Annotated in this window: 207 protein-coding genes and 14 pseudogenes (1 of these 221 cut by a window edge); 110 read left to right on the forward strand and 111 right to left on the reverse strand. The window is 63.0% G+C overall.

Features of this window, described 5'->3' with window-relative positions; all coding sequences use genetic code 11:
* Positions 1–77: 77 nt before the first annotated feature.
* The 7 genes from ACAD63_RS08355 to catA form a co-directional block, all read right to left on the reverse strand.
* Positions 78–902, reverse strand: a complete 825-nt coding sequence (locus tag ACAD63_RS08355; protein ID WP_133092685.1) for a 3-keto-5-aminohexanoate cleavage protein — start codon at positions 900–902, stop codon at positions 78–80.
* 55 nt (positions 903–957) lie between these two features.
* Positions 958–2358 carry an MFS transporter gene (locus ACAD63_RS08360; RefSeq protein WP_434033761.1) on the reverse strand — a complete coding sequence of 467 codons (1401 nt, stop codon included), beginning with the start codon at positions 2356–2358 and terminating at the stop codon, positions 958–960.
* 219 nt (positions 2359–2577) lie between these two features.
* Positions 2578–3354, reverse strand: coding sequence for a benzoate diol dehydrogenase BenD (benD, locus tag ACAD63_RS08365; RefSeq protein ID WP_135706897.1), 777 nt, complete (start codon positions 3352–3354; stop codon positions 2578–2580).
* Complete coding sequence (gene benC / locus ACAD63_RS08370) at positions 3351–4373, reverse strand: benzoate 1,2-dioxygenase electron transfer component BenC (protein WP_133092688.1); 1023 nt, start codon at positions 4371–4373, stop codon at positions 3351–3353. Before benC ends, benD begins: the two co-directional genes overlap by 4 nt.
* A gap of 39 nt (positions 4374–4412) precedes the next feature.
* A complete protein-coding gene (gene benB / locus ACAD63_RS08375) occupies positions 4413–4901 on the reverse strand; it encodes a benzoate 1,2-dioxygenase small subunit (protein WP_135706899.1) in 489 nt (162 codons plus the stop codon).
* Positions 4898–6256: a Rieske 2Fe-2S domain-containing protein gene (locus ACAD63_RS08380; RefSeq protein WP_133092690.1), complete on the reverse strand. Its 1359-nt coding sequence runs from the start codon at positions 6254–6256 to the stop codon at positions 4898–4900. The genes benB and ACAD63_RS08380 overlap by 4 nt, the downstream gene beginning before the upstream one ends.
* Before the next feature lie 105 nt (positions 6257–6361).
* Positions 6362–7297, reverse strand: coding sequence for a catechol 1,2-dioxygenase (catA, locus tag ACAD63_RS08385; RefSeq protein ID WP_133092691.1), 936 nt, complete (start codon positions 7295–7297; stop codon positions 6362–6364).
* Positions 7298–7469: 172 nt separating this feature from the next.
* On the opposite strand from catA, the gene ACAD63_RS08390 reads away from it, so the two are divergent.
* The gene (locus ACAD63_RS08390) at positions 7470–8393 is read left to right on the forward strand and encodes a LysR family transcriptional regulator (protein ID WP_135706900.1); all 924 of its coding nucleotides are present in this window, start codon (positions 7470–7472) and stop codon (positions 8391–8393) included.
* Between the two features lie 119 nt (positions 8394–8512).
* On the opposite strand, the gene ACAD63_RS08395 is transcribed toward ACAD63_RS08390, so the two are convergent.
* Entirely contained in the window at positions 8513–8716 is a 204-nt protein-coding gene (locus ACAD63_RS08395) for a hypothetical protein (protein WP_434033762.1), read from the reverse strand.
* Positions 8717–9383: 667 nt separating this feature from the next.
* Here ACAD63_RS08395 and ACAD63_RS08400 point away from each other — a divergent pair.
* A pseudogene (locus ACAD63_RS08400) lies at positions 9384–9674 on the forward strand (hypothetical protein); the annotation flags it as partial.
* A 125-nt stretch (positions 9675–9799) separates the two neighbouring features.
* Here the strand turns inward: ACAD63_RS08400 and ACAD63_RS08405 are convergent.
* Positions 9800–10753, reverse strand: a complete 954-nt coding sequence (locus ACAD63_RS08405) for a LysR family transcriptional regulator (RefSeq protein ID WP_135706902.1) — start codon at positions 10751–10753, stop codon at positions 9800–9802.
* 195 nt (positions 10754–10948) lie between these two features.
* Here ACAD63_RS08405 and ACAD63_RS08410 point away from each other — a divergent pair, with 195 nt between their 5' ends.
* Together ACAD63_RS08410 and ACAD63_RS08415 are read left to right on the forward strand one after the other, a co-directional pair.
* Positions 10949–11953, forward strand: a complete 1005-nt coding sequence (locus tag ACAD63_RS08410) for a tripartite tricarboxylate transporter substrate-binding protein (protein ID WP_434033763.1) — start codon at positions 10949–10951, stop codon at positions 11951–11953.
* 54 nt (positions 11954–12007) lie between these two features.
* Complete coding sequence (locus tag ACAD63_RS08415; RefSeq protein WP_434033764.1) at positions 12008–13090, forward strand: maleylacetate reductase; 1083 nt, start codon at positions 12008–12010, stop codon at positions 13088–13090.
* A 142-nt stretch (positions 13091–13232) separates the two neighbouring features.
* Here ACAD63_RS08415 and ACAD63_RS08420 read toward each other — a convergent pair.
* From ACAD63_RS08420 to ACAD63_RS08430, 3 genes and pseudogenes are all read right to left on the reverse strand, one after another.
* Positions 13233–13527, reverse strand: a pseudogene (locus ACAD63_RS08420) (hypothetical protein); the annotation flags it as partial.
* Positions 13528–13952: 425 nt separating this feature from the next.
* Complete coding sequence (locus ACAD63_RS08425; RefSeq protein ID WP_434033765.1) at positions 13953–15284, reverse strand: GAF domain-containing protein; 1332 nt, start codon at positions 15282–15284, stop codon at positions 13953–13955.
* Positions 15281–15718, reverse strand: a complete 438-nt coding sequence (locus ACAD63_RS08430; protein ID WP_434033969.1) for a hypothetical protein — start codon at positions 15716–15718, stop codon at positions 15281–15283. The genes ACAD63_RS08425 and ACAD63_RS08430 overlap by 4 nt, the downstream gene beginning before the upstream one ends.
* A 185-nt stretch (positions 15719–15903) precedes the next feature.
* Here ACAD63_RS08430 and ACAD63_RS08435 point away from each other — a divergent pair, with 185 nt between their 5' ends.
* Positions 15904–17427 carry a flavin-containing monooxygenase gene (locus ACAD63_RS08435; protein WP_135706906.1) on the forward strand — a complete coding sequence of 508 codons (1524 nt, stop codon included), beginning with the start codon at positions 15904–15906 and terminating at the stop codon, positions 17425–17427.
* Between the two features lie 189 nt (positions 17428–17616).
* On the opposite strand, the gene ACAD63_RS08440 is transcribed toward ACAD63_RS08435, so the two are convergent.
* The 4 genes from ACAD63_RS08440 to ACAD63_RS08455 all read right to left on the reverse strand — a co-directional run bounded on the left by ACAD63_RS08440 (position 17617) and on the right by ACAD63_RS08455 (position 20657).
* Positions 17617–18381, reverse strand: a complete 765-nt coding sequence (locus ACAD63_RS08440) for an amino acid ABC transporter ATP-binding protein (RefSeq protein WP_434033766.1) — start codon at positions 18379–18381, stop codon at positions 17617–17619.
* Positions 18382–18470: 89 nt separating this feature from the next.
* Entirely contained in the window at positions 18471–19121 is a 651-nt protein-coding gene (locus ACAD63_RS08445; protein ID WP_434033767.1) for an amino acid ABC transporter permease, read from the reverse strand.
* Between the two features lie 12 nt (positions 19122–19133).
* The gene (locus ACAD63_RS08450; RefSeq protein ID WP_434033768.1) at positions 19134–19793 is read right to left on the reverse strand and encodes an amino acid ABC transporter permease; all 660 of its coding nucleotides are present in this window, start codon (positions 19791–19793) and stop codon (positions 19134–19136) included.
* Positions 19794–19862: 69 nt separating this feature from the next.
* Positions 19863–20657, reverse strand: coding sequence for a transporter substrate-binding domain-containing protein (locus ACAD63_RS08455; protein WP_434033769.1), 795 nt, complete (start codon positions 20655–20657; stop codon positions 19863–19865).
* A 304-nt stretch (positions 20658–20961) separates the two neighbouring features.
* Between ACAD63_RS08455 and ACAD63_RS08460 the strand changes: the two genes are divergently transcribed.
* The 4 genes from ACAD63_RS08460 to ACAD63_RS08475 all read left to right on the forward strand — a co-directional run bounded on the left by ACAD63_RS08460 (position 20962) and on the right by ACAD63_RS08475 (position 25430).
* Positions 20962–21846 (forward strand): MurR/RpiR family transcriptional regulator, encoded by an 885-nt coding sequence (locus ACAD63_RS08460; protein WP_133092724.1) that lies wholly within the window; start codon positions 20962–20964, stop codon positions 21844–21846.
* 70 nt (positions 21847–21916) lie between these two features.
* Positions 21917–23143 (forward strand): diaminopropionate ammonia-lyase, encoded by a 1227-nt coding sequence (locus tag ACAD63_RS08465; RefSeq protein WP_195429270.1) that lies wholly within the window; start codon positions 21917–21919, stop codon positions 23141–23143.
* Complete coding sequence (locus ACAD63_RS08470; protein WP_135706910.1) at positions 23140–24417, forward strand: Zn-dependent hydrolase; 1278 nt, start codon at positions 23140–23142, stop codon at positions 24415–24417. Before ACAD63_RS08465 ends, ACAD63_RS08470 begins: the two co-directional genes overlap by 4 nt.
* 62 nt (positions 24418–24479) lie before the next feature.
* Entirely contained in the window at positions 24480–25430 is a 951-nt protein-coding gene (locus tag ACAD63_RS08475; protein ID WP_133092727.1) for an N-carbamoyl-D-amino-acid hydrolase, read from the forward strand.
* Positions 25431–25664: 234 nt separating this feature from the next.
* Here ACAD63_RS08475 and ACAD63_RS08480 read toward each other — a convergent pair.
* From ACAD63_RS08480 to ACAD63_RS08490, 3 genes and pseudogenes are all read right to left on the reverse strand, one after another.
* Positions 25665–25793, reverse strand: a pseudogene (locus ACAD63_RS08480) (transposase); the annotation flags it as partial.
* Positions 25763–26875 (reverse strand): amidase family protein, encoded by a 1113-nt coding sequence (locus tag ACAD63_RS08485; protein WP_434033770.1) that lies wholly within the window; start codon positions 26873–26875, stop codon positions 25763–25765. The gene ACAD63_RS08485 and the pseudogene ACAD63_RS08480, both read right to left, overlap by 31 nt.
* Positions 26876–26904: 29 nt before the next feature.
* Positions 26905–27009: pseudogene (locus ACAD63_RS08490) on the reverse strand (tripartite tricarboxylate transporter substrate-binding protein); the annotation flags it as partial.
* A 220-nt stretch (positions 27010–27229) separates the two neighbouring features.
* Here ACAD63_RS08490 and ACAD63_RS08495 point away from each other — a divergent pair.
* The gene (locus tag ACAD63_RS08495) at positions 27230–28012 is read left to right on the forward strand and encodes an IclR family transcriptional regulator (RefSeq protein WP_133092744.1); all 783 of its coding nucleotides are present in this window, start codon (positions 27230–27232) and stop codon (positions 28010–28012) included.
* Between the two features lie 65 nt (positions 28013–28077).
* Here the strand turns inward: ACAD63_RS08495 and ACAD63_RS08500 are convergent, their stop codons facing one another.
* Complete coding sequence (locus ACAD63_RS08500; RefSeq protein WP_135706924.1) at positions 28078–29325, reverse strand: Zn-dependent hydrolase; 1248 nt, start codon at positions 29323–29325, stop codon at positions 28078–28080.
* A 232-nt stretch (positions 29326–29557) separates the two neighbouring features.
* On the opposite strand from ACAD63_RS08500, the gene ACAD63_RS08505 reads away from it, so the two are divergent.
* The 7 genes from ACAD63_RS08505 (at position 29558) to ACAD63_RS08535 (ending at position 36903) form a co-directional block, all read left to right on the forward strand.
* Entirely contained in the window at positions 29558–31135 is a 1578-nt protein-coding gene (locus ACAD63_RS08505; protein ID WP_240746119.1) for an ABC transporter substrate-binding protein, read from the forward strand.
* A 138-nt stretch (positions 31136–31273) separates the two neighbouring features.
* The gene (locus ACAD63_RS08510; RefSeq protein WP_135706925.1) at positions 31274–32224 is read left to right on the forward strand and encodes an ABC transporter permease; all 951 of its coding nucleotides are present in this window, start codon (positions 31274–31276) and stop codon (positions 32222–32224) included.
* Between the two features lie 10 nt (positions 32225–32234).
* A complete protein-coding gene (locus tag ACAD63_RS08515; protein ID WP_135706926.1) occupies positions 32235–33122 on the forward strand; it encodes an ABC transporter permease in 888 nt (295 codons plus the stop codon).
* Between the two features lie 2 nt (positions 33123–33124).
* Entirely contained in the window at positions 33125–34195 is a 1071-nt protein-coding gene (locus ACAD63_RS08520; RefSeq protein WP_135706927.1) for an ABC transporter ATP-binding protein, read from the forward strand.
* Positions 34196–34207: 12 nt separating this feature from the next.
* Positions 34208–35209, forward strand: coding sequence for an ABC transporter ATP-binding protein (locus ACAD63_RS08525; RefSeq protein ID WP_133092750.1), 1002 nt, complete (start codon positions 34208–34210; stop codon positions 35207–35209).
* Positions 35210–35254: 45 nt separating this feature from the next.
* Positions 35255–36445 (forward strand): amidase, encoded by a 1191-nt coding sequence (locus tag ACAD63_RS08530; RefSeq protein WP_135706928.1) that lies wholly within the window; start codon positions 35255–35257, stop codon positions 36443–36445.
* A 44-nt stretch (positions 36446–36489) separates the two neighbouring features.
* A complete protein-coding gene (locus ACAD63_RS08535) occupies positions 36490–36903 on the forward strand; it encodes a DUF3830 family protein (protein ID WP_133092752.1) in 414 nt (137 codons plus the stop codon).
* Positions 36904–37042: 139 nt separating this feature from the next.
* Here ACAD63_RS08535 and ACAD63_RS08540 read toward each other — a convergent pair.
* Positions 37043–37243 (reverse strand): annotated as a pseudogene (locus ACAD63_RS08540) (amino acid ABC transporter ATP-binding protein); the annotation flags it as partial.
* Positions 37244–37401: 158 nt separating this feature from the next.
* Between ACAD63_RS08540 and ACAD63_RS08545 the strand changes: the two are divergent.
* The 3 genes from ACAD63_RS08545 to ACAD63_RS08555 all read left to right on the forward strand — a co-directional run bounded on the left by ACAD63_RS08545 (position 37402) and on the right by ACAD63_RS08555 (position 39712).
* Positions 37402–37599 carry a hypothetical protein gene (locus ACAD63_RS08545; RefSeq protein ID WP_205751678.1) on the forward strand — a complete coding sequence of 66 codons (198 nt, stop codon included), beginning with the start codon at positions 37402–37404 and terminating at the stop codon, positions 37597–37599.
* A 170-nt stretch (positions 37600–37769) separates the two neighbouring features.
* Complete coding sequence (locus ACAD63_RS08550; RefSeq protein WP_135706929.1) at positions 37770–38864, forward strand: branched-chain amino acid aminotransferase; 1095 nt, start codon at positions 37770–37772, stop codon at positions 38862–38864.
* 422 nt (positions 38865–39286) lie between these two features.
* Positions 39287–39712, forward strand: a complete 426-nt coding sequence (locus ACAD63_RS08555; RefSeq protein WP_133092754.1) for an amino acid-binding protein — start codon at positions 39287–39289, stop codon at positions 39710–39712.
* A gap of 272 nt (positions 39713–39984) precedes the next feature.
* On the opposite strand, the gene ACAD63_RS08560 is transcribed toward ACAD63_RS08555, so the two are convergent.
* From ACAD63_RS08560 to ACAD63_RS08580, 5 genes are all read right to left on the reverse strand, one after another.
* A complete protein-coding gene (locus ACAD63_RS08560; RefSeq protein ID WP_243736753.1) occupies positions 39985–40248 on the reverse strand; it encodes a YkgJ family cysteine cluster protein in 264 nt (87 codons plus the stop codon).
* Positions 40249–40427: 179 nt separating this feature from the next.
* Positions 40428–40592, reverse strand: coding sequence for a hypothetical protein (locus tag ACAD63_RS08565; RefSeq protein ID WP_165971416.1), 165 nt, complete (start codon positions 40590–40592; stop codon positions 40428–40430).
* A gap of 78 nt (positions 40593–40670) precedes the next feature.
* Positions 40671–41831 carry a DUF1275 domain-containing transporter gene (locus tag ACAD63_RS08570; RefSeq protein ID WP_135706930.1) on the reverse strand — a complete coding sequence of 387 codons (1161 nt, stop codon included), beginning with the start codon at positions 41829–41831 and terminating at the stop codon, positions 40671–40673.
* Positions 41832–41869: 38 nt separating this feature from the next.
* The gene (locus ACAD63_RS08575) at positions 41870–42700 is read right to left on the reverse strand and encodes a fused MFS/spermidine synthase (RefSeq protein ID WP_135706931.1); all 831 of its coding nucleotides are present in this window, start codon (positions 42698–42700) and stop codon (positions 41870–41872) included.
* Positions 42701–42713: 13 nt separating this feature from the next.
* Positions 42714–42986, reverse strand: a complete 273-nt coding sequence (locus ACAD63_RS08580) for an HPr family phosphocarrier protein (RefSeq protein WP_135706932.1) — start codon at positions 42984–42986, stop codon at positions 42714–42716.
* Between the two features lie 150 nt (positions 42987–43136).
* Here ACAD63_RS08580 and ACAD63_RS08585 point away from each other — a divergent pair, with 150 nt between their 5' ends.
* Complete coding sequence (locus ACAD63_RS08585; protein ID WP_133092759.1) at positions 43137–43346, forward strand: ribbon-helix-helix protein, CopG family; 210 nt, start codon at positions 43137–43139, stop codon at positions 43344–43346.
* A gap of 62 nt (positions 43347–43408) precedes the next feature.
* Here ACAD63_RS08585 and ACAD63_RS08590 read toward each other — a convergent pair whose 3' ends face one another.
* From ACAD63_RS08590 to ACAD63_RS08630, 9 genes are all read right to left on the reverse strand, one after another.
* Entirely contained in the window at positions 43409–43930 is a 522-nt protein-coding gene (locus ACAD63_RS08590; RefSeq protein WP_135706933.1) for an NADH-quinone oxidoreductase subunit B family protein, read from the reverse strand.
* Positions 43930–45480, reverse strand: a complete 1551-nt coding sequence (locus ACAD63_RS08595; RefSeq protein WP_135706934.1) for an NADH-quinone oxidoreductase subunit C — start codon at positions 45478–45480, stop codon at positions 43930–43932. Before ACAD63_RS08595 ends, ACAD63_RS08590 begins: the two co-directional genes overlap by 1 nt.
* Before the next feature lie 4 nt (positions 45481–45484).
* Positions 45485–46912: a hydrogenase 4 subunit F gene (locus ACAD63_RS08600; RefSeq protein ID WP_431189933.1), complete on the reverse strand. Its 1428-nt coding sequence runs from the start codon at positions 46910–46912 to the stop codon at positions 45485–45487.
* A gap of 28 nt (positions 46913–46940) precedes the next feature.
* On the reverse strand, positions 46941–47600 hold the full coding sequence (locus ACAD63_RS08605) for a formate hydrogenlyase (protein ID WP_434033771.1): 660 nt from the start codon (positions 47598–47600) through the stop codon (positions 46941–46943).
* Positions 47601–47611: 11 nt separating this feature from the next.
* Complete coding sequence (locus ACAD63_RS08610; RefSeq protein ID WP_133092764.1) at positions 47612–48559, reverse strand: respiratory chain complex I subunit 1 family protein; 948 nt, start codon at positions 48557–48559, stop codon at positions 47612–47614.
* Between the two features lie 7 nt (positions 48560–48566).
* The gene (gene hyfB, locus ACAD63_RS08615; protein ID WP_135706936.1) at positions 48567–50594 is read right to left on the reverse strand and encodes a hydrogenase 4 subunit B; all 2028 of its coding nucleotides are present in this window, start codon (positions 50592–50594) and stop codon (positions 48567–48569) included.
* A 3-nt stretch (positions 50595–50597) separates the two neighbouring features.
* Positions 50598–50873 carry a ribbon-helix-helix protein, CopG family gene (locus ACAD63_RS08620; protein ID WP_133092766.1) on the reverse strand — a complete coding sequence of 92 codons (276 nt, stop codon included), beginning with the start codon at positions 50871–50873 and terminating at the stop codon, positions 50598–50600.
* A gap of 539 nt (positions 50874–51412) precedes the next feature.
* Positions 51413–52021: a response regulator transcription factor gene (locus ACAD63_RS08625; protein WP_133092986.1), complete on the reverse strand. Its 609-nt coding sequence runs from the start codon at positions 52019–52021 to the stop codon at positions 51413–51415.
* A gap of 399 nt (positions 52022–52420) precedes the next feature.
* Positions 52421–53380: a Bug family tripartite tricarboxylate transporter substrate binding protein gene (locus ACAD63_RS08630; protein ID WP_240746037.1), complete on the reverse strand. Its 960-nt coding sequence runs from the start codon at positions 53378–53380 to the stop codon at positions 52421–52423.
* 457 nt (positions 53381–53837) lie between these two features.
* Between ACAD63_RS08630 and ACAD63_RS08635 the strand changes: the two genes are divergently transcribed.
* Positions 53838–59051 carry a trifunctional serine/threonine-protein kinase/ATP-binding protein/sensor histidine kinase gene (locus ACAD63_RS08635; RefSeq protein WP_434033772.1) on the forward strand — a complete coding sequence of 1738 codons (5214 nt, stop codon included), beginning with the start codon at positions 53838–53840 and terminating at the stop codon, positions 59049–59051.
* Between the two features lie 316 nt (positions 59052–59367).
* Here ACAD63_RS08635 and ACAD63_RS08640 read toward each other — a convergent pair whose 3' ends face one another.
* Positions 59368–60636, reverse strand: a complete 1269-nt coding sequence (locus tag ACAD63_RS08640; RefSeq protein WP_133092769.1) for a patatin-like phospholipase family protein — start codon at positions 60634–60636, stop codon at positions 59368–59370.
* 736 nt (positions 60637–61372) lie between these two features.
* Between ACAD63_RS08640 and ACAD63_RS08645 the strand changes: the two genes are divergently transcribed.
* The 7 genes from ACAD63_RS08645 (at position 61373) to ACAD63_RS08675 (ending at position 67781) form a co-directional block, all read left to right on the forward strand.
* Entirely contained in the window at positions 61373–62059 is a 687-nt protein-coding gene (locus ACAD63_RS08645; protein ID WP_135706939.1) for a hydrolase, read from the forward strand.
* A 238-nt stretch (positions 62060–62297) separates the two neighbouring features.
* A complete protein-coding gene (locus ACAD63_RS08650; RefSeq protein WP_133092987.1) occupies positions 62298–63164 on the forward strand; it encodes an alpha/beta fold hydrolase in 867 nt (288 codons plus the stop codon).
* A 6-nt stretch (positions 63165–63170) separates the two neighbouring features.
* Positions 63171–65117: an amidohydrolase gene (locus ACAD63_RS08655; RefSeq protein WP_434033773.1), complete on the forward strand. Its 1947-nt coding sequence runs from the start codon at positions 63171–63173 to the stop codon at positions 65115–65117.
* A gap of 275 nt (positions 65118–65392) precedes the next feature.
* Complete coding sequence (locus ACAD63_RS08660) at positions 65393–65689, forward strand: XapX domain-containing protein (RefSeq protein ID WP_434033970.1); 297 nt, start codon at positions 65393–65395, stop codon at positions 65687–65689.
* A 4-nt stretch (positions 65690–65693) separates the two neighbouring features.
* Positions 65694–66842, forward strand: a complete 1149-nt coding sequence (locus ACAD63_RS08665; RefSeq protein ID WP_434033774.1) for a porin — start codon at positions 65694–65696, stop codon at positions 66840–66842.
* A gap of 31 nt (positions 66843–66873) precedes the next feature.
* Entirely contained in the window at positions 66874–67392 is a 519-nt protein-coding gene (locus ACAD63_RS08670; RefSeq protein WP_434033775.1) for a DUF1275 family protein, read from the forward strand.
* A gap of 53 nt (positions 67393–67445) precedes the next feature.
* On the forward strand, positions 67446–67781 hold the full coding sequence (locus ACAD63_RS08675) for a response regulator (protein WP_240746040.1): 336 nt from the start codon (positions 67446–67448) through the stop codon (positions 67779–67781).
* 63 nt (positions 67782–67844) lie between these two features.
* Here the strand turns inward: ACAD63_RS08675 and ACAD63_RS08680 are convergent, their stop codons facing one another.
* From ACAD63_RS08680 to ACAD63_RS08690, 3 genes are all read right to left on the reverse strand, one after another.
* Complete coding sequence (locus tag ACAD63_RS08680; RefSeq protein WP_434033971.1) at positions 67845–68588, reverse strand: response regulator transcription factor; 744 nt, start codon at positions 68586–68588, stop codon at positions 67845–67847.
* Positions 68589–68759: 171 nt separating this feature from the next.
* The gene (locus ACAD63_RS08685; RefSeq protein ID WP_346769565.1) at positions 68760–69602 is read right to left on the reverse strand and encodes an AraC family transcriptional regulator; all 843 of its coding nucleotides are present in this window, start codon (positions 69600–69602) and stop codon (positions 68760–68762) included.
* Positions 69603–70698: 1096 nt separating this feature from the next.
* Positions 70699–71154 (reverse strand): glycogen/starch synthase, encoded by a 456-nt coding sequence (locus ACAD63_RS08690; protein ID WP_240746042.1) that lies wholly within the window; start codon positions 71152–71154, stop codon positions 70699–70701.
* A 434-nt stretch (positions 71155–71588) separates the two neighbouring features.
* On the opposite strand from ACAD63_RS08690, the gene ACAD63_RS08695 reads away from it, so the two are divergent.
* The 5 genes from ACAD63_RS08695 (at position 71589) to ACAD63_RS08715 (ending at position 77841) form a co-directional block, all read left to right on the forward strand.
* Positions 71589–71999 carry a hypothetical protein gene (locus ACAD63_RS08695; RefSeq protein ID WP_240746120.1) on the forward strand — a complete coding sequence of 137 codons (411 nt, stop codon included), beginning with the start codon at positions 71589–71591 and terminating at the stop codon, positions 71997–71999.
* A 56-nt stretch (positions 72000–72055) separates the two neighbouring features.
* Positions 72056–72853, forward strand: a complete 798-nt coding sequence (locus ACAD63_RS08700) for an SLC13 family permease (protein WP_434033776.1) — start codon at positions 72056–72058, stop codon at positions 72851–72853.
* A 136-nt stretch (positions 72854–72989) separates the two neighbouring features.
* A complete protein-coding gene (locus ACAD63_RS08705; RefSeq protein ID WP_133092774.1) occupies positions 72990–73412 on the forward strand; it encodes a DoxX family protein in 423 nt (140 codons plus the stop codon).
* Positions 73413–73545: 133 nt separating this feature from the next.
* On the forward strand, positions 73546–76347 hold the full coding sequence (locus tag ACAD63_RS08710; protein WP_434033777.1) for an MGH1-like glycoside hydrolase domain-containing protein: 2802 nt from the start codon (positions 73546–73548) through the stop codon (positions 76345–76347).
* 72 nt (positions 76348–76419) lie between these two features.
* A complete protein-coding gene (locus ACAD63_RS08715; protein WP_205751679.1) occupies positions 76420–77841 on the forward strand; it encodes an alpha-amylase family glycosyl hydrolase in 1422 nt (473 codons plus the stop codon).
* A gap of 64 nt (positions 77842–77905) precedes the next feature.
* Here the strand turns inward: ACAD63_RS08715 and ACAD63_RS08720 are convergent, their stop codons facing one another.
* Positions 77906–78118 (reverse strand): DUF2188 domain-containing protein, encoded by a 213-nt coding sequence (locus ACAD63_RS08720; protein ID WP_133092776.1) that lies wholly within the window; start codon positions 78116–78118, stop codon positions 77906–77908.
* Between the two features lie 927 nt (positions 78119–79045).
* Here ACAD63_RS08720 and ACAD63_RS08725 point away from each other — a divergent pair.
* The 4 genes and pseudogenes from ACAD63_RS08725 to ACAD63_RS08740 all read left to right on the forward strand — a co-directional run bounded on the left by ACAD63_RS08725 (position 79046) and on the right by ACAD63_RS08740 (position 81841).
* Positions 79046–80230: a methionine adenosyltransferase gene (locus ACAD63_RS08725; protein ID WP_434033778.1), complete on the forward strand. Its 1185-nt coding sequence runs from the start codon at positions 79046–79048 to the stop codon at positions 80228–80230.
* Positions 80231–80569: 339 nt separating this feature from the next.
* Positions 80570–80623, forward strand: a pseudogene (locus ACAD63_RS08730) (hypothetical protein); the annotation flags it as partial.
* Positions 80624–80869: 246 nt separating this feature from the next.
* Complete coding sequence (locus tag ACAD63_RS08735; RefSeq protein ID WP_133092992.1) at positions 80870–81538, forward strand: methyltransferase family protein; 669 nt, start codon at positions 80870–80872, stop codon at positions 81536–81538.
* Between the two features lie 36 nt (positions 81539–81574).
* Positions 81575–81841, forward strand: coding sequence for a DUF5676 family membrane protein (locus ACAD63_RS08740; RefSeq protein WP_135706946.1), 267 nt, complete (start codon positions 81575–81577; stop codon positions 81839–81841).
* 153 nt (positions 81842–81994) lie between these two features.
* Here the strand turns inward: ACAD63_RS08740 and ACAD63_RS08745 are convergent, their stop codons facing one another.
* The gene (locus tag ACAD63_RS08745; protein ID WP_135706947.1) at positions 81995–82855 is read right to left on the reverse strand and encodes an MBL fold metallo-hydrolase; all 861 of its coding nucleotides are present in this window, start codon (positions 82853–82855) and stop codon (positions 81995–81997) included.
* Between the two features lie 84 nt (positions 82856–82939).
* On the opposite strand from ACAD63_RS08745, the gene ACAD63_RS08750 reads away from it, so the two are divergent.
* The 4 genes from ACAD63_RS08750 to ACAD63_RS08765 all read left to right on the forward strand — a co-directional run bounded on the left by ACAD63_RS08750 (position 82940) and on the right by ACAD63_RS08765 (position 84942).
* Positions 82940–83278 carry an ArsR/SmtB family transcription factor gene (locus ACAD63_RS08750; protein ID WP_135706948.1) on the forward strand — a complete coding sequence of 113 codons (339 nt, stop codon included), beginning with the start codon at positions 82940–82942 and terminating at the stop codon, positions 83276–83278.
* A complete protein-coding gene (locus tag ACAD63_RS08755; RefSeq protein WP_135706949.1) occupies positions 83272–83706 on the forward strand; it encodes a YeeE/YedE family protein in 435 nt (144 codons plus the stop codon). The genes ACAD63_RS08750 and ACAD63_RS08755 overlap by 7 nt, the downstream gene beginning before the upstream one ends.
* Position 83707: 1 nt before the next feature.
* Positions 83708–84139 (forward strand): DUF6691 family protein, encoded by a 432-nt coding sequence (locus ACAD63_RS08760; RefSeq protein ID WP_133092783.1) that lies wholly within the window; start codon positions 83708–83710, stop codon positions 84137–84139.
* A 236-nt stretch (positions 84140–84375) separates the two neighbouring features.
* Complete coding sequence (locus tag ACAD63_RS08765) at positions 84376–84942, forward strand: hypothetical protein (RefSeq protein ID WP_434033779.1); 567 nt, start codon at positions 84376–84378, stop codon at positions 84940–84942.
* Between the two features lie 66 nt (positions 84943–85008).
* Here ACAD63_RS08765 and ACAD63_RS08770 read toward each other — a convergent pair.
* Positions 85009–85215: pseudogene (locus tag ACAD63_RS08770) on the reverse strand (IS4 family transposase); the annotation flags it as partial.
* Between the two features lie 381 nt (positions 85216–85596).
* Here ACAD63_RS08770 and ACAD63_RS08775 point away from each other — a divergent pair.
* On the forward strand, positions 85597–86082 hold the full coding sequence (locus ACAD63_RS08775) for a lecithin retinol acyltransferase family protein (protein WP_434033780.1): 486 nt from the start codon (positions 85597–85599) through the stop codon (positions 86080–86082).
* A gap of 95 nt (positions 86083–86177) precedes the next feature.
* Complete coding sequence (locus ACAD63_RS08780; RefSeq protein WP_135706953.1) at positions 86178–87710, forward strand: bifunctional aminoglycoside phosphotransferase/ATP-binding protein; 1533 nt, start codon at positions 86178–86180, stop codon at positions 87708–87710.
* A 131-nt stretch (positions 87711–87841) separates the two neighbouring features.
* On the opposite strand, the gene ACAD63_RS08785 is transcribed toward ACAD63_RS08780, so the two are convergent.
* The 5 genes from ACAD63_RS08785 to ACAD63_RS08805 all read right to left on the reverse strand — a co-directional run bounded on the left by ACAD63_RS08785 (position 87842) and on the right by ACAD63_RS08805 (position 90407).
* The gene (locus ACAD63_RS08785; RefSeq protein ID WP_133092788.1) at positions 87842–88210 is read right to left on the reverse strand and encodes a TraR/DksA family transcriptional regulator; all 369 of its coding nucleotides are present in this window, start codon (positions 88208–88210) and stop codon (positions 87842–87844) included.
* 242 nt (positions 88211–88452) lie between these two features.
* The gene (locus tag ACAD63_RS08790; protein ID WP_133092789.1) at positions 88453–88785 is read right to left on the reverse strand and encodes a DUF883 family protein; all 333 of its coding nucleotides are present in this window, start codon (positions 88783–88785) and stop codon (positions 88453–88455) included.
* Between the two features lie 50 nt (positions 88786–88835).
* Entirely contained in the window at positions 88836–89522 is a 687-nt protein-coding gene (locus tag ACAD63_RS08795; protein WP_434033781.1) for a dienelactone hydrolase family protein, read from the reverse strand.
* A 46-nt stretch (positions 89523–89568) separates the two neighbouring features.
* Entirely contained in the window at positions 89569–90072 is a 504-nt protein-coding gene (locus tag ACAD63_RS08800; RefSeq protein WP_135706954.1) for a BCAM0308 family protein, read from the reverse strand.
* Positions 90073–90251: 179 nt separating this feature from the next.
* Complete coding sequence (locus ACAD63_RS08805; RefSeq protein ID WP_434033782.1) at positions 90252–90407, reverse strand: hypothetical protein; 156 nt, start codon at positions 90405–90407, stop codon at positions 90252–90254.
* Positions 90408–90827: 420 nt separating this feature from the next.
* Between ACAD63_RS08805 and ftsH (ACAD63_RS08810) the strand changes: the two genes are divergently transcribed.
* The 4 genes from ftsH (ACAD63_RS08810) to ACAD63_RS08825 all read left to right on the forward strand — a co-directional run bounded on the left by ftsH (ACAD63_RS08810) (position 90828) and on the right by ACAD63_RS08825 (position 97201).
* A complete protein-coding gene (gene ftsH / locus ACAD63_RS08810; protein WP_434033783.1) occupies positions 90828–92717 on the forward strand; it encodes an ATP-dependent zinc metalloprotease FtsH in 1890 nt (629 codons plus the stop codon).
* Between the two features lie 17 nt (positions 92718–92734).
* Positions 92735–94048: an erythromycin esterase family protein gene (locus tag ACAD63_RS08815; RefSeq protein ID WP_434033784.1), complete on the forward strand. Its 1314-nt coding sequence runs from the start codon at positions 92735–92737 to the stop codon at positions 94046–94048.
* 120 nt (positions 94049–94168) lie between these two features.
* A complete protein-coding gene (groL, locus tag ACAD63_RS08820) occupies positions 94169–95806 on the forward strand; it encodes a chaperonin GroEL (protein ID WP_434033785.1) in 1638 nt (545 codons plus the stop codon).
* 24 nt (positions 95807–95830) lie between these two features.
* Positions 95831–97201, forward strand: a complete 1371-nt coding sequence (locus tag ACAD63_RS08825) for a nicotinate phosphoribosyltransferase (protein WP_434033786.1) — start codon at positions 95831–95833, stop codon at positions 97199–97201.
* Positions 97202–97224: 23 nt separating this feature from the next.
* Here the strand turns inward: ACAD63_RS08825 and ACAD63_RS08830 are convergent, their stop codons facing one another.
* Genes ACAD63_RS08830 through ACAD63_RS08840 form a run of 3 tightly spaced genes read right to left on the reverse strand, consistent with a single transcriptional unit; the run spans position 97225 to position 99172 of the window.
* Positions 97225–97881 (reverse strand): BON domain-containing protein, encoded by a 657-nt coding sequence (locus ACAD63_RS08830; RefSeq protein ID WP_133092796.1) that lies wholly within the window; start codon positions 97879–97881, stop codon positions 97225–97227.
* Between the two features lie 26 nt (positions 97882–97907).
* Positions 97908–98534, reverse strand: a complete 627-nt coding sequence (locus ACAD63_RS08835; RefSeq protein ID WP_434033787.1) for a phosphoribosyltransferase — start codon at positions 98532–98534, stop codon at positions 97908–97910.
* A gap of 32 nt (positions 98535–98566) precedes the next feature.
* Positions 98567–99172, reverse strand: a complete 606-nt coding sequence (locus ACAD63_RS08840) for a nitroreductase family protein (protein ID WP_133092798.1) — start codon at positions 99170–99172, stop codon at positions 98567–98569.
* 367 nt (positions 99173–99539) lie between these two features.
* On the opposite strand from ACAD63_RS08840, the gene ACAD63_RS08845 reads away from it, so the two are divergent.
* Positions 99540–99680: a hypothetical protein gene (locus tag ACAD63_RS08845; RefSeq protein WP_434033788.1), complete on the forward strand. Its 141-nt coding sequence runs from the start codon at positions 99540–99542 to the stop codon at positions 99678–99680.
* A 14-nt stretch (positions 99681–99694) separates the two neighbouring features.
* On the opposite strand, the gene ACAD63_RS08850 is transcribed toward ACAD63_RS08845, so the two are convergent.
* Positions 99695–99895, reverse strand: coding sequence for a DUF1488 family protein (locus ACAD63_RS08850; RefSeq protein ID WP_434033789.1), 201 nt, complete (start codon positions 99893–99895; stop codon positions 99695–99697).
* Positions 99896–99920: 25 nt separating this feature from the next.
* Here ACAD63_RS08850 and ACAD63_RS08855 point away from each other — a divergent pair.
* The 3 genes and pseudogenes from ACAD63_RS08855 to ACAD63_RS08865 form a co-directional block, all read left to right on the forward strand.
* A pseudogene (locus tag ACAD63_RS08855) lies at positions 99921–100475 on the forward strand (poly-beta-hydroxybutyrate polymerase N-terminal domain-containing protein); the annotation flags it as partial.
* Between the two features lie 60 nt (positions 100476–100535).
* Positions 100536–101021: pseudogene (locus ACAD63_RS08860) on the forward strand (poly-beta-hydroxybutyrate polymerase); the annotation flags it as partial.
* Between the two features lie 91 nt (positions 101022–101112).
* A complete protein-coding gene (locus ACAD63_RS08865; RefSeq protein ID WP_135706963.1) occupies positions 101113–102510 on the forward strand; it encodes an MFS transporter in 1398 nt (465 codons plus the stop codon).
* Positions 102511–102796: 286 nt separating this feature from the next.
* On the opposite strand, the gene ACAD63_RS08870 is transcribed toward ACAD63_RS08865, so the two are convergent.
* Positions 102797–103075 carry a DUF1488 domain-containing protein gene (locus tag ACAD63_RS08870; protein ID WP_133092800.1) on the reverse strand — a complete coding sequence of 93 codons (279 nt, stop codon included), beginning with the start codon at positions 103073–103075 and terminating at the stop codon, positions 102797–102799.
* A 241-nt stretch (positions 103076–103316) separates the two neighbouring features.
* Positions 103317–103781: a universal stress protein gene (locus ACAD63_RS08875; protein ID WP_434033972.1), complete on the reverse strand. Its 465-nt coding sequence runs from the start codon at positions 103779–103781 to the stop codon at positions 103317–103319.
* Positions 103782–104203: 422 nt separating this feature from the next.
* Between ACAD63_RS08875 and ppsA the strand changes: the two genes are divergently transcribed.
* The 10 genes from ppsA to ACAD63_RS08925 all read left to right on the forward strand — a co-directional run bounded on the left by ppsA (position 104204) and on the right by ACAD63_RS08925 (position 116848).
* Positions 104204–106609 (forward strand): phosphoenolpyruvate synthase, encoded by a 2406-nt coding sequence (gene ppsA, locus ACAD63_RS08880; protein ID WP_434033790.1) that lies wholly within the window; start codon positions 104204–104206, stop codon positions 106607–106609.
* A gap of 208 nt (positions 106610–106817) precedes the next feature.
* Positions 106818–108587, forward strand: coding sequence for an acetate--CoA ligase (gene acsA / locus ACAD63_RS08885; protein ID WP_343657331.1), 1770 nt, complete (start codon positions 106818–106820; stop codon positions 108585–108587).
* Positions 108584–109606, forward strand: coding sequence for a pyruvate dehydrogenase (acetyl-transferring) E1 component subunit alpha (gene pdhA / locus ACAD63_RS08890; protein WP_133092804.1), 1023 nt, complete (start codon positions 108584–108586; stop codon positions 109604–109606). Before acsA ends, pdhA begins: the two co-directional genes overlap by 4 nt.
* A complete protein-coding gene (locus ACAD63_RS08895) occupies positions 109603–110577 on the forward strand; it encodes an alpha-ketoacid dehydrogenase subunit beta (RefSeq protein ID WP_133092805.1) in 975 nt (324 codons plus the stop codon). Before pdhA ends, ACAD63_RS08895 begins: the two co-directional genes overlap by 4 nt.
* Positions 110578–110638: 61 nt before the next feature.
* Positions 110639–111754: a dihydrolipoamide acetyltransferase family protein gene (locus tag ACAD63_RS08900; protein WP_434033791.1), complete on the forward strand. Its 1116-nt coding sequence runs from the start codon at positions 110639–110641 to the stop codon at positions 111752–111754.
* Entirely contained in the window at positions 111751–111999 is a 249-nt protein-coding gene (locus ACAD63_RS08905) for an acyl carrier protein (protein WP_133092807.1), read from the forward strand. The genes ACAD63_RS08900 and ACAD63_RS08905 overlap by 4 nt, the downstream gene beginning before the upstream one ends.
* 183 nt (positions 112000–112182) lie before the next feature.
* Positions 112183–112371: a hypothetical protein gene (locus ACAD63_RS08910; RefSeq protein ID WP_133092808.1), complete on the forward strand. Its 189-nt coding sequence runs from the start codon at positions 112183–112185 to the stop codon at positions 112369–112371.
* Positions 112364–115198, forward strand: a complete 2835-nt coding sequence (locus ACAD63_RS08915) for an AMP-binding protein (protein ID WP_434033792.1) — start codon at positions 112364–112366, stop codon at positions 115196–115198. The genes ACAD63_RS08910 and ACAD63_RS08915 overlap by 8 nt, the downstream gene beginning before the upstream one ends.
* Positions 115199–115493: 295 nt before the next feature.
* On the forward strand, positions 115494–115916 hold the full coding sequence (locus tag ACAD63_RS08920; protein WP_133092993.1) for an Hsp20/alpha crystallin family protein: 423 nt from the start codon (positions 115494–115496) through the stop codon (positions 115914–115916).
* A 284-nt stretch (positions 115917–116200) separates the two neighbouring features.
* Positions 116201–116848: a BON domain-containing protein gene (locus ACAD63_RS08925; RefSeq protein ID WP_135706969.1), complete on the forward strand. Its 648-nt coding sequence runs from the start codon at positions 116201–116203 to the stop codon at positions 116846–116848.
* A 418-nt stretch (positions 116849–117266) separates the two neighbouring features.
* Here the strand turns inward: ACAD63_RS08925 and ACAD63_RS08930 are convergent, their stop codons facing one another.
* The 6 genes from ACAD63_RS08930 to ACAD63_RS08955 form a co-directional block, all read right to left on the reverse strand.
* Complete coding sequence (locus tag ACAD63_RS08930) at positions 117267–117494, reverse strand: hypothetical protein (protein WP_240746044.1); 228 nt, start codon at positions 117492–117494, stop codon at positions 117267–117269.
* A gap of 301 nt (positions 117495–117795) precedes the next feature.
* Positions 117796–118911, reverse strand: coding sequence for an alanine dehydrogenase (ald, locus tag ACAD63_RS08935; RefSeq protein WP_135706970.1), 1116 nt, complete (start codon positions 118909–118911; stop codon positions 117796–117798).
* Positions 118912–119105: 194 nt separating this feature from the next.
* A complete protein-coding gene (locus tag ACAD63_RS08940) occupies positions 119106–120845 on the reverse strand; it encodes a PAS domain-containing sensor histidine kinase (RefSeq protein WP_434033793.1) in 1740 nt (579 codons plus the stop codon).
* A gap of 136 nt (positions 120846–120981) precedes the next feature.
* Positions 120982–121914: a 1-phosphofructokinase family hexose kinase gene (locus ACAD63_RS08945; RefSeq protein WP_434033794.1), complete on the reverse strand. Its 933-nt coding sequence runs from the start codon at positions 121912–121914 to the stop codon at positions 120982–120984.
* A 139-nt stretch (positions 121915–122053) separates the two neighbouring features.
* The gene (locus tag ACAD63_RS08950; RefSeq protein WP_434033795.1) at positions 122054–122686 is read right to left on the reverse strand and encodes a hypothetical protein; all 633 of its coding nucleotides are present in this window, start codon (positions 122684–122686) and stop codon (positions 122054–122056) included.
* A gap of 87 nt (positions 122687–122773) precedes the next feature.
* Complete coding sequence (locus ACAD63_RS08955) at positions 122774–123214, reverse strand: universal stress protein (protein ID WP_135706974.1); 441 nt, start codon at positions 123212–123214, stop codon at positions 122774–122776.
* 366 nt (positions 123215–123580) lie between these two features.
* Here ACAD63_RS08955 and ACAD63_RS08960 point away from each other — a divergent pair, with 366 nt between their 5' ends.
* Positions 123581–125878 (forward strand): heavy metal translocating P-type ATPase, encoded by a 2298-nt coding sequence (locus tag ACAD63_RS08960; RefSeq protein WP_434033796.1) that lies wholly within the window; start codon positions 123581–123583, stop codon positions 125876–125878.
* A gap of 51 nt (positions 125879–125929) precedes the next feature.
* Here ACAD63_RS08960 and ACAD63_RS08965 read toward each other — a convergent pair whose 3' ends face one another.
* Positions 125930–126451, reverse strand: coding sequence for a carboxypeptidase-like regulatory domain-containing protein (locus ACAD63_RS08965; protein WP_434033797.1), 522 nt, complete (start codon positions 126449–126451; stop codon positions 125930–125932).
* Positions 126452–127071: 620 nt separating this feature from the next.
* On the opposite strand from ACAD63_RS08965, the gene ACAD63_RS08970 reads away from it, so the two are divergent.
* Both ACAD63_RS08970 and ACAD63_RS08975 read left to right on the forward strand, forming a co-directional pair.
* The gene (locus ACAD63_RS08970) at positions 127072–127314 is read left to right on the forward strand and encodes a hypothetical protein (protein ID WP_133092817.1); all 243 of its coding nucleotides are present in this window, start codon (positions 127072–127074) and stop codon (positions 127312–127314) included.
* A 200-nt stretch (positions 127315–127514) separates the two neighbouring features.
* Entirely contained in the window at positions 127515–127721 is a 207-nt protein-coding gene (locus ACAD63_RS08975; protein ID WP_434033798.1) for a DUF3606 domain-containing protein, read from the forward strand.
* A gap of 123 nt (positions 127722–127844) precedes the next feature.
* Here the strand turns inward: ACAD63_RS08975 and ACAD63_RS08980 are convergent, their stop codons facing one another.
* From ACAD63_RS08980 to ACAD63_RS09000, 5 genes are all read right to left on the reverse strand, one after another.
* On the reverse strand, positions 127845–128132 hold the full coding sequence (locus ACAD63_RS08980; RefSeq protein WP_133092819.1) for a hypothetical protein: 288 nt from the start codon (positions 128130–128132) through the stop codon (positions 127845–127847).
* A 17-nt stretch (positions 128133–128149) separates the two neighbouring features.
* Positions 128150–128989: a universal stress protein gene (locus ACAD63_RS08985; RefSeq protein WP_133092820.1), complete on the reverse strand. Its 840-nt coding sequence runs from the start codon at positions 128987–128989 to the stop codon at positions 128150–128152.
* Positions 128990–129621: 632 nt separating this feature from the next.
* Positions 129622–129900, reverse strand: a complete 279-nt coding sequence (locus ACAD63_RS08990) for a DUF1488 domain-containing protein (protein ID WP_133092822.1) — start codon at positions 129898–129900, stop codon at positions 129622–129624.
* 39 nt (positions 129901–129939) lie between these two features.
* On the reverse strand, positions 129940–130392 hold the full coding sequence (locus ACAD63_RS08995) for a universal stress protein (protein ID WP_133092823.1): 453 nt from the start codon (positions 130390–130392) through the stop codon (positions 129940–129942).
* A 406-nt stretch (positions 130393–130798) separates the two neighbouring features.
* Entirely contained in the window at positions 130799–131284 is a 486-nt protein-coding gene (locus ACAD63_RS09000; protein ID WP_135706979.1) for a carboxypeptidase regulatory-like domain-containing protein, read from the reverse strand.
* A gap of 337 nt (positions 131285–131621) precedes the next feature.
* Here ACAD63_RS09000 and ACAD63_RS09005 point away from each other — a divergent pair, with 337 nt between their 5' ends.
* The gene (locus tag ACAD63_RS09005) at positions 131622–132077 is read left to right on the forward strand and encodes a universal stress protein (RefSeq protein WP_133092825.1); all 456 of its coding nucleotides are present in this window, start codon (positions 131622–131624) and stop codon (positions 132075–132077) included.
* A gap of 29 nt (positions 132078–132106) precedes the next feature.
* Positions 132107–132694, forward strand: coding sequence for a cation-transporting P-type ATPase (locus tag ACAD63_RS09010; RefSeq protein ID WP_135706980.1), 588 nt, complete (start codon positions 132107–132109; stop codon positions 132692–132694).
* 15 nt (positions 132695–132709) lie between these two features.
* On the opposite strand, the gene ACAD63_RS09015 is transcribed toward ACAD63_RS09010, so the two are convergent.
* Entirely contained in the window at positions 132710–134272 is a 1563-nt protein-coding gene (locus tag ACAD63_RS09015) for a thymidine phosphorylase family protein (RefSeq protein ID WP_135706981.1), read from the reverse strand.
* Between the two features lie 24 nt (positions 134273–134296).
* Positions 134297–135088 carry a fumarate/nitrate reduction transcriptional regulator Fnr gene (gene fnr / locus ACAD63_RS09020; RefSeq protein WP_434033799.1) on the reverse strand — a complete coding sequence of 264 codons (792 nt, stop codon included), beginning with the start codon at positions 135086–135088 and terminating at the stop codon, positions 134297–134299.
* Positions 135089–135442: 354 nt separating this feature from the next.
* On the opposite strand from fnr, the gene ACAD63_RS09025 reads away from it, so the two are divergent.
* The 4 genes from ACAD63_RS09025 to ACAD63_RS09040 all read left to right on the forward strand — a co-directional run bounded on the left by ACAD63_RS09025 (position 135443) and on the right by ACAD63_RS09040 (position 140009).
* On the forward strand, positions 135443–135865 hold the full coding sequence (locus tag ACAD63_RS09025; protein WP_133092829.1) for an Hsp20/alpha crystallin family protein: 423 nt from the start codon (positions 135443–135445) through the stop codon (positions 135863–135865).
* Between the two features lie 25 nt (positions 135866–135890).
* A complete protein-coding gene (locus tag ACAD63_RS09030) occupies positions 135891–136355 on the forward strand; it encodes a CBS domain-containing protein (protein ID WP_135706983.1) in 465 nt (154 codons plus the stop codon).
* A 258-nt stretch (positions 136356–136613) separates the two neighbouring features.
* The gene (locus tag ACAD63_RS09035; RefSeq protein WP_434033800.1) at positions 136614–137234 is read left to right on the forward strand and encodes a BON domain-containing protein; all 621 of its coding nucleotides are present in this window, start codon (positions 136614–136616) and stop codon (positions 137232–137234) included.
* 96 nt (positions 137235–137330) lie between these two features.
* Positions 137331–140009: a GNAT family N-acetyltransferase gene (locus ACAD63_RS09040; protein ID WP_434033801.1), complete on the forward strand. Its 2679-nt coding sequence runs from the start codon at positions 137331–137333 to the stop codon at positions 140007–140009.
* Between the two features lie 268 nt (positions 140010–140277).
* Here ACAD63_RS09040 and ACAD63_RS09045 read toward each other — a convergent pair whose 3' ends face one another.
* Complete coding sequence (locus ACAD63_RS09045; protein ID WP_135706985.1) at positions 140278–140499, reverse strand: hypothetical protein; 222 nt, start codon at positions 140497–140499, stop codon at positions 140278–140280.
* A gap of 655 nt (positions 140500–141154) precedes the next feature.
* Here ACAD63_RS09045 and ACAD63_RS09050 point away from each other — a divergent pair.
* Positions 141155–141547, forward strand: coding sequence for a DNA-binding response regulator (locus ACAD63_RS09050; RefSeq protein ID WP_434033802.1), 393 nt, complete (start codon positions 141155–141157; stop codon positions 141545–141547).
* A gap of 26 nt (positions 141548–141573) precedes the next feature.
* Here ACAD63_RS09050 and ACAD63_RS09055 read toward each other — a convergent pair whose 3' ends face one another.
* The 4 genes from ACAD63_RS09055 to ACAD63_RS09070 form a co-directional block, all read right to left on the reverse strand.
* The gene (locus ACAD63_RS09055; protein ID WP_133092835.1) at positions 141574–142221 is read right to left on the reverse strand and encodes a response regulator; all 648 of its coding nucleotides are present in this window, start codon (positions 142219–142221) and stop codon (positions 141574–141576) included.
* A 328-nt stretch (positions 142222–142549) separates the two neighbouring features.
* The gene (locus ACAD63_RS09060; protein WP_133092836.1) at positions 142550–143410 is read right to left on the reverse strand and encodes a universal stress protein; all 861 of its coding nucleotides are present in this window, start codon (positions 143408–143410) and stop codon (positions 142550–142552) included.
* Positions 143411–143450: 40 nt separating this feature from the next.
* Positions 143451–144809: an MBL fold metallo-hydrolase RNA specificity domain-containing protein gene (locus ACAD63_RS09065; RefSeq protein WP_135706987.1), complete on the reverse strand. Its 1359-nt coding sequence runs from the start codon at positions 144807–144809 to the stop codon at positions 143451–143453.
* Between the two features lie 43 nt (positions 144810–144852).
* A complete protein-coding gene (locus ACAD63_RS09070) occupies positions 144853–145689 on the reverse strand; it encodes a universal stress protein (RefSeq protein ID WP_133092838.1) in 837 nt (278 codons plus the stop codon).
* Positions 145690–145944: 255 nt separating this feature from the next.
* On the opposite strand from ACAD63_RS09070, the pseudogene ACAD63_RS09075 reads away from it, so the two are divergent.
* Positions 145945–146073, forward strand: a pseudogene (locus ACAD63_RS09075) (alcohol dehydrogenase); the annotation flags it as partial.
* Here the strand turns inward: ACAD63_RS09075 and ACAD63_RS09080 are convergent.
* On the reverse strand, positions 146071–146508 hold the full coding sequence (locus ACAD63_RS09080) for a universal stress protein (protein WP_434033803.1): 438 nt from the start codon (positions 146506–146508) through the stop codon (positions 146071–146073). The pseudogene ACAD63_RS09075 and the gene ACAD63_RS09080 overlap by 3 nt on opposite strands.
* Positions 146509–147001: 493 nt before the next feature.
* Here ACAD63_RS09080 and ACAD63_RS09085 point away from each other — a divergent pair, with 493 nt between their 5' ends.
* On the forward strand, positions 147002–147439 hold the full coding sequence (locus tag ACAD63_RS09085) for a hypothetical protein (protein ID WP_133092840.1): 438 nt from the start codon (positions 147002–147004) through the stop codon (positions 147437–147439).
* Positions 147440–147837: 398 nt separating this feature from the next.
* Here the strand turns inward: ACAD63_RS09085 and ACAD63_RS09090 are convergent, their stop codons facing one another.
* The 7 genes from ACAD63_RS09090 to ACAD63_RS09120 form a co-directional block, all read right to left on the reverse strand.
* Complete coding sequence (locus tag ACAD63_RS09090; protein ID WP_434033804.1) at positions 147838–149079, reverse strand: hypothetical protein; 1242 nt, start codon at positions 149077–149079, stop codon at positions 147838–147840.
* 186 nt (positions 149080–149265) lie between these two features.
* Entirely contained in the window at positions 149266–149841 is a 576-nt protein-coding gene (locus ACAD63_RS09095) for a hypothetical protein (RefSeq protein WP_133092842.1), read from the reverse strand.
* A gap of 503 nt (positions 149842–150344) precedes the next feature.
* Entirely contained in the window at positions 150345–150677 is a 333-nt protein-coding gene (locus tag ACAD63_RS09100; RefSeq protein ID WP_434033805.1) for a hypothetical protein, read from the reverse strand.
* A 211-nt stretch (positions 150678–150888) separates the two neighbouring features.
* Positions 150889–152181 (reverse strand): MgtC/SapB family protein, encoded by a 1293-nt coding sequence (locus tag ACAD63_RS09105; protein ID WP_135706990.1) that lies wholly within the window; start codon positions 152179–152181, stop codon positions 150889–150891.
* Between the two features lie 40 nt (positions 152182–152221).
* Entirely contained in the window at positions 152222–152722 is a 501-nt protein-coding gene (locus ACAD63_RS09110; protein ID WP_135706991.1) for a TPM domain-containing protein, read from the reverse strand.
* Positions 152722–153573 carry a TPM domain-containing protein gene (locus ACAD63_RS09115; protein ID WP_135706992.1) on the reverse strand — a complete coding sequence of 284 codons (852 nt, stop codon included), beginning with the start codon at positions 153571–153573 and terminating at the stop codon, positions 152722–152724. Before ACAD63_RS09115 ends, ACAD63_RS09110 begins: the two co-directional genes overlap by 1 nt.
* Positions 153570–154160, reverse strand: a complete 591-nt coding sequence (locus ACAD63_RS09120; RefSeq protein ID WP_434033973.1) for a LemA family protein — start codon at positions 154158–154160, stop codon at positions 153570–153572. The genes ACAD63_RS09115 and ACAD63_RS09120 overlap by 4 nt, the downstream gene beginning before the upstream one ends.
* Positions 154161–154424: 264 nt before the next feature.
* Between ACAD63_RS09120 and ACAD63_RS09125 the strand changes: the two are divergent.
* From ACAD63_RS09125 to ACAD63_RS09170, 10 genes and pseudogenes are all read left to right on the forward strand, one after another.
* Positions 154425–154702 (forward strand): annotated as a pseudogene (locus ACAD63_RS09125) (methionine adenosyltransferase); the annotation flags it as partial.
* A gap of 338 nt (positions 154703–155040) precedes the next feature.
* The gene (locus ACAD63_RS09130) at positions 155041–157374 is read left to right on the forward strand and encodes a heavy metal translocating P-type ATPase (protein ID WP_434033806.1); all 2334 of its coding nucleotides are present in this window, start codon (positions 155041–155043) and stop codon (positions 157372–157374) included.
* Positions 157371–157592 carry a hypothetical protein gene (locus tag ACAD63_RS09135; protein WP_135706994.1) on the forward strand — a complete coding sequence of 74 codons (222 nt, stop codon included), beginning with the start codon at positions 157371–157373 and terminating at the stop codon, positions 157590–157592. The genes ACAD63_RS09130 and ACAD63_RS09135 overlap by 4 nt, the downstream gene beginning before the upstream one ends.
* A 55-nt stretch (positions 157593–157647) precedes the next feature.
* Positions 157648–157908 (forward strand): DUF2933 domain-containing protein, encoded by a 261-nt coding sequence (locus tag ACAD63_RS09140; protein ID WP_135706995.1) that lies wholly within the window; start codon positions 157648–157650, stop codon positions 157906–157908.
* A gap of 64 nt (positions 157909–157972) precedes the next feature.
* Positions 157973–158146, forward strand: a pseudogene (locus ACAD63_RS09145) (methyltransferase family protein); the annotation flags it as partial.
* A gap of 36 nt (positions 158147–158182) precedes the next feature.
* Entirely contained in the window at positions 158183–158449 is a 267-nt protein-coding gene (locus ACAD63_RS09150) for a DUF5676 family membrane protein (RefSeq protein WP_133092849.1), read from the forward strand.
* Between the two features lie 119 nt (positions 158450–158568).
* Positions 158569–160506 carry an ATP-dependent zinc metalloprotease FtsH gene (gene ftsH, locus ACAD63_RS09155; protein ID WP_135706996.1) on the forward strand — a complete coding sequence of 646 codons (1938 nt, stop codon included), beginning with the start codon at positions 158569–158571 and terminating at the stop codon, positions 160504–160506.
* Positions 160487–161287: a polyphosphate kinase 2 gene (gene ppk2 / locus ACAD63_RS09160; RefSeq protein WP_434033807.1), complete on the forward strand. Its 801-nt coding sequence runs from the start codon at positions 160487–160489 to the stop codon at positions 161285–161287. Before ftsH (ACAD63_RS09155) ends, ppk2 begins: the two co-directional genes overlap by 20 nt.
* 41 nt (positions 161288–161328) lie before the next feature.
* Positions 161329–163737, forward strand: coding sequence for a heavy metal translocating P-type ATPase (locus tag ACAD63_RS09165; protein WP_434033808.1), 2409 nt, complete (start codon positions 161329–161331; stop codon positions 163735–163737).
* A gap of 7 nt (positions 163738–163744) precedes the next feature.
* A pseudogene (locus ACAD63_RS09170) lies at positions 163745–163831 on the forward strand (DUF3141 domain-containing protein); the annotation flags it as partial.
* A 371-nt stretch (positions 163832–164202) separates the two neighbouring features.
* On the opposite strand, the gene ACAD63_RS09175 reads toward ACAD63_RS09170, so the two are convergent.
* Positions 164203–164733: a hypothetical protein gene (locus tag ACAD63_RS09175; protein WP_434033809.1), complete on the reverse strand. Its 531-nt coding sequence runs from the start codon at positions 164731–164733 to the stop codon at positions 164203–164205.
* A 581-nt stretch (positions 164734–165314) separates the two neighbouring features.
* On the opposite strand from ACAD63_RS09175, the gene ACAD63_RS09180 reads away from it, so the two are divergent.
* From ACAD63_RS09180 to ACAD63_RS09200, 5 genes are read left to right on the forward strand one after another with little or no spacing between them, the layout of a single operon-like run.
* Positions 165315–166079, forward strand: coding sequence for a GntR family transcriptional regulator (locus ACAD63_RS09180; protein ID WP_434033810.1), 765 nt, complete (start codon positions 165315–165317; stop codon positions 166077–166079).
* Between the two features lie 11 nt (positions 166080–166090).
* Positions 166091–166897 carry a transporter substrate-binding domain-containing protein gene (locus ACAD63_RS09185; RefSeq protein ID WP_135707000.1) on the forward strand — a complete coding sequence of 269 codons (807 nt, stop codon included), beginning with the start codon at positions 166091–166093 and terminating at the stop codon, positions 166895–166897.
* Between the two features lie 22 nt (positions 166898–166919).
* Complete coding sequence (locus tag ACAD63_RS09190; RefSeq protein WP_133092855.1) at positions 166920–167588, forward strand: amino acid ABC transporter permease; 669 nt, start codon at positions 166920–166922, stop codon at positions 167586–167588.
* Complete coding sequence (locus ACAD63_RS09195; protein ID WP_434033811.1) at positions 167585–168241, forward strand: amino acid ABC transporter permease; 657 nt, start codon at positions 167585–167587, stop codon at positions 168239–168241. The genes ACAD63_RS09190 and ACAD63_RS09195 overlap by 4 nt, the downstream gene beginning before the upstream one ends.
* The gene (locus ACAD63_RS09200) at positions 168222–168953 is read left to right on the forward strand and encodes an amino acid ABC transporter ATP-binding protein (RefSeq protein ID WP_135707003.1); all 732 of its coding nucleotides are present in this window, start codon (positions 168222–168224) and stop codon (positions 168951–168953) included. The genes ACAD63_RS09195 and ACAD63_RS09200 overlap by 20 nt, the downstream gene beginning before the upstream one ends.
* A gap of 155 nt (positions 168954–169108) precedes the next feature.
* Here ACAD63_RS09200 and scpA read toward each other — a convergent pair whose 3' ends face one another.
* Genes scpA through ACAD63_RS09245 form a run of 9 tightly spaced genes read right to left on the reverse strand, consistent with a single transcriptional unit; the run spans position 169109 to position 177845 of the window.
* On the reverse strand, positions 169109–171208 hold the full coding sequence (gene scpA, locus ACAD63_RS09205) for a methylmalonyl-CoA mutase (RefSeq protein ID WP_434033812.1): 2100 nt from the start codon (positions 171206–171208) through the stop codon (positions 169109–169111).
* Positions 171205–172044 (reverse strand): Pnap_2097 family protein, encoded by an 840-nt coding sequence (locus tag ACAD63_RS09210; RefSeq protein WP_434033813.1) that lies wholly within the window; start codon positions 172042–172044, stop codon positions 171205–171207. The genes scpA and ACAD63_RS09210 overlap by 4 nt, the downstream gene beginning before the upstream one ends.
* A 1-nt stretch (position 172045) precedes the next feature.
* Complete coding sequence (locus ACAD63_RS09215) at positions 172046–173341, reverse strand: MSMEG_0569 family flavin-dependent oxidoreductase (protein ID WP_434033814.1); 1296 nt, start codon at positions 173339–173341, stop codon at positions 172046–172048.
* 57 nt (positions 173342–173398) lie between these two features.
* A complete protein-coding gene (locus tag ACAD63_RS09220; RefSeq protein WP_135707006.1) occupies positions 173399–173686 on the reverse strand; it encodes an MSMEG_0570 family nitrogen starvation response protein in 288 nt (95 codons plus the stop codon).
* Between the two features lie 3 nt (positions 173687–173689).
* Positions 173690–174706, reverse strand: coding sequence for a sll0787 family AIR synthase-like protein (locus ACAD63_RS09225; protein WP_434033815.1), 1017 nt, complete (start codon positions 174704–174706; stop codon positions 173690–173692).
* Positions 174703–175257 (reverse strand): MSMEG_0567/Sll0786 family nitrogen starvation N-acetyltransferase, encoded by a 555-nt coding sequence (locus ACAD63_RS09230; RefSeq protein ID WP_135707008.1) that lies wholly within the window; start codon positions 175255–175257, stop codon positions 174703–174705. The genes ACAD63_RS09225 and ACAD63_RS09230 overlap by 4 nt, the downstream gene beginning before the upstream one ends.
* On the reverse strand, positions 175254–176333 hold the full coding sequence (locus ACAD63_RS09235) for an MSMEG_0568 family radical SAM protein (protein ID WP_133093000.1): 1080 nt from the start codon (positions 176331–176333) through the stop codon (positions 175254–175256). The genes ACAD63_RS09230 and ACAD63_RS09235 overlap by 4 nt, the downstream gene beginning before the upstream one ends.
* Positions 176326–177342 (reverse strand): Nit6803 family nitrilase, encoded by a 1017-nt coding sequence (locus ACAD63_RS09240; RefSeq protein ID WP_133092863.1) that lies wholly within the window; start codon positions 177340–177342, stop codon positions 176326–176328. The genes ACAD63_RS09235 and ACAD63_RS09240 overlap by 8 nt, the downstream gene beginning before the upstream one ends.
* A gap of 20 nt (positions 177343–177362) precedes the next feature.
* The gene (locus ACAD63_RS09245; protein WP_018004190.1) at positions 177363–177845 is read right to left on the reverse strand and encodes an MSMEG_0572/Sll0783 family nitrogen starvation response protein; all 483 of its coding nucleotides are present in this window, start codon (positions 177843–177845) and stop codon (positions 177363–177365) included.
* Between the two features lie 383 nt (positions 177846–178228).
* Between ACAD63_RS09245 and ACAD63_RS09250 the strand changes: the two genes are divergently transcribed.
* A complete protein-coding gene (locus ACAD63_RS09250) occupies positions 178229–179620 on the forward strand; it encodes a PLP-dependent aminotransferase family protein (RefSeq protein ID WP_135707010.1) in 1392 nt (463 codons plus the stop codon).
* 85 nt (positions 179621–179705) lie between these two features.
* Here ACAD63_RS09250 and ACAD63_RS09255 read toward each other — a convergent pair whose 3' ends face one another.
* Positions 179706–180107 (reverse strand): LysR substrate-binding domain-containing protein, encoded by a 402-nt coding sequence (locus ACAD63_RS09255; protein ID WP_434033816.1) that lies wholly within the window; start codon positions 180105–180107, stop codon positions 179706–179708.
* A 173-nt stretch (positions 180108–180280) separates the two neighbouring features.
* Here ACAD63_RS09255 and ACAD63_RS09260 point away from each other — a divergent pair.
* Together ACAD63_RS09260 and ACAD63_RS09265 are read left to right on the forward strand one after the other, a co-directional pair.
* A pseudogene (locus ACAD63_RS09260) lies at positions 180281–180445 on the forward strand (SDR family oxidoreductase); the annotation flags it as partial.
* A 207-nt stretch (positions 180446–180652) separates the two neighbouring features.
* Positions 180653–181087, forward strand: coding sequence for a MarR family winged helix-turn-helix transcriptional regulator (locus tag ACAD63_RS09265; protein WP_133093001.1), 435 nt, complete (start codon positions 180653–180655; stop codon positions 181085–181087).
* A gap of 27 nt (positions 181088–181114) precedes the next feature.
* Here the strand turns inward: ACAD63_RS09265 and ACAD63_RS09270 are convergent, their stop codons facing one another.
* Positions 181115–181891: an enoyl-CoA hydratase gene (locus ACAD63_RS09270; RefSeq protein ID WP_135707011.1), complete on the reverse strand. Its 777-nt coding sequence runs from the start codon at positions 181889–181891 to the stop codon at positions 181115–181117.
* Positions 181892–182338: 447 nt separating this feature from the next.
* On the opposite strand from ACAD63_RS09270, the gene ACAD63_RS09275 reads away from it, so the two are divergent.
* A complete protein-coding gene (locus ACAD63_RS09275) occupies positions 182339–183097 on the forward strand; it encodes a sulfite exporter TauE/SafE family protein (protein WP_135707012.1) in 759 nt (252 codons plus the stop codon).
* 16 nt (positions 183098–183113) lie between these two features.
* Here the strand turns inward: ACAD63_RS09275 and ACAD63_RS09280 are convergent, their stop codons facing one another.
* Positions 183114–184445 (reverse strand): PLP-dependent aminotransferase family protein, encoded by a 1332-nt coding sequence (locus tag ACAD63_RS09280; protein WP_434033817.1) that lies wholly within the window; start codon positions 184443–184445, stop codon positions 183114–183116.
* A gap of 198 nt (positions 184446–184643) precedes the next feature.
* Between ACAD63_RS09280 and ACAD63_RS09285 the strand changes: the two genes are divergently transcribed.
* The 5 genes from ACAD63_RS09285 to ACAD63_RS09305 all read left to right on the forward strand — a co-directional run bounded on the left by ACAD63_RS09285 (position 184644) and on the right by ACAD63_RS09305 (position 190210).
* Positions 184644–185096, forward strand: a complete 453-nt coding sequence (locus ACAD63_RS09285) for a MarR family winged helix-turn-helix transcriptional regulator (RefSeq protein ID WP_165971418.1) — start codon at positions 184644–184646, stop codon at positions 185094–185096.
* A gap of 70 nt (positions 185097–185166) precedes the next feature.
* The gene (locus ACAD63_RS09290) at positions 185167–185493 is read left to right on the forward strand and encodes a YtcA family lipoprotein (RefSeq protein ID WP_167884664.1); all 327 of its coding nucleotides are present in this window, start codon (positions 185167–185169) and stop codon (positions 185491–185493) included.
* Positions 185494–185515: 22 nt separating this feature from the next.
* The gene (gene mdtN / locus ACAD63_RS09295) at positions 185516–186553 is read left to right on the forward strand and encodes a multidrug transporter subunit MdtN (RefSeq protein WP_434033818.1); all 1038 of its coding nucleotides are present in this window, start codon (positions 185516–185518) and stop codon (positions 186551–186553) included.
* 28 nt (positions 186554–186581) lie between these two features.
* Positions 186582–188684: an FUSC family protein gene (locus tag ACAD63_RS09300; RefSeq protein ID WP_434033819.1), complete on the forward strand. Its 2103-nt coding sequence runs from the start codon at positions 186582–186584 to the stop codon at positions 188682–188684.
* Between the two features lie 14 nt (positions 188685–188698).
* On the forward strand, positions 188699–190210 hold the full coding sequence (locus ACAD63_RS09305) for an efflux transporter outer membrane subunit (RefSeq protein ID WP_434033820.1): 1512 nt from the start codon (positions 188699–188701) through the stop codon (positions 190208–190210).
* Positions 190211–190527: 317 nt separating this feature from the next.
* On the opposite strand, the gene ACAD63_RS09310 is transcribed toward ACAD63_RS09305, so the two are convergent.
* Together ACAD63_RS09310 and ACAD63_RS09315 are read right to left on the reverse strand one after the other, a co-directional pair.
* Entirely contained in the window at positions 190528–192567 is a 2040-nt protein-coding gene (locus ACAD63_RS09310; RefSeq protein WP_135707017.1) for a 4-oxalomesaconate tautomerase, read from the reverse strand.
* Position 192568: 1 nt separating this feature from the next.
* Positions 192569–193540 (reverse strand): Bug family tripartite tricarboxylate transporter substrate binding protein, encoded by a 972-nt coding sequence (locus tag ACAD63_RS09315; protein WP_434033821.1) that lies wholly within the window; start codon positions 193538–193540, stop codon positions 192569–192571.
* Positions 193541–193685: 145 nt separating this feature from the next.
* Here ACAD63_RS09315 and ACAD63_RS09320 point away from each other — a divergent pair, with 145 nt between their 5' ends.
* Positions 193686–194615: a LysR family transcriptional regulator gene (locus tag ACAD63_RS09320; protein WP_133092874.1), complete on the forward strand. Its 930-nt coding sequence runs from the start codon at positions 193686–193688 to the stop codon at positions 194613–194615.
* A gap of 54 nt (positions 194616–194669) precedes the next feature.
* Here the strand turns inward: ACAD63_RS09320 and pcaB are convergent, their stop codons facing one another.
* From pcaB to ACAD63_RS09365, 9 genes are all read right to left on the reverse strand, one after another.
* Positions 194670–196016 (reverse strand): 3-carboxy-cis,cis-muconate cycloisomerase, encoded by a 1347-nt coding sequence (pcaB, locus tag ACAD63_RS09325; protein ID WP_135707019.1) that lies wholly within the window; start codon positions 196014–196016, stop codon positions 194670–194672.
* 47 nt (positions 196017–196063) lie between these two features.
* Positions 196064–197254: a CaiB/BaiF CoA transferase family protein gene (locus tag ACAD63_RS09330; RefSeq protein ID WP_135707020.1), complete on the reverse strand. Its 1191-nt coding sequence runs from the start codon at positions 197252–197254 to the stop codon at positions 196064–196066.
* Between the two features lie 22 nt (positions 197255–197276).
* Entirely contained in the window at positions 197277–198137 is an 861-nt protein-coding gene (locus ACAD63_RS09335; RefSeq protein ID WP_431189925.1) for an FAS1-like dehydratase domain-containing protein, read from the reverse strand.
* Between the two features lie 137 nt (positions 198138–198274).
* Positions 198275–199348 (reverse strand): porin, encoded by a 1074-nt coding sequence (locus ACAD63_RS09340; protein WP_135707021.1) that lies wholly within the window; start codon positions 199346–199348, stop codon positions 198275–198277.
* A 691-nt stretch (positions 199349–200039) separates the two neighbouring features.
* Positions 200040–200966, reverse strand: coding sequence for a 2-hydroxyacid dehydrogenase (locus ACAD63_RS09345; protein ID WP_135707022.1), 927 nt, complete (start codon positions 200964–200966; stop codon positions 200040–200042).
* A gap of 9 nt (positions 200967–200975) precedes the next feature.
* On the reverse strand, positions 200976–202733 hold the full coding sequence (locus tag ACAD63_RS09350; RefSeq protein ID WP_434033822.1) for a dihydroxy-acid dehydratase: 1758 nt from the start codon (positions 202731–202733) through the stop codon (positions 200976–200978).
* A 115-nt stretch (positions 202734–202848) separates the two neighbouring features.
* On the reverse strand, positions 202849–203517 hold the full coding sequence (locus ACAD63_RS09355) for a haloacid dehalogenase type II (protein WP_135707024.1): 669 nt from the start codon (positions 203515–203517) through the stop codon (positions 202849–202851).
* A gap of 166 nt (positions 203518–203683) precedes the next feature.
* Positions 203684–203935 (reverse strand): hypothetical protein, encoded by a 252-nt coding sequence (locus ACAD63_RS09360; RefSeq protein WP_135707025.1) that lies wholly within the window; start codon positions 203933–203935, stop codon positions 203684–203686.
* A 125-nt stretch (positions 203936–204060) separates the two neighbouring features.
* Positions 204061–205053 carry a LysR family transcriptional regulator gene (locus tag ACAD63_RS09365; RefSeq protein ID WP_135707026.1) on the reverse strand — a complete coding sequence of 331 codons (993 nt, stop codon included), beginning with the start codon at positions 205051–205053 and terminating at the stop codon, positions 204061–204063.
* A gap of 124 nt (positions 205054–205177) precedes the next feature.
* On the opposite strand from ACAD63_RS09365, the gene ACAD63_RS09370 reads away from it, so the two are divergent.
* Both ACAD63_RS09370 and ACAD63_RS09375 read left to right on the forward strand, forming a co-directional pair.
* The gene (locus tag ACAD63_RS09370) at positions 205178–205843 is read left to right on the forward strand and encodes an HAD family hydrolase (RefSeq protein WP_135707027.1); all 666 of its coding nucleotides are present in this window, start codon (positions 205178–205180) and stop codon (positions 205841–205843) included.
* A gap of 37 nt (positions 205844–205880) precedes the next feature.
* Complete coding sequence (locus ACAD63_RS09375) at positions 205881–207176, forward strand: NAD(P)/FAD-dependent oxidoreductase (RefSeq protein WP_135707028.1); 1296 nt, start codon at positions 205881–205883, stop codon at positions 207174–207176.
* A gap of 115 nt (positions 207177–207291) precedes the next feature.
* Here the strand turns inward: ACAD63_RS09375 and ACAD63_RS09380 are convergent, their stop codons facing one another.
* Positions 207292–208617, reverse strand: a complete 1326-nt coding sequence (locus ACAD63_RS09380; protein ID WP_135707029.1) for an NAD(P)/FAD-dependent oxidoreductase — start codon at positions 208615–208617, stop codon at positions 207292–207294.
* Positions 208618–208725: 108 nt separating this feature from the next.
* A complete protein-coding gene (locus tag ACAD63_RS09385; RefSeq protein WP_135707030.1) occupies positions 208726–210189 on the reverse strand; it encodes an aldehyde dehydrogenase family protein in 1464 nt (487 codons plus the stop codon).
* Positions 210190–210369: 180 nt separating this feature from the next.
* Here ACAD63_RS09385 and ACAD63_RS09390 point away from each other — a divergent pair, with 180 nt between their 5' ends.
* Positions 210370–210579, forward strand: coding sequence for a hypothetical protein (locus ACAD63_RS09390; RefSeq protein ID WP_135707031.1), 210 nt, complete (start codon positions 210370–210372; stop codon positions 210577–210579).
* A gap of 35 nt (positions 210580–210614) precedes the next feature.
* On the opposite strand, the gene ACAD63_RS09395 is transcribed toward ACAD63_RS09390, so the two are convergent.
* On the reverse strand, positions 210615–211508 hold the full coding sequence (locus ACAD63_RS09395) for an HpcH/HpaI aldolase/citrate lyase family protein (RefSeq protein ID WP_434033823.1): 894 nt from the start codon (positions 211506–211508) through the stop codon (positions 210615–210617).
* Positions 211509–211554: 46 nt separating this feature from the next.
* Between ACAD63_RS09395 and ACAD63_RS09400 the strand changes: the two genes are divergently transcribed.
* A complete protein-coding gene (locus ACAD63_RS09400; RefSeq protein ID WP_434033824.1) occupies positions 211555–212139 on the forward strand; it encodes a helix-turn-helix domain-containing protein in 585 nt (194 codons plus the stop codon).
* On the opposite strand, the gene ACAD63_RS09405 is transcribed toward ACAD63_RS09400, so the two are convergent.
* Together ACAD63_RS09405 and ACAD63_RS09410 are read right to left on the reverse strand one after the other, a co-directional pair.
* Positions 212103–212597 (reverse strand): Lrp/AsnC family transcriptional regulator, encoded by a 495-nt coding sequence (locus ACAD63_RS09405; protein WP_116294987.1) that lies wholly within the window; start codon positions 212595–212597, stop codon positions 212103–212105. The genes ACAD63_RS09400 and ACAD63_RS09405 overlap by 37 nt on opposite strands.
* 203 nt (positions 212598–212800) lie before the next feature.
* On the reverse strand, positions 212801–213721 hold the full coding sequence (locus tag ACAD63_RS09410; protein ID WP_240746053.1) for a GNAT family N-acetyltransferase: 921 nt from the start codon (positions 213719–213721) through the stop codon (positions 212801–212803).
* A 497-nt stretch (positions 213722–214218) separates the two neighbouring features.
* On the opposite strand from ACAD63_RS09410, the gene ACAD63_RS09415 reads away from it, so the two are divergent.
* From ACAD63_RS09415 to gabT, 5 genes are all read left to right on the forward strand, one after another.
* Entirely contained in the window at positions 214219–215175 is a 957-nt protein-coding gene (locus tag ACAD63_RS09415) for an ABC transporter permease (RefSeq protein WP_135707032.1), read from the forward strand.
* Positions 215176–215205: 30 nt separating this feature from the next.
* On the forward strand, positions 215206–216090 hold the full coding sequence (locus tag ACAD63_RS09420; protein ID WP_135707033.1) for an ABC transporter permease: 885 nt from the start codon (positions 215206–215208) through the stop codon (positions 216088–216090).
* Positions 216090–217742, forward strand: coding sequence for an ABC transporter ATP-binding protein (locus tag ACAD63_RS09425; protein WP_135707034.1), 1653 nt, complete (start codon positions 216090–216092; stop codon positions 217740–217742). The genes ACAD63_RS09420 and ACAD63_RS09425 overlap by 1 nt, the downstream gene beginning before the upstream one ends.
* Positions 217743–217767: 25 nt before the next feature.
* The gene (locus ACAD63_RS09430; RefSeq protein ID WP_135707035.1) at positions 217768–219246 is read left to right on the forward strand and encodes an NAD-dependent succinate-semialdehyde dehydrogenase; all 1479 of its coding nucleotides are present in this window, start codon (positions 217768–217770) and stop codon (positions 219244–219246) included.
* A 345-nt stretch (positions 219247–219591) separates the two neighbouring features.
* Positions 219592–220884 carry a 4-aminobutyrate--2-oxoglutarate transaminase gene (gene gabT, locus ACAD63_RS09435; protein WP_434033825.1) on the forward strand — a complete coding sequence of 431 codons (1293 nt, stop codon included), beginning with the start codon at positions 219592–219594 and terminating at the stop codon, positions 220882–220884.
* 121 nt (positions 220885–221005) lie between these two features.
* Here gabT and ACAD63_RS09440 read toward each other — a convergent pair whose 3' ends face one another.
* Entirely contained in the window at positions 221006–222625 is a 1620-nt protein-coding gene (locus ACAD63_RS09440) for an ABC transporter substrate-binding protein (RefSeq protein ID WP_135707037.1), read from the reverse strand.
* A gap of 640 nt (positions 222626–223265) precedes the next feature.
* On the opposite strand from ACAD63_RS09440, the gene ACAD63_RS09445 reads away from it, so the two are divergent.
* Positions 223266–224669: an aspartate aminotransferase family protein gene (locus tag ACAD63_RS09445; protein ID WP_434033826.1), complete on the forward strand. Its 1404-nt coding sequence runs from the start codon at positions 223266–223268 to the stop codon at positions 224667–224669.
* 258 nt (positions 224670–224927) lie between these two features.
* On the opposite strand, the gene ACAD63_RS09450 is transcribed toward ACAD63_RS09445, so the two are convergent.
* On the reverse strand, positions 224928–225668 hold the full coding sequence (locus ACAD63_RS09450) for a cupin domain-containing protein (protein ID WP_135707039.1): 741 nt from the start codon (positions 225666–225668) through the stop codon (positions 224928–224930).
* Positions 225669–226216: 548 nt separating this feature from the next.
* Between ACAD63_RS09450 and ACAD63_RS09455 the strand changes: the two genes are divergently transcribed.
* Positions 226217–226235, forward strand: partial view of a GNAT family N-acetyltransferase gene (locus tag ACAD63_RS09455; protein WP_434033827.1) — the beginning only. The gene runs 839 nt beyond the window's last position; only the first 19 of its 858 coding nucleotides appear in the window; it begins with the start codon at positions 226217–226219; the stop codon falls past the right edge of the window.

Here is a 226235-nt window from a genome sequence, read left to right on the forward strand (position 1 = left end):
TCAGAGCCGAGTTTTTCGCCCGCACACGTTCTTATCAGTCTGAACGCACCAATTCACGCGGCTTGTTCAGCATAGCCTTAGCACAAATTCAGGATTTCGCGAGCCTGGGCTGCGGTCGCGACGGGGCGACCATACTCCTCGCAAAGCTCGGCAACCTGGCGCACAAGCGCGGCGTTGGACGGGGCGAGCGTATTCTTGTCCATCCGCACGTTGTCCTCGAGCCCGGTGCGACAGTGCCCCCCTAGTTCGAGAGACCAGCGAGCCATCGTCAGTTGATTTCGCCCGATGCCCGCGCCGGTCCAGGTCGCATCGGGCGATAGGCGATTAAGGGTACGAACGTAGAATTCAAGCACTTCGCGATCGACCGGCATTGCGTTCTTGATGCCCATGACAAATTGGATATGCAGGGGACCGACGATCGCGCCGGCTGCCTGCATAGCAGCGGCCTGGAAGATCATCGACAGGTCAAACGCCTCGACTTCGGGCTTGATGCCGTAGGTTTTCATTTCGGCAGCGAGCCAGTCGACCAGGTCTGGCGAATTGTCATAGACCCGGGTCGGGAAGTTGACGGAGCCGGTTGCCAAGGATGCCATGTCCGGCCGCAGGGATAGCATGGCACCTCTCTCATTGCCGGCCCCAGAGCGGCCGCCGGTGGACACCTGGGTGATCATGCCCGGCGCGTGCTTGCGAATGCCTTCCAGCACCAGGGCGAAACGATCGGGATTTGACGTGGGTGTTTCGTCATCGTTGCGTACGTGAAGATGGACTAGGGTCGCGCCGGCTTCGAATGCCGCATGGGTCGATTCCACCTGCTCGCTGACTGTGATGGGTACAGCCGGATTGTCTTTTTTGCGCGGCAGTGATCCCGTGATGGCAACAGAAATAATGCAAGGCTTGGTCATGCTTGATCTCAGTAGGTTGGGTTGTGCGGACGCGGTATTGCTGGTGCCTCCAGGGTCAGCGAGAGGGCGACCTCTGCACTGGTTTGGCACCGTCCAGAACGATCGTCCGTTCTGAATCCGCTGCGCCCTGGCTCGACCTGCTGTCGATCACCGATGCCGATCGCTTATGGTCGATCAGCAGCACAGCCAGCACTGCGATGACAGCAGGCACTGCCATTGCAGCGAAGTTCTGCTGGAGTGGCAGGGACATGCTTACCAGCACGCCGATGACAATGGGCGCCAGGATCGCGCCGCTTCTGCCGACACCGGATGCCCAGCCAATGCCCGTGCCCCGGACGGTAGCCGGGTAGTACTGCCCTGCATAGGCGTACGTCACAATCTGCGTGCCGATCGTAGACGCTCCGGCGAGCGCAACCACGAAGAACAAGGCCTCGGTCGACATCTTGTAGCCAAGTAGCGTGATAGACACGGCAGCAAGTGCGTACATGCCGACCAGCACGTATTTGATATTGAACTTGTCTGCGAGCCAACCGCCTCCGATTGCGCCGGCCATCGCGCCAAAGTTCAACACCAGGACGAAAGTCAGTGCCGAGCCGAGGCTATAGCCGGCGCCAGCCATGAGTTTCGCGAGCCAGGAGCTCAATGCATAGACCATGAACAGGCACATGAAGAAGGCGACCCACAGCATCGCGGTGCTGAAGCCCCGGCCATCACGGAACAGCATGCTGATGGGAGCGCTGGACCCTTTCTCGGCCTGCGGCAAGTCGAACCGGTCTGTCATCTGGGCGCGGTAGGTGGGGTCCATCTGGACCAGGACCGCTTTGAGCGTGTCCAGACGACTGCGCTGGATCAGGAAGGGCAATGACTCCGGCATCAGCTTCAACACCGCAGGGATGATAAGCACGGGAACGCTCGCAGCCAGGAATACCGATTGCCAACCGTACGTCTCGATCAGCGATTTGCCCATGACTGCCGCGAGCATCCCGCCTACGGAATACCCGCTAAACATCAGCGTAACCATGGTTCCGCGAATTTTGCGCGGCGAGAACTCTGTCATCTGTGCGACGACATTGGGCATCACACCGCCGATGCCAAGTCCGGCAAGGAACCGTGTCATGCTGAACGTGATCGGATCATGCGTCATTCCCGCCGCAGCAGTAAAGATGCTGAAGAGCGCAATACAGACTGCAATGGCTCTGGGCCGGCCAATGCGATCGGCAATAGTACCCATGATGACGGCGCCAAACATCATGCCGAAGAGCGCCGAACTGACCATGAAGCCGGCACGGGTCGCGTCGACGCCCATGTCCTTCATGATGGATGGGAGCGCAATGCCCACGACGGCAAGGTCATAGCCGTCAAAGATGATGATGAGCGCGCACCAGAACAACAGGCCAGCGTGGAATCTGTTGAATCGCGCATCGTCTGCGAGCTTGTGAACGTCAATCTGACGCATGCTTTGTCTCCTCGATTGTTTTTGGAATGGTTGCGACGTTCTCCGCAGCATCTGCGGTGCACGCGCGCGCCTCCAGCGCTCTGAGCCTCAAGCGTTCGAGCTTGTTATTGCCGTCCTGGTCAGCGTGGGCAGGAATGTGGACCGCCGCCATCCCGGCTGGGGCAGTGGCTCTCCGTTAGCTCACTGCCCCATCTCCTGTCGTCGCTTCTTCGATGAGTGCTAGCCGTTGTCGCCGCCCGCAACCGGCAGCACAGCGCCTGTGATGTAGCCGGCTTCGTCAGAGGCAAGGAAAAGAATCGGCGCGATTTGTTCGTCAAGCGTGCCGTAGCGTTTGAAGAAGGTGGATTCAGTCACCTGCATCACCGCCTCGCTCATCCAGGCCTTCTCTTGCTCGCTATCTCCAACCGCGTTGCGAGGCACGCGCCGGGGAGGCGCTTGGGTTCCACCGGGTGCGGCAGCGACCACACGGATGTTGTGCTCGCCATACTCCATCGCAAGCGACTGGGTGAGCGCGTTGACGCCGCCCTTTGCAGCCGAATACGGCACGCGACGGATGCCGCGCGTTGCATTCGAGGAAACGTTCACGATGGACCCGCGTCCTTGAGCAAGCATGTGCGGAAGCACCGCGTGGCAGCCGTACAAGGTCGGCATGAGCGAACGGCGGATCTCCGCATCAATCTGAGCCGGTTCGAACTCGGCATAGGGCCGCATGCGAATGGCCCCGCCAACGCCATTAATCAAAATGTCAATTCGGCCAAACGTCTCCACAGCGAATGCCATCGTGGAGGCTGCGCCTTCATAGGTCTCGAGGTCGGCAATAAAGCCGGCAGTGTCGGCCCCAACTGCTTCCGCTGCGACCTCGGAGACGAAGTCGGCGCGATCTACAAACAGAACCTTCGCACCTTCAGCCGCAGCGCGTAGCGCGACGCCGCGTCCGATACCTTGGGCGGCACCGGTGACCACCATCACCTTGCCTTCGAATCGCTTGCCGCTCATGGGGTCACCGGGGCTGCGTTGGGCGTGAACTTCTCGTAATGGAAGCTGTTGGGCTTCACGCCGTTGTCGTCGAAATACTTGCGGACCGCGTCGACCATCGGCGGCGGTCCGCACAGGTACACGTCGACATCACCATCGTTCAGACATTCCGCCGGCATGTGCTGGGTCACCCAGCCCTTGCGGGGATGGCTCGATTCTGCTTCTGCAACCACGGTACTGAACGTAAAGTTCGGCAACTTCGCGACGTACGCCTCGATAGCCTCAACCTGGACCAGGTCGAGGTCTCGTGTCACGCCGTAGATGAGATGCACCTTCTGCTCCGAGTTCGCGCGAACCAGGACTTCCAGCATCGACAGGAATGGTGCCAGGCCCGTGCCGCCAGCCAGGAACAACAAGGGACGCTCCACTGCCCGGAGGTAGAAGCTGCCCAGGGGCCCCGTCAGTTGCACTTTGTGGCCTGGCTGCGCCGATTCGAGCCAGGTGCTCATCACGCCGCCAGGGATCTTCTTGATCAGGAAGCTGATTTTCGGTGCGCCCGGCGCGGACGAGAAGGAATACGAGCGATGTTTTCCGCTGCCGGGGACATCGATGTTCACATACTGGCCAGCGAGGAAGACCGGAGGGATGCTGTCCACGTCCAACTCTAGGACCACCGCCGCATCATTGTGCTGTTCGACTTTCGTGACCGTCGCAGCGAATTTGCTTTGCTCGGTTTTGCACATCGTCGACGATGCCGGCACTGCGATAACGCAGTCACTTTGCGGCACCATCTGGCACGTGAGCACGAGACCGCCGGCTTTCTCGTCGTCGCTCAACGCCTCCTCAATGAAGTCGTCGCCCAGGTCGTAGCTGCCACTCTCGGCGCGGCACTTGCAGGTGCCACACACGCCGTCGGAGCAATCCATTGGCAGGTTGATCTTGGCGCGAAACGCGGCATCGAGAACCTTTTCGCCAGCCTTGCATTCGACAAAGCGGGTCACGCCGTCTTCAAAGTTCAGTGCGATGTTGTAGCTGGACATGTTAACTCCTGCGTCCTTTCTCATTCCTACCGGTGGCAATCAGACGTGGTAGACGTCCAGCACCTGGCGGATGTAGTCGTTTTTGAGCGCAATCTTCTTGCTCGAAATCAGCAACCGATCGTCAACTTTGCGGAAGGTGACGTAGGCGGTGCCGAAGTACTGGTCCGTGACCTTATAGCGATGGCTCAACGTGTTGAAGTTGTATCGAACGTCGACTTCGTTATCCCGCTCCGCCAGCACTTCGATATTGGTGACGTTGTGGCTGGTGCGCGGCTCCGGCATCGACGCGCTGCTGCGCTCGGTTCTGATACGGAACACCCGGTCTTCCAGGCCGCCGCGGTCCGAGTAGTACATCAGAGAAATTTCGCTTTGCGGGTCTTCGGTAAGCTTGTCATCGTCATCCCAGGCCGGCATCCAGTAGGTGACGTCTGCTGTGTAGCAAGCCAACCACTCGTCCCACTGACGATCATCCAGAAAGCGCGCCTCTTGATAGAGCGCGCTACAGACCTTTTGATAATCGATGCTCATACGGCTGCCTCCGCCTGTTCTTTGCGCAGGGCTTCGCGCATCACCTGCACCCAGTATTCGTGTTGAACCACAAAGAGACCTTCATCTTCGCTGCGCTCGCCAGAGATGAGTGGGTTCAAGCCCATGCCCTTCGCATTCGCGTCAGGTCCATGGACCCACAACGGTGCACCGCGCGACATGTCGTTCCACATCGACGTCGTGCTGGCGTAGCCCGCCTGGCACGCACGGAACTCTTCGAGGTCGTCGCTGGTGCCCATGCCTGAGACGTTGAAGAAGTCTTCGTATTGACGAATGCGGATCGCGCGGCTCTCTGCGCTTTCGCCCTTTGGTGCGAAGCAGAAGATGCTGACTTCTGTCTTGTCGACACTGATCGGACGGACGACGCGAATCTGGGTACTGAACTGATCCATCAGGAACACGTTCGGATACAGACACAGGTTGCGCGTCTGATTCACGATGTACTTCGCCTTGTCTTCGCCAACGCGCGCCGCGATTTCGTCGCGATGTTGATAGACAGGACGCACTTCAGGATTCATCGTGTTGGTCCAAAGCAGGATATGGCCATGCTCGAAGCCATACACCCCCGCAACCGACTTGCTCCAACCATTTGCATCGACGGCCTTGGTGCCTTCGACATGGCGGCGCCCCATCGTTGCGGCATAGTTCCAGTGCACGGTGCTGACGTGATAGCCGTCACAACCGTTTTCCATCTGCATCTTCCAGTTGCCGTCGTAGATGTACGAAGAGTTGCCTCGCAACACTTCGAGACCGTCCGGCGCCTGCGAGACGATTTGGTCAATGATGATCTTCGTCTCGCCGAGATAGTCCTCGAGCGGCATCACGTCTTCGCTCAGGCTACCGAACAGGAAACCGCGATAGTTCTGGAAGCGCGCAACCTTCTTCAGGTCGTGCGATCCCTGTTTGTTGAACTGCACCGGATACTCGGTGGTCTTCTCGTCCTTTACCTTCAGCAGCTTGCCGGCGTTCGAGAAGGTCCAGCCGTGGAACGGGCAGGTGAAGCTGCCTTTGTTGCCGTGCTTGCGGCGGCACAGCATGGCACCCTTGTGGGCACATGCGTTGATGACCGCGTGCAACTCACCGGCCTTGTCACGCGTGATGACAATCGGCTGACGACCAATCCACGTCGTGTAGTAATCGTTGATGTTCGGTACCTGGCTTTCGTGCGCGAGGTAGACCCAGTTGCTCTCGAAGATGTGCTTCATCTCGAGTTCGTACAGATCGGCGTTCGTGAAGATGTCTCGGCGACAACGGAAAACACCATTTTCCTTGTCGTCCTGGACGGCGTTGCTCAGCAAATCGTCCAGTTGCCGTGCTTTATCGATAGTTGCGGACATGAGTCGTCTCCCTATGCGGGCTTCGTGGTCAAGCCCTTGCATCGGTTCAGAGAATTCGTGCGGGGAAGCTGGCGGCCTGGCGAGTGAGGCCGCCGCGTGAGGGGGTTACGCCGTGGCGGAAGCGCGCGGGCGATTCACAAGCTGGTTGTCCTTGCCTTGCACCAGCGGAGTCAACTCGATGTTGAATTCGATTTCCTTGTACGCGTCGCCCTTGAGGCCCAGCGCGGCACCGCCCGTTTTCTCGACAACGTGCGGCACAAGCTCTTCGCGCGTCGCATAAGCGAAGTCGTCCCAGATCAGCGGGTCGCCTTCGATATTGATCTGCGTCGTGAGCTTGCGAGTCTTGTCGCTCGTTACGAAGAAGTGTACGTGCGCCGGGCGGTTGCCGTGGCGGGCAATCACGTCAAGCAACTGTTGCGTCGCGCCTTGCGGCGGACAACCGTAGCCAACGGGCATCAGCGTGCGGAACTCGTACTTGCCGTCAGCCCCCGTCTTCACCGCGCCGCGAAGGTTGAAATCGTCCTGGGCGCCGGTCGGGTCGAAGTGCGAGTAAAAGCCCTTGGAGTTGGCGTGCCAGCATTCGACAACCGCATCGGCCACGGGCTTGCCGTCCGGTCCGGTCACCGTGCCACGGATGATGAGCGGACCCGCGTCTTCGTCGGCATTGAGATCAATCTTAGAGACACCAGCTCGCACCGGGGCGCCCGCAACATACAGCGGGCCTTCAATCGTGCGCGGCGTGCCGCCGTGGATGTCAGCTTCACGGTCCTCTGCATCCATGCGGATGTCGAGATACTTCTCGAGGCCAAGGCCCGCGGCCAAGAGGGCCGCCTCACCATCTTGCCCAAGCTTGTTGAAGTAATTCACGCCGGCCCAAATCTCGTCGGGCGTCATGTCTAAATCGTCGATGGCCTTGAAGAGGTCGCTCAGCAGACGATGAGTAATCTGCTTGGTACGAGCGTTGCCATCGTGGCTTCCCAGATTAGCAGCGGCCTTCAGCAGGTCCTGCACTTCCTTCGAGTCGAACACTTTGACACTCATGTCTGCTCCTAAACTTTCTGTTTTGGTGGGGTAAACCCTTGTTTCAGGTAACTCTAAATTTACTCAGAAGGTATAATGTGACCGTGAAACAGAGCGTGATGGCAGAATAGAGGACGGCAAACCGGTCAGTCCAACACTGTTTTAGTATGGGATCATATCTGGGAGGTATTGTATGGAGCTGCGACATCTTCGCTACTTTGTAGCGGTTGCCGAGGAGCGCAACTTCACGCGCGCAGCAAAGCGGCTTCATATCGCGCAGCCGCCATTAAGCCGCCAGATACAGCAGCTCGAAGAAACGTTGGGGGTCCAGCTATTCGAACGAAGCTCTCGTCCGCTTAAGCTCACCGAGACAGGCAAGTTTTTTTACTCGCACGCAGTACATCTCATTGCGCAAACGAACGAGTTGGAATCCATGACAAGGCGCGTTGGCAGTATCGAGCGCAGTCTGTCCGTCGGCTTTGTGGGGTCCACGCTCTACGGCATGCTTCCAAAGATCATTCGGCGATTCCGGGACGAGAACAAGTCGGTCGAGCTCAGCCTCCACGAGATGTCGACGATGGACCAGATTCGCGCGCTCAAGGACGGACGTATCGATGTAGGGTTCGGTCGGATTCGACACGAGGATGCGAACATCCGCCGGGTGATTCTCCGCGAGGAGAAAATGATCGTTGCACTTCCCGTCGGTCATCCGCTCTCCACGTCGAAGCCGGTGCTCGCGCTTCGAGACCTCATCTACGAAACGCTCATTGTTTTTCCCAAGGCACCGAGGCCAAGCTACGCTGACCAGGTTCTTTCGGCTTTCCAGGAGCGAGCCCTTACGCCTCGGCGCATCTATGACGTGCGCGAGTTGCAGATTGCATTGGGGCTTGTCGCGGCGGGAGAAGGGATTGCAGTCGTCCCGAGCAGCGTCTATGGGCTCAAGCGCGACGACGTGAGCTACATGGAACTGGATGACCCAACCCTCACGTCGCCCATCATCATGAGTATGCGTGCGATGGATGAGTCGCGTGACATCAAGGAGATGCTGGAAATGATCTATCGGCTGTACGAGGAAGAGGGGATTCCCCATGTACCTCGCACGGATAAGGGGGCGTAAGGCATTTCATCATGGGGTTTACGTTGTTGGATCTAGACAGCTGAATATTGCGCGAAGCATTTCCCGCTGACGACGCCATCGTCGATCATGTGTTGCTGGTACCGGTCTGCCGAGTACCGTCATTGGCTGACTCGTAGGTTTGGTTTCTTTGGTAAATGGGCGAATGCAGCAGTATCCATGAGCGGCTGCAGTAGACTGGTAAAGACCCCTGCGCCGGCCAGCGTCGGCAGCATGTACGCCTCGACGCCGTAATGGCGCGCGTTGGCGGCGGCCATGATGATGAAGCTACAGATCGATGCACAGAGTGGCATCGAACGAAGCATGAGTGTCCCCGGTTTTCAGAAAGCATTTGACCTTTGGAGTCTCGAGGGTTGAGGGCAGGGATTCATTTACTGGCGGCCGCATCGGCGTAGCGCATTTGGCACGAAATGAGTGCGGCCGCTCAGTCCCGCCCCGTCATTGCCCTTGCCCGTGGCTCGCCGCGACCTGCGTGAGCTATGGCACACATATTGCGTGAAGGAACACACAGGCCAATGGCGGCCTTTAATCAAACAGGCAAGTCGCGATGATGCGCGCCGAAAGGGGCGGCCGGTGCAATGGCGCCCCGAAGCGGGGTGACAGCGAACCGGGAACGCGATTTTGCGGGGCTCTTGCTTCGGGGCGCTTTTTTTGTCGCCGGTCAACGCGAATGCACGTCCGTTCCGACACCATCTGCGAGGCAAAGCATGAATGCCCCCTCTACTCAGTTACCGCAGGCCGAAGTGTCCGCTGAAACCATTGGCACGTTGATCAACCTGTCTGGAAGCCGAGGTGCTGGCCAGTGCCTCGGCGCACTGGCTGGGTGCGGCCGGAGGCAAAATACGCGGTGACGCGGCCGCCTTCCTGCATGGCGAGCTGCTGGTAGGCGCCGACGGTCCGGTGTCCGCCGTGCGCGGCCGGCTGCTTCCCGGCGACGTGCCCGCCTACGCCGGCTACGCCGCCTGGCGAGGCGTGCTGCCCGAGCGCGTCCTGCTCGCGTCAACCCATCAGCTCCTGCAGGACACCTTCGCGTTCCAGGATGGCGGCGGCCACCAGCTTCTGACCTACCGCATCCCCGGCGAAGACGGCAGCGTTCGCGACGGTGAACGGCGCCAGAACTGGGTCTGGTACCGGAGGCTCGCGCCGGGTCCGGCGCTCGACGCGCTGCTGCGCGACCGCAGCGGCCAGCGGCACAGCTACTCCCTGCCGCCAGGTGCCATGCAGGACATCGAGATCCGCGTACTGAAGGTGGCTGCCCTCAACACCCTGGCACCCGCCCTCGCCAGCCTGGTCACCGCGACGCCGGATCCCTTTCTGCAGCTGAAAAGCCAGGCCTTGCCGGATCCGGCTTTGCTGCTGCCAGCCATGCGGCGCCCGGCAATGACATCTCAGGCGGCATCGCGCCCGGCAGGACCACCGGCGCGCGTCATCGCCACCTGCCAGCGGGGCGGGGAGCCGATGCTCTGGAGCAGGTGCGCGGAAAATGCCTTGAGCTTGGCCGGCGCGCGCGGCGCGGCCCGCACCAGATGGATGCCGCCTTGCGCCTGCGGCAACACGCCCTCCAGCAGTAGTTCCACCAGGCGGCCCGCACCGATATCCTCGCCGACCGACCAGTCCGGCATCAGCGCAATCCCGAGCCCCTGCAACACCGACAGCCGGCGCGCATCGCAATCATCACACTCCATGGCAAACGCGGCACTCGCGGCATGGGCCGGCCTGAGTACTTCTCGCCATCCGCGCATGCTGGTACTGTGGGCGCGGTCGATCAGACGGTGATGCGCGAGCTCTTCGGCATGCAAGGGACGGCCGTGCACCTGGAGATAGGCCGGCGTTGCGCAGACGATATAGCGCTGGCTGGCGATGCGCCGGGCAATCAGGCTGCTGTCGGCCTGCTGTCCGACGCGGATGACCACGTCGAAGCGCTCCAGCACCGGATCCACGACACGGTCGGTCAGCTCCAGCTCCACGGTCAGCCCCGGATACTGCGCATACAGGCTGCCAAGATGCGGCACCACATGGCGTCGCGCGAAGGCCGGCAGGCAGGCAACCCGCAGCCTGCCACTGACGCCTTGTTCCAGCGCCGTCACGGCGTCGCGCGTTTCGTTCAGCTCCTGCAGGATGCGCGTGGCGCGCTCGAACAGCAGGTCCCCGGCCTCGGTGCGCACCAGCGCGCGCGTGGAACGCGTGAACAGCGCCACGCCCATTTCGCGCTCGAGGGCATCGATCTGGCGCGCTACCGACGACGCCACCTGTCCCTTGCGCCTGGCGACCGCCGAAAAGCTGCCGGCGCGCGCCACGTCGACGAAGGTGGCCAGGTTCTCGGCAAAACGGACAAATTCCATTTGTGCATTTCCCGCAAAGGCGTTGCGCGGAAGCAAAGGCTTCCCGTTGCAGCAACCAGCGCATAGTATCGGCACGATGCGCTGCGGTGCAAGCCTTTTTGCAGGAAATGCAAAGCAGAAGCATCATGTCATTTGCTAAACCGACAAGCCGACACGAACGATCGGAAGGTACCGACCATGGAGACAAGTTCCACGATGACTACCGCCCTTGCCCCCCTTTTCCATGCGGCGCGGGCGCGCGCGCAAACATCCGCCGCGCTGTTGCTGACGCTTGCCTGCACGCTGGCGCCGGGCTTCGCGCGGGCGGATGCATGGCCCGCCAAGCCGGTCACGATCGTCGTCCCCTATGCCGCGGGCGGCACCGTCGACAAGGTCGCGCGGCAGGTCCAGGAGGGCCTGCGCAAGCGGCTGGCGCAGACGGTGGTGATCGACAACCGCGCGGGCGCGGGCGGCACCATCGGCACGGGGCAGATTGCGCGCAGCGCGCCGGACGGCTACACCGTCGGCATGGTGTTCGACGGCTTTGCGACCGAGCCGCATTTCTACCCGAAGCTGCCCTATGCCTCGCACCGCGACCTGACAGGCGTTTCCTATATGGTGCGCTCGCCGATGGTGCTGGTCGTACCCGCCGCCTCGCCCTACAAGACCGTGCAGGACTACGTGACGGCGGCACGCGTGCCGAACAAGGTGTCCTACGCATCGGTGGGCAACGGCAGCTCGAACCAGCTCGTGGCCGAAGCCTTCCACGAGGCCGCCGGCACCAGCGGCATCCATACTCCATACAAGGGCGGCGGCCCGGCCATCAACGACCTGCTCGGTGGCCACGTCGACTCGATGATCGCGAGCCTGCCGCTGGTACTGCCCTATGTGCAGTCGGGCAAGCTGCGCGCGCTGGCCGTGACCTCGCGCCAGCGTGACGCGAGGCTGCCGGCTGTGCCGGCGGTAGCCGAGTCCTACAAGGGCTTCGGGGCCTATTCGTGGGTCGCGATGATCGCGCCGGCCAAGACACCGCCGGAAGTGCTGGAGAAGCTGTCCAGCGCCATGACGTCGACGCTGCGCGATCCGGCGATTGCGAAACTGCTGACTGACGGCGGCTTCGACGTGGTGGCCGGCGACGCACAGCAGACCAACAAGCTGATCCAGGATGAATCGGCGCGCTGGGGCCGGCTGATCAAGGCGCGCAACATCGCGGTCGATTGAACGCCCTGCTGCTGGCATCGAGCCTTTACCCACTTCCTGACAGGCATTTTCGCGATGGTTCCTTTCGCCTACCAGACCCGTCCGCAACGCGTCGTCTTCGGCCCCGGCAGCCTGGCGCGGCTGGGCGACGAAGCCGATGCCCTCGGCGTGCGCAGCGCGCTGGTGCTGTGCACGCCCGGCCAGCGCAAGCTTGCCGAACGCGCGGTGGCGGTGCTGGGCGCGCGCAGCGCCGGGATTTTCGACGGCGCCGTGATGCACGTGCCGATCGAGCAAGCGCGCCTGGCGCGCGAGCACGCCGCGCGGCTGGGTGCCGACTGCGCTGTCGCCATTGGCGGCGGCTCGACCATCGGGCTGGCAAAGGCCATCGCACTGGAGTCGGAACTGCCGGTCATCGCTGTGCCGACGACCTACGCCGGGTCGGAAATGACGCCGATCTATGGTCTGACCGATGCCGGCCTGAAGCGCACGGGGCGCGATGCGCGCGTGCTGCCACGAACCATCCTCTACGATCCGGACCTCTCGCTAGGCCTGCCCGTCCCGATCAGCGTGACCAGTGGCATGAATGCCATCGCCCATGCGGCGGAGGGGCTCTATGCCTCCGACCGTAACCCCGTTAGCCAGTGGATGTCACGCGAAGGCATTGCAGCATTCGGCCGGGCCCTGCCGGTCATTGCCGCAGCGGAGCAGCACACAGATGAGGCGTTGCGCGAAGCCCGCAGCGACGCGCTCTACGGCGCATGGCTGTGCGGGGCCGTGCTCGGCAGCGTGACGGCCGGCCTGCATCACAAGCTTTGCCACACATTGGGCGGGACCTTCAACCTGCCGCACGCCGAGGTCCACACGGTGGTGCTCCCCCATGCGCTGGCGTACAACGCGCCTGCCGCGCCGGAGGCAATGGCCGCCATTGCACAGGCACTGGGTGCCGGGCACGGCAGCGGTCCGCTCGCCGTGTTCGAACTGGCGGCGAAGCTCGGTGCGCCGACATCGTTGCGTGAACTGGGACTGTCGTCGGCGGACCTCGATCGCGCCTGCGAGCTGGCGCTGCGCGACCAGTATCCGAATCCGCGTCCGCTCGAACGCGAGGGGATCCGCCAGCTGCTGGAAGACGCATTCGCCGGCACAGCGCCGTCGGCCTGAACGGCAGCGGCCGGGGCTGCCACATCGCACGGACAACACCGCCACGGTCGCCAGCCGTGCTCAGGCGTGCGCGATACCCATGATCCGGTTGCCCATGCCAATGCCCCACGCCGTCATTCTCGCGCCCTCCGCTAGTCGGTCCCAAGTACAGCCGGTCGTGCGAGCGCACGCCAAGCGCGCCGCGGGACGACGCCGACAAAGGCAAAGGCGCCTATCACCTCGGGCTGAAGCACGATCCCGCCACCGCGGCTGCTCTGTGCGGAGGGCGAACGCTCGAACACCTCCACATCCCAGCCGACCGCGCGCAGCGCGGTTGCCGCGAACGAGCCGCCGAGCGAGCCGCCGATGACGAGGGCCCTGGGCGGGCGCGCGAGCGCCGCCGGGTCCGGCGCGACAGATGCCGCTGGTTCTGCATCAAGGGAAAGATTGCCTTCCATGTCTGGCTCCAATATGCGGTCCGATGTGCGATCCGATGCAGCCATGGTAGAGGGCCGTGCGTGATCGCTGAATGGGACGGCAAAGCAAGAGCGCTTTGCGGCAACAGCAACGACCGGCGGCGGCAGGCGGCGGCCCCGACGCTGCAGCCGCCGCCTTGCGCGCGATGCAACGCTGGATTGCACGGATATGCCATTCATGCCGGCGGCGATCGCGCCTAACCTTCCTGCATCCCCGACGCATCGCGTTGAACAAGGGGAAGCGACATGGAAAATAAAGCCACTCTTCACTATGTGAGACAAAGACAGCCAGGTTGCCGAGCGCAAGCGTAGTCGCCGAAGAAGCGCAACTGGCCGGTCTGCGGTCTGTGAGGCGCCGTTGCGCATGCCGGCAGGGTCCGGACATGCCAGCACCAACATTTCGCCGCTCACCCAGCCCTCATAAGCACAGGCACCCCATCCACAACCAGCCGGACCTGCCCCCGCCCCGCATGAATTAACTGCACGGGCAAATTCTTCTCGCCCAACCGCCGCCGGAGCAGCAGCATCCGCGTTTCGAGGTTGTCCTTGATCTCCGGTAGCCGCAGCGCCTCCGCCAGTCGGATCTCGCGGTTGCTGAACGCGTTCCGGCCTTCGTTGATGTAGACGCCGAGCATATAGGCCAGCAGGCGTCCCGCGACGCCCTTTATAACGTAGGCGTTGTCGATGAAGACGCTATCGTCAACAGCGTGGTGCGTCACGTGGATGACGCGATCATCTGGCAGTCCGGGCACCGTGCGGAGCACTGACGGGCGGGCATCCGGGACCAGCGCTTCGCAGAGCGCCAGAGCCAGTGCGCACTGGCTGGCGATCATTTCAAGTGTCGTTTCATGTGCCGTGCGAAAGGCGATCCGCTCCGAGCTTTCCACAAACAACACGCCGCGCAGCGTGTCCTGGGCCAGCATGGGGACGGCCATCTGACTCATGGCGTCGGGCAGGCTGGGCAGCACGATGATGCGGGTGCGGTTCTCGTCGGCGGGGCTGGTGGCTTCGATCGCGTCGCCCAGCCGCCGAATCCGGCTCAGGTCATTGACTTTCACCGGGCGCCGGGTGACGGCGGCGATGCCAATTAGTCCCTCGTCGAATGCCACTTCGGAACCGGCGCCGGAGCGGCCGTAGCCGCGGCTGACCACCGTGGTAAGCAGGCGTCGGATAGGGTCGCTCTGCAGCACGATGGCATGCGGGAATCCCAATTGCGCGCAGCCATCGAGCACGGCACCCATTACGCCTTCCGTATCGCTTTGTGCGCTGATGGTTTTCATCACCTGGCCGAGGACGGCAAGATCGGGCGCCGGCGATGCGTCGCCTGCATGATCCGTCCGCGCGGGAGAAACCACAGGTTCGATGCCATCGACGCGGAACACGTCGATGGCCTTGAGGCGCATGATGCCCGCCATGCCGACTTGGGCGCTGCTGGCCCGCAATTGGTCTGCCACGCGCTTGAACAGCGGCCCTTCGTCGCGGGATGAAACCCAGGTGATATCCAGCTTGTACTGACCGCCGTGGCGGGCGCTGACCAGCAGCAGGCAGGCATGCGGATTGGCGCGGATATTGGCGGCGGTCTTGGCGAAGAACTGGTTGGAGATGGCGATATGCGCGTCGTCCACCATCACCACATGCGACAGGTAGGAGATATTGGGCGTGCCGTCGGCCGCAGTTGTGGCGATGATCGAGGGGATCACGCCCTCGAAGCAGTCGTCGAGGTCGCGCAGTGGCATCATCCCGCACCCGTTTCCGTGGGCAAGTCCGCGGCGGTGCCTGCCTTTGGCCCGGGGGTCTGGATGTAGGCCTCGCGCACATGCAGCCGTGCGACCGTCAGCTCCCGATCCGCGAGCCACGGCGAGACCAGTTCGGGCCGCAGTCCGAGGCCGCCGAACAAAGCATAGATGTCGGCCCGGTAGCGCCGGGAAAGCTCCACGTCTGAGGAATCGACCGCGCGGAGTTGGGCGGAGCCTTTCAATTGATAGGAGACATAGTCCCCGGGGCGAGCAAAGGTGACGGCGGCCTGCCCGTTGGCGGCTAAGTTGTCCATCGCTTCCGGCCATTGCCAGGCGGACACGATGACCTCGACGATTTCCTCGTTGATGGCGCGAGCACCGACCGCGCGAGCGATCGAGGGGCGGTTGGCCTGGTCTCGCGTGCCCACGATGATCATCACGGGGCTCGCGATAAAGTCCAGGATCTCGTCTGATAGCCGCATATGGGCCCGGATTGTCTTCGCTTCGCAAACGGTTAGGAACAACTTAGGAAGTACGGCAAGCCGCTTAGCAACTTTTTAGCGGCGTTATTTTGTGTGGCAGATTATAACGTTGGGACCATCGACAAAAGGGTAGTCCCACCATGCAACATCCGAAAAGCAGGCAGGTTGCCATCATCGGCGCCGGCCCGGGCGGCTTGGTCTCGGCTCGCTGGCTGCTGCAGCACGGCTTCGAGCCGATCCTGTTCGAGGCCGGCGACCGGCTCGGCGGTCAATGGAACTTGTGCAGCGCGGCCAGCGCGACCTGGTCCGGGATGCGCACAAACACCAGCCGAGTCACGTCGGCCTTCTCCGACCTGGACCATGGCACAGATGTCGCGACGTATCCGCGCCAGGATCAAATGCTTGCCTATCTGGAGCGCTATGCAGCCCGCTTCGATTTGCTGCGCTGCATCCGCTTCGGCACGCGTGTCGAGCGCCTCGAGGCCGCGGAGGGCGGCTGCTGGCGGCTACGCTCGCGCAGTGCGAGCAGAATGCACGAAGAGAGCTTCAGCCAGGTAATCGTGGCCACGGGCGCGCAAGCCGTGCCGCTACTGCCCGACATTCCTGGCATGGCGAACTTTACCGGCGCGCTCGGTATCGCACATACCGCGCGTTACAAGGGTGCTGAGCCTTACCGAGGCCGTTCTGTGCTGGTGGCCGGCTGTTCGATCAGCGCCCTGGAAATCGCCTCTGATCTCGCTTTTGGCGGAGCAAACGTCACAGCAGCCTACCGCCGCCAGCGTTACATTGTCCCTAAGCTAATTGCAGGCGTGCCGGCCGAACATATGCTGTTCCACCGCGCGGCAGCGCTGGCGGGCGAGGCGCTTCCGGCCGAGGCGCTAGCGGATAGCCTGAAGGCGGCCGTGCTTCGGGCCGGCGGCGCGCCCGACCAGTTTGGGGCGCCAGTGCCCGATGCCAATGTGTTCGCGGCGGGCATCTCCCAGTCACAGGGATTCCTGCCGGCGGTGGCCGAAGGCCGCGTTACCGTGCGCCCCTGGATCGACCGCATCGACGGGGGCACCGTGCGCTTTACCGACGGCACTGTCGCAACGCCCGATGCGATTCTCTTCGGAACCGGCTATGGCCTGTCGGTGCCGTGGTTGGCGCCAGACATTGCACGCACGCTGAACTACGACGGCAGGGGGCTAGACCTGCACGCTCATACCTTTCACCCGAACCTCCGGGGACTGGCCTTCGTCGGCCTCTACAACCTGGTCGGCCCCTATCTGCCGGTGCTCGAACTGCAGGCCCGTTGGATTGCCTACACGCTGGCCGGCCTGGCACCCATGCCGTCGCCGACACAGATGGCGCAAGGGCTGGCGGCGTGCCGGGCGATGCGGCAGCGCGGGCAGCAGCCAGTGCTACATGATCTTGCGGTTTCGCTGGCGCGCCAGATCGGCGCGGAGCCCGATCTGGCGCGCTGGCCCGAGCTCGAACGCGCGCTGTTGTTCGGCCCCCTGTCGCCGGTCTCGTTCCGCCTGCAAGGCCCAGACCGCCTGAACGACGCGCCGACCCGGACGCTGGCAGCGGCTCAGGCATTCGGAGCAATACGCGGCCCGGAGTTTACGCCCGAGGAGCTGCGGTTGCGCAGCTTGATCGGCAGCCGGGAAGCCGCCGTCGCCTGAACCGCGCCGCGCCTCGCGTCGCCAGCCAGTCCAGTCGCCCACACACGCTGTACGTCCGGGCCGCGAGGGGCCCGACGCGGCGAACGCCACCTGGTTCATCGTGGCGCTCCGGGGAAGGCGGCCTCGACTTCGAGGAAGAAAGCCTTCGATCACACCGGTGTTCAGCAGTTCGGGCAGCTGCGCCGCGGATCAGCCGTGCATGGCCGACAGGAACTGCTGCAATTCCGCCGTCCGTGGGTCGCCGAACAGCTGCTCAGGGGTGCCGGTCTCGTGCACCTTGCCGTGGTGCATGAAGACGATGCGGTCGCTGACCTTGCGCGCAAAGTTCATCTCGTGCGTGACCATGATCAGCGTCATGCCGTCGGCGGCGAGCGACTCGACCACACTCAGCACCTCTCCCACCAGCTCCGGGTCCAGTGCCGAAGTGATTTCGTCGCACAGCAGCACGGCCGGGTCCATCGCCAGCGCGCGGGCGATCGCCACGCGCTGCTGCTGTCCGCCACTGAGCTGGTCGGGGTAGCTGTCGAACTTCTCGCCGAGGCCGACGCGCTGCAGCAGTGCCTGCGCGCGCCGGCGCGCATCCGCCTTCGGCACGTCCTTGACCAGCGTGGGCGCGAGCATCACGTTCTGGCCTGCGGTCAGGTGTGGGAACAGGTTGAAGTTCTGGAAGATCATGCCGACGCTCTGTCGCAATTCGCGCATCGTCTTCGCGTCGCCGTGACGCAGCACCTGGCCGTCGATCGACAGCTTGCCTTGCTGGAAAGTCTCGAGCCCGTTCAGGCAGCGCAGCAGCGTGCTCTTGCCGGAGCCACTGCGGCCGATGATGCAGACGACCTCACGCCGGCCGATCTGCAAGTCGACCCCCTTCAGGACTTCGTTGTCGCCATACTGCTTATGCAGGCCCTCGACATCGACGAGAGCAAATGGCTGGGGGGTGGCGTGTGATGTGGACATGGATATGCAGCTTGGAGAGCCTTGCTAAGGCTTGGTAGGCGTGGGTGGGGGGCTCGGTGCGAGCCCCCGTCGCGGTTCTATCTGCGGATTCAGGCATGCGCCTGCCAGCCGCGTTCGAGCCTGCGGCTCCAGAGCGACAGCGGGAAGCACAGTGCGAAATACAGCAATGCGACGCAGCTATAGACCAAGAAGGGCTGGAAGGTCGCGTTCGAGATCATCTGCCCGGCCTTGGTCACTTCGACGAAGCCGATCACCGAAGCCAGCGCAGTGCCTTTGACGACCTGCACCATAAAGCCCACCGTCGGCGCCACCGCGATGCGGGCCGCCTGCGGCAGGATCACGTAGCGCAATTGCTCGCGCAGGTTCAGCGCAAGGCTGGCCGATGCTTCCCATTGGCCGCGCGGAATCGCATCGACGCAGCCGCGCCAGATCTCGGTCAGGTAGGCGCTGGCATAGAGCGTGAGACACAATGCGGCGGCGAACAGCGCCGAGGTTTCGACGCCGATCAGCGCCAGCCCGAAATAGGCCAGGAAGAGCTGCATCAGCAACGGCGTGCCCTGGAACAGCTGCACGTACAACGCAATGCCGCGCCCCGCCCCCGGCACCCGGGAAATGCGCGCCACCAGCAGCAGCAGGCCGACGACGCCGCCGCCAACGAAAGCAATCAGCGACAGTCCGACGGTCCAGCGCAACGCCAGCAGCAGGTTGCGGAAGATGTCCCACAGTGAAAACTCGATCATGGCCGTCTCCTGTCAGCGTCCGAACAAAAAGCGCGGCCCGATCCAGTTCAGGGCCTGGCGCATCGCAACGGCCAGCGCCAGGTACGCGACGGCAACGGCGATATAAGCTTCAAAGTTCCGGAAGGTACGGCTGGCGATAAGGTTTGCAGCATAGGACATTTCCTCCGCGGAGATCTGGCTGCAGACCGACGAGCCCAGCATCACGATGATGATCTGGCCGACCAGTGCTGGCCAGACACGCTTGAGCGAAGGCGGCAGCACCACGCGCGTGAAGATCTGCCAGCGGTCGAGCGCCAGGCTCTGCGCGGCTTCGATCTGCCCGCGCGGCGTGGATTCGAGGCCGGCGCGGATGATCTCGCAGGCGTAGGCGCCCAGGTTGAGCGTCATCGACAACACGCAGGCCACCTCGGGCGTCAGCCGCACGCCAATCGTCGGCAGGCCGAAGAAGACGAAGAACAGCTGAATGATGTAAGGGGTGTTGCGGATCGCCTCGACATAGCCGCCGACCATGGCGCGCACCCACGCCGGCGCGTGCAGGCGCGACCAGGCGCACCCAATGCCGAGCACGGTGCCGGCGACTGCCGAGAATGCCGTCAGCAGAACGGTCAGGAAGAGGCCCTGCAGCAGCATCGGCCATTGCGAGAGCACTGGCCCGAAATCAAAGGAAATCATACGCAACAGCCACACAGAAGCGAAGGTGGAACCCGCGACGGCGCGCGCCGCCGCGGTCTTGGCAGGGCCTTATTCGGGCAGCTCGCCGGTGCCGCGGCCGAGCCAGCGCTGCGCATAGTTACCCAGCGTGCCGTCGGCCTTGGCTTGGCGCAGGATCTCGTTGACCTTGGCCAGCAGTGCGGTTTCGCCCTTGCGCACGCCGATAAAGTTAGGCGAGTCCTTCAGCAGCAGCTTGTATTCGGCGTCCACCTTCGGATACTTCTGGATCGCCATGGCGGCGACCGCAGCCCCGGTGGCAACCAGCTGGGTCTGCTGCGTCACGAAGGCGGCCACCGTCGAGTTGTCATCCTCGAAGCGCTGGATCTTCAGCGTGGGCGGCGCGACCTGCTGCAGCACGTCGTCCTGAATGGTGCCGCGCGTCACAGCGATGGTCTTGCCCCCAAGGTCGGCAAAACTCTTGATGCTCAGGCTCTTCGGCCCGAACACCGCCTGGTAGAACGGCGCATAGGCGATCGTGAAGTCGATCACCTTGGCACGCTCGGCGTTCTTGCCCAGCGCCGACACGATCAGGTCGATCTTCTTCGTTTGCAGATAGGGAATGCGGTTAGGCGTGCTGACCGGCACAAGGTCGGCCTTGACGCCCATCTTGTCGGCAATCATCTGCGCCACGGCCACATCGAGACCCTGCGGCTTCAGGTCGGGGCCCATGAAGCCATACGGCGCAAAGTCGACCGGGATGCCGATTGCAATCGACTTCTTCGCCATCACCGCGGTCAGGGAATCGTCGGCCTGCGCAGGCGCCATGGCGACCAGGGCGGCAGTGACGAGGACGGTGGTAATGGCGGTGAACTGTCTGCGTTTCATAAAACACCCTTTCTTCAGTCGGTCGAGGAGAACGAAGGGCCAATTCGCAAGATGCATGCCACGACTCCTTGAAGCGTCGCCCGGAACCAGGAAGAGATAACACTCTCTTTAGATTCGACGGATTACGCGAGATCAGGCAAGCCGTGGTGGCAGTTGGCATCGTCTTTGCTGGGGAAAGATCGAAACGTGGAACAGTAGTTTCACATGCTACAAATAGAGAAACTCTGGTTCCATAACTGTGCGAGACGGCGCCAAACCGGTGCAGCCGGAACGAGACCCAGGTATCGCAATCGATCGCTCCGACATGAACACTTACGACGCGCTCGAAGCGCAGATCATCCAGTGCTACGGTGAGTTTTCCGGAACCGACAAGAAGCTCGCCGACGTACTGCTCAGCCGCAAATCCGAGTTGCTCGGATACTCCGCTACCGAGCTCGCCGACCTGGCGAGCGTGTCCAAGGCGAGCGCCGCCCGCTTCTTCCGGCGGCTCGGCTATGCCGACTTCGGCGCGTTCCGGCAGGCGTTGCGCGACCAGCGCGCCAGCCAGTCTCCGCTGGCAAAGATGGGTCGCGCTGCCACCCCGCGTGGCGCTCGCACTGGTGTGGCTTTACCCGCGCTCGCCGGACTGCAGGCACATGTTCAGCTCGACGCGCACCGCCTGGCCGCCCTGCCGGAGCAGCTCAGCGAACGGGTACTCGATACCACCCTGCGCGAACTGGCCGATGCGCGCCGGGTCTGGGTGGTCGGCTATCGCAACAGCTTCATGCTGGCCTTCTATGCCAATGCCTTGCTGTCGCAAGTACGGCCGGAGGTCTACCTGCTCAACGAGCAGGCCGGCAAGGATGCCGAACTGATCGCGGAAATCGACAGCAAGGACGTGCTGCTCGCGGTCGATTTCCGGCGCCGCGCGCGCCGGCTCGCACCGATCGTCACGCTGGCCACCGAGGCGGGGGCGAAGATCATCCTGCTCAGCGATGCCCCGGTCTCCGCGCTGACCACGCACGCCACCGCCGTGCTGCGCTGCTCGCACCATGGCGACCAGGTGTTCGACTCCTATGTAGCCGCGACCAGCCTCGTCAATTACCTCGCCACCGCGATGGCGCGGCGCGCCCGCAAGCGCGCGCGTGCGCGGATGGCGCGGGTCGAACGCGCGCATGACCTGCTCGACGATCTCGACCTGCAGGCGTGAGCGCCCCGCATCCCGAATACAGCGCGAGTCGGCTCGCGCAACCCCCTCTCCTGTCAACACCGGAAGTCCCATGTCCACGTTACCGCAGCTCAAGCTCGATCTTTTCGTCAACCCTGCGCGCACCCGCAGCGAAGACTATGGCAGCACGCGCGAGGCCATTCTCGGTGCGCCGGCGCTGGCCACCGCGCAACGCGCCATCACCGCCTGGGAGGGCTACCGGCCTACGCCACTGCATGCGCTGCCGGCGCTGGCCGCCGCGCTGGGCGTCGGCAAGATCCACTACAAGGACGAAGGCACGCGTTTCGGTCTCGGCAGCTTCAAGGCACTGGGCGGCGCCTATGCGGTGGGCCGCCTGCTGGCGCGCGAGATCGGCAAGCGGATCGGCCGCGCGTTGACCCCTGCCGCCCTCACTTCGCCCGAACTGCGCGCGCTGTGCGCCGATTACACGGTGACCTGCGCCACCGATGGCAACCACGGGCGTTCGGTCGCATGGGGCGCCCGGCGGTTCGGCTGCGCCTGCGTGATCTACATCCACGCCGCCGTCAGCGAAGGACGCAAGGCGGCGATCGAGCAGGTCGGCGCGACCGTGGTACGGACTACGGGCAACTACGACCAGGCGGTCCAGCAGGCCGACCGCGACGCTCGCGAACGCGGCTGGCACGTGATTTCCGACACTTCGTATCCCGGATACATGGACGTCCCGCGAGATGTCATGCAGGGCTACCAGGTCATGGTGGCCGAGGCCGTCGACGCGCTGCCCGAGTGGCCAACGCACGTCTTCATCCAGGCCGGCGTGGGCGGTTTCGCCGCCGCCGTCTGCGCCTACTTCTGGGAACGCAACGCAGCGCAGCGCCCGGTATTCGTGGTGGTCGAGCCGGACGCGGCCAACTGCCTGTACCGCAGCGCGCGCGCCGGCCACGTGACGGCGGTGACCGGCACGCTCAATACGCTGATGGCGGGCCTCGCCTGCGGAGAAGTGTCACTGCTGGCGTGGGAAGTGCTGGCTCACGGCGCGGATGCCTTCTGCACCATCGATGACGGAGCGGCGGTGGCGACGATGCGCTTGCTGGCGAATCCCGCTGATGGCGATCCCGCCATCGTCGCCGGCGAATCCGCGGTAGCGGGCCTGGCAGCCGCCATTGCGGGCATGCAAGATCCGCAAGCGCGTGCAGCGCTGGGCCTCGGCGCGCGCAGCCGCCTGCTGTTCGTTGGCAGCGAGGCCGATACCGATGCCGGGTTGTACGCGCGGCTGGTCGGGCGCAGTGCCGACGCCGTGCGCGCGGGAGCGCAGGCATGACAACGAACCTTAGCGCGGACAGCGGCCGCACGGCGCTCGACACCGAGTTCCCGGGCATCGACGGCGCGCGGTTGCTGCGCCGGCTCGACGAACTGAATACGCATGGCGCCATCAACGGCGGCGGCGTCTGCCGCTTGGCGCTGACTGACGCCGACCGCGCGGGGCGCGACTGGACCGTCGCGCAAATGCGCGCGCTCGGCATGGAGGTTACCATCGATGCCATCGGCAACGGCGTCGCGATTCATGCCGGCCATGAAGACCTGCCGCCGGTGATGGTCGGCTCGCACATCGATACGGTACGCACTGGCGGCAGGTACGACGGCAACTATGGCGTGATGGCCGGACTGGAAGTGGTCGCTGCGCTGCGCGATGCCGGCGTGCGGCTGCGCCGCCCGCTGGCGATCGCCTTCTTTACCAACGAGGAAGGCGCCCGCTTCCAGCCGGACATGATGGGCTCGCTGGTGTTCGTGGGCGGCATGCCGCTCGACGAAGCGCTCGCGGCAGGCGGCATCGACGGCAGCACGGTCGGCGCGGAACTGGAGCGAATCGGCTATCGCGGCGATGCGCCGGTCGGCCGGCCCGAGGTCGACAGCTTTGTCGAGCTGCATATCGAACAGGGCCCGGTGCTGGAGCGCATGGGCGTGCAGATTGGCGTGGTTGAAGGCGTGCAGGGAATCAGCTGGACCGAATTCGTGCTGGAAGGCGTGTCCAACCATGCCGGCACCACGCCGATGGCCCTGCGGCACGACGCTGGCTACTGCGCCGCACGCATCGCCACCTTCGTGCACGATCTGGCGCTGCGCTACGGCGGCCGCCAGATCGGCACGGTCGGCGCGATCCGCTTCGAGCCGAACCTCGTCAACGTGATTCCGAACCGCGCGACCTTTACCGTCGATCTGCGCAACACCGACGTCACGGCGCTCGCGCAGGCGGAAGCCGAGGTGCTCGCCTTCGCGCACCAGACCTGCGCGACGGAAGGTGTCGCGCTGCGCCGGCGTTCGCTGGCGCGCTTCGAGCCGGTGGCGTTCGACCCGCTGGTGACCGACCTGGTGCAGCGGCACAGCGACGCGCTAGGCCTGTCGACCACGCGGATGCCGAGCGGAGCGGGCCACGACGCGCAGATGCTGGCGCGCGTCTGCCCTGCGGGCATGATCTTCGTTCCCAGCGTGGGCGGACTCAGCCACAATGTTCGCGAGTTCACCGAAGCGGCCGACCTGGTGCGGGGCGCGCAGCTGCTGATGCGCGTGGTCGTCAGCCTGGCCAACCGTCCCTGAATGACCCGGGCACGGCCCCCCGATCCAACACCTTCTCTTCCCCCGAATTTCAGGAGTCAATCGTGTCCCGTTTCATCCATGTCGCACTTGGCCAGCTGGGCCCGATCGCACGCGCCGATACGCGCGTGCAGGTGGTCGCGCGGCTGTGCGAAATGATGCGCGAAGCCCATGCCTGCGGCGCGCACCTGATCGTCTACCCTGAACTGGCGCTGACCACGTTCTTCCCGCGCTGGTATATGGACAGCGATGGGGAAATCAACAGCTTCTTTGAACGCGAGATGCCGAGTGCCGACACGCTGCCGCTGTTCGCGCTGTCGCGTGAGCTCGGCGTGGGCTTCTATCTCGGCTATGCGGAACTGGCCAACGAGAACGGGCGCGAGGTTCGCTACAACACCTCGATCCTGGTTGACCGCAGCGGCACCATCGTCGGCAAATACCGCAAGGTGCATCTGCCCGGCCACTGCGAGCACGAACCATGGCGCCGCTTCCAGCATCTGGAGAAGCGTTACTTCACGCCCGGTGACCGCTTTGGCGTCACCGAGGCCTTCGGTGGCAAGATCGGCATGGCCATCTGCAACGACCGGCGCTGGGCCGAGACCTATCGCGTGATGGGCCTGCAAGGGGTGGAGATGGTCCTGATCGGCTACAACACACCGGTGCACAACGCGCCCGCGCCCGCGCACGACGACCTGTCGCTGTTCCACAACCAGCTGTCGATGCAGGCGGGCGCCTACCAGAACGGCACCTGGGTGGTCGGCGTGGCAAAGGCCGGGATCGAGGAAGGCGTCGACAGCATTGGCGGCAGCTGCATCATCGCGCCATCCGGCGAAGTGGTCGCGAGCTGCATCACCAAGGGCGACGAAGTGGCGATCGCACGCTGCGACCTCGACTTCTGCGCGCTATACAAGCGCACCACCTTCAACTTCGACCTGCACCGGCAGCCGCACGCCTACGGCATGATCGTCGAGCGCAGGGGCGAAACGCTGCGCGCCGATGGGTCGCCGCTTGGCTAACGGAGCTGAACAGACCAGGCGATGTTCACCGGGTTGCTGAGGCAGGATGAGGGACGCGACACGCGACGAGCGGGCTCGGGAACCGAAGCCCGGCGTAGCGGTGGCCGGCAGCATGCCAATCAACGTGGCGCCCGCAGGGCGTCATCCAGGCCCTTGCTCCTGTCTTCGCTGTCAGGGACGTCGCCCATTCTGCCGCGAATGTAAGTAAGGATGCGGCGCGTTCAACCGGTCGTCGCTCAGCTTGCCGGCTTCCGCAGCCTTGATCCAGTTGCGCAGCGTCTGCTCCGACATACCCAATTCGCGGGCCACGGCGCTCACCCCCTGTCCGTCCTTCAGAGACAAGGCGGCCTTATATTCCCCCATGGATTCTCCATTTCAAATGCTGATGCCGCTCGGAAAATGTCACTCTCAGCATTGATCCTCGAGACCAATTGAAGTCCCACTGGCAAGCCTGCCGATGTGAATCCTACTGGTAGTGACGCGGCTGGTTGCCCGGTGAGGTTGAACGGGTATGTGTAGTACTGCCAGGTGCAGGGATTTCGTCCCGCAAACTGAGGCGGTACGTCCACGTTCACCGGGAACGCCGGCACGGGCGCTGTAGGTGTGAGCAGCAAATCGAACGACTCGAACATCGCGCGGATCCTTTCGCGAAACTCGTAGCGCGCGAACACTTTCGTGTAGTACTGCAGTAGCGACTGGTCGAGCGCCTTGTCGAGAAGTGATGCCACGGCCGGATCGAGGATCTCCCGCGACTCGCTCAGTGTGCCGTTCAACCGTGTCCCCACTCCCGCATAGAATTCCGCCATCCACAGCTGGTCCGGGTCTGGGCCAATTCCTTCCGGCAGTTCGACAACCTCGCATCCCAACTTCTCAAAAACCCTCACCGCGGATTCGCAGAGACTCAAGACCTCTTGGTCGGGCTTCGCGTAACCGAGCGTGGGGCTCCATGCCAATCGCATGCCTTTGACCGGGAGATCGCAGGCTTGAAGCCACGCCGGCACGGGAGCGGCGACCGAGAACGGATCGCGCCCATCTTGCCCAGCGATTGCCGACAATAGGAGAGCGGCGTCTCTAACGGTACGCGCCAGAGGACCGACATGCGCCAGCGTTGGTGTGGCTGAGGCGGGGAACACCGGCACGCGCCCAAACTGAGCCTTGATGCCAAACAGGCCGGTAAGTGCCGCAGGCTCGCGGATCGATCCACCGCCATCGGTACCCAGTGCGAATGGTGTAACGCCAGCCGCCACGCTGGCAGCCGCACCGCAACTTGATCCGCCCGGCGTACACTCAGTATTCCACGGATTTCGCGTCACGCCCGTGAGCGGAGAATCGCCGACAGCCTTGCACCCGAATTCGCTCGTAGTCGTGGTTCCCACTATGCACGCGCCCGCCTGCTTGATGCGCCCTACGGCCGGCGCATCCGTCTTCGCAATGTTGCTGGCCATCGAGCGCGAGCCGAACGTCTGCCTCACACGGTGATGCTGTCGAACATGTAGTCCACTTGCCCGCCGAGCAGGTCGGTCATGGCCGGGCCACTGCCCTTGTACGGAATATGCAGCATGTCGACGCCCGCCAGGTTCCCATTCATTTTCCGGGCACCTTTGAACGACAAGGGTTCCAGCAGGATACCCGGTGACAGGGGGCCGTTCCCGCCCGGGGTCGGGCAGGCCAAAGCCATCCGGACCATGTATCATTGGTCAGCCGCATCGAATCGATAATCGATTCATCAATATCTTGGTGCAATACTTTGCCATCGTGGTGCAGTGGATCACGCCGATGGTGCTCCTTCAAGCTGACCCATGTCCACGGAATCTCAGCGGCCGGACCCGCTTTTCAACCAGTCGCTCGAGAAAGGCCTGGAAGTCCTGCGCGCATTCAATGGCGTTCACCGCACCCTGACGCTGGCCGAGCTGGCCGATCTGACTGGCATGACCAAGAGCTCGGCGCAACGCACGGTCCATACCCTGGAGCGGCTCGGCTATGTCGACAAGCATCCGCAAACACGCCGCTTCCGTCTGACGCCGAAGGTAATGGAGATCGGCTACAACTACCTGGCGGCGGATGCCCTGATTCCCGTTGCCAGCCCCTATCTGTCGCAACTGGCGAATGCCAGTGGTGAAACGGCAAATCTCACCGAGCCCGTGGGACTCGACATGGTCTATGTGGCGCAGTTGATGACGGCCAAGTATGTGCCCGTGCTGACGCCCGTGGGCATGCGCATTCCGATGTACTGTACGAGTTCCGGCCGCGCCTACCTAAGCACGCTGCCCGATGAACAGGTGCGGGCGATGCTCGGGGCCTCTGCGCGCGTGAGGCGCACGCCGGCCACGCTGACCGATGCCGAAGCGATTTTCGAACGGGTAGTGGCTTGCAGGAGCGTGGGCTACGCCTGCAACGAAGAGGAACTGTTCCTGGGCGACATGGGCGTCGGCGCGCCGATCGTGAACAACCGTGGCGTTGCGGTTGGTGCGGTCCATGTGTCGCCGCCTGCCAGCCGTTGGACCATGGCGGAGGCCCAGAAGAAGCTCGGGCCACTGGTCGTGGAATGCGCGTGGGCCATTTCCAGGTCCATCGGACATTGAAAGCCCCGCGGGCTCGCCCCCTCGTGTGCGAGAAAGCGCGGCGCCCGCGGGCGATGCATCGGCCTTCAGCGTGCGTGCGCCAGCATCGCCTGAAGCAACACGTTGGCGCCGGCTTCGATATGCTCTGGCAGCGCGTCTTCCAGTTCGTTGTGGCTGATGCCGTCCTTGCACGGCACGAAAATCATCCCCGTTGGCGCAAGCTGCGCAAGATAGACGGCGTCATGCCCTGCCCCGCTTACCACGTCCATATGGGGAAGGCCCAGTGATGCCGCAGCCCGTCTGACACTGTCCACGCACGATGCCGCGAACAGGCACGGCTCGAACTTGACGACCTGGCGGATGTCGACCGATACCGCGGCCGCCTCGGCAATTCCCGCGAAGGCCTCGCGCATGGCCGCGTCCATCCGGTCGAGCCCTTCCTGCGACAGGTTGCGGAAGTCCACCGTGAAATCGACCCGCCCCGGGATCACGTTGCGCGAATTGGGCCTGACCTCCACATAGCCTACCGTGCCGCGCCCGTGCGGCGCTTCCTCGCGCGCGATGCGGTTCACCATCTCGATCATGCGCGCGGATGCGAGCAGCGCATCATGGCGCAGGGCAAGCGGTGTCGGACCCGCGTGGGCGTCCTGGCCGGTCACGGTCACGTCGTACCACTGCTGGCCGAGCGCGCCCGAGACCACGCCGATCGGCAGGCCCGCCGCTTCCAGCACCGGCCCTTGCTCGATGTGGGCTTCGAAATAGGCGGCATACATGCCGCCCGGCACCTCGCCCGCGGGATGTTCACCGCGATAGCCGATAGACTCGAGCGCCGCATCGACACGCACGCCGTCGCGGTCCGTCCGGGCGCGGGCATGATCCGCCGCGAACACCCCGGCAAACACACCTGATCCCATCATGACAGGGGTGAAACGCGTGCCTTCCTCATTGGTCCAGAACGCGACTTCGAGCGGCGCGCGCGTGTCGATGCCGAGATCGTTGAGCGTGCGCATTACCTCGAGTCCGGCCAGCACGCCGAAGTTGCCATCGAACTTGCCGCCGGATGGCTGCGTGTCGATATGGCTGCCCGTCGCCACGGCCGGCGCTTCGGGGTCGGTTCCATGGCGGCGTGCGAACACGTTGCCGATCTCGTCGACACGTACATCGAGCCCGGCCTCGCGGAACCACTGCACGACGAGATCGCGGCCCTTGCGGTCCGCGTCGGTCAACGCGATGCGGCATACGCCGCCATTGGCCGTGGCGCCGATCGCGCCGAGATCCATGAGGGACTGCCAGAGGCGGGCGCCATTGATGCGGGGAAGGTGCTGCGAATCCATGTGTGTCATGCCTGCGGTGGTTGAACATCGTGCCCTATGCAGCAAGAAGCAGACCAATGCATGCGCATGTCCTGCTGGCATATCAATTGCTAGATCGTTCGCAGTTATTCCCAACCCAGGAGCATTGCCCGTGAACCACCCTACGTCCATCCAAGCGAAAGGTTTCTCCGCTGCTGTGCGGTCCGTGTCCGCGGCCGTCGCGCTCTCGCTGCTCGCCTTGCCCGGTGCCGCGATGGCCGAGAAGGTGTTGCGCATCGGCATGACCGCCGCCGATATCCCCCGCACGCTGGGCCAGCCCGATCAGGGCTTCGAGGGCAACCGCTTCACCGGCATTCCCATGTATGACGCACTCACGCAATGGGACCTGTCCAAGAGCAACGGGCCCAGCCTGCTGATTCCCGATCTTGCCACCGAGTGGAAGGTCGAGGACAAGGACAAGACCAGGTGGACCTTCAAGCTGCGCCCCGGGGTGAAGTTCCACGATGGCTCTCCGTTCAATGCCGATGCCGTGGTGTGGAACGTCAACAAGGTCCTCGACAAGACGGCGCGACAGTTCGATCCGAGCCAGGTGGGCGTGACGGCTTCGCGCATGCCTACGCTGCGCAGTGCGAAGAAGATCGACGACCTGACCGTTGAACTGGTCACGTCCGAGCCGGACTCCTTCCTGCCGTATAACCTGTCGAACCTGTTCATGGCGTCGCCCGCGCAGTGGGAGAAAAAGTACGCCGCGGTCCCCGCATCGGTAACCGATGCGGGCGAGCGCAGCAAGCAGGCATGGGTCGCGTTCGCCGCCGACGCGTCGGGCACGGGCCCGTTCAAGATGACGCGGTTCGTGCCGCGCGAGCGCCTTGAACTGGCAAAGAATGCAGCTTACTGGGACAGCCGGCGCGTGCCCCGCATCGACAAGGTGGTGATGGTGCCGATGCCCGAAGCCAATGCACGCACCGCGGCACTGCTGTCTGGCCAGGTCGACTGGATCGAGGCACCGGCCCCCGACGCCATCGCCCAGATCAAGAGCCGCGGATTCAACGTCTACGCCAACGCCCAGCCCCATGTGTGGCCGTGGCAGCTGTCGTTCGCACCGAACTCACCCTGGCTCGACAAGCGTGTGCGTGAAGCCGCCAACCTCTGCGTGAACCGCTCTGAGCTCAAGGCGCTCCTTGGCGGCTATATGGCGGAGGCCAAGGGCATTGTAGAGTCCGGCAATCCCTGGTGGGGCAACCCGAAGTTCGACATCCGGTACGACGCCAATGCGGCGCGCAAGCTAATGAGCGAAGCGGGCTACTCCTCGGCCAGGCCGCTCAAGGTCAAGGTACAGGTATCGGCCTCCGGCTCCGGCCAGATGCAGCCGCTGCCAATGAACGAGTATGTCCAGCAGAACCTCAAGGAATGCTTCTTTGATGTCGATTTCGATGTGGTCGAATGGAACGCGCTGTTCACGAACTGGCGCGTCGGCGCCAAGGACGCAAGCGCGCACGGTGCCAATGCCATCAACGTGAGCTTTGCCGCCATGGATCCGTTCTTTGCCATGGTCCGCTTTGTCAGCACAAAGACGCAGCCTCCGGTTTCGAACAACTGGGGCTATTTCGGCAACGCCGAATTCGACAAGCTGATCGAGACGGCACGCACGTCGTTCGACGCCAAGGCACGGGACGCGGCGCTGGCGAAACTGCACGCCCGCATCGTCGAGGAAGCACCGTTCGTGCTGATTGCGCACGACGTCGGTCCCCGTGCTATCTCGAAGAAGGTCAAGGGCGTTGTCCAGCCGCAAAGCTGGTTCATCGATATCGCCACGATGTCGATGGATTGAACCTGTAACCCGGCACCCGCTCTCTTTCGCTCAGCAGGAGAGCGCCCAAGGGGACGGACTCGCCACGTCTCGTCCAGCCCCCGCCTCCCTGCCCGCACGGGCAGGGAGCGCATGACACCCACACGACGGGCACAGACCATGACTTATCTGTTCCACCGCGTTCTCTATGCGTTTCCGATCCTGCTCGGGGTCGCGCTGCTCTGCTTCTCGCTGGTCCACATCGCTCCCGGCGATCCGCTTGTGTCCGTGCTGCCTCCCGACGCCTCCGAAGAACTGCGGCACCAGCTCACCGCGCTATATGGCTTCGACAAGCCGTTCCTCGAGCAATTCGTGCACTGGCTGAGCCGCGCACTGCACGGCGATCTGGGCACTTCCATCGCCACCAGCCGGCCCGTGATGGCTGAAGTGTCGAACGCCGTGGTCAACTCGATCCGGCTCGCGGCAGTGGCCACGCTGATCGGCTTCGCTCTCGGCAGCCTGTTCGGCTTTGTCGCGGGCTACCTGCGCGATTCAGTAGCCGACCGCATTGCCTCGTTCCTGTCGGTGCTCGGCGTCAGCATTCCCCACTACTGGCTCGGCATGGTCCTGGTGATTGCCTTCTCCGTGCTGCTCGGGTGGCTGCCCGCCACCGGCGCGGGGCCGGACGGCTCCGGAGCCTGGACGTGGGACTGGGCGCACGTCCAGTACATGCTTCTGCCTGCCGTGACGATGTCCGTGATCCCGATGGGAATTGTCAGCCGTACGATCCGCGCGCTCGTGGCGGAAATCCTGTCCAACGAATTCATCGTCGGCCTGCGCGCGCGGGGATTGTCGGACTTCGCCGTGTTCCGCCACGTGGTCAAGAACGTCGCGCCCACCGCGTTGTCGGTGATGGGCCTGCAGCTTGGGTATCTGCTCGGCGGCTCGATCCTGATCGAGACCGTGTTCTCTTGGCCGGGCACCGGATTCCTGCTCAACTCGGCCATCTTCCAGCGCGATTTCCCGCTCCTGCAGGGCACGATCCTGGTACTGGCCGTTTTCTTCGTGCTGCTGAACCTGTTCGTCGATGCGCTGCAGACGGTATTCGACCCGCGCATCCAGCGCAACTGAGGAGTCCCGGATGGAAATGACGCTCAACAAATCCGTCGCGCCGCTGGCGATCGAACACTCTCCCGGCTACTGGGCCACGGTCGTACGGCGGCTGCTGCGCAACAAGGTCGCAATGGCAGCGGCTCTGATCCTGATCGCCCTCGTGCTGATGGCGGTATTTGCCCCGGCACTGATGCCGGGCGACCCCTATGCCTCGTCGATCCTGAAACGCCTGAAGCCGGTCGGTACGGAGCACTACCTGCTCGGCACGGACGAGCTCGGCCGCGACATGCTGTCGCGCCTGATGCTCGGCGGCCGGCTCTCGCTGTTCATGGGCATCACGCCGGTGCTGCTGGCATTCGTGATCGGCAGCGCCATCGGCATCGTCGCCGGGTACGCCGGCGGCTGGACCAACACGGTAATCATGCGCGTGACGGATGTGCTGTACGCGTTTCCGTCGGTGCTGCTGGCCATCGCGCTGTCGGGCACGCTCGGCGCCGGCGTGGGCAATGCGCTGCTGTCGCTGACCATCGTGTTCGTGCCGCAGATCGTGCGCGTAGCGGAAAGCGTGACCACGCAGTTACGCAGCCGGGAGTTCGTCGATGCGGCCCGTGCCTCGGGTGCGTCCGCACTGACCATCGTACGGGCCCAGGTGCTCAACAACGTGCTCGGCCCGATCTTCGTCTATGCCACGAGCCTGATTTCCGTATCGATGATCCTGGCCTCCGGCCTGTCCTTCCTCGGCCTCGGCGTCAAGCCGCCGGAACCCGAATGGGGACTGATGCTCAACACGCTACGCACGGCGATCTACACCCAGCCCTGGGTGGCCGCGCTGCCCGGCGCAATGATCTTCCTGACCTCGATCTCCTTCAACCTGCTGGCGGATGGCATCCGTTCGGCCATGGAAATCAAGGACTGAACATGACCGATACGCTCGTCCCCCCCGCCGCCGACATTGGCGGTCCGGCCCAGCCGCTCGTGATCGCGCGCGATCTGGTCAAGCACTTCCCGCTCAAGTCGGCGATCCCGCTGCGCCGGGCGGGCGTGGTGCGCGCCGTCGATGGCATCAGTTTCGACGTGCGCAAGGGCGAAACGCTCGGCGTGGTCGGTGAATCCGGCTGCGGCAAATCCACCACGGCTCGCTTGCTGATGCAACTGACACCCCACGACAGCGGCGAACTGATCTTCGACGCGCAGGGCGTCGGCTCGCCGCAGCTGCCGATGAAAGCCTTCCGCAGCCAGGTGCAGATGGTCTTCCAGGACAGCTACTCGTCGCTGAACCCGCGCCTGACCATCGAGGAATCGGTCGCCTTCACGCCGCGCGTACATGGCGTGCCGGCTCGCGAAGCCACCGAGCGGGCCCGCTACCTGCTGAACCGTGTCGGACTGGAGCCGTCGCGCTTTGCCGGACGCTACCCGCACGAGCTTTCCGGCGGCCAGCGCCAGCGCGTCAATATCGCGCGGGCACTGGCGCTGCGCCCGCGGCTGGTGATCCTGGACGAAGCGGTGTCCGCACTGGACAAGTCCGTCGAGGCCCAGGTGCTCAACCTGCTGCTCGATCTCAAGGCCGAGTTCGACCTGACCTACGTCTTCATCAGCCATGACCTGAACGTGATCCGCTACCTGTGCGACCGGGTCATGGTGATGTACCTGGGCAAGGTCGTGGAAGTCGGCGATACCGAATCCATTTACCGGAACCCCGCCCACCCTTACACGCGCGCGCTGCTGGCCTCGATGCCGTCGATGGACCCCGACCATCGCACCCTGGCCGCGCCGCTGGCCGGCGACCCGCCGAACCCGATCAACCCGCCATCGGGCTGCAGCTTTCATCCTCGCTGCGCCAGCGCGGAGCCCGTCTGCGCCCGCCGCGCACCGGCGTTGTCCCACGCGCTGGCGGAACACCCCGTGTCCTGCCTGATGGCAATGCCCGATGGCGGCCATTCGCAGCCGTTGCGCCGCATGACGCCCGGCCTGCACGCCGCTGCACACTGAACCTGGCCGGAGATGACCATGCCCTCTAATACCCCCGCCATTTCACTCCGGGACCTGCGCGTGACGTTCGCGGGCGGCGGCAAGACCATCCAGGCCGTCAACGGCGTGTCGCTCGATGTTGCCACGGGAGAAGCCGTCGCATTGATCGGCGAGTCCGGTTCCGGCAAGAGCGTCACCCTGCGCGCGCTGATGCGCCTTCACCCGCCGCGTCGCACGAAGATGAGCGGCGATATCCGGGTCGCAGGGCAGGACGTGCTGAACCTGGACAAGCGGGCACTGGCGCGCCTGCGCGGCGGCACCGTGGCGATGGTGTTCCAGGAACCGCTGCTGGCGCTGGATCCCGTCTACACCGTGGGCCAGCAGCTCATCGAGTGCATCCGCACACATCGCAAGGTATCGAGCGCCGAAGCACGGGAACTCGCGCTCAAGGCGCTGGAAGCCGTACGGATCCCGAGCCCGGAGCGCAGACTGGCCGCCTATCCTCATGAAATGTCCGGTGGCATGAGGCAACGTGCGATGATCGCGCTGGCGCTGTCCGCGCAGCCGAAGATCCTGCTGGCCGACGAGCCCACTACGGCGCTCGACGCCACGGTGCAGATCCAGGTACTGATCCTGTTGCGCGAACTGCAGCGCGAACTGGGCCTGTCCATCGTCTTTGTCACGCACGACATAGGCGCCGCGGTGGAAATCGCCGACCGCGTCGCGGTGATGTACGGCGGACGCATCGTCGAGGAAGGTCCGATCCGCACGCTGATGCGCGAAGCGCGCCACCCATACACGATCGCGCTGCTGCAAAGCCGCCAGCACGGCATGCATCGCGGCGAGCGGCTGCCATCCATCGACGGCGCGCCGCCGGATCTCGCGGCATTGCCGCCGGGCTGCGCGTTCGCGCCGCGTTGCCCGCACGCCCGCCCCGAATGCCTGGCCGACGTGCCGCGCGCGGTGTCGCTCGGCAACGGCCATCAAGTAAGTTGTACCCTCGTTTCCGCGCGCGCCGCGGCCGAGGCCGCCTGAGTCCCTCAGGCTTCAGCATTCACCGGTAAAAGGAACCCGACAGCCATGAGCCTGGCCACCCATCCGTCCCGCGCCTTCCTGCCCTACCCCGAGGCGCCTGTTCCCAACGCGGCGCAGGGCCCGCTGAGCGGGCTGACATTCGCGGTCAAGGACCTGTTCGATGTAGCCGGATACCCGACCGGCGGCGGCAACCCGCATGTGCTGGCGCGCTCCGGCATCAAGACGGCCACAGCGCCGGCGGTATGCAGTCTGCTCGAGGCCGGTGCCACGTTCCTGGGCAAGGTCCATACCGATGAACTCGCGTTCTCGATGAATGGCCAGAACTATCACTATGGCGGCCCTTACAACGGCGCCGCGCCAGACCGGATTACAGGCGGCTCCTCGTCGGGATCGGCATCCGCGGTATCGCACGGCCTGTGCGATTTCGCGCTCGGCACCGATACCGGAGGCTCGATCCGGGCGCCGGCCAGCCATTGCGGCCTGTTGGGCATCCGCCCCTCGCACGGCCGTGTCACGCTGGAGCTGTGCATGCCGTTGAGCGAGTCGCTCGATACCTGCGGCTTTTTTGCACGCGACATCGGCACATTCGCACGCGTCGCCGACGTACTGCTCGGCAACGACAGCCAGCCGCTGGCCGTGCCCCCGAAACTGCTGCTTGCCGCGGATCTCTTCGAACTGCCAACGCCCGAGGCACGCGCGGCGCTCGCGCCAGCCGTTGCCCGCATCGAATCCCTGCTTGGCACGGCCATGCCTGTCAACGTGGCCGACCGCCCGCTGTCCGAGCTGTACTGGGCCTTCCGGTACGTGCAGGGGTGGGAAGCCTGGCAAGCCGACGGCACCCTGATCGAGGACTTTGCACTGCAGCTCGGCCCCGACGTGGCCGGCCGATTCCAGTTCAGCAAGGGCGTCACGCGCGACCAGTTCGAACACGCCAGTACGATACGCCACGCCTTCACCGCACACCTGGGCCGCATGCTCGGGCAGGACAGCATCCTGGTGCTGCCGACCATGCCGGACATTGCCCCGCTGCGGACCGCGCCGGCGGAGGCCCTGGAAGACTATCGCACGGCCGCTGCGCAATCGCTGTGCCTGACGCCGCTGACCGGGTTCCCGCAATTGACTCTGCCTCTGTCTGGCCGCCAGGGTGCGCCGCTCGGCATTTCCCTGCTTGGACCGAAGGGAAGCGACCGCAGACTGATCGCCGTGGCCGAAATGCTGATGGCCGCGCTCGCCTGAGATACGCTCTTCGGTACGCCTTCCCACTCGCCTACAGGACCGACATGACCCGACTTTGCATCACCGCCGCCGGCTACACGTTCATCGCCGAGACCAATCCGGACGCGCCGCAAACCGTGGCCGCGTTCCTGAAGCTGCTGCCCTATCGGCAAAAACTGATCCATGTGCGCTGGAGCGGAGAAGGCTGCTGGATTCCGCTCGGCGAATTCAGGCTCGGCGTCAGCTTCGAGAACCACACGAGCCATCCGTCTTCGGGCGACATACTGTTCTATCCTGGCGGCTACAGCGAGACCGAGATCATCCTGGCCTATGGCAGTTGCTGCTTCGCGAGCAAAATGGGGCAACTCGCGGGGAACCATTTCCTGACCATCGTCGGAGGCAACGAGAACCTCCGCGCCCTGGGCACCAAGGTACTTTGGGAAGGAGCGCAGGAGGTGGTGTTCGAGCTCGCCGAATAGGGTGCCTGCCGACTGCCCGGCCAGCCGCCTCTCACAGTCGTGCAGACCACGGCAGGCATCGCTCAACTGCGCCATGCCAGGGCATTGACGGATGCCCGGCCACCCACCGTCGACAGCCGCGAGCGCGCCACTGCTCCGGTCAACCGTGTACGGCTGACAAGAACTGCCGCAACGCGGGGGTCCGCAGCTGGCCGAATACCTGGTCGGGCGTGCCCGCCTCGTGCACCTTGCCCGGGTGCATGAACACGATGTGGTCATTGACCTTGCGCGCAAAGTTCATTTCGTGCGTCACCATCATCAGCGTCACGCCGTCGGCGGCAAGCGACTCGACCACACTCAGGCAGTGAAGATGGCAGTCCAGGACACGGTTGTCAGCGCGTCCATCCCTCCGCTATGCGTTTTGAAGATACCAGATGTTGGAATTCTTGAATTTACGATGGCGCGAGCGCTTCCTAGACTCCTCCGGACAAAAGAAGCATCCGGAGACAGACATGGTGAATGCCAAACTACCCGCGCAACCGGCCCGAGGCCCTGGCGAACGCCAGCCTGGGCGACAAGTATCCCCTCGAGAAAGGCTGTGTCTACCTGAGCGGCGCCCAAACGCTGGTTCGCCTGCCCGTGCTGCGTAGGACGCGGCAGCGGCGGATGGCGTTGCTGGCCCAATATCGCAGTAACGCGCAGAGGGCTGCGGCCTGACCCGGCCCGCAGCAGATTAGAATCGGGCGCGTCCGGCCTGCCCGTGATGGGGCGCGCGACGGCGCACCGCGTTTTGGCGAGTAGCTCTCCACCCTTGTAAGACACCCGCCCCGGTGACAATACCGCGTCGGCCAGGGCCATATGGCCCAACATCCTTGGAACACTGAAAAATGAGCACGGAAAATCAATTGCAATTCGTTGTAGAGCCTCACCCCCAACCCACCCCCGCCGATGAGATCGCAGCCAGGTTGGAAAACCCGACCTTCGGACGCGTTTTCACAGATCACATGGTCACGATCCGTTGGACCGACGGTCGCGGCTGGCATGACGCCAAGGTCGAAGCACGCCGTCCTTTCCAAATCGATCCCGCCTGCGCAGTACTGCACTACGCGCAGGAAATCTTCGAGGGCATGAAGGCATACCGTGGCGAGGACGGCAAGATCTCCCTGTTCCGACCGGAGGAGAACGCAAGGCGTTTTCGCGCCTCCGCTGCCCGCATGTCGATGGCCGACCTGCCCGAGGCCACATTCCTGCAAGCCGTGGAAGCGCTCGTCGATATTGACCGCGCCTGGATTCCGGGAAGCGAGGGGAGCCTCTACCTGCGCCCGTTCATGTTCGCCTCGGAGAGTTTTCTCGGTGTGCGCGCGGCGGCCGAGTATATATTCTGCGTGATCGCGTGCCCGGTCGGCCCGTATTTCAAGGCCGGCAAGTCGGCGGTGACCGTATGGGTTTCGGATCAATACACCCGCGCGGCCCCTGGCGGCACCGGCGCGGCCAAGTGCGGCGGCAATTACGCGGCCAGCCTGATCGCGCAGACCGATGCCTCGGCCAAAGGCTGCGACCAGGTGGTGTTCCTTGATGCTGCGGAGCACCGCTGGATCGAGGAGCTCGGGGGCATGAATGTGTTTTTCGTGATGGATGACGGCTCCCTGCGCACGCCCCCGTTGACAGGGACAATCCTGCCGGGCGTTACCCGCGCTTCGATCATCGAACTGGCCGGGCACGAGGGTATTCCGGTCAACGAAGCACCATATGACTTCGAGTCGTGGCGCACGGATGCAGCCAGTGGCCGGGTTAAGGAAACCTTCGCCTGCGGCACGGCCGCGGTCGTCACCGCCATCGGGCAGGTGCGCCACGCTGGTGGAGAATTCACGATCGGCAATGGTGGGGAAGGCGAAGTCACGCAACGCCTCCGTTCGTTGCTGACCGGCATCCAGCGCGGCAGGATCGCCGACCCGTTCGGATGGGTCCATCACGTCGATTGAGACCGGCGTGTCTGACATCAGCGGCACGCACGGAATCGGAAGCCAGTCCGCGCCGCGTTGATTCGGTTTGACGTCTATCCCCGCCCGCCTTGGCGGTCCGGTCAATTCCAACAAATACCGGGGCCGGTGCGCGACCTGCGTGCCGGCAAGCCCACCGCGAAGGGTGTTGTTGGTACGCCTGCCCACCAAGGAAACGCTCTAACTTATTGATTTATCGAACCTTCTGCTCAGGCGCTTCGACGGAGCATCTTTATCTTTACTACACTTCACGTTTACCGCTAACGCCAGGCACGTTCGCCGTTCGCCCGCAAGACGACGGCTTCTCGCTGAGCACCCATCCAATGGACGGTGCGCCACGGCTGGATGAGCCGATACGGGGAGCGGCCTCTCGCGCCGAACGGGTGGAGCAAGGAGAAACGACGATGGAACTGCTCGTGGAACAAGTGGAAGTTTGGGCGGCGAGCATACCGGACAAGCCGGGTGGCCTAGCCGGGGTCCTGACGACCTTGCGCGATGTGGGGGCCGATCTGCAATTCATCATTGCCCGGCGCAGTCCGGACAGGCCTGGCGAAAGCGTCGTGTTTGTCACACCGTTGCAGGGAGAGCGCGAAATGGTGGCGGCGGCCATCGCCGGATTCAATCTCACGCAAAAGCAGCATTGCGTGCGTGTCATGGGCCAGAATATACCGGGCCTTGCCGCTGCCTTGACCGAGGACCTTGCCGAAGCGAGGATCAACCTCCGTGGTTTTTCAGCGGCGGTAATCGGTACGCAATTTGTCGCCTACGTGGCGGTCGACTCGCTGGCGGAGGCGGACCTGGCAGCGGACGTCCTCAAAGCCGTTGTCTGAAGGAGCTCGCATGACGCGCTCGCGATAGGTATCGAGCCGCGTCGCGTGCTCCGGTTTGCTTGATGTGCGCAATGCCACGGGGTCAATCGGCGAATGCACTCCACGCGACGGACCAGACTCCCGCCCGATCTCGTCCAGCGCCTGATTGGTCTCGAGCCTTTAGGCGCAGATACCGCCGGCATTGCTGGCCGCCAGGGTTGGCTCTGCTGCGCAAGGCGGCCTTACGATAGAGAATTGCCTGCGTCCTGTTGTTACCGCCGGTGCCTCTTGCCTCATACCAGCACGTGGCGTGTCTCTACAAAGAAGCGCTGAATTTCTTCTTCAATATCCGGATCGATCATTCTTTCCGGCCGATTTCCGTTCGGGCAGGCAAGCCTTGGGGTCGTGCCAAACAAGCGGCAAATCAACGGGCGCTCCGAATACACGCTACACCCCTTGGTATCCAGATGGGGGCAATTTAGGTTTGCCAGCGCAGTTTCGTGCTCGGCATCGCTCTTAACGGGAAGCCTCGACATCTCTTCGGTTGAGGTGGTCACCGGCCCACAACAGTCATGACATCCAGGGGTGCACTCGAAGGTGGGAATTCGCGAGCGAAGAAATCTGATCTTTTGACTATTCATTGGTGCAGGTATCAGACAGTCGGTCGGGAGCGAGCCGAGGTAGCGGAAGGCTGCGCGCTACGTGCGACCCAACTGTGCGCCGCAATCGAGTTCAACTACCGTTCCCCCGGCTGTAATCCGAGGAATTCCGACGCCTCTTGCATAGCGCTCTCGGCCAGCTCACGAGCTTCCTCGCCTCCGCCGGGGGACATCAGGCCGACCAGCGCTGCGTAGAGCAAGTGGATCAGATCCACGGCACGGTGATACTGTTCGTCGCTCATGTCTTACTCTCTACGAAGCCATTGAGCCGTGTCATCAGCTCAGGTTTGCGCAACTTTGCGCCTGATCGGGCCGTCGTTTCAGGTGCTTCCCCGCCCGGGCAGATGTTGCACGAGCCAGATCATTGCCGACACCGCGGCAATGGCCCAGAGGATCACGATCACCAGCGCAGCAACGTGGCTGACGGGGCGATTTGCGGCCTCTGCGGCGGCTACGCGATGCTGGCGCATTACTTCCGCAGGAATCCATCGTATTGCCAGCAACAAGCCGAGCGGTACCAGCACCACGTCGTCCAGATAGCCGAGCACTGGAATGAAATCCGGAATCAGGTCAATGGGCGACAAGGCATAGGCTGCGACCAGCAAGGCTAGCGCTTTCGCATACCACGGCGTGCGGGGATCGTGCGCGGCCAGCCACACCGCGTGCACATCTTCCTTGACTGCCCGAGCCCAACGCCGGGAACGTGCGGCCAAATGAGGCAGAAGGTCCCGGCGCCACAAGTGCAGGCGCACATCGTCGAGCACCGGAACCGCCGCGAGGGCGAGCAGCAAGGTTGCCAGGACAAGCGTGGCGCTGAACCCGACGTGCTTGAACCCCAAGGCGCCAATGACGCCGCCGGCAAAGAATAAGGCGACCAGGGTGATAAGTACCTGTAGCTTGTGCCGATTGGCGAGCACCAGTGGCTTGCTCGAATCGGCTCTGGACAGGTTGCAATAGAACAGCTTGCCCAGTTCGATACCGATGTCGGTGACCATGCCGGTCACGTGCGTGGTGCGGATCTCGGCGTTCGACAGCTTGGTGATCATGGCATTTTGCAAGCCCATGATGAAACAGAGCACCATGACCGTTGCTGGTACAAACAACCATTCGTGGTGCTCGAGATTGCTGCCAAGCAGGCCAAAACACACCAACAGCGCAGCTTCCAACATGAGCGGCAATGCGTATTCGCTATGCAGCCGCTCGCGCCGAGCCCAGTTTATCAGCACCGCCGAGCAGGCGGCACCCGCCAAAAACGACAGCATGGCCCCCAGGCCGTCCAGCATCAGCCAGAAACTGCCAAGCGCCAGGTTGTCGGCCATGGCGGACACGATCCCCGACATGTGAGAGGTGTACTGCTGCACGGCCAGGAAGCCTCCCGCGTTGGTCGCTCCGGCAACGAAGGCCAGGTAGCAGGCGAGTTGCCGATTGATCCCGGGATTGCGCTCCTTCCCGGTGAGCTTACGCAGGTACAGGATTGGCATGGTCGCGTCGGTAAGGTGGTGTGCGCGGGGGGGCGGTGTCAATACCGAGTCTGCGACCTTCCGAGCTTAGGCCAGAAGGCGCGATCCGACGCAAGCCGCTCGCCGTGCTTCAGGCGGCGAGCGGCCGCGGTCAGGTTCAGCGAATGCGCCGTTTCCAGGATGCGCGCACGCGCCGTCAGCGCGTTCAGGGAGGGCAGCTTGTGCGCACCTTTCCAGGCAAACAGCGTGTAGTTACAACTGTCTTCGGAAAGGGAAAGCGATATCGACTGACCAAACGAGGCGCTGACTTCCTCCAGGTAGAGCGGAATATCGGGATCGCTTTCGAGAAAATTCGCAACCAGCACCCCGGTATCGGTCAAGCGTGCATGACAGTCGGCATAGAAGTCCGCGGTGCCAAGCTGCACCGGCATGCCGTCGGCCAGGAAGCCATCCACCAGGATGACGTCCGGTCGCGCATTCCGGTTCGAGACATATTCGGCGCCATCCGCGCAAACTACCTCGAGTCGCTCGTCATCCGGCGGGATGTGGAACTGGTCGCGCAGGGCAATGACCGCCGGATTGATCTCAATGGCCACAATCCTGGTATTGGGTAGGTGCCGGTAGCAATATTTGGCCAGTGAACCGCCCCCCAGGCCGATCATCGAGATTCTGGCGGGCGTTGGGTGCAACAGCAGGAATCCCATCATGGTCCGGGTATAACCCAGCACGAGCCTGTCGGGATCCTTGCGCGACATGAAGCTTTGGGTGGCCAGCGCGTCGAAATGCAGCGACAGGGCGTGCTGGGTTTCCAACACCTGGGGCGTACCGTCGTTGGCCGCCTCGGCCAGGAATTTCAGATAAGCCTCGAACGAGGAGCGGTCGGCGTGCATCTGTCGGTTTCCATTAGCGAGACTTGGGGAGCGCCTCGCCCCTCAACAATGCCGCGATAGTGACGACAGCGGCGGCCTCGTCCACGCCGTCCGCCTGGATGCCCAGGTGTGTCCCCACTTGAGCGGACAGGCGCATGACCTCCATAACGTTCTTGGCGTTTGCGATCCAGGGGCCGCTGGTGAGCAGGATCTTGCACTCAAACTGATTGGCCGTGAAAGCCAACCGTGCAGAATTCCGGCCTTGAAATCCGTTGCCGGCAGTTACTTCTATCGTCACTTCTACCACTGCGCCCTCATCAGAAAAAGGTGCCCTCAAGACTCGTTTGCGCGGGACCGCGCCCCTGCCAGCCTGCACACCGGGCCGATGGCATGCCGGCGCATCCTGGAGATGTATATAATGATAATGCCATTATAATATGATGACATTGTTAGACGCATGGAATCCAAGACCGCCCGCCTGACCGTATTGATCGATCCGGAGAAAAAAAAGGCCTTTGAGGCACTCTGCGCCGCCCAGGACCAGACGCCATCCCAAGTCGTTCGCCAGATGATTCGCGACTATTTGCAGCGGTACGAGGTGGACTACGCCACCCGGCCGACGCTCGGCGCGCCGAGGTCAGTGGCGAAGGAAGTGGGTGATGCGTAGCAGGACGGGAGCCGGCCGGTGCCCACGCTCAAGTGCGCACCGCTGATGCCAGGGCCGGATCGCTAGCGCCGTGTGGCACCGGCCTGCCGAACGGCGCTTAGTATTCCGCGCAGGATCTCTATTGGCGGCGGCGGACAGCCCGGCACGGCTACGTCGACCGGGATCACGTTGGCGACACGGCCGCAGCTCGCATAGCTCTCGCCGAAGATCCCGCCGGTACAACCGCAGTCGCCTACCGCCACCACCAGTTTCGGCTCCGGGGTTGCCGCGTAGGTGCGCAGCAGCGCCTCCTCCATATGACGCGAGACGGGCCCGGTCACCAGCAGCATGTCGGCGTGGCGCGGGCTGGCGACGAATTTGATGCCCAGGCCTTCGATGTTGTAGTAAGGATTACCGAGCGCGTGGATCTCCAGCTCGCAGCCATTGCACGAGCCTGCGTCGACCTGCCGGATCGTCAGCGCCTGGCCGAGAATGTCGAGCAGTTCCCGGTGGATGCGCTGGATAGAGGCAGTCTCCCCCGCGCCGGGCGGCGCAGGCTCAGTGACGATGCCGGTGTGGGCGATTTGCTTGAGGATTTGCCACATCAGAGGTCGTGCCCCGCATAGCTGAGGTTGAAGGATTTGTTGATCAGCGGAAAGTCCGGCACGATGTTGCCGATGATGGCGTGCTCAAGCACCGGCCAGTTCTGCCACGACGGGTCGTGGCAATGACAGCGGAGGATGCGGCCGTCATCGGCAAGTTCGAGCGCGACGAGGACTTCGCCGCGCCAGCCCTCCACCCATCCCGCCCCAATGGCGGCGCCGGCGGGCGCTTGTAGCGCAAGTCGCGTGGCCCCATCCGGCAAGCCTGCACAGATGGCACGGATCAGTCGCAGCGACTCCAGCACCTCATCGAATCGCACCGCGACACGGGCGGCGACATCGCCGCCGCGGTGTCCGGCCATTTTTACGGCAAGGCTATCGTAGGGCGGCCAGGCATGGTCGCAGCGCAGGTCTGCCGCTCGGCCGCTGGCACGTCCGGCCAGCCCCGTCAGCCCAAGCTGGGCGGCAAGCTGTGGCGTGACGCGGCCCGCCCCAAGAAAGCGGTCCTGCAGGCCCGCATGTTCGTCGTACACTGCGCGCAGCACGCGCACTTCCCGCTCAATGCGGTTGCACTGCTGCCGCAAGCGCTCAAGCATGGCTGTCGTCAAGTCCTGCGCTACGCCGCCCGGTACCACGGCGTCCATCATCAGCCGGTGGCCGAAAGCCTCTCCGGACAGCCGCTGCCAGTCTTCGCGCAAGCGCGAGAATTGCGCCAATCCGAAGGCCAGCCCCGCGTCGTTGCCCAGCGCCCCCAGGTCACCCAGGTGATTGGCCACGCGCTCACGCTCGAGCATCAGGGCACGCAGCCAGTTTGCGCGCGGCGGGGGCGCACAGTCCCAGGCAGACTCGAGCGCCATGCAATAGCCCCAGGCGTAGGCCACGGTGGAGTCGCCCGAGACCCGGCCGGCCAGACGGTAGCCCTCCAGCGGCGGCAGTTCGGTGAACCGCCGCTCGATGCCCTTGTGCGTGTAGCCCAGGTGTTCTTCCAGCCGCAGGACCTTTTCTCCGACCACGGAAAAGCGGAAGTGGCCGGGTTCGATGATGCCGGCATGCACCGGGCCGACCGCGATCTCGTGCACCCCGTCTCCCTCTACACGCACGAAAGGATAGTCGGCCGGCAGTTTGCCGGCCGTGGCCGCACTCAGCTGCGCGCCGTTTTGCAGCGGTCGCGGCCCTGGCGACCACAGGCCGTGGTCCAGCCAGGGCCGGGCGTCGTGGCTGCCGTGCACGGCGATACCCGCCAGGTCGGTCATGGCACGCTGCATTCGGCCTGCGCACGGGAATGCACTGCTCAGATCCGGCACGGTGGGCGCGACACCATCAAGCCGCAATTCGAGCCATATCAGTCCTCGCGGCATGGCATACGCCACGCATGCGGCCAACGTACCGCCGATGGCGCTGCGGTCGGCGCCCCACAGTCCAACAAGGCGCCCACCCGCATCCGCCACCGCGCGGGCCGTGGCAGACCAGTCGTCTTGCCCGACCTGGCCGTGCCAGACCGGCAGCGGCGCAGGCAGCCGCGCCAGCTCAAGGCTGAGATCTGACAGTGTCATCGGTCTAGCTCCCCAGCATTGCGGCTGCCTGCCGGTACCAGGTGTCGAGATAGGGCGGAATATAGAGGCCCAGCATCAGCCCCAAGGCGAGGTGCACGAACACTGGGATCAGCGCTGGCGGATGCGCCAGCGGCTTGAGCGTGGTGTCACCGAACACCATCGGTTGTACCCGGCTGAACACCGCGGCGAATGCCAATCCGAGCGCAATCAGCAGGAAGGGCGTGGCCCACGGCTGCTCGCGCATGGCGGTCGTGACGATCAGGAACTCGCTGGCGAAGACCCCAAACGGCGGCATGCCCAGGATGGCGAGTGCGCCTACCATCAGGCCCCAGCCGACGGTGGGGCTGACACGGATCAGCCCGCGGATGTCGTCCATGATTTGCGTGCCCGCTTTCTGCGCGGCGTGGCCCACAGCGAAGAAGATTGCGGACTTGACCAGCGAATGCACCGTCATGTGCAGCAGGCCGGCGTAGCTGGCGATCGGCCCGCCCATGCCGAAGGCGAAGGTCATCATGCCCATGTGCTCGATGGACGAATATGCAAACATGCGTTTGATGTCGCGCTGCCGGATCAGGAAGAAGACCGCCGCGACCACCGATACCAGGCCGAACCCCATCATCAGGCGGCCGGTGAGATGGTTGCCCAGTGCCGCATCGGTCAGCACCTTGCAGCGCAGCACGGCATAGAGCGCCACATTGAGCAGCAGGCCGGAGAGCACGGCGGACACCGGGGTCGGGCCCTCGGCGTGGGCATCGGGCAGCCAGTTATGCAGCGGGACCAGGCCGACCTTGGTGCCATAGCCGATAAACAGGAAGGCGAATGCCAGCGTGATGATGTTGGGATCGAGCTGGCGCTTGACCGCGTCCAGATTGGTCCACAGCAACGCGCCCCCCTCCGCGCCGATGACTTTCTCGGCGGCCATGTAGAGCAGCACCGTGCCAAACAGCGCCTGGGCAATCCCCACCCCGCACAGGATGAAGTACTTCCATGCCGCTTCGAGGCTGGCGGCGGTGCGGTAGACGCTGACCAGCAGCACCGTGGTCAGCGTGGCGGCCTCCATCGCAACCCATACGATGCCCATATTGTTGGTCGTCAGCGCCAGCAGCATGGTAAAGGTGAAGAGCTGGTACATGCTGTGGTACAGGCGCAACCGCGGCGGCGTCATCTTGCCGTGGTCGTGCTCCACCCGCATGTACGGCCGCGAGAAGATCGAGGTCGTCAGGCCCACGAACGCAGTCAGCGCAACGAGAAAGACGTTCAGGGGATCGATGTAGAACTCCCGGCCCCATGCCAGCATGGGGCCATCGGCGACGATCCGCACTGTAAGCATGCAGGCGGCGAGGAATGTGCCCAGGCTGAAGGCGACATTGATGTCGCGTGCGCGTTCGCGATGTCCCGTCAGCGCGAGCACCAGCCCGCCGGCGAGCGGCATTGCAAGCAACAGGGCCAGCGCAATCAACTCAATCCTCCTTCAGCTTTTCAAGGTGACGGATGTCCAGGCTGTCGAACTGCTCGCGGATCTGGAACATGAACACGCCCAGGATCAGAACGCCGATCAGTACATCCAGCGCGATGCCCAGCTCGACCACCATCGGCATGCCGTATGTCGCGGCGGTGGCTGCAAAGAAGAGGCCGTTCTCCATCGCCAGGAAGCCAATGACCTGCGGCACCGCCTTGGAGCGCGTGATCATCATCAGGAAGGACAACAGCACGCATGCCAGCGCAATGCCCAGCGTGCCGCTGGCTAGCTTCAGCGACAGCCGCGCGATTGGCATGGTGAGATTGAAGGCGAAGATCACCACCAGGATGCCGATCAGCATGGTGGTGGGAATGTTGATCAGCGTCTCGACGTCCCAGCGGATCTGGAGACGATCGATAACGCGGTGCAGCAGATAGGGGATGAGCAACACCTTGAGTACCAGGGTCAGGCCGGCCGACAGGTAAAGGTGCGGCTGGCCCGTCACGTAGCCAACGACGGCGGTGGCTAATGCCAGGGTCGCACCCTGCAGCGTAAACAAGTGGATCAGCGACAGGACCCGTCGCTGCGAGATCATGGCGAAGGCGAGGATCAGCAGCACCGCGCCGAGCAGGTTGACGAACTGGGTGAGGAGCGCAGTCATTAGCTTGTTTGTCAGTGAGCCAACAGCAAGTGGACCAGCATGCCGATCACCGCCAGCAGAAAGGCAGTGGCCAGGAACTCCGGCACGCGGAAGATGCGCATCTTGGCGCTCACCGTCTCCAGCGCCGCGAGCAGGATTCCACCCACGATGAGCTTGAACAGCAGCACGGGCAGCGCCAGCAGCATGGCCAAGGGGGCTTGCGCTTCAGCGATTCCCCACGGAAAGAACAGCGCCAGGCCGATGCAGGAATAGGCAAACAGCTTCAGGCTTGCCGCCCACTCGAGGAGCGCCAGATGCCGGCCCGAGTATTCCAGGATCAGCGCCTCGTGGATCATTGTCAGCTCGAGGTGGGTGGCAGGGTTGTCGACCGGTACACGGGCGTTCTCCGCCAGCGATACCATGGTGAACGCAACGCCGGCAAACGCCAGTCCGGGGTAGATGGCCAGGTCGCGGTGAGCAATCGTCTCGACAATGGTGGTGAGCGAGGTCGACTTGGAGACCAGCGAGGCGGAGAACAGCACCATCAGCAGCGCCGGTTCCGCCAGGAAGCCGATCAGCATCTCTCGCCGCGCACCCAAGGTTCCGAAGGCAGTGCCGACGTCCATCGCCGCCAGCGAGATGAAGACCCGCGCCAGCGCGAACAGCCCGACCAGGGCGATCGCGTCGGCGGCCGGCGCGAGTGGCAAGTCGGTGGACACGGTCGGGACGATCGAGCAGGCCAGCGCCATGCATCCGAACACCACATAAGGCGTGGCGCGAAACAGAGGCGACGCATTGTCCGCGACCACCGATTCCTTGTTGAACAGCTTGTGCAGCATTCGATATGGCTGCCAGACGCTGGGCGCCGATTTGTTCTGCAGCCAGGCCCGCCACTGATTGACCCAGCCGGTCAGCAAGGGCGCCAGCGTGATCGAGATCACGATCTCGAGTAGCTGTGACAGGGTCCCGGTCAGGTTCATGCAACCCTCATCGCATCACGGCCAGCAGCGTGGCCGCCAGGGTCAGGAAGCTGTACAGCAGGTAAGCGGAAATCCGTCCCTGCTGCATCCGGCCGATCAGGCGGGCCAGATACGATGCCAGATCGATCACGGGGACATACAGCCAGCGCCAGAAATGGTCCGCAACCGTGACCCGGTAGCGCGGCTGTTCGTCGAATGGCGTCGGCAGGTCACGACGCATCAGGAAAAACGGCTCGAAGATCTGGCGGATCGGCTGACCAAACCCCTCGGCAGTGTCCTGCATGCGCGCGGTGCTCCATGGGAAGCCGCAGGCCCAGGGCGGACTGCGGCGAAGCCGACCGTGGTAGAAGCGGCGCACCAGCAGATAGGCAAGCGCAAAACTGGCCAGAATACCTAACAGGAAAATGACCGGCCCATAGCTGGCCTGAGCCAGGCCGTTAGGCGCCAGCAGCCAGCCGCCGCCGGCCGCGGCCCGGGCGCCGAGTCCGCTCGCCACTAACTGCTGCGTCACCGGATCGATCAGCTGGACGAATTGGGTCGGGAGCAGGCCCAGCGCTATGCAACCCAGCGCCAGCCACAGCATGCCCGCGCGCTCCCCGCGCCCGGCGTCGTGCGCGTGGGCCAACTTGGGCTCACGCGGCTGACCGAGGAAGATCACGCCGAAGAACTTGACCATGGTGTAGCCGGCAAGGGCCGCCACCAGCGCGATCAGCGCGGCGACCACTGGGATCAGCATGGTCAGTATCGGCTCTGGGAGGCCAGGCGTGAACAGGAAGCTTTGCAGCAGCAGCCACTCCGAGACGAAGCCACCGAGCGGGGGCAGCCCCGCGCTGGCCAGCACGCCCAGCAGCGTCAGCCAGCCCACCCATGGCATATAGCGAATCAATCCGCCCAGCTTGCCAAGGCTTCTCTCGGCGGTAGCATGCAGCACGCTCCCGGTTCCCAAAAAGAGCAGGCTTTTGAAGAAGGCATGGCTGGCGACATGGTAGAGCGCGGCAGTCAGGGCCAGCGCGGCCATTGGCTTCATGCCGTAGGCCGAAAACAGCAGTGTCAGGCCCATGGCAACAAAGAGCAGGCCCATGTTCTCGATCGACGAATAGGCCAGCAGCCGCTTCATGTCGGTCTGTACCGCGGCGAAAACCACGCCGAACAGCGCGGTGGCCAATCCAACGGCCAGCAGCACTACGCCCCACCACCATAGACGCATCTGCAACAAGTCGAAGGACACCCGCAACAGGCCGTAGATCGCAGTGTTGAGCATGACACCGCTCATCATTGCCGACACCGGCGACGGCGCTGCCGGATGCGCCTCCGGCAGCCAGACGTGCAGCGGCAGGATGCCCGCCTTGGCGCCGAATCCAAACAGGGCGAGCAGGAAACCGACGGAGGCCCAGAACGGCGTCAGCGCCTGGGCGCGCATGTTGGCAAACGTATAGTCGCCGGTGTTGGCCTGTAGCACGCCAAAGCACAGCAGGATAGCGATCGCTCCGATGCGCGCCATCGTGATGTAGAGATGGCCGGCGGCGCGCACTTCGGCGATCCGGTGGTTGGCCGTCACCAGGAAGAACGATGACAGCGCCATGGTTTCCCACATCACCATGAATGAGTAGGCGTCGTCTGCCAGGATCACCACGGCCATGCTGGCGAGGAACAGGTGGTACTCAAGGCAGAGCAGGCCCGGCGGCGTGCCTTCCCCCTTGCGGAAGTAGCCAGCCGCAAACGTCGAGATGCCGGCCGCCGCTCCCCCCATGACCATCAGGAAGTAGGCGGACAGGCTGTCGAGCCGGACGTGGAACGGCAGTGCGGGCAGGCCAATGGGCAGCACGGCGACCTCGGGCGTGCCGAACACAGCGTGGAGCGCCAAGCCGAACAGCGCCAACCCTAGCAGCCCCCCGATGGGGAATAGCAGGTGGGATACCAGGTCAAACCGATGCAGCGCCAGGACCCCTGCCACAGCGACAAGCAGCCAGGCCCCAACCACAACAAGCATCCAGTCGAGATGGAGCCATTGCGTGAGTGGGGGCACGCTGCTCATGGATCAGGCTCCGCGGCGGGCCGCACGGCGCTTGGCAGGAGGTTTCGCAACGCGCCGCGACGGCGCGCCAACCGGTGACTTCTCTTTGCCCATGGCTTCCGCTTTATCCGTGTCCACGCCGCTGAGGACGTAATCGACGCCATGCTGGGCGAGGTAGTCGCGGATAAAACGCCGTATCACCTGCGAGGCGGTCAGATCCTGCTGTGCGCAAAGGCGCTCGAAGGCAGCCTTCTTGTTGGGATCGATGAGCAGCGTAAGCCGAGCGGTCTTTTGCTCCATGGGAGCCTCAAGATGGCAATACGATGATTACATGATTCACATCATAGATGATGGCCATGCGAATCCAAAGGACTTCGCAGTCGAGCCGCGCTCTCCCGCGTGGCGCCGGCGTCAGCAGAATGCGCACAGGCTTGCCGACCGCAGCATGCGACAAGTTGTAAACATTTCGTAGACCCAACCGATTGGGGTCTGCACCGAGCTTCGGATAGCGGTCGAGCAGTTGGGAGAAAGCGCCTGCGGTACCTCGACTGCTCAGCTCGGTCCACGCGACGGCAGGCCATACTGCGAGATCGCGTGTCTGTAGTTCGGACTAATGCGAATTGACTGATTAATTATTTTTAGAGTGTCGATAAAAATGTCAATTCATTTTCCGCCACCTTTATTCGACATGAGTTCCAGCCGGATACCTCGGTGACAAGTTTATTTTCTGCCACGGTTGTGGTCCAGTCCCAATCAGCCTTGCGGGGCCGTGTTTCAGTTCACCCTGCCGCCTCAGGACTGAATGCCTCTCCCCGACACCGGGGAAAGGCAGCAGGAACTTAAAGCGGCGGCTCGCATATTCCCAGTCGCTGCGCCATCAACACAAGCTCGGCAAACGTGTGCGCCTTCATCTTGCGCATGGCCTGGCCGCGATGAATCTTCACGGTGATCTCGCTGATACCAAGCTCGCCAGCGATTTGCTTGTTCAGCCGACCGGCAACAACCAGACACATGACCTCGGCCTCACGTGGTGTGAGGCCCTGATAGTTGGCTCGCAATTCATCAAGCTTGCGCATGCCACGGCGGCGCTGTTCATCCTTTTCCAAGGCTGCCGTCACGGCATCGAGCAGGTCCTGTTCGCGGAATGGCTTCGCCAGGAAATCCTCCGCGCCAGCCTTCATGGCAGCCACGGTCATGGGGATGTCGCCGTATCCGGTCATAAAAATGATCGGGACCGGGATGCCTATTTGCGACAACCGGGTCTGCAGGTCCAGGCCGCTCTGCCCGCGCAGCCTGACATCAAGCAACAGGCAGGTAGGCGCATCCGGAAACGCAAACGCGAGAAGTTCGGCAGCGGATGCGAACAGTGCGACACGCATGCCGACGGATCGGAAGAGATTCTCCAACGCGCCGCGAAGCGCTGCGTCGTCATCAACGATTAACACCATCGCTTCATCACTCGCGCTGTCCGCTGCTATGAAGCTGTTGATTGTCACGGTCTATCTCCAGTGCACCCATCGGTGCGGGTGCGCGAGCCTTCAGCCTGAGCCATGGGCTTCGCAAAACATTTTGTTACATCACGCTATGGGGTCGTCGGCTACTTATACCATGGGGTTAGTTCGAATCCGCAACCCACTGCCGTCATTCGGGTCGCGGCGATGGCAACGGCCGCACTCAAAACTTCAGCGGTCACTCATGCTGGTCATCGAACGGTGATCGGCCGATAGGCGCATCCCGTCCAGAACAACGGGCTTTGTCATAGTCGACAGGGCCGCGCGGCTAGGTGTCGGTTCAGCGTGAACCGAAGGAAACGGTATTCCTTGGTCCGCCGTTGGCGGGAACTTCTTTTACCGTCGAACATTGCCCGCGACGCCGGCATTTCCACCCTCTACCTCGTCCGCAACGAGATTGCGGTCAGCGACCAGCCTGCTCCAACGCGCAAGCTCCTGTTGAATAAACACCTGGAAATCTGAGGGGCCCGCGTGCACGACTTTGAAACCGTAACCCGAGAGTACCTCGCTCTTCGACAACTCGGAAAGGACCTGCTTCACCGCTAGATCAAGTTTCTCGATTCTCTCCTTCGCGGTCCCCTTGGGGGCCAGAACGCCATACCAGCCGGTGACCAACATGTTTGGCAAGCCGGCCTCGGCAAAGGTGGGTGTCTCGGGCGCTATCGATAGACGCGCGTCGTTCGCAACCGCCAGTGCCCGTAACTTCCCGGACTTGATGTGTCTGAGGCTATCGGCGCCAGCGAAGACTGCGTCCACATCACCGCTGATCGCTGCCATGACCGCCTGGACGCCGCCGTGGTACGGAACATGTGTCACGCGAATCGAGGCAGATTGCGAGAGCAACTCTATGGCGAGATGGCTCGTATTTCCGTATCCAGACGATGCCACGGTAACCGGATGGGACCTCGCCCGGACGACAAGGTCGGATACAGACGTGATTCTGGAAGTGGCTCCCACATAGAGAACCAACGGTTGCTTTGCTATGAGAGAGACTGGTTGGAAGTCGCTGACGGGATCATAGCCCGCCGACTTACTCACGAGTGGCCCGATCGCGTAGGCAGCGAGGGCGAGCACCAGCGTATAGCCATCGTTCTTAGCGCGCTGTATGTGCCGCAAGGCGATCTGTCCGCCTGCACCGGGCTTGTATTGAAGCACCACAGGCGCTCCCAGGGCCTTTTGCAGGCCGTCGCTGAGTGGGCGCGCCAAAAGATCCGCCGGCCCCCCCGGAGGATAAGGTACGACGATGGTGACTGGTTGATCCGGGTAAGCTGCCCACGCTGGCTGAACGGAAGTCATCGTTCCTCCCAGCAACAGCCATGCGCCAAGCACAGTCGCGCTTCGCACAATGGGCGCACGCTTCGTCCTGGCTCGCTCCATCGTCCATGTGGAGGTGCGTTCTACGATCGCGAGGGCTTCGAGTCGCATAATTTCCGCGAGTGTTTGCACAATCAAAAGAGCTAAGCAATTTTGCGAGATGATTCTAGCGGTCGGATCATACGCGGAGAAGTCGACTTGCTACACCCTGCCTTTGCCAGTCGGCTTCGTGACAGCAAAAGCCTGCCAGGTTTTCAGGGCGTTGGACCAGTAGACGTATTTAAGTACTTACCGCACGGCCCGCCGAAGGCTGCCCAATCAGTCATCAACAACCATCGACTATGTGTTGACGGGGGCGATTTGATAAGATGTAGCCTCCCGGCTGCGCCTGCAAGCAAGCCGTTTTTTTGCACATTTGTTCCCGATAACGGTGCTTTCCATGTTTTTCCCGCAGGCGGGCGTACGCTCAGGCTTTGATTCCACATGGGAGGCAGGCGACCGGCTGTTTGGCCGCGGCTGGCTGATGCAGGACGATGGTCGCAAGGTGCCCGTGCTCGGTGTCTGGCCTGCCGACAAGCATTGCACGCCGGCCGCGCTTGACCGGCTTGCTCACGAATATGCGCTTCGTGACGACCTCGATGCAACTTGGGCCGCCCGCCCGTCAAGTCTGTTGTGCGAGCGCGATGCGGCAGTGCTTCTGCTGGACGATCCGGGAGGCGAGCCACTCGCCCACCTGGTGGGTGGGCCGATTGACCCGGCGACGTTTCTCGACATTGCCGTGGCCGTGACCAAGGCGGTCAGTCATCTCCATCAGCGCGGCCTGGTCCACAAGGATTTGAAGCCTGCCCATGTCCTTGTGGCTCCGGACCGGCGCCAGGTGTGGTTGCTGGGCTTCGGCATCGCGTCGCGAGTGCAGCGTAGCGCCCAACCGCGTGCGGAAATTAGTGAGATCTCCGGCACGCTGGCCTATATGTCGCCAGAACAGACAGGCCGGATGAATCGCGCCATCGACGCGCGAAGCGACCTGTACGCACTAGGCGTGATCTTCTACCAGCTGCTTACTGGTGTGCTGCCCTTCGTCGCCAGCGACCCGCTGGACTGGGTCCATGCACACCTGGCGCGCAAGCCGTGCCCGCCGGCAGAGCGCAACCCGGCCGTGCCTGCGATGCTGTCGGCGCTTGTCATGAAGCTCCTGTCGAAAGCTCCAGAGGAGCGTTATCAGACAGCCGCAGGGCTGGTGCGGGACCTGCAGCACTGCCGCCGGGCATTGTTGGCGCATGGGCAGATTGCAGCGTTCGCGCTGGGGCAACGCGACCTCTCGGGCGCCTGGGAAATACCCGACCGCCTCTATGGCCGCGAGCAAGCCATGGCGACGCTGCTGGCAGCTTACGAGCGCGTGGCATGCACGGGACGCAGCGAGATGGTGACGGTCTCCGGCCATTCTGGCGTAGGCAAGACGTCGCTGATGCGGATGTTTGGTCGCGCGGTTGCCGGGCGCGGCGGGATCCATGCCGCCGGCAATTCCGATGCGCCGGGTGACGTAGCGATCGACGCGCCTGTCGATGCGGGCATACGGCTGCCCTATGCAGCGCTCGCCCGAGCAGTCAGCGGCCTGTTGCGGATCGGACTGGCAGATCACGCGGCCGACATGGCACCCTGGCGCACTGTCATCGCGGAGGCGCTGGGGCCGAACGCCGGTGCGCTTGCGCCATTGCTGCCAGAACTGCAGACGCTGCTTGGTCCGGTACCGTGGATGCGCGACACGCCCTCGCGCGAAACGGGGCCCCAAGTGCAGCTCGCGCTGCGCAACCTCGTGGCCGCCCTTGCGAGCACCGCGCGACCGCTGACGCTGTGCCTCGACGACATCCAGTGGCTCGACGACGAAAGCGTCACGCTGCTGCACCAGATGCTCACTGAGCCGGGCACAGCAGACCTGCTAGTGGTCTGCGCCTATCGCAGTCACGAGGTCGGGGACGGCCAGGGCGTGATGCAATGCGTCGATGCGCTACGCGCGGATGGTGCCGCAGTGACCCAGATCGAGCTGGGCTGCCTCGACGAATCTAACCTGCGGCAGCTCGTCGCCGACGCGCTCCATTGCGATACCGAAACGGCTGCCGCGCTCGCGCGACTGGTGATGGAGAAGACGGCCGGCAACGCGTTTTTCGCCACGCAGTTCATCAGTGAACTATCCGACGAGGGGCTGCTGCACTTCGACCACGGCTCGGCACGCTGGACCTGGGATCTCGGCCAGATCGCAGCCAAGGCGCTGACCGACAACGTGGTATCGCTGATGGTTGGACGGATCGACCGGCTGGCGGCCAGCACCCAATCCGCACTGGCCCTGCTCGCCTGCCTTGGCAACGACACCACAGTCGACACCTTGGCGCGCGGTTGGACCGGCGACACCGATGAACTAGAGCCCGCGGTCCGGGAGGCCGTGCGGGCGGGGCTGGTTTCGTGCAGGGAGAACGTGCTGCGCTTCTCCCACGATCGCATCCTCGAAGCGGCCTATTCGCGCATCGCCGAGCCGACGCGGCAGGCGTTCCATTTACGTGTTGGCCGACTGCTGCTGGAGCGCACGCCATCCGACGAGGTTGACGCGAGCATCTTTACCATCGTCGGACAGTTGAACCGCGCGACCGGCAACATCGAGGCACAGGGAGAGCGCGACAGGCTCGCGGAACTAAACCTGGCCGCTGCCCTGCGTGCCAAGTCCGCATGCGCCAACACCGCGGCGCTGCGCTATCTGTCGATCGGGCTTGCACTGCTGGGCGATCACGGCTTTTCCCGGCAAGAGCCCCTTGCCTTCGCATTGACACTGCACATGGCCGAATGCGAGTTTCTCACCGGGGACTCGGCACGCGCCGAGCATCGATTGGAGGCACTGGCCGCGCGCACCTCGTCGATCACCGCGCTGGCAGTGCTGACGCAGCTCCAGCTTGGCTTGCTGATGACCGGCGGGCGCCGTGCTGAAGCGGTCACGGTAGGCCTTGCTTACCTGCAGCGTGCAGGGGTCGAATGGGCATCGCATCCCAATGCAACGGCGTTGGCGCACGAGGAGGCGCTGTTTGCCCGTCAACTCGGCGGCCGCGAGATCGCCGAACTGGCCTCGCTGCCCCCGATGACGGATGCTGGCGCGCTCGCCACGATGCGCGTGCTGATTGCCCTCGTGCAGCCGGCCTGGTACACCGACGAGCATTTGCGCAGGCTTGTGCTGCTGCGCATGGTCAACCTGAGCGTGTCGCATGGCAACAGCGACGAATCTGCTCTGGCCTATGCATGGGTGGCAATGCTGCGTATGGCCGCGTCAACCGATGAGCCGGCCGGCGGCGCATTCGAGCGTCTGTCGATAGACGTTGCGGAACGGCGGGGCATTGATCGGATACGTGCACGCGTTTATCAAGTCGTCGGTGGGAATCTTCTGCATTGGTCCAAGCCGCTGCGGGTCGCGCGCGGCCTGCTACATCAGGCATTGGAGTTGACACAGCAAATCGGCGACCTCACCTATGCCGCGTACATCCGTAGCAACCTGATGACGCATGCGCTGGCAATCGGCGATCCGCTCGGCAGTGTTCAGCGCGAGGCCGACTCGGGCAGCGTGTTCGCATGGGGGCCGCGATTCACGCTGGTAGCAGACCGCCTTGCGCCCCAGCGCCAGCTCGTACGTACGCTGCGCGGATTGACGCCGGTCTTCGGCCGCTTCGACGCCAAGGATTTCAGCGAAACCTCGTTCGAAGCCCGGTTGCGCGGCGACGTGGGCCTGCTTCTGGTGTCATGCTGGTACTGGATACGCAAGCTTCAGGCACGCTACCTGGCTGGTGCCGCCGCAGAGGCGTTGGATGCGGCAGCTCAGGCGCATCCGCTTCTGTGGACCTCGCCAGCCTATTTCGAGCAGGCCGAATACCATTTTTACGCCGCGCTGGCACGCGCGGCGTGCTGCAATCCGGCCGTCGAAGGCGAACTGGCAGCGCACCTTCCCGCCCTGGCCGGGCACCATTGGCAGTTGGCACAATGGGCACGACGCTGTCCGGCGACGTTTGCGCACCGGGCCACGCTGGTCCAGGCGGAGATCGCGCGGCTCGAACGACGCGACATCGACGCGATGCGCGGGTACGAGTCGGCTATCGCCCTGGCACGCGAGAGCGACCTCATCCACATGCAGGCCCTGGCAAACGAGCTGGCGGCGCGCTTTTATCTGGATCGTCAACTTGATAACGTGGCGATGGTGTACTTGCGTCAGGCGCGTCACGGCTACATGCGTTGGGGTGCAGACGCCAAGGTCTGGCAGCTCGACATGCAGTATCCCGCTCTGGCAGCCGAAGCGGGAGCCGCCCTTGCCTCAACGTCGTCGATGGGCACGATTGGCGCGCCGCTCCAGCATCTGGACCTGGCCACGGTCATCGCGATCTCGGAGGCGATTTCAGGCGAGACCGGGTTGGAGCGGCTGCTGGCGACGCTGATCCGGACAGCGATCGAGCAGGCCGGCGCGACGCGCGGGCTGCTCATCTTGCCCGAAGGCGCTGAACATCGCGTGCAAGCCGAGGCTGCCGTTCGTGATGAAACGGTCATGGTGACATTGTCGGTGCGCCCGCTCGACGCGGCCGATATGCCGATGGCGATGATCGAGCACGTGCTGGATTCCCGCGAACACGTCGTCATAAACGATGGCTGCGCCAACGGAGCCTTTTCCGCTGACCCTTTTGTTAGCCAACGCCGGGCACGTTCTATGCTGTGCCTGCCGCTGCTAAATCAAGGCCGGCTGGCCGGAGTGCTTTATCTTGAAAACGCACTTGCGCCAGGCGTGTTCGTTCCGGCACGGATCGAAGTGATCAAGCTGCTGGCGTTCCAGGCGGCCAGTGCCATTGAGAACAGCCGGCTTTCCGAGCATCGCCGACGCGCAGATGAATCCCTGCGCCAGGCGCAGGCGGAGTTGGCTCACGCAAGCCGTGTCATGACACTTAATGCGTTGACAGCGTCAATCGCCCATGAGGTGAGCCAGCCCATTGCGGCATTGACCATCGAGGCGCGCGCCGCGCTACGGTGGCTCGATCGCAAGCAACCGGACGTCGGGCAGGCGGTCGCAGCGTTGGGTGCCATTGTCGAACAAGGGGAACGTGCTGGCAGCGTTATTGCGGGCATGCGTTCGATGCTGCGCAAGACCGGGCCTCAAGCGCAGCGGATCAATCTCAACGAGATGATCGCCGAGACGCTGCCGCTCTTTGCCGGCGAACTGGAGCGCACCCAAGTCATCCTGAAAACCGAACTCCTGCCTTCGCTGCCGCTGGTGTATGCCGATAAGATCCAGCTCCAGCAAGTGTTGCTGAACCTCGTGATCAATGCCGTTGAGGCAATGTGCGAGATCCTCGAGCATTCACGCGAGCTCATTGTACGCACCGCGGTCAGTCCGGCGCGTGAGGTAGTGGTCACGGTCCACGACGTCGGTGTCGGCCTGCCTGGCGATACGGAGCAGGTTTTCCAGCCCTTCTACACGACCAAAGCCGAAGGTTTGGGCATGGGCCTGTCGATCTGTCGCTCGATCCTCGAGGCGCATGGCGGGCGCCTGCACGCCTGGCCGAACCGGCCGAGGGGCGCGGTATTCGGGTTCGTTTTAAAGGCCGCCAAAACTGCGCCCGAAGAGAGTTGCGGAGTTTAGTCTTCCTAAAGAAATGCCAATCCGGCCACTCGCTTTGAACCTTTCAGACTTCGCCTCTTGCATCAAGGCGTGTGAGGCGGCCTTGACGCGCAGAAGGGCTTCATCAAGCCCTCACTGCAGCGGGCTACCACGCTAGCGGGGTTTCGTCCCCTGGCCATCCGGTGCCATCGGGCCGGCACGCAAGCCAAGTTCGCCGGGACCCTGATGACTCAATTCGCTAGGCCCGCTCAACCCCAGGCGCCTTGGAGTCGAGATCGGCCGTGCGGATCGTGCCTCCGCTAGAGCGCCGCGGGCCGCGGGCCGCGGGACTGCGTGACTATCGCACCGCAGTGGATTCGCGCTCGAACTCGCGGATCACCGGGTTGCCAAGAATGGCATCCCTCCCCGCCTCGATCAGGCGATCGACGTCCACCTCGGGCAGACGAAGTCTGGTCGGTATATCGTTCAGACTTGTGGCACGCTCCTTGTCAAGGGCTTCAAACGAGATCCGCGTGACGAAGAATTCGACTTCGTTGCACCGCCACCCTGGGCGGTATGCAGCGATCTCCTGCTGCCGAGAATGTGGCATGCCACACCGATACGCCACGAGGTCGTCGCGCCACTGCTGCATCATGGGAACGAAGGCGTCATAGCTCATTCGGACGTTGGTCGCCATCGCCGCGTCGATGGCCGCGCTTGCGACTTCGATTCCGGATGGGCCACCCTGGCTTCGGTTCCAATCGCCGCGCGGGCCCTGGCCGGCGTCAACAACGATGAAAAGCAGCCGCCGCACATTGACCGCGTCGTTCTCGCTCATGGGACCGTAAGCCGTGCCCAGCAGCAGGCGCGTTTGCAAAATGGTGGCCAAGCCGTAGTTGTCGGTCACCCCGCCGTCGACCAGCTTGATGTACTTTCCCTTCGACGTGTCCCGGTGACCGCGAACGGCGGTTGCCAACGCGCCCAGCAGCAGCGATTGCCCAGGCCTCTGGGCGTGGTCAAGGTTCGGCAGCGGTGCACTACAAGCCTCGGGATATTTATGAAGGACGATCGGTGCGAAGAAGAGCGGGACCGCCATGGACGCGGCGACGGCCTCGGAAACGGGAAAGCTCGCGAGATCACTGCATAGCGCATCGAATGCCAACTGGCTGAACGGGAACGCGACCCGGTAGTAGACATTGGTGGCGTTGATCCAGACGATTGGCTTGCCGCGGCGGAACATGTCTGCGTACGTCGCGCCCTTGAACACGTCTTCGTCGAGCCATGTCCGGAGATCTTCCCGATCGTTGAGGCCCCCCGCGAAGAGGCGCGCAAGGTTGACCGGATTCAGGAGACTGAAGCGAAGTCCCGCCTCTCCGTCCTTCAAGAGCACTGATCGAAAGGTCGCCAGGCTGGCCTTGCCGTGCAGGCCGTAGTACGCAGCGGTGATGGAGCCTCCGGACACGCTGCTAATGAATGCGACATTGTCGAGCAAGGACGCGCCCCCAGGACCTCTCATGGCGTCGAGCCCCTGCAGCGCGCCGAAGGCGAAGGCTGCGGCTCGCGTGCCACCGCCGGAGAACGACATGGCGACGGTTGTCTGGCCGGCGACGTCGGTGGGTTCGCGCATGGCCGCGGTTGCGCTGCCAGCCGCGGCCTGAGGCAGATTGCGCGGAGCATTGTGAGGAAGCGACCCGCAGGCACTGAGTCCCACCAGTAGAAGCAGCATCAGAGTGCGGTAGGCCGTGCCGCAGGCGTGTCGCTCTCTTCCCGCCCCACCCATTCGCCAAGGCAGGCTGCTCTTGCGGCCAAGAGGGTGGTCATGTCGAAACTTCCACATTGGACTAGCTCAGGTACGTGCTCGGCGTGGTGGCGGCCCGCAGGTCCAGTCCACTCTGCCCGCGGCAGCCGGACATCGAGCAGAAGGCAAGTGGCCGCGTAGGTCCCCACTCACGCCAAACTGGCATGATCCCGCAAAACATTTCATCACATTGCCGGGATCCTGAACACTTATACCATGGTGTTAGTTCGGCGTGGCTCTCGGAGCCAGCTCCAGTCGGTCAGTTTGCAGGCGACCGCAGATCAGAAGTCGCACGCAGCCCCTGTCTCCCCACGCCGCAAGGGCCGGTGAAGCCAGCCCTGCTTGCAATAGCACGGCGTGGCAGCGCCGCGATGAAACCTAGGCAGCGGACGACTAATACGATCTGCCAATGGCCACGGCCGACAGCGCCGACTATTCTTGCCTCGGGTTGCGATCCGGATACAAACGCCAGTCGCGGCCCTTATGCCTGGCCGCCCCGACGCGGCTCTGTCGCGGCGGCTGGTGCCGTGGCAGCCCTACTCTCGCCCCCAACAGGAGCAACACAATGTCCAATCCCAAGCTTGAAGTCCTCACCCCGCAGAACAGCCAGCTGATCATCATCGACCACCAACCGCAAATGGCGTTCGGCGTCCAGTCGATGGACCGCCAGGCGATGAAGAACAATGTCGTCGGCCTGGCCAAGGCGGCCAAGATCTTCAGTATCCCGACGACGATCACCACCGTCGAGAGCGAGTCGTTCTCCGGTTTCACCTATCCGGAACTGCTCGACGTGTTCCCGGACCAGAAGACGCTGGAGCGTACCTCGATGAACTCGTGGGACGACCAGAAGGTGCGCGACGCGCTCAAGGCCAACGGCCGCAACAAGGTGATCGTGGCCGGCCTGTGGACCGAGGTCTGCAACACCACCTTCGCGCTGTGCGCCATGCTGGAAGGCAACTATGAGATCTACATGGTGGCTGATGCTTCGGGCGGCACCAGCAAGGATGCGCACGACTACGCGATGCAGCGTATGGTGCAGGCCGGCGCTGTGCCGGTGACCTGGCAGCAAGTGCTGCTGGAATGGCAGCGTGACTGGGCCCACCGTGATACTTATGACGCCGTGATGAAGCTGGTCAAGGAGCATTCCGGTGCCTACGGCATGGGCGTCGACTACGCCTACACGATGGTCCATAAGGCCGCCCAGCGCACGGCCACGGGACACGAATCCATCGCCCCGGTGCCCGCACGCTAACCAGCCGGTCAAGAACACGATAGTCATCGGCCTACACACGTTTGCGTGCATTGGCCGATGCAACCAGCGATCTCATTCATCCAGGATTCCAGCCAACTTTGGGCTAACCCTAATCATGCAAATAGAACACTCCGAGGAACGAAGCCACAACATCGATGCATCGCGGCGGCAACTGCTGGTAGGCAGCACTGTTGGCGCCGCGGCCGCATCGGTAGCGTCGCTTGCCGCACTGACGCCAATGGCCGCGGAAGCCGCGCCGGCCAGCGGCAGCGCCACGAAGCAGGGCCACTACGTCACGACCAAAGACGGCACCCGCATCTTCTACAAGGACTGGGGCACGGGCAGCCCGGTGGTGTTCTCGCACGGCTGGCCGCTCAATGCCGACGCCTGGGACGCCCAGATGCTCTTTCTGGTCCAGAAGGGATTCCGGGTGATCGCCCATGACCGGCGCGGCCATGGCCGTTCGGACCAGCCCGCGCAGGGCAACAACATGGACACCTACGCCGACGACCTGGCCGCGCTGCTGGACGCCCTCGACATCAAGGGCGCAACGCTGGTCGGCCACTCCACCGGCGGCGGTGAAGTGGCGCACTACATCGGCCGTCATGGGACGAAGCGCGTCGCCAAGGCGGTGCTGATTGGCGCGGTGCCGCCTATCATGCTCAAGACCGCGGCCAATCCGAACGGCCTGCCGATGGAAGTGTTCGACGGCATCCGCAAGGGCGTGGCGGAAAACCGCTCGCAGTTCTACAGGGACCTGACCACGCCGTTCTTCGGCTTCAACCGGCCCGGCGCCAAGGTTTCGCAAGGCACCATCGATGCGTTCTGGGCACAAGGCATGACCGGCGGCCTCCTGGGCCAGTACGCCTGCATCAAGGAATTCTCGGAAGTGGATTACACCGGAGACCTGAAGAAGATCACCGTGCCGACGCTGATCCTGCATGGTGACGACGACCAGATCGTGCCCATCGACAATTCGGCCCGACTGTCGGCCAAGATCGTCAAGAACGCCACGCTCAAGGTATATCCGGGTGCATCGCACGGCATGTGCGTGACCAACGCCGACCAGGTCAATGCCGACCTGCTGGCCTTCCTGAACGCATAAGCCGAGATGTCCATTACCCGTCGGCACTTCATCGCCTCGGCTGCCGCCCTCGGTGCGGCAGCCTCGTCGGAACTATTCGCCATGTCACCGAACCCGACTCCCGACCTCATTCTCGTCAACGGCAAGTTCGCCACGCTCGACCGTGCCAATCCGCAGGCCGACGCCGTGGCCATCCAGGACGGCCGCTTCGTCGGGGTGGGTACGCGCCAGGACATCATGAAGCTGGCGGGAACGCAAACCAGGGTGATCGACCTGAACGGCCGGCGGGCCATTCCCGGGCTGATTGACAGCCACATGCACATTATCCGCGGCGGCCTGAACTACAACATGGAGCTGCGCTGGGACGGCGTGCGTTCGCTGGCCGATGCGATGCGCATGCTGAAGGAGCAGGTGGCGCGCACGCCCGCGCCGCAATGGGTGCGCGTGGTGGGCGGTTTCACAGAACACCAGTTCGTGGAAAAACGCTTGCCCACCATCGAGGAACTGAATGCCGTGGCGCCCGATACCCCGGTGTTCATCCTGCACCTCTATGACCGCGCCATCCTGAACGGCGCCGCACTGCGCGCGGTCGGGTACACCAAGGACACGCCGAATCCGCCGGGTGGCGAGATCGTGCGCGACGCCCGCGGCAATCCCACCGGGCTGCTGCTGGCCAAGCCCAATGCGACCATTCTCTACGCCACGCTGGCCAAGGGCCCGAAGCTGCCGCCTGAGTACCAGAAGAACTCGACGCGCCACTTCATGCGCGAGGTGAACCGCCTGGGCGTGACCGGCGTGATCGACGCCGGCGGCGGCTACCAGAACTACCCCGAGGACTACAACGTCATTGAGGAACTGCACAAGGAAGGCCACCTGACCGTGCGCCTCGCCTACAACCTGTTCACGCAGAGGCCCAAGGAAGAGCTTAGCGACTTCAAGACCTGGACATCGACCGTCAAGCCCGGCCAGGGCGACGACCTCTACCGCCACAATGGCGCCGGCGAAATGCTGGTCTACACGGCAGCCGACTTCGAGGACTTCCGTGTCGAGCGCCCCGACATGGCGCCGTCGATGGAAGCCGATCTGGAGCCGGTTATCCGACTGCTGGCAGAGAAGCGCTGGCCGTGGCGGCTGCATGCCACCTATGACCAAACCATCTCGCGCGCGCTGGATGTCTATGAGAAGGTAGCCAAAGACATCCCGTTCAACGGCCTGAACTGGTTCTTCGACCACGCCGAGACGATTTCCGACCGCAATATCGACCGCATCGCCGCGCTCGGTGGCGGCATCGCGGTGCAGCACCGCATGGCCTATCAGGGCGAGTACTTTGTCGAGCGCTACGGCGCTCGCGCTGCCGAAGCCACGCCGCCGGTCAAGAAGATGCTGGAAAAAGGCGTGAAGGTCGGCGCCGGTGCCGACGCCACCCGCGTGGCCTCGTACAACCCGTGGGTCTCGCTGTACTGGCTGACCACGGGCAAGACCGTCGGCGGCATGTCGATGTATCCACAGGCCAACCTGCTCGACCGCGAGACCGCGCTGCGCCTGTGGACCGAGGCCAACACGTGGTTCTCATCCGAAGTGGGCAAGAAGGGCCAGATCAAGGTGGGCCAGCTGGCTGACCTGGCCGTGTTGTCGGCCGACTACTTCGCCGTGCCAGGCGACGACATCCAGGACATCACGTCCGTGATGACGGTGCTGGGCGGCAAGGTGGTCTATGGCGACAACGAATTCGGCAAGCACTCGCCGGAGATTCCGCCGGCGATGCCGGACTGGTCTCCGGCCCGTCATGGCAGCCAGTACCAGCCCCGCCCGACGGCCAAGGCAAAGCAGCTCGCGATGAACACCGCCTGCGGCTGCGCCAGCTCGTGCGGCGTGCATGGTCATGCTCACGCCAAGGCCTGGACATCGAGCGTGCCGACGTCGGACGAAAGCAGCTTCTGGGGGGCGCTGGGCTGCTCGTGCTGGGCGTTCTGACGTTCCCGGCCGCAATCGCATCTTGCCACCCCGCACCGTATTGAAACCGGGGACCCGCCATGCATCCCTCGTCTTCTCCGCTGGCGCCCTCCGACATCCTCGACCGGCGCCGCTTCCTGATCGTGATCCAGATTGGCCTGGCCATGGTCAGCGGCACGCTGATGCTGCTGGCGTGGCGCCAGGCGCTGAGCCGCCCCACGTGCGACACCTGCTCGGCCTGGGCTTGCCGCCGGCGTAACGTCGCAACGATTTTCTCCTCTCCAACCTTGTCTCATATGAAACTCTATCTCATCTCCCTTGGCGCCGGCATCCTGGTCGGCACCATCTATGCATTGATGCAGGTCCGCTCACCTGCGCCGCCCGCGATTGCTTTGATCGGGCTGCTGGGCATGCTGATTGGCGAGCAGGTGGTGCCGCCGTTCAAGCGCATGCTGGCGGGCGAGCCAGTCACCATTGCATGGTTCCGCGGCGAATGCGTCCCGAAGATTACGGGTACACCGCCGCCCAATGCGGACACGAACGTTGAAACGTCGGCATCCCTCCCCGCGCGTAGCAAGGAAGGGAACCAGTAACGGCATGAGTAGTTTCCGAAACCAACCCGATGCACTTACTGGCCGTACTAACGCAATCTCGCCCCGGCGCATTCACTTCGCCCTGGCTGCGTCTTTGTCCGCGGCCGCGGCACCTGCCGTGGCGGACAACAACGTCGCGATCTATGGCCGCCTGAACACGGCAATCGAGTATGCGACCGTGACCACCGCAACCGACGGCACCATGTTGGGCAATACGGCGCGCCTCACGAATAACCGCTCCGTGTTCGGCATGCGGGGCGAGGAACAGTTGGCGAATGGCATCAAGGCGATCTGGCAAATCGAAAGCGCCCTGGCGATTGATAACGGCACGGGGCAAATCGCCGCGCGAGATACCCGGCTCGGCCTTCAGAGCCCGTATGGCACCCTCTTCGTGGGCAACTGGGACACACCATACACAAGTGCAACCAAGAGCTACGACCCGTATTACCCCACCACTGCAGGTTACATGGCGCTGATAGGCAATGGCGCTGCGTCTACCAGCAACAATGTCCAGAACACCAGTTCGTTTGATCGGCGGCAGAAAAACTCGTTGCACTACCAGTCGCCGTCGTGGCACGGCTTGCGCGGCGCCATCGCCTGGGGACTGCCGGAAGAAAAGACAACGGTGCCGCGCAATCCCGCGCTGTATTCCTTTGCCACCGCCTATGACCGGGGCAACCTGAACCTGACGCTTGCCTATGAAATCCACCAGCACTATCAGACCAGCGGACGCGACGACGACGCAATGAAAGCTGGAATTTCCTACCAGTTCCCGTCGACGCGCATCAGTGCCCTGTATGAACGCCTGCACTATCGTACCGCCACGGGAGACCTTACGCGCAATGGCTACTATGTCTCGCTGATACAGCAGCTTGGCACCGGTAGCATACGCGCCGGCTTCGCCTTTGTCGGCAATGGCACCGGCACGGCTACGGAAACGATTGGATCCGTCCGCAGTGGTTCGGAGACCGGCGCATTTCAGGTAACCGTCGGCTATGACTATCCCCTTTCCAAACGAACCGCGCTATACGCTTACTACAGCCGCATCAACAACCGCAGTAACGCGAGCTATGACTTCGCCATCAACAACATCGGCATCAAGGCTGGCGCCGACCCGCAGACGTTCGCCATTGCGATGCGGCACAGCTTCTGACCGTCAGCGACCAATCTTCGTGGAGACCGCATTGACACCCGCACAGCTTCCCGACACGGGCCGCCGCGCTGATCTTTCGGGACCGCCGTTCGGCTGCATCCTGGCCTTCGTCACAGGCTATGTAGACGTGGTCGGGTTCATTTCGCTATTCGGCCTGTTTACGGCACACGTGACAGGAAACTTCGTGCTGATCGGCGTCGACATCGCCGGTAATTCGACGGGCCTGCTCGCCAAACTGCTTGCGCTGCCGACCTTTGCCCCTGGCGGTAGCGGCCGCCAGACTGACCGAATCGCGCATCGTGCGGGACAAACAATCGGCACCCTCGCTGTTGCTATTCGCCGAAGCCGCAGCGCTGGTTCTTTTCATCATTGCCGGACTCCACGCCTCTCCCATATCCGATCCGGGTACGCCGGCGGCGGTCGGCGCCGGCATGCTCGCCGTAGTGGCCATGGGTATTCAGAACTCACGGTCCAGGACGTCTTTGTCAGACCTTGGCTCCTTCAGCAGAGCATTGCCGGCGCTCAACGCCTATACGAGGAAGCGGTGTGATAGCTCGCCCCACGATTGCAATAGTTGACGACGATGTCGCCGTCCGAAATGCCATGGGGCGGCTGCTGCGTTCCCTAGATTTTGGCGTGCAATTGTTCGGTGGCGGCCAAGAGCTACTGCGGTGCGCTTCGCTGCGTTGCCTGTCCTGCGTGATCACCGACGCGAAAATGCCCGGCATGGACGGCTTCGCTCTGATAGAGGAACTGCGGGCACGCAATCTCGATATGCCCGTCATCTTCATGACTGCGTTTGCGCATGAGGGATTCGCTCAGCGTGCCACCGCAATGGGTGCGACGTGTGTTCTTTACAAGCCATTTCAAGACACGGACATGATCCAATGCCTTGAAAAGGCATTACGTCCCCGCAAAACGGGTTCTCCTTCTCCATGAGTATGTCGTGGGGGGTCGATGAGACCGCCTTACATCACCTTCGCCCTCTGCATAAGGTCTCCCCTACGCCATGGTCGCGCTTCTAAGGTCTTGAGACCGCAGCCGGACGGCGGGCTGCCCGTCAGTCTCAGAGGGAAGGAACACGAGCCCGAGAGTTTGCGCAAGTAGCACCAGATCGGCGAAACTCCGAGCCCTCATCTTTCGCATTGCCTGGCATCGATGAACTTTGACCGTCACCACGCTGATGCACATGGCGACGGCAATTTCCTTGTTTGTCAAGCCTGATGCGGCATGCGCCATCACCTCACACTCACGTGGCGTCAGGGAACAGTAGCGGTCGCGCACTGCAGCCAATCGACGCACGCGCTCGAGTCGCAAGCTTTCCTTTTGAATTGCCGTCGTGACGGCATCGAGGAGTTCCTGTTCACGGAGCGGCTTGGAAAGAAAGTGCTCTGCTCCCGCCTTCATCGCGGCAACCGTCATCGGAATGTCCCCGTGGCCGGTCATGAAGATGATAGGAACATGAATACCAAGCTCTGCCATCCGGGCTTGCACATCCAAGCCACTTTGCCCCTTCAGCCGCACATCGAGAACCAGGCAGCAAGGAGCATCCGGGAATCCGAATGCAAAGAGCTCGGCGGCGGAGCCGAGCAGCACGACTTCAATCCCGACTGAACGGAATAGACTACCGAGCGCGTTCCGCACCTGCGAGTCATCATCAACAACAAGGACCACCGCCTCGTCCTGCGGCGCTGATTCAGCGCGCGTCGGTTGTACAGCAATCACGGTAGGGCCTCCACTTGGCATCAACATCAGAAGCGCGAATCGCCCGCAGGCTCCATGCGGGGAGATACGACGCAGCCGACAGCAATGTAGTGCTACACCAGCCCTTTGGCTTGAACGCGTGTGCTCTCTATTGTCTTATTGTGCTCAGCCCAGGCGAGATAGCGGCTGGCAAGCGCTGGCAACTGGACGGACCTAGTCCTGCCGACCACTCCGCCAGTCACCCGGCGACAGACCAAGTTTCCTGGAGAAGCTACGTGTTAGATGGCTCTGGTCCGCAAATCCGCACGATGCAGCAATCCCGGCTATCGACAGGTCCGTGGCGCGCAGCAGTGCCGCAGCCCGCTCGAGGCGACGCTCCAGCAACCATTCGTGTGGTGTTTTTCCAGTACTTTGCCGAAATGCCCGGGAAAAATGACTTCGGGACAATTGACACGCATCAGCGACCTCCGCAATGGACACATTTCCGTCGTCCAGTCGCGCTGCGAGGAACTCTTGCGCCCGCGCGAGTATGCGCGGCGAAAGTCGACCAGTGGAGCGAAGGCGGCCAGGGTTGACACCTCCATAGTGCTCGACCAGATAGGTGCCAATCGCGTGCCCGAGTTGATCGATAAACAACCTGCTGGCACCGTGCGGCCGCGCGAGCGCAGGTAAGAGCGCCTGGGCGAGATGGGCCAGCACGTCGTCCTCCCGCGCCGCGGCATGTCGAAGTTCAATGCCTGCAGGACAGCCGAGTTCAAGCGCCGTACGCTCCATGAAGGGGCGCGGCAGTTCGATGAGAATGAAATCGAACGTCCCGTACATATCCGCCTTGTAGTCATCCTGGAAGTTCCGCAGATAGATGGAACCTGCCTCGAATGCATGCATGTTCGCCTGATTCGGATGAAAAATGCGTCGACGATGGCCTTCCATCAGTGAGACACCAACCAGGAACCCTCGTGCTGACGCTGGGGTCACTACCTGACTCACCCGTTCAATCACGGAACTTTTGCGGTAGAAATGAAGATCGCCGGCGGCAAGCGCTTGATCGTATCGCAATGCCTCCGACAAGCACCCCAATGAGTCGCGCTGAATGGCCGGCCCGGAAGATTCGTGAGTAGATGTGGAGAGTCGCATGGCCTGGTAGTTATGATCGTCGCGCCAAGCCAAACACGACTGGGCGACCTTGAATTACTAAAAATACCATTGACGCTGGCAGCTCGAAAAGCGCCCGCCTTCGTGCAATCAAACGACTGCTTAGTGAACATCCTATCACCGCCAAACCATATAGCAGGACGCTGCTGCTTCAATGGCTCTCGACGTAGCGCACCGCCCCATGGCCAGTTTCAATTCCTTGGCGAATACGCTGGCCTTCCCGCCGCCTTCGCGGAGCACCCTGCATACGCGTCTACGTCGGGCTTCCCCTATTTGTCGCGCTATACCGGTCGCTCGGTCATCTTCAACCAAGATCTGGAACACGCCCTGGGTGAAGCGAAGCGAAAGTGTCACAGGGCCTCGGGACTGCCAGTGCGCCGAGGCGCTGGAGTAGTCATGCAAGCAGCAGTCACCGGCGAATACTGAAGGACGTCAATCCGCCTGGTGGCGAGGTGATCCGCGGGGCTTCGGCCGCGCGGTTAGATCATCTTGCAGCAGCGCGTTAGCTTGCCGAGGCTCGCTACTGCAGGCTGGTCTGACGAACATTGAGAGATTCTTGCAGGATTGGATGTACGAACCCCATGGGCAGCCCGCCGCAGCATGCCCGAGGCGCCCGCATAACGTGCAATAGTGGTCCATGGCAAATACCTATCCTTGATAGCTGGATGTTGGTACGTCCAGTATCGAAGGAGCACCCGACTGCCGCCTATCAGAAGGCGCTGATTGTAGTGTCAGCGCGGTGGCGCGCCATTTGTCCGGCGCACCCTTGCTCGCGTAGGTACACAACGACAGGCAATGTCAGGGCTGGCTGACGGTACTCGGCATGTCGGTGTCGCGAACAGCGCGCCGTTGTGCCGTCGCAACCGTCGCAGGCGAACCATTGTTGCGCAATGGCAAGGCCTTGGAGTGACGTTCGCAACAGAAACTGACTGCGGGTGCGACAGCCTTCGCCCACCAGCGCCGATACCCAAAAAGCGGAGCCAGCAAGGTGCCGGCGTGATTAGCTTCCGTGTACGGCCTGTCCCAGTGCCGCCCGCGCGGCTGCGTGACAGAGCACGCCAAAGCGCTGCGCGTTGTCGCCCCACTCGCAGCCGCTCGAGTCCTGATAAGGCGTCCCCGTCCGGTCATAGAGCGCCGGGCAGTCGATCAGCCATACCGGCAAGCCGGAATCCGGCATCGAACCTGCGATCAGGCGGACTGTGGCCCCAGGCAGCAGTTCCCCAAGATCGGCTGCCTGCCGCGGTGCGTCGAGACAAGCCAAGGCTTCAGGATAAGCGGGCATTATCAGGCGCACGTCGATCCCAAGCCGGGCTACTGCCGCCGGGAGCGCGCCGCAGACGTCTGCCAGGCCGCCTGTCTTGGCGAGAGGAACAATCTCCGACGCCACCAGTAACAAGTGCAGGGTGCTTTCGCCGCCGCCGCATGGCGCGGGCACAGCATCGACCATTTCGTCCATACCGGCTCCCCCCTACTTTGCTTGTTCTCTATTCTTTGCGCCGTGACTGCCGAGGAATTGATCGGCGTCAAACCGGAAGGTATTGTTTCCGGTCCGCAGGATGCGCGACTGGTCGAGCGTTCGACGTATGCGCTGCCCTCCTCCTCGACCGGGCAGCGCCGGCCCCTAACCATAAATATAGTTAGCCCTGATCGGCGCATACCTGATTGGCCTGCGCCATCCATGCGGCAAAGCGAGTCTGGCATATCGTCAGGCAGGCACTCCGCACCGTTTCGAGTCGCCTTGTCGACGCCGCCAACCGACCGGAAGTTCAATTGAGCGACATTGTGCGGTGCACATGGGCCGTGCGACGTTGGCATCGGCACGCACCTCGCGCCACGAGCGCGAAAAGAGGCCCTTGCGATTCGTCACGGAATAGCTCGGAATATTGTTTGATGTGGAACAAGAGGGCAGGGTCCATGCGGGCTTCAATAGATTCAAGCTCGCTCGGAGAGAGGCTCGAAGAGCTGGGGCCCGCGAGCCGTGACCTGATCCAGCGCTCCGTGCACGAGGCCGCCAAGCTCATCAAGGAAGGCAAGGGTGCTACCCACTATGGGATCGCCAGCGCGATCGGGCGAATTTGCCAGGCTGTTGTGCATGACACCTGTCTCATCCTCACGGTCGGTGTCGTGCACGCAGAAGTTGAAGGCGTGCCAGAGGTATGTCTGTCGCTGCCGATGGTGGTCAATGGCAGCGGCGCGCGGTTACTGGCCTATCCGGAACTCAACCCCACCGAGCGCGAGGGCCTGCGGCGGAGCGCGCGCATTGTCAAGGAAGCAACGGACAGCGTACTCCTCGACCAGTAGGGACATGGCGCACGCTCCGGACAACCAGTACAACGCCGCGGCACAGGAGGCTCATCATGGCTATCTCACGCCCAAAGGGTTCGCCGCAAGCAAGCTCACCTGCGGCGAATCCGGCTACACCGACAGGGCATCTCAGACATCTCTGGAAATTTCGCGTTCCGGTGGCCATCGGCATCGTCCTCTGGTTCTTGCCGGCGCCGGCAGGCCTCGAGACCAAGGCATGGCACATGTTCGCGGTGTTTGTCGCCACCATCGCCGGCATCATGACTGCACCTCTACCGATGTCGGCGGTAGCCATTATCGGCGCCACGGCGGGAGTGCTGGTTGGCGTCGTGTCCTTCGCCGACGTCACCAAATCCACGGGCACGGACCTCGTCTGGCTGGTGATGCTCGCCTTCTTCATCTCCCGAGGCGTGATCAAGACCGGCCTGGGGCGCCGCATCGCACTCCTGTTCATGCGGCTGTTGGGTAAGCGAACGATCGGACTGGGATATGGACTGGCTCTGACCGAACTCCTTATCTCGCCCGCTATGCCGAGCATCACTGCCCGCGCCGGCGGAGTAATGCTGCCGATTACCCGAGCGATGGCGGAAGTCCTCGGCAGCCATGCCGATGACCCCCAATCGCAAGGCAAGGTGGGAAGTTCCTTCCACGCAGCCGTCTCCCTCGGTGTCCTGAGCAACGTCAATGGTTGCCTGACCCAATACGGCATCGGCTCCGGTCCGGTCATGTTCGGCGCTGGCTACGTCACCCAGGGGCAATGGTGGAGGGCTGGCTTCCTGATGAGCCTGATCTATATGGTTGTATGGCTGGTCGTCGGCCCGCTTTGGTGGAAGTTGCTTGGCCAGGTTTAAGAAGTGCAAGAAGTGCTCCGGCAAGGGAAAGCACGCCGGGGCTCATGATGGTCCAGCTCATTGCTGGCAGCAGCATTGCGGACGCCCGGCTGATATGCAACCCCTGTTGCGTGCTGATTTATTTTGGAGAAATGTCATGGCCATGACCACGATGTCGATTGCGTCCACGATCGTTTCAAGAACGTACTCTGTCGGTCGCGCCCTTCTTGGCTCTCTCTTCCTGTTTTCCGGACTCCTCAAGATCGACAGCTTTGCGGCCTATTCTGCGTGGATTGCCAGTGCCGCACTACCGAACCCCGATTTGCTGCTCGTGCTAACCATCGTGATTGAAATTGGTGGTGGACTGACCTTGATTTCAGGCTGGAACGCTCGGTGGGGAGCGCTTCTTCTTGCACTCTTCCTGATACCCACCACGATCATCTTCCACGGCTTCTGGCGCGCCGACCCCGCAGACTTCCTGAATCAGCTTAATCATATCCTGAAGAATGTCTCAATCCTGGGCGGGATGCTGGTGGTATTCGCCATTGAATCATCACGTAGCCAGGCAAGAGTCCCGTAGCAGATGCATGGCGATAGAAGCTTGCGACGGTCCGGACACAGCAGGACGAACGGCGGCAGGCAATGAAACCCGGGGTACGAGGGCTGGGGGGCAGAGCCTCGTGCCTGGCTTCGCCGGCTGGAAGGAGAGCGCCATGAGCAACGATGCAGAGCAGGGCCGGCTTGACGCTGCGCAGGCGGGCCGCGCGGCGTGGAAAAAATGGGGGCCCTACCTTAGCGAGCGGCAATGGGGAACGGTGCGCGAGGACTACAGCGAGAACGGCGACGCCTGGAACTACTTTACCCATGACCAGGCCCGATCGCGCGCGTACCGGTGGGGCGAGGACGGCCTCGGTGGCATCAGCGACGACCACCAGGTGTTGTGCTTCGCGCTAGCCCTGTGGAATGGGCGCGATCCAATCCTGAAGGAGCGCGCCTTCGGCTTGGCCAACAGCGAGGGCAATCATGGCGAGGATGTGAAAGAAGCCTATTTCTATCTCGATTCCACGCCGACGCACTCGTACATGAAGTATCTGTACAAGTATCCGCAGAACGCCTATCCATATACCGATCTCGTCGAGACCAACCGCCGCCGCGGCAAGCAAGACGCCGAGTACGAGTTGCTGGACACCGGCGTGTTCGACGAAAACCGGTACTTTGACGTCTTTGTCGAATACGCGAAGGCGGCGCCCGAGGACGTGCTGGTGCGAATCAGCGTTTTCAACCGCGGTCCGGACGCGGCGCCGCTGCACGTGTTGCCGACACTGTGGTTCCGCAACACATGGTCACACCCCGGGGGCGGATCGAAGCCGATCATCGAGCGCGTCAGTTCCTCTGGGCCAGCGGCGGTCCGCGCCCGTCACAGCGATACGTTGTTTCAGGAATCGCTGGGCGAGTATTACCTCTACTGCGACGCTGACGTGCCGCTGCTCTTCACCGAGAATGAGAGCAACAACACCCGGCTGTTCGGCACGGCCAACACGTCGCCCTACGTGAAGGACGGTATCCATAACTTCATCGTGCACGGCGATGCCGCGGCGGTGAATCCCGCGCAGCAGGGAACCAAGGCAACCCCTCACTATCAGCTGAACATTAGCGGTGGTGCTTCGCATATCGTGCGCTTGCGGCTGACGACCCGGGCGCCAGGCGCGGCATCCGCGCCCTTCAGCGATTTCGACACGGTGTTCGCCGCCCGGCTGGAGGAAGCCGATGCCTTCTACGCGTCGATCACGCCGCCCACCATTCACGGCGACACGGACCGGGTAAGCGTCATGCGCCAGGCGCTCGCCGGCATGCTCTGGACCAAGCAGTACTTCTACTATGACGTTGGCGCCTGGCTCGACGAGCACGGCGCCGGTTCACGGTTGCCAAGAGTGGAGCGCAGACAGGTACGAAATAGCGAGTGGGCACATATGTTCAACGACGACATCATCTCAATGCCGGACAAATGGGAGTATCCCTGGTACGCCGCGTGGGACCTGGCATTCCACATAGTTCCGCTGAGCATGGTCGATCCCGACTTCGCCAAGCAACAGCTCGACCTGATGCTCCGAAACGACTATCTGCATCCGAATGGCCAGCTTCCCGCTTACGAATGGAACTTCGGCGATGTCAATCCGCCCGTGCATGCCTGGGCGACGATGCAGCTCTATACCCTCGACAAGGAGCGACGCGGTGGCCGGGGCGACGTCAACTTCCTCAAGTACGCCTTTGCCAAACTGCTGGTCAACTTCACCTGGTGGGTCAACCGCAAGGACCGCACGGGGGCCAATGTCTTCGAGGGCGGCTTTCTTGGGCTCGACAATATCGGCGTGTTTGACCGCTCGTCGCCACTGCCCACAGGCGGGTACCTGGATCAGGCGGACGGTACGGCGTGGATGGTGTTTTTTAGCCAGCAGATGCTGAGCATTGCGGTCGAGCTTGCGTTGCATGAACCGCTCTACGAGGAGTATGTTGAGAAGTTCTTCCAGCACACGGTATTCATTGCCGGCGCGCTGGATAGCGTTGGCGAGCAGAAGGACGAAATGTGGGACGAAGAGGATGGCTACTTCTACGACGTGCTGCGTTTCCCCGACGGCAGCGCAACGCGCCTTAAGGTGCGCTCTATCGTCGGGCTGCTGCCGCTGGCCGCGGTGGCCGTGTTCGAAGAAGACATTCTCGCCAGGCTTCCGAAATTCCGAGAGCGTGCCAGGCTGTTCCTGGGGCGTCACCCCGAGCTAGTCGCCAACATGCACCTGCCCCAACGGCCCGGCGTCGCCAACCGTCGCATGCTGGCAATCGTCGGCGAGCAGAAGCTGCGCCGGATTCTGGCGCGCATGCTGGACGAAAATGAATTCTTCAGCCCCCATGGCATTCGCGCGCTGTCACGTTTCCATTTCGAGCATCCTTATGTCTTCCGCCATGCAGGCCAGGAGTATCGCGTGGCCTATGTGCCCGGCGATTCGAACACCGGCATGTTCGGAGGCAACTCCAACTGGCGCGGGCCGGTGTGGATGCCGATCAACTACCTGCTCTACACGTCGCTGATACGCCTGTATGCCTACTTCGGCGAGGACTTCAAGATTGAGTGCCCGACCGGGTCTGGCCGGATGATGACGCTGCTCGACGTGGCGAAGGAACTGGGCGAACGCCTGAGCCGGCTCTTCCTGCGCGATGGCGACCAAGGCAGGCCCATCTATGGCGCAGCGCGCAAGTTCCGCGACGACCCGCACTGGCGCGACCTGGTGCTGTTCTATGAATATTTCCACGGCGACACCGGCGCCGGGATCGGCGCCAGCCACCAGACCGGCTGGACCGGCTGCGTCGCGCGCATCATCCAGGCAAATTGCGTATTGTCGAAAGGCATGCTGCTCACGCCGGGCGCGCAGGTAGCGCTCTTGCGAGCGCTGGGGGCCGCCCACAAGGAATCGGAGCCCCCAACGCCCGGTAGCACTATCGATCCCCAGATGGGAACCTAAGGGAGGACTGCTGTGCTGACGCCTCGCTATCCAGCGCTTTACCAACTCAACACTCGGGTTCGGCTTACCGAAATGTCGCAGTCGCTTGGCCGTGCCGCCACGCTGGACGACATCACCGACACCGAACTGGACCGCCTGGCGGACATGGGCTGCGACTGGCTCTGGTTGCTGAGTGTTTGGCAGACCGGGCTTGCCGCGCAGCGCGTCTCGCGCGGCAACGTGGCGTGGCGGCACGAGTTCGAGCAAACGCTGCCCGACCTGTGCGAGGAGGATATCGCCGGTTCCGGCTTTGCGATCAAGAGCTACACCGTGCACCACGGTCTCGGCGGTGACGAAGCGCTGGCCCGCCTGCGCGTGCGCGCGCGACAGCGCGGGCTGCGCCTGATGCTCGATTTCGTGCCGAACCACATGGCCCCCGATCACGCGTGGATCGACGAGCAGCCGGACTATTTCGTCCATGGCAGCGAAGAGGACCTGGCGCGTTCACCCCGCAACTATTGCCGCATGAACACGAAGAACGGACCGCTGCTCCTCGCCTACGGCAGAGACCCCTACTTCGATGGCTGGCCCGACACGCTGCAGCTTGACTACGGCAACCCGCAACTGCAGCAAGCGATGATCGCCGAACTGACACGCATCGCCGGCCAGTGCGACGGCGTGCGCTGCGACATGGCCATGCTCGTCTTGCCCGAGGTGTTCGAGCGCACCTGGGGCATCCGAGCCGACTTGTTCTGGCCGAAGGCGATTGGGGCGGTGCGGCGCCAGCATCCCGGCTTCCTGTTCATGGCCGAGGTGTACTGGGATATGGAATGGACGCTTCAGCAGCAGGGCTTCGACTATACCTATGACAAGCGCTTGTACGACCGCCTGCGCGAACAGCGTGCCCGCCCGGTGCGCGAGCACTTCGGTGCGGACATGGCCTACCAGGACAAGCTGGCGCGCTTTCTGGAGAATCACGACGAGCCGCGCGCCGCATCAATCTTTGCACCCGAAGTCTATCCGGCGGCCGCCGTGCTGACATTCCTCTCGCCGGGCCTGCGCTTTTTCCATCAAGGACAGTTCGCGGGCCGGCGCACACGCATTTCGCCGCATCTGGTCCGCGCCCCGGAGGAGCCGGTCGACGGAGCGCTCGCGCAGTTCTATGCCCGCCTTCTTGCCGTGCTGCGCCAACCGGTGCTTCGGGAGGGCAATTGGTCCTTACTGGAATGCATTCCCACCTGGGCCGAAAACAAGTCCGCCGACAATTTCATTGCATTCCGCTGGGTCGGGACTTCTCACGAGTGGATGTTCGTCGTCGTAAACTACTCGCCGCAGCAAAGCCAGTGCTTCATGCAAACGCCCTTCCCGGAACTGGGGGACCGGACCATACGACTTGAGGACCGGCTCAGCTCGGCTGTCTATGACCGACAGGGCGCTGACCTGCGCGCCCGTGGTCTCTTTCTGGACCTGCCTCCCTGGGGCTATCATGTTTTTGCTATAAAAGGAATTGATTAACAGGTTCAGGTTCACCAGGCGCTCCGAGAAGGCTAAGCCGGGTAGGCAGCGGCTAGTTCAGCACCTAGCTGGCGCGTTCATTGAAGGAACGCCTCAGCCGCAGTCTGCCGTCAAGTCCATAGACAACCAGTTCGGCTCGCTCGAGCTCAGCGATACCTATCCCCGCTTCTATAGCTTCATTCAGCGAAACGCAGAACTCGTACACGTCGGGCCTATCCTCAGCGCGGACGCACCAGCCAAGATGGGCTGGCATCACACAAATATTCATCGATGACATAGTTACCCCCTCAAAGACCGCTTATCGCGCGAGAAGGGAAGACTTCATGGCGATCGCGGCTTTTGGTCCAATTCATCGTTGGTGAACCGAAACCGTTTCACACTCGGAAGCGCAACGGGTCCAGAAGGCAAGCTAATTTTCCATGCACGAAGTAAATTCTCAAAATTTATCTGAGCACGCGCTTGATGTAATGGAAGCGGCAACTTCACGGATAATTCGAGCGCTTTCTCTGTCAACTTGTAGCGAGTATGATTCCGGCGAACGATTTTCATGGTGGAGCTGCGGCAAATCAGGCCCTCCTTAAGCAGATGATTCTTGGCCCTGGTGAACTCATCACCCGTCAACGCATTCATGGCTACTACCTGCGATCGGCTCAGTGCTTCTTCACCCCGCAAGGTAGCGAGCAGGATATTGCAGCATTCAATTGTCGCTCGCTTCGGTTTCATAGGTCTGAGAAGTTCAATCTGCGTCCTACACTTCCATAGCGTAGTCATCGGACATGAAGTCGATTTGCTGTAGGTCAAAGAACGCCGTACTGGCCGTGCTGTATCCGCGCCCGCGCGGCGGCGATGTCGGCCATTTACCCGTGGCAGGTTGCGGCGGACCATAACGCTGTGCCTTCGCGAAATCGGCAAGGAAAGGGAGCCAAACCCCGATTGAGAAACTAGCTAGCCGGGGGCAAGGCGTGAAGAAAGCCGCATCTCTGCGCCGCTAGCGGAATCGGTGATGAAACACCTCATCAGCCGCTTGCCCAGAGGGCAACAGATGCGATGGTCGATTCAGCGGTGCGCACTCCCTGCTGCAAACACGAATGGATCTGCTTGGCGGTTAGGCTCGACCCCAACTTTACCTGCAATCCAATTCGCACCCACCTTTACCTGGCGCCACTACATAGAATGGTTGCAGGGTGACTGAAAGGGGTTCGAGATGCCTACTATGGAGAACATTTCGATTTCCATCTCGAGTCGGCCGTCGTGGCGAAGCGAGCCGACGGAAATGTGCGAGCACAAGGGCATCGGCCATCCCGATAGCCTATGCGATGGGGCTGTCGAAGCTGCGGCCCGCGCCTTGTGCCGCGCCTACCTCGAAGCCTATGGAGCAGTCCAGCACTTCAATCTGGACAAGGCCCTACTCATTGGTGGCATAAGCGCGCCAAAGTTCGGCGGTGGCAAAGTGCTGCGCCTAACGCGGTTGATAGTTTCCGGCCCTGTTACCGAACTCCCGTCGGCCAAGGCCGAGCTAATTGTCGAGCAGGCCATTCGCGAGTACCTGGCAATGTCCTTGGGCGGTATTGGCAATGACATCGGCATCGAGCCCATCCTCCGCCCCTCAGCCCCGAACCTTCGGCGTGTGGCCAATGCAGCGTCTCTTCCGCTGTCCAATGACACATCCTTTGGCGTCGGCTATGCGCCACACTCATCACTTGAGAGAGCGGTGCTCCTGGTTGCCGACCTTCTGCGCTCACGTTCCGACAGGGGAATGTTTGAGGCGGCTGGCCTCGATTACAAGGTGATGGGGAGTCGGCTGGGTGAGCATCACCGTCTCACGCTTGCCCTGGCGTTTGTCGACCGATACGTCCAGGGCGTCGACGACTACTTCATCCTCAAGGGGCGAATTGGGTCGTATCTGGCCGAGCACATCGGCGCTGAATGTGAGATTGCAATCAATACCCTCGATCGCAGGGATGCCTGCGACGAAAGCGGGATTTACCTGACGGTCACTGGCTTAAGCGCTGAGCATGGTGATGACGGCCAGGTTGGCCGCGGTAACCGGGTCAATGGCCTGATTACTCCCTATCGGCCAATGTCGCTGGAGGCCGCAGCTGGCAAGAACCCGGCGTCACATGTCGGCAAACTATACAACGTGCTCGCCCATCAACTAGCCACTCGTATTCAGACAAGCGTGGATGGCGCGGATGAAGTCACCGTCCGGCTCCTCTCCGGTATTGGACGCCCCATCAACCAGCCACAACTGGTTGCCATTGATATCGTGGCCGAGCGCGGCCTGTCGAGCGCTCAGGCGCAACAAGTTCGTGAACTGGTGTCGCAACAGCTGGCGGAGCTTCCTGCCTTGGTCAATGAGCTGGTCAATGGCTCGGTAGCGGTTTTCTAGGCCCGGAATATTGGGAAGCCGAGCAACCTCGGCGCCGGCATCAGCGGGCCGAGCGGCTTCCGCAGCCTTCAGTGCCTGCATATGTGGCGTTCGACATCCATTAGCAGAACTGCTACCCCCGCTCGCCCCACCACCCATGAATGCTTGATCCAAATCAAGAAGCAAGTCGACTGGTCGCCCAGAATGAAAATGTAATTTATGCGCGTTAGGTTCTCCTAGTCGCCCCGAGGAGAGGATGGAATGCTGGGGCATTACGGCGTCACCGGCGCCGAGGCAGCTCCAACTGCCACCGCGGGTCCAGCCGCCCGCCAGCAGATCGTGCGCGAACCAGTCTGTGGCATGGAGATTTCGCCTCACAAGGCCGCTGCCAGCACGGAAGTCGACCAGAAGCGATATTGGTTCTGCTCCCCACGCTGTGGGCAGGCTTTCCTTGCCAACCCGGCGAAATATATTCTTCACGCCGTTGATAGGCCTAGCTCGGCTGATCCCTCTAGCAGTCCTGGCCGCCCACCGGGCGTCGCTCCTATCCCCGCGGCGACGCCTCTTCATGCACGGTGGTCATGGACACGGACACGGACACGGACACGGACACGGACCGGATGGCTCCACAAAGGACACGAAACCCGAAGGAGAGCAATGATGCAACCCGAAACACAATCCAGCTACGGCCTCTGGTCTCTGGTCATTATCAACTCCGCTGTCTTCATCATCTTCGCCTTCAGTTTTACCAGGCCGAAGACCCAGCGCGACTGGCGCTCGTTTGGCGCGTTCTCAGCATTCGTTGTGGCGCTCTTTACGGAGATGTATGGAATTCCGCTGACCATCTATCTCCTGCTGCCGTGGCTTGCGGCGAGGTTCCCGGGAATCGACTTTCTCTCTCATGATGCCGGTCATCTTCCCGAGATGATTTTCGGCTGGAGCGGCAACCCGCACCTGGGGCCATTTCACATCGCTAGCGACATCTTGATTTTTGGCGGATTCATCATGCTGTCTTCCGCTTGGCGCATTTTGTACCTGGCCCAGCAGCAGCACCGCCTGGCGACCACAGGCCTCTATGCGCGCATGAGGCATCCCCAGTATGTCGCTTTCGTCCTGATTATGTTCGGCTTTCTCCTGCAATGGCCGACGATAGTCACCCTGGTGATGTTCCCCATCCTGGTCTGGATGTATGTTCGACTGGCTAAGTCGGAGGAGCAGGACGCATTGGCCGAGTTCGGGCAGGCTTATGAGGAATATCGTCAAAAAACACCAGCGTTCATTCCACACATGTCAGGCCGAGATGTTCCTCAGGCGCGTCGTCCTCATTGAATTCAACCGTAATTTTCCTTGCACCCGGAGGCTGTCATGAAGCCCTTCACGACTGGTGTGACGCTATCCGCCACGGTCGTGCTGTTCTACGTTCTATGCACGCTCGTTTGGATGGTTCTTCCTGAGCCCTTCATGAATTTCATGAATGCGCTCTTTCACGGCCTCGATTTCCGGCGCCTTCGGACCGGCGAACCGGTTTCCTGGTGGTCCATCATCTATCCAGCCTTTGTGTTTGCAGTGTGGTTCTTTGCTGCCGGCGCTTTCTTTGCATGGTTACACAACAGCCTTCGAGGAGAGACCTGACAGCTCTTTCCGAGCTCGTTTCACGTCCGGGCCGGCGGCCAGCTGCGAAGTAGGGGGTGCCGTCGAGTTTTCTTGGTCCGGAAAATTCAAAGCACCATTGGAGGGCGCAACTCTCATCCGCCACGAATCGGTCAGGTCGGTCACTAAGCTGGCTCAGAGGACGTTAAGCGGGATTTTCAGATAGCGAACGCCATTGGCATCGGGCGGCGGCAACTTCCCGGCTCGGATATTGACTTGCACCGACGGCAGAAGCAGCGTAGGCATCGCCAGCGTCGCGTCGCGCGCCTGGCGCATGGCCACGAACTGCTCCTCGTTCACGCCGTCATGCACCTGGATGTTGCCTTCACGCTGAGCGCGCACCGTCGTCTCCCATGCGGGCCCCCGCCCCTCGGGCGGATAGTCGTGGCACATGAACAGCCGTGTGTTGCCCGGCAGGTCCAGCAGCTTGCGGATGGAGCGATACAAGTCGTGCGCGTCGCCGCCCGGGAAATCGCAGCGAGCCGTGCCGACGTCCGGCATGAACAGCGTATCGCCGACAAAGACCGCGTCCCCAATCTGGTAAGCCATGTCGGCGGGTGTATGCCCTGGCACGTGAATCGCCCTGCCGGTGAGGCCGCCGATGGCAAACGTCGCACCGTCGTGAAACAGGTGGTCGAACTGCGATCCGTCGAGCTGGAACTCAGGCTCCAGGTTGAAGAGCTTCTTGAAGACCCCCTGTACGTTGCGGATGTTTTGGCCTATTGCTATCTGGCCACCTAGGTGTTTCTTCAAATATGGCGCGGCAGACAAATGGTCGGCATGCGCGTGCGTCTCGAGAATCCACTCGACTCGCAGCTCATTCGCGCGCACAAACGCAACGACCTTATCGGCACTTGCCGTCGACGTCCGCCCCGCCTTCGGGTCGTAGTCCAGCACCGAGTCGATGATGGCGCACTCGGGGTGCCCCTCCTGAAAGACCACGTACGTCACAGTCCAGGTCGCCGGGTCGAAGAACGGCTGGATAGTCGGGTGCATGCTCGCCTCCTTAAATGCAGTACACTCTATTCACATACATTATATTCTTCAATATACTATACATAGGCAAAGTGTGGACAACCTATGGATCAGCTTCACCCCGTCATCGACCTCGCCACCATGCAAGCTGCTGCGGCGAACGCCTGTTCCCTGCTCAAGGTACTAGCCAATCCAGACCGCCTGATGCTGATGTGCCGCCTGTCCCAAGGCGAGCTATCTGTCGGTGAACTGGAGGAGCAGCTCGGCATCAGGCAGCCGACGCTGTCTCAACAGCTCGGCGTGTTGCGCGAGAACAACCTGGTGGCGACGCGCCGTGACGGCAAGAACATCTTCTATTCGGTGGCGAGCACCCAGGCGCTTGCCGTCATGGCGGTCCTTTATGAACAGTTCTGTGCCAACCCCAATCAGGAGGCGACATGCTGATTGACCTCGCTAATTTCACGCCCGGCCCGTCACTGGTCGGCGGGCTCATCATCGGTGTGGCAGCCGCCGTGCTGCTGCTGTTCAACGGTCGCATTGCCGGCATCAGCGGCATCTTTGGCGGCCTGCTCAGCCTGCCTCGAAAGGACATGGCCTGGCGCCTGGCCTTCCTTGCCGGCCTGGCTGGAGCTCCTGTCATTGCGAGCCTGCTCGGCAAGCCGGCCGTTGCGGATATCCAGGCAAGCTGGGGCGAAATCCTGGTCGCCGGCTTCATGGTAGGCCTTGGCACTCGCTACGCCAGCGGCTGCACCAGCGGTCATGGCGTGTGCGGCATCTCGCGCGGTTCCATCCGCTCGCTGGTCGCCACCCTGACCTTCATGATTGCGGGATTTCTGACCGTCTTCGTGCAACGGCACTTGATTGGAGGCTGATATGACCGCCATTACTGCACTCCTGGCAGGCCTGCTATTCGGCATTGGCCTGATGATCTCCGGCATGGCCAACCCGGCCAAGGTGCTGGATTTTCTTGACCTTGCAGGAACGTGGGACCCCTCCCTCGCTTTTGTGATGATCGGTGCCATCGCCATTGGCTCGCTCGCCGTCCTCATCGCCAAGCACCGCAATCGCTCCTTCCTTGGGCTGCCTGTGCAACTGCCGGCCAGCACGACCCTGACGCTTCGGCTGGTACTGGGAAGCGCCGCCTTCGGTGTCGGCTGGGGTCTGGCCGGCTTCTGTCCTGGCCCCGCGCTAGTGGCCCTAGGCGCGGGCTATCCGAAGGCCGTCGGCTTTGTGGCGGCCATGGCGGCTGGCATGGCCGTCTTCGAACTCGTCGAGCGGACGAAATCGAGCATGCAGCGCGTCTAAGCACAGCACGCGTGGTGAATTCATTGGCAGCAGCATGGCTGCTGGCACATCCGAGCACCGCTGCAGATGGCATCAGAAATAGGTCTGCGCCGATTGCTCCGGCGCGCAGACCGGCACATCGAAGGGACTGAACATCCCGTGCACCAAACGCTTCGTTGATCCCAATCAAATCAAATCCATGACTGCCGCATAGCTTAGAGAAGGAATTGTCATGTTTTCATAGGAGGATTTTCATCATGTCCAATATTCATCGCCTCTCTACCCTGATCACTGCGGCCATTGCGCTCGCTTGGGCGACAACAGCTTTCCCGGCGTCGCCGGCTACCGGCACGGAGCATGAGCATCCCGAAAATCGGCAAGATAAGCCTCCGGTCGTAGCCCCAGGAGTGTCCAGTGACGCAAGGCTGGATGCCCAGGTTGCCCACCTGCGTGCCATCAGGGAGCGGCTTTCGCGGGCCAAAACGCCCGAAGAGCGCCAGGCCCTCTTGGTTGAACGCCATCAGGTCATGCAGGATGCAATGGCCATCATGCAACAGGACATGATGAAAATGGGCGGCCCTGGTCGTATGGCTGCCGGCAAAGGAGTCGCCAAGGGAAACGCCCCATCAAATCAAATGCAGATGTGCCGGGATATGGCAGGTAGTCACATGGCGCTCATGCAGGAAATGATGCAGACGATGGCCAACGACCAGGGCATGGGTCCGGGCATGGGTCCGGGCATGGGTCCGGGCATGGGTCCGGGCATGGGTCCGGGCATGGGTCCGGGGAGGGGAATGGGTGGAATGATGTCGCCAGGCGGCTAATGGGTCTAGCCGTAAGGGGGGGCTACCTGGCCGCCGTCACTGACTTGTTCAGCCGCCAGGTTGCAGGCTTGCCTTGGGCTCGCCGCGCTTGCCGAATTTGTCCCACTTCTCGCGGGTCCACATTACATGCGCCCAGCACGCAAAGCGGCTCGCGCTGCGGCGTGACGCGTAGGTCGGGTGCAAGTACATGCCACGCTGAGCTTCATAGCTCAGTGGTCCTGAACCGATAGCGGCTTGCCCGTTGAAATCGAGCTCCATCGTGTCCTGAAGGCAAAATCACCGCCGAAGTCAGCACCGGTCGGCAAAAGCCCAGCGCAGGGTGGCTGCTCCTCCTCTGCACAACGGCTGGGGATCTTGGGCTATTCCGCCGCGCGCATGTCAGATTCCGCTGACAGCGCGGTGCGCACGACGTACAAGCGCCCTCCTGATACACGCACAAGGCGCATGGCACCAAGCCGACACGTTTTTCGGATCCGGCTGATTTCGGCATCGCCGGGCGGCAACGATACTGCAGGCATACACGAAGGCAGACGGTTGCCGGAAATCGGCAGCAAGACAGGTCAGCGCGTCAGTGTTGCTTGCCGGCAGGAGCGAGAATCCGGGCCCAACGCGGCAGGAGCGACCAGCGCAACAAGGGCGACAAGGAGAAAGGCGATGAGCGACGATCTCCCCATCGGACATGCACCGCGCATTACGGCAATCGCGGCGGACATCCCACTTGGCGCACATCTGAAGACGGACCGCCGTGGCTATGTCCATCACGGCATCTATGTCGGCAACGGCGAGGTGGTGCACTATGTCGGATTCAAAAGCTTCCTGCGTTGCGGCCCGGTGGAAAAGACGTCCCTCGCCGGCTTTGCCGACGGCCACGGCTTTCGCGTCGAGCCGGCCACGCAAGCCAGGTACATCGAGGCGGAGATCGTACGGCGCGCGACTGCGCGGCTCGGGGAGGACGATTACCGCATTCTCACCAACAACTGCGAGCACTTCTGCAGGTGGTGCCTGTCTGGCGAGAGCCGCAGCGAGCAGGTGGAGGCGCTGCTGAGTCACCCGTGGCGCGCGCTGCAGGCTATCGTGGGCGTACTTTGTAGCGCGGCAGGTATCCTGGGTCAGGATCTGGCCGCACGCGTGACAGCCTAGGGCGCAGCGGGGCGAACGGGTAGTCACAGTTTGCATTGCCGCGGCTGCAATGAGAAGCAAGGCACAACAGCGCAAGGGAGCAGGCGGCAAGGGACATGGAGAGTCAATGGGACGACGCGGCATTGACGGCCGCCTTGCAGAAGCCGGACGCCTATCCCCATCTGGCGCCGGCAGTGCAGGTCATCGAGACGCATATCTCGCGTGTCTTTCTGGCCGGGGACTTTGCCTACAAGATACGCAAGCCGGTGCGGTTCGACTTTGTCGACTTCTCCACCGCGCAGGCACGCCGCGACGACTGTGAAACCGAGTTGCGCCTGAATCGCCGGTTCGCACCCGACCTGTACCTGGATGTGGTGCCAATCGTGCCGGCCCCCGCGCCCGGCTCGGTGCGCATCGGCGGCAGCGGCATTCCGATCGAGCATGCGCTCCGGATGCGGCGCTTCGACCAACAGGAGCTGCTGAGCGCAAGAATCGCTGCAAACCGGCTGGAGCCGACCCATATCGATGCGCTGGCGCGCAGCATTGCTGCCTTTCACCGGGCGCAGCCCCCGGCAGCCTATTCCGATGGCTTTGGCACGCCGGCCCGCATCGACGCGACACTCGCGGAGTGCCTGCGCGGCATCGGACGAATCGTGCAGGCTACGCACCTGGCCAGCCGCGTGGCCCAGCGGGCGCGCAGCGAGGCCATCCGGCTAGCCGGCGCGTTCCGGGCACGCCTGTGCCACGGCCATGTGCGCGAGTGCCATGGCGACCTGCATCTGGGCAACATCGTCCTGATGAACGGCGTGCCGACGCCATTCGACTGCCTGGAGTTCGACGCCGCGCTGCGCTGGACCGACACCATCAGCGATCTGGCCTTCCCTGTCATGGACCTGCTGCACCACGGCCGACCGGCGCTGGCTTACCGGCTGCTCAACGGCTACCTGGAACAATCGGAAGACTACGGTGCGCTGGCCGTGTTGCCCTTCTATCTCGCCATGCGGGCCCTGGTGCGTGCGCGCGTGCTGCTGGAGCACGCCAGCCAGCAGCACGCGGCAGGCGCGTCCATGGCACCGGCTCAGTCCGAGGCAGGCAGGCTGCTGGCGCTGGCATGGCAGTGCCTCAACCGCCGTCGCGGGTCGATGGTGCTGATGCATGGCCTGTCCGGCAGCGGCAAGTCCACGGTGGCAGGGCAGATGAGCGAGGCCGCAGCGATGGTACGCGTGCGCTCCGACGCCATACGCAAGGGCTTGCACCGCGGCGTTGCGCCGGCGAGTGGTTGGTATGCCTCCAGCGAAACGGCGCGGACCTACCGACGCCTGCTCGCCGTCTGCCGGCTCGGCTGCCGTGCCGGTTTCCCGATGATTGCCGACGCCACCTTTCTGGTCCGCGCCGAGCGCGAGCGCTTTGCGGCCCAGGCCCTCCGCCTTGGTGTCCCCTTCGCCATCGTCACCTGCGAAGCCACCCCTGAGACGCTGCGCGCCCGCATCGCCGCCCGTGCCCGGGCAGGCGGGGACCCGTCGGATGCCGACGACCGCGTGCTGGCGTGGCAGATGCGTGTCCAGGAGCCGTTGACCGAAGGCGAGCTTGCCTGCGTCGCCTCGCCGGGCAGCCTTGTAAGCCTCGCCGCAACCGGGCTGAGGCGGTGATCGACGCCAACGTCGCGTTGTGCGCCGGCCTCGCCCCTTTACCGCCGCGACTCAATCCGCTATGGCCTGGCGCTGAAACGCGCGGGCCGCGGGGCGCTCAGTTGCACCCGGCGGCCTGCCGCCGGCATCTGTCAACGGTCTGCATAAAGCTGCTCGTGCCGGCGCTGACATGCCGTACAGCGCTTCGCGGTCGGATATGCTTGCAGGCGCGAGAACGGGATCGGCTGCTGGCAATCGATGCAGGTGCCATATTGGCCGTGCTGCATCCGCGTCCGCGCGGCGGAGATGTCGGCCAACTGCATGCGGTAATGGTCCAGCATCGCATCGTCCTGCCGCTGGTTGATTTCGTCGTCGGCAAGGTCCCCCTCGTCCCGCGCCTCTCGCTGTGCCATTGGCGTCATCGGCGTGTCGGCGGAGCCGACAGCCGCTCGGATGCTCGCTTCTTCCGCATCAAGCTGCGCCACCAGTGAAGCGGATTGCTGTGCTGTAAGATTGGTCATGAGGGACTTCCTTCCCCCGCTGGCGCTTGGAGTACTTCCGGATGCCGGCTGCCAGGCATTCTGCAGCGGGAATGCGATTGGATGGGGTGTAACGGTGTCGCACGTTAGGACTCGCCTTCACGAAGATGCCGGATCTCGGCCTCGCCCCGCTGGCCGGGCAGGCAGGCTGCGATCGCCGCAGCCTGTTTGCCCGGCATGGCGAATACGATGGTGCCCATGCAGGCATCCTTGCGCGCCCGCCGCTATTGGCGCGTGACGGCCAGCGCGACCAGTGCACCGGCCACGGCTGCGACCGCGGCGACGGAGCCGATGCTCTCCCAAGGATGCGCGTGAACATAGCGATCCGTGGTGTCGGCCCATCGCGAGACACGCGTCCGTGCCGCCTCGCGTTGCTCGGCCAGACGCCCCTGGAGCGCGTGCAGGCGTGCGCCCAGCTGCGCGCGTGCCGCGGCGGTCTCCTCGCTGGCTTCGTCGGCAACATCCCTCAACAATGCCTGTACATCGGCCAGCAGCGTATTGGCATCACGGGCCAGTACCTCCTTGTGCAGCAAGAGCGCGGCGCGAGTATCGTTCATGTCATTCTCCTTTTCTCTGAGTCATCGCCGTGCATCACACGGCACCATGCTTAGCCGGCGTGGCCGTGCGGCGCGGGCTGCGTTGCCGCTGCAAAATGCTGGCAGAACCATTTGCCCGCTAGCTTGCCGACCTGTTCCAGCGCGCCTGGCCCCTCGAACAGATGAGTGGCGCCGGGAATCACCTCCAGCCGCTTCTCGCAGGGCATCCAGGCGGTGGCGCGCGCGTTGAGTTTGAGTACCTCAGGATCCGCTTCCCCCACGATCATCAGCGTCGGCGCACGCAACTGGCATAGTGCCTCATGGCCGGCCAGGTCGACGCGGCCGCCGCGCGATACCACCGCGTCGATCCGCATATGCGGCGGCGAGTCCACGGCGGCACGGATGGCCGCGGCAGCTCCCGTGCTGGCGCCGAAATACCCGAGGCGCAGGTGGCGCTCGCGCGTCAGGTGCGCCACGGACACCGTGGCAGCCTTGAGCCGCTCGCCAAGCAGGGCGATGTCGAACCGCTTCGACATCCCGACGTCCTCGTCGGCCGTCAGCAGGTCAAACAGTAGCGTGCCCAGGCCCATCCCGTTCAGCATCGATGCGACTTCGCGATTGCGCGCACTGTGGCGCGAATTGCCGCTTCCATGTGCAAACAGGACCAGACCGGATGCAACTTCGGGCACGGCAAGGTCGCCCGCCAACGCGATATCGCCGATATGGATCCGCACCTGTTCGTTGGTAATGTGCCCCATGAACCCCCCTTCCCGCTTCCCGATCTTGCCTGTGGCCTCGCCGCCGTCACGCCCTGTGCCAGTGCACGTTCAGCTCGGTCTCGGCGTTGCCGTAATCGATCGTGAGTGTTCCGCGGTAGGCATGGTGGATGGCGTTGCCGATGTCCCGCGCCAGGTGCAGCCCGGTCGTGGTAACCACCGTGCCCTGTTCTCCCGAATCGATTGCCATCACGCGCTCCATCGGATGCTCTGCGCGCAGTTGGGCTTCGCGGTGTCGTATCAGCGCCAGAATCTCGGCCCGATGCGCAGCCTCGAAGGTGCCGCCCAGCGTCACTCTCCCCGCGGGGGTCTTATCGGCGACGCGCTGGCATGCAGAGCAAACCAAGGTTGCGGCGCCCGGTGGTACGGCGCGCCATTGCCAGTGCCCGCGCATGAATACGGCATGGCAGACCGGGCAGCTCGCCAGCGTCGGGGCCGCCGTCGGCTGCTTGTAGCGGTCGGGGACGTGCTCGACGGGCAACGGATGCCAGCGGACCGGCCTGACCTTGATTGACTGCGCTCGGACTTTCATCTTGATGCCTCGCTGGTTATGGACAACGCACGCCGGTCGCCGGCGCGCTGCGGCGCGTCTGCCGTGTCCCTCACCACTCCGGTAAAGCCCGACGCGCCCCCACTGTTAAAGCTATTCGCCTGTGCGGCTATCAACTTGGGCTGGATCAAACAATGGTCAGACATCTGCGAGATTGCTGGCTACATGGTGGTCCGCCGCAGCAAGCTGCATAGTTCCGGCAGCGGACGGGCATTGAGCACGTCGTCGGCCTGCAGCCAGCCCCGCCGCGCTTGGGCCAGCCCTAGGGACAAATTCTGGAAGTCGCGCACGCGATGCGCATCCGAGTTGATGCTCACCAGCACTCCGCTAGCCTTTGCCATCCGACAGCCGCTGTTCCTCCTGCACGGGCTGCTTTCCTCCGGAGTCTGGACGACCGTGCGACCAGTGGGTTGCGGCACATCAAGGATGCCGCCCGCCGCCTGCAGCGAGCTTCCGAAAGACCGCCATCGTTGGTGACGGTGGCCGTTGATACGGATCAAAGGCCAACCCCGACCCGCCGCTATCTTGGAATGACGCACAACCCTCACAACTGGTATCCAGGAAGCTGATGTGAAGCATTACTTGCGCAAGTCGGCCGCGTATCTTTTCCACTCGCGACGCATCGCCGCCGTCGCACACCGCAGTATTCGCCGGCCGGCCAGCCAATCCGCCACCTGCGCCACCTCGGCGCAGCGAATCCCCGGCCGCCGACAGCCCACCGCCACCTGACTTCGGCCATGGAACGCAGCAAACGGAATTTCTCGCTCTGGTACCTGCTCGCGGCTGTCCTGACGACGCTGGCGCTCCAGTTCTACGTCGCCACGGAAACCGTCACCTCCCTGGCCTATAGTGACTTTAAGGCCTTGCTCAAGGCCGGCAAGGTGCGCAGCGCTACTGTTGGCGAGACGGCGATCAGCGGCACGCTGGCGACAGCCGGGGTCGAGACCATCCTGCCAGCCGACCAGGCGGCCGCGGTACAGCGCGGCGGCAGCCCCGACCGGACCTTCACCACGGCCCGCATCAGCGATCCCGGGCTGCTGGCCGACCTGGACGCGGCCCATGTGCGCTATGCCGGGCAGCCCGATGCTCGATGGTTGGGCACGCTGCTGTCCTGGATCGTGCCTGCCCTTGCCTTCTTCGCGATCTGGAGCCTGCTGTTCCGGCGCATCGGGAATGCCGCTGGGGGGCTGATGGGGATCGGCAAGAGCAAGGCCCGGGTCTATCTTCAGCAGGAGACCGGAGTGAGCTTCGCCGACGTGGCCGGCATCGACGAAGCCAAGGTCGAGTTGATGGAAGTGGTGGACTTTCTCAAGAACCCCGGGCGGTACCGGCGCCTGGGCGGCAAGATTCCCAAGGGGGTACTGCTGCTGGGCGCCCCGGGCACCGGCAAGACCCTGCTGGCACGGGCGGTTGCCGGCGAGGCCGGGGTGTCGTTCTTCAGCATGAGCGGCGCCGAGTTCGTGGAAATGTTCGTCGGCGTCGGCGCGGCACGCGTGCGCGACCTGTTCGCGCAGGCCGAGCAGAAGGCGCCGTGCATCATCTTCATCGACGAGCTGGACGCGTTGGGCAAGACCCGCACCCTCAATGTGGCCGGCGGCCAGGATGAGCGCGAACAGACGCTCAACCAGTTGCTGGTGCAGATGGACGGCTTCGACACCAACAAGGGCGTGATCATCATGGCCGCCACCAACCGGCCGGAAATCCTCGACGCCGCGCTGCTGCGGCCCGGGCGCTTTGATCGCCATATCGTGCTGGACCGCCCTGACCTGAAAGGGCGCGAGCAGATCCTTGGTGTGCATGTGCGTCATGTCAAGCTGGCTCCGGAAATCAATCTCCGGGAACTGGCCGCGCGCACGCCTGGCTTTGCCGGCGCCGACCTCGCCAACCTGGTCAACGAGGCGGCACTGCTGGCCGCCCGCAACGACAAGCCGGCGGTCGACAACGCAGACTTCAACCTGGCGCTCGACCGCATTGTCGGCGGGCTGGAAAAACGCAACCGGGTCATGATCCCGCTGGAAAAACAGACCATTGCCTACCACGAGGCCGGGCATGCACTGGTGGCCGAATGCCGCCGGCATGCGGACCGGGTCTCGCGCATTTCCATCATTCCGCGCGGCGTTGCGGCGCTCGGCTACACGCAGCAGACCCCGACCGAAGACCGCTACCTGCTACGCCGCAGCGAATTGCTGGACCGGCTGGATGTGCTGCTTGGCGGGCGCGCGGCGGAACAGATGGTCTTCGACGACGTTTCCACCGGCGCGCAGAACGACCTGGAACGGGCCACCGACATGGCGCGGCAGATGATCACGCAGTTCGGCATGAGCGAATCGCTCGGCCTGCCGTGTTACGAGCGCGCCGGCAGCCCCTTGCTGCCCTCCGCGGCCGCGCTGTCGCGGCCGGAACGCGAGTACAGCGAGCGCACCGCGCAGGCCATCGACGAAGAGATCCGGCTCACGCTGGACCAGTCCGCCGAGCGGGCACGCCAGACATTGCTCGGGCAGCGTGCGCGCCTCGACCGGCTGGCGCAGCTGCTGCTTGAAAATGAAGTGGTCGAGCGGCATGCGCTCGATGCCCTGATGCGGGCTGAAGGTGCGACGGCGCCACACGATGAACCCGTCATGCAGTAGCCACCCGAGGAGTCCCCATGGCATCTCCGCTTACCCCGTTCCTTGCTGTCCGGGAGGCCGCACGACGCCTGCAGGGCAATGCCTCCGACTACGATCCGCTGCTTGACATGGCCCGCGGGAAGGATTTCGTATTGCTTGGCGAAGCCACGCACGGCACGGCCGAGTTCTACCGGATGCGGGCGCAGATCACGCAGGCGCTGGTCCGTGGCCAGGGCTTCGATGCCGTCGCCATCGAAGGCGACTGGCCAGACGCCTGGCGTGTCAACCGCTACGTGCAGGGCGAGGGCGATGACAGCGCGGGGGAGGCCCTAAGCGATTTCGAGCGTTTCCCGTCCTGGATGTGGCGCAACCGGGAGTTCCTGGCGTTCATCGAATGGCTGCGCGGCCACAATGCCAGCCTGCCGCCGGAGCGGCGGGTCGGCGTCTATGGGCTCGACCTCTACAGCCTATATCGCTCAGCCGAGGCCGTGATCCGCTATCTGGAGCGCGCCGACCCGCTGCAGGCCGAGGCTGCCCGGCAGCACTATGCCGCGCTCGACCATGTGCGTGATCCAGCTGCCTACGGCTACCAGGCCGCCGCCGGGCTGCGTGAGCCCGCGCGCGACGGCGCCATCCGCCAGCTGCTGCAGTTGCGCACCGACGAGGCCGCCTATATCTCCCGCAATGGCCTGGCGGCCATGGATTCGCACTACTTCGCGGAGCGCAACGCGACGGTGGTGGTGAATGCGGAAGCCTACTACCGCGAGATGTTCGGCCGCCGTGTCAGCACCTGGAACCTGCGCGACGCGCACATGGCGCAAACGCTGTTTTCGCTGGCCGCCTACCGGCTGCGCCGCGGCGGCAACGGGCGTATTGTGGTCTGGGCCCACAACTCCCACCTCGGCGATGCGCGGGCCACGGAATCGCAGCTGCGCGGCGAGTGGAACCTCGGCCAACTGGTACGCCAGCAGGCCGGCACGCAGGCGCTGCTGGTCGGCTTTACCACCTACGCCGGCCACGTCTGCGCCGCCTCTCGATGGGACGGCGACCCCGAACACAAAACCGTCGTGCCGGCACTGCACGACAGCTGGGAAGCACTTTTCCACAGCACCGGCTTGGATCGCTTCTTCCTCCCGCTTGGGCCACAGGCCAGCCACGCGCTCTTCGAGGTCATGCTGGAACGCGCCATCGGCGTGCTCTATCTGCCGCGCACGGAGCGTGCCAGCCACTACTTCGACGCTTCAATCGCCGGCCAGTTTGACGCCCTCTTCCACCTGGATGAGACCACCGCGCTGGAACCGTTGCAGCCAGGGCATCCCGTGCCCGTGCTGGACAGCGACCAGCCAGACTGAAGCACGCGCCTATTTCAGGCAGCGGCCGCGAGCCTGGCGCTTGCGTTGCATCAACGTCCGGACTGGCACGCCAACTACCGTAAAGCGAGCCAGACCACTCATGTCAATGCGGAGATCGTCATGTCTGCCAGAACACTCATCTTCCACCAGGACGCGCGCCGCATGATGCTGAACGGCGTGGAACAACTGGCCCACGCTGTGAAGGTGACGCTGGGTCCAGGTGGCCGCAACGTGATCGTGGAGCGGCCCGACATGGTGCCGCTGGTCGCCAATTCCGGCGTGGTCGTGGCGAAGTCGGTGACGCTGGCCAATCCTTTCGCCGACATGGGCGCCCGCCTGCTCTGCGAGGCCGCAGTGCGCACCAGCGAGATCGCTGGCGACGGCACCACGACCGCCACCACGCTGGCCCACGCGATCGTGGCCGAAGGCGTGAAATACGTCGAAGCCGGTCACGATCCCATGCAGCTCAAGCGCGGCATCGAGGCCGCCGGCAAGCTGGTCGCCAGCGCCTTGCTGGAGAGTGCCCGACCGTGTGGCAGTACCGACGAGATGCGCCAGATCGCCACGATCTCGGCCAGCGGCGACCAGACTGTCGGCACGCTGGTGGCCCAGGCTGTCGAGCGGGTCGGCAAGGACGGTGCGATCAGCGTTGAGGATGGCTCGAAGCTGGACGACGCGCTCGACATCGCCGACGGCGCGCTGATCGATCGTGGCTACCTCTCGCCCTTGTTCGCGACCAACGAGAGCCGTGCCGTCGTGCTGGAGTCACCATTGGTGCTGCTGTGTGACGCGAACATTGCCGCGATTGCGCAACTGCTGCCGGTCCTGGAAGCCGTGAGCCGCGCCGGCCGGCCCTTGCTGCTCATCGCCAACGACGTGGAGGGTGAGGCGCTGGCCACGCTCGTGGTCAACAACCTGCGCGGCGCGCTGAAGAGTTGCGCGGTCAAGTCTCCGGGTTTCGGCGACTCGCGTACCGAGCAGCTGGGCGACCTGGCCGCGCTGACCGGCGCTACCGTGGTCTCGCCGCAGGCCGGCATCTCGCTCGAGCACGTCACCCTGGAACAGCTTGGCGAGGCCCGCCGCGTGGAGGTCAACAAGGACACCACCATCCTGATCGCCTCCGGTGACGAACGGCCGCGCGTGGCCGAGCGCGTTGCCGCCCTGCGCCTGCGCCTGGACGAGGTGCGCTCGGACTATGAGCGCGAGGCCCTGCAGCGGCGCCTGGCCCGGCTTGCCGGCGGCGTAGCCGTGATCAAGGTGGGCGCGGCGACGGAGAGCGCGCTGCACGAGCGCAAGAACCGCTTCCAGGATGCGTTGCACGCCACCAGAGCCGCGGTGGACGAGGGCATCGTCGCAGGCGGTGGCGTGGCGCTACTGCGCGCCCGCGCCGCCCTTGAAGCCTGGCAGGCGCCGAATCCCGAGCAGGCCGCCGGCGGCCACATCGTCCACGCGGCACTGGCCGCGCCGATGCGGCAGATCGCCGCCAACGCCGGTGCGGATGCCGACGCCGTGGTGCACCAGGTGTGCGCCGGCTCGGGAACGCTCGGCTACGACGCCGGCACCGAGCGCTATGGCGACATGCTCGAACTGGGCGTGATCGACCCCGTCAAGGTGGTGCGCACGGCCCTGCAGAATGCCGTCTCGATCGCCTCCCTGCTGCTGACGACGGACTGCATGATCGCGATCCAGCGCAGCCCTGCCGGCCAGGGCGATGCCGGCACGCGCCCGGGGTCATCCATGTTCGGCGAAGATTATTGAGCAATGCCGCCTGCGCGAGCCGCCATGACTACCCCCGATTGCGAAAGCCCGCTGCTGACCGACCTGTACGAGTTCACCATGATGCAGGCGTATTTCGACAGCGGCATGCACGATATCGCCAGCTTCGAGTTCTTCGTCCGCAAGCTGCCGCCGGGCAGGAACTTCCTTCTGGCCGCGGGACTGGAACAGGTGGTCGCCTACCTGGAACGGCTGCGCTTCAGCGCGGACGATCTCGACCAGCTCGCGTCGACCGGGCATTTCAGCCCGGCGTTCCTGCAATCGCTCGCACACTTCCGCTTCAGCGGAGATGTCCAGGCCATGCCGGAGGGCACGGTGTTCTTCCCGGACGAGCCCATCCTGCGCATTACCGCGCCGATCCAGCAGGCCCAGCTGGTCGAAAGCCGGGTCATGAACCTGCTGCACTACGAGACCATCGTGGCCAGCAAGGCGGCGCGCGTGGTGCTGGCGGGATCGGGGCGCATGCTGGTGGATTTCGGCCTGCGCCGCGCGCATGGTGCCGAAGCCGGCCTGCTGTCGGCCCGGGCCAGCTATCTGGCGGGGTTCACCGGCACCGCGACGCTGCTGGCCGGTGTGCACTTCGCCATCCCGTCGTACGGCACCATGGCGCATTCCTATGTGCAAGCGCACCTGGACGAGGGCGAGGCCTTCGCGTCGTTCGCGCGCTCGCAGCCCGACAACGCCACGCTGCTGATCGACACCTACGACACCGAGGCCGCCGCGCACAAGGTGGCGGCACTGGCCGCGACGCTGCGCGCCAGCGGGATCTCCGTCAAGGCGGTACGCATCGACAGCGGCGACCTCGGCGAGCATGCGCGCCGGGTGCGCGCCATCCTCGACGGCGCGGGGCTTCAGTCGATCAGCATCTTTGCCAGCGGCAACCTGGACGAGTATCGCATTCGCGATCTGGTGGCAGCGGGCGCTCCCATCGACGGTTTCGGGGTCGGCACGCGCATGAACACCTCGGCCGACGCCCCGTATCTGGATTGCGCGTACAAGCTGACCGAGTACGCGGGCCTGCCGCGCCGCAAGCGCTCGGAAGGCAAGGCAACCTGGCCTGGCCGTAAGCAGTCCTACCGTCGTTACGGCGCCGACGGCACCATGCTTGGCGATACGCTGACGATCGAGGGGGATGCCTGTGACGGTCTGCCGCTGATGCAGTCGTCCATGACGGGTGGCCGGCGTGTGGCGCCAGAGGTGCCGCTGCTCACCAGCCGGGCCTATGCCGCACAGCAACTGGCCGCGCTGCCTGTCGCCCTGCGCGCGCTGGAGCAGTCGGCGCCCTATCCTGTCACCGTCAGCAATGCCCTGCAAGACCTGGCGCGCGCTGCCGATGCGCTGACCGCGCAGGCCAGTCCGGCAGCGACGCCCCGGTAGTGCGGCAAGGACGAATGCCTGAGCTAGCCGGGCCTGACTTCGATCTGGTTGACGACCGCGCTGACGCCCGGTGCAGACCAGGCCGCTTCGAATGCCGCGTCGCGCTCGGCCAGCGTAGGCAGAGTGCCGGTCAGCGTCACCGCGCCATCCCTCACCGCCACGGTCACCTGGTCGACGTCGCCGACGGCCTGGCGTGCGATGGCCGCCTGGATCCGTGCCGCCACGTCCTGCGCGTCGGCACGAGGCCGGAGGGCAAGCGCATTGGTGACCCCGACCACGCCGAACAGTCCGGCCACGGCGTGCTCGGCGGCGGTGCGCTGGTAGTACCAGTCGACATCGCCGCTCAGGGTCACGACGCCGTGTTCGACCAGGATCCGGATACGGTCGGCCGGCACCATCGCGTCCCAGGACAGCACGTTGGCCGCGGCGCGAGCAATGTCGGCATCGGTGCGGCGCGCATCGTCGGGCAGGTGAACGTCCAGTTCCACGGCCAGCGCCCGCACGCCGGCGATGCGCCTGACGGCTGCTTCCGCCGAGTACTTCTCGGCAAAGGTCCCAAGGTGCCCCGTCAGCGTGACGACGCCGTCCTGGACCTGGACCCCGATCTCGTTGCCATGGACCGCCGGATCCCAGATCAGCGCCTCGGTCACGTCTTGCTGCAGCTGCCTGTCGCCCTTCATGGATGCCTCCTCGCGTATACGCGTCTTTACCGCCCTTTCAGACATGCCACTACCTCCGCGTCCTCGACCTGCGAGAAGTCGCGGTAGAACTGGCCCACTGCCCGAAAGCCGGCTGGCGTCTCCAGGCACACCACCTCGTCTGCATAGGGCCGCAACAGCTCCAGCGTCCGCGGTGGCGCCACCGGCACTGCGCAAATGAGCCGCGCAGGCTTCTCCTCGCGGATGGCATGCAGCGCGGCGATCATCGAGGCACCGGTGGCCAAGCCGTCGTCCACGACGATAACCTGGCGTCCGGTGGCGCGGATCGGCTCCCGCCCCGGTGTGTAGGCGGCACGGCGCTGCCGCAGCACTTCAAGCTGGGCTGCGCGCTCGCGGTCGATGTATTCGCTGTCGGCGCCGACCGCGGCGGCATAGGGTGTAAGATAAGTCCAGCCACTCTCGCCCACGGCGCCGATGGCGTACTCGGGGTTGCCTGGCGCGCCAAGCTTGCGCACCAGCACGACGTCAAAGTCTCCACCTAGCGTATCGGCAATGATGGCGCCCATCGGCACCGCGCCCCGGGGTACGGCCAGCACCAGTGGCCGTTCTCCAACGTGGCCAGCGAGCGCACGGGCCAGCTGTTTGGCGGCATCGGCCCTGTCAATGAATGGCATGGTCCTCCTCCTGTGCCTGCCTGGACGGCCGCTTACGCCGGATAGCCCACGCTCTGGGCCAGGATCACGCGCTGGTCGGGCTCCAGCCGCATGGCGGTGGCCAGCGCGCGGCGGTCCAGCAAGCCACGCGCCACCGTGGCCAGGCCCGACGCAGCGCAGAAGAGATAGACGTTCTGGCTGATATACCCCGTATCCAGCGCAGTATAGAACTGGCGCAGAGGCTTGTCGGTCTCGTCGAGCCTGGAGAGCCGGCTGACGTAGACGAGGTTCAATGGTGCCTCGGCAACATAGTCCTGCAGGCCGGTAGCCGCGCGCAGGTCTTCGCCGATGACCAGCCGAAGGCGCCAGTCCGGCGGTTCGAGCACGTACAGGCCGTCGCGCAGCGCCACGTACAAGTCGATTTCCTGCCAGTTGCGGGTCGAAGGTGCGGTGCGCAGGCCGGTGCCCGGGCGGTTGACGCCGAAAGCGGCCCACAGCAGGGACGACAGCAGCGCGTCATCCAGGCGCCGCGAGGCGAAGTGCCGGGTCGAGCGGCGCTGCTGCAGCGCGGTCAGCAGCGGCATGCCGCCTTCGGTCTGCGGGGCCGGCAGCTTCAGGTATTCCACGCCGGCTTCGGATAAAACGATGGGATGTGTCACGTCGTGCTCCAGAAGGACGGGGGTCGGCACGGCCCCTCTGGGATTACCGTAGGCGGCGAGCGGGCGCTGCCATTTGGGATGGATCAAAGGAACGCCTGTTTGCGCGTGGGAGGTAGCAGGACATCTTCAGTTTCGGGTTCCCTGATCGGCTTTGTCGCGCTGGTGGTCCGGCCACAATGTGCAGGCCACCGGCCACGCGCCCCCCTGTGCTCTGCCAAACGCACGCCACGGCATGGCGATCCCCACGCCGTCCCACGCACTGTGCGCTCCTTGCGATACGTCAATTCCCGCCAGGACCACCTCCTAGACTTAACCAGACCTGCGCGCCCCTGGGGCAGCCCAGCCGCTTGACTATAGGAGTCGTACCATGCCAGACCAGACCGATCCAGCCTTCGAACTCGCGCGCTGCGCCGAGCAGTCCGCCCTGCGCGTATGGCTGCATTGGGATGAATCGCGCCAGATGCTGCACGCGCGGAAAAGTTACCTGGTAGAAAGGCCGGCCATTTAGCGCCCGAGCTCGCCTCACACGGCAAAGCGAAAATGGCCGCTGTGCAACACGATGTGCCGCGCACCTGTCATCTCGAACAGCGCTCCCGCGACGCGTTCAATGTCCTGGCGGTTGCTCATGAATGCCGGTAGCAAATCTTCACTGCGGTACGAACGGCGGGCAGCACCTGCAATGAGAATCGATGACCGGACGCAGCCGCCCAGCCTGGCGGCCATGCCGGAATGCGCGCCGCAGCCCGCCATGCCGGCGCAAGTCTGGCTGGACAAGCAGATCCGCGCCAGCCTGGCCCGCGCCACCGGCGGCCTATCGGTGATCTCGGCGAGCCTGGCCGGGCTCGACTGGGCACTGCAGCTCGGCATCGCCCCCGCAAAGGTGGTGCAGGCCTGGCAGGTGTGGCTGCAACACAGTATCGAGGATTCACCACGGCTGTTGCCGACCACGGCCGAGCCCCCATCCGTCGATGTCAGCGATCAACGCTTTGCCGATGCTGGCTGGCAGGACGGGCCTTATCGTTGCTGGCGCGATGCGTTCATGCGCAACGAGGCCTTCTGGGAGTCGCTGACGCAGGATATCGACGGCCTGTCGCGCCATCACCAGCACATCGTCGCCTTCTGTGCCCGGCAATGGCTTGACCTGTTCGCACCGGGCAATGTCTGGTGGATGAACCCCACTGTCGCCAGCGCCGCCTCGAGCACTTTCGGCGCCAACTTCCTGCAAGGGGCCCATCACTGGCTGCAGGACGCCAGTGAGTTGCTGTCGGAGTTGCCCGGCCTGCCCGCCGGGCGGCCCGCGCTGGAGTATTTGCCCGGGCGCGACGTGGCGCTGACACCCGGCAAGGTGGTGTTCCGCAACGCGAACCGCGACACCACACGCCTGCCTTATCGGCTGCATTCCGAATGCTTGCACAAGCTGTTCCTGGGCAACGAACTGGCCACTGGCAAGCTGTGCGTCGGCGGGCGGCCGATCGCCCTATCTGACCTCGACCTGCCGCTCTTCGTGGCCGGCACCGAGCACGACCACGGCTCGCCCTGGCGCTCCGTCTACAAGCTGCACTTGCTGACCCAGGCCGAACTGACCTTCTTGCTGACTTCGGGCGGCCACAACGCGGGCATCGTGTCGGAACCAGGCCACCCGCGCCGGCGCTACCATGTGTACACGAGATTGGCAGCCGCGCCTTACCTGAGCCCGGAGCAATTCCTCGACATGGCTGAGTACCGCGAGGGTTCCTGGTGGCCGGCGTGGCATGACTGGCTAGTGGCCCACTCGACAGAGCGCTGCACGCGACAAGCGCCGGCCCGGGATTTAGCGGACGCCCCTGGTGCCTACGTACTGGAACCCTAGATGCTCGAAGGACTGGAACAGATAAGCCCTCTGAAGTAAAGGCTTCGCGAACCCCTTACGAGAGGAGCATGCAAGAGAAGAAGGATGGAACATGACCGTGCCCCAATCGCATGGCCGGGCTCGCGCGCTTCATGCGCCCTCTGCCCTGGGCCCCGACGTACGACCGCGCGAAGTATGGGCATGGGCCATGTATGACTTTGCCAATTCCGGCTACACCACGGTGGTCATCACCGCGCTGTTCAATGCCTACTTCGTCGCCGTGGTGGCCGGCAATGCCCCCTGGGCCACGCTGGCCTGGACCGCGGCACTTTCTCTTTCCTATGCACTAGTGGTGCTCAGCGCGCCGCTAGTCGGCGCCTATGCCGACCTGCGCGCAGCCAAGAAGACACTGCTTGCCGTGACGACGGCGGGTTGCGTGGTGTTCACCGCCCTGCTCTATTTTGCACAGCCCGGCACCCTTGGTCTGGCCATCCTGTGCGTAGTGCTGTCCAACTTCTTCTTCAGCAGCGGCGAAAACCTGATCGCCGCTTTCCTACCGTCGCTTTCTACTCCGCGCGCCTTGGGTCGGGTATCGGGCTGGGGGTGGAGTCTTGGCTATATCGGTGGCCTGGTCACGTTGGGCCTATGTCTGCTCTATGTCAACTGGGCGACCGCCCGGGGCCACGTCGCCAGCCAGTTCGTGCCCGTCACCATGCTGATCACGGCGGCCATCTTTGCCCTGGCGAGCCTGCCGACCTTCCTGCTGCTGGGCGACCGCGGCGCGCCGCAGATCGCTGTGGCCGCACCGGCTGGCGAGCAGGCCATCGGCGTAGCCTGGGCCCGAGTATGGCAACGCCTGAGCCAGCTGCGGCAGTTCCGGGACCTGCGCCGCTTCCTGCTGTGCACCCTGTTCTACCAGGCCGGTATCCAGGCGGTGATCACGCTGACCGCCATCTACGCCAACCAGGCCATGGGTTTCAGCACGCAGCAGACGCTGACCCTGGTGCTGGTGGTCAACCTGACGGCAGCGGCTGGCTCCTTGCTGTTCGGCCATGTGCAGGACCGGATCGGGCACGTGCGCGCCATTGCCCTGACGCTGCTGGGCTGGATCCTGACCATCCTGCTGGCGCGCGCCGCGCGCGACGCGCCGCTGTTCTGGCTTGCCGCCAATGTGGCCGGCCTGTGCCTGGGCGCCGCCCAGTCCGCCGGACGGGCCATGGTGGGGCTGCTGGCCCCGCCCTCGCGCGCGGCCGAGTTCTTCGGGCTGTGGGGCCTGGCGGTCAAGCTGGCCTCGATCGCCGGGCCGCTGACCTATGGCATGGCAACCTGGCTGACGGGCGGCGATCACCGACAGGCGCTGCTGGTCACCGGCAGCTACTTCGTCGTCGGGCTGGGCCTGCTGTGCAGGGTCAACACCGGGCGAGGGCGGCAGGCTGCCCTGCGCGCTGAGCGCAAGGTGGGAATGGAGACCGGCAACGGCGTTGCTACTGCCATTCCCCCTTGCCAGTAATGCCATTCACCAGGCCCTCTACTCGAATTCACGCATGTGAACAAACGCCGTCGCCGAGCGAGAGCTTCCATCTTCTCGCCCATTTGAGGGCCATATACCGTTGGCCAGCAACCTGCCGTACCTGTCTTTGACGGGCTGTATCTGACGCGTCGGGGAGGTGTCAACGCCCTCCAAGCGGACACGGTCATCAAGGGCTGTACGGCGGATACATCGCCGCACTTACGCGAATGCACGCGCGGAAAAGTTACCTGGTAGAAAGGCCGGCCATTTAGCGCCCGAGCTCGCCTCACACGGCAAAGCGAAAATGGCCGCTGTGCAACACGATGTGCCGCGCACCTGTCATCTCGAACAGCGCTCCCGCGACGCGTTCAATGTCCTGGCGGTTGCTCATGAATGCCGGTAGCAAATCTTCACTGCGGTACGACCGCGCGCCGAAATGATCTTCAAGCGCCTCGGCTGTGATCTCATAGGTTGCCGGCGAGCCGTCTACTTTCGCGGCGCACTGCAGGCTTGGGCCGGTCGGACAATAATCCGGCATCTCGCCGGCAAAGTCGATCTTATGCATAGCTCTCTGGCGTACTGCCCTCCAAAGTCTGTGCCTGCCTACGCCTCCTCGGCGCGGACTAGCAGGACGGGCGCGACGGCTACTAGGGTGATCAACTGCGCGACGCTGCCCATGGCGACAACGATGCGCTGGTACATAGCGGTTTCCCACGATGCGACCCTGTGGTGATTCATGTCTGGACTGGTTTGATTCAGCGTAGGGCGGCTCAGCATTTCCCGGTTGGTGCGCATCAACCGAACGGTCAGGACATATCGCCGACTGGCCGCTGGCGGACAAGCAATATGGGGCGAACCGACTTGCTGACGACGTGCTCCGAGACCGAGCCCAGCACCATGCGCCGCACGCCACGATGGCCGTGAGTGCCCATTACGATCAGGTCCGCGCTCCAGTGATCCGCTTCCTTGACGATCGCCTCGGCAATCTTCGCAGGGGTGCCTGGCGTCTCGGCCAACCTGCTGCTCCAGCGCACGCCGGCGGCACTCAGCCGCTCGCCGGCGCGAGCCAACACCTGCTTGCCGTAGGCAATAATGTCGGCCATCAGCCACGGCCGGTCGCCCGAACTGACCTCGAGAAGCAGGTCGCTGTCGTCAACGACAAACATGGCGCTGACTTCGGCATGAGTGACCAGCGCCATGGACACTGCCTGCTCCAGGGCGTTTAAGGATGAGCGGCTACCATCGATGGCTAGAAGAATGCGGCGGTACACGGCGACCTCGGCTGCGGCTATGGTTCTTTCCAAAGTAGCGGTCGCAACGATATGAAGCTTGATGCCAGTCAACAAATCCCTAAAGTCCCTCCCGCCGGTGGGCTGGGAATTCGGACCGGGGCATCGATGCGCAGGCCCACCCGTCTTCATGCGGCCAGTCGCGGTGGGCAAGTGGTAGACGGCGCTTCGCCGCGATTCAATGCGACAGCAGCAGCGGCATCGCGTCCGCCTGCCGTTAAGCTGCCTTGTGGGGGCTTGCGTTGGATCAACTCACGGCGCCGTTTGACCACTAGTGTGAATGCGTCAGTCGCTCGCGAGCGCTGTTCAGCACCCCCTTGGAAGCTTCCCGGACGTTATCCGTTCCAAGCGGAACCTTGGCCTTGCTTAGGCGTCGGCATAAATCCGCCGAGAAGGAGTAGCACATGTCCAACGAACATGCGCAGGTTGTCTGGTTCGAAGAACTAAGGCGGGCCGATGTTCCTCGCGTCGGTGGCAAGAACGCGTCGCTGGGCGAGATGGTGGCGAACCTCGCGCCCGGAGGGGTCAAGGTTCCACCCGGGTTCGCAGTCACGGCGGATGCATACTGGCGCTTTATCCATGCGAATAGCCTGCGCGAGCCGGTGTCCAGGACGCTCGGCGAACTTGCTGAAGGCAAGGTTTCCCTCGCCGAGGCCGGGGCCGCCATTCGTCAGCTCATTCTCCGAGGCGAATGGCCCAGAGAGACGGCAGAGGCGATCCGTGTGGCTTATGAAGAGCTGAACCAAAGGACCGGACGGGTCAACATGGACGTCGCAGTCCGCTCGAGTGCGACCGCCGAGGACTTGCCGGATGCGAGTTTCGCCGGACAACAGGAAACCTTCCTCAATATCCGGGGTGATCGCGCGCTCCTTGACGCTTGCCGGCGCTGCTACGCCTCACTTTTCACCGACCGCGCGATCAGCTACAGGCAGGCGAAGGGCTTCGACCATCTGAAGGTTGCTTTATCGGTCGGCGTCCAACGCATGGTGCGATCCGACCTGAGCGGCGCCGGAGTGATGTTTTCGATAGACACCGAAACCGGCTTCGACAAGGTCGTCCTGATCAACGCCGCCTGGGGTCTGGGCGAGAGTGTCGTGCAGGGCACCGTCGAACCAGACGAATACGAGGTGTTCAAGCCACTTCTGTCCGACCCGTCGCTCACGCCGATCATCGGGAAGAAGCTCGGCGACAAGAGCCGCAAGATGGTCTACACGAGCGATAGCCGCGCTCCGACCAAATGTGTCCCGACCTCGAAGGCAGAGCGCACGTCGTTCGTGTTGGAAGACGAGGAGATTCTCACCTTGTCGCGCTGGGCTCGCGCAATCGAAGACCACTATGGCCAACCCATGGACATCGAATGGGCGAAGGACGGCGAGACCGGAGAGTTGTTCATCGTCCAGGCCAGGCCGGAAACCGTCCAGTCGCGACGCGAGGCTAGCGCTGTGAAGCGCTATCGCATCAAGAAGGCCGGCCGCAAGCTGGCATCGGGCGTGAGCATCGGGGAAGCCGTCGCGGCAGGCGCGGTCTGCGTCATCGATAGCCCAAGGGAAATGGGACGCTTCGTCGACGGCGCCATCCTCGTGACCCAATCTACGGACCCCGACTGGGTGCCCGTCATGCGGCGTGCGGCTGCCATCGTCACCGACCTTGGCGGGCGGACCTCGCACGCGGCCATCGTCAGCCGCGAACTGGGGCTTCCGGCAATCGTCGGTACGGGCAATGCGACCCATCTGCTACACGACGAGCAAGAGGTCACCGTCTCCTGCGCGGAAGGCCGCGAGGGTTTCGTCTACGAAGGCACTGCCGACTATGAAGTCGACGAAATCGACTTTGGCAGTATCCCGGCAACGCATACCAGGGTCATGCTGAACCTGGCCAACCCCGCAGCAGCGCTCCGCTGGTGGCGGATCCCGGCCGATGGCGTCGGGCTGGCGCGAATGGAGTTCGTGATCGGTAATCACATCAAGATCCATCCAATGGCGCTGGTCCGCTACGACACGCTAAAGGACGATGCCGCCAGGCAGACGATTGCCGGCTTGACAGCCGGATACGAAAGCAAGACGGAGTACTTCGTGGACCGGCTCGCGCGCGGACTGGGGCGAATTGCCGCTCTGCAGTATCCCCGTCCTGTAGTGGTTCGCATGAGCGACTTCAAGACAAACGAGTACGCGCATCTGATCGGCGGCGCGGAATTCGAGCCGCGGGAGGAGAACCCGATGCTTGGATTCCGTGGCGCGTCACGATACTACTCGCCTCGCTATCGAGAGGGCTTCGCGCTGGAATGCCAGGCGATTTGCCGCCTGCGCAGGGAGATGGGGTTCACTAATGTGATCGTCATGATTCCGTTCTGCCGCTCGGCGAAAGAGGCGGACCGCGTACTGGAGGTCATGGCGGAGAACGGCCTCGTGCGCGGCGAAGCCGGCCTGAACGTATATGTCATGTGCGAGATCCCGTCGAACGTGATCCTGGCGGGCGAGTTCGCCAAGCGCTTCGATGGCTTTTCGATCGGCAGCAACGACCTGACTCAGCTCACGCTCGGCGTGGATCGCGACTCATCAGAACTCGCGGCGTTGTTCGACGAGCAGGACGACGCCGTCAAATGGATGATCCGCAGCGTCATCGCCGAGGCGCACAAGGCCGGGGCCGAAGTCGGCTTGTGCGGCCAGGCGCCTAGCGACCACCCGGAGTTCGCTGGATTCCTTGTCGAAAGCGGCATCGATTCGATGTCGGTGAGTCCCGATAGCTTTATCGCGGTCAAGCGTCACGTTGCTGCCGCCGAGCATGCGAGGACAAGGATCTCGTATGTATGAGCGTCAGAAAGGTGAAGGATGGAAGTGATATGGCGGGAGAACCGAAGAACATTCCCTGCTGCCAGGCCATGAGTCCGATGTCCTCGCTAAAGCGGGCAGGACTTGCCCTTGCCCGCTCAGGTAACGGACGGCCGGGCAACGCTGGCCGCCCCGCTTCTCGTTGCCTGCCCCCGCCCCTATAGTGGTCCCAAGGAGACCAAGCGCCAGAATGGATCTATCCACAATCATCCACAAGACCGCAGCGGATCTGCGTGTTGCGCCAAATTTTGCCGACTATGAGGCGGAGCGTCATGGATTTTCCTGGGACGCCATCCGCAGGACCCTCGGCGCCCAACCCGATGGCGGGTTGAATATCGCGTGGCAGGCGGTGGATCGCCATGTGGAAAGTGGTGCGGGTGACAAGGTCGCATTCCGCTTTCTTTCACGGGGCGGACCGGCAGCGCGCGCCGTCACCTACGCACAGCTGGCCAGTCTCACCAATCGCTTCTGCAACGTACTGCGCGAACTCGGCGTGGGCAAGGGAGACCGGATCTTCATTCTCGCTGGACGCATTCCGGAGCTTTATACGGCCCTGCTCGGCGGTCTGAAGAACGGCTGCGTGGTGTCGCCGCTGTTCTCGGCATTCGGGCCCGAGCCGATCGCCACGCGACTGAACCTCGGCAAGGGCTCGGTGCTGGTCACCACCGACCAACTCTTCATGCGCAAGGTCGCCGCATGGCGCGACCGCATGCCGAGCCTCAAACACATCCTGCTGGTCGCGGAAGACGGCGGCTCCACCGCGATACCGGGGACGCTTGACCTGGCTGCAATGATGCGCAGCGCGACCGACGCGTGCCAGATCACGCCTACCACGTCCGAAGACATGGCGCTGTTGCATTTCACCAGCGGCACGACCGGCACGCCAAAGGGGGCCGTGCACGTCCATGGCGCCGCGCTCACCCACTGGGCAACCGGCAGGTATGCGCTCGATCTTCATGCGGACGACATCTATTGGTGCACCGCCGATCCGGGTTGGGTGACCGGCACATCCTACGGTGCCATCGCGCCATTGCTGCATGGCATAACGTCTATTGTGGACCTCGAAGAATTCGACGCGCAGCGCTGGTACGGAATCCTTCACGACGAAGGCGTCACGGTCTGGTATACGGCGCCGACCGCGATCCGCATGCTGATGAAGGCGGGAACCGAAGCAGCCAGAGTGCGTGCTTTCCCGCGACTGCGGTTTATCGCCAGTGTCGGCGAGCCCCTGAACCCAGAGGCCGTCTGGTGGGGCAAGAACGTGCTGGGCCTGCCGATTCACGACAACTGGTGGCAAACGGAAACGGGGGGCATCATGATCGCCAATACGCCAGCCTTTGATATCAAGCCTGGCTCGATGGGCCGGCCGCTTCCCGGCGTGGATGCTGCCATCGTGCGGCGTAACGAAGACGGGCGCGCCGAACTGATCGATAGCCCCGGAACCGAGGGCGAGCTTGCACTCAGAAGCGGTTGGCCGTCAATGTTCCGGGCTTATCTCAACGAGGAAGCGCGCTACCGCAAGTGCTTCGCACACGAATGGTACCTGACCGGCGACCTGGCTCGCCGCGATACCGACGGCTACTACTGGTTCGTCGGCCGCACTGACGACGTCATCAAGTCGTCCGGACACCTGATCGGCCCCTTCGAGGTCGAAAGTGCGCTGATGGAGCATCCGGCCGTCGCCGAAGCCGGCGTCATCGGCAAGCCGGATCCGGTTGCGGGAGAAGTGGTGAAGGCATTCGTATCGCTCAACAAAGGCTTTGAACCTTCTGAAGCGCTGCGCCTGGAGCTTCTTGGTCATGGCAGGAGCCGCCTCGGCGCGTCGGTGGCCCCCAAGGACATCGCCTTCCTTGCGGAATTGCCACGAACACGCAGTGGCAAGATCATGCGCCGATTGCTGAAGGCACGGGAACTTGGCCTGCCGGAGGGGGACACCTCCACGCTTGAGACCGGATCATGATGGACATCGAGCATCCCGCCCCGCCGCCACCTTCCGGACCGGTGCCCTATGACAAGGCCTTCGCGCTTACGCTGCTGCGCGACATGGTACGTATTCGCCGTCTTGAGGAGACATGCGCGCAGCGCTACGGCGAGGGCAAGATACGCGGCTTCCTGCATCTGTACATTGGCGAGGAAGCCGTATGCGTTGGTGTTCTCCATGCGCTCGCCCCCGACGACAATGTGGTCGCCACCTATCGGGAGCACGGGCATGCGCTGGTTCGCGGCATGGACATGCGCGTGCTGATGGCCGAAATGTACGGCAAGCAGGAGGGCTGTGCGCGAGGCCGCGGCGGCTCGATGCACCTGTTTAGCCGCGCTGCCCGGCTCTTCGGGGGCAATGCCATCGTGGGCGCAGGTCTCCCGCTGGCGGTCGGCCTTGCGCTCGCCGGACAAATGCAGGGCAGCCAGCGTGTCACCGCCTGCTTCTTCGGCGACGGAGCGGTCGCCGAAGGCGCGTTCCATGAATCGATGAACCTGGCCGCATTGTGGAAGCTCCCGCTTTTGTTCTGCTGCGAAAACAATCTCTATGCGATGGGGACGGCTCTTGAGCGTCATGAGTCCCAGACAGACCTCTGCGCCAAGGCAGCGTCCTACAACATGCGGGCTTTCGCGGCCGACGGAATGGACGTGGTCGCCGTCTGCGAAGCTGCCCGGAATGCCGTGGCCAGCGTCCGGGGCGGCACGGGGCCGGTGTTCCTTGAACTGCGCACCTATCGCTTCCGCGCTCACTCCATGTACGACCCGGATCTGTACCGCCAGGCGGCCGAGGTCGAGGCGTGGAAGACACGCGGTCCCATTCATACGTTCACCGCGCGGCTGAAGGCGGAAGGCAAGCTGACGGAAGACGAGTTTCTCTTGCTGGACACCGACGCTGGTGCGGAGGTTGCGAGGGCCGAGGCCTTTGCCGAGGCGGGCACCCTGGAGCCTGTCGAGGATCTGCTGAAGGATGTTTACTCACCGGCAGGCGGTACCCCATGAGCTTGCGCCTCAGCTACCGGGAGGCCGTGCGCGAAGCCCTGCGCGAGGCGCTTGCCAAGGACCCCCGCGTCTTCCTGATGGGCGAGGACGTCGGCCGCTACGGCGGCAGTTATGCGGTCTCCAAGGGGCTGCTGGCCGAGTTCGGCCCGGAACGCATCCGCGATACACCTCTTTCGGAACTCGGCTTCACCGGCGCCGGCATCGGCGCGGCCCTGGGCGACATGCGCCCCATCGTCGAGGTGATGACCGTCAATTTCAGCCTGCTCGCACTCGACCAGATCGTTAATACCGCAGCCTTGTACCGCCATATGTCTGGTGGGCAGTTCTCCGTACCGCTGGTGATCCGGATGGCCACCGGGGCTGGCCGCCAGGTCGCGGCCCAGCACTCTCACAGCTTCGAGGGCTGGTATGCCAGCATACCCGGCCTCAGGATCCTGGCGCCCGCCACTGTGGAGGACGCACGCCGCATGCTGGCGCCGGCATTGGCCGATCCCGACCCGGTGCTGATCTTCGAGCATGCAGGCCTGTACAACGTGGAAAGCGAGATTCCGGAAGCGTCCGTAGTAGATATCCACTCGGCACGGGTCAGGCGGCCCGGCAAGGACGTGACCCTGATCGCGTATGGTGGTGGCCTGCCCAAGGCGATGCAAGCCGCCGATTCGCTTTCGGCCCAGGGAATCGATGCCGAGGTGGTCGATTTGCGCGTCCTGCGTCCGCTGGACGATGCGACCATCATGGCCTCCGTCGCAAAATGCCGTCGTGCGGTGATCGTCGACGAGGGCTGGCGCAGCGTCAGCCTCGCCGCGGAGCTGATGGCGCGCATCGTCGAGCAGGTTTTCTATGAACTCGACGCACCTGTCGCGCGGGTCTGTTCTGCGGAGGTACCGATTCCTTATGCCAGGCATATGGAAGAGGCCGCCCTGCCCCAGGCGGACAAGATTGCAACCGCCGCCAGCCAGCTGATCGCATGAGCAAGCCGGCAGCCCTCACTTCCAGCGCCCGCAACCGGCGCATCGCTCCGGCGAGGACAACATGATCGAATTCCGCCTCCCCTCGCTGGGCGCAGACATGGACGAGGGTACGCTGCTCGAATGGGCCGTGCAGCCCGGCGACACCGTGAAGAAGGGGCAGATCATCGCCGTGGTCGACACCAGCAAGGCTGCGATCGAGGTGGAGACGTGGCACGACGGTGTCGTCGCCGAGCTTCTGGTTTCGCGGGGAGACAAGATTCCCGTCGGCACGTTGATGGCGACCTTCCTTGAACCTGGCGAAACACCAGGCGCCCTGCAGCGCGCGTCTGGGCCAGAGCAGGCGAGCGGCACTCCGGGTCGACGCATGGTGTCCCCGGCAGCGCGCAAGCTCGCACTGGAACAGGGGATCGACGTCGCAGCCCTCACCGGCACCGGGCCGGGAGGCGCGGTAACGCTGGCCGATGTCGAGCAAGCGGCGCACAAGCCCTCCGCCACGCCAGGCGACCGATCGGCCGAGATCCGCAAGACAATTGGCGCCGCGATGGCGCGAGCCAAGCGCGAGATTCCTCATTACTACGTCGCAGAGACGATTCCGTTGCGGACTGCGCTCGCCTGGCTCACCCGGGAAAATGCTGGCCGATCCATGAGCGAGCGCGTCCTCCCAGCGGTCTTGCTGATCAAAGCCGTCGCAGTTGCGCTCAAGCGCTTCCCCGAGTTGAATGGATTCTTCCGCAACGGTGCCTTCAGCGCCGCAACGGCGGTGCACGTCGGGATCGCGATATCCCTCCGCCAGGGCGGCCTGGTGGCGCCGGCGCTGCTGCATGCCGACAGCAAGCCAGTTGCACAACTGATGCAGGAACTGGCCGACCTGGTCAGGCGCTGTCGCGCTGGTTCCCTCAGGCGTGCCGAATTGTCCGAGCCTACCATTACCGTTACCAATCTCGGGGATCAGGGCGCGGAACAGGTGTTCGGGGTCATCTATCCTCCACAGGTGGCGCTGGTGGGTTTTGGTCGCATCATTGAGCAGCCATGGGTGGAAGACGGTGCGGTGACAGTGATGCCAGCCCTGACAGCCACCCTCTCGGCCGACCATCGTGTCTCGGACGGTCATCGCGGCGCACTCTTTCTCACCGAACTACGAGAACTGCTACGACATCCTGAGGAGTTTGACCGATGAACAACGCCAGTATCCGCGCCATCGTCGTATCCACGTTGCGCGAGATCGCCCCTGAAATCGAGCCGCAGGCCCTGCGCCCGGATCGTCCGCTGCGCAGGGAGGTCGATCTTGATTCCATGGACTGGCTCCGCTTCCTGCTCGCCCTGCACGAGACATTGAAAGTGGAAATCCCGGAGTCCGACTACAGCCGGCTCGTCACGCTTGACGATGTCGTTTCCTACCTGGAAGCCGCAGCAGCACGTTGAGCCTGCTTCGGGCCGAAGCCGAGAGAACGCCGTGTCCTGCACGCCCGGCACACATGGCACGGGAGGGAAGCCCTTCGCGGAACAGTGGTGGTACGTGTGCCGGCAGGCAAGCCAAAAGCATCGGGGGCAATCATGCCAGACTACTATGTGAACAGGCCGTCTCCCGGACCGAGACCCATCTGGGTGGAACGTTATCCCCCAGGCGCGCCTGCGGAGGTCGACGTCCATCGCTCTGCTTCGCTTGCCGACATGCTCGTGGGGATGAATACCCTGTTCAGGCTATTGCTCGACGCACCGGGTTTTGCGGAAGCCTGCCGGGCAAACGCCCGCAACCTCAAGGTGGCAGTTGCCGGCGGAAGACGCAATGAATGACAGGCGCGATCCTACTATCCCTTGTGCCCCCCAACCGGGGCTTGCCGATGCGCAACGCCTGCTTGGCATCGTACGCGCGCTGGCGGCTGAGCTGCGGCCCGGTGCGCAGGACGTCAGCACGTTGGGGATAGATCATTCGCTCGAGCGCGATTTCGGCCTGGACAGCTTGGCGCGGGCGGAGCTGCTGACACGTATCGAGCACGAATATGGCAGCAGGATCAATGAAGAAGCACTCATGGCCGCCGATACACCTCGTGACCTGCTCAGTCTGGCAGCGCATGGGGCAGCAGCGGCCATTCCCGCCACGATGCCCGCGGTTCCCGTGGTGCAAGGTGCGGCCAGGACGGCAGCAGCCAACCGGCCGCCAGACAGTGCCGCCACGCTAATGGATCTGATTGACTGGCATGCGGCGTCGCATGGCGATGAGCTATACGCCACCCTCCAGGGGAGCGGCGACCTTAGCTACGGGTCAATGCGGGCGGGCGCGCTTGCCGTAGCCACTGGCCTGGCGCGGCAGGGCCTGGCTGCAGGTGACCGGGTGGCCCTTATGCTGCCGACCGGACGCGACTTCTTCGACGTATTCTTCGGCGCGCTTTATGCGGGTTGCATCCCCGTCCCGCTTTATCCGCCCGCGCGCCTTTCCCAGATCGAGGACCACATGCGGCGCAGCGCCGGGATCCTTGCCAATGCCGAGGCTGCCATCCTCGTGACTGCGCCACCGGCCAAGCCCCTGCTACGCCTGCTGCGCCCACAGTGCGCGGCGCTGCGCCAGATCCTGGCGCCTGCCGATCTCAGCGCCGCTGGTGACGCACCGAGCGACGCATGGCGCCGGCGAGCGGATGACATTGCCTTTCTGCAATACACTTCCGGCAGCACGGGCAACCCAAAAGGGGTCGTGCTGACGCATGCCAGTCTACTGGCCAACTTGCGGGCGATGGAGCGTGCCGCGCATGTTACTGCGGCCGATGTCTTTGTGTCGTGGCTGCCGCTGTACCACGACATGGGCCTGATCGGCGCCTGCATGGGGAGCCTGCAGGTCGGATTCCGCCTGGTGCTGCTGTCGCCCACTGATTTCCTGACGCGCCCTGCCTCTTGGCTGTGGGCCATTCACCAGCATCGCGGCACGTTGTCCGCGGCGCCGAACTTCGCCTACGAGCTCTGCGCGAGCAAGATTGATGAAAAGGATCTTGCCGGCCTGGACCTAAGTTCGTGGCGCCTGGCATACAACGGTGCTGAGCCGGTCAGCTCCGAAACCATTGACAGCTTTACCGCACGCTTTGCCAGGTATGGCTTCGATCGCGCCGCCATGACCCCTGTATACGGCCTCGCCGAGTGCTCGGTCGGACTCGCGTTCCCGCCGGCAGGACGTGGGCCGTGCGTCGACCAGGTCGATCGGGAGACGCTCGCGCGCCAGGGTATCGCCCGTGCGCCGGACCGGTCGGAGCGCAAGGCGCTCAAGCTGGTCTCCAGCGGCCTGCCGTTGCCGGGACATCAGATCCGCATCGCCGATCTAGCCGGCCACGAGTTGCCCGAACGCTCCCTGGGGCATGTCCAGTTCCAGGGCCCGTCCGCGACCACGGGCTACTTCCGCAACCCCGACGCCACGGCGGGCCTGTTCGATGGCCCATGGCTGAAGACCGGCGACATGGGCTATATCGCAGCCGGCGAGCTTTATCTGGCAGGGCGCCTCAAGGACATCATCATTCGCGCCGGCCAGCACCTGTTTCCGCAGGAACTCGAGGAGGCGATCAGCCGGGTAAGCGGTGTGCGCAAGGGCGGTGTCGCGGTCTTCCCCGCCACCGATGCGCGCTCCGGTACCGAGCGCCTGGTCGTTCTGGCCGAGACCCTTGAAGAGAACGACGATGCCCGCAGCCAGATACGCACGGAAATCAGCCATCTGGCGGTCGATTTGATGGGCATGCCTGTCGACGAAGTGCTGCTGGCGCCGCCGCGCACGGTACTGAAGACGTCCAGCGGAAAGCTGCGCCGTGCCGCCTGCCGGGAGTTGTATGAACGGGGCGAGATCCATGGCACGCCGCGCGCGCCCTGGCGTCAATTGCTACGAATTGCCATCTCTGGCGCAAGCATCCAGTTCGCGCGCTTCCTGCATCAAGCTTCAGCGTGGCTCTGGGCTGCCTGGGTATGGACGGTTTGCGTTGTGTTTGCCCTGCCGGCTTGTCTGATGGTGGTGCTTTTGCCGGGGCGCCCACTGCGCCGGCGGAGCGCGCGAGCCAGCGCCCGGCTCGGTCTCGCGCTGACGGGGTTGTCTCCGAAGATCGAAGGCCTGCCCGAGCTCGGCCGGTCGGCACCGGTCGTCATCGTGGCCAACCACGCCAGCTACACCGATGTGATTTTGCTCACGGCAGTGCTGCCTCCCCACTTCACCTTTGTGGCGAAGCAGGAGCTGCAGCGGAGCCAGCCGCTGGCGCTGCTGCTGGGCAGGCTTGGCTGCGCCTTCGTTGAGCGCTTCGACCCCGCACGTGGGGTCGAAGATACCAGTGCGCTGGAGAAGCGAATCATCGGGGGCGAATCCCTCGTCTTCTTTCCGGAGGGCACGTTCCGGCGAGAGCCCGGACTGATGCCTTTTAGACTGGGGGCGTTCCGGTGCGCCGCCCGCGCGCGGGCACCGGTTATTCCCATCGCCCTGCTCGGCACTCGCTCATTGCTGCGGGACGGGCGCTGGTGGCCGAGTCATGCATCGTTGGCGTTCATTGCGAGCGAAGCGGTCTTCGCATCAGGCGATGACTGGCAAGCAGTATTGCGGCTGCGCGACGCGGCTCGCGACAAGATCCGCGCGAGGCTTCAGGAGCCAGACGCGGCAGCTTGATCCGCCATCTTGGGCGACTACCGCGCCCGCTTGAGTTGCTGGCCATCTTCGTGGCGGGCGTCGTGTAAGCAGATGACCATCGGCCCCCGGTACGGCGGAATCCTTGGGCGCTGAGTACCGGGAAGCGTTGCCTGCCCGTCCCGCGACACAAGTGACGCGCTCGGCTTTCCGGATCGCGCGGTCGGGTTGGGGAGGCAATGCATGGCTCTTTGATGCAGAGCAAATCGAAACCGCCATCGCTTGCCAAAGTAGAAAGCACCCGGCGTGCACCGCGCCGTCATTCCAGGAGATCATGATGAGCAACCTAAGACGCTATGACCCCTTCTCGATCGAACCGCTTGGCGATGTGCTGCAGAGCATGTTGCGCAACTGGCGAATTGCGCCGGACACATCCTTGCCCTTCAAGGTCGACGTCGCCGAGTCCGACGCCAGCTACACCATCGCCGCTGATCTGCCGGGGGTGAAGAAGGAAGACATCAACGTCACCGTAGACCGCGGCACTGTGATGATCTCGGCCAAGCTCGAGAGGGCGTCTGAAGAACGGGAAGGTGATCGCGTGATCCGGCAGGAGCGCTACAGCGGATCCATGCAACGCGCCTTCACGCTGGGCGGCAACATCGATTCGGACAAGATCGACGCCAGCTTCCAGAACGGTGTGCTTCGGCTCGTACTTCCAAAGAAGGACGCTTCACCGCAACAGCGCGTCACCATCCGCTGAAGCCGGCGTGGCAACGAGATTGTGATGCGAGTTCAGGATATCTGTCCGACGAAGGCCGTGCGCATTACCATGTCCAACGCAGCGCTGCTACCGGTACGGGTGCGGACCGGTGCCGCACCGACGTCGCCGAAGGGATGACGGGTGGGCTCGTGGCGATCTGCCATTGCCGACGGGATCCAGCGCCCCGGCGTGCCGACTCCGTTCCACGCACACTTCGATGGCCGCCCCAATCAATCTGTGGCAGTACTATTGTAACGGCGCCATATCTCATCAAGGTGCAAGAAATGAAATCGGATTACCAGGTTCAGAAGGACGTCGAGGAGGAACTCGACTGGGATCCCGCAATTGACGCGGCGTCCATCGGCGTTGAGGTCCATGATGGGATCGTCACGCTAAATGGACACCTGTCCAGTTTCGCTGAGAAGCTTGCAGCCGAGCGGGCTACGGAACGCGTCTCGGGCGTGCGCGGCGTCGTCGTCAAGCTTGACGTGAGTCCGCCCAGCGCTTTCCCCGACGAAGCCATTGCCCACGCGGCACGCGACGCATTGGAGTGGCACGTCCACGTGCCGTCGGACGCTATCAAGGTGCGCGTGGAGCGCGGCTGGGTCACGCTGTCCGGAAACGTCAACTGGGGCTACCAGAAGAATTTGGCTGAACGCACAGTGGGCCAGCTCCGTGGGGTGGTCGGGATCATCAACAACATCCGGATGAACGAAAGGACTGCGCCGCCAGATGTCGAGAATCGCATCGAGGAGGCACTACGCCGCCATGCCCTTCGCGAGGCACACCATATCAGCGTCAAGGTCAAAGACGGCACTGCCACGTTGACCGGCCGCGTGGATTCGCTGGCGGAGCGTCGCGCTGCCGTCGGAGCCGCGTGGTCTGCGCCGGGCATCTCGGCGGTGATCGATCAGCTGGAAGCCAGGCCGTGACGCCTGAATGGCGATCAAGTACGGAGGGCAATCACCGGGCACCCGGATAGCCACACGGCCTAGTATGCAGCTGAAGCGGCAGTTAGACGTGTGGCCGGGCTGAGTTCGGCATCACCGTTCATTAGAACGGCAAGGGACACGGACTGGGAAGACGACTGGTCGAGAAGATGAGGGCGCGCCCGCGTTCTTGCTTAGGGTTGCGTCATCGCAATCGGCGCGCACGGCCGTCAGCGTACGCTGGTAGCAGGCAAGCTGCTCGCCCCGTGCAAGCGACAGACGGCGGCGGCGTGGCGGCGTCCCATACCGACGTGCTGAGCGCGAGATATAGCCGGGCTCAAGCTAACGTCCGACCATCGAAGTTGCTGCGGGCGCGGCGCAAGCCGATCGAATAGGGCTTCGGGGTCAAGAATCCGGTCCGTCAACGGCCTCTGCTGATCGCATCGAGGAGTTGGCGGCCTTTCCCAGTCACGCGGATCTGCCTGCGCTCCGGTGTCGCAGCTTCGAGACGAACCAGCTGGCGCTCGACAAGGGTACCAATGTCGGCGGGGTCCAGCTCACGGTTTCCTTCCGCGTCACCGAGAACAATCAGGGCTGCTATCTCGTGCGGGCTCAGCATCTCTGTCTCCGGCAGTGTTTGATCGGTCATGCCTGGTACGCCGCAGCAGCCTCGCCTAGCCGCCGGGCCGGTCGCCGGCACGTGTCTGACACTATAGAAGTCGAGGTCCCATGGGAGTCACCAGATTCCGGTGTGTTTGCGCTCGATCAAATTGAATTGCCGCATTGAGCAGCACCTGCCTGGCTCGAATCACAGTCGCTTAAGCGGCCTAACTGTGAAGGCAAAATGGGTCCAGCTCATGGCAGGGTTGTTGCGGCGCCAGGTAAGCGCGAGACGGTAGCCGATTCTCGCGGGTCCTGGCGCCGGCCTGAGAACTCGGTCTAACCGTGCCTTACACCAGCACCTCTTCCGCAGGCACAAACGCACAGCCGTGCGCACGCGCGACTGCCGCATAGGTGACGTTGCCGCGACAGACATTCAAGCCGGCGCGCAGGCAAGGATCTTCTCCGAGCGCGCGCGACCAGCCCTTGTCGGCAATCGACATTGCATAGCCGATGGTGGCATTGTTCAAGGCAAAGGTGGACGTCCTGGCAACGGCCGCCGGCATGTTGGTCACGCAATAGTGCAGCACATCATCGACGACATAGATTGGTGCCGTATGGCTGGTGGGTCGGGATGTCTCAAAGCAACCCCCTTGATCGATCGCCACGTCCACCACCACCGAATTGCCCTTCATGCGGGCAACCATAGCGCGCGTCACTAGCTTGGGTGCTTCGGAGCCGGGCACCAAGACCGCACCAATGACCGCATCAGCCGTGAGGAGCGCGCGCTCGATGGAGTCCGCGCTGGAAAAGAGCGTGACTAGTCGATTGCCGTAGACAAGCCCCAGATGCCGCAGGCGATCGATGTTCCGGTCCAGTACTGTGACACGCGCGCCCATGCCCACGGCAATATGAATCGCATTGGTGCCCACCACGCCAGCGCCAATCACCACCACATGGGCCGGCGCAACCCCCGGCACGCCGCCTAGTAGCAGGCCCATGCCACCCTGCGGCTTCTCGAGATAGGCGGCAGCCACCTGCACGGACATGCGGCCGGCCACCTCGCTCATGGGCGCCAGCAAGGGAAGGCTGCCGTCCGGCGCCGCCACGGTCTCGTACGCAATGCAGATGGCGCCGGAGTTCAGCAAGTCCATGGTCTGCTCGCGATCCGCCGCCAGATGCAAGTACGCATACAGGATCTGCCCGGGCCTAAGCAGCGCCCGCTCGCCCGGTTGCGGCTCCTTCACTTTCACGATCATCTCCGCCGAGCCGTATACCTCCGCTGCATCTCCGGCCAGCTTGGCACCGGCCAGCACGTAGGAATGATCGGTAAGGCCGATTGCGGTGCCGGCGCCGGCCTGCACTACCACCTTGTGACCGCGGCTGACCAGTTCGCGTACGCTGGCCGGGGTGAGACCAACCCGGTACTCCTGATCCTTGATTTCCTTTGGTACGCCGATTCGCATAGCACTGGCTCACACTGGTGGCAATTACGGTTCCGCATAAGGTGCTTGAACCCGTCCACGGCGACCGTGGTTCTCGCCATTTCAAAAACACGCACGAGCACCTACATGCGCATGGCCGATGTGGTTCCCTTCGCGTTCAATAGCGCAAAATGCTTGCTGATATGTGAACGGCCGTTTCTCTACAAGGAGCAGGCTCATTCAAATGCCTTCCTTTCATAGGGAATCTTCACTTCCAGACAAAAGCCCTCTCCGGGCGCACTATCGACGGAGACTGTGCCGCCGAGTAAGCGTGCACGCTCCCGGATACCGAGCAGTCCGAGAGATTTCCGGGGCTCATCGTTGGCCGGCTTTTTGTCCCAACCAATACCATTGTCTTGCACCTGCAACTCCAATTGCCCTTGAGCACGCGTAACGTGAATATGCACGGCCGTCGCGTTGGCATGCCGGACGACATTGCTCAACGCCTCCTGGGCGATACGGAACATTGCAATTGCCACTTGCTCGGACACGTCGGCATCCGCGCCGTCGACAGTCACGGATAGCCCATAGCGTTTGGCGCAGTCATTGGCAAGCCACTCAATAGCCGGCAGCATCCCCAGCTCATCAAGCAAAGCGGGCCGCAGGTCGCTTGCTATTCGCCGCACCGAGGCCACGGTTTCGTCGATGACGACGTTCATGGCCGCAACCTCCTCCAGCAGGCATTCAATACTCCTTCCCTCTTTCAGGTCGGCGCCAAGCATGGCGAGATCCATTTTCATGGCACTCAGGCGCTGACCAAGATCGTCGTGTAATTCGCGTGCGATCCGACGCTTTTCCTCCTCGCGAGTGACGAGGATACTATCCGACAGGTGTTGCAATTCCTCGCGCGAATGCCGCATTGCCTCCTCGGCTCGTACGCGTTCGGTGATATCGCGCAGCATCACTGTGTACAGCTTGGTACCTCGATCGGCAACCTGTGAGATTGATGCTTCTATGGGAAACTCGCTGCCGTCACGCCGTAAGGCGTATAGCGCACGCTGGCGTCCCATTTCGCGGTCCGAAACACCGGTAACACCGAAGCGGCGAACATGCTCTTCGTGAGCGGGCCTGAAGCGTTCTGGAATAAAGTCGGCCAACGAACGACCGATCGCCTGGCCGGCAGGCCATGCAAACAGTTTCTCTGCCATGGGATTGAACTGGATGACCCTCTGGTCGCTATCGACGCTAATGATCGCTTCCATGGACGACCGAATGATGCCCGCCAAGCGCGCTTCGCTTTCCTTCACGCGTTGCAAATTCGTGCGAAGCGCCTCGTCGGCACGCGCACGTTCGGTAATGTCTCGCAGCATGACGGTGAACAGCCTGGTCCCGCCCTCAACCGTCTGCGAAATGGACGCCTCGATCGGGAACTCGCTGCCATCCCGGCGCAAAGCAAAGAGCGCGCGTTGACGCCCCATTTGCCGCTCCGACACTCCCGTGATACCAAATCGGCGCACATGCCCTTCATGAGCAGCCCGAAAGCGCTCGGGGATGAAGTCCCCAAGCGGCCGGCCGATAGCCAGTTCGGCTGGCCACGCGAACAGGGTTTCCGCCATGGGGTTGAAGAGCACCACGCGCTGTTCGCTGTCCACGGTGATAATCGCCTCCACGGATGAACGGATGATCGCCGACAAGCGTGCTTCATTTTCCACCACGTTGCGGCTTTCCCCACCCGACAGATAGCGGGATCGCCGCCGGTGAATCAGGAACAGGCCAACGGCAAATCCGATTCCGGCGCCCAGCGATGCGAACAGCGCAGACGAGACCTCCCAATACTGCTGGACTCTGGCTTGTAGCAGATACGACAGCGCCGCAAATAGCACGACTGTGCCACTGCCGATCGCGATGTCGATAGCATTAGGAGGCAATCCTTTTAGCGACAGAGGCTTGCCCTCGGGGGCGAAAGGGCTAGTCATGCGGGGCAGAATCCGATCGATACGGTGCCTTTTAGGGCTATTCTGCACACCAATATAGCTTGCCTATTACCAATCGCAACCACAGAATGTGTCCTGCGCGACATATTTCTTGGCGGCGGTTGTTAGCAAGGAACGTCTAAGCCTGGAAATGTTGTTGGTATAGGCGATGAACATCTGGCTGCCGGCAAAGCCCGGTTCCTGTGCTGACCAACGTTGCTGAAGCCGCCGCCAATCCATAATGGAAAGCCTCGGAGACTGAAGTGTTACGGTTGAGGGCCCAAACCATTGCCCCGACGAAACTGTCCCCTGCCCCGATCGCGCTGCTTACAAGCGCAGGAAGCGCTTGTGCACGTAACGTAACATCCCGAGTGACCAACAGCGCGCCGAGCGGGCCGAGAGTGAGAACAACCATTTCGGCCTGGCCGCGCTCGACAATCCCGCAGGCGGCATCGCGCCATTCGCACTCGTGCAGCAACGGCAAGCCGGTCAATTCCCTGAGTTCCGCCAGGCTCGGTTTCACGAGAGTGACGCCCTCCTCCAGTACGGAAACGAGTGCGGGCCCAGAGGTATCGACGATGATCCGAATGCCGCGCGCGCGAGCTTCGCGTGCGAGTATCGCGTAGAAGTCCGCAGGAACGCCGGAGGGCAGGCTGCCGCTCATGACGAGGTAACGCGGCGGCGTCGGGAGGGCCTGGATGTACGCGATGCACCTCTCCCATTCGTTCTTTGCAACAAATGGTCCTGGCAAAATGAAGCGGAACTGGCGACCGGTCGAGGACTCGCTGACGGAGAAGTTTTCGCGAGTATCACCGGCAATCCCGAGGCAGACCGCTGGCACGTGCTCAGCCTCCAGCAACTGCTGCAACAACTGGCCGGTAGCTCCCCCGGCAAGAAACACCGCAAGGCAGTCGCCGCCGAGACGGTGAATTACCCGGGCAACATTGATGCCTCCGCCACCAGGATCTCTTCTCGCATCACTACACCTTAGCTTGCAGGTGTCGTTCATGCGGTCGACAGCAGTCGCGACATCCACCGCCGGATTTGGTGAAATCGTCAAGATGTCAGTCATTGGCTATAGCAAGCTGGTTCATGGTGCCCCCGCGCAACGTCGTAAAGCGTTTTGCAAGCGCCGTTTCTAACGAGCGTCCCGAGCGACCACACGCTGCCCTTCCGCTAGGTCGTTGGACGGATACCGAATCAGTGGAAGCTCATTGGGAAGCACGGCGTCCTTCCAGAAATGCCACTTCAACGTGGTCACCAACCTGCAGCTGCAGCAACGATGCCAGTCTCGCGGAAATGACCACGCCGTCGGTACGGATCTCCCGGCGTCCCGATGTATAGCCCACCACCTCACGCAGTTCTGACCCGGCGTCGAGGCCGGTGACTTCCGCGCGCTTGGTCCTGTGGCCATGACGTAGCCAGACCGGCGCCACCCGGAAGCCCTCGGCGCGCAGGACGCCGGGAAACGCCGCCATATCGAAGACTGCGCTGTCCGGCTGCGTGTCGGCAAAGACGAGCGCCACGTCGTCGTGCTGGACTCTCCCGAACTGCAATGCGAGTATCTCGCCCACCCCGTCCAAACCGAACCTGCCAACGATCATGAGGCCCACGGCCAGAGCAATCCCAGTCATGGAGAGCAGGGCACGTCTCGACGCCTCACCTGGTAGCGCCCGGATCTGGTCGGCGACCAGCAGTGGCGCCCGCTTGACGCTCGCGAACACATCGGCAAACCGGTGTGCGGTGTAGTAGCGTTCCTGCGCCCGCATCAGCGAATGCCAGGCGCCCTGCATGCCAATCAATACAGCAACGCCGCAGCTCACCACCAGCGCGGTGGCAGCCATGAGTTGCGCTCTTTAAGCGAAACAGCAGTCTGCGACCTTTCGTGCCAGATCGGTCAGCAGCCGCGCGCATGCCGGCGTCCATGTTGCCTATGCTGGGCGGGCTTCAGGCTTGACCAGTACCACAGGGCATGGCGTGTGTGCGATGACGCGGCTCGCAACCGAGCCCACGATCGCATCAAGGAATGCGCCGCGCCCGTGCGTCCCCATGACGATGGCCAAGGCATTGATAGACCTCGCGTACGCGACAATACGCTCGGGAGCAAAGCCAACCAGGCCCTGCCATACCGTCGGCACGCCCGCATTTTGCAGGATGTCGATCACGGATTTCATAACGCGCGCGCTTTCCTCGGTATGCCAGGCCTCAAGGTCGCCCTTGCCGATGTAGGACTTTACCTCACCGGAAACGTCTGGCATACAGTGCACCACGTGCACGTGGAGGTCTTCCCTGAATAGTCTCCCCTTCGCGAGCCATTCCGCAGCGGCATCACTGTAGACTGAGCCGTCTGTTGCAAGGACAACATTTGCCATTTCACCCTCCGCTTCAGCATGGGCATGTCGAGCTTTGTCCAGCTCCGGTTGCCCTGAGTCGATTTCGATAACCGCCGCCTATGCATTGCCGACTGCACTCCTTCTTAACGTATACCCGCAGGAGGACTGGTACTTGACATACATCAACAGCGGCGCACCAACCGGACTGCACCAATCCCCACACTAGATTCCGCGTCGGTTGGCACTTCCCAGGAGATGACCGACCGGGCGCATAATGATCACTCTCCGCCGCTCGCCATTGCTGCGCCATGATTGGCGACCCAGAGTGATGGGTCATCAGGCGAATGGCAACGCCACAAGCCCGCAGCAGGCGCTCGGGCGCTCCACCAGGGCCCTCAATGCCGTATGCGTACTGGATATCGCGACATTGACCTCGGTCTGCTGCCAGTCGCAGTTGGCACACTGAGTGGCGGCATGCTGCTGCTCGCCTTCGGCCATGATGGCGCCGCGGGCATGTCCTGGGCAGTGGGCGCATTGGCCACCACGGCAGCCTTGCTGGTTGCCATGGTGCGATCACTGCGGCGCAAGCAAGCTGGTGTCGATATCCTCGCGCTCCTGGCGATCGGGCTGGCGCTTATGCTTGGCGAGTTTCTCGCCGCCGCCGTGCTCGCCTTGATGATTGAAAGCGGCAAGGCACTGGAGGCTTATGCGCAGGCGCGTTCCCAGCGTGAGATGAGCGCTCTGCTCAGTCGTGCCCCGCAGTTTGCCAACCGGTTCGAGGATGGTGAATGGCGTACCGTCTCGCTGGAGGCCGTCCGACCGGGCGATCGCCTCCTGGTCCGACAGGGAGAATTGGTGCCGGTCGATGGCGCGCTGGTGGGACAGGCGCTGCTGGACGAATCTGCACTGACCGGAGAATCGCTGCCGGTAAGACGTGAACCTGGTGAGACCGCGCGCAGCAGTGTGCTGAATGCCGGCGCTCCATTTGAGATGGTGGCGGCCACGACCGCATCGGACAGCACCTTCGCCGGGATTGCCAGGCTGGTGCAAACCGCCCGCGCTGAACGCCCGCCCGCGGCTCGGCTGGCTGACCGTTACGCTCTGTGGTTCGTGCCAGTCACCCTGCTGGTTTCCGGGATCGCCTGGTACGCCAGCGGAGATCTCCGCCGGGCGCTGGCAGTGCTGGTGGTCGCTACACCGTGTCCGCTGATATTGGCGGTGCCAGTGGCAATTGTTGCCGGCATGTCGCGTTGTGCCCGGCACGGCGTGCTGGTAAAGGGTGGTGGTGCGCTGGAGCGACTGGCACAGGCCAGCATGCTGTTCTTCGACAAGACCGGGACGCTTACGCGGGGCAAGACGCGGCTGGCTGGCGTCGATTGCGCACCCGGCTGGGTGGCAGCGGACTTGCTGCGCCTTGCCGGCTCGCTGGCGCAGGCTTCTGGCCATGCCGCCGCGGAAGCGATTGCGACTGCGGCACGCGATCGGGGACTGCCTCTGGATCTGCCGTCGGAGGTGGCTGAGACCGCCGGTGCTGGCGTTTCGGGGCGCGTCGGCCGGCATGCCGTTGCAGTAGGCGTGCCTGCATTCGCCGGCGGATCAGAAAGCTGGCCGCCTTGGTGCAAGGCCGCGCTGCAGCGCGCGGCCTATGAAGGCGCATCAGTCTCGCTCGCGACGGTCGACGGCGTACTGGTCGGAGCACTGCAGTTCGAAGACCAGATACGGATGGAGACACCCCGCGCGCTGCGCTTGCTGCGCAAGGCCGGCATTCGCCGCCTGGCCATGCTGACGGGAGACAGGCGCGACGTCGCGGAGACGGTTGGCGCGATTCTCGGTGTCACGGAAGTCCATGCAGGCGTCAGCCCCGCCGAGAAACTGGCGAAGATCGAAGCGGCGCGCCATGATGGCATCGTCGTGATGGTGGGAGACGGCGTCAATGATGCGCCGGCGCTGGCGGCAGCGGATGTCGGCGTCGCCATGGGGGCGCGGGGCACTGCGGCGTCTTCGGAAGCCGCGGACGTCGTACTGCTCGTCGACCGCCTGGACCGGCTGGCAGATGCGATACGCATTGCCCGGCACTCGCGCACACTTGCCGCTCAAAGCGCCTTGGCCGGCATGGCCCTGTCTTTTGTCGCGATGGCGGCGGCGGCGCTCGGCTATCTTCCGCCGCTGGCGGGCGCAGTGTTGCAGGAGATCATCGATGTGTTGGTCATCGCCAACGCGCTGCGAGCGCTCCGCGCCGGCGAGCCGGTAGAGCAACAAGGGTTGCCCGCTGCCAAGGCCGCAAGCCTGGACCGAGAGCATATGGCGCTCGGTCCTCTGATGGAGGATATTCGCGGACTTGCGGACAGGTTGCCCGATCTGCCCGGACCGTCGGCCGCCACCGAATTGCGCCGTCTGTGCACTGCCCTCTGCACGACGCTCCTGCCCCACGAACAGCGCGATGACGCCGAACTTTACCCGCAACTGGCGAGACTCATAGGAGGGGATGACCCTCTGGCAGCGATGAGCGGCATGCATCGCGAACTCTTCCGACTGATTCATGTCCTCCAACGGATGGCGGACGATCTGCCGCCGGAGGGACCTGACGACAGCCGGACCAGGGAGTGCCAGCGGTTGCTCTACGGGCTCGAGGCGGTATTGCGTCTGCACTGCGCGCAGGAAGACGAGCTGTTCCACACACTACGCGAAGATGCGCGCGGATGACGTGGGTGTGTTCCCCGGGGGCGACTGGCCATCGTTGCGCCGTGCACAAGCTCAAAGGACCGCCGCAGCTGCGTGGTTTCCGTTTGCCAAGCGGCAGAACAGCCAGTTTTCTGCCGGCGTGTCTGCTGGCAAGCGAAACGTTAGATCGAGCGGCTGTCCGTCCACCACGATATCCGTCAGCTGAAGCCAATCTTGATAGCCGATGGCAAGCCGATAATCTCCCGCTGGAAGCTGCAGATAGAACATCGGTCCCGCTTCCGTAACATGCAATGCCGAACCTCCGCCCCTGCCCACCAGAAAGACGGCAGTACCGTGTAGCGGCTCGCCGCGCGCGGCGTCCACAATGGTCAGCCGTACATTGAACCGGTCGGCAATGGCCAGCATGGCCTTCACATCGGCCTCGTCGTTCCCCCCGGACGCGTATACGACCTCGTGCCGCGCCATCGTGGGCATGCCGGCGTCCCATCGATTATCATAGAAGGCACACCCCGTGAGCGCTGCGGCCAACAGAGAAATTGTCACGACGCGCAGCTTGCCAGCGCCATTTATCATTACCGCCACCCATTCAGCCATCGCACCATTGCGTAGATTGCCGCCTTGTGGGAGCAAGCTACCGCAAGTCAAGCCCCTCTGCCTCTGGCACCAGTAGCACCGGACGAAGTGTAGTATGCGGCGGTACATTGGCTACTCGAGTTCTGTTCTGTCATACAGATCAAGGTAGTGCCCAGACTGGTAATGGCGTTGATCCGCATCAACCTGCCAGAGGGATTCAAAAGTCGTCTCAGCAGTACGAGGCCCAGCAACTGCGACACTGTGCCCGAATTGATGTAGCGCAACCCCGGCCCGGCCGCAACATCTAGATTGATCCATAGAGGCGTCGGGCACTGCCCCCTACATCGGAATGAATGTGAGCCATCCATGGAAGAACTGAAACCCTATGCGAGTCTTTCGCTGCTGCCACGGCGGGCGGCATGGCGCAAATATTTACCTCTATTGTCCTTCAGCGGCGCTAGCCGCCGTATTGCGTGGCTGGCTTAACCGGCGCCAATTGGCAGAGCATATGTCGCGAACGAAGACGAGGAACCGATTCTGTCCCAGACGATCGGCCGTCCGGCCTCCCATGCCAGTGCAGTCGCGTGAGCACGGCGTTCCCACATCAAATCAAGGGCATCCGAAATCAAGGAGACTCTGCCATGATCAAACACCTCGGCAGCGCGGAGCAGATCCGCGATGAAATTTCACGACGCGTGCAGGAAAACACTGACCTTGGTGAGGCTTTCCGCGATTGCAGCATCCCGTTGCCACGGCATGTCGACGCGGCGACCAATGGCGGCTGTAACTGGATCATCGATGCCTTTCCCGCAGTGCCGGCGAGTTGCCTTACGACTGTGAAAGCGGTGACAGCTGAAATGATGCGCGAGTACGACTTACGTTAGAAGCCCTTGCCCGCTTAACCGAACGACGTCGGCAAAGACAGGCCTGTTCATGGCACTTTGGCTTCCGGTTCTCCTGCCTCTTCGCGTTGCCGCTCATGGTGGCGCGGGAGGCTTTGCTTCGCTTTGCGAACGGATATGCCTGATGCACTTTGCCGCCCTGACATCCTCGTCCGCCGAAAAAAGAAGCATAGGAGCTAAGTATGATCGATGAAACGAGCGAACTCGGACCTCTGGATCCCGGGCGCGTCAACATGATGGATCCGCTTGAAGTGCAATACTGGTGCCGCGAACTGCGTTGCGGTGAGCGGCAGTTGGAGGAAGCCGTTAGGGCCGCGGGAGACCATATCGCAGCGGTGAGGGAAACACTGGAGGCCGGTCGCGGAAGAATCCAAGGCGGGCGCGCCTGATCTTGATAGCGCATTCAGGAACCGCGACGCCGCTCGCGGCACGCTCGGACGCTCGTTGCGTGCGTGAAGCTGGGACCATCCAGGATTGGCGAAGCGTAGCCCATCGCGGCAAGACGATCCAGATTAATACATCGCCGCTCGCACACGAATGCAGGCATCGAAGAAGTCCGAGGCACTGAAGCCGGCCGCTACGGCACGTGCTCGCCAGGCAGTGTACGTACGGCCTTGCACTTCGATATACCGCGAGCGAAGAAGCGGGTCGAAAGGAAACATGCCGTCGGCCGCCGGAAATAGCGGACGGCGGCACAGGAAATCACTCCAGAACGCTTGAGACATCGTGCGTAACGAGACTGCCGCTTTCGCCGTCGATTGCGACAGGCTTTCCGTAGCGTTCGCTTCTTCTATAGGCATGTTCTATAGGCATGTTGTCAATGCGACATTAGAACCGGCACTGTCATCGACTGAAGCAGCGTTCTGGTGACGCCGCCCAGCGCCAGTTCACGGACCCGGCTATGGCCGTACGCGCCCATGACAATTAGGTCGGCATTCCGGTCGGCGGCGTGCGAAAGCAGTCGTTGCCCGATGTCATTCCCATCCTCGTCCGGATAGCTGCGCAGTTGCGCGTTCACGCCATGACGGGCCAGCCACTCCACCGCATACTGCGGCGGTGACAGCCACGGTCCCTTTAGCGCGCTCGACGGCGTCCATGACACCACGTCGACGGTTTCGGCACGCTTGAGAAGTGGCAACGCGTCGTGGAGAGCGCGGGCGGCCTCTCGGCTGCCGTTCCACGCCACCAGGATAGTCTTGCCGGTGCTGGAGAACCACCCCGCGTAAGGTACGACCAGAACCGGGCGCCCGCATTCCAGGACGATGGATTCGACAAAGGCTGGTTCGGCGTACGCTTCTTCGTCGCTCGGGTCATGCTGTCCGAGGATAACGAGGTCGGCCAGATGCGCCTCTGCCTGGACGGTCGCCGCCGTGGCCCAGTCGGGTGCGAGCCATTGCGTTGTGATGACCGCCTCGTCGGTGGCATCCATTAGAGCATGACGTGCCCTTTCGCCTACCTGGTGCTGCCATTCATTGTACGAAGCGAGATAGCGGTCGCCATCGACGAGATAGCGAACGGAGGTGGGATCAGGCTTGCCAACCGCGAGCAAGCCCACCAGCCTCGACTGGAACTGCACTGCCAGTTGCGTAGCAAGGTGCAGACGCTGATACACGCGTTGGCTGGCGTCCAGGTGAACCAGGATCGTAGCGTAGTCCATAATTGTCTCCATCTGACAAGGCCGTGACAGAAGGCGCCAGACGCCGCTCGCAATCAGCGGAGGGCAACCAGCACGCTGGCGTCTTGCTCCGATCCCACGATTATGATTGTCTCCTAAGGGTCTACAGGACCCAGCCCCTGCTGGCGTCCGCTTCTCCTGGAGGATCCATGTGACTGAAACAAGGCGATCGTACAAAGGATTTCACATTGTTCTATGCGTGCCAGACCGCATCGAACCTGGCAAGCCTTGCGGTCGCGTGGATCTCACTGCGCCCGACGGTGGTCTCGGCATTCGTTTCACGCCAGACTGGCCCAGCCCACCCGCCAGCCCGCAACAGGCCCGGGAATGGCTCTTTGCCTATGCGGCCGGCATCGTAGACTGCGAGCTCGCCGGCGGCTTTGGCATCGACCTGCACCATGACTAGGGTGGTGCCGTGGCAGAAAAGCTCGCGTGCCGGTGCGGGACGGCTTGGCGCAGGCGCCGCTGCGCGCGGTTTCGGTGGCCGCCAAAGATCCGGTATCGACGTACAGGCCGCGCAAAACGCAACCAGCACGGTGGCTGCAAGGATGCACCGTCCAAGGCGGAAGGCCGTACAAGGGCTTGAAATGCGAAATGTCATGGCAACGCCTTGATCAGACCGCAAAGCGGAAATGACCGCTGTGCAGCACGATATGCTTTGCCCCAGTCATCTCGAACAGAGCCCCAGCCACCCGTTCTATGTCTTGGCGGTTGCGGAGGAATGCTGGTACCAGGTCTTCGCTGCGGTACGACCGCGCGCCAAAATGGTCTTCAAGCGCCTCGGCGGTAATCTCATAGGTTGCCGGTACTCCGTCTACCTTCACGGGACACTGCAAGCTGGGCCCGCTCGGGCAATATTCCGGCACATCGCCGGTGAAGTCGATCGTATGCATGGCTGAGTCGGGTAAATCCCCTCCGAGATTGCAGTCAGGCTAGGCGTCTTGGGCACGGATAAGCAGGACAGGCGCGAGTGCCTCGGCGACGACCCCGCGCGCAACGCTGCCCATGACCAGGCGGCGCACGCCCCGGCGACCATGTGTGCCCATGACGATCAGGTCGGCGCCCCAGCTGTTGGCTTCGGTGGCGATTGTGACGGCAATGTCGCCTTGAAGCATCGGCTTGCCGAGCAGCCGGGTGGCATGGCGGATGTGGCCCGCCGCCAGCCGGCTGCGCGCAGCGGCAAGTACGCTTTCGCCCGCGGTCGTGAGATCCTCCACCAGTCTCACCGGATCCAGGCCCGTCACATCCATGAACGGACTGCGGTCGTCGACGACGTAGACGACTTCTACTTCGGCGTCGGCGGCGCGGGCAATGACCATGGCCTGCTCCAGCGCCAGCTCCGACGCTGGGCCTCCATCCATGGCGACAAGGATGCGGTGATACATGGCGGCGACTCCGGGAGTTTCAGGCATTGGCCCTCGTGTCCAGCCGGGGGTTGACTTCAGCGTAGGACAGCCCACACTCTCGCAATTGATGCACATCAAGGCCCCTGCTGCGTGTTCTCTGCCAATGAGCACGTCCTTTCGGTTGACCGCGCCAGGGCTGGTGCTGCTTGAGCGCGACGTGCTCAGTGGCGCGGCTGCGGCCGAGATCGATGCCTTCGCGCAGGCATTGGCCACAGCCGACGCCGTGCCTCCCCACGCTTTGGAACGTCCCATTTGGCTGTCTCCGAACCAGGCTTGACGCCGCAGCTACTTGGCAGCGCTGATTGCACGGGACGGTCTGCGTCAGGCGCGTGACGGCGGGCCTGCGCTGTGAGTGCGACGGTTATCTGCGCAGGGATAATTCTCTTCAACGACACAGACAAACCTGGCTGGAGCAGAGTAGCCAGTCCTCTTCCAGCGTATTCACCTGGAAACGGAACGTTATGTCCTGCGATTGGTCCGCCACGACGATGTCGCGCACCTGGTCGCGGCCTTGGTACCCCACCGTGAGCCGGTACGCGCCTTGTTTGAGGCGCATGTATAACAGCGGACCACCGGCGACAACGCGCAGCACCGGCTTGCCCTCGGCGCTGGCCACGACCACGGTAGCCCCGCTTAGCGGCTTGGCGCTCGCCGCATCGATCATGCTAAGGCGGACATTGAAGCGGGCGGCAACATCCCTCATGGCCTGCCTGCCGGCTTCGTCGTCCCTGGCGCAAGCGTAGGGGATACCCCGCTGCTCCATGATCTGCACGCGGTCTTCCGCTAGTTCCGTCGGCATCGCGCAACCCGCTGCTATCAACGCAACCAACAGTGATGAAATCGCGATGCCCACACCTTTTGAAGTCTGCATTTGCCTGCCTCCCATTGGATTTCGATCGTCGCATGCCGGTCAGGACGGGTTCCGACGGTCGGGGTGCATCACTATTGGGCCGATCGCGCACCAGCAGCATCGGCCGAACCGTTCCCGCAATGACATGCTCTGATACGAACCCGAGCATGGCACCCAAGTTAGCGCTCGGCGGGCGAACCGAGTTGATGCCTGTCAACGAAGCCACGCGTCGGCGTCTAATCCGGCTCAGCAATAGTCTGATGCACATCAACTTCCTGTGGTCAGGCGTACCTAAGCTGACACCATCCGCGGAACCTATCTCTGAAGCCGCCGGATAACTCTGCCAGGAGAGATTCCCATGTACCAGACCATCCTCGTTGCGATTGATGGTAGCAACTGTGGCAACCGGGCCCTTGAAGAGGCGATCCGTCTCGCGTCGCTGTGCAAGGCCAGACTTGAGATCGTCCACGTCGTCGACAACGGCTATCTGATGTACGACGTTGGCTTCTCCACGATGGCCGATCTCCGCCCTGCCCTGGTCAATGCTGGAACTGCATTGCTCTCCGAGGCCGAGGCACGAGCCCGCGGCAACGGCCTCGTGTGCAGCACACACTTAGTCAACGACATCCTTGTTGCCGGCGACATCGCCTCTGCCATCCACGCCGAAGCGCAGCGCACCCATGCGGAATTAGTGGTGGTCGGCACCCATGGCCGGCGCGGTGTGCGCCGCCTTGTCATGGGCAGCGTAGCGGAGGGCCTGGTACGCGACGCAAAGGTGCCTGTGCTGCTGGTGCGGGCGCCTCAGGCGGATTAGCCTGCAGCGCGGTCGGGCGCAATATTGAGATGAAAGTGAACCGGCACGGCTGCAGCGAGGCCTCCGGCCCCGACCACGCCATCCCCCGACCAGATAGTCAAGGTGTCCCACCGAAGTCCGACGCCGCGTCCGCCGCGATTGCCCGGGCCGCGACGCACCAGGTCATCGATGTCCTCGAGTCCCTCGGGTCGGACCTCGCCGGGCTTACCGAGCCCGACGCCACTGCGCGGCTGGCCGAATGCGGCCCCAATCGTATTGCCGCTCCCACCGCTCCGCACTGGCTCGTCAGCCTGGTACGCCGGCTGCTGAGCCCAGTCAATGTCATGTTGATCCTGCTCGCTTTCCTGTCCTTGCTCTCGCAAACGCTGATTGTCCACATCATCCGTACGCGCCAGCTGCCTTTCATCAAGAGCCTCCCGAGCCAGACACTGCTGGTCACCACGATCGCCGTCTGCATTGTCGGCGCCTGGCTACCCTACTCGCCGTTGGCAACCGCCCTTGGCATGCAGCCACTTCCCTGGGCCTACTGGCCGCTGCTTGGCGTGATCCTGCTCGGTTATGCCGCCGCAGCGTTCGCCGCGCGGCATCTGCTGGCAAGATGGATCCCTGTTGACTAAGCGTTGGCGGCGAAGCTACTCGATGAGAAACGGCACGTGCGCCAGCGCATAGCTGAAAGCGTAGTCTAGTTCTCCCAACGCCTGAGCATGCAGCGTGCAGAGCGGCGCGCCGGCGTCTACTGCTTCGCCGACCCGGACATGCAGTTCCAGGCCGGCTACCTGACGACGTGGTGCGCCAGCAAGCTTGGCCACGCGTGATACATGCCGGTTGTCGATCGCCGTCACCACGCCACTACGGCTCGCGACCAGGTCGCGGCGGAATACTGCTTGCCCTGGCCGTCGAAGTCCGCCTTGCGCTTCACAAATTGCCTGGAAACGCCCCCACGCACTACCGTTCTCCAGCAAATGGCCTGCCCGTAGCAGGCCCTGCCCGGCCGGCACCCCACCACAAAACTCAAGGAGTTCGCCTGCCAGCAACAATGAGCGCTCGCGCAGCGCGGCGGGGGCCTCGGGCTGGCACTGCAGGACCGCCAGCACGTCGAGCGCCTCCAGGGCGGGCCCCACGCCGCGTCCAACGGGCTGCGACCCGTCGGTTGGCACGATCCTGAGGTTCAGTCCAAACGCCTCGGCGACCTTCGTCATGGCGGTGTGCAGGCGCGCTAGCTTGCCGTCCTCGCGGATCTTCGCGGTCTTTCCGACCGGCACATCGATCAGCACATGAGTCGACCCCGCTGCAACCTTCTTTGACAGGATCGAGGCGACCAGCTGCGCGTCGCTGTCGATGTCGAGCGCTCGCTCGACGCGAATCAACACGTCGTCTGCAGGACTGAGGCTGAGCGCCCCGCCCCAGACTATCGCCGCCCCGACCTGCTCGACCACGCGCCGCATTTCCGTCGCATCGAGGGTCACGCATGTGAGTGCCTCCATGACATCGGCAGTGCCAGCTGGCGAGGTGATCGCTCGCGAAGACGTCTTCGGCATCAGCAAGCCCGCCGCCGCCGCGATGGCGACGACAATGGGCGTGGTGCGGTTTCCGGGCAGTCCGCCGACACAGTGCTTGTCCGCAACCACATCGCGGTCCCAGTGCAGCCGCTGTCCGAATTTCACCATGGCGCGCGTCAGGTCGACGGTCTCGCGCAAGGTCATCCGCTCGTTGGCGCATGCGGCGAGGAAAGCCGCGATATGCACATCGGCATACCTGCCGGCACTGATATCGTCGATGATGCCGTCAAGCTGCGCGCCATCCAGGTGCGAACCATAGATCTTCGCGCGCAGTGATCGCACTGACTCCAGAGCCGGCGCATGGGTGACACGGACGACATCGCCGGCGCGGGCCTTCAGTATCCGTGACGCGCTGAGCGACAGGCTTGCCTCGCCCGCGGCGAGCAATGGCGCACCCAACAGCGTCAGAGTAGCGATCAGCGCATTATCGCCGATCTGTACATGCACACGCGTGTGGGCAGAGAATCCCTCCGCCCTGCAGACCGCGCAATCCGGATGCATGTAGATGACATGTTCCTGCCAGGTATCGATGTCGAGGGGCCTGAACAGCAGTGTCCCGACCTCGCGCTGCGGGTCACCGCCCGCTGCATTAGCTTGCGGGACCGGCACAGCGGAGCGCGCAGCAGGCGCATTCATCTCACAGCTGGCTCGATGCTGAGGCTAGCGCGCGTCCAGCGCATCGAGGTTCAGCAGCTCGACGGACTTGCCGCGCACGGCTAAAAGGCCTTCCTGCTGGAACTTGGAAAGCGTCCGGCTGACCGTTTCAAGCGTAACCCCGAGGTAGCTGCCAATGTCCTCGCGGGTCATGCGCAGGACAAACGACGTCGCCGAATAGCCGCGCTCACGATGCCGGGCAGAAATGCTCAGCAAGAAGTTAGCAACGCGCTGCTCGGCGGACATGTTGCCCAACAGCATCATCTGGCTCGCTTCCCTGACAATTTCGGCACTAAGCATTCTGTGCAGCTGCCGCTGCAAAGGCTTGATCTCCCGGCAAAGGGCTTCAAGCAGGTGATAGGGGATTACACAGACCACGCTGTCCTCCAGGGCAATGGCATCGGAAGTGTGAGTCTCCTCGCAAATGCCATCCATGCCGATAGCGTCGCCGGCCATGTAAAAGCCTGAGATTTGTTCCTTGCCACGCTCCGGCGTCACCACGGTCTTGAAGGAGCCGGCCCGCACTGCGTACAGGCTGCGGAACGGATCGCCGGCGCGGAACAGCCTTTCGCCCTGCCGGATCGTACGCCAACCCTGCATCACACGGTCAAGCCGCTCTACGTCATCCGCTTCTAGGCTTGCGGCCATGCAGATATGCCGCATCATGCAGTTGGCGCAGCGCGCCCCGGCGTTTGTTGCGGCAGGCCGGGACGCCGCCACGGGCCGCGCCGGCTCGAACGAGGCAAACGTTTCGGCCGCATCGCTAGCCGGATCGGCCTTGCCAAGCATTTCATACATAGTTGTCTCCAGCCCGATGACCACCTTCGTCCCGACCCCTGCTCCCATATGGCGATGGCTGCGTCTGCGTGCGCTCCCCTCTTCTGACAGGAAGTATGGGCGGCCACCGTTTCCCCTCCTAGAAGGCTTCCCTGAGTTGCTTGTCAGAATTGGGGGCCATGCTGTCAGGCTTCCCTGACAGGGGCCTGACCGCATTTCCGGAGCTTTACAGGGCGAAGGCAATCGCGTTGGCATTTGCGCACGAGTACGGCGGCAAACCGGGTCCGACTTGATGCAAAACAAATCGAAGCGCCCCCCGCTTGCCAAAGTGAAAGCACCCGGCCCGCACCGCGGCCGCTTCTTCAGGAGACTACGATGAGCAACATCCGGCGCTATGACCCGTTCTCGATCGAACCGCTTGGCGACATGCTGCAAGGCGTGTTTCGCAACCTTCGGCTTGGCCCCGACTCGGAACTGCCCTTCAAGGTCGACGTAACTGAATCTGATGTGAGCTATGCCATCACCGCCGACTTGCCGGGGGTGAAGAAGGAAGATATCAGCGTCAGTGTGGATCGCGGCACGGTCATGATCACCGCCAAGCTGGAGAAGGCCTCCGAGGTCAAGGAAGGAGATCGGGTGATCCGGCAGGAGCGCTACAGCGGTTCCATGCAGCGAGCCTTCACACTGGACGGCAACATCGATACAGATAAGATCGATGCCAGCTTCCAGGACGGCGTGCTGCGTGTCGTGCTGCCCAAGAAGGACGCGTCGCCGCAGCAGCGCGTGACGATCCGCTGAACCGACGCGAAATCAGGAGAGAGCCATGCGGGTTCAGGATATTTGCTCGGCCAAGGCCGTTCACGTGCCACTGTCTTGCACGCTGCAGGAAGCTGCGGTGCAGATGCGGGACCGGCATGTGGGTGCGCTGATCGTCACGGAGAACTCCCCGTCCGGTACGCGAGCGATTGGCATGGTCACCGACCGGGACATGGTCATCGATGCAACGGCCAGTGGTGCGGATCCGTGCCGCACCGAGGTGATTGACGTGATGACACGCGGCCTGGTCGCCATCTCCCGGGACGCCGCCGTTGCAGAGGCAATCGAGCTGATGCTGTCGCACGGCGTCAGGCGCCTGGCCGTGCTCGACGGCGAAGCAGTGAGCGGCGTGATCTCGCTCGATGATCTGCTCGGCGCGTTGGCCGCCGACTGGGGCATGATCGCTTCGCTCATTCGCAACGAGCAACAACGGGAATGTTCAGACAGCATCCAATCAGCGTTGCACGCCTAGTGCGGCATACGCCATGACTTGACCAAAAGGCGCCGCTTGCGGCGCCCGTGTCTTGCGGACCATGATGAAAACGGACCATCAGATTCAGTCGCCAGCGGAGCGCCGCGCGGCTGACGGGGCGGTGTGGTCCGCCCCGGCATCTCGGCAGTGATTGACCACGTCGAAACCAGGCCCTGACCGACCTCCAGGCGGCAGGCGCACGGCGAAAAACAAGGATGAAGCAATATGAAAGGCGATATCCAGCTCAAGGAGCAAGTCATGGAAGAGCTGTCCTGGGATCCGGCCGTAGAGGCCGCCGAGGTCGGCGTTCAGGTCAGCGACGGCGTGGTCACGCTGACCGGGCATCTCGGCAGCCATGCCGCCAAGTATGCCGCCGAGGAAGCCGTCAGGCGCGTCCGGGGCGTCAAGGGGATTGCCGTCGAGATCGATGTGCGCTTGCCCAACGAAGTCCGGCGCACCGACGCTGACATTGCCAGAGCCGCCAGCAACATCCTGGCCTGGACCTCGGTGCTGCCGGCGGATCGCATCAACGTGATGGTCGAGGACGGCTCTGTCATCTTGACCGGCACGGTTGACTGGCACTACCAGCGCCTGGCGGCAGAACGCGTGGTGGCCGGCCTCTATGGCGTGGTGGGTGTGACGAACGCTATCGTGGTCCAGCCGTCGATCTTGCCTCAGGACGTGAAGGACAGGATCGCGAGAGCCATTGAGCGCCAGGCGACGGATGACGCAACCCATGTCGCGGTCAGTGTCAAGGATGGCGTGGTGACGCTTAGCGGCAGCCTGCGAACCTGGGCGGAACGCGAGGCCGCGCTGGAGGCAGCGTGGGCCGCGCCAGGGGTCAGTGCAGTGCAGAACAACATCCGGGTCAATTTGTAAACGGCAAGGCGGCGATATGGAGACGGAAGCCGCCACTTCAGCGCCAGCACCGGGCTAAAACCAAGTTCGACATGCGCCCCTGGATGATCACCCGCCATGACAATCCGTAACCTCGATGCGCTGTTTCGTCCCCGCTCGGTGGCTTTGATCGGCGCGACAATGCGGCCACTCAGCGTTGGAGCCACTGTACTGGCCAACCTGACCGCCGGCAGCTTTGCCGGCCCTGTGTACCTGGTCAATCCCAAGTACACCACGCTTGCCGGCAGGCACTGCTACGCGTCTGTCGAGGCCCTGCCCGCGCCGCCCGACCTTGCGGTGCTCTGTACGCCCGCTGCCACGATACCCAGGCTCATCGCCGAACTTGGTATCGCGGGCACGCGCGCGGCCATCGTGCTGAGTGCCGGCTTCGAGGGCGCCTCGGACAGCGCCGCCGGCACCATGCGTCAGGCCGTTCTAGAAGCGGCGCGGCCCCATCTGCTTAGGATCCTGGGACCAAACTGCGTAGGATTGATTGCTTCGGGCATCGGCCTCAATGCGAACTTCGCCCCCGGCACTGCCATCCCTGGCAACCTGGCATTCGCTACGCAGTCCGGCGCACTGGCGACGGCGGTACTGGACTGGGCACGATCGCGCCAGATCGGCTTTTCTCACTTCATCTCTCTCGGTGACAGTGCTGATGTGGACGTGGCCGATGTGCTCGACTACCTGGCCAGCGACGGTGCGACGCGCGCCATCCTGCTCTATGTCGAGGCGATCCGGCATGGCGCGAAGTTCATGTCGGCGGCGCGCGCTGCGGCGCGCAGCAAGCCGGTACTGATTATCAAGGGCGGGCGCTCGGCGCAGTCAGCACGCGCTGCCGCTTCTCATACCGGCGCGCTGGCCGGCGCCGACGGGGTCTATGATGCCGCCATCCGGCGAGCCGGCATGTTGCGGATCGATAATACCGAGTCGCTGTTCGACGCGGTCGAGATGCTGGCCCGGCTGCACGGCCTGCGTGGCCCGCGGCTGGCCATCCTGACCAACGGTGGCGGCGCCGGTGTGATGGCGACTGACGCCATCGCGGACGGAGGAGGAACCCTTGCCAGCCTGTCGGACCGGACCTTGGCCAGGCTGGACGACGTGCTTCCGGTCACATGGCCGCGCGCCAATCCGGTCGACATCATCGGCGACGCACCCGTCGATCGTTACGAGAAAGCGTACGCCATCCTGTGCGACGCCCCGGAGGTCGATGCCGTGCTGATGATCCACGCCCCAACGGCCATCGTTCCCGCCACGAAGATTGCCGCCGCGCTTGTCAGTGCGCCGCCTGGCGGCAAGCCCCTCCTGACCGCGTGGCTCGGCGGGGAGTCGGTACGACACGCGCGCCACTTGTGCCAGCATGTCGGCCTGCCGACCTTCGAGACGCCGGAACAAGCGGTACGCGCATTCCTGCAGGCCTGCCAGTACCGCGACAATCAGCAACTGTTGATGCGCACGCCGCCGGCCGAGGACACATCGACCCCAATCGACAAGGCAGCGGCGCAGGCGATTGTCGCGGACGCGCTGCGCAGCGGCAGACAGATGTTGACAGAACCCGAAGCAAAGGATGCGTTGGCGGCCTACGGCATCCCCGTTGTCCCGACCTGCACGGCACAGAACGTCGACGACGCGGTGCGGCAGGCTGCACGGATGGGCTATCCCGTTGCGCTGAAGATCCTTTCCGGCGACATCACACACAAGTCCTCCGCCGGTGGCGTGGCGCTGGGGCTGGCTGACGCTGCCGCCGTGCGAAGCGCCGGCAACGCCATGCTCGCGCGCATCCGGCAGGATTCCCCGGATGCGCGGCTGGATGGATTCGCCGTCCAGCCTATGGTCAGCTTCAGTGACAGCTTCGAACTGATCGCCGGTGCTACGACGGATGCCGTGTTCGGACCGGTCCTGCTGTTTGGCCACGGCGGCGTCAACACCGAGCATATCGGGGACACCGCCATCGCGCTGCCGCCGCTCGATGCATTGCTCGCGCAGGACCTGGTATCGCGTACCCGCGTCGGCCGCCTGCTGCACGGCTGGCGGGGACATCCGGGCATCGACCAGGAGCGCCTCCTCCATGTACTGGTGCAAATGTCCCGCATGGTGTGCGACATCCCCGAGATTACTGAACTCGACGTCAATCCCCTGCTGGCAAGCCCCCATGGCGTGATCGCGCTTGACGCACGCATCGCCGTGGCCGTGCCGTCCCGAGGAGGACCGCGGCTGTCCATCCAGCCCTATCCGGAGGCGCTGGAGGAGCGCATTATGTGTAATGGACACAATTACCTGATACGGCCTGTGCGGCCGGCAGACGAGGCAGCTTACCAGGCCTATTTCCGTCAGCTCACGCCGGAGGATATCCACGCACGTTACTTCTGTGCGTTCCGCGAGCCCGACCACGATCGACTCGCTCGGCTCACGCAGATCGACTACGCGCGCGAAATGGTCTTTATCGCGACGATCACCGATGCTTCGGGTCGGTGCGAGATGCTCGGGGAGGTGCGCGCGGTTGCGGACCCAGACAATGTCCAGGCGGAATTCGGCATCGCCGTGCGCTCGGATTGCCACGGACAAGGGCTGGGAAAACTGTTGCTTGAAAAGATGGTGCGCTATGCGCGTGCAAGAGGCATCGGCGCGCTGGTGGGCACTACGTTGCCCCACAACGCTGCCATGCTTGGGCTGGCGCGCACCTGCGGTTTCACCGTCAAAGCTGCGCCAGGCCTCGAAGGCATCAGCCTGTATCTTCCCCTGACGGAGGGTGGCTGAGTGGCAAAGCATTGAGGCATCGCAACTGCCTCACGGCCGGTTCGCCTACGCTGGTAGCCATGGAGCCAGCGCGATCTGCTTACCGGTGCCGAGCGTGCCGACATCTGCGCAAGGCTGCGCAGCGCCACGTCTGCGCAGGAGCCACCAAGAGCAATCATGCGGCGTGCCCAGGACCAGGTCCTGACGCGTGCCGGCGAGCGCGGCGTCATGCTACGACCGGGCCAGCATGGGTATCCGCATGGGCACGCGCGGCGCCTTCGGCAGTCCCTCATAGGCGGCTACCATGCTTGGGCACCGAGGGATACATGTCCCCGGAGCAATCCGGGTGTCGGCGAGCCCATCGCCGTGCCGCGGAAATCGCGACGCGGATGGCCATACCCTCGTCATGGCCACTTGCCAGCAGGGCATTGGCAATCTCGACCGCCTTGCCGCGCACTGGCGGGGCTAAGCGCTTCATCGCAGCCGGAAAGCGATCATAGGTCCACGGCATCTCAGTTTCCGGTTCAAATGTTCTGGCGTCCAGGAAGCGCTGTTCGCTCTACGGTTCCCACCCGCTCCATAGCGCCTGCCCCGAGGGTTTCGTGTGCGCATGGCTGAGGCGGCAACGATTCCGTGGCGGCTGGCACTCGTATGGGCGTCCGACGCTTCCGGGCCCGCCATTTGTCCAACTCCATCACCACCAGCAGCGTCGAAGCAAGTCCCAGTAGTCCAAGCCAGGCCGCGCCAGATACCGGCGCAATGCGTAGGGTGTTGCTCAGTCCGGGGAGAACAGCTCACGCCACCCCATGTCGCGCAGCAGTCCAACGAGCATCAACAATGCGACAGCGCCACCGACTGCCAGGCCGATCATCCGCGAGAAGTGCTCCAGCCGGACGCTTGCCAGCGATCTGGCGCGAAAGGCCGACCTTAAGCCACCCCTCATGGTCGTTCCCTCCAGCGTAGGGAGTTTCACCTTGATACGGTTGATGTGTATCAATCAGCAAGGCACGAAGCCTGCTTCTTGCATGACTTTCCTCTCTGCTGCGGTTCCACGCTAGTGTGCCGCGGTCCTTGTCGGGAAACGCTGACACGACCTTCCCCGGCCCTGACTCCATCTTCAGCCGTTACCTATTTGCCGCGGCCGGGATAGGGCGGACACTGGCCTCATGCCAAATTCCAGTCAAACCCACATCCCGACGCTGTATCTCGTCGAGCCGTCGAATTCGCTCCGCTGTCGGCAGTTGAGCATGTTCGCGCGCATTGCAGGTATCCGCGTGATTGCGGCGGGCGCGAATGCCAGCAGCGAGCTGGCTTGCCTCTCGCACTACCAGCCCGACATCGTGGTCATCGGCTTGCGTACCGCCAGCACACGCTCGCTGCACGACGTCAGGGCGATCCGCTCTGCATTGCCTGACTGCATTCTCCTGGTGCTGGTCGACGCCCTGGCGCAACCGCTTCGGCGTGCTTGCCTGGAGGCAGGTGGCGACTATTGCTTCGACCGAACCTTGGAACTGGATGCGATAGGTTCAACGCTGGGCCGCCTGGCGGTCGGTGCCTGATCGCGATGCCCTTGGCCGGCATCCTGCTACAGATCCGCGTCTTCATCGAACAAATGGTTCCGCATCGCGTAGCGCAGCAGCATGGCCTCGTTGGGCATCTGCATTTTCTCCATCAGGCGCATCTTGTATGTGCTGACCGTCTTCGCGCTGACGCACAGCGCCGAGGCAATGGCCGTGATGGGCTCGCCCATCACGAGCCGCCGATACACTTCCAGTTCGCGGTCCGATAGCCGAAGATGAGGCAGGTCGTCGGTCTGGTCCTTGATGCCACTCGCCAGCTTGGCTGCCATGCCCTGGCTGACGTAAGTGCCGCCGCGGGCGACCTGCTCGATGGCCACGACCAATTCGGTCGCGGCGCTCTCCTTGGTCAGGTAGCCTGCCGCGCCTGCCTGGAAGGCACGCACGATGTATTGCTCCTCGGCGTGCATGGTCAAGACCAGGATACGCAGCGCCGGCTCTTCAGCGCGCAACAGCCTGATGAGCTCAAGACCGCTGCGTCCCGGCATCGACAGGTCCAGCAACAGCACCTGCGGCCTACAGTCCCTTACCATTTTCGGCACCTGGGAGCCGTCGGCGGCCTCGCCCACAACCTCGAACGCGCCGGCACGTTCCAGAATATGCCGCAATCCGTCGCGGACCACCGCGTGGTCGTCCGCAATCATCACGCGTGTCATACGTCGTCTCCCGCCTGCAATGCCAGCGCAAACGCGGCCGCGCCAGACGCGGCAGCGATGTATCGACGCACCGTCGCGGCATTGCCGGCTGTTAATGTGTGTGCCAAATCGACTATAGATTTTGCGTCGGCAAGGCAAAAGCCATCGTGACACACATGCAGTCAACGCCACATAGCAAGATGCAAAGTGGATGTCCCTCGCATGCTGTCGGAGCGAATCACAGCATCATGGACAGAGGGTAGCGGCCGGTACATCACGACGCTGTGGGCTGGACCACATTTGGCAGTTCGTGCGACATGCGAATGCCCGCCGGATTCGAGTTTCGGCTTCAGTGCGACATGAAGACCGGGAAGGCAGTCTGGCGCAGGAGGCTGCGGGTCGATCCTCCAAGTACGAGCTCGCGCAGCCGCGAGTGGCCATAGCCGCCTGCAACGAGCAGGCCGGCCTGCACGTCGCCGACAAGTCGCGGCAGTAGCTCATCCGGCTCACCATGCGCTACGTGCAGGTCGGCCTCGACGCCGTGGCTTGCCAGCCACGCCACGAGGCGCTGGCCGCTCTCGTGGCTCGCGTCGCTCTCATGGGATTCCTGATCCTGCGGCTCGGGACTTTCGCTCGCCGACGCAACTACAAGGACAGACACCGCGCCGGCACGGGTGAGCCACGGCATTGCATCCGCGACCACCCGGGCCGCCGCCCGAGACCCATTCCACGCTATCGCAACATGACCTTCCAGGGTAGGGCCGGCAAGACCCGGCAGTAGCAGGATGGGCCGCCCGGATTCGAGCATCACATACTCGGCAACGCCTGGCATTCCAGCGGGAACGTCGGTATGTACCGAAGGCGGACCAGGCAAGATAAGATCGGCGAAGCGGCCATGCGTAGCCAGCGCCCAGCCGGCTTCAGCCTCGACGACAACATGCCGCGTTGGAATCGTCGGCGAGACGCGCCCGACCCACTCCCGCAACGCTTCATGGTGCCTCGCAGCCAGGTGCTGGAGCTTGCCCCGCGCAAGGGCGTCATATCGTCCAGCCTCTTCCCCCGCACCGCGAAACGGCTCCAGGTGCGTGCCGGTTGCCGTAAGGCCCACCACGCTGCCGGCGAATGCCGCGGCAACCTGCGCCGCGCACTCGACGCGCGCCGCACACGCCGGGCCATCGGTCAGGTCGACAAGGATCGTTCTGAAATTCATGGTGTAGCCTCAGGTAGTGAAGGCACCGCGTCTGTTGAGGTCACTTGAGTTGATACGCCTGACGGTACTCGGGCATAGTGACTTCCCAGTGCAACTCTCGCTCAATTCGCTGCCGCAGCGCATCGCTGGCCTGTGGCTCGCCATGCACGACGAACGTCTGTCTGGGCGCTTGTCCAAAACCGCGGAGCCAGGTCATCAGCTCCGCTGCGTCGGCGTGTGCCGACAGGTTTTCCACCTGCTCCACTGCCGCCCGCACGACGACATCCTTGCCGTGTACGCGGATATCACGCCGACCTGCCGCCAGCGCCGCGCCGCGAGTGCCGGTGGCCTGGAAGCCAGACAAGAGGATAGTGTTGCGCGCATCCGGTCCGTAGGTCGCAAGGTGGTGGACCACGCGCCCGCCCGTGGCCATGCCGCTGCCGGCAAGGATGATCTTGGGACTGCGGTCCTGGTTCAGCCAGATCGATTGCTCCATGCTCTGCACTGGCGTCGCCAGACTGCAGGCTGCGGCACATTCGGCACGATCGATGTGAAGCTCTTCCGGATGCAGAGCAAAGATGCTGGTCGCATCAATCGCCATGGGGCTGTTGAGGTACACCGGCACATCCGGAATTCTCTTCTGCTCCTGCAAGCGGTGCAGGCAATAGAGCAGACTCTGGGTGCGCCCAACGGCGAAGGCGGGAATGATCAGGCTGCCACCCCGCCCGATGGTCCTGCTCACGATCTCGCCCAGCACATCGATCGGATCGGCAGTCGGGTGAATCCGATCGCCGTAGGTAGATTCCACCAGGAGGATATCCGCCTGCCGGATGACATCCGGTGGGCGCATAACAATATCGTGCTGCCGCCCGAGGTCGCCGGAAAAGACGATGCGCTTGCCCTGCGCGTGCAGCGTGACGATGGCCGAGCCGATGATATGTCCCGCCCGGCTGAATTCTGCCTCTACGCCGGGCACCACCGGAAATCGCTTGCCGTAAGGAATTGGCTGTAGCCGCCGCAAGGCGCGCGCGGCGTCTGCGCCTGTGTATAGCGGCATTGCAGGGTGGTGGCGCGAATAGCCTTTGCGATTGGCGTAGCCGGCATCCTCTTCTGCCAGATGCGCACTGTCTGGCAGCAGGATGCAGCACAATTGCGCCGTGCCCATGGTGCAGTAGACCTTACCCTGGAAGCCGTTGCGAACAAGCAGCGGCAGGTAGCCACTGTGGTCAATGTGGGCGTGTGTGAGTACGACGGCATCAAGCGTAGCAGGATCGACGGGAAGCGGATCCCAGTTACGCAACCGTAGCGTCTTGTACCCCTGGAACAGGCCACAATCAACCATGACGCGATGATGACCGGTGTCGAGGACATACTTGGACCCGGTGACGGTGTCGGTCGCGCCGAGAAACTGGAGGTGCATAAGTCACGTCCTTTGCAAGCTGCGGGGATGGCGCTACGCTCGCTCAGTGCGAGAACAGGACCGGCACCGTCATGGATTCGAGCAGCGTCCGGGTAACGCCGCCGAGGACCAGTTCCCGCATCCGGCCATGCCCATAGGCGCCCATCACGATCAGGTCAGCACCAAAGTCGGAAGCACGAGTCAGGAGCAGTTCGCCAATCGTCATGTCCGCGCCGCCGGGCCCATGTTCAATCTCGACAGCCACGCCGTGGCGCTCCAGGACGCGGGCCGCATGTGCGACCGGCGTCGCGTCGAGCCTGGTCTCCTTGGCTGCTGTATGCGCGCAGACGATACGCGCCTGCGCGCCGGCGATCAACGGTACCGCATCGTGTAGCGCGCGAGTCGCTTCCCGGCTGCCGTTCCAGGCGACTACCACGCGGGTGCCCAGCGTGTGGAATGTGCCGGCTGACGGCACCACGAGTGTAGGTCGCCCGCTCTCCAGCAGCAGCGCCTCCAACAACTGCCTGCCGACTACGCCGTCGGCGTTATCGATGTCATACTGCCCGGCAACGACTAGCCCCGCCTCGCGCGCCTCGCGTAACGCCGACGCCACAGAATCGCGCTCCGTCAAGCGCCATTCGGCCTGCACGGGAAATCCCTGCGTCCTGGCCAGGAAATGGCCTCGCACCTCCTCGCGGATCTTCGCGCGCCTGGCCATCTCCTCTTCGAAATAACGCTGCGCGTTCTCCATCCGGTAGAACCACGCCGGTTCGGGGACAAAGCCCACGTACAGGCCGATCAACGGACACGCATTGATCGCGGCGAGGCGCACGGCCAGTTCCAGCCGCTGCGTTGCTTGCCGGCTATTGTCCACGTGTACCACGATGCTATCGCAGGCCATGATCGGTTCCTTCTGAACAGCGATTCAAGGGCAGTTTAGGCAGGCCCACGGGCATCGACTTGACTCAAATCAATGATGCCGAAAGCGCTCTCGTGGCTTCAATTGGAAAACGGACCGCTGAACCTTGCGCATTGCCCTTGTGGTAGCGCAATCTGGTGCGACTGTCTGCGTCTACGCTTAGTGCAAGGCGTTGTACCGGAATCTATCGGAACCCTTCCCCCAAGGAGACAGCCATGTATCGCTGCCTTCTGCTTGCCGGGGACCGCGCTGGTGCCGCGAGCGCGGCGCAGCCTCGATAAGGGCGGAACTGTGGTTTGCGGCGGCATTCATATGAGTGATATCCCGGCCATGCCATACGCGCTTCTCTGGGAGGGTCCGCGCTTAAAGGCTTGAACGGCGAGGGACGAGCACGACGGGTACGTGTGACGCAGCCACCACTCTTACTGCGATGGATCCCATAACGGCCGACAAGAAGGCGCCATGTCCGTGCGTCCCCATCACGATCACATCGGCACGGCAGTTCCGAGCCACGGCAACAATCTCGTTCGCCGGCTCGCCAATGCAATGGTGTTCGGTCACTGCGCAGTGATCTGCCTGAAGCAACGGCAAGATCGAGGTAAAGGCATCCTGAGCTGCTGCGCTTGCCCATTGTTCCATTTGTTCCCTTGTAAGGTAGGCCCTTGGTCGCCCTGTGATCTCAGGAAGCACGTGCACCAAGTGCACATTCAGCGGCCGCTGGAAAAGTCCTGAGGCCAAGAGCGCTCTCGCTGCCGCGACGCTGTAATCAGATCCATCGCAGGGAAGTACGACATTAGTCATGGCATGCGTCGTTAGCAGTGGGTTCTTGTCAGAGGCCGGATAATTGCAAGACTATGTATGACGAGTTCTTTCGGATTGATTTGCATCAATGATGCGAAGAGTTTAAAGATTCGAATATGACCTGGACCAGTGCGCGTGTCGAAGTCGCTTCCGGTGAAGTGTCAGCTTTCTGTAGACGGGCAACCTCGATAGAACGCATTTCCTGGCGCACAATTGCTGGACTAGGCTACCGCCGCTCGAACCCATCGTCCTATTCTTGTGACCGCGTTCTGCGATGAACAGTTGCGCTTGAGGTGTGTCAACCCGTCATCGCACATGTCGTCTATCGTTCAATGGACGCGAGTCAACGGCAAGGCTCTTTCCGCCTTCCAGGTCCTTCTTGCCAAGAACGCGCTGCCATAATGGCTATCCCTCGGCATTTGCTTCATAAGGTTGGACTCGCAACGACCAAGGTTGGAGGATGGACAGCAAAAGGACTTATCGGAGGAAGAACATGCCGGCGAGCTGGATTCGAAGGGTGATGCTACTGGCGTTGCCTGTAACCGTTCTGAACTTGGCCAGTGCGGACAACCTGACTCTTCCGGAACTTCCCGACATGCGAGAGTCAACCGGAATTGTCTATATTTCGGGGGGAATCGGGACGGAAGAAGTCGACCGCATGCGGGAACTGGCGCCAATCTTTAACGTGAGAATCCGCTTTCAACAGGAGTCGACTGGCGCCTCGCTTTCAGACGTTAAGGTCGTGGTCCTAAACGAGAGAAACGAGCGGCTTTTGCGACTTGAAACGGAAGGTCCACTTCTCTACATGAAGATGCCACCAGGCAAATATCTTCTTGCCATGGCCTACCAAGACACCGTTAAGAAGCAATTCATCACCGTCCGGCGTGCGGCTCGCAGCATGACATTCACCTTCCCAGAGCACGGAATTTGAATGACGATAGCTCTCAAGATAACTCGGCTCGTGAGTTGATAGCGCACTTTTCCGGTGCTCCAGTGGCTCAACCGTTCCGGCGTCAGATATTCGACCCGCTTATTACTCAGGACGAAATTCAGGAAGACTTCGCGGATGAAATTGCCTCCGAGGCAAACGGGTGGCCTGCAGATCTGATTGTTTTATGTCACCACGTAATATTGCTCTGCCCGAGGCCTTCGATCGTTCGAATCTTCTTTCCCTCGACTTCCGAGATGGAAGTGATGCACGAACGCACGGGCTTCCCATTAACCGTGATGAAGTCTCCCGGACAAAAATCGTCATTCACGTAGAGGCCCATCCCCCACTCGAGTGAAGGCTGAAGACGATCATCGAATCCTCTAAGCGAGGCCGGAGCTCTAGAACAGGAGTCCGAATAAGTGCTTCAGCAAATCCTCAAGGGGCATGATGGTTAATGCCAACGGCGCAACCGGAACCAGTACAGCCGCCGCAAGTTGCACGATGGCATCTCTCGTGATGGGCGCAAGGCGCATGCCGCGCACCACTTCGAAACTATTGCCGAGATCAGCAAGCGACTGAATGTCGCCGCTCCCAACCAGGGGCTCGTCGGCCGATACGCCACCGCGCAACCATTTTGCATCGAACTCGCGCACATATCGTTCCGCCAGCGTTCCATATTCGTTCAGGCCTCTCCGCTTGGCCTGGGCGAGTTGAGGAGAAAATACCAGCAGCGGTCCGAAAACGACAGCCAGCAGAAACATTACCATCACGCCAATTTCCATCTTGAAATCCGGCAAGGCGGCGTCGAGAAAGAGAATGCGATTAGCGAGATTTGCGGCCAGCATTACGCCGTGCGCAGCCAAAAGAAGGGAGAAGGCATGAGCTGTATTGGCAAGAAAACCCAAGCCACCAACGCAATCCGGGTGTGTCGGAATGAGACTCAGCTTGATTCTCGATGTCTGCCACAGAAACCGCATCCAGATGAACAGGCGAAAATACCAGCGAATTAGCAGGAACTGGAAAATCGGCAAGCTTACGTATCCGTACCAGATGCCAGCCAGTGAGAGTTTGGAGTGGCCGTCGGCATCGGTCGCATACCATGTTGTCGCCTGGAGAGCAGTGTAGTGACGCCAGATGACGAGGACGCCGACGCCATATACGATCGCTACCAACAGCGCCTCGCCAACCACCGAATTGCGCAGCCGGAGTGCCGCGTTAATAGCGGCATTAAACTGATCCATCGCGGCCTCGGGAACCAGATTCCGATCCAGGTACGCCTGGGCGATACCACGGAGGCGTTGATGCACTACGAGTTCTGCGGCAATCAGCAAAGGCACAGCCACAAGAAAGCGGAGGTGAACCTCTATATCCGTCAGGAACGGAACCGTCAGGTCCTTGCTCAACAAGCTGCCTTCCAAGGCGGAAAGCAAAAGGAGCGGAAGCCAAGCAAAAAGTGAAATGGTCACAATGCGTTGACGCACGAGGAGCAACGCATCGTCGGACAAATGGGCTCGCAGCAAAAGCTGATAAAGAGGGCCGCCCAGAACCAGCGAAAAATTCCGCCGATTTTGCGAATCATCGTCGCTGGATTCGGGGGCGAGATGCGCTCGTTTGGGTCCCAAGTTCCAGATGATCCTCATATCAGTTCACCATAAATTTCGACCCAGCACACTGCTTAGTTGCGCCTTCCCCGCCGTGGGAGTGTGCCGAGTCATGGGTACGTAGCTGTAGCCCGCCCGCCCTCAGCATCGAAGACAACAGTGGGCTTTGAGGTTGTCTCACAACCAGTGGTCACGCTGGGACTCCGCGCGCAGGCGTGGCAGTGCTTACGATGGCCAGTTGAACGAACGGGTAACCCCACCACGCTTGGGAACCGTCACCGAAGCCTTCCTTTCGACGCCGTTGGCGGTCACAACAACCCGGTATGTGCCGGGGGGCATCTTCACATACAGAAGAGGCCCGTCCGATACGGCGGCGAAAACTTCCTGCCCCTTAGCGCTGAGTATGCTCGTGTTCACGCCGGCCAAAGCCTCGCCCGCATGTCCAGTAAAGGTCAGCCTCAGATTGAATTCCGAGGCGGTGCGCCTCATCGCCGCCACCTCGTCCACGCCGACGCCGCCGGTCTGGTAGTCGATATCGCCCGCACGGCGGACCGGTGGTACGCCGTCCGTGCTCGCCGCAGTGCCACTGGCCGTGGGGGCGGCCCGGACCGGTGCCGTTGCGTGTGGCTGGCAATCCATGACCGCGCTGTGGTGGCCGGACAGCGACACACCGCGTTCTTGCGCGCGGGCGTGCATCAGCTCACGCATCTGAGTGCCGATCTGTTGGCGTTCCGCAGGCGTCTGGCTGGCGTGCATCCGCCTGCAAAAGTCGGCGCGTTCGTCCGGAGTCAGCATGTCCATGCCAGCATAGTGCCCATGCTGCCGCCCCCCCGGTCCCATGTGCATGACAGAAGGCCCGCTCGCACCCGCAGCGGGACCCATACCCGTACCCGGGCCTGGGCCCATACCGGGCGCCGTGCCGCCTGCCGGACCGGGGCCCTGTGCCAGGGCGACAGGTAGGGCAGCACAGAACGCTAGAGCGACCACGGTCAATCTGAAAGCGGGAGCCATTGATCACCTCCTTGATGATCTCTTGTCTTATGGAAAGGATCTCCACAGCGACGATGCCTGCTTGTATTCAAGGGCAGCACCAAATTGAACACTTGATTCATATCAACCCAAGCGCGTGTGCCGCCGGCGGCACCGCTTACCGCTGCGTGCTTCCGTCGCGTGGTTTCGGTGCAAAAAAAGCTGAGCGCGGGCCATGAGAAAGTCAGCATCCCGACGTCCCGGCGAAGTCGCCGAGTCGATGCGCGCCCTGTGGCAGGCTGCGGTCGCGGTGCAACTCGACGTGGTGGCGCGCCTCAAGCGGGAGGCGCATGCCCCCCGCCGACACAGACAAGGCCGTCGGCCCCGGCGCCGCTGCTGCGCGCCGAACTGACCGAGGTGTACGGCTCGCTGCCCGCGATGCCACGCTGGCCGAAGCGCGCGTCGCGCTTGCTTAAGGCGACGGCCAGGGCGGAACAGGTGGCCAGCCAGGTGGGCCAGCTTGAAGCGGGGCGCAGGCGGCAGCGCTGGAACCTACCGCGACGGGTGAGCGCGCCCGACTGGCCTATGAGCTCGAGTTCACCGAGCGGCGTATCGCCGCGCTGGAGCAGGCAGTGTTCAGCATGAATAAACAGCTTGTTCGCGTGCAAAGCGGTGTTCTCGGCCTGGACACGAACCTTTGTGGCGGTCTGGTGTAAGGAGCCGCCTACATTGTCCAGGGAAGCCTTAAACTCTAGCTAGGTTACTCGGGGAAGCTTAGCAGCCGCCAGCCGAAGCAACCCTGTGCGCTAGCGACACGTCTGCGTGTGAGCCACAGTTCGTACCTTCCCGAGATGGTTTGCGGATTTCTTGGGGGACGGCTCAGATTTCTCCGATTTGAGGCAGCATAGTCAGTGCCAGTGTCGCGGCGCCAACTGCCATGGCTACCGCGTATGCTTTACCCACTGTTTTGCCTACGATGGTGCCGCCTGTAACCCAGGCAATCAACGCCTTGGTGACCAAGTTCGCCAAGACGGCCGCGCTCATGGCAACAACAACCGTACCGGTTCCCAGTCCGCCAGCGACGTGGATTCTCGCCAGAGAAATCACGATGGCATCAACGTCTGCCAGGCCTGACACCACCGAGACGGCATAGATGCCAGCTGCGCCCCACCAATCCTTGGCAGCAGGAACCAGGATTGCCATGACCGCTAGGAAGACCCCGAATCCGAGCGCTGAACCCAGGTCGAATGGCGCCATGGGAGCAATTTCGACGTCGTCCGAGGTGGTTCCAGGTAGGCGCCGCCAGAGCAACAAGCTAATCCCGAGCAGGACGATGCCTGTTACAACAAGGGCGGCGCCAAACGTGACGAGAAGCGTGGGCTGGATAACGCCGAGCAGGACAACCATCCGAAAGAACATCACACCGCATGCCCCGACGGCCCCGGCCGCGCATGCACGCTCCAGTGAAGGTTGCTGTCTCGCAAAGCGTGCCAGCGTTAATGTTGCCGCTGTCGAAGACGCAAGGCCGCCCAGCAAGCCGGTCAATAGAATGCCCCGCTGTGAGCCAGTGAGGCGCATCGCCACATGTCCGACCATGGACAGGCTGGCAATCAGTATCACCGCCCACCATAGTTGGAACGGGTTCAATGCCTTGTAGGGCCCCAGCCCGATGCTCGGGAGATTAGGCAGAATGACGACGGAGAGCACCAGAAGTTGCAGCGCCGCCGTTAATTCGCGATGCTCAATCAAACGAAGCCAGCCATGCAATGTCGGCTTCATATCCAAGAGCACCGCCGCAATCACGGCTGCCCCAAGAGACAGAGCGATGGAACCGCGTGCTGCGTAGGCGCCTAGCACTAACGTCAACAACATCGCCACAGCACTCGTTGCGCTAAGGTTGCCGGACGATTTGGCGATATGTGTATACGACACCGCGAGCAGCATCGAAATGCCCAATAGTCCCCCGAGCAACGGCCACGCGCCAAATTCCGGAAACAGGTTGCCAAGGACTCCGCCCAAGAGCCCCGTCAAGGCAAATGTGCGCAGGCCCGCGACACGCCCTCCTTCTGGCAGGTCGCGCTCATGCCATCCACGCTCCAAGCCAATCAGAAGACCGACCGTCAGTGCTGCCGCCAAGCCCTTGGCCTCGTGGGGTATTCCGAGTGGCGTCAAGTCTGTTCTCCTCTGAGAACTTCGAGCGGACTATCGCGACCTACAGAATTACTGGCGTATTGAGTAATTCGTCCGTGCCGCCAACACCAGCAGGAAAGTGTGTTGCCAGAAGGGTTCCAACGGCCGTTATGCCTCGAAGCACTCCCAGCCGGAATTCATTCCGGCGAAAGGCGTCCTCCATCTCTCGGCAAATGGTGTCCCACTCTCCTTGCCGCACCCGCCCATGGATTCCACGGTCAGCAACAATCTCAACGCTGCGGTCTGCCAGCAACAGGTAAATCAAGACGCCATTGTTGTGTTCCGTATCCCAAACATGCAGTTGCGAAAAGACCTCGATGGCACGCTCACGTGCCGTGAGACCCTTGCTTAGCGCTGCAAGGCTCAGCGCTCCCTCTACAGCGAATCGAAGCTGACCAATATGCGTAGACTCACCGGTCGCAATGGCCTGCTCGATTGCGAGTAGGGTTTCGCGCGGGAAGGTTCGCCTGACTCGCCAGTGCGTCATCAGCAGATGTCGCGCCATGGGCTGGAGATTCGCCATTACCATTTCCCCGAGGCGCCGCCGCCGCCAAAGCCACCACCGCCGCCACCAAATCCACCTCGTCCAGAGCCGCCTCCAAAGCCGCCACGACCGCCGATACCCCGCAAGCCCATGTGGGAGCCACCAAACATCGTAAAGAAGAGCGCGATTGCGCCAGCAAGTACGCCGACAGCGATTGCTCCGGACAGTACCCATCCGATAATGCCGACCACGCCTCCGGTGGCAACGGCGCCTGGACCTCGGCCCAGGAGGGAGCGCAGCACTCCGCCCACCACGAGCGTCAGCACCAGGATGACTGGCAGAAACTGCCGCACCGAGCCATCGCCGCGCTCGCCTCTTGTTCGCCTCGGTGGTGGCAACGGCTCGCCGTTGATAACACTAATGATGCGCTCGACGCCAGCCGTGACGCCGCCATAGAAGTCCCCCTGCTTGAAGCGGGGAACGATGTCATCGCTGATGATGCGCTTGCTCATGGCGTCGGTGAGTACGCCTTCCAGGCCATAGCCAACCTCGATGCGGACTGTCCGGTCATCCTTGGCGATGATGAGCAGTGCTCCGTCATCCGTTCCCTTCCGCCCGAGCTTCCATTGCTCGACCACGCGAATGGAGTATTGTGCAATGTCCTCGGGTTGCGTGGTGGGGACCATCAGCACCCCTATCTGACTTCCCGTCTCGCTCTCGAAGGCTTGCAGCCTTTGTTCGAGGGCCGCCCGTTGTTCGCTTGTCAGCGCGCCGGTCAGGTCGGTCACCCGCGCCGTCAGGCCGGGAATGGCAACTTCCGCCGCCGCGCCCAGAGACACACAAGCCAGAAAGACCAGGAACAGGCCTTTGGCAGCCAAAAGCCATTTCACTTGACACCTCCAGGGGCACTGGCAGGACCCGCACCAAAGCCAACTTGTGGTGGCTTGGCTATCGCCGTTTCGTTTGCCACCGTGAAGTTGGGCTTCTCCTTGTAGCCCAAAACCATTGCCGTCAGATTTGAAGGCAACGAACGCACGGTCACGTTGTACGCTTGAACGGACTGGATATACCGGTTTCGCGCGACGGCAATCCGATTCTCGGTACCCTCGAGTTGGGACTGCAAATCCCTGAAGCCAGCGTCGGCCTTCAATTGCGGATAGTTCTCGGAAACTGCCAAAAGCCTGGACAAGGTCCCCGACAACTGCCGCTGCGCGGCCTGGAATTGGGCGAATGCCTTCGAGTCGTTCAGGGTCTCGGGCGTGACCTGGATGGTGCCAACGCGTGCTCGGGCCTCTGTCACCGCTGTCAGGACCTCGCGCTCATGGCTGGCGTAGCCTTTCACGGTGTTCACCAGATTCGGCACTAAGTCGGCCCGGCGTTGGTACTGGTTCACAACCTCCGACCAGCTTGCCTTGACCTGTTCATCCTGCGACTGAATTGTGTTGTAGCCGCAGCCTGCCAGACCAATCAGGAGCATTGCCGCCAGTACCAACCCTATCTTGCGCACGAGACACCTCCGTTCTTTCGCTGCCGTCGCCTGCCGAGCCAACAATTCGAACCGTGAGCGTGCAGGATACAGCCTGCCCTATCGAAAATGGGGTTTTCATCACTCATCCTAGGTTGTGCGGCAGACCGATTGCTTGATTTGCCTCAACAGCGACTAGCAGTGGGCCGACCGCGCGTCCGCGCACTTGGTCCGGCTACATAAAATGACTCTATCTGGTGCCTATTGGGGTAGGTTATGCCGGCGGCCGAGAACATTGCGATTTCCGTCTCAACTACACCTTCGTGGTGGATTGAACAGACCGAGATGTGCGAGCACAAAGGCATCGGACACCCAGACAGCCTTTGCGACGGCGCCGTCGAGGCTGCGGCCCAGGCCCTGTGCCGCGCGTACCTTGAGGCGTACGGCGCTATCCAACACTTCAACTCGACAAGGCACTCCTCGTTGGCGGCATGAGTGCGCCGAAATTCGGTGGCGGACAGCTACTGCGACCGATTCGATTGCTAGGAGTTGGCGACAGGGACGATTCCTGTGATCTAAGGCCTTCTCGCCTGCCGGTATCCATACACTAAGGCACCATTTTCGAGCATCGCCATCGTTCGCGAAGGCGCGGGCAATTCGCATTCCTTGATTGACATCAATAAGCAAGTTCCCCGAAGGACGAGACTATTAAGGCAAATCCTGCCTTGCAGCCGCCAATCGCCCCCAGGAGGATGGCATGTCGACCAGGTCCGCTACCCCTACAACCCCTACAGTTGGAGAAGAATCCACCGTTACGGGTGGGCGCGCGCCCCAACCGACAAGTCGCCTGGAAGCTGCTCGCCAGCAATACGTGCGCGACCCTGTTTGTGGCATGGAAGTTTCTCCCGGGGAAGCGGCCGCTAGTGTGGAGGCCGACCACAAGCGCTATTGGTTCTGCTCCCGCCGCTGCCACCAGGCGTTCCTCGCCAACCCGGCCCAATACATTCCTCCGCCGTCAGCCGAGGATACCCCGGCGGGCGCTAGCATTTCGCCGCCCGCCACGGCCACCATCCCACCCGGCACCGGCGGTGCCAAGCAACTCGCAAAGGACCCCATCTGCGGGATGATGGTCGACAAGGCCACAGCCCTGTCCACCGAACGCGGCAATCGCAAGTACTATTTCTGCAGCGAAAGCTGTCTGCGGACTTTCGAGTCGCCAGAGAGCGAACTGAAAGCCATGAAGACGCGCGTGACGATTGCCCTTACGGGTGTCCTCGCGCTGGCGGTGCTGCGGGCAGGTGCCTTCCTGGCGTTGGCGGCAGGCGCGACCTTGCTCACCTGGGCGCCCATTCCGGGCTTGCCCTGGCTCACATGGGGGATGTGGCTGTTCCTGCTCGTCACGCCCGTGCAGTTCATTGGCGGCTGGAGCTTCTACAAGGGTGCGTGGAACGCCATCAGAACACGCAATATCAACATGGACTTCCTCATTGCCCTAGGGACGTCCGTGGCGTATTTCTATAGCGTAGTGGTGCTGTTCTTCCCCTCCTGGCTGCCGGTGAAGGTCGCAGAGCGGGATGTCTATTTTGAAGTCTCGGCGGTGATTATCGCCTTCGTGCTGCTGGGCAAGTACATGGAGGAAATCATCAAGAAGAAGTCCTCCGCCGCCGTTCGACGCCTGCTCGACTTACGTCCCGCCGTCGCGCATGTACTGCGTGATGGGAAAGAAGTGGAAATTCCGGCGGAGAGCATCATGGTGGGCGAAGCGGTCATCGTACGCCCGGGTGAAAAGATTCCGACGGACGGCAAGGTCGTTGAGGGCGAGTCCAGCGTCGATGAGTCCATGCTGACCGGCGAGTCGATGCCTGTGGAGAAAAAGCCTGGCGCCGCAGTCATTGGCGGCACGCTCAACCGCAGCGGCGCCTTCACTCTCCAAGCCACGAAAATCGGAGCCGATACCGCGCTCGCACAGATTATCAAGATGGTCGAGGACGCCCAGGCCAGCACCGCGCAGATTCAACGGCTGACCGACCAGGTCACCGGCTACTTCGTGCCGGCGGTTGTGTCCATTGCCCTGCTGGCCCTGGTGGGGTGGACCGTGGCGGGCCATTTCCCGCACGGGCTGCTTGCGTTTGTGGCCGTCCTGATTATCTCTTGCCCATGCGCACTCGGTGTGGCGACGCCTGCCGCACTGATGGTTGGCGTGGGCAAGGGGGCCGACAACGGCATCCTGATACGCGGTGGTGAAGTGCTGGAGCGCGCCGAGAAGCTGACGGCGGTGGTCTTTGACAAGACCGGTACGATTACGCGCGGAGAGCCGACCGTCACCGATGTCATCTCGTTCTCGAATCACGAGGAATCAACCCTGTTGACCCTTGCGGCAGCCGTCGAAAGTGGGTCTGAGCATCCTCTGGGCGAAGCCATCGTGCGTGCGGCAGAACATCGCGGCCTTGCCATTCCCAAGGCCACCGCCATTACTGCCCTGTCTGGCATGGGCATTCGGGGACAAGTCGAAGGCCAACAGGCCTGGCTCGGGAATCGGCGTCTGTTTGGGAGCCAGGGAATTCCAACTGGTAACGCTGAGTCGGTGCTTCAAAGGCTCGAGGCAGACGGGAAGACCGCCATGCTGGTCGGTGCCGGTAATACGCTGCTTGGTGTAGTCGCAGTGGCCGACACGGTGAAGCCTGAGGCAGCCGAGGCTGTCGCAGCCCTGAAGGCTCGCAACACCAAGGTCGTGCTGCTAAGTGGAGACAACCGTCGGACGGCGGAGGCCATTGGCCGGCAGGTTGGCATCGACCACGTGATTGCCGAAGTCATGCCGGAAGACAAGGTCGAGACCATTCAGACACTGCAGAAACAGGGCGAAGTCGTGGCGATGGTAGGTGACGGTGTGAACGACGCCCCCGCCCTTGCGGCAGCCGACATCGGCATTGCAATCGGCTCTGGCTCGGACGTCGCCAAGGAGACGGGAAGCATCATCCTCATTCGCGACGACGTTCGTGACGTCGTGGCGTCCATCCAACTGTCGCGCGCCACGATGCGCAAAATTAAGCAGAACCTCTTCTGGGCGTTCATCTACAACACTATTGGCATCCCGGTCGCAGCCTTCGGACTGTTGAACCCCATTATTGCGGCGGCAGCCATGGCGCTGTCCTCATTGAGCGTCGTGGCCAACTCCGCGCTGCTTAAGCGTGTGAGGCTCGGCCAGGCCAGTACGGAGGCAGCATGAAGCACGCCGTCGCATGGGTATGCGCCGTCATTGCGACGCTGCTAGCCTTTGCTGTTTTGTATCGGTTTGGCATTTCAATACTCACCGTTCTGCTCGCAATCCTTTTGCTTTCCTGCCCAATCGTCGTGGTGTGGGTTAGCTGGCGGCTTTCCCGTCAGTGCGAGCGCGATATTCAGCAGGCCGTGGAGCGTGAGCGTAAGGCCCGAGGCAGTCATTGATGTCCACGGCTACTGCTAAGAGACAATCCGGGGCTTTTCTTCGTTGGAGGACGGTATGAATCACGACCACAGGAGTCACGAGCACCCGGAGGATCCAGAGCGAAAGATTTCCCGCTCCAAGCTTGTCACGATTGGCTTTCTGTTGGTGATTGGCTACTTCCTCTGGACGGAGCACCGGGCCCACGTCATTCAGTTCCTGCCGTTCCTGCTCCTGGCGGCATGTCCGTTGATGCATCTCTTCATGCATCACGGCCATGGCCACGGTCACGGAGGGCACGAGGACTCCAGTGACACAGGCAAAAAGGGAGAGCGATGATGGAGCACAACGCGCAAAGCGGCTACGGCCTTTGGTCGCTGGTGTTATTGACTCGGCGGTCTTTCTCACGTTGGTGATGTTCCCCATCCTGGCCTGGATGTACGTTCGCCTTGCTAAGGCAGAGGAGCAGGACGCACTGGCGGAATTCGGGCAGGAATATGAGGAATACCGCCGAAAAACGCCAGCGTTCATCCCGCATATCCCGGGAGGCGATGCCCCCCGGACTCGCCCTCGTTGAATGCAGTCGTTTTCTTCCCCACACGTGGAGGCTGCCATGAAACCCTTCAAAACTGGTGTGACGCTATCTGCGACAGTCGTGCTGTTCTATGCCTTATGCACGTTGGTCTGGCTGGCACTCCCTGAGTCTTTCATGAACTTCATGAACGTGCTCTTTCACGGACTCGATTTCCGACGCCTGCAGACTGGCGAACAGTTGTCCTGGTGGTCCGTCATCTACCCGGCCTTTGTGTTTGCAGTGTGGTTCTTTGCTGCCGGTGCATTCTTTGCATGGTTGCACAACAGCCTACGCGGAGAGAAATGACCCTGGGACGCAGGCTCTATGACTGCAAGGTCTAGCACCACGTCCCAACCGGCGGCCGGCTGCAAACAGAAGCGACCGCCGATTCTTCTTGCTCTTACCCGACATGTTGAAAGGCCCTCATGGAACCGCGTCAACAATTTTCCCTTTGGTACATACTCGCGGCGGTCACGGCGATACTCGTCCTTCAGAGCTTCTTCACTCCTTCTCACGTCCAAACGCTGCCGTACAGTGACTTCAAGGTCCTATTGAAGGCCGGCAAGCTCAAGAACGTCACCCTCGGGGAAGGCATCATCACGGGAACGCTTAACACCGATGGCGTTGAGAGTCTGCTTCCCAAGCAACAGGTCGACGAGATGCTGCAGCAGGGGAAAGGAGACCACGCCTTCTCGACAGTCCGCGTCAACGACCCCGTTCTGGTGCAAGAGCTCGAAACTGCAAAAGTTCGCTTTGTCGGGCAGGCCGATAACAAATGGATTGGGATGCTGCTGTCCTGGGTGGTCCCTGCATTGCTCTTCTTTGCCGTCTGGAGCTTCCTCATCAAGCGGGTAGGCGGAGCCGCCAGCGGCATGATGGAGATTGGCAAGAGCAAGGCCAAGGTCTACATGCAAAAAGAAACCGGCGTGACGTTTGCTGACGTCGCCGGCATCGACGAGGCTAAGGAAGAGCTCGCCGAAATCGTCAACTTCCTGAAGGACCCGCAGCGCTACCGGCGCCTGGGCGGCAAGATTCCCAAAGGCGTGTTGCTACTCGGTGCGCCGGGAACTGGCAAGACGCTGCTGGCGAAGGCTGTCGCTGGCGAGGCTGGCGTTCCATTCTTCAGCATGAGTGGCTCGGAGTTCGTTGAGATGTTTGTAGGTGTTGGGGCTGCGCGCGTTCGCGACCTCTTCAACCAGGCCGAGACTAAGGCGCCTTGCATCATCTTTATTGACGAACTCGATGCGCTCGGCAAGACCCGTGCGCTCAACGCGATGTCCGGAAACGACGAACGCGAACAGACACTGAATCAGTTGCTGGTCCAGATGGACGGCTTTGATACCAACAAAGGCGTCATCATCATGGCTGCGACCAATCGCCCGGAGATTCTCGACCCGGCGCTCCTTCGCCCGGGCCGATTTGACCGTCACATCGCTCTGGACCGCCCGGACCTGAAGGGCCGGGAGCAAATCCTGAAGGTGCATAGCAAAAATGTCACGCTGGCACCGGGGGTGGAGCTGACCAAGCTAGCTGCCAGAACCCCGGGATTCGCGGGAGCTGACCTTGCCAATCTCGTCAATGAGGCCGCCCTGCTGGCGGCACGCAAGGGCAAGGACGCGGTCGACATGGCCGACTTCGACGAGGCGTTAGACCGCATCATTGGCGGCCTGGAAAAAAAGAATCGCGTGATGAATGCGCAGGAAAAGGAAACCATCGCCTACCACGAGGCAGGTCACGCCATCGTGGCGGAGTTGCGGCCCCGTGCCGACCGGGTATCGAAGGTTTCCATCATTCCACGTGGCGTGGCCGCGCTCGGCTATACCCAGCAGACACCCACAGAGGACCGCTATCTGCTAAAGCAGAGTGAACTGCTTGAGCGGCTCGATGTGCTGCTCGGCGGGCGCATGGCCGAGCAACTTGTCTTCGGCGACGTTTCGACAGGCGCACAGAATGACCTGCAACGCGCAACAGACATGGCTCGCCGGATGATTACGCAGTTCGGCATGAGCGAGCAGCTCGGTCTTGCCACGTACGAGGACTTGCCGAACCCACTCCTTAATGGGGCAGGACTGATGCCTCGGGAACGCAAGGAATACAGCGAGAATACCGCGCAAATCATTGACGCGGAAGTCCGGAAGATTCTGGGTGACGCAAGCCAGCGGGTGAAGCAGACACTGCTGGCACACCGGCACAAGCTGGACGCGCTGGCAAAGCTGCTGCTCGAACAGGAGGTTGTCGACCGACCTGCCCTGGAGCTGCTCCTCTCCGAGAAAGTTACCCCGCTCACGCCTGGGAAGCCCCACCCAGCCAAGCCCGATGGGCACGATTCGCGGAAGGTGAACCATGAAAATGAAGGCAAGTAGGAGCGTTACGTCCGAGGTAAGCGCCATCTCCCATGAGGACTATGAGGAGAATCTCCACCTGCTTCAAATCGAACTGGTCAAGCTACAGAAGCACTTCATTTCCTGCAGCGACCGGATTCTGGTGATATTTGAAGGCAGGGACGCCGCTGGGAAGGACGGCACCATCAAGCGCATTGTCGAACATCTCAGCCCGCGTGAAACCCGCGTCGTCGCGCTTGGAAAGCCTTCTGACCGTGACCGAGGCTCATGGTACTTCCGGCGCTATACGGCCGAACTCCCGGCCGCCGGCGAGTTCACGCTTTTCAATCGGAGTTGGTACAACCGAGCGGGCGTGGAACGCGTGATGGGCTTCTGCACCGACGCCGAGGTTGAGGAGTTCATGGCAAGCGTCCCAGAGTTCGAAGGGATGCTTGTGCGCTCAGGGATTCGTCTTATCAAGTACTACCTGGACATCAGCAAGGGCGAACAGAAAAAGCGCATCGAAGAGCGCCGCCGAGACCCGCTAAAGCAGTGGAAAGTCAGCCCCATTGACGAGCAGGCGGTGTCACTTTGGAAGAAGTACAGCAAGGCTCGCAACGAGATTTTTGCTCGGACCAGCGACATCGTGCCATGGAATGTGGTACGCGCCGACGACAAGCGGGTCGCGCGCCTCAGCGTCATCAAGGATTTGCTGACGCGCCTGCACTATGCGGACAAGGACGATGAGCTGATTCGCCCCAATCCGGAAGTTGTGTTTCCTTATGCTGAGGAACATCTGCTGAGCGGGGCGATTGCGAAGTAAAGGTAGCTCGGCAAGACCTGCGAACTGCGAGGATGGGTGAGATGAAGACCAGCATCATTGAAGTTGGAGGCCTGCTTTCCGTTCTTAGCGCTCACGGGGTGGAGAAGCGCCTCACCAGATTGCCCGGTGTCGTCAAGGCAGCGGTCAACTGTGTCTCGGGCAGCACGACTGTCGAGTACGACGACGCTGTAACTAGCCTGAGTGAAATCAAGGCAAGGCTGGATGAGTGCGGCCATCATTGCCATGGCGAACTGGTGCCACGGCACATTTGCATCCCGGAAGACCCACCAGCAGTTTCGACCGGAGTTGATAGCGGGCAAGCGAGTACAGCAGCCCGGCTGGCAGCGCTCGGCAGACACGAGGACCATTCCCACGCAGCGAAAGCGCAGGCCCACGCGACACATGGCCAGATGGCCCATGACATGGGACACGGCGCCGGCATGGACATGGCGGCGATGGTTCGCGACATGCGAAACCGCTTCTGGATTTGCCTGGTGTTCACGATTCCCATCTTTCTCTACGCGCCGATGGGAATGCAAATTCCCATGCCGGCTCCGCCGTTCGGTCTGGGCATGAACCAGTGGCTGTTCTTGTTAGCGAGCGCGGCCATCCTATATCCCAGTTGGCCCTTCTTCGTATCCGCGTGGCGCGCCCTCCAGGACGGCACGCTCAACATGGCCACGCTGGTTGTCCTCTCTGTCGGTACGGGCTATCTGTTCAGCGTCGGAGCAACCTTCTTCTTTCCTGGAGAGCAGTTTTACGAGGCGTCGGCCGTGTTGCTGGTATTCATCCTGCTGGGACACTGGCTGGAGATGCGCGCTCGCGCTGGCGCGTCAGACGCGATTCGCTCGCTGATGAACCTGGCTCCGCCCAAGGCGATGGTACTGCGTGATGGCCGCGAGGTGGAAATACCAACTGCCGACGTCAAGCTGGGTGACATCGTCATCATCCGTCCCGGCAACAAGATTCCCGCTGATGGCGAGGTCACCGATGGTAGTTCCCAAGTAGACGAATCGATGCTGACTGGCGAGTCGCTTCCCGTGAGGAAGGGGCCGGGAGACAGTATCATCGGCGCGACAATCAACAAGAGTGGCAGCTTTCACTATCGGGCGACCAAGGTTGGAAGTGACAGCGCACTGGCGCAGATCGTCAAGCTGGTGCAAGAGGCTCAGAACTCGAAAGCGCCAGCGCAATTGCTGGCGGACCGCGCATCCCAGTGGTTGGTGCTTGCCGCCCTGGGGATTGGCATCCTCACATTCGTCAGTTGGTATTGGTGGTTGGGCCAGCCCCTGCTGTTCGCCTTGACGCTCACCATTACCGTCTTCGTGATTGCCTGTCCCGATGCGCTTGGACTCGCGACTCCGATGGCGGTGATGGTTGGTACAGGCCTCGGCGCGATGAACGGGATTTTGTTCAAGAACGCTTCGGCTTTGGAGGAAGCCACCAAGTTGAATGTCGTCGTGTTCGACAAGACGGGCACCCTGACCATGGGGGAACCTGAAGTCGTGGAGATTTTCGCTCCGCAGGGCGTGAGCGAAGACGCGATGCTTGGTCTTGCCGCCGCCGTCGAGCAGGCTTCAGAACACCCACTGGCCCAAGCCATCCTCAAACGCGCTGGGGCATTGACGAGGCCAAGCGCCACCGGCTTTACAAATATCGACGGTATGGGAGCCCAAGCGGATGTCGACGGGAGGCCGGCGCTGCTTGGTAATCGCAAGCTGATGGCATCACAACGCGTGGATATGACCGGCCTGACGGAGAAGGCCGACATGATGCAAGGCGCGGGGCGAACGGTCATTCATGTTGCACACGGTGGCAAACTGATTGGCCTGATTGCCATCGCCGACGCCCCCCGACCGACTTCGGCAGCGGCAGTCAAGAAGCTGCGAGAGCGAGGCGTGCAGGTGGCGATGCTGACCGGGGACAACAAGGCCACGGCGGAACGTATCGCTGTAGGCCTGGGAATCGAGCTGGTCCTCGCAGACGTGTTGCCTGGGCAAAAAGCCGAAAAGGTCAAAGAACTGCAGGCACAAGGCAATAAGGTTGGCATGGTAGGCGACGGCATCAACGACGCGCCTGCGCTGACGCAGGCGGACGTAGGCTTTGCCATTGGCGCCGGCACGGATGTGGCGATGGAAAGCGCTGACATTGTGCTGATGAAGAGTGACCCGTTTGACGTGGTGGGGGCAATTGAGTTGTCGCGTGCCACCCTGCGAAAGATGCACCAGAATCTCTGGTGGGCGGTAGCCTACAACCTGGTGGCGTTCCCCTTGGCAGCCGGTCTGCTCTACCCCTTCACCTTAAGTCCTGAGATTGCAGCGCTATCCATGTCGGGTAGCTCCGCCTTGGTGGCAATTAACGCTCTGTTACTCAAGCGCACGAAGCTACCCGGCATACGCGCCCCATCGCCGCCCGTATCGGACAGCGTGGCCGCGCCCATTGCCGGCTGACTTTCTGCCATGGGTTATTGTCATTGACCCGCGAGCTGATCACGGACCTGGCATCGGAGGCTTCAAGCGTGATTCCGAAGTCGGCATGGCGCTCTGTATCCGCGAGCGTGGCGCGCCACGAACATCGTGCCATCTTGCAAAGCCTAGAGGCGATAGAGGCATTGCGACGTTTACGCCTGGTCCGAGCGATTCCAGCCATGGCTATCACTCGTAGCAGGCATTGCCAACGACGTCAGGACCGCTCGGGAAGAAGGCACAGCAGACAACATGTGGCGTTCTTTCGAACAGGCCGTAAGCATCGCCATGGCGGCTACAAAGCAAGCCAATCCGCGCATCTCAACGAGCTTCAGCGAGCTACTGGCGCCAGCCATCAGAGGGGAATGTACACCGAATGTCGCGCGCAGCTTCGGGTGGAGCATGAGGCCCACTGCAAGTTGATTGGCAAGGCGGTGGAGTGGCAGCAAGTTACTTGCTCATCATGCCAGGGCCCATCCCAGACCCCATGCCGCCGCCCATCATGCCTTTGTTGTCCATCATCATCTGCATCATTTCCTGCAAGAAGGCCATGTGCTGGCCCATCATGTCCTGACACATCTGCATTTGGGCAGGCGCTGCGCTGCCCTTACCCTTGGGCGCAGGCATCCCGCCTGCGCCGGCCATTCCCATTCCCATCATGTCCTTGTGCATAATGGCCGCGGCGTCTTGCATAACCTTGTTGCGTTCGGCCATCAGTGCCTGGACCTCTTCTGGTGATTTGGCCCGCGACAGCCGCTCACGGATTGCGCGCAAATGTGCAATCTGAGCGTCGAGGTCAGTATTTCCCTTGGCTTGGGGCGCTACAGGCGGTGCAACTGCTGGTGCCGCTTTCTTAGGCGGGTCCGCAGGGTGGTGCTGCTCATGCTGAGCCTCCGTCGACGGTGAAGCCGAGAAGGCGACAGGCGCCCACACGAGGGTGGCGGATGCCAAGAGTATGGGAACGTGGCGAAGGTGGACCATGGGAAGGCTCCTCATATCTAAGGAAGGCAATCTAATATGGACCATATGCCGCGTGTATGCCACCAAGTTGATAAGAATCAACAGAACTCCCGAATTTCGACCTCCGGGTGCGGGCTTTCTCTCCAGTAACCAGCGAGCCCGGGAGTCATAAAGGGTCATCCAAATGGCCAACGCCGGCTTAAAAGTGACCCACTTTCCCAAGAATCGCCAAAGTAAAATTGCCCCCCGGCCTACAGCAGTTCGGCTGCTAGTTCTCGCCTGCAAATTTGCACGGCGTGGGCATGATGCAGCAATCAGTCGGGCATCGCTGTCATCAGCGTCTTGTCATCGTCGAGAAATCAAAGCCTTTGGGCAATGTGATCGGTCTTACACAGCTGTGCATGGCTCGCACGAACCATGTACCTCAACAATCAAGACGCGAGCAGCCTCATTAAGCCCCGCATCGCGCACCATCGCAGCGCGACATGCCCCGTTTCGGGGAGTCGCTCAGCGCAGTTGCCACTTTCGACTAGCGTTCCCGCCCATTTTTGGCGACAAATCTTGCATACAAGTATGGCATACCACTTGCTCATGTGGTTGCCGTGAACGCAACGACCGAAAACTCCCCTGCTGACATCGCCAATCGCATCACCGAGGCAATGCTTGGCCAGAAGCTGCTCCCCGGCTCCCGCCTGGGCGAGCAGGAACTTGCCACATTGTTCGGCGTGAGCCGCACGCTGGTGCGTGAAGCATTGTCGCGGCTGGCGGCGCGGGGCATGGTAACCGTCAGCGCGCGACGCGGCTGGTTTCTGGTGGAACCCGGCACTGACGACATCCGCTCAGCGTTCGACGCCCGCCGCATTATCGAAACCGGGTTGCTACGTGAAGTCAGCCCGGATCGGCCGGCGCATGCGCAGGCCATTCATTCGCTCAAAGTTCATATCGCACGCGAAAAGGCCGCGCTCCAAGGCGACGACGCCAGCATGCGCAGTTTCCTGCTGGGCGATTTTCACGTTTGCCTGTGCGCATCATTGGGGTATGGCCTGTTAGTGGATACGCTGCGCGACCTGACCGCGCGCACGACACTGGTCGCTAGTCGAAATCAGTCCGCAGCCGATGCTGGTCGCTCGTGCGGCCAGCACGAAGGTATCGTCAACGCGCTTGCGGAAGGCGATGGCGTGTTAGCCGCGCGCCTGATGGCCGAACACCTTAGCGCGGTGCATACGAGTCTTGATGCCGTTGGCCCCGCCGACCCGCTCTCACACCTTCGCCAGGCGCTGGCACCGGTAAGTCCGGCACGCGTTCCGCATTCCGCATCACCCGCCGCGGAGATTTTCGCGGATCAACCATTCCCATCCCGAACCTGAGGAAACACGCGATGTTCCATGCCCTGTCCAAATCCAAGTTGTCCCGCCGCGGCCTGATGTGTGCACTGCTGGCCGGCTTATATGCGGCCGTGCTGCCGGCGCAGGCCGACACACTCGCCGATGTCACCAAGGCCGGCGTACTGCGCGTGGCCGTGCCACAGGATTTCCCGCCGTTTGGCTCGGTAGGGGCCGATATGGCTCCTCAGGGCCTCGATATCGACGTGGCAGCGCTGATGGCCAAAAAGATGGGTGTAAAGCTGCAGTTGGTACCAGTGACCAGCACCAACCGAGTGCCGTATCTGCAGACGCGCAAGGTAGACCTGGTGATCTCGAGCATGGGCAAGAATCCCGAGCGCGAAAAGGTGCTCGACTTCTCCGATGCCTATGCGCCGTTCTTCAATGGCGTGTTCGGGCCGGCGGATCTTGCCGTAAAAAGCGCGGCCGATCTGGCGGGCAAGACTGTTGGCGTCACGCGCGGTGCCGTGGAAGACCTGGAACTGAGCAAGATCGCTCCGGCCAGCGCGAACATCAAGCGCTATGAAGACAACAACGCCACGATCTCGGCCTTTCTGTCGGGGCAGGTGCAACTGATTGCCACCGGCAACGTGGTGGCCTCGACGCTGATCGCCAAGCATCCGCCCAAGGCGCCCGAAACCAAGTTCCTGATCAAGAATTCGCCGTGCTTCATCGGAATGAACAAGGGTGAGAAGGCGCTGCAGGACAAGGTCAACGCCATCCTGGCCGAAGCCAAGAAGGACGGCTCACTGAACACGCTGTCGATCAAGTGGCTGCTGCGTCCGCTGCCGGCGCAGCTCTGATACGCACCGCCGAGGTAGAAGCATGGCTTACGCGTTCGATTTCGTGTCGGTGCTGGATTACACCGACGTGCTGCTCAAGGGCATCGCGGTCACGGCGCAGCTCACGCTGACGGGCGGTGTGCTTGGCGTGGCCGTGGCGTTGGCGGGTGCCTGGGCCAAGACCCAGGGACCCGCCTGGCTTCGCCCCGTGGTCAGCACCTATGTGGAGCTGATCCGGAACACGCCGTTCCTGATCCAGCTGTTCTTCATCTTCTTCGGGCTGCCCAGCCTTGGCGTGCATCTGCCCGAAATGGTGGCGGCATCGCTGGCCATGGTTATCAACTTGGGCGCCTACGGTACCGAGATCGTGCGCGCCGGCCTGGCTGCCACCCCGCGCGGGCAGTTCGAAGCCGGCGCGAGCCTGGCCATGTCACCATTCCAGGTGTTCCGGCACGTCGTGCTGCGCCCGGCATTGCAGAAGATCTGGCCAGCGCTGTCGAGCCAGATTGTGATCGTGATGCTCGGATCGGCTGTCTGTTCGCAGATCGCAGCGCAAGACCTGACGTATGCGGCCAATTTCATCCAAGGGCGAAACTTCCGCGCTTTTGAGGTCTATCTCGTGAGCACAGCGATCTATCTTCTTCTTGCCCTCGTGCTGCGGCAATTGCTGCGCGGCGTTGGCCGGCAGCTTTTTGCGCGGAGGGCGGGATGATCGAGTTCACGTTGTGGGATATCGTCCGCAACCTGCTGTTGGCAGCACGCTGGACGGTGCTGCTGTCATTGGTTGCGTTCGTGGGCGGTGGCCTCGTTGGCCTCCTCGTGCTGTTGATGCGTACCGGCAAGCGCCCGGTAGCAAGACGCCTGGCGCAGGCGTATATCGAGCTTTTCCAGGGTACGCCGCTCCTGATGCAGCTATTCCTCGCTTTCTTCGGACTTGCACTGTTTGGCATCGAGGTGCCAGCGTGGCTGGCCGCCGGGCTTGCGTTAACGCTGTGGACGTCGGCCTTCCTGGCCGAAATCTGGCGCGGCTGCGTGGAAGCCATACCGCGCGGCCAGTGGGAAGCCTCAGGCAGCCTGGCCATGGACTACGTGCAGCAGATGCGTTACGTGATCCTGCCACAGGCCTTGCGGATTGCCGTGGCACCGACCGTTGGCTTTGGTGTCCAGGTCATCAAGGGCACGGCGCTAGCGTCGATCATCGGCTTCACCGAGCTGTCCAAGGCGGGCACGATGATTGTGAACGCCACATTCCAACCCTTTACCGTATATGCCGCCGTGGCGCTGATGTACTTCGCGCTGTGCTGGCCGCTTTCGCAATACAGCAAGATGCTGGAGAGGAAATTCCATGCCGCTTATCGCCATTGATCAGGTTCGCAAGTCGTTTGGCAGCAACGAGGTGCTGAAGGGCGTTTCGCTCTCCGTCGAACCTGGCGAAGTCATCGCCATTATCGGCAGGAGTGGCTCGGGCAAGAGCACGCTGCTACGTTGCATCAACGGGTTGGAAAGCATCGATTCGGGCGCCATCACGGTGGCCGGTGCTCACCTGGCCGACAGCGAACTGCAATTACGCGCGCTGCGGCTGAAGGTAGGCATGATTTTCCAGCAGTTCAATCTGTTTCCGCACCTCAGCGCCGGGCGCAACGTGATGCTGTCGCCCATGATCGTCAAGGGCGCGTCGCAGGCCGAGGCCCGTGAACTGGCCGAACTGAACCTGGCACGGGTCGGGCTTTCTGCCAAGTTCGATGCGTATCCGGACCAACTGTCTGGCGGTCAGCAGCAACGTGTCGCCATCGCTCGCGCGCTTGCCATGCAGCCAACCGCGCTGCTATGCGACGAAATCACCTCCGCGCTGGATCCAGAGCTTGTTAACGAGGTACTGCAGGTTGTGCGCAGTCTCGCGGCCGATGGCATGACCCTGCTGATGGTGACGCACGAAATGCGCTTCGCGCGCGAGGTGTGCGACCGCGTAGTCTTCATGCATCAGGGCAAGGTCCACGAAACCGGCGCGCCCAATGAAGTGTTCGGCCGGCCACAGACGCACGAACTGCAGCAGTTCTTGGGAATGGTTGAGGCTTGACCTGCCACCTGCCGCGCAAACTGCATCATGCATCGTGGGGATTGCTGACCGGGCGACCCTCGACTTCAGCAGCCAGCTAGCTCCTCGAGAACGGGCGAGTTCACCGCTCGTTGCCTACCGGCACAGCTTCCGGCCTGCTCAGTAAGCCGCTGTGGTCACCGGTGCTCCGCTGCGACCGCACGCTGTCTATCGTGTTGCGCGGTCAGCACCATCACGATCTCTGTGACGATTCGCTCCAGTGGCGTCCCTGGACCATAGATGCCACGGACGCCTGCCAGCTGCAAGGTGTGCCTGTGCGGCGCCGGAATAATCCCGCCAACAAACACCGGCACAGTATCCCCGCGCTGGCGAAGGGCCTTGAACAACATGGAAACCTGGGCAAGATGTGCACCGCCGAGCGTCGAGATGCCGATGGCATCGAAGTCGCCATCGCACGCTTGCGCCGCAATGGCCTCGGCCGACTGGAACAATGGCGTAAGCCGGACCAGGAACCCGGCATCGCTCAGGGCGGCGGCGACAGCCTTCGCGCCGCGATCGTGCCCATCCTGCCCGAGCTTTGCCACCAGGATTCGCGGCGCGCGTCCAAGTATCGCGCTCAGCTGCCTGACCCGGTCGCAAGCCGCCGCCCAGTTCGGACTCCCTTCACGGGTAGCGCCGTAGTGCGCCTTGTCGTAGCCCGGTTGCGCTGCGTAGCGCGGCCAGACATCAAGCAAGGCGCGCGTGCATTCGCCGACCGTCGCCCGGCAGCGCATGGCGTCAATGGCGCAGTCCAGCAAGTTCCTGCCGCCCCGTCGCGCAGCTTCCGCCAGTGCGCCCAGCGCCTGTTTGACTGTGTGCTCGTCCCGCCTTGCCCGCAATGCCGCCAGTCGAGTTGCCTGCTCGGCGCGAACGCGGCCTCCGTCGATCTCCAGGCACGCTGGTAGTGCTTCTTCGTCGGCCTGGAAACGATTGACCCCCACCACGACCTCCTCTCCCGCATCGATCCGCGCCTGTGTCCGTAGGGCATTGCGGTGAATGCGGTGCTGCACCCAGCCTGATTCCAGCGCCTTGAGCACGCCCCCATGCGCATCGATCTCTGCGAGGATCGAGCGGACGGTATCGGCCATGCGCCCCGTCAATGACTCGATCAGGTAGGACCCGGCCCACGGATCCGCCACGTCGCAAAGACTGAATTCGTGCTGCAGGATCAACTGCGTGTCACGCGCGATACGCGAGGCTTCGACGCTGGGCAGCGCCAGAGCCTCGTCAAAGCCGTTTGTGTGCAGCGACTGCGTGCCGCCAAAGATTGCGGCCATGCCCTCGATCGTGGTGCGGGCAATATTGTTGTGCGGTGCCTGCGCCGCCAACGTCCAGCCCGATGTCTGGCAGTGCATGCGCATCGCCGCGGCCTGGGCAGTGGTGCCGCCTCGTGCACGGACGATGTCGTGCCACAAGAGCCGGGCGGCGCGCAGCTTGGCAATCTCCTTGTAGAACTGCTTGCCGACGCCGAAGAAGAAGCTCAGCCCACCGCAGAAGGCATCGACATCGAGACCCCGGGCGCGCAGCGCATCGACATAGGTCCGCGCGTTGGCCAAGGTCAGGGCAAGTTCCAGCGCCGGATCCGCCCCGGCTTCCTGGAAGTGGTAGCCGGAAATCGACATGCCGTGGAATTTCGGCGCGTGCCTGGCGAGCCATTCGACCACATCCGCCGCAATGCGCAGCGACGGCTCCGGGGCATGGATCCAGGTATTGCGGACCATGAACTCCTTCAGGATGTCGTTCTGGATGGTGCCACGCAGCCGTTCGAAGGGAATTCCCGCTTCCTCGGCCACGACCAGGAATGCCGCCAGAACGGGCAGTATCGCACCGCTCATGGTCATCGACACGGAAACCCGATCCAGCGGTATGCCGTCAAACAGGCGCCGCATGTCGTCGACCGAGTCGATCGCCACCCCAGCCATGCCGACGTCGGCCGCCACCTCCGGATCGTCCGAATCGTAGCCGCGATGGGTTGGCAGGTCGAACGCAACCGACAGGCCCTGCGCCCCTTGCCTCAGGGCCTCGCGATACGCCAGGTTCGACGTCGCGGCGTCACCATACCCGGCGTACTGCCGGATGGTCCACGGGCGTTGCCGGTACATGGTCGGGTAAGGCCCGCGCACGAATGGCGCCTCGCCAGGCATGCCGCCGAGGTGGCTCAGGCCGACAACGTCCTCCTGGCCGTAGACGGGTTTCAGGTCCACGCCGAAGCGCGGCTCATTCCACTCCTGGCTCATCGCTGCCTCCAGCGCTTGCGGGTCACGATATCCGCGATCTTCTCGCCATCCGCAGCGCGCCGGACCTCGCACCAGTGCGCCAGTCCCGACTCGTCTTCGCGCAGGGCCGCGAAGGTCAGCTCCAGTGCCTCGCCGACATTGACGTTGCCATGGAAGAACAGGTCCCGCGCGGCCAAGGTTGGCGGTTCCGCATGGCTGCGCCATTGCCACTCCGCGCGGTCCACCATCGCCTGGAAGCTGGCGAAGTACATCAGGTCGGCGCCGTTGAAGTCGTTGTAGGGACATGGCAGGAAGTCGACGACATGGTTGACGCCATCCTGCTGCTGGCGCAACCCGAGATGCGTACCCCAATCCCCACTGCGAAAGCGCCGTGCGAGCTGTGATAGCGCCGCCGCCTCGCTCGTGGTTGCCGCGTTGTTCCAGCCAGTTGCCACGGACGGCATCGCGCGTACGACCGAGCGATTGTCCCGCTCGCGCGTGCGCCGGATAAAGGTCGACAGCATGGTGACGGTCGCGCAGCGCGTGCCGTCCAGCGACGCCACGGCATGCTGGCTGAGGCGCTTCGCGCCGCCTGCCGGCAACCCGGCCGAGTCCAGTGTGAAGGTGCCGTGCTCGCCGATCCTCTCCAGCGCTGCATCGCGTACGCGTACGGCGGTGAAGGCCGCATAGACAGGATTGCCCTCGCCGTCACGAAAGTCCGGTACTGCCAGGCCGCAGCCCGCGGCCAACTGGCGCCAGTGCAGGTCGCCGCAGGTCTTCAGCAACCAGTTTTCCGACAGGCCGGTGTAGGCCAGTTGCGGCATACCGGCGATATGATGCGAGCGGACGGTCTCCATTTCACGCTGCCAGTGCGGCGCCGGGCCCGTATGCGGCGATCAGGCCGGCCAGGTACTCTGCATCGCGCGCGATGCCCGAGAAGCGCCCCGACCCCCACGTGTGCAGCCACGGCAGGCCAAGGAAATACAGGCCGGCATGCGCAGTCACGCCACGCTCGTGGCCCGGATAGCCGCGGCCGTTGAAGACCGGGACCTCCAGCCAGCTGAAGTCGGGTCGGAACCCGATGCTCCAGATAATGGTGCTGATCCCCGCCGCACGGGGATCGAGTGTGGTGCGTTCCGCCTCTGGCGTCCATACCGGCGCATAGATACTGGCCGGCGGCGCATCGATGCCGCGCTCGGCAATAAACTTGTCGATGCTTGCGTTGATGCGGTTGTAGGTCGCATCGGCATCGTCAAGGCTCTGGCGCAGGTCCGGCGCAAAATGCAGCTGCCCGTCGCAGTAGTCCTCCAGCACCCCGTACAACTGCATGCCCTCGGTGGCAAACTTGCGCAGGTCTATGTCGCGGCCGCCGTCGCGGCCGGTCACATAGTGATTGGTGTTGTCGCGCACGCCTTCGCGCAGCGGATGCTCGGTGACGGGCAGGTCGTAGTACTTCATGTCGGCGAGCCAGTCGACCACATCGCGGCCGCGATAGAAGCGCGCGCAGCGGGGCGCTTCCCCGACCGCCAGAACGACGTCGCGGCCGGCCAGATGCAGGTCTTCGGCAATCTGGGCGCCCGACTGCCCGGACCCCACTACCAGCACAGCGCCTTCCGGCAGGTCTTGCGGGTTCCGGTAGTCGGCCGACTGGATCTGGCGGATCGAAGCGGGCAGGCGCTCGGCCATGCGCGGCACGATCGGCGTGTGGTAGCCGCCGGAAGCGACGACCACCTGGTCGGCGCTGAAGACGCCGCGGCTGGTCGTGACGATGTACCCGCCCTGCGGCCTCGGCTTGACGCTCAGCACCGCGGTATGTTCGAGCACCGGTGCCGCGACGGACTGGATGAACCCGTCCAGGTACGCGATGATCTCATCCTTCCTCATGAAGCCGTGCGGATCGTCCCCGCGGTACGGATGCCCCGGCAGCGCGCATTGCCAGTTCGGCGTGACCAGGCAGAAGGCGTCCCACCGCTGTGTGCGCCAGGTATGGGTGAGCGTGTGCTTTTCCAGCACCAGGTGTTCGATCCCGGCCTGCTTCAGGTAGTAGCTGACGGACAGGCCGGCCTGGCCGCCGCCTACCACGATCACCGGAAGATGACGGGGTTCCGCGTTAATGGGGGTTTTAATGGGGGTATCGATGCTGTTGCGTGTCATGGCGTGGTTTCCTTGATGCGATTAGGGTCCGGCCGCGGTGGCAGCCGTCAATGCTGGCTAATGACCGAAGCCGATCACCTGCACGGTGGCATCCGGCTGGTCGTGGAATCTTGCGGCGACCGCTTCAATGGCCTGCAACTGGTCCATGGCGGATGAGCACGCGTAGCCATACTTCGTGCGCACGCGCTCGGACGCCTCGACCAGGGCCGCGCGGGTCAGGTGGACAAACTCCGCGAGCGGATAGGTGCGGCCCGCGTCGAGATGCGCCATCACCACCGATGACGGCGAATAGCAAACCGCTTCGCTCTGGTCCGGCCAGCGGATCCGGAAATGGGTAACAGGCATGGCTTACGCTCCCGGCGTGACGGGTTCCGGCTCTTCGAAACCCGCTGTCTGTTCAGGCAGGATGAAGGCGGCCCTGGCAAAGTCCCACAGCAAGGCCGACTCGCCCCCGTGGGCGATCGACACGCGCGTGGTGCCGTCGAATTGGCCGATGGACGCGCACGCGATGCCGCGCGACTGGAAACGTGCCGTGACTTCCGCGAGATGGCCTTCGTCCACGGCGAGCAGGAACCCATAGCTTGGGAAAGCGCTCAGCCAACGGAGCAACGGCACATCCGGTGGCATTGGCACGGCGTCGAGGTCGATCCGTCCGCCGACGCGCGAGCACTCCATCAACATCAATGCCGTGCCCGCGATGCCCGCCATGCTGATGTCCTTGGCGGCCGCGCACAATCCGGCCTCGGCCAGCGCGGGAAGGATCTCCAGATCGGCGCGTAGCCGTTCGGCCGGCGCGCTGGTGGACGCGTTCCAGTAGGGATAAGGTTCCTCGAAGGCACCTCGCAGGTCCACGGCCATCAGCAGGTGCTGGCCGGGACGCGCCGCGAAGCTCGACAGCAGCCGGCGCACCCGGCCCAGAATGGCCACGGCCAGTTGCGCGCCATCACTCCTGGCATTGCTATGCCCGCCGACGACCGGCACGCCATAGGCGGCCGATGCGGCAGCCATGCCCCGGATGACTTCGGCCGCGCCGTCGATGCCATCGCTCCAGATCGCATCGACCACCGCCAGCGGCCGGCCGCCCATTGCATAGACATCGCTGACGTTCACCATCACTGCGCTATAGCCAGCGAACCAGGGCATGGTGCGCAGGAACTCGCCGACCATGCCCTCGACCGCGAACAGCAGGTGTCCGTCACCGTCCGGAATCGCGGCACAGTCATCCCCCAGTGCGATGCCTCGGTCGTCCGCGCCCTGCCCGGCCGGCAGCGCATGCCTGAACACCGACAGCATCCCCGCGATATCGGTCTTGTGGCCGAAGCCGCGACCAGCCCGCAAGACCTTCGCCAGTTCCGCCGCGTTCATGGTGCCCTCCTCTCCTCGATGACCAGTCCGGACAGAGGCGTGTGGCAAGGCGGGTAGTAATTCAGGTCTGCCTCCATCAGGTGATGGCACCGGCCCAACAGCACTTCCTCCTGCAGCGTGGTCCAGTGCAGGCGGCGAAACAGCGGCACATTCTGGCTCTGTACATGGGCCAGGAAGCGCCGGCAGCCTAGCGCATGGGCGCTGCTCACGGCCAGGCGGATCAGGGTCGCGCCGATGCGCCCTTGGCGACGATACGGTGCCGCCACCGCCAGGCGCGAGCCATACCAGGCGCCAGGCTCGCTTTCGTGGATACGCACGGTGCCGACAACCTCGCCTGGCTCGCCCGGCAGGTCCGGATCGGCCCTGAGCGCCACCAGCAACTGCGCCACGTCGTCGATGGCATCACGGTCGTCACCGGCAAAGAGCTGCTGCTCTTCACAGAACACGGCGCGGCGCAATGCATAGGCCGCATCCTTTTCGCGGCGCGTATCCGCCCAGCGGATCCGGTACACCGGGATCGCCGGGACCTCGACGCAAAGATCGCGGCTCATGACGGCACCCCTTCGTACGCGGACAGCGACGAGCACGCCCCGCACTTGCCGCAGCCGGCCTTGATGTCGGCCGAGCGCATGCCGGCCGCCGCTACCATTGCGCCCAGCGGCGCCAGGATTTCGCGCATGAACGCCGGCGTCGGTGCGGGGTGGTCTTCCAGCGGGGTTCCGGAGATCGGCACGAACGGCACCACGAAGGGATACACGCCCATGTCCACCAGCCGGCGCGAGATGGCGAGAATGGACTCGGCCGTGTCACCAAGTCCGGCGAGGATATAGGTACTCACCTGTCCGCGCCCGAACACGCCTACGGCCGCCGCGAACGCGTCCATATAGCGCGATAGCGGCACGGATGCCTTGCCGGGCATGATCCGTTCGCGCACGGCAGGCGTGACCACCTCGAGGTGCATGCCGAGGCTGTCGATCCCCGCGGCGCGCATGCGCGCAAACCAGCGGTCGTCATCCGGCGGTTCGCACTGCCCCTGGATCGGCAGGTCGACCGCCGCCCGGATCGCAAACGCACTGTCGCAGAGGATGCCGGCGCCGCGATCGGGTGTCGGCGGCGTGCCGGTCGTGAGCACCATGTGCTTGACATGATCGAGCAGCACCGCGGCGCGGGCGACCTCGGCAAGCTGCTCCGGGGTCTTCCTGGCGATGGTGCGGCCGGCTGCCAGCGACTGCCCGATCGCGCAGAACTTGCAGGTCTTACGCCGGCTCTCGTAGCGGATGCAGGTCTGCAGCACGGTCGTGGCCAGCACATCGGCGCCATGCAGCGTCGCGATCTGCGCGTACGGAATGCCGTCCAGCGTCTGAAGGCCGTAGAAGCGGGGCGCTTTCGGGAAGCTGATGTCGGCGATCGGAATGGCGCCCCGCTTCAGTGCGCTTCGCCCGCTGCCATCCGGCGCCGAGGCGACGAAGGGCGAGTTCCACGCGGTGCTGGTATGCACGGGCACCATGATGGTCACGCCATCGATGGTCACCGCCTTGTGGTCGGATGGCCCCGCGCCGCCGCGTCGGCTGGCGGCGCCCGCGCTCGGATCTTCCAGCCGCAGTCCTACGGACTGCAGCTCAGTCATCAACTGCCGGCTCGAGGCCGACATCGTCTCGCTGGCTTGCATGATCGGGGCTCCGATAAGTGGGAAGAGGAAATTCGCCCATGGCCGACACCGTGGCCGCCGGCCGGTCGTTGATGGCGAGGCTGAGCAGTTCGGGGCGCGCATAGTGGCCCACCGAGTCCATCATGCGCTTGCGCTTGGTGATGAGGCCCATGTCGAGGTCAGCGATCACCATCCCTTCGCCTTCGCGCAGCGGCGGCGCGAGGTGCTGCCCCTCCGGCGAGATGATCGCCGTGTTGCAGCCACCGCGCAGCGCCTTCTGCAGCGCGGGATCGGTCGTCACGGAGGCGACTTGCTCGTCTGTCAGCCACCCTGTCGCATTGACCACGAAGCAGCCGGCTTCCAGCGCGTGATGGCGGATCGTTGCCTCGATCTGGTCGGCAAAGATGGGTCCGACCAGCGAGCCGGGAAACTGGCTGCAATGGATCTCTTCATGCTGGGTCATCAGCGCGTAGCGCGCGAGCGGGTTGTAGTGCTCCCAGCACGCAAGCGCGCCGACCCGGCCGATGGCGGTCTGCGCCACCTTGAGGCCTGCCGCATCGCCCTGCCCCCAGATCATGCGTTCATGGAAGGTCGGCGTCAGCTTGCGCCGCTTGACGGCAAGCCGCCCCTCCGTGTCGAAGATCAGCTGCGTGTTGTACAGGCTGCCGTGGTCGCGCTCGTTGACGCCGAGCACGACCACCATGCCATGCTGCCGCGCCTGTTCGGCGACGGCCAGCGTCACGGGGCCGGGTATCGTCACGGCCTGCTCGTACAGGCGCAGATGATCGCTTCCGGATTGCACCGGCGGGCGCACGAACGAGAAGTACGGGTAGTACGGCACGAACGTCTCCGGGAAGACGATCAGCTGCACGCCCTCGCGCGCGGCCTTGTCGATGGCTTCGAGCACCTTGGCCAGGGTTCCCTCCCCGCTTTCCAGGTCCGGCGAGATCTGGACCGCCGCGGCGCGGACAATGCGTTTCTGTGACATGGCGATACCCCTGCGCTGGATCAGACGGTCCAGGTGTCGATGATCAGTGCGTTCTCCTTGCGGTGGAGCAACTTCAGGTCCAGCACGTCAAGCGGATTGATCGGGCGGATGCCCTCGATGAGCGACGCTTCGCCATGGCCATAGAGGGCCTGCAGCGCGAAACGGCAGGCATAGACCTTGCCGCCCTCGTCCATGAACTTGCGCAGTTGCTTGTTGAAATTCAGGTGGCCGGCAAAGGCTTCATCGCCCAGGCGCGGAAAGCCGCGCTGCAGGCCAAGGGTCACGCCCGGGCCGTACAGCAGGATGCTGGTGTCAAACCCCTTGCGCTGCAGCCGCGTGGCCTGCAGCAAGTTGACGAAACCGATCGATCCCTCGAAGGCCACGGTATGGAAGGTCACCAGCGCCTTCTCTCCGGGTTCTGCCTTGACGTCCTCGAATACCTTCTCTTCGAAATCGACCAGGAAATCGCCATCCTGATGGGCAGGTTTGTTGACTGCGGGCATGCTGTGCTCCAGTGGTGGTTTGCGGTTCGGATAAGCCGGTGCGGCGCCATTTGCCACACCGGGCCGGCGCTGCCGCCGACGTCCGGGTTTTGCAACCGATATGCCATCAAGCGGATTCACCCCTCCGATCAATGGCCGATCATCCAGCCGCCACGCGATCGATCGCATCATTGATCGCATGACCCACATGCCTTTATCGCAACGCGAAGAGCGCCTGACAGTTGCACCAGAATCGCGTCGCGCGCCGCTGCACAGCGCATTCAGATGGTGCGGCCAGCTGGCCTGTGCACCATCATGCAGCCATTCAGATGCAATCAAACTGGCACGCACCATGCATTCATTTGCGCGGCGCCGCGATGGCGCAGCCCCGTTTGGAGAGAATCTTGTCCGGCCTGACCAGTCATTGGGCAAAGCGCATTGCAGACAGCCCCAAGCCCGCCTACCTGACCATTCCCGACCTGATCGAGGAGGCGCTTGCCGACGGGCGCCTGCAGGCTCGCGACCGGCTACCCGGCTTGCGCGACCTGGCCGAGGCGCTGGACCTGAACTACACCACCGTCGCGCGTGCCTATGGCGAGGCGCGCAAGCGCGGGCTGATCGATGCCAAGGCCGGCAGCGGCACCTATGTGCGCGGCCGTGCGCCGGCTGTGCCGCTGCGCGCCGGCACCAGCGCCGAAATGACGATGAACATGCCGCCGGAGCCACCCACGCTGGCAACGCGGCTGCGTGAATCGTCGGCGGCACTGCTCGCCGGGACGGATCCGTACACGCTGCTGCGCTACCAGGATTTCGGCGGCACGCCGGCCGACCGTGCGGCCGTGACGGGCTGGCTGCGGCGGCTCGTACCGACGGCAGCCAGTGAAACGCTGCTCATCTGCCCGGGCATCCACAGCGCGCTGGTTGCCCTGCTGTCACAACTGGCGCGCGGCGGACAGACGCTATGCGTTGAGGCACTGGCCTATCCTGGGATCAAGGCCATTGCTGCGCAACTCGGGGTCCAGCTGCAGGCACTGCCAGGCGACGAGGATGGAATGATCGGCAGCGCCTTCGAGAACTTCTGCAAGGCGCACAAGCCCGCAGCGCTCTATTGCAACCCCACCATCCAGAACCCGAGCACGCGCACGATGCCCCAGGGACGCCGCGAGATCCTCGCCGATATCGCGCTACGCTATAACGTGCCGATCATCGAGGACGATGCCTATGGCATGCTGCCCCGGCGCACCCCGGACACCTTTGCAGCGCTTGCCCCGGAACTGACCTACTACATGACCGGCCTGTCGAAATGCTTCGGCGCCGGCTTGCGCACAGCGTTCGTCCATGCGCCCTCAGCCAGGCAAAGCCAGCGCCTGGCAGGCACGTTGCGCGCCACCACCGTGATGGCCAGCCCGTTTACCAATTTGCTGGCCACGACCTGGATCAAGGACGGCACAGCCGATGAGATGCTTGCCGCAGTCCGGCAGGAAAATGCCGCACGCCAGGCCATTGCCACGCGCGTGCTGGCCGGCCGCACGTACGCCGCCGATCCGGACGGTTTCCACTTCTGGCTGCATCTGGGCGCCGGCAATGCCTGGCGCCCGTCTGAACTGGCTTTGCACCTGCGTTCACGCGGTATTGGCGCCGTGTCGAGCGCGGCCTTCTCTACGGATGGCAACCCGCCCGATGCGATCCGGCTTTGCCTTGGCGGACCCGGCGACCGGGACGAAATCGAGGAGTCGCTGCAGATCGTCGCGGATACGCTTGATGATCCGCACCATCTGCATTCGGCCATGCTGTAGTCCAGGCTATGCCTGGCGCATACTCACGCAGTCGTGCCAGCGCCGACCGCGAAGTGCAGTAATGGGGGTATGCAGTCGCTCGACCTTAGCCTTGCTCCGAGCTGGCTGCCCACTCGTCCCAATACGGCGGACTCCCGATCGCCGCCCGCACGCATTCCGCAAACGCGCGCAACCGCGCCGACACGCGCCGCCCTTCAGGATGGGCAATGTAGATGGCTTCCTGCTCCGCCTGCAAGCCGATCTCGATCACTGCCAGCGCGCCGCGCCGGATGGCCTCGCCAACGATAAAGGTAGGCAGCAGCGCGATACCTACGCCGGCTTCGGCGGCGTCACGCATCATGTCGCCGTTGTTGACGCGCAGCGCGATGTGGGCACGGACGATCTCGATGCCGCTGGAGCCTTGCAGGCGCCAGTCGGCGGCGCCGCGATTGGCATAGTAGATGCCGCGGTGCTGCTTCAGCTCTTCCAGGGTGGCCGGGATGCCCATTTTCCAATTCCGGGTGCTGAGCCACGAAGGGATAGAGTGCCGGCCCCAGGTGCATACGGCCGAATGTGACTGGCGCGGAAATGCGCAGCGTCCCGGCCAGGCTGCCGCGCCGCTCTGCCACGTCGGTGACTGCTGCCTCAACCTCGTTCAGGATGCGCGTGGCGCGCTCCGCGAAGATCTCGCAGATGCTCAAACATGGCGGCGGCTCGGTGATCTTTACGTCGACGTTCGCCGGCTATACCGTTGCCTTCCCCGGGGTGGCGGCTTATGCGGCGCTGAAATCCGGCACGCTCGTGAGGCTGCTTGAGGCCTTCGAACCGCAACCCGTGCCGGTCCACCTGATGTACGCGGACCAGGGCCAGATTCCGCTCAAGCTCCGGGCCTTCATCGATTTTGCAGTCCCGAGGTTGCGGGAGAGGCTCGGCCTTGCGAGTGCTGCTTCCCAGATGAGCGCGCGGAGCACAGTGAGCAAGACAGTCAGTTGGCTTGCGAGAGCGTGGTATATTCGCGTACGAACTAATCTCGAAGTCCTAGTGGATCACGGTATGGAACATCGCCTTGTCTATCTGTTGAATGTTGGCCAGCGGCGCCTGCAGCGATGGTCGCAAGCGCGCGTGGCCGGCGGCGGCGTGACCGCAGCCCAGTCAGGGCTACTGTTCTTCCTGGGAGGCAACGACGGCGCGCTGATGAGCGAGGCCGCTGCGGCCCTGGATCTTGGGGCACCGGGAATGAGTGGTCTTGCCGACCGGACCGAAAGGGCAGGGCTGATCGAGCGCCGGCCGGATGAGTCTGATCGCCGCGTGTCGCGGCTTTGGTTGACCGAAGCCGGACGCGCCGCGCGCCAGCATTCGAAAGTCAGCATGAAGGCATTGAACGCCAAACTGACCAAAGGCTTCACCGAGGCCGAGATAGACATCGTCGCACGGTGGCTGACGAGCCTGCAGACAAAGTTCCCGGCCACTGACAACGGCGAAGCATAGCCCTGGACCGCAGGGCCGTTCTCCCGCTTACTTCCGGTCGAGTCGGGTGAAGTCCGGCTTGCGCTTCTCGGCAAAGGCCGAGAAGGCTTCCCTTGCTTCAGCGCTGCCGAGCCGCTCCTCGAACTGAGCGCTTTCGCTCGCCATCTGCGCGACCAGCCTTTGCGCGTCGCGCATCAGCTTCTTCATTGCGTTCAGCGAGCCAGCCGGCTTTTCGGCAATCCGGCTGGCCATCCGCTGCGCTTCTGCCCGCAGCTGATCATTGGCGCACACTTTGTTGGCAATGCCCCATGCAACGGCGTTCTTCGCATCGAGCGGCTCGCCCAGCGCGAACATCTCGAAGGCCCGGGCATGTCCGATGCGCAAGGGCAGCAGATAACTCGACGCCGCCTCGGGAACGAGGGCGAGGTTGACGAAAGGCGTGATGAGTTGCGCATCCTCCGCGAGCACGATGTAGTCACAATGGAGCAACATGGTGGTGCCGACGCCGACCGCCTTGCCGTTGACCGCGGCAACTACGGGTTTCGTCGCATTCGCCAGCGCGTGCAGAAAGCGATGCACGTGTCGTTTCGCTGGCCCCTTCCCGGCCGCGATTGCAGCAAATTCCCCAACATCATTGCCGGCCGTGAAACTGTCTCCATCGCCCTGCAACAGCACAACGCGGATGCTGGGGTCCAGTTGCGCCGCCTCGATCGTGTCGGCCAGCACGCCGTACATCTCGTTGGTCAGGGCATTCTTCTTGTCAGGCCGGGCAAGCGTAATGGTCAGAATGCCGTCGCTCAGGTCGGTATGAATTTCCGCGGTCATGGTCGATTTCCAGGTGGAATGAGGATGGACGCCGCAGGCATCCGTGTGCTTCGCATGCGAAGTATATATTTATTTCGCGTGCGAAGCAATCAACCAAGAATGTGCTGCGCTGGACGACCATCAAGATCTCATCGTCCCCGGCAAAGTCTTGAGCCAGCCCGCCCTGGAAAGCACCGCTCGCCTTGATGACTAGCGTGTCGCAGGCAGCTTCCGGGGAAGCTGTATGCATGACAATATTCATATTGTATTGATCCGGTGGACTACGATAGCCCTGTCTCTCCACCGATGCACTCAAGCGCAGCAGGTCGCTGCCCGAGGGCAGCCGAGAGCGTTCGGAAACATGACTGGGTCTGCAATGCATACATATTTCACACAAGCCGCAGGAATCACGGGCGATACGCCCCGGCACGGCCACTCTGCCCGCCGCTCGACCGAAGGGGTGGCCAAATGGAACTGAACACCACTACCATCCTCGTCACTTTTGCCGGCGTCTTCCTGATCTGCTTCATGAAAGGGGCCTTCGGGGGCGGCTTTGCCATCGTTGGCATTCCCCTGCTGTCACTCGTAATGGATCCCGTGACTGCCGGCGGCCTGCTCGCGCCACTGTTCGTCGCGATGGATCTGTTCAGCCTGCGCTACTGGAAGCCGTCCACATGGTCCAGGCCCGACCTGCTCTTGCTGGTGCCCGGCCTGGTGGTCGGCATCGGGGTCGGGTACATGCTGTTCAGGGTGCTGGACCACCGGGCTATCGCCATCATGATGGCGGCAGTCACGTTGCTGTTCGTGGGCCTGTGGTTCTTGCGCGGCGGAGAAGTCGTGGTGCGGCCGCGCTCATCGCCCAAGGCCGTGGCCGCCGGCGTGACATCGGGCATCACCACCATGGTCGCGCACTCGGGCGGGCCACCGCTGGCGATATACCTGCTGCCGCTTGGCCTGAGCAAGCAGGTCTATGCCGGGACCACCAGCATGTTCTTCACGGTCGGCAACATCATGAAGGCGGCACCATGGCTGATGCTCGCCAGTCCAGCCGGCGCGGTATGGACGTTGATGGCGATCTCCCTTCTCGCCATTCCTTCAGGCGTCTGGCTGGGGTGGCGCCTGCACGACAAGCTGGACCAGCGGCAGATGTACCGTGCCTGCTATGGCTTGCTCGTGCTGACGGCGCTGAAGCTGCTGTGGGACGGTGCGTCGGGTTACCTTCATTGACAATGCGTAACTGTGTTCAGTCTCCCTGGTCCGCCACGACCTTGTCGACGATCTCCAGAGATTGCCTCAGCGCTTCGAGCGGCACCGAGGCAAGTGCCAGGCGGATGGCATGAGGCACAGGGTTCGATGCCGCGAAAGGATGCGCGGTCGACACGGAGATGCGCTCCTGCAGCAATGCCTTGGCGACGGCATCCGCGCGAACGTTTTTGGGCATTGGCAGCCAGACGAAGTAAGAGTTGGCGTGACGAACGGGCTTCAGATGTCCGAGCACATCGCCAACTACGCGCTGTCGCAGATTGGCGTCCCTCCGTTTCTCGGCCTCAAGTCTTGCCACGGTGCCATCCTCGAGCCAGCCGCAGGCAATCCCTGTCATGACAGCGGGCGTTGTCCACGTCGTGGCCCGGATGGTGCGTTCCAGCTTCGGAATCCATTCTCGCGGCGCGCATACCATTCCGACGCGAAGTCCGGTAGCAACACTTTTTGACAGGCCAGACACATAAACCGTCGCTTCCGGCGCCAATGCAGCCAGAGGCGGCGGAGCGCCCTCTGCCAGAAATGCATAGGCGCCGTCTTCGATCAGGGTCAGCCCGTGCTGGCGTGCGATCGCGACCAGTTCAGCGCGGCGTCGCATACTCATCACCCATCCGAGCGGGTTATGAAGCGTCGGCATCGTATAAATGGCCCGTACCCGCCGGCGGCGGCATATGCCTGCGAGCGCATCGAGGTCCGGCCCGCGTGCCGTGGCGGGAATCGGCACGAGTTCGAGCCGGCATGCGTCAGCCGCGAGCTTGAATCCCGGATAAGTCAGTGCATCGACGGCTACCACGTCGCCGGGATCCAGCAGCGCCATGGCCGCGGCGGTCAGCCCGTGCTGCGCGCCGCTCACCAATACCGTGGTCGCTGCTGTCGCTGGCACGCCCCGGCTGCCAAGGTGGCGGGCCATGATCGCCCGTTCGTGTTCCCGTCCGCCATGAGGATGGTATCGAAGCAGCGCCTCCAGATCGCCTGCCCCGGCCAGCCTGCGCAAGGCGGCGCGCAGCAGATCGGTCTGGCCGGGCATCGACGGATTGTTGAAGCTGAGATCCACCGTGTCTGCGCTCCAGGCAGGCAGGTCGACGCCTTGTCCGGCGGGAAGCACCTCCTTGACGAAGGTGCCGCGGCCCGCTTCCCCGCTCACCAGTCCCATCGCGTGAAGCTCCGCGTAGACCCGCGTGGCCGTCACCAGAGCCAGACCCTCTCCAGCCGCCAGGTCGCGATGCGTCGGCAGCCTGGTCCCGGGACTTAGCCTGCCTTCGCGTATATCGTCGGCGAACCGGTCCACTACTTCCTTGTAACGGAGTCGGGGCATTGTTCTTCATCACCATTGTTGCGGCCCCAATTATCGGCACTACGCCGATGCGGCGCAACGCAACGGGTCAGGCAACCCTGGGGGACACGCCGGACAGAGTGACGGCGCGCAACCATGACGGATATCGAAATGCACCATTGCCAGAACTGCACGCTCACATATTGCCTAGGCAATGTACTATCCAGACCAATGCCAATCATGACCGCCCCCACCATGAAGAAGGACATCACCTCCTACGAGCAGCGCGCGCACGTCGGACGCTTGCTCCACCGAAGCGAGAGCCGGCTCGTAGTGGCATTGGACAAGGAACTGGAGCCGTTCGGGGTCACCGCCGCCCAATATGTGATTCTGGCCGCGCTGTGGTACGACCGCGCGGATACCGCGGCGCAGCTCTGCAAGGAATTGTCCTATACGCCGGGAGCCATGACCCGCATGATCGACCGGCTCGAGCAAAAGCGACTGGTGTGCCGCGTGCCGCACCCAGACAGCCGCCGAGCCAACAAGCTGGAGCTGACCGAGCCAGGAAGAGCGACATTTCCCGAGCTGCTGGCGGCGTCGACGACCGTCATCGACCGCTATTTCGGCGGCTACAGCGCAAGCGAGCTGGCCCTGCTCGAGTCGATGCTCGAACGCATGCTGGCCCAGGAATAATTTTTTTGATCAATATATTGCCTAGGCAATAGTCAGCCATCGCACATGGCATCCAACGATGTGAACGCCGATGAAAACCCACCTGATCCCCAAGGATTCACGCAACGCTCCACACGCCCGGCAATGCAGCGCGACGCTCGCCCTCGTCGGGGTGTCTTTGGTATGCGCGATGCTGGGCGGTTGCGCCACCGCGCCGTCGATCGGCGTGCTGGGCGCGTACTTCCCTGACTGGCTGTTCTGCATCGTGGGCGCTATCGCCGGCACGGCAGTGCTCCACGCGATCTTGCGTGCGACGGGGCGCGTGCTGCCTTCCGGCACCCCCTTCCTGCCCCTGGCCTACGGCGCGCTGACGGTGGTCCTTGCGCTGACCGGGTGGCTGATTTTCTTCCAGAACTGATTCAAGCGTACGGAGCAAGGCCATGCCTGAAGACACTTCAAACCGAGTCCGCCATGGCCGTGCCCTGGCGATATTGCTGACCCTGGCGGCTATCGCGCTGACGATCGTGGTCGTCTGGCGGCTTGATACCGCGCCACGCACCGACGATGCCTACGCCTATGCGGACACCATCAACGTGGCGCCGGAGGTCAGCGGCCGTATCGTCGAACTGGCCGTCAAGGACAACCAGGCCGTGAAACGCGGCGACGTGCTGTTCCGGCTCGACCCGCGCCCGTTCGAGGCGCAACTGGAGAAGGCGCGGGCCACGCTGACCGCGCTCGACCGCGAGATCGAGCTGACCCAGCGCTCCGTCAACGCGCAGAAGCTCGGTGCGGCCTCGGCCAGCGCCAGCGTCGAGCGCGCACGTGCGGCCGCCGAGCAGGCCAAAGACACGCTGGCACGCATGGAGCCGCTGCTGGGCAGCGAGTACGTGGCCGCTGAACAGGTCGACCAGGCACGCACTGCCCGCCGCTCCGCGCAGGCGCAATTGAATGCCGCCGTGCTGGATGCGCAGCGCGCCACCGCCGGCATCAGCGGTGTCGACGCGCTGGTCGCCAAGCGCGACGTGGTGCGGGCGGAAATCGCGCTGGCCGAACTCAATCTGGAATACGCGACCGTGCGCGCACCGTTCGACGGCATTGTGGTCAACCTCAAGACCTCGGCCGGTCAATTCGCCGGTGCGGGCCATCCCGTATTCACGCTGGCCAACACCACGCGCTGGTATGTGGTGGCGAATTTCCGCGAATCCGACCTGGCAAATATCAGGCCCGGCGAGAAGACGCAGGTCTACGTCCTGGGCCAGGCGGACAAGCGCTTTCGCGGCGTGGTGGAATCGGTTGGCTACGGAGTGTTCCCCGACGATGGTGGCGCCGACGCCGGCGGCCTGCCGCACGTGCCCCGATCGATCAACTGGGTGCGCGTGGCCCAGCGCTTCCCGGTCCGCATCCTGGTTGAAAAGCCCGACCCGGTCGTCTTTCGTATCGGCGCCTCGGCCGTGGCGATCCTGACGCCGGACGCTTGATCTCTGCTATCCCATCACGAGCAATGCCATGAACATACAAGCAGCCGATCACCAGCGCGAGGTCCTTGCCTCCGTACTGGCAGTAGTGCCCGCATGGCTTCGCGCCGAGTTGGCGCCGTTTCCCGGGCGCGTGGAGGCGTTATGGCGCTTCCTGCTGAGCACCACGCTCGTCGTCGTGATATCGATGGCCTTGCAGGTGCCTTTCCTGCCGCTCTCGCTGGTCATGGTGTTCTTCACCGCGCAGGAAAATACCGTGCTGACCCGGCTGTCCGGCATCGTCATGCTGATCGGCACGACCATCGCGGTGGTCGCCGGCCTGCTGCTGTTGAAGTTCACCATCAACTATCCGCTGCTGCGAATTCTCGCCGCCTGCGCGCTCGCGTTCTGCGGCATGTATTTCATGCGCATCAGCAAGCTGGGCGCAATGGGTTACCTGCTCGCGCTCTTCGTCTTTTATTTCCAGAGCTTCGTCGACCAGTCCATGAGTCCCGAGGCGCTGGTCCGCGCGCTGCTGTGGGTATGGATCGCGATCACGTATCCGATCCTGCTGACAATCACGGTCAACTTCCTGTTCCTGCCGAGCCGCCCTGCCCGCCTGCTGACCGAGGAGATGCGCCGCCAGATCGATCACGTACTCGCGCAACTCGAGGCCCACCGCACCCATACGGCCGCTCGGCCGCTCGGCACGGAATCCGTTGCGCGAGCCGTGCTGCTGCTGCATCGTCACCTGGCCTTTGCGGTCCAGGGCGACCAGGCATGGCAGCGCGACCGTGCGTATCACCTTGCGCGCGTCGCGGCCATCGACCGCCTGCATACCGCAGCCTCGCACCTGTCGAGGCTGCCGTTGACCGCACTCTCGCCGGAGCAGGACGAACAGATCGTCGCGTTGCAGTCGCACTGCCGGGCGTTGCGCACGTCGCTTGCCGATGACACGCCATTCACTTGCGACCCGGACCTTGCCGGCACCCGGCCGGTTGCTGGCCCGCTCGACACCGTGCTGCGCGAAATGGGACATGCACTGCAGGCAATCGGCGAAGCCGAATTGCCGCCGGCGGCCGCGCCACAGAGCAAAGAGGGATGGATTGCCCGCGATGCCTTCACCAACGGGGCATATGGCCGCTTCGCGCTGAAGACCGTGCTGGGGGCCGTGCTTTGCTATGTGTTCTATACCGCGGTCCAATGGCCCGGCATCCATACCTCGATGCTGACCTGCTTCATCCTTGCGCTGCCAAGCCTCGGCGCGACCTCGCACAAAGGACTGACGCGCGTCGTTGGCTGCGCGCTGGGCAGCGTCGTGGCCCTGGCGACGGCCGTCTTCATCATGCCGCACCTCGATACCATCACGGGGCTGCTGGCAGTGACGCTGCCGGTGATCGCCATTGGCGCCTGGATCGCCGCCGGCTCGCCGCGCACCAACTACATCGGTGTCCAGTTCGTCTTTGCCTTTGCACTGTCGCAGCTTGGCCGTTTCGGGCCGACCACGGACCTGACCGAGATCCGCGACCGCATGATCGGCATCCTGATCGGTGTCGGGGTGTCGATCGCCATCTCGACCGTGCTCTGGCCTGAGCGCGAAGGCGATGCGCTCATGCGCCTGCTGGCGCGGCTGCTGCGCAGCGTCGCCGACGTGGCACGCGCCGGGCAAGCCGCAGACCGCCGGACCCGGCGCGATGCCATCGACAAGGCCCGCCTGCGCGGCTGGTCGCTGCTGACGCAGAACAAGGAAATGCAGGCACGCGTGGCGCTGGAACCGGGCTGGCAGTACGCGCACGACGCTGTTACGCCCGAAGTCACTACGGCCTTGGCGCAAACGCAGGAGATCCTTTTCTCGGTCAACTGGCTCTATGCCCAGGTGGAAAGCGCGGGGCCGGTCCTGCCGCATGCGACTGCCGATGCGTTCCGGGCCTGGCTCGAGCACGTTGCAGTGCGGCTGGAACGTATCGCTGGCCAATTCGAACATCCCGACGAACCGGCGTGGCATGCAGCCGACGTAATCCCTGCCCTGCCTGCCGACATCATCGGCGCCGGTGCGGCATCGACTGGATCACTGGGTGAAATCCTGCAGGCCGCGCGCGTGCTCGACGAGCGCATCGCACAACTCGACCGCTGCCCGCCGGCGCCGGTCCATTGACTGACGAGGGGACCATGAACACCCGCACAACGCATCGCTCAAGGCAACATCATTTCGCCACACGGCTTGCCGCGACCGCGGCAGCCATCTCGCTGCTACTGGCCACCGCCGGCTGCGCGCTGATTCGCGAGGACACGGCCCCGGCGGCACAGATTGCCCCCGAACAGATCCGCATGGCGCAGGACGCCGAGCTCCCGCAGGCCGACTGGCCGTCCGCGCAATGGTGGAAGGCCTGCAACGACGACCAGCTCGATGCGCTGGTGGATCGCGCATTGCGGGATTCGCCCACGATGGCAGTGGCCACGGCGCGTGTCGACGCCAGCCGCGCGCAGGCGAAACTGGTCGATGCATCGACCGGGCTGCTGGTCGGACTGTCCGCATCGGTCAACCGCCAGAGCGTGTCGGAGAACGGCTTCCTCGGGCCTTTCGCCCACACCAACCCTGCGCTGGGCACCACGGGTCCGTGGTACACCGAAGGCACCATCGGCCTGGGTGCCACATACTCGGTCGACCTCTGGGGCAAAGACCGGTCTCGCGTCAATGCCGCGATGGGCGTCGCGCGGGCCCGCCAGGCCGAGGCTGCGCAGGCGGCTCTGGTGCTGTCGTCGCAGGTGGTTCACGTCTACTACGAGATCCAGACCACCTATGCCCTGCACGACCTGCTGGTGAAGGCACGGGGCATCCGGCAGGAACAGCTGGAGGCCAGCCAGGCCCGCACCACGCGCGGCCTGGTGGCTCGCACACAGGTGGCAGGCGCCGAGGCCCAGCGTCTCCAACTCGACCAGCAGATCGACTCCGCGCAGACGCGCATTCGCACGCTGCATGAAATACTGCGACAGTTGACGGGCGCCGGGCCGGACGGCTTGCCCGCGATCACGCAACGGCCGCTGCCGGACGGCGCCGCTGGCGTGCCGGCCTCGCTTGGCTATGAACTGCTCGCCCGCCGGCCGGACCTGCAGGCGATGCGCTGGTACGTGCAGTCGTCGATGGATCAGATCGACGCGGCGAGGGCAGCGTTCTATCCGAGCTTCGATATTCGCGCGTTCATCGGGCTGGACTCGCTGCACATGTCCGATCTGCTGCGCAAAGCGAGCCGCCAGGTCAACCTGATCCCAGGACTGAGTCTGCCGATCTTCGACAGCGGACGGCTAAATGCCAACCTCGCTGCGACGCGCTCCCAGAGCAATCTGCTGATCGCCCAGTACAACGAGTCGGTATTGAATGCCGTGCGTGAAGTCGCACAGGCCGGCCTTGAACTGGACAGCCTGGACCACCAGCAGACATTGCAGGCAGGCAAGCTGAAGGCAGCGGTCTTTGCCTCCGACAGCGCCGCCGCCCAATATCGGCAGGGCCTGCTCGACAAGGCCACCGCGCGAGAGGCCATGCTGCCAGTACTGATGGAGCAAAGCCAGGCCGTCGAGATCCGCAACCGGCATCTCCAGGCGGCAGTCACGCTGTCGACGGTGCTGGGAGGCGGCTACATTGCGCAGGGTGAGGGCAAAGATCGCGAGGCGAAGCCTGACTGACAACCGGCACGACCGCTTCCTTGTGCAGTGCGATCACGCGGAACGGCCGAAAGCCCTCCCACGGCCTGCGCTGGATATCGAAGGCAGCCTCGCGCTCCACGCGGCAGCGGTAGGACCGCAGCGGCGACGAGCCACTGACCGGGTCCTGGCGGCGGGCATCGATCAGCCCGTTGAAGGAACCGCTGTCGCACGGTGCGCTGCACTTGATGCTGAAATGAGTGTCCGGTATGGCCGCAGTTGGCAAGCAATTTACGAGCGTGCCCGGTTTCAAGCACCACATCGGCTGCCAACCACCACCCTTGCGCGGCAGTTTGGTTTTAGCAAGGCTCCAGAAACTGTTGCACTGGGTCACCGTCGATCGACGACGGCGCAAGACCTGACACCTTAACAATGCGCTGCCAGCGCTCTAGTTCAGTCTCCACCCGTCTTGCGAGCAGTTCAGGACCGCCCGGCTCGGGGGCTGCGCCGTAACTCTCGAAGCCCGCTTTGACCTCTGGATCCCGTAGGACTTCGGCCAAGGCGCCATTGAGCTGTTCCACCATCGCGGCAGCGGTTCCCGCGGGGGCAAACAGACCATACCACTGAGTCAATTCCATGCCCCTAACGCCCAACTCCGCAAGCGTCGGTACTTCTGGCAGCACTGGCAGGCGTTTTGGTCCGGCGACTGCCAGGGCTCGCAACTGACCGGCACCCACTGGCCGATATGCTGTCAGCAGGCTGGCGAACATAACCTGTGTCCGTCCGTCAATGGTCGACGCGATGGCTGGCGCAGCGCCTTCGAAGGTAGTACTGCGCATCGAAGTACCAGTGGCCAGTTGGAAAAGCTCTGCGGCAAAGTGTGGCGGTGTACCGTCCCCTGCGGACGCGTAGCGAAACCTTCCAGGCTCGCGCTTCATGTGGGCGACCAGCGTACCCAGATCAAGCGGCGTTTGCATTGGATTCGCCACCAACAATATTGGGGACGATCCTATAAGCCCGACCGGAGAAAAAGAGGAAACCGGATCGTACCCGACGGGTTGCAGGGCCGGATTCATCGAATGAGTTCCAATATAGCCGAGCAAGAGCGTCTGACCATCGGGTTCTGCCCGCGCCACGAACTCGCAGGCAATGCCGCCGTTGGCACCGGGACGGTTATCGATGATGACATCATGTCCCAGCAGTCGTCCAAGCCTGGGGCCAATAAGGTGCGCCACAAGATCGTTGCCACCCCCGGCACGGGTAGGTACGATGATCCGCAGTGAATGCCGAGACGATGCCTGCTTTACTCGGCTGCCTTCCGGCCGCGAGAAGACATAATCGGGCAGATGGAGCTGGCCTTCTATGATCTTGCGTGCCGTTCGAACGAGGGCCGCTCTTGTTACAGTAGCCGCAGCGCCCTCCCCCTCCAATTCCACCTCCACTTCGATCCGTCCCGCTGGGTGCAAGACGACAAGTGCGTGGCGGCCGGGCAATCGGGTCAATTGGCTAGCAACCGTTCCAGGTAACGCAAATGCGCTGGCAACGCCGATGGCGCCGGTGACGGCATGCGACGCATGACATTTGCGAGGCGTAAAGTAGCGCGACGTAATACTGTCCGGTGAATCGCCAGGGCTGACCAGGACTGGCTTTGGAATAACGCTGTCCGAGACATCGCCCAGGCCCATCAATTCCCCAGCCTGCAAGCGCAGCGCTTCCAGACGCGCAAGCAGTGTCGGGTCATTGTCGAGCGTGGCCGGCGCCTCGCGTCCACTGACACCGAGGTCGCGTGCCCGGACGAGCATCAATGGCATCGCCGCATCGATACAAGTCACTTCGACGCCGTCAATCAGATCAACGCGGTTGCCCGTCGGAAAGACCTTTCCGGTCACTGCGCCCCACGCATCGACGAAATCGAGCAGGATGGGTGAACCCGTCCCCGCAACGCCATCGATTCGAGTGTCGCCGTCATAGGTGACCCGACCGTCAGGCGTGCGGACCGTCACATCGATTCGTGACCCCGTATTGACGTTGTGAACGCGTACGCGGGTTGAGCCGAGTTGGGCGGCAACCAGTCCTTGCTCGATCGCAAAGGGGGCGACTCCGGAAAGCATATTGCCGCAGTTCGGCCGGGTGTCCACCGAGGAGTTGCCCACTCCTACCTGTACGAACAGGTAGTCAAGGTCACAGCCGGGTTGCGTGGATCGCGAAACAATCGCCACCTTGCTGTTCAGCGTGCTACCGCCGCCCACCCCGTCCAGTTGAAGCGGGTCGGAGGCACCGATGGCACCGATCAACGCCTGGTCACGAGCCTCTACGCTTTCCGGCAGCCACTCTCGCAGAAAGAACGGTCCACGCGAGGTGCCGGCTCGCATCAGCACGCAAGGAATCGTCTTGCTCATCTCAGTCCGCCTTCAGTTTTGCCGCCTGCACTACTTTCTTCCACTTGACCTGTTCCTCCTGAATAAATGTTCGCATCTGGGCCGTGGACATGGCCGTAACCTCTGCGCCTTGTCCCTCCAAACGCTGGACAACAGTCTTGTCCTTTAACGCCTGGTTTAATGCCTTGTTCAGTGCCTCTACGACGGGTGCTGGCGTGTTCGCGGGTGCGAAGATGGCGTACCACTGGGAGACATCGACGTCATTGATCCCTTGCTCCTTCAGCGTGGGCAAGTCTGGCATCAGCGAAGAGCGCTTGCTGCCTGCAATCCCGACCGCCTTCAGCTTGCCGTTCTTCAACTGGGGCAATGCGGTGAAAAGACTCGGAAACATCACTTGTGTCTGCCCGGCAACTGTGTCATTAATCGCCGGAGCTGATCCCTTATACGGCACATGAAGCATCTCGGTGCCGGTCGAGAGTTTGAACATTTCCGCGGCAAAATGCGGAGCGGTTCCATTGCCCGCCGAGGCGTAACTGATCTTTCCTGGCGTTGCTTTGAGTAGCGTCACGACTCCCTTGGCATCGTTGGCCTTCAGGTTCGGATTGACGACCATCACTATTGCCGAAGAACCAACCATGCCGACCGGTACAAAATCCTTAACGGGATCGTACCGAAGCTTCTGCAAAGCAGGATTCATGGCATGTGTCGCCACGTAGCCGAGTAGCAAGGTGTACCCGTCCGGTGGGGCACGCATGACAAACTCACTGGCAATCGCCCCGTTCGCCCCCGCTTTGTTGTCGACCACGATTGTCTGCTTGAGGATCGTCGACATTGCTTGGCCAACTACCCGCGCCATGGCGTCATTAGCGCCTCCCGCTGCGGTGGGCACTACCAGCGAAATTCTCTTTTCAGGGAACGCCCCGAAGGAGCTGGCGCTCCCAAGTGCTGCCGCGATCGCAATGCTGCACAGCAAAAGTCGCTTGGATGATTGCATCTGTCTGCTCCATATGATGTGGTTTTAATGGTCGGCCTAGTGGAGCCGCCTCGGTATGTTCGTAGTTCCCCGTCATTTAGAGAATTGAATTTTTAGGATCAATTGATGCACAATAGGTATCAGTGATGAAGCTCGGGAAAGTGCAATGACCATCAACTTCAACCTCAATGATTTGCAGGCATTTCGTGCCGTTGCCGAGCTGAATAGCTTCCGCAAGGCGGCTAACTCCCTGAACGTCTCGCAGCCGGCCTTTAGCCGCCGCATAGACAAGCTTGAAGAGGCATTGGGGGTGCGCTTGCTCGACCGCACCACCCGCCGGGTGAGCCTGACGACCGTCGGCCGGGATTTCGACCGTAAGGTAAAGGAGATACTTGACGAACTGGATCAGGCACTGCTCGGCATACGCGGAGTGACGACGACGCGGATGGGGGAAGTGACTATTGCTTGCGTACCGTCGACGGTCTATTACTTCTTGCCGCAAGTCATCTCGCGCTACCATGCGCAGTATCCGAAGATTCGGGTAAAGATTCTGGATGCCAGCGCGAACGAGGTGCTGTCAGCGGTGTCGCGCAGTGAAGCAGATTTCGGCATCGATTTCGTGGGAGGCCAAGAGCCGGACATTGAATTCAGGCCCTTGCTGGAAGAACGCTTCGTTGCGGCCTGTCGTCGCGATCATCCACTGGCGCAGCGACGGCAAGTGACCTGGGCAGACCTCGCCGGCTACGACTACATTTCGGTCAGCAAAGCTTCCGGCAACCGGCTGCTCCTCGATCAGGCGCTATCCAACGTGTCAGGATTGCCGCAGAGTATCTATGAGACACAGCACGTCACCACGACCTTGGGCCTGGTCGAAGCCGGCCTTGGCATCGCAGCGGTGCCATCGATCGCCATGCCAGGTCCAGACCATCCGCTTCTAGTTAGTGTTCCACTAACCGACCCGGTCGTGACGCGCAAAATTGGGTTAATACGCCGCAAGAGCCGATCCTTAACACCTGCCGCGCAGCAGCTCTACGACTTCCTTTGCGAAACACGACCAAGACGTGGCGCGCCCGCCGGCAAACGGCGTGGCAAATAGTATTTTGGCCCGCGGCATGCCGGCAGGCCGGCATGCTCGTCTTGGCAGTGCGTCTTAGCGCCGGCTAGCCAGTACCCTGTCGACCATTACGCCGGCTTGGCCAACATTGTTGCGTGGATCGCACATGGCCTCGAGTTGTGCGCGTGACACGTGGCTGCTTACTTCCGGATGTGCCGCGAGGATGTCGATCAACGGTCGGTTGTTGGCAATGGCCTCGCGGCAAAGGTCATAGACCAGATCGTGCGCGTATTCGCGCCCAATATATGGTCCCAGGCCCATCATCACCGCCTCAGACATAACCAGCCCGTTTGTCATGTCGATATTCGCGCGCATGCGAGCCGCGTCCACCTCCAAGCCCTGCAACACGAACTTCGCCTGCTTCAGGGCACCGGAAATCAGGCAAAAGATCTCCGGTAGGGATACCCATTCGATCTCCCACGGGCCTGTTGAACGCTCGTGGTCAGCCACCATCGCATCCATCAGGGCCGCCGCGTGCTGCCGTGCAACCGAGATGTTGGCGTGGATGTACAGGCACGAAATCGGGTTGCGCTTCTGCGGCATGGTTGATGAAGAGCCGCGCCCCGGCGCAAAGGGTTCGAACACCTCGGCAACTTCAGTCTGCATCATGAGCTTCACGTCCATGGCGATCTTGCCGAGCGAGCCGCCGACGAGTCCGAGAAACGCGCCCACTTCGGCAATCGTATCGCGCACCGTGTGCCAGGAGATCAGTGGCTGCGCCAGCCCAAGTTCCTTCATCAACGCAGCCTGGGTTTCCATGGCTCCCGTCTGCAACGAGGAAAGCGTACCGGATGCGCCGCCGAACTCACCCATCAGCACTCGCGGCTTCAACTGCTGCAGCCGCTCGCGGTGGCGCTCGATGCCGGCAAGGATGCTGGCCATCTTGTAGCCGAACGTAATAGGGGTGGCTTGTTGCAGGTTGGACCGACCGATCACCGGCGTGTCGCGGTACTGCTTCGCCAGCGTTGCAAGCGCGTCAGCGATGTCCTCGAGGTCCGACTCGATCAGTGCCAGGCCCTCGCGCATCTGCAACACCGCCGCTGTGTCGGTAATGTCCTGGGTGGTGGCGCCCCAATGGCAGAATTCGCCAAGCCCATCTCGGCAGTTCGCGTTGATCTGGTTGACCACCGCGATAATCGGATATCCGATCTGTTCGGTCTTTGCCTTGAGCTTAACCCAGTCAATTTGGGAAAGTTCGCAATTCTTGACGATCTCGTCGGCCGCTTCCTGCGGGATGATGCCAAGCTCACCTTGCACTTTTGCCAACGCGCGCTCGATGTCCAGGTATTTAGCCGTGCGGTTTTCATCGGACCACACTTCGCGCATGCGCGCGTCGCTAAACATGTCGCCAAAAATGCGGGAATCAATGATGGTGGAAGCCATAGGTTACGTCTCCGTTGGTCACATGTATGGTGCGCTAGGCCAGCGCGTTACACAACGCTATCAGCGCGCATCATGGCGATTTCGTCGGAGGCATATCCAAGCTCCGCGAGAATTGTGTCGGTGTGCTGACCAAGTGCCGGTATCGGATCCATACGCGGCCCTTCGTTCCAGGTCCCCGGGGGCAAGAGAGCGGGCAGCATGCCCTTGGGCGAGTCGACTTCAGTCCAGCGGCCGCGCGCCTTGAGTTGAGCATGCTCCCACACCCCCTGCATGTCATTGACGCTGGCATTAGCGATCTGGGCTAACTCCAGTCGCTGCACCACTTGAGCACCGCTTAGAGGCAAAAAGGCATCTACGATGATCTGCCTCAGTGCAGTGCGCTCGGCCACGCGTCTGGAGTTTGAGCTAAAGCGGGGATCTTCGATCAGTTCGGGCCGCTGGAGCACCGTGTTGCAGAAGCTTGCCCATTCCCGCTCGTTCTGCAACCCCAACATTACTGTCGCCCCATCGCCAGCCGGAAACGGTCCATAGGGGTAGATTGTGGCGTGGCTTGCGCCCGTGCGCTGCGGCGGCTGTGCCCCGTCAAACGCGTAGTAGAGAGGGTAACTATTCCATTCCGCCAGCGCCTCTAGCATGGAGATGTCAATACGTTGCCCTCGGCCCGTCTGATTGCGTTGTAACAGAGCGGCCAGAATGTTTGTGTAGGCATACATGCCGGCGGCAATATCGGCAATGGAAGGCCCAGCCTTGCAAGGCACCTCAGGCGTCCCCGTCACGGACAGAAATCCGGCTTCGCTCTGAACGAGAAGGTCATAGGCCTTCTTGTCGCGGTATGGTCCGGGATTCTCCGGGTTGTCGCCATAGCCCGAAATATCACACACAATGATTTGGGGCTTGACGGCGGAAAGCGTTTCGTAGCCGAGACCAAGCCGTGCTGCGGCGCCTGGTGCGAGGTTCTGAACCACCACGTCCGCCTTTTCCTCAATCAAACGCTGTAATACGCCAGCCGCGGCCGGGTGCTTGACATCGAGCGTCAGGCTTTCCTTCGAGCGGTTTGTCCAGACGAAATGCGAGGCCAGGCCACGGACCCGCTCATCATAACCACGGGCGAAATCGCCGACCCCAGGCCGCTCGATCTTAATAACTCGTGCACCCAGATCGGCAAGCTGGCGCGTGGCAAAAGGCGCCGCAATCGCGTGTTCAAATGTGACAACCGTGATGTCTTTGAGGGGTTGCATCAGGATCTTCCGTAAAGCGAAATCAGCGAAGGACTGCCGTGGCGTCCATGGTCAGCCAGCCCTCGTGGTCCGATGCCCACAAGCGAACTGTTTTGCCGTCAGACTGCGGTTGACCGCTGACCCGGAAGGGATGCAGGTCGAAGGTCGGGCGCACCGCACGGAATCGAAAGCTGGCGACCTCGGCCTGGGGCAATTCACGCTGCAGCAGATCCAGTAGCAACGTAGCGATCAGCGGGCCGTGGACAATCAAGCCGGGGTAGCCTTCGACCTCTGTCACGTAGCGGCGGTCATAGTGGATGCGATGCCCATTGAAAGTCAGGGCCGAATAGCGGAACAGCAACACGTCGTCCGGAACAATTTGGCGCTGCCAAGCCGCTTCCGCGGGCGCCGCCTGGGGCATGACAGGCGCCTCGCCAGACTGCTGTGCCTCTCGGTAAACGATGTCGTGAAACTCCACTAACGCCGGTTCCGCAGTACCGATCACGCGGATCTCGTGACGCACTTTTACAAATACTAACTTCCCGGTCCGCCCCTCCTTGCTTGTAACATCGTCGATGATGGAGGTGCGCTGGATCTTGTCGCCCACCCGAAGTGGATGGCGAAACTCGAATTGGCCGCCTGCCCACATGCGGCGGGGCAATGGCACAGGGGGTAGAAATCCGCCGCGCTTGGCATGGCCATCGTGCCCAATTTCGCTTTGACGATGCATGGGTAGGAAATACAGCCAATGCCACAGTGGCGGCAATGGAGTGCCTGCTGTCTGCGCTGCTGCGGGGTAATCCAGCGTCGCACGCAGCGCTGCGATCGGCGCGGCAGTGACTGTGTCCTCCCACTGCTCGCTGCGTCCGATCCACGTCCTGGGGTCAATTGCCTGTTCGTCCACTGCTGGCTCCTTGCATTTGTGCTAGCCCGAATGCCCGTTCACGCGCGGGACCAGCGGAGTTAGATCAATCGAAGAATAGTTGGGCACATTGAATCGCCGGCGCACCAGTTAGCCGCCTGGCAGAACAATGGAGCGCTCTAGAAGCGATGTCGCAAGCCGATGCCACCGCCGACTTTGCTGCCTTTCACTCCCATGAAGGTGGGCAGCGCATAGGCACCGTTGATGCGATTGAAATCAATTTCGGCGTAAATGTCGGTCCGCTTTGAAAGGTTGTAGTCCGCGACGCCGGTCACCATGATGCGGCTGCCGGAGGCATTGCGCTGGCGGTCGTAGTGCGACGCAACGGATAGCGTGAGAGCAGAGGTAGCCGCCACAGCGAAGCCGCCACTGAATACATCGTTTCGCGTCGGGCTCACATCGAATCGATTGTTGAGATAGCCGAAAGTTAGCTTGACTATCCCCCATTGATAGTTGCCACCCACGCCCCAGACTTTTCTCGACTCAGGCGTGGTTAGGGCATTGGCCTGCTGCCAGAAACCACCGACGTCCACCGGTCCCTGCTTATAGCCAAGAGTTGCGCCGTAACTAGAGCTCGGCTTCATATGACCCGACACCTCGCCAAAGGTGTAATACGCTCCCGCAGATAGCGCTCCCCATTGTCCGAAGTATTTCGCCATATTGTCTTGGCGCGGTCCCGTATAGCCGTTAAAGATGGTGACTGCGTCCAGATTGGGGTGACCGTTAGGCTGAAAGCGGGAGGTCGCATCGTAGCCCGTGGTGAATTGCCGGCCGAACGTCAGCCTACCGAAGCGCTCGTGGTTCAATCCGACCCATGCCTGCCTTCCAAACAAACGCCCCTGACCGCCGGTGCTCTGCTGTCCATAGTTTGCCGTTGCGGTGCCTTGCTGCGATACGCCAGTCGAGGGATCAAAGCCACTCTCCAAATTGAAGATGGCGGACAATCCGCCTCCGAGCGCCTCGTTGCCCCGCATGCCCCAACGCGAACCGTTGAAATAGCCGTCGGTTAATGCAGCCAACTTATTGTCGCCCGCGTTATTGCTTGAGTAGCGAAGAGTGGTATCGATGATGCCGTACAGGCTTACTCCGGACGAAGTCTGTGCTTGCACAGTAGTGGTGATTGCAATCCCAAGGACCGCCCCGGCCGCCAACTTCCCGTTTGACCGACTTTTCCGTTCTTGCTCGATGCCCATCCTATCTCCCCATTTCGGTCTATTTGTCGTCACCTTCCCCTGCCCCCGCGAACGGGAAAGGCGAATTGACGCCAGTTTGCAGAGACAACTCGCAGAGGGGAATTGCAATGTTTCGATGAATTGATGCATTGCTCGCATCAAAACAGGAGGGATTGTTGCCACGTAGGGCTGAGGCTGGCCGGGATCGTGCCGGCCTATTGCTGAGCGCTCCTCCTAAGCTTCGCACGCCGACGTTCGGACTGGTGCTGTCACCGGCGTCACCGTATCGCCTGTGCTATCGAACATAGGCCTGCAGGTCACGCGCAACGGGCGCGTTCGGATGGGAGATACGCTCCAGACCCTGGAGGACGAACCTATCTCTTCTTCCAGCCTTTGAGGGGCGAACCTTTTCCAGTTTGGGAAAGGCTCATCAATCCTGGCACAGCTGCAGCCTAGGCGCCACCAAGTCACTGATACGGGAGTTGCCGAGCCCACCGACAGAAGCAGAAGCCTCCTCGCCCGGGTGCATTGCGCCAGCACTGACCGAGCGCCCTCTCGCACCAGCCCAGTCCAGCAGACATAGCCGGTGCCGACATTCGTCACGTCGCCCCTGCTCGCCAACGGCTATCGCCGCAGCGGCTGCAATGGGGGCTTTCCCACCACCAGGGGCAGCCTTGTCCGCTATGTTGGACCCATGCAAGGGCCGCTAACCTCAATAGCCGCGACAGCGGTCGATAACGTCCGCGAGCGGCTCACCCCGCTGATGTCGACGAACGTTCTCCAGCAGGATTGGCGCAGCCGATTCGGGCTGGGTCATGCTCGCCACATGGGGCGTCAGAAATACCCGCGGATGGGCCCAGAATGGATGCTCCGCAGGCAGAGGCTCAGGCTCGGTCACGTCGAGAATCGCGCGCGATAGCCGTCCCGAATCCAACGCCTCGAGCAGATCCGTATCGACCAGATGCGGACCGCGCCCGACATTGATCAGCGCCGCACCGGCAGGCAGCAGCGAAAACAGTTCGCGGTTCAGGATGCCCCTGGTGGCCGGGGTGAGCGGCAACAGGCAGATCAGCACGTCGCACCCTGCGAGAAAGGGTTGCAACTGATCCGGGCCGGCGAAACTCTCCACGCACTCGATCTCACGCAGGGAGCGGTTCCATCCGCGCAGGTTGAAGCCGTAGCTCGCCAGCCGCTCCAGCACGGCACACCCCAACGCGCCCATGCCCATCACGCCGATCGTGAGGGCCGAGGCAGGCGGTACCTCCAACGGATCCCAGACGCGCGCCGCCTTCGCCGCCACGTAGTCGAAGAAGTCGCGATGCAGCGCCAGAACGGCCAGGCTGACATATTCCACCATGCCGTTGATGATCCCTGGCTCGACCATCCTGACAATGGGAACGTGCTCGGACAGCGCGGAAAAATCGACATGATCGACACCGGCTCCGGAGGAGAAGAACACCTTCAGCCGAGGCAGCTTGGCGATGAACTCCGCCGGTGCCTGCCAGGCGATCAGGTATTCGACCTCGGCGAGGTCGCCGGCATCGGGCCAGACACGAAAGTCGAGGTCGGGTGCGTACTCGGCGAAGTAGCGCGCCCAAGCTGCAGCGCGAGGGGCATCTGATCGATAAAGAATACTCATGCCAAGGTCCTACCAGCCTCCTACCCAGCCATCGAACAGCCCCTCGGGAAGGGTGTCCTTGTTGGCGCCACGGAGAAAATCGAAGTCGCAGCCCAGATGAGCCTGCTCGATGTGTTGGCTATATAGATTGCGGTAGCCACGCACGTGCTGGGACGGCGGCGCCTGCCATGCTTGGCGCCGACGTTCGAGTTCATCCGGTTCGACGCAGAGTTGCAGTCGCCGCGCGGCGACGTCGAGCTCGATGATGTCGCCGTCACGCACTAGAGCCAGCGGACCACCGATCGCAGCCTCGGGAGAAACATGCAGCACAGCGGCACCATAGGCGGTACCGCTCATTCGTGCATCCGAGATCCGGAGCATGTCGCGCACGCCGCGCTCCATCAGATGGCGCGGCAGGGGCAGCATGCCCCACTCCGGCATCGCCGCGCCCACGGGCCCGGCATTGCGCAGAATGAGCACGCTGTTCTCGTCGATGCCGAGTTCAGGGTTATCGATCTGGTCGGCGATCGTCTGTACGTCTTCGAACACCACCGCCGGGCCGCGATGGCGGAACAGCTTGGGATTCGCCGCACAGGTCTTCATCACCGCACCGTCCGGCGCCAGGTTGCCTTTGACCACGACCATCGTCTCGCCAGGCTTGACCGGTTTGTCCAGCGGGCGGATCACATCGCTATCGAAGACTTCCGCCGTCTCGAGAATCTCGCCGACCGTGCGGCCGTCGACGGTGCGCGCATCGAGATGCAGCAAGGGCCCAAGGGTCTTGAGCAGGGCCGGTACGCCGCCCGCGGCCATCAGTCGCTCAGTCAGGTGTTCACCGGCGGGCTGGACGTTGGCGATCAGAGGCACGCGCCTGACGATCTCGTCGAAGCGCTCCAGAGTCAGCGGTACGCCGACGCGGCCGGCCAGCGCTAGCAGGTGGATGATGACGTTGGTCGACCCACCTACCGCGCACAGCAGGGTAATGGCATTGGCAAAGGCTCTCGCATCGAGAACCTCGCTCGGGCGGGGGCTGCCATCGGCGGCCATGCGCACGCTACGACGCCCCACCTCGCGGGCGAGCTGATGACGACGCCGGTCGACCGCCGGCACCAGGCTGCTACCGGGCAGCGACACACCCAGGGCCTCGCAGATGACCGCCATCGAAGAAGCGGTACCCATTTCTGCACAGTGGCCGGCCGTCCCCATCACACTTCGCTCGAACGCGGCAAAATCGCCTTCCGAGAGTTCTCCTGCACGCAGTTGGTCGACCAGACGCCAGACACCGGTAGCGTTCGCCAGATTTCCGCCAGTCGCCGAGCGGGGCGTGGCCGGCCCGCTGGCAAGGAATATGAACGGAACGCCAGCGCTGGCAGCCCCCATCAGGAGTGCCGGCTGCGTCTTGTCACATCCGCCGAGCAGCACCACCGCATCGAAGGGATAGCCGCGAATGGTCTCCTCGGCTTCCATCGCCAGGAGGTTGCGAAACGGGAAGGAGGTCGGCTTGATGATGTTCTCGCTGATCGACATCAACGGCACCTCGAACGGGATACCACCTGCCTCGAGAATCCCGACTCTTACCTCTTCGGCAAGCGTGCGTAGATTGAGATTGCACGGGTTGATATCGGACCAGGTGTTGAGAATGCCCACGACGGGGCGCTCCATCAGGTCTTCGCGGCTCCAGCCGGCGGTCGACAAAGTCGAACGATGCACGAAGCCAGGCAGATCATCCTTGCGAAACCAGCGCGCGCTGCGCAGCGGCCGACCATTCTTTGTTTCGTTCTCGCTCATGCGATCACCTTGTGGCCCTATGTTCGGGAAAATTCGATAAGGCAGAGTTGCCGCATGCCGGGGATACGGCACAACGGCGCACCGCCCCTTGCCGAGGCGGTGCGACGATTGCTGGTCAGAGGCCGACCAGACCGGCCAGCCCGCCGATATCGGCGATCTGGCGGTAGTTGTAGCAAGCGTTACCCGGCTGTTCATGACCACGGGCGACGAAGGCCTTGTTCTTGATCTTCATGTCTTCAGCCGGCATCAGGTCATAGCGGAAGCTCGAAGAAACGTGGAGCACGTCTTCCGGACCGCAACCGAGGTTGTCGAGCATGTATTCGAAGGCCTGCAGGCGCGGCTTGTAGGCCTGGGCCTGTTGGGCAGTGAATACCTTGTGGAAAGGCACGCCCAGCTTGTCGACGTTGGACATGATCTGTGCGTCCATCGCGTTAGAGAAGATCACCAGCGGGATCTTGTCGGCGATCTTCGCCAGGCCGGCCGTCACGTCGGGATGCGGGCCCCAGGTCGGCACGGCGTTGTAGTAAAGCTGTCCTTCGCCGCGGTATTCCACGCCCCAGCGCTTGCACACGCGGGAGATGGCGGTATTGAGGATCTCGTCATAAGGACGCCAGTCACCCGTCACCTGATCCAGGCGATAAGCAGTGAAATCCTTGACGAACTGGTCCATCTGCTCAGGGGCAACGCGATCGGCGAACAGCTCGCGGGTCAGCGGACCCATCTGGAAGTTGGTCAGCGTGCCGTAGCAGTCGAAGGTGAGGTATTTAGGGCGCATGAAGCTCATCTTGGCAGTCCTGAAAGTTCGTTGATAAGAGCGGTGATCCGTCGCAGCACCACGACTTCATTACAGCACGGTGAAACCACCATATGACGTTGAAAGTTCGAGCCACTCAATACAAAAACACAATTATTCGAGCCCCCTCAGCAGACTCTGCGGAACGCCGTCTAGCTCATGCGGCTATACGCAATTGTCCCCATCGTCGACGGCTCGTGCGGCACCAGTCAATAAGCTCAATCGCATCATCGAGGCTGGCTTCGCTGCGACTTGTCAGGCCGCGCCACTCGATTGGCTTGACGCCGGCAGGTGCATCAAATTCACGGGCGATGACGCTCGTCGCCGCGACCGTCTTGCCCTTACCTGCTGGCAGATCAACCCGTTGCACCCAGAGTTTCTGACGGCACGGTGCGGGTTTTGATGCCATGGCGCGATCCGATCGTGAAAGCGATCTCGCAAATTGACTCGCTGATGGTGCGTTGCCACAGCTTCTCGCCCTTCATCTGAGCGGATTGGTGCCCGGTGGCTGAGGCGGGCCGGGATCGTGCCGGCCTATTTCTGAGCGCTCCCCCTAAGCTTCGCACGCCGACGTTCGGACTGGTGCAGCCGCTTGAGAATGCCATCGAACGATTCGAGTTGCCGATGGATCTCCTCAGGCCCGTTCTCAACCAGAAACGCGCGGAATGCGGACGCGACCGGAGGCAATCGGACAGCCGGCAGGTGCGCCACATACCAGTCGCGCTCCAGCGGATTGCCTGCCAGCGGCAGCACATCGATCAAGCCCGCTTCAAACTCCAGCGTGCAGGCATGCAACGACAGAAACGCGATGCCGAGTCCCGCCGAGACCATGCGCTTGATTGCCGCATTACTGGACAGCTCGGATCCATGCGGCAAGCGCAGCCCCGCCTCGCGGAACAGTCGCTCGACGGTATCGCGCGTGCCTGAGCCGCGCTCGCGGACCAGCAGGTTTTCCGTCAGCAGATCCCGCAGCGTGTTGTGCCGCCGTGACATCAATGGGTGGTCGGGTGCGGCAATGAAGGCCATCGGATGCTTGGCAAAGGCGACCGCATTCGTCCTGAGCTCGGAAGGCGGGCGGCCGATGATTGCAAGATCAATCTCGTGCATTCCCAGCATGCGGACGATCTCTTCCCGGTTGCCGACCCGTAGCACGATCTTCACATCCGGATTGCATTGGGTGAACGCCACCAGCATCTGGGGAAGCAAATACTCAGCGGTGGTGATCGCGCCGACGCGAAGGGTCCCCGCGATGCCGCCGCGCAAGGCAGCCACTTCCTCCACCGCGTCGCGCCATAGCTTGAGTATCTGGCTGGCGTAGCCTGCCATCACCTCTCCGGCGGGCGTCATCAGCAAGCCGCGGCCCGAGCGCTGTACCAGCGGCGTGCCCGTGGCTTCTTCGAGCAGCCGCAATTGCAGCGAAACCGTGGGCTGGGTCAGGTGCAATTCTTCGGCTGCCCGGGATACGCCGCCGAGGCGCGCGACCGCGTCGATCGCATTGAGCTGCCGGAAGGTGGTGGTCTTATTCATAGAAGAAAACCTATCGGTCGGATATGTTTCTTAATTATTCAATATGATTTTTCCCGCGTACAGTGCAAACGACAGCCCTTATCGAGCCAGCCCTTCGCCTTCTGCGAAACCAACGGAGTTCACCATGTCGATCGAATTGCTGATTGTTTCCGCCGACCATGTACTGTTCCAGACTAAGGCGCAACATGCGGCCGGCTTGGCAGCGGCCACCCAGGCCCGGTCGGAAGCGGCGCCTGCCGGCGAAACCAGCGAAGACTTCTGCGCGGCGTATCAGGAGGCGTTCGTTCAGGCAAGCACGGGAGCAAAACTATCCGTGCGCCGGCAAACCGAACAGCTGATGCGCGAAGCCGAGCAAGCCGGGGCCAGGCTTGCCATCGTAACCATGATGTCGTCACGCATGCTGAGCGCCCTGCTTGACCGTTATGACCAGCCCGCCTGTACCGATCGCTTTACCGTGACTGCCACGGCGGATTTGCTTGGCCACGGCCGCGGCCATGCAGACCTGCTGCGGCTCGTGCTCCATGCCGTTGACGTTCCTCCCGATCGCGCGCTGTTCATCGGTGCGAATGCCGGTGAAGCCCGTGCTACCGCCGCGCTTGGCATGCCATCGATGTGGCTGCACGACGACATGGCGCAGGTATGGCGCCAGGACGATGGCGCAACCATCCTTTCCGACGGGCCCACCGCGTCGTGGCCATCTTTCGACGACATCGAGATGCGATTCACGCAAGGCGCACTGGCCCAGACGTCGCGCTACACGCGCCTAAGGACATTGGCCGCCCCGGCATGAGCCGGCGTGGCACCACCAACGCACAGAGAGGGATGGAATGAAGACGATCGTCATTGCCGGCGGCGGAACCGCCGGCCTTCAACTGGCGGCCCGGCTGGGAAAGCAATTGGGCAATCGCGGGCTGGCGAACATTGTCCTGGTGGACCGCTACCGGACACACCTGTGGAAGCCCCTGCTGCACGAAGTCGCCGCGGGAAAGCTTGAGCCGTACATCCACCACACATCCTTCGCGCTCCAGGCGCGCCGCTACGGTTTCCGCTTCGTACAAGGCGAGTTCACCTCGCTGGATCGCGACAACCGCACGCTAGCGATCACAACGTCCGGAAGCGATGGTGTCACGCACACGACGACGCTGGCCTATGACACATTGGTGCTGGCCATCGGCGGTACCACGCAGTACTTTGGTGTCCCGGGGGCGAGTGAGCACGCCCTGGCATTGGACAGCGTACCGGGCGCAGAGTATGCGCGGACCCAGATCGTGGATGCGCTGCGCCGCGTATCGTCGCAGGCTAAAGCGGCCGACCGTCCGGCGCGGGCCAGCGTCGCCATCATCGGTGCGGGCGCGACCGGGGTGCAGCTGGCCGCCCAAGTGCGGCAGATGTCGCGCGTGCTGAGCCAGTACGGCCTCCATTCGCTCGATCCGGACCGCGGCACCGAAGTCCTGCTCGTCGAGGCTTCCGGCAACATCCTGCCGGGCATGGATCGTCGCCTCGCCGACAGGACCACAGCCGAGTTGCAGGCTCAGGGTATCCAGATCCTGCTGAACACGCGCGTCACCGAGGTCCGCCCGGACTCCCTGCATATTGCAGGCGCGGCCCCTATTGCCGCGGACGTGACGGTATGGACCGCCGGCGTCACCGTATCGCCTGTGCTGTCGAACATCGGCCTGCAGGTCACCCGCAACGGACGCGTTCGGGTGGGAGATACGCTCCAGACCCTGGAGGACAAACATATTTATGCCTTGGGTGATTGCGCGAGCTTCCGCCCGGCTGGGGAACAGGCAGAGCTTCCCACGCGAGCGCAGGTCGCGCATCAGCAAGCCATTTACCTGGCCCGGGCCTTGCCACGTGTGCTCGCCGGCAAGTCCGTAGCCAGGTTCACGTTTCGCGATCGGGGCTCGGTCATCTCGTTGGCCGACGACATGGCGTTGTGCCATCTGCTCGCGCCCGGCAGCAGCGACGGCTGGCAGGTACGGGGCGCACTGGCAAAGCTGGTGCACCGCGTTATCTACCGACGTCACGTGCTGGCGGTGCAGGGTTTTGCGCGAACCGCCGCGATGGCACTGTCCCAGCGTCTGGAGCGGCTGCTGGGGGCGGGCTATCGGCTCGACTGAGGCGCACGTCCCAATGCAGGCGCGCAGGCATGGTCATCCGCATGCCTGCGCGCCTGCATTGAGGAACAGCTGAGTGAACATCAGCCGCGCCGGTTCACTGTCCTGGAGTGCACCTTCAGAAGTCGGCCACTTTGCCCCAGGCCGACTGCTTGAAGCGCGCCGGGTTGTACGGGGCAGGATCGAAGATCGGCTCGTCACCGGTCACCAGGTCTGCGATCAAGTGGCCCGCTCCGGGGCCGATGCCGAACCCATGCCCGGAGAAGCCCGCTGCCAGGATGAAACCGGGGATCTCCGGCACTTCGCCAATCCCCGGCACACCGTCAGGGGTGCTGTCCACAAAGCCGGCCCAGGCACTGGCGATGCCGGTCTGGCCCAGTGCAGGCATCAGTTCGACAGCACGACGATAGGTTTGCTTGACCGCCGCCGCATCCGCCTTTGGGTCGAGTATTCGCATCCGCTCCATGGGGGTTGGTGCATCCAGCCGCCACCGCGCGAGTGTTTCATGGCCTGCGCGAATCCCTTCCAACCCGCCTGGAAACACGTTACGCCAGCGCTTGGCAAACATGGGCAGGAACTGCGGCGCGAAGCGCATCAGTTGCGCCGTCGGGTCCACGCGTCCACGCCCGCTGATGGCAAGGTTGTAGCTGCCATCGCTGCGGCGGGTGATGGACACGCGCGCGGTGTGCAGGGCGTCAGGGAGATGCCCGGCCACCCCAGACACGCGCACGATGGACTGGCGAACGGTAGCTTGGGGAAAACGAATGCCCAGTTGGCGACAGAACGAAGAGGCCCACGCACCTCCGGCGAACACCGCGACGCGGGTCTTGATGGTTCCGGCTTCGGTGACGACGCCGCTGACGCGGCCGCCCTCAAGCTCAATGCCCCGGGCGGCGCAATTCTGCAGCACGGTGCCACCGAGCTTCATGAGCGCCGCAGCCACCGACGGAGCTGCCTTGGCTGGATCGGCCGTACCGTCACTGGGCGAGAACACGCCACCCTTCCATACGCGGCCAGTATCCCGACCCCGTTCGCTGGCCTCGCGCCCGCTCAACATGTGGGTTGTCACGCCGGCAGTTCTGGCGAAATCTCGCCATCTGGCCCAGCGTGCAATCTCGTCTTCGTCGTTGCTGAGGTAAAGCAAACCACACCTGTGGAAGCCCGTGTCCTCGCCGGTTTCTTCGGCGAACCGCTCCCATAGCTCGAGGCTTCTGGAGGCCATAGGCAATTCACGCGCGTCACGGTTCTGTTGGCGGCACCAGCCCCAGTTGCGGCTCGATTGTTCGGCGCCGATGCGGCCCTTTTCTACTACGGTAACCGAAAGGCCGCGCCGGGCCAGGTAGTACGCAGCAAAAACGCCGATGATGCCACCGCCGATCACTACGGCGTCGGCATGGGCCGGCAGGGATGAGGTACTCTCGATGAGACGCAAGGGCTGGGACATGGATGGATCTCCTCGCATTATTTGTCTTGCACGTTTTGTTTCAGGTTGAACCCGGCAACACGCTCTGCGCTCCGCCGTCCGGCAAGATCATGGCGGCCTGCATGCTGGCTATTCGTCGCCGTGTTCAAGGATGGCCTTCGTTTCGAGATACTCTTCCAGGCCTTCCAATCCGTATTCGCGACCATTCCCCGAGCGCTTATAGCCGCCGAAGGGAGCGTGGGCATTCCATGCCGGATAGTTGATATGCACCTGGCCGGCGCGGATCCGCGCAGCCACGGCTCGCGCCGCGTCCAGATCTCGGCCCTGCACATGGGCGCCCAGACCATAAATGGTGTCGTTGGCGATCTCCACGGCTTCGTCGACGCTGTCGTAGGCAATGATCGAAAGCACCGGCCCGAAGATCTCTTCCTGAGCGATGCGCATTTTTGGATGCACGTCCGAGAAGATTGTCGGCCGTACGTAGAACCCGCGCTCCAGGCCCGGCGGCCGACCGAGGCCGCCGCAGACCAGCCGCGCGCCCTCGGCAAGGCCGGCGCCAATCATTTCTTGCACACGGTTGAACTGCGCGCCGTTCGCCACCGGTCCGTGCGTGGTTTGTACCGAGCGCGGGTCGCCGACCACAAGGCGGGCAACCGCCTCGCAAGCGATCTGCTCAACTTCGGCCAGGCGATCGCGCGGCACGATCATGCGCGTGGGTGCGCTGCAGGATTGTCCGACGTTGCGGAAGGCCGCCGCCACACCCGCCGGCACGGCTCGCGCGAGGTCCGCATCCGGGAGGATGACGTTGGGGGACTTGCCACCCAGTTCCTGCGCTACACGCTTGACCGTCACGGCCGCCGCCTGCGCGACGAGAACACCTGCACGGGTAGAACCCGTGATCGAAATCATGTCCACGTCCGGGTGCTCCGCCAGCGCGGCACCGACCTCCGGTCCTTCCCCGTTCACGAGGTTGAACACGCCCGGCGGAGCGCCCGCGTCCTGCATCACCTGCGCGAACAGCAAGGCGCTGAAGGGTGACAGCTCGCTAGGCTTCAGCACGACGGTGCATCCTGCTGCCAGTGCAGGGCCTACCTTCGCGGTGATCTGATATAGCGGCCAGTTCCATGGCGTGATGAGGCCACACACGCCGATGGCCTCACGCGCGATCGTGATGCCGTCCCGATGCGAGATAAAGGGATGACCGCTCATGACGTCGCAGGCCACCCGGATGTGCGCTGCCCCGGCCGGCACCTGCGCACTGCGCGCCACGCTGATGGCAGCGCCCATCTCCAGCGAGATTGCCTCGGCGAACACCTCGGCCCGCTCGAGTATGAGCTGGTGCACACGGTTGAGAAGAGCCGTCCGGCTCTGTATGGAGCTGACGGACCACCCGGCAAAGGCGGCTCTGGCGGCGGCAACGGCGGCGGCGACGTCTTGCCTGCTGCCCAAGGCGATCTCTGCAACCACATCTTCGGTCGACGGGTCGGTGACGGCCGCCCCCGCTTGCCCTGCAGGGCGAACCCACGCGCCGTCGATGAAGATACGATCCAGATGACCCGCGCTGGTCAGGCGCTCAATGATGGCGTGTTTCATCAGAGCCGTCCTTTGCACAAGCCCTTCCGATGCATGGCATCATCCAGGTCGGGGGGCGTGCACGCGACTGGGAAAGCGATCCAGTACGTATTGAGTTTCATGGCAGTGGCGCGTCTATGTCTCGCTGAGGTAGCGAATGAGTGAACTTTTCGGTCACTGTCATTTCAACATAGAGTCGCCATGCGCTTGTCGCGAAACGCACGGCTGATCATCACGAAGCTGCTGTTTTATGACACGCCGCCAGCATGCCGTGCCGAGCGGGTGAATGGCGTGCAGGATGCGCATCTTCTGGCCGCCCGCTTCGAGTTAGTCAAGCCTCACCCTGTTCTGGGCGATGCCGGTCGATGCGCTTCCTCGTTCATCGGCTTGATGTCGACCACGCGATATTGATCGGTGAGAATGCCGGCAAGGCCGAGTCGCGGCAATCAGTCCGCCCCCTCCGCTCGACAAAGAATGCGATGGGCCAGGCGCAGATGCGGGCGGTCAATCATCGCATTGCCAAGCCTGGCAACGCCGGAGGCTCCGACTTTTGAAAATGCTTCGATGACGTGTCTCGCCCACTGTATTTCTTCCGCATGAGGCATGAAAGCTTCATTGATCGCGGCAATATGGGACGGATGGGCTGCCGCCTTGGCGGCAAAGCCATCGCGCCGGGCAAGGGCCGCCTCGTGACCGATCTCGAAGTTGTGGGACAGGTTTGTACTGACCGCATCGATGGCATCTATACCGGCCTGCGCAGCGGCTAACAGACACATCGTTCGTGCCACCGAGAATGGCGAGGTAAGCTCCCGTCCCTGATGGGACGAGCGAATGCCCAGATCGGCCGCCAGATCCTCGACGCCCCACATCAAGGCGCGCAGACGCATCGGCGCATTCCGGTACGAAGACAGGCCAAACACACCTTCGGATGATTCCGTGGCCATGGCCACAATGCCCGTCTCCCATGCGCCATTGAGCAACACATGCTCGAGCGCGGCAAGAAAATCGCACAGGCGATGGACATCTTCGCCCCCCCTGCACTTTGGAAGAACGATCGCATCGGGTTGATACGGCAACACTGCGGCCAGATCGTGAAGAATATGCCCGGATGCCAGCCCATTGACCCGCACCAGCACTTGTGCGTCTGTCGAAAGACGGTGCTCGGCAAGAAAGCCCGCCAGCTTCCGGCGGGCCTCGTCTTTCCCATGCTCCGGGACCGCATCTTCCAAATCAAACACCAGGCCATCGGCACCTGCCTTGAGTGAGGCGGCGAGTTTTCTATCGCTATCAGCAGGCACGAATAGCAAGGAACGCAAATGTTGCGGCATGATTTTGTGCATAGTGTCTGGCTTTCAATTCCTTTAGCGCTCCGGTACGGCGCCTTCTGTGCACGCTGGTCAGACACGCCGGGTACCGCAGTTTCTGCGTTCCGAGCAGCACAGTTCGCAATTTGCTCTTGGCGGCGGCGTCAAAATCAGCGTCTTGCACGGCAATGGTGCTTTTATGCTGGATGGCATCATCCTGACCGTTGCCGCTTACCCGATGCACGCCCACGCCCCCTCATTGGACGAACACGCACATCCTCGTCTCGACGCTGCGCTCAAGTACATCCATCGTCACCTCGGCGAGCCGTTGCGGCTGCCATTTCTCGCGCAGCTATCCCGGTTAAGTGTCGGGCGCTTCGTCACCGTATTTCGGCTGACGGTAGGGGTGACCCCGCATCGCTACATTTACCTGAAGCGCATTCATCGCGCGCAGTGTTTGCTTGGGCAGGGCCACACTCCGGCATTGGCGGCGCATGAGTGCGGGTTCTATGATCAGAGCCATCTGACACGCTGCCTGAAAAGCCAATGCGGCATGACACCACGGCAGTTCCAAACGGCGATGAAGTCCGCATCTGCCGGTGCCGATCACTCTCCCTGTATCCCGGTGCATCAAGTTGCCAACGGAAACAACCGTTCAATCGGATAGTGAGTCTTGATGAATGGCGACTTGATGACGATAAAGCTGAAGTACTTTTCAATTCCGATATTGCGCTCCAGCAAACTTTCCATCAGCTCCTGGTAATGATTGACACCACGGGTGATGAACTTGAGCAAGTAGTCATAGCCTCCGCTGACAAGATGGCATTCGACGATCTCGTCGATCGCGTACACGGCCTTTTCAAAGCGCGCGAAATCTTCGCGATGGTGGTCCTCCAGGGTGACCTCGGTGAACACCGTAAGGATGTCGCCGAGTTTGTCCATGCGGATTTGCGCGCTGTATCCGCCGATATAGCCGGCCTGTTCCAGGCGCTTGACCCGTATCAGGCAGGGACTCGCAGACAGGCCAACTGCGTCGGCGAGATCCACGTTGGTCATGCGCCCGTTCTTTTGCAACTGGGCGAGAATGCGGAGGTCAAGCCGGTCAAGTTTGATGGGGGCGGACATGGTCTTTCAAGGCAGGGTGACTGAATCACATTGTCGTCATATGCGCCGGTCAGGGCAACCGGGGCGCGCCCGGGGAGAGTTGCGGGTCAAAATCCCCTATGCTCACACTCGCGGGTCGCCTGGCAAATTCCCTGTACGTCGCGCAGCCGTTGCTTGGCGCGCCGCGAGAATGTGCGCACCGCACTACTTCTTCGTTCGCCACACTACCCGATCGCCTTATCGGCGAGCGCAAATGAAAGGAATGGCCTGACAGGGGAATAAGGAGTGCCCCGGAAGAGAACGGCTGCATCTGCGACGCGGGACAGGCCAAGACCAGGAAGCCATTCCTCGAGTTCCCCATGGGCGTGTACGTCCAAGCGCAGCGTGCGCCCAGTGACCAGGCCCGCCAGGTGCGCAATCATTGCCTTGGCCGCCATCGGGCAAGGGGCGATGACAGGGCCGATTGTCGCGCCGCGGCCGAAGCGCCGCAGAATCGCAAAACCTTGTGGACCGTCGGGATGATCCAGTACCACGGTGCCGATGGAATGGCGCAGCCAGGCCTGGATTAGTTTTTCGCGGACAACGCCTCCTGCGCGCTCATCCATTTCGACCAGCAACTGCATGTCATTGCGTCCCCCTGGGCGCAGACGGGTGTCTTCAGGCAGGGGCATCAAGGGCGCCTGCAAAGCCTTGCCCTCGTACTGGTGAATTTCGCCAATCCGTTCGAACCCCATACTTCCATAGAAGCCGTGAATGATCCCGGCGGCGTGAAGCAGCACGGCGCGCCTGTCCAGACCCGCACACAGTGCTTCCAACAAGCTGCGCCCGATGCCCCGCTCACGGAATGCCGGGTTAACAATGACGAGGCCGACGGTAGCACCGCGCTCCCCCCAGAGCCAGCGCATGCCTACACCAACCACGGCGCCCTCGACCGCCGCCACTCGCCCCTCGCCCATCGCGAGCAGAGTCTTCCAGTCACTGGCACGATGCGGCCACCGCTCTGCTTCGGAAAGAGAAAGAGCGACAGGCAAGTCTGACAGGACCATCGGTCTGATCACGGGAAGGTGTTCGGTGGCATGCACTGGATGCTGGGCGGAGTTCATTGCGGTATGGTCGTCGCCGGACGAATTAGTAGCGTAGATCATGCGATGAACCGGCAGATCCGGATAGGAAAAAGTTGCTGCGTGAGCGCGCACCAATAATGCGCCAACAATAGGGTAATCCCGAAGAATGCTGCAGTGCACATGCCCATCCCAAGTGCACGTGGCATGCAATGCCAAACCGCGCGCATGAAACCGCAGCTTTGACTGCCATGACTCGGAATACCCCACAAAGCCTTTGGCCCTACATGCTTCAATGTCAGGGAGATGCAACGTAGCACGCGCGGCCGCTTTCGAGTCCCACCATGAAGCCTGCAGCGTAGAGGCCAGCCCCCCACGGCGGCCATGTCGGAAAAGACACCTTCGGAAACTTTTTAAGCAACCGGAACATATATTAGCGCCGTCTCCACCGAATCGAGACTCCTGGCACGAAGTGTCCACACGGGGCTTGGAAATCGGTGCACCGTACCGCTCTGATCCGGATGCACAGTCCGACGGGCGGTTCCAAGCGGCCCTGTTTATCAACCAAGAAAGGAGACACCGTGAACCTGTTCATCCTGCGCCTGCTGGCGCGGCGCGTCGGACTGGCGCTGATCTCATTATTGGCCGTCTCGGCCATCGTTTTCGCGATCACCGCGGTATTGCCCGGCGATGCCGCACAGGAGCAACTCGGCCAGGACGCCACGCCTGAAGCGTTGGCCGCGCTGCGCACACAGATGGGCCTTAACGTGCCAGCGCCGGTCCGCTACGCCCAATGGCTGGGCGGCATGCTTACGGGAAATGCAGGCGAGTCCCTCGTCACGCGCATGCCTGTTTCGGAAGCCATCGGCAGCCGTCTACCGAATTCGCTGCTGCTGGCAGGCCTGACCGCATTGATCTCCGTTCCGGTGGCACTGGGTCTTGGCATCCTGGCGGCGGTCTACCGTGGTACCTGGTTCGACCGCAGCGTCAGCCTCGGTGCTGTGGCAGTGGTGTCCGTGCCGGAATTCCTGGTTGCCACCCTGGCGGTCCTGCTATTTGCAGTACAGCTGCGCTGGCTGCCCGCTCTTGCCTATATCGGCAACAACGAACCATGGGACAAGGTGCTGCGTTCCCTGGCCATGCCGGTGCTGAGCCTCTGCTGTGTGATCGTTGCACAAATGCTGCGCATGACGCGGGCCGCGGTGATCGATCAGCTCAATGCGCCGTACATCGAAATGGTGCGGCTCAAAGGCGCATCCCCCACCCGCATGGTGCTGTTCCATGCGCTGCCGAACGCCATCGGCCCGATCGCCAATGCCGTCGCGCTGAGCCTCTCCTACCTGCTCGGCGGCGTCATCATCGTCGAAACCATTTTCAACTATCCGGGAATTGCGAAGCTGATGGTGGATAGTGTCGCCCAGCGCGACATGCCCGTCGTCCAGGTTTGCGCCATGATCTTCTGCGCGGCGTTCCTGACCCTCGTAACGCTTGCCGATGTATGCGGCATCGTCGCTAACCCGCGTCTGCGCCACCGCTGATGCCCTGAACGCATGCTGGAGCCGCTACTCATGTCCACCACATCCAATACGCAAGCAACCGCCGCAGCGAGCGCCGTCGGCAAAAGCTGCCGACGTTTGCGCCTGCCCTACATGGGCTTCACGGCCTGGATCGGCTGCCTGATTCTGCTTGGCTGGCTGCTTGCCGCCGTACTTGGCCCGATCCTGATCAACGCTGACGGCTCGCCCACTGGCGAAATCCAGATCTTCGGGCCCATCAGCGCGCAGCACTGGCTGGGCACCGATTACCTGGGGCGAGATATGCTGACCCGGGTGATTCTGGGTGCACGCTATACCGTATGCGTGGCACTGGTATCCACGCTGTGCGCAAGCGGCATCGGCATTACGCTGGCGTTGCTGGCAACAGTCAGCGGCCGCTGGATCGATGCCTGCATGAGCCGCGGCCTCGATACGCTCACGGCGATTCCAAGCAAGATGTTCGCACTGATCATGGTCGCGGCCTTCGGCTCGTCGGTCTGGATGCTTGCCATCACGGCAGCGATCATCTACATACCGGGCGCCTATCGCATTGCGCGTTCGCTGGCGGTAAACATCAATGCCATGGATTACGTGACCGTCGCCCGCACCCGCGGTGAAGGTACGGCCTACATCATGCGCCAGGAAATCCTGCCCAACATCATCGGCCCGATGCTGGCCGACCTGGGTCTGCGCTTCGTCTACGTCGTGCTGCTGCTCGCCAGCCTGAGCTTCCTTGGCCTGGGTATCCAGCCTCCCGATGCCGACTGGGGTTCGCTGGTACGCGAGAACATCGGCGCGCTGTCCGACGGCAGCATGGCCGTGGTGGCGCCGGCTCTGGCCATTGCCAGCCTGACCCTTGCGGTCAACCTCGTCATCGACAACCTGCCGGGTCGCTCGGCACGCAATGGAGTCAAGTAATGGGCACGTCTGTAAAGGTCAGCAACCTCCGCGTTACCGCCGGGCCCGCGACGCTGGTCGACCGCGTCGACTTTGAAATTGAGCCTGGCAAAGTGCTCGCCCTGATCGGCGAGTCCGGCTCCGGCAAGACCACCACCGCGCTGGCGCTGATGGGCTATGCACGCCACGGCTGCGAGATTTCCGGCGACATCCGGGTCGGGCACCATGACGTGCTTCGCCTGCCTGCGGGCGAACAACGCCGGTTGCGCGGGCGCGAGATCACGTACATTGCGCAAAGTGCGGCAGCGTCGTTCAACCCCTCCCGCACCATCATGGACCAGGTTGTCGAGCCAGCGTTGATCCATCGCCTCATGGATCGCGACGCTGCCGAAGAGAAAGCCGTGGCGCTGTTCCGGGAACTGGCACTGCCGGATCCGGAATCCATCGGTGAGCGTTATCCGCACCAGGTATCCGGCGGCCAGCTGCAGCGGCTTATGGCCGCGATGGCTCTGATCACCGATCCAGATCTTGTGATCCTCGACGAGCCGACCACTGCCCTGGACGTCACCACGCAGGTGGAAGTGCTGCGGGTATTCCGCCGCGCCGTGCAGGAACGCCGTACCACTGCGGTCTATGTCAGCCATGACCTGGCCGTGGTGGCCCAGGTCGCGGACCATATCCTGGTGCTGCGCGACGGCAAGATGCGCGAACTGGGCGAGACGGACCAGATCCTGTACCAGCCAGCGGACGACTACACCCGTTGCCTGCTCGCCGCCGCCAAGCCCGCCGAGCGCCCCGGGGCCACCGTCGATCCGGACAAGAGTCCCCTGCTGCTAGAGGTACGCGACCTGTCGGCCGGCTATGGTCCGCTCGACGCGCACGGCCAGCCCGCCTCGAAGATCCTGGAGGGCGTGGACCTGAAGCTGTACCGCGGCCAGGCAATCGGCGTCATCGGCGAGTCTGGTTCGGGCAAGACCACGCTCGCGCGTGCGATTGCAGGGCTGGTCGCCCCCTGCCGTGGCAGCATTGCGTTCAATGGCCATTCGTTGAAGCCGACCGTCGCGCAGCGCAGCCGCGAAGAGCTGCGGCGTATCCAGATCGTATTCCAGATGGCCGATACCGCGCTCAATCCGGCTCGCACGATCGAGGATATCCTCGCGCGACCGTTGCAGTTCTTCCACGGACTGCGCGGCGAAGCCCAACGCGCCCGCATTCGTCAACTGCTTGATCTGGTGCGCCTGCCGTCCGGCGTGGCCCAACGCCTGCCCGGCGGCCTGTCCGGCGGGCAAAAGCAGCGTGTGAACCTCGCGCGCGCCCTGGCGGCCGACCCGGAACTGATCCTTTGCGATGAGATTACCTCCGCACTGGACACCGTGGTCGGTGCGGCAATCCTTGACCTGATGGCGGAACTGCGCAAGGAACTTGGCGTCTCGTATCTGTTCATCAGCCATGACCTGCATACCGTGCGCGCCATCTGCGACGAGATCGTGGTGATGCAGGACGGCCGCAAGGTCACGCAGGTCGCACACGAGGACTACGAACGCGGACCGCATCATCCTTATTTCACGCTGCTCGCCCGCTCCGTGCCGGAGCTGCGCCGCGGCTGGATCGACGAAGTCAACCTGCATATCGAAGGCGCGCGCGCGGTACAAGGCGTACGCAGCGCCGCCTGATTCATTTTCACGGAGATCTCTTTTCATGCCTTTGTACCTGAACCAAGACCTGCTTCCCGGCCGCAACTTTGTCGGCGGCGAATGGTGCAGTGCGGCCGATGACCGCACCGTGTCCGTGGTGGACCCCGCCACGGAAGAAGCCTTCGCGACCGCGCCGGATAGCGGCGCTGCCGACGCGCTCCGCGCCGTCGACGCCGCCCATGCCGCATTCCCCGCATGGCGCAAGACCCCGGCCAAACAGCGCGCGCAGATCATCAAGCGCTGGAACGATCTCGTGGTCAGCCACCAGGAAGACCTTGGCCGGCTGATCTCCAGCGAGCAAGGCAAGCCGCTGGCGGAAGCCAAAGGCGAGGTTCTGTACGCGGCCAGCTATATCGAATGGTTCGCGGAAGAAGCCACGCGAGCGGATGGCGACGTGATCGCCGCGCCGGTACAGGGCCGCCGCATGCTGGCGCTGCGCGAGCCGGTTGGCGTCGTCGCCGCGATCACGCCATGGAATTTCCCTGCCGCAATGATCGCACGCAAGATTGCCCCCGCGCTGGCTGCCGGCTGCACTGTGGTATGCAAGCCGGCGGAAGATACCCCGCTGACCTCCCTCGCACTGGTAAAGCTTGCCCAGCAGGCCGGCGTGCCGCCGGGCGTATTGAACATCGTCACGGCCTCGCGCGAGCGGGCTGCCGAAGTCGTCGATGTGTGGCTGGATGATGCACGCGTGCGCAAGATTACCTTTACCGGCTCGACGCCCGTCGGCAAACACCTGGCACGCCGCTCCGCCGATACGCTGAAGAAGCTGTCGCTGGAGCTTGGCGGCAACGCTCCGTTCATTGTGTTCGACGATGCGGATCTGGACGCGGCCGTCGACGGGCTGATGGCCGCAAAGTTCCGCAACGGCGGACAGACCTGCGTGTCTCCGAACCGGATCTATGTCCAGGACAAGGTCCACGATGCCTTTGTCGACAAACTTGCCGCGCGCGTCGGTGCGCTGGTCGTTGGTCCCGCGACCGACCCGGCGGCGCAGATCGGCCCGATGATCAACGCGCGCGCGGTGGACAAGATCGAGCGCCATGTGCAGGACGCGCTGAGCCGTGGGGCCCGCGTGGTGGTCGGCGGCCAGCGCATTCGCAACGCGCAGTGCACCGGTCCGAATTACTACGCGCCGACCGTGCTGGTGAATGCGGATGCGTCCATGCAATGCTCTTGCGAGGAAACCTTCGGCCCCGTAGCGCCCGTGACCCGCTTCCATACCGAGGCCGATGTGGTTGAGGCGGCCAATGCCACGCCGTTCGGCCTCGCCGCGTATTTTTACTCAACTGACGTTCGACGGATCTGGCGCCTGGCTGATGCACTGGAGACGGGCATTGTTGGCGTCAACGAAGGCGCACTGGCCGCGGAAGCGGCCCCCTTCGGCGGCGTCAAGGATTCCGGATACGGGCGCGAAGGCTCGCGGCACGGCCTCGACGAGTATATGCACATCAAGTACGTGTGCCAGGGCCAGCTGGACTGAGCGGCTGAGTCAGGCGAAGGCTTTTCTCGTCAGCATGCGGAGCGGCCGGCCTTGCCGGCCGCTCCGCATTTCAACGTCGGCGACGGACGCGATCATCCGGCCAACGAAGGAACTGCTGTTCCCCTCCTTACAACAGGATTCGCTACCAATACAGGGAGCGAAATCCGTCAAAGCGCCTCCGGCATCCTCCCTATACTCGTCTTCACGATTAGCGTCAGCCAGCGTGAACGACAAGGCTGCACGGCGGCCAGGACCGCCCCGTGCAGAAACGCTTGCCGGCTCCAGTTCCTTCACAACTCACCGCGACCCCGGCTTCGCGGAACCTGAAAAAAGAGGTGTAGTGCAATGACCCAGTCCAACCAGGACCTTATCGCGCTCCGTACGCAACATGTGCCTCACGGCATCGTCACCGCCCATCCGGTTTTCGCGGACCGGGCCGAAGGCTCTTACATCTGGGATGTGGAAGGCCGCCGTTATATCGACTTTGTGGGTGGCATTGGCGTGCAGAACATCGGCCACAACCACCCCAAGATTGTCGAGGCGGTGCGCAAGCAATTGGGTCGCGTTACCCATGCGGCGTTCCAGGTGGTTGGCTATGACGGTTATGTCGAGCTGGCCGCGCGGCTGAACAAACTCGTCGGCGGCGCGGCGCACTACAAGACCCTATTCGCGACAACAGGCGCGGAGGCCGTCGAGAACGCGATCAAGATCGCACGCGCCTACCGCAATGTGCCGGGGGTCATCGCGTTCCGTGGCGGGTTCCATGGACGAACCTTGCTCGGCACTACCCTCACAGGCATCAGCGCTCCTTACAAGCAGAACTTCGGGCCCCTCGCCGGCGAGGTTTACCACACGCCGTACCCGGATGCGTTCCGCGGCTTTTCCAGCGCAGACGCGATTCGCGCCCTTGAAGACCTGTTCGCGACGCAGATCGCGCCCGACCGCGTTGCCGCCATTATTCTAGAGCCCGTGCAAGGCGACGGAGGCTTCATCCCTGCCGGAAGCGAGTTCCTGCGCGCGCTGCGCACACTGACGGAAAAGCATGGCATCGTGCTGATCCTGGATGAGATCCAGGCCGGCTTCGGCCGCACCGGCAAGACGTTCGGCTTCCAGCATGCGGGCATCCAGCCGGACCTGGTCACCGTCGCGAAAAGCCTGGCCGGTGGCTTGCCGCTGTCCGGCGTGGTCGGGCGCGCCGAGATCATGGACGCGCCGGCAGCGGGAGGCCTGGGTGGGACCTATGGTGGCAACCCGCTCGCTTGCGCCGCCGCGCTGGCCGTGCTCGACGTATTTGAGGAGGAACAGCTTCTCTCCAAGGCACACGGACTAGGCGAGACACTGCGTGCAGGGCTCGATCAGCTCGCCCGGGCGTTCCCCGCCATCGGCACCGTGCGCGGTCTGGGCCCCATGCTGGCGTTGGAGTTCGTCAAGAACGGCGACCCGTTCCAGCCTGACGCGGCCTTCGCGCAAGCGGTTATCGACCGCTGCCGCGAAGGGGGCTTGCTCGTGATCAAATGCGGCGTGCATCGAAATACCGTACGCCTGCTGGCACCGCTGAACACCAGCCTGGAAACCGCTCAGGAGGCCATGGAGATCCTGCGCGCGGCCATTGCGCTGGCCACTAACGCTGAGCAATAACCAGGACACCGGCGCCGCGAACGGCGCCCGGCACACAGCAATTTCGCTGGGCGCGCATGAAAGCCCCGCGGCTCCCTACAGCGTAGGGAGCCTTTGCCTCATCTGCCGCTACAGAGGCCAGTCAGGCATCGAGCCACACATGCTCGGCAAACGAGTAGCCCATCAGACCTCCCAACGGGATGGGCGATAGGCCCTTGAGCTTGGTCGTATGGGCGTCGATGCTTGCCAGGAACAGCGGGATGCCGATGCCCGCATCCTCGTGAATCATCGCCTGCATGTCGGCATACATCTGACTGCGCTTGCCGTTATCGGTTTCGGCCCGCGCGGCCAGCAGCAACTGGTCGAACTTTGGATTCTTCCAGCGGGACTCGTTCCATGGCGCGTCGGACTTGAAGAACTGAGTGAGAATGGTGTCGGCGCTGGGCCGTGGGTTCACGTTGCCGAACCCTACGGGGCTATTGAGCCAGTGATTGGACCAATACCCGTCTGCCGGCATGCGCTTGACTTCGAGCTCCAGACCCGCACGCTGCGCTGCCTGTTGCAACACCAGCGCCATCTCGACCGAATACAGGGCGGCCGGCGATGTCACCACTGGCACTTTGCCGGTCACGCCCGACTTGCGCAGATGAAACTTCGCCTTCTCGGGATCGAACGGCCGCTGCGGCAGATCCTTGAAATAGAAGCGGTTGGTGGGGTCGATGGGCTGGTCGTTGGCAACCACCGCATTGCCAAGCGCGATCGCTTGCTTCATCTGCTGGCGGTCCAGCAAGTACTTCATGCCCAGGATAAAGTCAGGGTTCGTGCCGGGGCCCACATCTTTGCGCATGATCAGGTCGGAGTACTGGCCGGATTGCGTCGTGAGGACGGCATAGCCGGGAGTCCCTTTGATCCTCGCCACGGCGCGTGGGTTTATCATCGCGACCAGGTCCATGCCGCCGGACAGCAGTGCGTTGACGCGCGCACTCTCGTCGCCGATACCGACAAACTCGATCTCGTCGAGGTAAGGCTTCCCGGGCTTCCAGTACGCGTCGTTGCGCACCACCAGTGTGCGCACGCCGGGCTTGAACTCCTTGATCTTGTAAGGCCCGGTGCCAATGCCGGCGTTGAAGTCGGTGGTGCCGTCCTTGACGATGTGGAAATGGAACGTACCCAGAATGACCGGCAGATCGGCATTGGGGCTGTTCAGCACCACCGTGACCTCGTTCGGGCCGGTGGCCTTCACGCTTTCGATCTGCTCGGCCAGCACCTTGGCCTTGGAGGCTGTGGCCGGATCCTTGTGGCGCATGATCGAGTACACCACGTCGGCCGGCGAGAGCGCCTTGCCGTCGTGGAAGGTCACGCCCTTGCGCAGCGTAAAGACCCAGGTCTTGGCGTCCGTGGTGTTGAACGTCTCCGCCAGCGCCGCCCGCGGCGTCAGGCTTCGGTCCAGCGAAGTCAGTCCGTTGTACACCATGTTGCAGCGCACGTAGTCGTTCTGGTTCGACTGCTTGGCCGGATCGAGGGTATCGGAAGCGGCAGCCGTGGCTGCCGCCACGCGGATGCGCCCGCCTCGCCTGGGCGTCTGCGCATGCGCGCCGACCGCCGCGCCGGCCAGGCCGCCGGCCAGCGTGGCCTGCATGCCCCCCGCCAGCAGCATCTTCAGGACATCGCGCCGGGTGGCGCCGCCTTTGAGCGCTTCCATCATGCGAAGGCTTTCGCTGGGGCCGATAAAGTTTTCCAACTGGTTACGGCTATCGCTCATCGTCTGCTCCTTTGGTGCCGGGGCACGAGGACTGTGCCCCAGGCGGAATGCTGTTGACCCTCGGGCTTGGCCCGCAATTTCTTTATTTTTTCCGAGATCGCCGACTGCCAGGATCGGCTTCAGGTGCTTCATGCTAGTCAACCCGCACCAGCATTTGTTTCCGTTGGGCGCTGCGCGACCGCATCCAATTGCAAAGCTGGCACCTCCGGCAGACGAATCTTTCAAACTACGGATAAACCCCAGCCTGTTTCAGCAGCCTGGCATCAGGTCACTTGGCATCATCCGCCGTGTGATGCGCTCATTCCAGTCCTTCCTGCGCTGCCTTGCCCTTCCCGCACGGCGAGTCGGCCGCCTCCCTGCCCCTACCGCCAATGGAAGCCGGCCCCCGCTGTCCCGATGCAGCCGGCGCCACTCCGTCTCCCGCTGTGGCGCAGCCGCCAGAACAGCCAGTCAATACGGGACAGCGTCGTTCAGGCGCTTGACGGACCCCGCGCCAAACAATCTGCTGACTCGCCCCGCATAACGGCAGCGTTCATCGTGGCGCCCCCACAATGCGGCACCATACCGCGCGCCACCGCCGCTAAGCTTGTTCCAAACCAGCCGGCAGCGCTACGCACGAATGGATGCGAAGGAAACCGCGATGACCCTGATCAATGACCTGCCCCAACTCGCTTCGCTTGACGCCGCGGACCGTGCGCATCTGATCCATCCCGTCTCGCCGTGGCGCCTCCACGAGCAGCGCGGCCCTACCGTACTGGCTTCCGGCCGCGGCGCGTGGTTGACGGATGCCAACGGCAATGAAGTCCTCGACGCGTTCGCCGGCCTTTGGTGCGTCAATATCGGCTATGGACAGGAAAGCGTGGTGCAGGCCGCCGCCGAGCAGATGCGCCGCCTGCCCTATGCGACCGGTTACTTTCACTTCAGCAGCGAGCCTGCCATCCGCCTCGCCGAGAAGCTTGTGCAGCTCACGCCCGGCTCATTGAACCACGTCTATCTCACCCTGGGTGGCTCCGAAGCGGTTGATACGGCCGTGCGCTTCATTACGCAATACTTCAATGCCACCGGGCGGCCAACGAAGAAGCATTTCATCGCGCTGGAGCGCGGCTATCACGGCTCTTCTTCCACCGGTGCCGGACTGACCGCCCTGCCTGCCTTCCACCGCGGCTTCGACCTGCCCCTGCCAACGCAGCACTACATTCCCTCTCCCGATCCCTATCGCGCCAGCGACCCCGACGATGCCAAGGGAATCATCGACGCCTCGGTAGCAGCGTTGCGCAACAAGGTCGCGGAGCTCGGCGCGGACAATGTGGCCGCCTTCTTCTGTGAACCCGTGCAGGGCTCGGGTGGAGTGATTGTGCCGCCCAGGGGCTGGCTCAAGGCCATGCGTGACGCGGCGCGCGAGCTGGACATTCTTTTTGTCGTCGACGAAGTCATTACGGGCTTCGGGCGCACCGGCCCCATGTTCGCCTGCGAGGCTGAAGAGGTTGTCCCCGACATCATGACACTCGCAAAGGGCCTCACCGCCGGCTACGTGCCCATGGGCGCGACGATGATATCCGAGCAACTGTATGCCGGCATTGCCGACGGCGCTCCCGATGGGTCGCCAGTTGGCCATGGCGCGACATACTCCGCTCATCCGGTCAGCGCCGCGGTGGCCCTGGAGGTGCTGCGCCTGTATGAGGAAGGCGGCATCCTGGCCAATGGTCAGCGGGGCGCAGTGCCGTTTGCCGCGGGCCTGGATGCGTTGCGCAGCCATCCGCTGGTGGGTGACTCGCGCCATCGCGGACTGCTCGGCGCGTTGGAGCTCGTAAGCGACAAGGACAGCAAGCGCGGCTTCGACCCTTCGCTGCGCCTGGCCGAGCGGATCGCGGCGACAGCCTACCGCAACGGCATTGTGTTCCGGGCCTTCGCCGACAATATCCTGGGCTTTGCCCCCGCACTGACATATACCGAGGCCGAGTTCGAGCTGCTGTTCGCACGCGTGAAGAAGACGCTGGATGACGTGCTTGCAGCAGCTGACGTGCGCGCCGCGCTTGCAAGCTGATTGCGAACCGGCAACGTCGACAAATCGATTTCCCTAGCCCCTTGCTTTCCGCACGACTGTTTGCCAGAGCCATCGTTTCCGATCTGTCGCTGAGACGCTCTTTCGACGTGCGACAGCGCCCCCAGCCCCCAGCGCTGTGCCGCAAAGCATTGCTTAGCGCCGCTTTAAAAAAAAAGGCCCACAGGCATGGCAGCCTGTGGGCAAACGCCTCACAGTGAAGCAGGGACCGCTGAAGAAAAACGGACTGGAAATCGATTGCTAGGACGGACGGAAGATGGCATAAACCTTTGCTACATGCTCCCGGCTTTCCCAACTGCATTGCGCATGCTGTTCGACCAGGAAAATATCGCCTTCGGAAAATGTGCCGCTGCGGCCAGTCTCGTCCTGGAACGTCACACTGCCGTCCAACAGGTGCATCAGTTCGTAATGGATATACGGCATTGCACGGCGGTGGTAAGGCGTCGAATCCCAGGTGCCGCAGACAAATTGCCCGTCCTCGGAGCGATAATCGGTATGGTTGCGGCAAACCGGCGTCGGCGTAAGCAGAAACTCGGCCGGTGGCGTGCCGGATTGTTGCAGTTCCGGCACCTGCGCGATTGGCACCAGTGCGCGCGAGCCAATGACGCTGTGGTTGTAGCGCATGAAAATAATGGTGACAGGCGCTTCGGCACGCCACGCAAACCCCGCATCGCGCAGTATGACGGCACTGTTGCCGGAACCGAGGACGACCGTTTGGCCCATCTGCGTCAACGTCAGGCTGCCATCGCTGACGATAATGAACTCGTCCGCCTGCAGGTCAGCAACGGCTCCCGCACCAGCATCGAGCGCGATCTTCCCTACCGTGACGGGCCCCGGCGGCAAGTCGAGAAGCCGGCGGCTGGACAGGAATGCATCTTCGCCATCCCGCGCGGTGACCGGGATGCCCCGGGTATGGTCCCGCGCAAACTCGCGCAGATCGACAAAAGTCGCCGGGGTGGCGCGCTGCTGCAAACTCGACATGACTTGTTCCCGCGATCAATGAGATTGCGCTGCATAGCCTGTCCGCGCAGGGTCTCGGAATGAAGAAATTGGTGGACAGGCACGGTCAGAGCACCATGAAAGCGGCGTCGCTCGTTCCTGCAACCCGAGTAGGATTAGACCACTACCGGATTTCCGGCGTATCGTGTTTGGGTAGGGCTTAAGGAAAGAATCTATGGCATTCGCCACGCACGGCGGCATATGTTGCTGCAAGCCTCGCATGCGCCCATTATGGGGACGCCGACCGCGCGGTACTCGCTGATGCACCCGCCGACGGTAAGCCAACGGTACGCCCATGGGCTTAGCAATTCATGCGGTCTGCCTCCGGCTTAACCGCATAAGACCCTCGTTACGCCACGGCAGCCAGATGATCGTGCGGAATCTCTGCCAGGCCGCAAAGCGGCCCCAAAGCTATGGCAAGATTACCTGAGTCGCCAGACCCGCCCGACGCGACAATGCCAGGCAATGCTGCCAATGGCGCCCGTAGCAAGTCACGGCGGCCGGTTCAATGTGCCAGAAAGGAAGACATCATGCCAAGCCAAGCTACCG

The sequence above is a fragment of the Cupriavidus sp. a3 genome (genome assembly GCF_051015765.1).
GTDB classification, from domain to species: domain Bacteria; phylum Pseudomonadota; class Gammaproteobacteria; order Burkholderiales; family Burkholderiaceae; genus Cupriavidus; species Cupriavidus oxalaticus_A.

Bases quoted from the DNA above. Each gene is read 5' to 3' on its own strand.
- ACAD63_RS09265 (WP_133093001.1), top strand. From the start codon at position 180,653: ATGGAACATCGCCTTGTCTATCTGTTGAATGTTGGCCAGCGGCGCCTG.
- ACAD63_RS08755 (WP_135706949.1), top strand. From the start codon at position 83,272: ATGCTGATTGACCTCGCTAATTTCACGCCCGGCCCGTCACTGGTCGGC.
- ACAD63_RS08995 (WP_133092823.1), bottom strand. From the start codon at position 130,392: ATGTATCACCGCATCCTTGTCGCCATGGATGGAGGCCCAGCGTCGGAG.
- ACAD63_RS08775 (WP_434033780.1), top strand. From the start codon at position 85,597: ATGAGCGACGATCTCCCCATCGGACATGCACCGCGCATTACGGCAATC.
- ACAD63_RS08595 (WP_135706934.1), bottom strand. From the start codon at position 45,480: ATGACACTGTCAGATCTCAGCCTTGAGCTGGCGCGGCTGCCTGCGCCG.
- ACAD63_RS08700 (WP_434033776.1), top strand. From the start codon at position 72,056: ATGGCTATCTCACGCCCAAAGGGTTCGCCGCAAGCAAGCTCACCTGCG.
- ACAD63_RS08635 (WP_434033772.1), top strand. From the start codon at position 53,838: ATGTTTTTCCCGCAGGCGGGCGTACGCTCAGGCTTTGATTCCACATGG.
- ACAD63_RS08620 (WP_133092766.1), bottom strand. From the start codon at position 50,873: ATGGAGCAAAAGACCGCTCGGCTTACGCTGCTCATCGATCCCAACAAG.
- ACAD63_RS09320 (WP_133092874.1), top strand. From the start codon at position 193,686: ATGACCATCAACTTCAACCTCAATGATTTGCAGGCATTTCGTGCCGTT.
- ACAD63_RS09050 (WP_434033802.1), top strand. From the start codon at position 141,155: ATGCCAAATTCCAGTCAAACCCACATCCCGACGCTGTATCTCGTCGAG.
- ACAD63_RS08535 (WP_133092752.1), top strand. From the start codon at position 36,490: ATGACCCGACTTTGCATCACCGCCGCCGGCTACACGTTCATCGCCGAG.
- ACAD63_RS08530 (WP_135706928.1), top strand. From the start codon at position 35,255: ATGAGCCTGGCCACCCATCCGTCCCGCGCCTTCCTGCCCTACCCCGAG.
- ACAD63_RS08550 (WP_135706929.1), top strand. From the start codon at position 37,770: ATGAGCACGGAAAATCAATTGCAATTCGTTGTAGAGCCTCACCCCCAA.
- ACAD63_RS08380 (WP_133092690.1), bottom strand. From the start codon at position 6,256: ATGTCCGCAACTATCGATAAAGCACGGCAACTGGACGATTTGCTGAGC.
- ftsH (WP_434033783.1), top strand. From the start codon at position 90,828: ATGGAACGCAGCAAACGGAATTTCTCGCTCTGGTACCTGCTCGCGGCT.
- ACAD63_RS09185 (WP_135707000.1), top strand. From the start codon at position 166,091: ATGTTCCATGCCCTGTCCAAATCCAAGTTGTCCCGCCGCGGCCTGATG.
- ACAD63_RS08705 (WP_133092774.1), top strand. From the start codon at position 72,990: ATGGCCATGACCACGATGTCGATTGCGTCCACGATCGTTTCAAGAACG.
- ACAD63_RS09305 (WP_434033820.1), top strand. From the start codon at position 188,699: ATGAACACCCGCACAACGCATCGCTCAAGGCAACATCATTTCGCCACA.
- benB (WP_135706899.1), bottom strand. From the start codon at position 4,901: ATGAGCATCGATTATCAAAAGGTCTGTAGCGCGCTCTATCAAGAGGCG.
- ACAD63_RS08895 (WP_133092805.1), top strand. From the start codon at position 109,603: ATGAGCTTGCGCCTCAGCTACCGGGAGGCCGTGCGCGAAGCCCTGCGC.
- acsA (WP_343657331.1), top strand. From the start codon at position 106,818: ATGGATCTATCCACAATCATCCACAAGACCGCAGCGGATCTGCGTGTT.
- ald (WP_135706970.1), bottom strand. From the start codon at position 118,911: ATGCGAATCGGCGTACCAAAGGAAATCAAGGATCAGGAGTACCGGGTT.
- ACAD63_RS08745 (WP_135706947.1), bottom strand. From the start codon at position 82,855: ATGCACCCGACTATCCAGCCGTTCTTCGACCCGGCGACCTGGACTGTG.
- ACAD63_RS08405 (WP_135706902.1), bottom strand. From the start codon at position 10,753: ATGGAATTTGTCCGTTTTGCCGAGAACCTGGCCACCTTCGTCGACGTG.
- ACAD63_RS08915 (WP_434033792.1), top strand. From the start codon at position 112,364: ATGAATGACAGGCGCGATCCTACTATCCCTTGTGCCCCCCAACCGGGG.
- ACAD63_RS08945 (WP_434033794.1), bottom strand. From the start codon at position 121,914: ATGACTGACATCTTGACGATTTCACCAAATCCGGCGGTGGATGTCGCG.
- ACAD63_RS08485 (WP_434033770.1), bottom strand. From the start codon at position 26,875: ATGGCCAGCAACATTGCGAAGACGGATGCGCCGGCCGTAGGGCGCATC.
- pcaB (WP_135707019.1), bottom strand. From the start codon at position 196,016: ATGGCTTCCACCATCATTGATTCCCGCATTTTTGGCGACATGTTTAGC.
- ACAD63_RS08445 (WP_434033767.1), bottom strand. From the start codon at position 19,121: ATGATCGAGTTTTCACTGTGGGACATCTTCCGCAACCTGCTGCTGGCG.
- ACAD63_RS08465 (WP_195429270.1), top strand. From the start codon at position 21,917: ATGTCCACGTTACCGCAGCTCAAGCTCGATCTTTTCGTCAACCCTGCG.
- ACAD63_RS09220 (WP_135707006.1), bottom strand. From the start codon at position 173,686: ATGCCTGTTACCCATTTCCGGATCCGCTGGCCGGACCAGAGCGAAGCG.
- ACAD63_RS08390 (WP_135706900.1), top strand. From the start codon at position 7,470: ATGGAGCTGCGACATCTTCGCTACTTTGTAGCGGTTGCCGAGGAGCGC.
- ppk2 (WP_434033807.1), top strand. From the start codon at position 160,487: ATGAAAATGAAGGCAAGTAGGAGCGTTACGTCCGAGGTAAGCGCCATC.
- ACAD63_RS08690 (WP_240746042.1), bottom strand. From the start codon at position 71,154: ATGGACGAAATGGTCGATGCTGTGCCCGCGCCATGCGGCGGCGGCGAA.
- ACAD63_RS08985 (WP_133092820.1), bottom strand. From the start codon at position 128,989: ATGGACTACGCTACGATCCTGGTTCACCTGGACGCCAGCCAACGCGTG.
- scpA (WP_434033812.1), bottom strand. From the start codon at position 171,208: ATGAGCCAGGAGTGGAATGAGCCGCGCTTCGGCGTGGACCTGAAACCC.
- ACAD63_RS08600 (WP_431189933.1), bottom strand. From the start codon at position 46,912: ATGCCGCTCGCCGGCGGGCTGGTGCTCGCGCTGACGGGACATCGCGAA.
- ACAD63_RS08695 (WP_240746120.1), top strand. From the start codon at position 71,589: ATGTGGAACAAGAGGGCAGGGTCCATGCGGGCTTCAATAGATTCAAGC.
- ftsH (WP_135706996.1), top strand. From the start codon at position 158,569: ATGGAACCGCGTCAACAATTTTCCCTTTGGTACATACTCGCGGCGGTC.
- ACAD63_RS09375 (WP_135707028.1), top strand. From the start codon at position 205,881: ATGAAGACGATCGTCATTGCCGGCGGCGGAACCGCCGGCCTTCAACTG.
- ACAD63_RS09355 (WP_135707024.1), bottom strand. From the start codon at position 203,517: ATGAGCTTCATGCGCCCTAAATACCTCACCTTCGACTGCTACGGCACG.
- ACAD63_RS08930 (WP_240746044.1), bottom strand. From the start codon at position 117,494: ATGACCGATCAAACACTGCCGGAGACAGAGATGCTGAGCCCGCACGAG.
- ACAD63_RS09350 (WP_434033822.1), bottom strand. From the start codon at position 202,733: ATGAGCGAGAACGAAACAAAGAATGGTCGGCCGCTGCGCAGCGCGCGC.
- ACAD63_RS09405 (WP_116294987.1), bottom strand. From the start codon at position 212,597: ATGTCCGCCCCCATCAAACTTGACCGGCTTGACCTCCGCATTCTCGCC.
- ACAD63_RS08675 (WP_240746040.1), top strand. From the start codon at position 67,446: ATGGGGCGGCTGCTGCGTTCCCTAGATTTTGGCGTGCAATTGTTCGGT.
- ACAD63_RS08965 (WP_434033797.1), bottom strand. From the start codon at position 126,451: ATGGCTGAATGGGTGGCGGTAATGATAAATGGCGCTGGCAAGCTGCGC.
- ACAD63_RS09140 (WP_135706995.1), top strand. From the start codon at position 157,648: ATGAATCACGACCACAGGAGTCACGAGCACCCGGAGGATCCAGAGCGA.
- ACAD63_RS08740 (WP_135706946.1), top strand. From the start codon at position 81,575: ATGAAGCCCTTCACGACTGGTGTGACGCTATCCGCCACGGTCGTGCTG.
- ACAD63_RS08660 (WP_434033970.1), top strand. From the start codon at position 65,393: ATGAAACTCTATCTCATCTCCCTTGGCGCCGGCATCCTGGTCGGCACC.
- ACAD63_RS09070 (WP_133092838.1), bottom strand. From the start codon at position 145,689: ATGGCCTGCGATAGCATCGTGGTACACGTGGACAATAGCCGGCAAGCA.
- ACAD63_RS09055 (WP_133092835.1), bottom strand. From the start codon at position 142,221: ATGACACGCGTGATGATTGCGGACGACCACGCGGTGGTCCGCGACGGA.
- ACAD63_RS08565 (WP_165971416.1), bottom strand. From the start codon at position 40,592: ATGAGCGACGAACAGTATCACCGTGCCGTGGATCTGATCCACTTGCTC.
- ACAD63_RS08970 (WP_133092817.1), top strand. From the start codon at position 127,072: ATGATCAAACACCTCGGCAGCGCGGAGCAGATCCGCGATGAAATTTCA.
- ACAD63_RS08850 (WP_434033789.1), bottom strand. From the start codon at position 99,895: ATGGCCGCCAGGCTGGGCGGCTGCGTCCGGTCATCGATTCTCATTGCA.
- ACAD63_RS08925 (WP_135706969.1), top strand. From the start codon at position 116,201: ATGAAATCGGATTACCAGGTTCAGAAGGACGTCGAGGAGGAACTCGAC.
- ACAD63_RS09445 (WP_434033826.1), top strand. From the start codon at position 223,266: ATGACCCTGATCAATGACCTGCCCCAACTCGCTTCGCTTGACGCCGCG.
- hyfB (WP_135706936.1), bottom strand. From the start codon at position 50,594: ATGAGCAGCGTGCCCCCACTCACGCAATGGCTCCATCTCGACTGGATG.
- ACAD63_RS08460 (WP_133092724.1), top strand. From the start codon at position 20,962: ATGAACACTTACGACGCGCTCGAAGCGCAGATCATCCAGTGCTACGGT.
- ACAD63_RS09045 (WP_135706985.1), bottom strand. From the start codon at position 140,499: ATGCCGTGGACCTATGATCGCTTTCCGGCTGCGATGAAGCGCTTAGCC.
- ACAD63_RS09090 (WP_434033804.1), bottom strand. From the start codon at position 149,079: ATGAGGATCATCTGGAACTTGGGACCCAAACGAGCGCATCTCGCCCCC.
- ACAD63_RS08830 (WP_133092796.1), bottom strand. From the start codon at position 97,881: ATGAAGGGCGACAGGCAGCTGCAGCAAGACGTGACCGAGGCGCTGATC.
- ACAD63_RS09340 (WP_135707021.1), bottom strand. From the start codon at position 199,348: ATGGGCATCGAGCAAGAACGGAAAAGTCGGTCAAACGGGAAGTTGGCG.
- ACAD63_RS09010 (WP_135706980.1), top strand. From the start codon at position 132,107: ATGAAAGTGAACCGGCACGGCTGCAGCGAGGCCTCCGGCCCCGACCAC.
- ACAD63_RS08570 (WP_135706930.1), bottom strand. From the start codon at position 41,831: ATGCCAATCCTGTACCTGCGTAAGCTCACCGGGAAGGAGCGCAATCCC.
- ACAD63_RS09440 (WP_135707037.1), bottom strand. From the start codon at position 222,625: ATGAGCGATAGCCGTAACCAGTTGGAAAACTTTATCGGCCCCAGCGAA.
- ACAD63_RS08360 (WP_434033761.1), bottom strand. From the start codon at position 2,358: ATGCGTCAGATTGACGTTCACAAGCTCGCAGACGATGCGCGATTCAAC.
- ACAD63_RS08905 (WP_133092807.1), top strand. From the start codon at position 111,751: ATGAACAACGCCAGTATCCGCGCCATCGTCGTATCCACGTTGCGCGAG.
- ACAD63_RS08710 (WP_434033777.1), top strand. From the start codon at position 73,546: ATGAGCAACGATGCAGAGCAGGGCCGGCTTGACGCTGCGCAGGCGGGC.
- ACAD63_RS09365 (WP_135707026.1), bottom strand. From the start codon at position 205,053: ATGAATAAGACCACCACCTTCCGGCAGCTCAATGCGATCGACGCGGTC.
- ACAD63_RS08765 (WP_434033779.1), top strand. From the start codon at position 84,376: ATGTCCAATATTCATCGCCTCTCTACCCTGATCACTGCGGCCATTGCG.
- ACAD63_RS09300 (WP_434033819.1), top strand. From the start codon at position 186,582: ATGAACATACAAGCAGCCGATCACCAGCGCGAGGTCCTTGCCTCCGTA.
- ACAD63_RS09230 (WP_135707008.1), bottom strand. From the start codon at position 175,257: ATGAGCCGCGATCTTTGCGTCGAGGTCCCGGCGATCCCGGTGTACCGG.
- ACAD63_RS08355 (WP_133092685.1), bottom strand. From the start codon at position 902: ATGACCAAGCCTTGCATTATTTCTGTTGCCATCACGGGATCACTGCCG.
- ACAD63_RS09420 (WP_135707033.1), top strand. From the start codon at position 215,206: ATGTCCACCACATCCAATACGCAAGCAACCGCCGCAGCGAGCGCCGTC.
- ACAD63_RS08835 (WP_434033787.1), bottom strand. From the start codon at position 98,534: ATGCCATTCATTGACAGGGCCGATGCCGCCAAACAGCTGGCCCGTGCG.
- ACAD63_RS09210 (WP_434033813.1), bottom strand. From the start codon at position 172,044: ATGGAGACCGTCCGCTCGCATCATATCGCCGGTATGCCGCAACTGGCC.
- ACAD63_RS09035 (WP_434033800.1), top strand. From the start codon at position 136,614: ATGGAAGAGCTGTCCTGGGATCCGGCCGTAGAGGCCGCCGAGGTCGGC.
- ACAD63_RS08715 (WP_205751679.1), top strand. From the start codon at position 76,420: ATGTCGCAGTCGCTTGGCCGTGCCGCCACGCTGGACGACATCACCGAC.
- ACAD63_RS09195 (WP_434033811.1), top strand. From the start codon at position 167,585: ATGATCGAGTTCACGTTGTGGGATATCGTCCGCAACCTGCTGTTGGCA.
- ACAD63_RS08515 (WP_135706926.1), top strand. From the start codon at position 32,235: ATGGAAATGACGCTCAACAAATCCGTCGCGCCGCTGGCGATCGAACAC.
- ACAD63_RS08940 (WP_434033793.1), bottom strand. From the start codon at position 120,845: ATGACTAGCCCTTTCGCCCCCGAGGGCAAGCCTCTGTCGCTAAAAGGA.
- ACAD63_RS08960 (WP_434033796.1), top strand. From the start codon at position 123,581: ATGCGTACTGGATATCGCGACATTGACCTCGGTCTGCTGCCAGTCGCA.
- ACAD63_RS09150 (WP_133092849.1), top strand. From the start codon at position 158,183: ATGAAACCCTTCAAAACTGGTGTGACGCTATCTGCGACAGTCGTGCTG.
- ACAD63_RS09275 (WP_135707012.1), top strand. From the start codon at position 182,339: ATGGAACTGAACACCACTACCATCCTCGTCACTTTTGCCGGCGTCTTC.
- ACAD63_RS08990 (WP_133092822.1), bottom strand. From the start codon at position 129,900: ATGCATACGATCGACTTCACCGGCGATGTGCCGGAATATTGCCCGAGC.
- ACAD63_RS09190 (WP_133092855.1), top strand. From the start codon at position 166,920: ATGGCTTACGCGTTCGATTTCGTGTCGGTGCTGGATTACACCGACGTG.
- ACAD63_RS08510 (WP_135706925.1), top strand. From the start codon at position 31,274: ATGACTTATCTGTTCCACCGCGTTCTCTATGCGTTTCCGATCCTGCTC.
- gabT (WP_434033825.1), top strand. From the start codon at position 219,592: ATGACCCAGTCCAACCAGGACCTTATCGCGCTCCGTACGCAACATGTG.
- ACAD63_RS08500 (WP_135706924.1), bottom strand. From the start codon at position 29,325: ATGGATTCGCAGCACCTTCCCCGCATCAATGGCGCCCGCCTCTGGCAG.
- ACAD63_RS08545 (WP_205751678.1), top strand. From the start codon at position 37,402: ATGCCAAACTACCCGCGCAACCGGCCCGAGGCCCTGGCGAACGCCAGC.
- catA (WP_133092691.1), bottom strand. From the start codon at position 7,297: ATGAGTGTCAAAGTGTTCGACTCGAAGGAAGTGCAGGACCTGCTGAAG.
- ACAD63_RS08920 (WP_133092993.1), top strand. From the start codon at position 115,494: ATGAGCAACCTAAGACGCTATGACCCCTTCTCGATCGAACCGCTTGGC.
- mdtN (WP_434033818.1), top strand. From the start codon at position 185,516: ATGCCTGAAGACACTTCAAACCGAGTCCGCCATGGCCGTGCCCTGGCG.
- ACAD63_RS09165 (WP_434033808.1), top strand. From the start codon at position 161,329: ATGAAGACCAGCATCATTGAAGTTGGAGGCCTGCTTTCCGTTCTTAGC.
- groL (WP_434033785.1), top strand. From the start codon at position 94,169: ATGTCTGCCAGAACACTCATCTTCCACCAGGACGCGCGCCGCATGATG.
- ACAD63_RS08415 (WP_434033764.1), top strand. From the start codon at position 12,008: ATGGTTCCTTTCGCCTACCAGACCCGTCCGCAACGCGTCGTCTTCGGC.
- ACAD63_RS08630 (WP_240746037.1), bottom strand. From the start codon at position 53,380: ATGACTTCCGTTCAGCCAGCGTGGGCAGCTTACCCGGATCAACCAGTC.
- ACAD63_RS08870 (WP_133092800.1), bottom strand. From the start codon at position 103,075: ATGCATAAGATCGACTTTGCCGGCGAGATGCCGGATTATTGTCCGACC.
- ACAD63_RS08450 (WP_434033768.1), bottom strand. From the start codon at position 19,793: ATGATTTCCTTTGATTTCGGGCCAGTGCTCTCGCAATGGCCGATGCTG.
- ACAD63_RS08610 (WP_133092764.1), bottom strand. From the start codon at position 48,559: ATGAACCTGACCGGGACCCTGTCACAGCTACTCGAGATCGTGATCTCG.
- ACAD63_RS08735 (WP_133092992.1), top strand. From the start codon at position 80,870: ATGCAACCCGAAACACAATCCAGCTACGGCCTCTGGTCTCTGGTCATT.
- ACAD63_RS09085 (WP_133092840.1), top strand. From the start codon at position 147,002: ATGCCGGCGAGCTGGATTCGAAGGGTGATGCTACTGGCGTTGCCTGTA.
- pdhA (WP_133092804.1), top strand. From the start codon at position 108,584: ATGATGGACATCGAGCATCCCGCCCCGCCGCCACCTTCCGGACCGGTG.
- ACAD63_RS09030 (WP_135706983.1), top strand. From the start codon at position 135,891: ATGCGGGTTCAGGATATTTGCTCGGCCAAGGCCGTTCACGTGCCACTG.
- ACAD63_RS08505 (WP_240746119.1), top strand. From the start codon at position 29,558: ATGGCCGAGAAGGTGTTGCGCATCGGCATGACCGCCGCCGATATCCCC.
- ACAD63_RS08900 (WP_434033791.1), top strand. From the start codon at position 110,639: ATGATCGAATTCCGCCTCCCCTCGCTGGGCGCAGACATGGACGAGGGT.
- ACAD63_RS09310 (WP_135707017.1), bottom strand. From the start codon at position 192,567: ATGAGCAAGACGATTCCTTGCGTGCTGATGCGAGCCGGCACCTCGCGT.
- ACAD63_RS09000 (WP_135706979.1), bottom strand. From the start codon at position 131,284: ATGCAGACTTCAAAAGGTGTGGGCATCGCGATTTCATCACTGTTGGTT.
- ACAD63_RS08575 (WP_135706931.1), bottom strand. From the start codon at position 42,700: ATGCACGCCGACCGCTCCTCGTTCGAGGCTTATCTGAAATTCCTGGCC.
- ACAD63_RS08680 (WP_434033971.1), bottom strand. From the start codon at position 68,588: ATGCCAAGTGGAGGCCCTACCGTGATTGCTGTACAACCGACGCGCGCT.
- fnr (WP_434033799.1), bottom strand. From the start codon at position 135,088: ATGTATGAAATGCTTGGCAAGGCCGATCCGGCTAGCGATGCGGCCGAA.
- ACAD63_RS08815 (WP_434033784.1), top strand. From the start codon at position 92,735: ATGGCATCTCCGCTTACCCCGTTCCTTGCTGTCCGGGAGGCCGCACGA.
- ACAD63_RS08975 (WP_434033798.1), top strand. From the start codon at position 127,515: ATGATCGATGAAACGAGCGAACTCGGACCTCTGGATCCCGGGCGCGTC.
- ACAD63_RS09330 (WP_135707020.1), bottom strand. From the start codon at position 197,254: ATGCAACCCCTCAAAGACATCACGGTTGTCACATTTGAACACGCGATT.
- ACAD63_RS08425 (WP_434033765.1), bottom strand. From the start codon at position 15,284: ATGATGCCACTGCGCGACCTCGACGACTGCTTCGAGGGCGTGATCCCC.
- ACAD63_RS09025 (WP_133092829.1), top strand. From the start codon at position 135,443: ATGAGCAACATCCGGCGCTATGACCCGTTCTCGATCGAACCGCTTGGC.
- ACAD63_RS08585 (WP_133092759.1), top strand. From the start codon at position 43,137: ATGGAATCCAAGACCGCCCGCCTGACCGTATTGATCGATCCGGAGAAA.
- benC (WP_133092688.1), bottom strand. From the start codon at position 4,373: ATGTCCAGCTACAACATCGCACTGAACTTTGAAGACGGCGTGACCCGC.
- ACAD63_RS09130 (WP_434033806.1), top strand. From the start codon at position 155,041: ATGGAAGTTTCTCCCGGGGAAGCGGCCGCTAGTGTGGAGGCCGACCAC.
- ACAD63_RS09120 (WP_434033973.1), bottom strand. From the start codon at position 154,160: ATGCTCCTGATTGGTCTGGCAGGCTGCGGCTACAACACAATTCAGTCG.
- benD (WP_135706897.1), bottom strand. From the start codon at position 3,354: ATGAGCGGCAAGCGATTCGAAGGCAAGGTGATGGTGGTCACCGGTGCC.
- ACAD63_RS08525 (WP_133092750.1), top strand. From the start codon at position 34,208: ATGACCATGCCCTCTAATACCCCCGCCATTTCACTCCGGGACCTGCGC.
- ACAD63_RS08785 (WP_133092788.1), bottom strand. From the start codon at position 88,210: ATGACCAATCTTACAGCACAGCAATCCGCTTCACTGGTGGCGCAGCTT.
- ACAD63_RS09110 (WP_135706991.1), bottom strand. From the start codon at position 152,722: ATGGCGAATCTCCAGCCCATGGCGCGACATCTGCTGATGACGCACTGG.
- ACAD63_RS08655 (WP_434033773.1), top strand. From the start codon at position 63,171: ATGTCCATTACCCGTCGGCACTTCATCGCCTCGGCTGCCGCCCTCGGT.
- ACAD63_RS09135 (WP_135706994.1), top strand. From the start codon at position 157,371: ATGAAGCACGCCGTCGCATGGGTATGCGCCGTCATTGCGACGCTGCTA.
- ACAD63_RS08750 (WP_135706948.1), top strand. From the start codon at position 82,940: ATGGATCAGCTTCACCCCGTCATCGACCTCGCCACCATGCAAGCTGCT.
- ACAD63_RS09175 (WP_434033809.1), bottom strand. From the start codon at position 164,733: ATGGTCCACCTTCGCCACGTTCCCATACTCTTGGCATCCGCCACCCTC.
- ACAD63_RS09060 (WP_133092836.1), bottom strand. From the start codon at position 143,410: ATGAATTTCAGAACGATCCTTGTCGACCTGACCGATGGCCCGGCGTGT.
- ACAD63_RS08665 (WP_434033774.1), top strand. From the start codon at position 65,694: ATGAGTAGTTTCCGAAACCAACCCGATGCACTTACTGGCCGTACTAAC.
- ACAD63_RS08455 (WP_434033769.1), bottom strand. From the start codon at position 20,657: ATGAAACGCAGACAGTTCACCGCCATTACCACCGTCCTCGTCACTGCC.
- ACAD63_RS08640 (WP_133092769.1), bottom strand. From the start codon at position 60,636: ATGCGCGAACCCACCGACGTCGCCGGCCAGACAACCGTCGCCATGTCG.
- ACAD63_RS08950 (WP_434033795.1), bottom strand. From the start codon at position 122,686: ATGGCTGCCACCGCGCTGGTGGTGAGCTGCGGCGTTGCTGTATTGATT.
- ACAD63_RS08430 (WP_434033969.1), bottom strand. From the start codon at position 15,718: ATGATCATCGTGGGCACGCGAGACCAGGCCAACCGCCCCTCGATCGCT.
- ACAD63_RS08825 (WP_434033786.1), top strand. From the start codon at position 95,831: ATGACTACCCCCGATTGCGAAAGCCCGCTGCTGACCGACCTGTACGAG.
- ACAD63_RS09065 (WP_135706987.1), bottom strand. From the start codon at position 144,809: ATGCACCTCCAGTTTCTCGGCGCGACCGACACCGTCACCGGGTCCAAG.
- ACAD63_RS09380 (WP_135707029.1), bottom strand. From the start codon at position 208,617: ATGTCCCAGCCCTTGCGTCTCATCGAGAGTACCTCATCCCTGCCGGCC.
- ACAD63_RS08395 (WP_434033762.1), bottom strand. From the start codon at position 8,716: ATGCTTCGTTCGATGCCACTCTGTGCATCGATCTGTAGCTTCATCATC.
- ACAD63_RS09015 (WP_135706981.1), bottom strand. From the start codon at position 134,272: ATGAATGCGCCTGCTGCGCGCTCCGCTGTGCCGGTCCCGCAAGCTAAT.
- ACAD63_RS08650 (WP_133092987.1), top strand. From the start codon at position 62,298: ATGGCCGCGGAAGCCGCGCCGGCCAGCGGCAGCGCCACGAAGCAGGGC.
- ACAD63_RS08440 (WP_434033766.1), bottom strand. From the start codon at position 18,381: ATGTCCACATCACACGCCACCCCCCAGCCATTTGCTCTCGTCGATGTC.
- ACAD63_RS09240 (WP_133092863.1), bottom strand. From the start codon at position 177,342: ATGTCACAGAAACGCATTGTCCGCGCCGCGGCGGTCCAGATCTCGCCG.
- ACAD63_RS09390 (WP_135707031.1), top strand. From the start codon at position 210,370: ATGCGCTTGTCGCGAAACGCACGGCTGATCATCACGAAGCTGCTGTTT.
- ACAD63_RS09005 (WP_133092825.1), top strand. From the start codon at position 131,622: ATGTACCAGACCATCCTCGTTGCGATTGATGGTAGCAACTGTGGCAAC.
- ACAD63_RS09430 (WP_135707035.1), top strand. From the start codon at position 217,768: ATGCCTTTGTACCTGAACCAAGACCTGCTTCCCGGCCGCAACTTTGTC.
- ACAD63_RS08645 (WP_135706939.1), top strand. From the start codon at position 61,373: ATGTCCAATCCCAAGCTTGAAGTCCTCACCCCGCAGAACAGCCAGCTG.
- ACAD63_RS08555 (WP_133092754.1), top strand. From the start codon at position 39,287: ATGGAACTGCTCGTGGAACAAGTGGAAGTTTGGGCGGCGAGCATACCG.
- ACAD63_RS08760 (WP_133092783.1), top strand. From the start codon at position 83,708: ATGACCGCCATTACTGCACTCCTGGCAGGCCTGCTATTCGGCATTGGC.
- ACAD63_RS09285 (WP_165971418.1), top strand. From the start codon at position 184,644: ATGACCGCCCCCACCATGAAGAAGGACATCACCTCCTACGAGCAGCGC.
- ACAD63_RS09290 (WP_167884664.1), top strand. From the start codon at position 185,167: ATGAAAACCCACCTGATCCCCAAGGATTCACGCAACGCTCCACACGCC.
- ACAD63_RS08625 (WP_133092986.1), bottom strand. From the start codon at position 52,021: ATGGTGTTAATCGTTGATGACGACGCAGCGCTTCGCGGCGCGTTGGAG.
- ACAD63_RS08435 (WP_135706906.1), top strand. From the start codon at position 15,904: ATGCAACATCCGAAAAGCAGGCAGGTTGCCATCATCGGCGCCGGCCCG.
- ACAD63_RS09270 (WP_135707011.1), bottom strand. From the start codon at position 181,891: ATGACCGCGGAAATTCATACCGACCTGAGCGACGGCATTCTGACCATT.
- ACAD63_RS09450 (WP_135707039.1), bottom strand. From the start codon at position 225,668: ATGTCGAGTTTGCAGCAGCGCGCCACCCCGGCGACTTTTGTCGATCTG.
- ACAD63_RS08410 (WP_434033763.1), top strand. From the start codon at position 10,949: ATGACTACCGCCCTTGCCCCCCTTTTCCATGCGGCGCGGGCGCGCGCG.
- ACAD63_RS08955 (WP_135706974.1), bottom strand. From the start codon at position 123,214: ATGGCAAATGTTGTCCTTGCAACAGACGGCTCAGTCTACAGTGATGCC.
- ACAD63_RS08845 (WP_434033788.1), top strand. From the start codon at position 99,540: ATGCCAGACCAGACCGATCCAGCCTTCGAACTCGCGCGCTGCGCCGAG.
- ACAD63_RS08780 (WP_135706953.1), top strand. From the start codon at position 86,178: ATGGAGAGTCAATGGGACGACGCGGCATTGACGGCCGCCTTGCAGAAG.
- ACAD63_RS09280 (WP_434033817.1), bottom strand. From the start codon at position 184,445: ATGCCCCGACTCCGTTACAAGGAAGTAGTGGACCGGTTCGCCGACGAT.
- ACAD63_RS08590 (WP_135706933.1), bottom strand. From the start codon at position 43,930: ATGTGGCAAATCCTCAAGCAAATCGCCCACACCGGCATCGTCACTGAG.
- ACAD63_RS08520 (WP_135706927.1), top strand. From the start codon at position 33,125: ATGACCGATACGCTCGTCCCCCCCGCCGCCGACATTGGCGGTCCGGCC.
- ACAD63_RS08790 (WP_133092789.1), bottom strand. From the start codon at position 88,785: ATGAACGATACTCGCGCCGCGCTCTTGCTGCACAAGGAGGTACTGGCC.
- ACAD63_RS09245 (WP_018004190.1), bottom strand. From the start codon at position 177,845: ATGCCCGCAGTCAACAAACCTGCCCATCAGGATGGCGATTTCCTGGTC.
- ACAD63_RS09080 (WP_434033803.1), bottom strand. From the start codon at position 146,508: ATGACTAATGTCGTACTTCCCTGCGATGGATCTGATTACAGCGTCGCG.
- ACAD63_RS09345 (WP_135707022.1), bottom strand. From the start codon at position 200,966: ATGAGTATTCTTTATCGATCAGATGCCCCTCGCGCTGCAGCTTGGGCG.
- ACAD63_RS09215 (WP_434033814.1), bottom strand. From the start codon at position 173,341: ATGACACGCAACAGCATCGATACCCCCATTAAAACCCCCATTAACGCG.
- ACAD63_RS09040 (WP_434033801.1), top strand. From the start codon at position 137,331: ATGACAATCCGTAACCTCGATGCGCTGTTTCGTCCCCGCTCGGTGGCT.
- ppsA (WP_434033790.1), top strand. From the start codon at position 104,204: ATGTCCAACGAACATGCGCAGGTTGTCTGGTTCGAAGAACTAAGGCGG.
- ACAD63_RS08470 (WP_135706910.1), top strand. From the start codon at position 23,140: ATGACAACGAACCTTAGCGCGGACAGCGGCCGCACGGCGCTCGACACC.
- ACAD63_RS09370 (WP_135707027.1), top strand. From the start codon at position 205,178: ATGTCGATCGAATTGCTGATTGTTTCCGCCGACCATGTACTGTTCCAG.
- ACAD63_RS08795 (WP_434033781.1), bottom strand. From the start codon at position 89,522: ATGGGGCACATTACCAACGAACAGGTGCGGATCCATATCGGCGATATC.
- ACAD63_RS09225 (WP_434033815.1), bottom strand. From the start codon at position 174,706: ATGAACGCGGCGGAACTGGCGAAGGTCTTGCGGGCTGGTCGCGGCTTC.
- ACAD63_RS09095 (WP_133092842.1), bottom strand. From the start codon at position 149,841: ATGGACATGCTGACTCCGGACGAACGCGCCGACTTTTGCAGGCGGATG.
- ACAD63_RS09385 (WP_135707030.1), bottom strand. From the start codon at position 210,189: ATGAAACACGCCATCATTGAGCGCCTGACCAGCGCGGGTCATCTGGAT.
- ACAD63_RS08865 (WP_135706963.1), top strand. From the start codon at position 101,113: ATGACCGTGCCCCAATCGCATGGCCGGGCTCGCGCGCTTCATGCGCCC.
- ACAD63_RS08725 (WP_434033778.1), top strand. From the start codon at position 79,046: ATGCCTACTATGGAGAACATTTCGATTTCCATCTCGAGTCGGCCGTCG.
- ACAD63_RS08720 (WP_133092776.1), bottom strand. From the start codon at position 78,118: ATGTCATCGATGAATATTTGTGTGATGCCAGCCCATCTTGGCTGGTGC.
- ACAD63_RS09360 (WP_135707025.1), bottom strand. From the start codon at position 203,935: ATGGCATCAAAACCCGCACCGTGCCGTCAGAAACTCTGGGTGCAACGG.
- ACAD63_RS09315 (WP_434033821.1), bottom strand. From the start codon at position 193,540: ATGCAATCATCCAAGCGACTTTTGCTGTGCAGCATTGCGATCGCGGCA.
- ACAD63_RS09200 (WP_135707003.1), top strand. From the start codon at position 168,222: ATGCCGCTTATCGCCATTGATCAGGTTCGCAAGTCGTTTGGCAGCAAC.
- ACAD63_RS08980 (WP_133092819.1), bottom strand. From the start codon at position 128,132: ATGCCTATAGAAGAAGCGAACGCTACGGAAAGCCTGTCGCAATCGACG.
- ACAD63_RS09425 (WP_135707034.1), top strand. From the start codon at position 216,090: ATGGGCACGTCTGTAAAGGTCAGCAACCTCCGCGTTACCGCCGGGCCC.
- ACAD63_RS08495 (WP_133092744.1), top strand. From the start codon at position 27,230: ATGTCCACGGAATCTCAGCGGCCGGACCCGCTTTTCAACCAGTCGCTC.
- ACAD63_RS08800 (WP_135706954.1), bottom strand. From the start codon at position 90,072: ATGAAAGTCCGAGCGCAGTCAATCAAGGTCAGGCCGGTCCGCTGGCAT.
- ACAD63_RS09235 (WP_133093000.1), bottom strand. From the start codon at position 176,333: ATGACTGAGCTGCAGTCCGTAGGACTGCGGCTGGAAGATCCGAGCGCG.
- ACAD63_RS09255 (WP_434033816.1), bottom strand. From the start codon at position 180,107: ATGGGCATCCCGGCCACCCTGGAAGAGCTGAAGCAGCACCGCGGCATC.
- ACAD63_RS09395 (WP_434033823.1), bottom strand. From the start codon at position 211,508: ATGCACAAAATCATGCCGCAACATTTGCGTTCCTTGCTATTCGTGCCT.
- ACAD63_RS09410 (WP_240746053.1), bottom strand. From the start codon at position 213,721: ATGATCTACGCTACTAATTCGTCCGGCGACGACCATACCGCAATGAAC.
- ACAD63_RS08605 (WP_434033771.1), bottom strand. From the start codon at position 47,600: ATGACTGCGCTCCTCACCCAGTTCGTCAACCTGCTCGGCGCGGTGCTG.